Here is a 230,686-nt window from a genome sequence, read left to right as displayed (position 1 = left end):
TGCAGGCTAATGCCCGCGCGTCGGGGGCGAAGGTGAAGTTCGACGGTGTCCGTCAGTTCGCCGGCGCGATCGGCGCCGAGGCCGTTGCCCGGACCGCCAAAGGCAACTGGGACGGCACGCTGTACGCGGCATCCGGCGGCCTGTCGTGGGAGGCGGGCACCGGCATGCTCACCTTCCGCCCGGTCCTTGCGATCGATTACTACAAGCTCAAGGAGGACGGCTACAGCGAGACCGGCGGCGGCAAGGCTATCGACCTCGTCGTGCGGTCGCGGACCAGTGACGAGCTGGCGGTCACCGGCAGCGGCGCACTCGGGCTGAACTTCGGCGGACCCAAGTTCGAGAATGGCTGGTTCCGCGTCGAAGCCGAAGGCGGCCGTCGCCAGATCGTCGGCGGCGGCCTGGGCGCGACCACCGCATCGTTCGAAGGCGGCCAGTCGTTCACGCTGACCCCCGACAAGCGCACCAGCGGCTGGGTCGGCAAGCTGCGCGGCGTCGGCGGCAATGGCATCTTCCGGATGGGCGGCGAGTTCAACGCCGAGCAGCAACAGGGCCGCGTCGCGCTGTCGCTGCGCGCCAACCTCCAGATCGGGCTGTAGGCAGCCGCACTTTTCGGGGGCGGAATGGCTCTATTCCGCCCCTGGACTGTTGTCGGCGCATAGCAGGAGCAAAGATATGGCCGAAGACCGTTTGAACATCGACACCAAGACCCTCGAGGACAATAGCGACCTGCGGCAGGTCGAGTTCGAGGCCGAAGTGAGCGAGGAGCGCTATCAGTTCGCGGTCCAGTACGACGTGCTCGAAGCGCTCAGCACGGTATCGCCCGAAGGCGACGCCGTGACGATCTTCAAGCAGCATGCCGAAGAGATCGCCGAACTCGGCGTCGTCGCACTGGCGCGCGATCCCGACCAGGAGATCGTCGTCATCAGCGAAAACGATCTGGACTAGCGCCGGCTTCCGGCCGATCCTCCTCACCGAGCCGGCATTGTCGTCCGGACGGTGGGAGACGGATGATGAAAACGATCTGGACGAGCGTTGCAGTGGCGATGACCATCGCGGCGAGCACAACGACAGCGTATGCGCAGAAGGTCAGCCCCGCGGTCACCAGCGCGCTCGCCGATCCGGCGCGCGCCGACCAGCAAGGTGACGATGCCCGCCGCAAGCCCGCCGACGTACTCGCCTTTTCCGGCGTGAGGCCGGGTAACGTCGTCGTCGATTACCTGCCAGGTGCCGGCTATTGGACCCGGATCTTCACCGGCGTCGTCGGACCCAAGGGGCATGTCTACGCAGTGTGGCCGGCAGCCGGCGCGAAATACGCCGAGAAGACGCTGCCCGCACTTCAGGCGCGCAACCTCGCCAACGTCACCGCCGTCGTCCAGACCACCAACCTGCCGACCTCGCCCAAGCCGGTCGACCTGTTCTGGACCGTGCAGAACTACCACGACATCGCCAACAACGGCGGCGGCGAGGGCGCGTTGAAGGCGTTCGACAAGGCGGTGTTCAACATGCTCAAGCGCGGCGGCATCTACGTCGTGATCGATCATGCGGATGCCCCCGGCAGCGGCCTGGGCGGGACCGAGACGCGGCACCGGATCGACCCGGCGGCGGTAAAGGCGCAGGTCCAGGCGGCAGGGTTCAAGTTCGTTGGCGAGTCCATCGCACTGCGCAACCCGGCCGACGACCACACCAAGCCGGTGTTCGACCCCGCGATCCGCGGCACGACCGACCAGTTCGTCTACAAGTTCAAGAAGCCCTAAGCGCATCGGCGACTGGTCGACGGCATCCTCGTCGTTCGATCAGTCGCCATCGCCTTTGCGTCATCGCGTCCGAGTCCCGTGTTCGGGCATGGTGTTCGAGCCGGGACAGTCCTAAGCGACTTCGATGAACGACAAAATTGCTGCCCCATCGATGCGTCCAGGCGAGTTCGTCGCCTTCATCGCCGCGTTGATGGCGGTCAACGCGCTCGGCGTCGACCTGATGCTGCCCGCGCTCGCCGATATCGGCCACCAGCTCGGCATCGCCACCGCGAATCATCGCCAGTGGATCATCACCGCGTACATGCTCGGCTTCGGCGCCGGGCAGCTCGTCTACGGGCCGCTCGCGGATCGCTACGGCCGCCGGATCATCCTGCTCGTCACGCTGACGGGATTCGTCGCGGCCAGCATCTTCGCGGCCGGATCGCAGACGTTCGCGGCGTTGCTCGGTGCACGCGTTCTACAGGGGCTGATGTCCGCATCTACGCGCGTGCTCGCGGTCGCGATCGTGCGGGATCGGTATTCGGGTCGCCAGATGGCGCGGACGTTGTCAGTCGCGCAGATGATCTTCTTCCTGGTGCCGATCATGGCGCCCAGCCTGGGGCAGGTGTTGCTCCAGTTCGGTCCGTGGCGGTTCATCTTCTACGCGCTGGCAGGCTTTGCGGCGTTCGTCCTCGCCTGGTCGGTAATGCGGCTGCGGGAATCGCTGCCGGTCGAGCGCCGGTCGCCACTGTCGTTCGCGTCGCTCCGCCAGGCGTACACGCTGACGCTGACCAACCGGTATTCGGCGGGCTATGCGGTCGCCGCGTCGATGACGTTCGGCGGGATCATCGCTTTCGTCTCGTCCGCGCAGCAGATCTTCGTCGACGAGTTCCATGCCGGCGAGCGGTTCACGATCCTGTTCGCGGTCTGCGCGTTTTCGATGGGGTGCGCGTCGTTCGCCAACAGCCGGCTGGTCGAGCGTCTCGGCACGCGCCTCATATCGCAGGCCGCGGTACTGGGGTTGATCGCGCTGTCGGTGGTCCACATCGGCGTGATCGCGGCAGGGTCGGAATCGCTGTGGACCTACATGCTGTTCCAGGCGCTGAGCATGACGTGCATCGGCCTGTGCGGCTCGAATTTCGGGGCAATGGCGATGGAGCCGGTCGGGCACATCGCCGGCACCGCATCGTCGATCCAGGGGTTCATCACCAGCGTCGGCGCGGTGATCGTCGGGTCGCTGATCGGCCAGTCGTACAACGGCACGACCTATCCGCTGGCGATCGGCTATCTCGCGATCGGGCTGGGCGTACTGGCGGTGGTGTATGTGGTCGAAGGCGGCAAGCTGTTCCACGCGCATCACAAGGCCTGATCCGCGTTACGCCCCGACGCCGCGTTCGTGCGCCCACACGATCGCGGCGCTGCGCCGGTTGACGCCGATCTTCGCGTAAAGCCGCGCGACATGGTTGCGCACCGTGTTGCGCGACAGGTCGAGCCGGGTGGCGATCTCCGCGTCGTCGAGGTCCTGGCAGATCAGTTCGAGCACCTCGCGCTCGCGCTTGCTGAGTTCGGTGGTCGGGGGCGTGGTGCCTGATCCGGCGCGTGGATTTCGCAGGGTCGCCAGCTTGTCCATGATCGACCGGCTGAGCCAGTTGGCGTCCTTCATCACCGCGTCGATCGCCTCGACGAGTTCGAGTTCCCCCCGGCGGCGCGCCGTGATGTCCTGGTACAGCCACAGGACGCAGGGCGTGCCGTCGACGCTGATCCGTTCGGCGGAGACGAGGCAGTCCAGCGTTTCGCCGTTCTTGTGCAGAAGGCGGACGTCGTGGCCACGGATCCCGTTCCGCTCGCGGATCTCGGTTTCCAGTTCCACCCGCTGCGCGGCGTCGTTCCAGAGCTGGAGATCATCGGCGATCCGGTCGACGACCGCGTGATCGGTGTAGCCGGTGAGGCTCTTGAACGCGGCGTTGACCTGCACGATGCGGTTATCGTCGCCCTTGGTGATAACCATCGCGACGGGGGCCATCTCGAACACCGAGGCGAAGTGACGTTCGCTGGCCTGCAACGCCAGTTGCGCGCGGCGCCGGGGTTCGAGGTCGGCGAATGTGAACAGCAGGCAGTCTTCGTTGGCGAGCTCGATCGGCTGGCCGGCGAGGATGACCAGCGTCTTGTCGCCCCCCGCGAGCGGCAGTTCCGCCTCCAGTTGCGGCACGGTCTTGCCGGCCGCCACGCGTTCCTTGACGAACGGCTTGCGCTCGACCTCGGCGAGGAAGTCGAGATCGAACAGCGTCTTGCCGACGATCTGGTCTCGGTCGTAGCCGGACAGATCGAGGAATCCCTGGTTGACCAGGACATAGCGCTGGTCGGCGACCCGCATGATGAGGGCAGGGGCGGGGTTCGCATGGAACATCGCCTGGAACCGGTCCTCCGCGTCGAACCGTTCGGAGACGTCGTTGATGACCATCCCCAGGCAGTCGGGATCGCCGCCATCCTCGTCCATGACGATGTCGCGGACCTGATGCACCCAGCGCGGCTCGTCCGCGTCGGGTGACGAGACCTCGACAATCAGGTCGGGGAAGCTTTCGCCGGCGAGCAGCCGCATCAACGGATATTCGCGGCGCGGCAGCTTGCCACCGTCACGGTACCGCAGCCGAAAGCGCGCCGCGTAATCGTCCGCGGTCTCGCCCAGGTCGGCCAACGCCTTGACGCCGTGCATCTTCAACGCCGCCGGGTTCGCGCTGAGGATCATGCCGGTCGGATCCATCAGTATCACCCCTTCGAGCAACCCGGTCATGAGCTGTTCGAGGTGATGCAGCGTCGGGGCATGAAGCGGCTTGCCGTTGGTCTTGGTCATGCCTGTCCAGCGACCAAAAGGGGGCTCGGGTTCCGTGCCCGGCGCTACATTTCTACCAATGCGGCCGGTATGTGAGCACCAATCGCAAAATCCTGGCGCGACACCGAAACTGAACGGATCGGCGATCCCGACTGTTGAGCCTTCTGTACCATCACCCAGTATCATTATCGTCCAGGAGCCTCATCATGAACCTCATCATTCTTCTCGTCGTCGGCGGGCTCATCGGTTGGGTCGCCAGCATGATTATGCGCACCGATGCGCAGCAGGGCATCTTCCTCAACATCGTCGTCGGCATAGTCGGCGCGTTGCTGGCCGGCTTCCTGATCACGCCGCTGATCGGTGGCGCATCGATCATGGACGGCGCGCTCAACATCCAGTCGATCCTGATCTCGCTGGTCGGCGCGGTGATCCTGCTCGCGATCGTCAACATGTTTCGTCGCGGCACGGTTCGCTGATCCGACCGGGAGGCGGCGTGGTCGACACGCCGCCTCCCACTGGGCGAACGTCCCCGTTTTCAAAACCAGAAACCCAGGAGAGTATCATGACCGTTCGAGCATTCATGGCATGCGGCGCAATGCTGCTGGCCTCCAGCGCCGTCGCGCAGACCGCGACCCATGCCGGCGCGCACAACCCCGCCGTCAAGAACAACGATGCAGCCCATGTCGCGGCCCCGGCCAAGGGCGCCAATTCCTTCTCCGAGGATCAGGCTCGCGGTCGACTGACCAAGGCCGGCTACCAGTCGGTCTCGCGTCTGGCGAAGGACAAGGACGGCGTCTGGCGTGGCAGTGCGACCAAGGCCGGCAAGAAGGTCAATGTCGGGCTCGACTACAAGGGCAACGTGACCGCACGCTGATCCATTTTTTCAGGAGAGAAACAATGACCAAGACCCTTACCCGCCTGTTCGACGACTATTCGGATGCGAAGTCGGCGTTGAACGATCTCGAGCGTCTCGGCGTGCCGCATGACTCGATCAGCATCGTCGCGAACAACGCCGATGGCGCGCATGGCGATCACGACACGTCGCTGGACGACGTCAACGATCGTGGCGATGTCAGCCGCGGTGTCTCGACCGGTGCGGCCGTCGGCGGCGTCGGCGGCCTGCTCGCCGGTCTTGGCTTGCTCGCCATCCCGGGCCTGGGGCCGATCGTCGCGGCCGGCTGGCTCGCGTCGACCGTCGTCGGTGCCGGTATCGGCGCAGCGGGCGGTGCAGCAACCGGCACGATCGTAGGTGCACTGAAGGACGCGGGTCACACCGATGACGAAGCGCATGTCTATTCGGAAGGCGTCCGTCGCGGCGGCACGTTGCTCAGCGCACGCGTCGACGACAGCCTCGCCACCGAGGCCGAAGCGGTTCTCGATCGTCATCGCTCGGTCGACGCGACGACCCGCGGTGCAGCGTATCGCCAGGACGGCTGGACGCGCTTCGACGAGGCAGCGCCCGCATACACGCGCGACGAAGTCGTTGCCGAGCGTGGCCGCTATGGTTCGGTATCGTCGACAAACGCGTCGACCTACTGAACGACGCCGTCACGATCCTTGCCGCCAGCGTATCGGGCGGCGGGTGTGACAGCGTCGGAATAGCGAAGGGGTCGGTTTGGGTTCAACCAAACCGACCCCTTCGTCGTTCAACTACAGGCCGAAGACTTTAGCCGTGCAGCGACCGACGGAACGTCTCGGGCAGGAACACCAGCCCGACCAGCACCGTCACCGCGCAGGCGACGATCGGATACCAAAGGCCGTAGTAAATATCCCCCGTCGCCGCGACCATCGCGAACGCCGCGGTCGGCAGGAACCCGCCGAACCAGCCATTGCCGATATGATAGGGCAGCGACATCGACGTGTAGCGGATCCGCGTCGGGAACAGCTCGACCAGCAGCGCGGCGATCGGCCCGTAGACCATCGTCACGTACAGCACGAGCAGGACGAGGATCGCGATGACCATCGGCTTGTTGATCTGTGCCGGGTCCGCCTTTTCGGGGTATCCTACTGCGGTCAGTGCGGTCTTCACCTCGGCACCGAACGCCTTGATCGCCGCCGCCTTGTCAGGACCCGACACGACCGCGGGGTTGACGACCGGGATGGTCGTGCCACCGATGTGGATCTGCGCGACGGTGCCCGCGGGTGCGATCACGTTGGCATAGGAGATGCCGGCCTTCGCAAGATACGCCTTGGCGATGTCGCACGAGCTGCTGTCGAACTTGTTCTTGCCGACCGGATCGAACTGCACCGAGCATTCGTCGGGATTGGCGACGACGCTCACCGGCGAATTGGCCTGTGCCGCATAGAGCGCCGGGTTGGCAGCCTTGGACAGGGCGTGGAACAGCGGCATGTACGTCAGCGCAGCGAGCGCGCAGCCCGTTAGGATGATGTATTTCCGCCCGATCCTGTCCGACAGCCAGCCGAAGAAGATGAACGCCGGCGTGGCGATCAACAGCGCGATCGCGATCAGGATGTTGGTGGTGGGTCCGTCAACGCGCAGGTTCTTCTCAAGGAAAAACAAAGCGTAGAACTGGCTGGTATAGAAGATGACGCCCTGGCCGACGACCGCACCGAACAATGCGATCAGCACGACCTTCAAATTGCTCCATTGCCCGAACGCCTCGGTCAGCGGCGCCTTCGAGGTCTTGCCCTCGTCCTTCATCTTCTGGAACACCGGGCTCTCTTCGAGCTGCATGCGAATCCACAGCGACACTGCGAGCAACGCGATCGAGACGATGAACGGGATCCGCCAGCCCCATGCCGCGAACGCCTCTTCGCCGACCAGAGTCCGCACGCCGATGACGATCAACAGCGCCGCGAACAGGCCGAGCGAGGCGGTGGTCTGGATGAAGCTGGTGAACAGCCCACGCTTCTTGTCGGGCGCGTGCTCGGCGACATAGGTCGCAGCACCACCATATTCGCCGCCGAGCGCGAGGCCCTGCAACAGGCGCAACACGACCAGCGCGATCGGCGCGGCGACGCCGACCGACGCGTAGCTTGGCAGCAGGCCGACCAGGAAGGTCGACAGGCCCATGATCGCCATCGTCACGAGGAACGTGTTCTTGCGGCCGACGACATCGCCGATCCGCCCGAACACCAGCGCGCCGAACGGCCGCACCGCGAACCCGGCCGCGAACGCCGCGAGCGCGAAGATGAACCCGGTGGTCTCGTTGACGCCCGAGAAGAACTGCGCGGTGATGATCGTCGCGAGCAGGCCGTAGAGGTAGAAATCATACCATTCGAACACCGCGCCGAGCGACGACGCGATGATGATGAGCGGCTGGCTCTGCTTCACGTGCCCGAGGGGCGAAGCATCCCCTGTTGTAGTCGCCATGGCAGTATCCTCTCAGAAGGAAAATTGGGTGGAACAGCCGATCTCCGCCGACTTATGAAAAACTAGAAATGCCGGCCGAGCGGCTTGCTGATCCTCCCCCGCCAGGGGGAGGTGGCAGGCACTTGCCTGACGGAGGGGGAGGAACGCGATGACCATTGTTCCGCATCCTCCCCCTCCGTCACCTTCGGCGACACCTCCCCTGGCGGGGGAGGATCGTGAAATCATGCGCTAGAACGAGTACCGCGCCGCAAGCTCGCCGCGGTCCATCTTGCCGACCTGCCCGTCGACCAGTTCGCGCTCGGCGTGACGGAATTCGACGCCGAGATCGATGTTCTTGATCGGCGAGTAGAACAGGTTGGCGGACGCGCTCCACGCCGAGTCGCTCGCACCGACGGGCTCGCCGCCGGTCGGGTAATCGATCGACTGGACGCTGCCGATGAAAGTCGAGCGCAGCTTGTCGGTCCAGCCGAGCTTCAACGCCGCGAACCCTGCGGTCAGGCTCGGCGTATACAGCCGCGCGCCGACCACCGGCGCGAACACCGCGTCGGGGGCGAGATCGAGACCGACATAGCGCCCGATCCCGTCGCCGTGCGTGACCATGAAGCGGATGTCCGAGCGGCCCTTGGCATCGAGCGGCACCTTGCCCGCGAACGACACGCCCCAGCCGGTCGCGCTGTCCTTGAGCGCACCCGTATCGATCGTCAGCTGGCGCGCGAGGCCGGCCAGCGAGAACTCGCCGAACGCGGTCTTGTAGTTGAGGCGCGCGGTGACGTCGGGCAGGCGATCGTCGGCATTCTCGACGATCGTCGCCGAAGCTAGACTGGTCGATGCCGTCTCCGGGTTCTCCGCCGCGACCGACAGCGACAGCGTGTCGTTGAGCTTGCGCGTGTAGCGGATCTGCGCCTGGCGGACGAACACGGTGCCTTCCGACGGACCGATGAAGTCGGTCGTCTCGGGCAGCGCACCGATATACTGGAAGTTGGTCCACTCCTGCCCGAACAGCCAATTGTCGAACGTGAAGAACGCGCGGCGCAAGCCCGGGTTGTAACCGTTGACGACGCGCTGGTTGCCTTGAGTCCCCGGCACGACCTGGAAATCGACTTCGAGCAGGCCCTTCAGCGTATGCCCGGCGATCGGCGTCTCGGTGCCCAGCACGATCCGCGTCTGCTTGGCATGCGCCTCGACGCTGTTGCCTTCGTTGCGGCCGCCGACTGGAGTCATGCTCGGGAAATAGAAGTCGCGACCGACCGATTCCGGCGCGATGTTGCCGCCGCTGTACCGGCTGACCGACGCCCAGGTCTTGATGAAGCCGTTGAGCTTGACCGTCGTCCCGGCGACCTTGAACCCGTCGGTCGATGGCGCCGCGCCCGGTGCCTTCGCTTCGGCGAGCGCGGTCGGCGCGGTCGGGCCCATCGGCGCGGTCGGATGGAGATCGTTCGGCGCGGACGCGACCGCGGTCGGTGCGGAGGGCGATGTCGCGGGAGCAGCAGGCTGGGGCGCGGTCGCCGCCGTTGCCCGCGCCGCGTTCAGCTCGCCGCGCAAATCCTGCACAGCCGCCTCCAGCGCCTTCAACCGCGTCTCGAGTTCGACCTCACGCGCGGTCTGCGCCTGCGCCATGCCCGGCACCAGCGCGGTACCAGCCAACAAGGCCGTCAAGGCCAGCCGTTTCGTAAACGCCATACGTGTCATCCCCGTCTCTGCTCTCTTCCACTGATCTGACGCGTGGATAGCAGCGCCGTCATCATGGCGCATTGCGAACCTGCGTCCATCCCTTACTTTGGTTAGGGATGATCGCCCGAACGCGACCGCGTACAGCGCGGCAAAAGGAGAGCCAGATGACCGAGGCAAGCTATCCCGTCCCCGCGGCATGGGCGAAGGACGCTCTGATCGACGCCGCCGCCTATGACCGGATGTATGCCGAGGCCGCGACCGATCCCGACGCGTTCTGGGCGAAGGAGGCCAAGCGCCTCGACTGGATCGTCACCCCGACGAAGATCAAGGACACCTCGTTCGACGAGAGCGATTTCCACATCCGCTGGTTCGAGGACGGACGGCTCAACGTCGCCGCCAACTGCGTCGATCGCCACGCCGAGACGCGCCCCGACGCTACCGCGATCCTGTGGGAAGGCGACGACCCCGCCGACGACCGCAAGATCAGCTACGCCGAACTGCGCGACGAGGTGTCGAAGCTCGGCAACGCGCTGAAGGCCAAGGGCGTCAGGAAGGGCGACCGTGTCACCATCTACCTGCCGATGATACCCGAGGCGGCGTTCGCGATGCTCGCCTGCGCGCGGATCGGCGCGATCCATTCGGTGGTGTTCGGCGGCTTCTCGCCCGAGAGCCTGTGCAACCGCATCCACGACTGCGACAGCCGCATCGTCATCACCGCCGACGAAGGGCTCCGCGGTGGCAAGACCGTGCCGTTGAAGGCCAATGTCGACGCCGCGCTCGACCACGGCGATCTCGCGGTCGAGACCGTCATCGTCGTCCGTCGCACCGGCGGCAAGGTCACGATGACCGAAGGCCGCGACTGCTGGTATGCGGAGTGCGTCGAGGGCCAGTCGACCGACTGCGCACCCGAGCCGATGAACGCCGAGGACCCGCTGTTCATCCTCTACACCAGCGGCTCGACCGGCCAGCCCAAGGGCGTACTCCACTCGACCGGCGGCTATCTGGTGTGGGCGTCGATGACGCACGAATACGTCTTCAACTACCGTCCCGGCGAGATCTTCTGGTGCGCCGCGGATGTCGGCTGGGTCACCGGCCACACCTATTCGCTGTACGGCGCGCTCGCGAACGGCGCGACCACCGTGATGTTCGAGGGCGTGCCGAACTATCCCGATCACAGCCGCTTCTGGCAGATCATCGATAAGTACCAGGTCAACATCCTCTACACCGCGCCGACCGCGCTCCGGTCGCTGATGCGCGAGGGCGACGACTGGGTGACGCGCACCAGCCGCAAGTCGCTGCGCCTGCTCGGCTCGGTCGGCGAACCGATCAATCCCGAGGCGTGGAACTGGTACCACAATGTCGTCGGCGACGGTCGCTGCCCGATCGTCGACACCTGGTGGCAGACCGAGACGGGCGGCCACATGATCTCGCCACTGCCGGGCGCCACCGCACTCAAGCCCGGCAGCGCGACGAAACCGCTCTTTGGCGTGGTCCCCGAGCTCGTCGATGCGGATGGGAAAGTCCTTGAGGGCGCGGTCGAGGGCAACCTCGTCATCGCCGATAGCTGGCCGGGCCAGATGCGCACCGTGTGGAACGATCACGAACGCTTCTTCCAGACGTATTTCTCGACCTACCCTGGCAAGTATTTCACCGGCGACGGCTGCCGCCGCGACGAGGACGGCTATTACTGGATCACCGGCCGCGTCGACGACGTCATCAACGTCAGCGGCCACCGCATGGGCACCGCCGAAGTCGAGAGCGCGCTCGTCGCGCATTCGAAGGTCGCCGAAGCCGCGGTCGTCGGCATGCCGCACGACGTGAAGGGCCAGGGCATCTACGCCTACGTTACCTTGAACGCGAACGCCGAGCCGAGCGAGGAGCTGCGCAAGGAACTCGTCCAATGGGTCCGCCGCGAGATCGGGCCGATCGCGACGCCCGACATCCTCCAGTTCGCGCCCGCGCTGCCGAAGACGCGCTCGGGGAAGATCATGCGCCGCATCCTGCGCAAGATTGCGGAGAACCAGCTCGACCAGCTCGGCGACACCTCGACGCTCGCCGATCCCGCGGTGGTCGATGCGCTGATCGCGGGCCGCGAGGAGGCCGCTCCCGTACCGGCATGACGCGCACGATCCTCATCGCCGACGACCACCCGCTGTTCCGCCAGGCGCTCAAACTGGCGGTCGGCCGCGCCGCGCCCGATGCGGTGGTGATCGAGGCGGGGCAGCTCTGCGAGGCGGTCGATGCGGTGCGTGCGACGGAGCGGCTCGACCTGATCCTGCTCGACCTGCGCATGCCGGGTTCGGAAGGTTTCGCGGGCGTCGCGCTGCTCCACGCCGAACGCCCCGACACGCCGATCATGGTGATCTCTTCCGCCGACGAAGCCGAAGCGGCACCGCGTGCGAGGGCGTATGGTGCAATCGGCTTCGTCTCGAAAACCGCCGACCTCGCCACGTTGGAAAAGGCCGTAGCCCGAGCCCTAGCCGGCGAACGCGCCGCGCCGATCGAAGGCGCCTCCGTAGATGACATGGCGACGCGTGTTGCGAGCCTCACCCCGACCGAACTGAAGGTATTGCTTGGCGTCCTCGCCGGCCGCCTGAACAAGCAAGTCGCCTTCGACCTTGGCATTTCGGAAGGCACCGTGAAGGGTCACATGACCGCAATCCTGCGGAAACTAGGCGTCCAGAACCGCACGCAAGCCGTCCTCGCGGCTCGGGCAATGGACATCCACTTCGCCGATTAGCCGCCCCCTCTTGCGATCCTCCCCCGCCAGGGGGAGGTGGCAGGCGCATGCCTGACGGAGGGGGAGGAAAGGGAAACGTGCGTTGCGGGTTCCTCCCCCTCCGTCGCCTTCGGCGCCACCTCCCCCTGGCGGGGAAGGATTCTAGGAGCCTCAACTTCCCTGCGCCGCGGCCGCAGACGCATCCTCGATAAACCGCCACAAATCCGCCGGCACGACCGGCTTCGTCAACACCACCAGCCCAACACACCGCGGATCGTCCGCAACCGCACGGTCCGCCGTCACCAGCGCGATCGCCGGCGCCGGCACCATCGCCCGCAACCGCGCAACCACATCCAGCCCATCCTCCGCCTCGTCCAGATGGAAGTCGACCAGCGCCACATCCGGCTCCTCGTCCGCCGCCAGTTCCATCGCCTCGGCGATCGTCGCAGCCAGCAACGGCACACACCGCCGCGCCCGCAACGCCGCATCGAGCGCCGCGAGGATCGTCGCATCATTGTCGAGACACAGCACCCGCAACCCCGGCACCAGCGCACGGCCGGCCAGAGGCGTTGGCAACGCCACATCCAGCCCGGCCGGCGCAAGCGGCACCCTCACCGCAAACGTCGTCCCCCGCCCCAAGTCCGACCGCAACTCGACCGCCGACCCGAGCAGCCGCGCGATCCGCCGGACGATCGCCAGCCCAAGCCCGACGCCGCCACCCGCGCTCCCCTTGCTCTCCAGCCGCTCGAACTCATCGAAGATCCGCTCGCGATCCCCAGCCGCGATCCCCGGCCCGTTGTCGCGCACCTCGATCAGCACGTCGTCGCCCCTCCGCCGCGCCCCGATCCAGATCCGCCCATCCGCCGAATAGCGCACCGCGTTCGACAGGAAATTCTGCAGGATCGAGCGCAGCAGCGACCGATCCGTCGCCACGTTGAACGCGCCAGGATGCGCCGCCAGCACCAGCCCGCGCTCGCCCGCCAACGGCCGGAACTGCACCGCCAGCTCCTCGATCAACGCCCCCAGCGCAAACCGCTCGACCTTCGGCACGACGCCCCCTGCATCGAGCCGCGACACGTCGAGCAGCGCACGTAGCAACGTGTCCGCCGACCCGATCGCGCCATCGATCGCGCGCACCAGTTCCGCCTGATGCGGCGCCCTGTCCTCGGCCAACGCCGCGCAGAACAGGCGCGCCGCATGCAACGGCTGCAACAGATCATGGCTCGCCGCCGCCAGGAACCGCGTCTTGTCGCGGGTCGCGGTCTCCGCGATCGCGCGGGCCTCGCCGAGCATGTGGTTCGACCGCGCGAGGTCCTGCGTCCGCGCCGCCACCCGCGCCTCGAGATCGGCCTGCGCCTCCTTTTCCGCGGTGATGTCGGTGAAACTCTGGACGTACCCGCCGCCCGGCATCGGTCGCCCGACCATCTTGATCCAGCGCCCCGATGGCCGTTGGCGCTCGAAACTATGTGGCGTGCCCCGCGCAAGGTGCGCCACCCGCCGACCGACATGCGCCGCGATATCGCCCGCGATGCCCTCGCGCTCGGCATTGTAGCGGATCAGGTCGGCGATCGAGCGCCCGACGACGACATAGCCCTCGGGATAGTCGAACATCTCGACATAACGCGGATTCCACGCGACCAGCCGCAGGTCCGCATCGATCACGCTGACCCCCGGATCGATCGTCTCCAGCGTCGCCGACAGCAGCGTGCGCGAGAACCGCAGCGATCGCCCGCGCTGGTCGAGCAGCCGGACCACGTCGCTGACGTCGATCGCCGAGCCGGCGATGCTGGAAGCGACGATCTTCCGCGCCGACGGAGCGCCGATCACGCCCGCGATCAGCCGCTCGGCAGTGCGCGCGGCAGGGCCATCGATCGGCGCACGCAGGTCCGGCGACGCCACCCCGATCGCCTCCGCCTCGCCATCGCCGACGAACCGCGCGACCAGCATCCGCAATTCGCCCAACGTCGTGACGTGATCGAGCGCAGCGTTCCCCCGATGCCGCTCGCGCAAATGCAGCCCGGCCATCAGCGCGACGTTTACGCCAAGGCTCCACACGGTGCCATTGACCAACGGCGAGCCGATACGCCACCCAAGCAGCGCATCCGGATTGAGCCACCCCCGCGTAAATTGCGCCAGTGCCGGCCCGACACCCTCGCCGATCGACGGCAGCAACAGGCAGTAGATCCAGACGATCACGCCCCCGACCAGTCCCGCGCGCGCGGCGGTGTGGTTGGCGAAGTTCCACCCCACGCTCGCGATCAGCGCAGGCGCGAACTGCGCGACGCCGGCGAACGCGATCAGCCCGATCGACGCAAGCGGCAGGTCCGCGCCGAGGCTCCGCCCATACACCAGCGCGACCGCGACGATCGCGGCGATGATGACCCGCCGCACGCGTAGCATCCGCCGCCCGAGCTCGCCCTCACCCGCCTCGCCATGCCGCCGGAGCAGCAGCGGCGCGAGCAGGTCGTTGGCCGCCATCGTCGACAGCGCGATCGTCTCGACCACCACCATCGCCGTCGCCGCCGAGAACCCACCGAGAAACGCGAGCAGTGCGACGAGGTGATGCCCCTGCTGCAACGGCACCGCCAGCACGTACAGGTCGGGTTCGGCATCGCCCGGCAACAGCGTCATCCCGGCGAGCGCCAGCGGCAGAACGAGCAGCGAGATCACGACCATGTACGCGATGAACGGCCCGCGCGCTTTGGCGACGGGCTCCGGACCCTGCGCCTCGATCACGCCGACATAGAATTGCCGCGGCAGGCACAGGATCGCGAGCGCCGACAACAAGGTCCGCACCCAGAAATCGGACGTCAGCGCGCCCCAGGTAAAGCCGGACCGAAGCCGCGCCACCGGCGGTGCCAGCGTCTCGGCAGGCACGTCGGCGAGCAGTGCTACCGTCACCACCCCGAGCACGACGAAACATAGCAGTTTGATCAGCGACTCCGCCGCGATCGCCGCAACGACGCCGGGGTTGCGCCCGGCGACCTCGTACCGCCGCGCACCGAAGACGATCGCGAACACGGCGAGCAACAGCGCGACGAACGTGCCGACTTCCGCCGAACTCCCTACGCCCGCGATTGCGCCGAAACTCAGCGTCACCGACCGCAACTGAAGCGCGATATACGGCACCGACGCGAGCAAAGCGGTCCCCGCGACGATCGCCGCGGTCCCCCGACTTCGCCCGTAACGCGCAGAAATAAAGTCGGAGATCGAACTCGACCCTTCCTCGCGCGCCAACCTTACAAGCCGCGCGAGAAACTTCGGCGCGAGCAGGAACACCAGTGCCGGGCCGAGATAGATGGCGAGGTAGTCCCACCCCCGCGTCGCCGCCGTGCCGACGCCCCCAAAGAACGTCCAGCTGCTGCAATACACCGCCAGCGACAGTGGATAGGCGATCCGCTGGAGCCGCACCGACAGCCCGTGCCGGTCGACGATCCAGGCGATCCCGAACAGCAACGCGCCATAGGTCAGGATCGCAACGATGACACTTGGCCCGACGATGGCAGCGCTCCGGCTCAGGATTGAGCCGACGATCTAGCACAGGACGCGCGCCCGTCGTCGACCGGTATGTGGTGCGCCGCGACGGCTAGCGGCTTGCACCGATCATCCGCGCGCGCTATCGCCGCACCGCTCTCGTGTTGGAACACTACCGGGAGCCTGCTTGGAAACCCAATGGTTTCAATAGCATGCGGGTATAGTACAATGGTAGTACAGCAGCCTTCCAAGCTGAATACACGGGTTCGATTCCCGTTACCCGCTCCAACCCCCGACCGAAATCGTCGAACCGCACCAGCTGTGAGTATCACGCGTGCGTTCGCGGACATCACGGTAGAAACGTAAGCAACATTGACCCTTGCATTTCCCTGCTGCGCTGCCGCAAAGAGGGACTGTCGGGCAGGTCTGGCGGCTCCGGGAGTCGCCACCAGTCGTGCCGCGTTCGGATTGGAGTCTCTCCGTGATCGGTATCGTCAGGGTCGCCCTATCGCGCCCGCTCACCTTCATCGTCATGGCCATTCTGGTCGCGGTCGTCGGCGTGCTCGCGGCAGTGCGGACGCCAGTCGACATCTTCCCCGACATCAAGGTGCCGGTGATCGCCGCGGCCTGGACGTACCAGGGCCTATCACCCGACGACATGGCGGGGCGCATCATCACCCCGTACGAGCGCGTGCTGTCGACCACGGTCAACGACATCGACCATATCGAGAGCCAGTCGATGCCCGGCATCGGCGTCGTGAAGATCTATTTCCAGCCGGGTGCCGATATCCGCACCGCCACCGCGCAGGTCACGTCGGTGTCGCAGACCGTGCTGCGCCAGTTGCCGCCGGGCGTCACCCCGCCGCTGATCCTCAACTACAGCGCGTCGACCGTGCCGATCCTGCAGCTCGCGCTGTCGGGCGTCGGGCTGTCCGAGGGCAAATTGTTCGACACCGCGGTCAACCAGATCCGCCCCGGCCTCGTCACCGTGCCGGGCGCGGCGATCCCGTATCCGTCGGGCGGGCGCCAGCGTCAGGTGCAGATCGATCTCGATCCGCAGGCGCTGCAATCGAAGGGCCTGTCGGCGCTGGACGTCGGCCTCGCGATCGCCGCGCAGAACCAGATCAACCCGGCCGGCTTCGCGAAGATCGGCGGGTTCCAGTATAATGTCCGCCTCAACAACGCGCCGGGCTCGATCGACGAGCTCAACAACCTGCCGGTGAAGGTGGTCAACGGCGCGACGATCTACATGCGCGACGTGGCGCATGTCCGCGATGGCAGCGCACCGCAGACCAACGTGGTGCATGTCGACGGGTCGCGGTCGGTGGTGATGACGATCCTCAAGAACGGATCGACCTCGACGCTGGCGATCGTCCAGGGGATCAAGGATGCGTTGCCGGCGATCCAGGCGACCTTGCCCGACAGCCTCAAGATCGTGCCGATCGGCGACCAGTCGCTGTTCGTGAAGGCGGCGGTCGAGGGCGTCGTCAAGGAAGGCGCGATCGCCGCCGCACTGACCAGCCTGATGATCCTGCTGTTCCTCGGGTCGTGGCGCTCGACGGTCATCATCGCGATCTCGATCCCGTTGGCGATCCTCGCCGCGATCATCGCGCTGTCGGCGACCGGCCAGACGCTGAACGTCATGACGCTCGGTGGCCTCAGCCTCGCGGTCGGCATCCTGGTCGACGATGCGACCGTGACGATCGAGAACATCAACTGGCATCTCGAACAGGGCAAGAGCGTCCGCCAGGCGATCCTCGACGGCGCCGCGCAGATCGTCACGCCGGCGTTCGTCTCGCTGCTGTGCATCTGCATCGTGTTCGTGCCGATGTTCTTCCTGCCGGGCGTCGCGGGCTTCCTGTTCGTGCCGCTCGCGCTGTCGGTCGTCTTCGCGATGATCGCGTCGTTCATCCTCTCGCGGACGCTGGTGCCGACGATGGCGATGTACCTGCTCAAGCCGCATGCGGGCGACGTCCACGCCGCAGGAACGCCAACGTCGCGCAACCCGCTCGTCCGGTTCCAGCGCGGGTTCGAGGCGCGGTTCGAGCGGTTCCGCGCCGGCTATGGCCGCCTCCTCGAGCGCGCCTTGGCGACCGGCAAGCCGTTCCTGCTCGGCTTCCTGGCGGTGGTCGCGCTGTCGATGCTGCTGATCCCGTTCCTTGGCCAGAACTTCTTCCCCGCGGTCGACGCCGGCCAGATCACGATGCACGTCCGCGCGCCGATCGGCAGCCGGATCGAGAGTACGTCGGCGCAGTTCGATCGGATCGCGCGGAGGGTGCGCCAGATCATCCCCGCCAACGAACTGGTCTCGGTGGTCGACAACATCGGCCTGCCGGTCAGCTCGATCAACGCGACCTACAACAACTCGGGCACGATCGGTCCGCAGGACGGCGACATCCTGATCCAGCTCGCGCACGAGCACGCACCGACTGCCGACTACGTGCGCAAGCTGCGCGAGACGCTGCCCGGTGCGTTCCCCGGCGCGACCTTCTCGTTCCTGCCCGCCGACATCACCAGCCAGATCCTGAACTTCGGTGCGCCCGCGCCGATCGACGTGCAGATCACCGGCAAGGATGCGGCCGGCAACTACGCCTACGCACGGACTTTGCTGCGGAAAATCGCGGCGATCCCCGGTGTCGCCGATGCGCGCATCCAGCAATCGGCGCGCTACCCGGAACTGCGCGTCAACATCGATCGCAGCCGGATCGGCCAACTCGGGCTGACCGAGCGCGACGTCACCGCCAGCGTCGGGTCGTCGCTCGCCGGCACGATCCAGACCGCGCCGGTCTACTACCTCAACCCCGAGAACGGCGTGTCGTACAGCGTCGTCGCGCAGACCCCCGAATACCGCGTCGGATCGATGAGCGACCTGTCGAACATCCCCGTCACCGGCACCAATGCGGGCGGTACGTCGCAGGTCCTCGGCGGGCTGTCCACGGTCGTCCGCGGCACCTCGCCCGCGGTCGTCTCGCACTACAACATCGCCCAAGCGATCGACATCTACGCGACCCCCAATGGCCGCGATCTCGGCGCGGTGGCGGGCGACATCAAGCGTGTGCTGGCCGATGCGAAGGCGTCCGCGCCGAAGGGTACGACGGTAGCGCTGCGCGGCCAGTACGCGACGATGAACAGCGCGTTCTCAGGCCTCTTCTTCGGGCTGATCGGCGCGATCGTGCTGATCTACCTGCTGATCGTCGTGAACTTCCAGAGCTGGCTCGATCCGTTCGTCATCATCACCGCGTTGCCCGGTGCGATCGCCGGCATCGTCTGGATATTGTTCCTGACGGGGACGCCGCTGTCCGTGCCAGCCCTGACTGGTGCCATCATGTGCATGGGCGTCGCGACGGCCAACGCGATCCTGGTGGTGAGTTTCGCGCGCGAGCGACTCGCCGAGCTCGGGGACTCGCACAAGGCGGCGATGGAGGCGGGGATGACTCGCTTCCGCCCGGTGCTGATGACCGCGCTCGCGATGATCATCGGCATGTTGCCGATGGCGTTGGGCTTCGGCGAGGGCGGCGAGCAGAACGCACCGCTCGGCCGTGCAGTGATCGGCGGGCTGATCGTCGCGACGTTCGCGACGCTGATGTTCGTGCCCGTCATCTTCAGCCTCGTGCACCGCAAGGACGCAGAGCGCGCCGCCGCCAAAGCCCGCCGCGACGAGATTTTAGAGGAAGCGCATGTCTGAGATCGTTCATCCGGATCCCGTCGCCACCGAACCGCAGCGCGGGTCGCTGAAGAAAGTCGGCATCGTCGCGGCGGTAATCGCGCTGGCGCTGGTGGCGTTCGGCATCTTCACGCGGCACCGCTCGGACTCGCAGTTGGCGACCTGGACGACCGCACAGTCGACGCCGATCGTCACCGTGATCCGCCCGACCGCCGAGGGCGCGAGCGATGCGCTGACGCTGCCGGGTAACGTCCAGGCATATAACAGCGCCGCGATCTACGCGCGGACCACGGGCTATATCCGCAAATGGTTCGTCGACATCGGCGATCCGGTCCGCGCCGGTCAGACGCTCGCGATCCTCGACGCGCCCGAGGTCGACCAGCAGGTCGCCGCCGCACAGGCCGATCTTCAGACCGCCCGCGCCAACCGCTCGCTCGCCGCCTCTACCGCGACGCGCTGGCGCGATCTGCTCGCGAAGGATGCTGTTTCGAAGCAGGAGACCGACGAGAAGATTGGCGACCTCGCCGCCAAGTCCGCGATCGCCAACGCGGCGTCCGCCAACGTCCGCCGGCTCGGCGCGTTGCAGGGCTTCACCCGCCTGACCGCGCCGTTCTCGGGCGTCGTCACGAGCCGCTCGACGCAGGTCGGTGCGCTGGTGACCGCAGGGACGGCCGCCTCCACCCCGCTGTTCACGATCGCCGACGTCAACCGGATGCGGATCTATGTCCGCGTGCCGCAGGCCTATTCGGGGCAGACCCGGCAGGGGATGCACGCGACGCTGACCGTGCCCGAATATCCGGGACGCGCCTTCGACGTGACGCTGACCCGCAGCGCCGACGCGGTCGATCCGCAGTCGGGCACCGTTCTGGTTGAGTTGCAGGCGGCGAACACCGATCGTGCGCTGAAGCCGGGCGCCTATGCTCAGGTCAAGTTCCCGGTCGGTGCGGGCGGCACCGGCGTACGGCTGCCGTCGAGCGCGCTGGTGATCGGCGCGAAGGGCACGCAGGTCGCGGTCGTCGGCAGCGACGGCAAGGCGCATCTCAAGACGATCACGATCGGCCGCGACGATGGCGACAGCGTCGCGATCAGCGCGGGGCTCAGCGCCGACGACCGGGTGATCGACAGCCCGCCGGATTCGCTCCAGACCGGCGACCCGGTCCGTATCGCGCCTTCGACAGGACCCGCCCGTGCTAAGCGCTAGGCTAAGCGCAGTAGCGGTCGCCGCTGCGAGCCTAGCGGGGTGTTCGCTTGCGCCGACATACAGCATCCCGCCTAGCCCGGCGGCTGCGGCGTACAAGGAACTAGGACCGCAAGGGCAGGGGCCCTGGCAGCCAGCCGCTACCGACACGTCGCTCCCCGCCGCGTGGTGGACCGCGTTCGACGATCCGACGCTGACCGCACTCGAAGCGCGGATCGAGGCGGGCAATCCCGATCTCGCCGCTGCCGTCGCGCGCTACGATCAGGCGCGCGGTCTGCTGGGCGAGTCCCGTGCCGCGCTACTGCCGTCGATATCGGTCGGGGCCGACGGCGGCCGTTCGCGCGTATCCGCCGGCCGGCCGCTCTCGCCGGGCAACGCCGCGACCTACAACAATCTCTCGGTCGGTGCATCGCTGGCGTACGAGATCGACCTGTTCGGCCGCGTCCGCAATTCGGTCCGCGCGGATGCCGCCTCGGCGCAGGCCAGCGCGCAGGATGTGGTCGCGGTCCGTCTCGGGCTCCAGGCGTCGCTCGCTGATTCCTATTTCCAGATGCGCGGTCTCGATGCGCGTACGGTGTTGCTGCGCCAGACCGTCGCGGCGTTCCAGCGCGCCTACGACCTGACCGACACGCGTCATACCGGCGGCATAGCCTCGGGAATCGACGTCAGCCGCTCGGCCGCGTTGCTGTCGAGCGCGCGCGCGGAACTGTCGGCGGTCGCTGGCGCACGTGCGGCGTTCGAGCACGCGATTGCCGCGCTGGTCGGCGAGACCCCCTCGACCTTCGCGATCCCTGTCGCGGATACGTTGCAACGTCCGCCCGCGATTCCCGTCGGCATACCCTCGACACTGCTGCAACGCCGCCCCGACATCGTCGCGGCCGAGCGCCGGATCGCCGCCGCCAACGCCCAGATCGGCGTGGCCCGCGCGGCCCAATACCCGTCGCTCACGCTCGGCGGCTCGGGCGGGTTCGAGGCGGGCAACGGCAATATCCTGCGTGCCTCGAACAGCTTCTGGGCACTCGGGCCGCTATCCGCCGCGCTCGCGATCTTCGACGGCGGTGCACGGCGTGCCCGCGTCCGCATCAGCCGCGCGCAATATGACGAGGCGGCGGCATCCTACCGCTCGACCGTCCTCACCGCCTTCCGCGAAGTCGAGGATGACCTCGCCCGCTCACGTGCACTGGTGGATCAAGAACGCGACCAGCTGGCCGCGACCCGCGCCGCCGAACGCACGCGCGACTTGGCGCTCATCCGCTACCGCGACGGCGCGTCCGACTATCTCGACGTGGTGACGGCACAGACCGCGGCGCTCGACGCGCAACGCCTTTTGCTGGAAGTACAGAGTACGCGACTACAGATCGCGGTCGACACCGTCCGCGCTATCGGCGGCGGTATCGCGACCTGACTATCGAACCGCCGCCGCCGGGTCAGACCCGCAGGTAGCGGTAATACCAGACCTCGTGACCCTGCCGCCGCGCCTTGCGCTCGTACCGTGTCTCGGGCCAGTCGTCGGGGCGGGTCAGGAAGTCGTGCGGCGTCTTCGCCTGCCATTCGAAGTCTCGACGTGCGCTCATGATCATCATCGACCAGCGGCAATAGGTCGGATCGTCGGTACCGAGCCGGAACTCCGCGCCGGGCTTGAGCTTGGCGGCGATCGTGTCGAGCGGGCCGTGGTTGACCATGCGGCGCTTGGCATGGCGCGCCTTCCGCCAGGGATCGGGATGCAGCAGGTACAGCCGGTCGAGGCTCGCGTCGGGTAGGCGTTCGATCACCTCCAGCGCATCGCCCATGTGCAGCCGGACGTTGGTCAGCTCGCCGTCGCGGATGTGCGCAAGTGCACCGACGACACCGTTGAGGAACGGTTCGCAGCCGATGAAGCCGACGTCCGGGTTCATCGCGGCCTGTCCCGCCAGATGCTCGCCTGCGCCGAAGCCGATCTCGACATGGAGGGGGCGGTTGTCGCCGAACAACGTCATCGCATCGATCGGCCCGTCCTCGGGCACCGACAGGTCGGCGAGCGTTTCCTCGACGAGCGCGGCTTGGCCGAGGCGCAGCTTGTGGCCCTGGCGACGGCCATAGAGGCGGCGGATAACAGAAGGATCGTTCATCGCCGCGCGCTCTAGCGGGCGATTGCGCCGGAGCAAAGCGCGACGCGGGCCGTTGCACTCTCGTAATGGTCGATAACGCTTCCAATCCGCCCGGCGAAGACGTCGAGGATCTCAAGGCCGCCGATGCGCAGGACCTGCACAAGGCGGTCCGCGAGGAGGGCGAGGAAGAACTCGATCGTCCGGTATCGTCGCTGTTCTTCTCCGGGCTCGCCGCGGGGATGGCGATCGCCAGTTCGCTGATCGCGGAAGGCGCGCTGCACCACGCGCTGCCCGATACGCCGTGGCGGACGATCATCGTCTCGCTTTGCTATCCGATCGGGTTCCTGGTCGTCATCCTCGGGCGGATGCAGTTGTTTACCGAGAGCACGATCACCGCGATGTTGCCGCTGGTGACCAAGCCGTCGGGCTGGGCATTGCGGCGCACCTTGCGGCTCTGGAGTGTGGTGCTGGGCGCCAACCTCATCGGGACGGCGCTGGCCGGCGGGATGATCGCGGCGGGCCTGCTCGGCGGCAGCGAGCTTCGTACCGCGATCATCGAGGTGTCGATGGCGATCACCGAACTCTCGCCGGGTGCGACGTTCGTCAACGCGATCCCGGCCGGATTCATGATCGCGATCCTCGCCTGGTCGCTGCCGAATGCGCGCGAACAGTCGTTTCTCGTGATCGTCGCGATCACCTATGTCGTCGCGATTGCTGCGTTCAGCCATTCGATCGTCGGATCGGTGGAGGCGTGGCTGCTGCTGTTTTCGGGTAAGGTCGGGGTCGCTCAGGCGCTCGGCGGGCTGATGGTGCCGGCGATCCTCGGCAACTTGCTGGGCGGTGCGGGGTTGTTCGCCTTGCTCGCGCATGCACAGGTGCGCGGTGAAATGGACGGACAGGGCGAAAACTGATGGGCAAGACCAAGGACGCCGCGAAGGCCGTCGAGAAGGCGGACCGCAAGGCGACGCACAAGGCCGCCGAGCACCGTGACCAACCGCTGGTCAAGGCGACCGGGTTCCTCGCCGAGATCGGCGACCAGCCGCAGCTCGTGGCGACGTCGATCGGCACGGTCGTGATCGGCCTGATCGCGCGCAGGCCGGACGTGATCCGTGGCGGCGTGCGGATGCTGGCGGCGCATGCGGCGGCGACCTTCGTCAAGTCGGCGATCAAGGCATCGGTCGACCGCACCCGCCCCGAAAAGGCGATCGAGGACGGCAAGGCGCGGTTCGAGCCCGGCAAGAGCGACGATCACGACCAGACGTCGTTCCCGTCTGGCCACACTGCCGGCGCGGTCGCGGTTGCACGTGCTGCGTCGCGCGACATCACGGGCGCCGGTGGTCCGGCTGCGTTGATCTCCGGCGCGGTCGCGGCGGCGCAACCGGTGAACGGGAAGCACTACCTCTCCGATCTCGTCGTCGGTGCCGCGGTCGGGTGGATCGCCGAAGCGCTCGTCAGCGCGGTCTTCGACCGGGTCGCGCCCGTGGTCGAGACGGCCGTGGCAAACAAGGCGCCTCTGTTGATCGAGCACGCCAAGGCCTGAATGGTTCGACGCAGCCGAGTGTTACCCGTTGACCACAGATTGCGGCGAAATCGATATTTGTAAGGATCGGCAAGGGGATAGCGGAACCGTTACGCCCGCGTGACGGTTGCCACCGCATCGTAACCAGAACGGACTATCCCCATGAAGAAGCTTTCCATCGCCGTCACGCTCGCCGCCATGGCCGTCTCGCTCGCAGCCTGCGGCGGCAAGGGCGATGACAAGCTCGGCAGCCAGGTCGAGAAGGCCGCGGACAACCGCGCCGATGCACTCGAAGCGACCGCCGACAATCTCGAAGAGCAGGCCAAGGCCGTCCGCAAGGACGGCGACCGCCAGTCGGACGCGATCGACGACGCCGACGTGAACGCGCAGGCGATGCCGCAGGCGCAGAAGGATGCACTGGTCAACGGCAGCGAAAAGCTCCGCTGATCTTCTAGGCGCACACCAGCGCCGGCGTCTTGGCCGCCTTCCGGTACACACCGGGGGGCGGCTTTGACGTTTTGAAAGGGCCGGGTTCGACCGGCTGCTATGACGACAGGGGACACGGCAATGATCGACAGGCGTCGACTGGAAACGGGGGGCTTCATCACCTTCCTGGTGGCGATCACGATCGCGTTGTGCGTGGTCGTGTCGTCATTCGCGGCGGCGCTGTTGTGGAGCGCGCTGGCGGCGATCCTGTTCCAGTCGCTGTACCAATGGCTGCTCAAGCGCTGGCCCAACCGCCGCAACCTGGCGGCGGCACTGACGCTGCTGATCATCTTCGTCGCGGTGATCGTGCCGGCCTTGTTCATCGGCAGCCTGATGATCGACCAGTCCGCCTCGGTCTACGCCAAGCTGCAGAGCGGCCAGATCAACTTTGGCGCGTATTTCCAGCAGATTCACGACGCGATGCCGAACCGGATCCAGGGTGCGCTCGACAGGGCGGGGCTCAACAGCTTCGAACAGGCGCAATCGAGGGTGTCGACCAATCTCGGCAACAGCGTCCGCTCGATCGCCGGTCAGGCGCTATCGATCGGCCGCAACGCGGCCGCGTTCCTGCTGTCGTTCGGCGTCGGGCTGTACGTGACGTTCTTCCTGCTCCGTGATGGCGACAAGGTCGGCCCAGCAATCCGCCGCGCACTGCCGTTCGAGCATTCGGTGGCGGCGAAGCTGGTCGACAAGTTCGTCGCGGTGGTGCGTGCGACGATCAAGGGTTCGGTGATCGTCGGTCTCGTCCAGGGTGCGCTCGGTGGCCTGACCTTCTGGATCGTCGGTGTGCCGGCTGCCTTGCTCTGGGGCTTGCTGATGGCGCTGACGTCGCTGCTGCCGGCGCTCGGGCCCGCGATCGTGTGGGTGCCGGTTGCAGTGTACCTGCTGGCGACGGGCGCGATCTGGCAGGGCGTGGTCGTGATCGTCTCGGGCGTCGTGGTGATCGGTCTGGCCGACAACATCCTGCGACCGATCCTGGTCGGGCGTGACACCGGCATTCCTGATTATATCGTGCTGGTGACGACGCTGGGCGGGATCGAGGTAGTCGGGCTAAGTGGCATCGTCGTCGGACCACTGGTTGCGGCGCTGTTCCTGACGGCATGGCAGATCCTGACCGAGCAGCGGCATGCTCAAGTTTCCCCCGTTCGTCCCGAGTAGCTGCTGAGCCTGTCGAAGCAGCTTACGAAGGACAGTTGGCGAGTGGAACGCGCCTTGTCCTCGATAACCCTCTCCCCTCGGGGAGAGGGAGGGGCCCGCACGGCGAAGCCGGGTGGGAGGGTGAGGGGGAGTGAGACTCGGACCCTCTCCCCCAAACCCCTCACCCTTCCGTCGCCAAGCGGCTCCTCCCTCCCTCTCCCCGACGGGGCGAGGGACTGGAAGATCAGCTAAAAAAGCCTCCCACGGACTGGTCCGCGGGAGGCTTTTTCGTAACCCCAAACGTGTCGCGATCAGGCGACGGCAGCCTTCAGCGCATCGACCAGATCGGTCTTCTCCCAAGTGAACATATCACCCTCGGGCTCGCGACCGAAATGCCCATACGCTGCCGTCTTCTTGTAGATCGGCGCGTTGAGCTTCAGATGCTCGCGGATGCCCTTCGGCGTCAGGCGAACGAGCTTCGGCAGGACCGCCTCGAGCTTGGCCTCCTCGACGGTGCCGGTGCCATGCGTGTCGACATACACCGACAGCGGCTCGGCGATGCCGATCGCATAGCTCAGCTGGATCGTGCAGCGACGCGCCAGACCCGCAGCAACGACGTTCTTTGCCAGATACCGCGCCACATACGCCGCCGAGCGATCGACCTTCGTCGGATCCTTACCCGAGAACGCGCCGCCGCCATGCGGGGCCGCACCGCCGTACGTATCGACGATAATCTTGCGCCCGGTCACGCCGGCGTCGCCGTCGGGGCCACCAATTTCGAACTGGCCGGTCGGGTTGATGTAGATCGCGGTCTCGTCGGTGATGAAACCGTCGGGCAGCACGTCCTTGAACACGCCCATGACGTAGTCGCGCAGCACCGCGTACTTGGCGGGATCGGCGTTGTCGCCCTTCTCGCAATAGCCCGGCGCATGCTGCGTCGAGACGACCAATGCGGTCGCGCCGACCGGCACTTCGTTCTCGTACGACAGCGTGACCTGGCTCTTCGCGTCGGGCTCGAGGAACGGCGCGGCGCCCGAGTGGCGATCTTCGGCCATCTTGGCGAGGATCTTGTGGCTGTAATACAGCGTCGCGGGCATCAGGCCTGGGGTCTCGTCGGTCGCGTAACCGAACATGATGCCCTGGTCGCCGGCGCCCTCGTCCTTGTTGCCGCTCTCGTCGACGCCCATCGCGATGTGCGCGGACTGGCCGTGGAGGTTGTTCTCGAAGCGGAACGTCTCCCAGTGGAAACCCGACTGCGCGTAGCCGATTTCCTTGACGGTGTTGCGAACAGCCGCCTCGATCTCTTCCAGCACGCCGTCGGCCCACTGGTCGTTCTCGTAAATGCCCTTGCCGCGGATTTCGCCGGCGAGGACAACGAGCTGCGTGGTGGTCAGCGTCTCGCAGGCGATCCGTGCCTGCGGGTCCTTGGCGAGAAACAGGTCGACGATCGTGTCGCTGATCTGGTCGGCGACCTTGTCGGGATGGCCTTCGGAGACCGATTCGGAAGTGAAGAGGAAAGACTTGCGCATGCGGGCCTCTTTGCCATGCTCTGAAGCGAGCGTCATATAAGGAAAGCTTTATATGACCCTAGCGCTGGCGACGGCGCAGGGCAACCGCGCTTGCGAGCATCAGCGCGGCGACGATCGCCGCCATCGCGTTGCCGACGCGCGAGAACAGCGTGGGGGGCAGGGCGGAGGGCATCGGTTGTTCAATGGCACCGGCGGTCTCGTGCGGGACGGTCGCGACGAGGCGACCATCGGCAGCGATGATCGCGGAAATACCGGTCGGCGTGGCGCGAAGGATCGGCAACCCCTCCTCGATCGCGCGCATCCGCGCCTGGGCGAGATGCTGCGGCGGCCCCCATTTGCCGAACCACGCGTCGTTCGAGGGATTGAACAGGATGCGGGGGCGGTGCGCGCGATCCACGACCTCACCCGAGAAGATGATCTCGTAGCAGATTTGCATCCCGATCGAACCGAACCCCGGCAGCGTCAGGTTCGCAGGACCCTTGCCCGACGTGAAGTCGATGTCGCCGGGGACGAGCCGCGCGAGGCCGAGCGGCTTTAGCAGCCACGGCATCGGGAGATACTCGCCGTATGGCACGAGGTGCGCCTTGTCGTAGCGGCCGCGCAGCCGCGCCTGCGCATCGAGCGCGAATACCGAGTTCGCCGCGCCGGAGATCTGATCCCTGGCGTTGAACTCAAGCGCAGTGCCGCCGATCAACAGGATGTCTTGGGGGCCCAGCAACCGCGCCATGCGGCGACGAAGGTAGAGCGGGCTCGACCAGCCATAGGCGTAGAACGGGTAGCCATCCTCGACGTAGTCACGGACGACGCCCTCCGGCCAGACGACGAGGCGTGGGGTGGTGCCGCCTTGGCCAGACAGCTTTTCGAGCGCGGTAAGGACGCGCTTGCCATCGGTCTCGCTGCGGTCTTCCTGGCCAATGTCGGGTTGGACCACGCGGACCAGAGGCGTGCCGGGAGCGGGCGGCGGTGCATTCGTCCAGAGCGCGGACAGTGCTGCGAGGCCGAACGCTGGAAGGGCGACGGCTGGCAGTGTCCAACGGCGTACCGCAAGCATCAACAGTGCGCCCGCAGCGAGGATCGTCAAACCCGACAGGGCGTAGGTGCCAATCCACGCGGACAGCCGCGCAACGCCGATCGCGGGGAGCCAGACGACGCTCAGCGGATCCCAGGCATAGCCGGTGAACAGCGTCGCGCGCAGCCACTCGGTCGCGATCCAGGCCGCGGCGAAGACGAACACGAACGTCGCGTCGGGGGTGCCGGGCCGTCGTGCGATCCGCCACGCCAGGCCGCCTGCAAGCATCGGGAACACCGCCAGATACAGCGCGAGACCGACCGCCGCGAAGTACCCGAGCACCGGCGGCATCGCGTCCTGGAAGTCGAACGCGTGCTGGAACCAGTTGTTGTTCACGGTGAAATGCCCGACCCCGAACACCCACCCGCGCCACAGCGCCCCGCGCAGGGTCGGTGCGTCGTGGACGATCTTCATCCACAGCGCGAACGCAACGAGCGTCAGCGGCCAGAGATCGAGCGGAGCGAACCCGGTCGCGGCAAGCGCACCGAGGACGAGGCAGGCGAGGGCAGGGTAACGGTTCACGCTCGCGCTATGGCGTGGCGGAGGGGGCCGGGCAATGTTTTCGGTCTGATGGGGGGGCTGCATGAAGAGCGGGTTCGCTACTCCTTCGACCACCCCGGCGAAGGCCGGGGCCCAATTGGAAAGGTGGTCGTAACGGAGCGCTCCCCTGCATTAGCTATGTCCCCCAATTGGGCCCCGGCCTTCGCCGGGGTGGTGCGGTATGGTTGGGTGAGGTGTGCCCTTCCCACATTGTTTCCCCGCGAAGGCGGGGACCCAGACTGGGCTCCCGCCTTCGCGGGAGAACAAAGTAGGGCGGGCTGACGGCATTGCGGGTTGCTAAAAGCACTCACGCAATCCGCCGGGTCGACGAATTCTCAACCACGACCTATCTTCCCCCCATGATCCTACGCCCCTTCCACCTAGCCTTCCCGGTCCACGACCTCGCCGCAGCCCGCAACTTCTACGGCGCCACCCTCGGCTGCCGCGAAGGCCGCTCCAGCGACCACTGGATCGATTTCGATCTGTTCGGCCACCAGATCGTCGCGCACCTCGACCCCTCAGCCAAACCCGTCGCGGTCGAGAACGCGGTCGACGGCCACGCCGTCCCGGTCCCGCATTTCGGCGTCGTCCTGACGATGGACGACTGGACCGCGCTGTCCGAACGCGTCACCGCCGCCGGCATCCAGTTCGGGATCGCGCCGTACATCCGCTTCAAGGGCGAGCCCGGCGAACAGGCGACGATGTTCTTTCTCGATCCCAGCGGCAACGCACTCGAGTTCAAGGCGTTCGCCAACGACGACATGATTTTCGCGACTTAAGGAATAGACATGGGCACTCCCATCACCGTCGACGTCCCCCATCAACTCGGCAAGGCTGCGGTTCGCGCGCGGCTCGACGGGGGGATCGGCAAGATCAGCGACAAGATCCCCGGCGGGTCGGTGACCGAGCAGCGCTGGGATGGCGATACGCTGCACTTCACCGTCCAGGCGATGGGCCAGACGATCGCCAGCGCGGTCACGGTGTTCGAGACCAACGTCCACGCTGTCGTCGACCTGCCCGGCATCCTCGGCCTGTTTGCGAGCAAGGTGCAGGACATGATCCGCAAGGAAGCGCCGAAGCTCCTGCGCTGAGGTGAGGCCCGGGAAATCAGGCGGACGCGCGTCGATACAGGTCGAACGCCGCCTTGGCACCGACGATAGCCTGCTCGACCCAGGCTTCGTCGACAGGCTCGTTATCGATCGCGGCGAGCAAGGCGCGCCACTCGCCCGGCAGATGCTTTGCCCCGAGATAGGCCGAGGGCATCCCTTCGGGCACTGACCGCGACAGCATGATGCCGCCGAGCCGCGACCCCTCGACGACATACACCGCGCCCCACCCGGCGGCCGTGCTCGCTGGCACGTCGAACGTCATCGGCGCGGGCATGTCCTCACCTAGCGCGGCAAGATCCTCGGCGAGCGCCGCCCCCCGCGATCGAACCGCCGCCAGCCCCGGAATCGCGGCCAGCCAAGCCTCGACCGCCGGCAACGCCTTGGCGTGTGCGATCAGGAACGCGCGGTAATCGTCCGCATCGGTCAGGTCGTAGCGCCCGAACCCCGCATCGACCGCGTCGTGATCGCTTGCCGTCGCCGCACGAAGGCGCGCGACGGTCGATACCGTCTCGGTCAACAGCAGCGTCCCCCGCCCTTGCTGCCGTACCGCGCCTCCTGCCGATCGCGGAAGAACGCGCGTTCGTCCATCGGCGTGTGGTCCGGATGCCGCTCGGCCATGTGCTGGCGATACGCAGCGTAGGACGGTACGCCGACCATCAGCAGCGCGGTCTCGCGTGCCTTGGCGTAGAGCGCGCGGATCATTCTGCGGCTACCAGCTGCGGCGGGACTTCGGTCACCGTCGGCCGGTCGATCTTCAACGCCGCGAGACAGGTGCGGATGCCGAAGAAGACGATCGACAGCACCACCGCCAGGAACAGCGCGCACAGCCCGGCGTCGATCCGGTCGTTGAGAACGATCCGCTGCATCTCCGCCATCGTCTTGGCGGGCGCGAGCAGCTCGCCCCGCACCGACGCATCCGAGAACTTCGACGCATGCGCGAGGAAGCCGACCTTGGGATCGCTCGCGAACAGCTTCATCAGCCCGGCGGTGATCGTGCACAGGCACAACCACGCAGCGGGCAGGATCGTCACCCACGCGTAGCGTTGGCGCTTCATCCGGAACAGCACGACCGTCGCCAGTACCAGTGCGACTGCCGCGAGCATCTGGTTCGAGATACCGAACAGCGGCCACAGCGTGTTCACGCCGCCAAGCGGATCGGTGACCCCCTGGTACAGGAAGAAGCCCCACGCGATCACGCACAACGCGGTCGCGATCAGCCCCGGTACGATCGCCGACGCATTGCGGAACGACGGCACCGCCAGCCCGATCAGGTCCTGCAACATGAACCGCCCGGCGCGCGTGCCGGCATCGACCGCCGTCAGGATGAAAAGCGCCTCGAACAGGATCGCGAAGTGATACCAGAACGCCTTCATCGCCTGCCCGCCGACGAGGTGGCTGAAGATCTCCGACATCGCCACCGCCAGCGTCGGCGCGCCGCCCGTGCGCGATACGATCGTGGTCTCGCCGACGTCCTTCGCGGTCTGCGCAAGAAGCTCCGGCGTGATCGGGAAGCCCATCGCCGTCACCGCGGTCGCCGCCGAGGCGAAGTCGGTCCCGACCACCGCCGCCGGGCTGTTCATCGCGAAATACACGCCGGGATCGAGGATCGACGCGCCGACCAGCGCCATGATCGCGACGAAGCTCTCCATCAGCATCGCGCCGTAACCGATGAACTGCGCGTCGCCTTCGCTGGCGATCAGCTTCGGCGTGGTGCCGCTGGCGATCAGTGCGTGGAAGCCCGACACCGCGCCGCACGCGATCGTGATGAACAGGAACGGGAAGAGCCCGCCCGACCAGACCGGGCCGGAGCCGTCGATGAACGGGGTCAGCGCGGGCATCCGCAGTGGTGGGGCCACGACCGCGATGCCGACCGCCAACGCGACGATCGCGCCGATCTTGAGGAAGGTCGAGAGGTAGTCGCGCGGCGCGAGCAGCAGCCACACCGGGAGGACGGAGGCGACCGCGCCGTATCCCACCATCAGCACGCAGAGCTGCACCGGGGTCAGCGTGAACAGCGGCGCGAGCGTCGGCGAGGCGGCGACGGTACCGCCATAGACGATTGCTGCGAGCAGCCCGATGACGCCGAGAACGGAGACTTCGCCGACCTTCCCGGGCCGGATCCAGCGGGTGTAGATGCCCATCAGGAACGCTAGAGGGATGGTCGCGGCTACCGTGAACAGCCCCCACGGGCTGCCGGCGAGCGCACGCACCACGATCAGCGCGAGCACGGCGAGGATGATGACCATGATCGCGAACGCGCCGATCAGCGCGATCACGCCGGGGATCGCGCCCATCTCCATGCGGATCAGTTCGCCGAGCGACCGCCCGTCGCGGCGCATCGAGATGAACAGGATCATGAAGTCCTGCACCGCGCCCGCCAGCACGACGCCGGCAAGGATCCAGAGCGTGCCGGGAAGATAGCCCATCTGCGCGGCAAGCACCGGCCCGACGAGCGGACCGGCACCGGCGATGGCGGCAAAGTGATGCCCGAACAGGACGTTGCGGTCGGTCGCGACGTAATCGAGCCCGTCGGCGCGACGCAACGCCGGGGTTTGCCGTGACGGATCGAGCTGCATCACATGCCGCGCGATATATCGTGCGTAGAACCGATACGCGATCAGCTGGACGGAGGCGGCGGCAGTGACGATCCATAGCGCGTTGACATGCTCGCCGCGCTCGAACGCGACGACCGCGAGCGCGCTGGCTGCGAGCAAGGCAAGTGCGCCCCAACCGATCTTCTCGCGTAATGTCATAGCGTTCGCCCTCCCGTGCGGTCCGTCTGCGCGGCATCGCGTATTCGGCAGGCGAGCGCTAGCCTAGATTGGCCGACACGCACCTCATAGCTCCACCCCGGCGTAGGCCGGGGCCCAGTTGGAAAGGTCGTAGTAACGGAGCGGGGAGCGTCGTTATTACCGTCCCCCAACTGGGCCCCGGCCTTCGCCGGGGTGGAGCCGGTGGTTGGTGATGAGTGGTACGGTTCTGGCAAACTCGTCGGAACAGCGAGCTATATCAGAGTGCCGCGAGATCATGAGGCACCTCACTTAAAGCCCGACATACACCTCTCTTCCGTCACCCCGGCCGACGCCGGGGCCCACCGTTCCATACTCCAAGGGGCCGCGAGCATGCGGAACGGGCCCGGCATGACGGGGCAGGGGTAGCGTTCGTTGGTGCTTCAGCCTGAATGCAGTGCCGGCGCGAGGCGGACGCGGCACCAAGGCAGTTCCCCCGCGGACGCGGGTGCCCAGCTGAATACCGCAACGCTTGATACCCTGGACCCCCGCCTTCGCGGGGGAACAGTTGGCGCGGAGCCCACTTCCCCCATCACAGGGCTGAATCTGCATGGCCGCGACCGGCAAGCCGCGCGCGTTGCAAGCTTCAACCCGCAAGCTCAAACCTGCGAATGATGCCCCTTCAGTTCATCCCCGACGATCCGCACCACATGCAGCACGTTGGTCGACCCAGGCGTCCGGAACGGCACGCCCGCCAGCACGATCACCCGGTCGCCGGCCTTCGCCATCCCATGCCGTAACGCCATCCGCTTCGACTTCGCCACCATGTCCTCGAACGACTCCACGTCGCGCGTATGGACCGCATGCGTCCCCCACAGAAGTCCGAGCCGGCGCGCGGTCTCCTGGCTCGGCGTCAGCACCAGCAACGGCACCGACGGTCGCTCGCGTGCGATCCGGCGGGCGGTCGAGCCCGAGGTGGTGAAGCAGATGATCGCCACCGCCGACACCGTCGCGGCGATGGTCTTTGCCGCCTCGGCCAGCGCATCCGCGGTCGTCGGATCGGGCTTCATCACGGTGAAGTGCATCCGGTCGCCATGCTCGGGATCGGCCTCGACCGACACGCCGATCGCATCCATCATCGCGACGGACTCGACCGGCCACGCGCCCGCCGCGCTTTCCGCCGACAGCATGATCGCATCCGCGCCGTCATACACCGCGGTCGCAACGTCGGACACTTCCGCGCGCGTCGGTGACGGCGACGTGATCATCGATTCGAGCATCTGCGTCGCGACCACCACCGGGCGGCCCATCCGGCGCGAGACCTCGACGATGCGCTTCTGCAAGGGCGGGACCTGCTGCGGCGGCAGCTCGACGCCGAGATCGCCGCGCGCGACCATCACGCCGTCGCAGGCCTCGACGATCTCCTCGAGCCGCTCGATCGCCGCCGGCTTTTCGATCTTCGCCATCAGCGCCGCCTTACCGCCGATCAGTTTCCGCGCTTCCCACAGATCCTCGGGGCGCTGGACGAACGACAGCGCGATCCAGTCGACACCCTGGTCGACCGCGAAGTCGAGATCGCTGCGATCCTTCTCGGTCAGCGCCGCCATCGGTAGCACGACGTCGGGGACGTTCAGACCCTTGCTGTTCGACAGCGCACCGCCAACCTCGACCCGCGTCGTGATCTCGCGCGGGCTGTGCGACACGACGCGCAGGACGAGCTTGCCGTCGTCGAGCAGCAGGCGCGCGCCCGGCTCGATCGCTGCGAAGATCTCGTCGTGCGGCAGTTCGACGCGCGTCGCATCGCCCGGCGTCGGGTCGCGGTCGAGCACGAAGGTGGAGCCGGTTTCGAGCACCGTGCGTCCGCCGTCGAACTTGCCGACGCGCAGCTTCGGCCCCTGGAGATCGGCGAGGATGGTCGACGGACGACCATATTCCTTTTCCAGCGCGCGAATCGCCTGGATCACGGCGATCTTCGACTGCTGGTCGCCGTGACTCATGTTAATGCGGAATGCGTCCGCGCCGGTACGGAAGAGGGTAGCGATCATCTCGGGGGTGCTGCTGGCAGGGCCGAGCGTCGCGAGAATGCGGACTTTGCGCGAACGGGGTGCGATGGCCTTGGTCATGCGGTGCGTCTTCCTCGGCGTTTCCTGGGGGAGGTCTTTGCCGCGACGGGCCTTAAACCCTATCTCCGCGGGATCAACCACGGAGCATAGTAATGAACCCCGATCGCCTCGATACTTTGGACGATGCCGTAGCGGCACAGGCCTTTCGCCGCCTGATCCGTCATCTCCGCCACCGCGAGGACGCGCAGAACGTCGACCTGATGGGGCTCGCCGGTTTCTGCCGCAACTGCCTGTCGGACTGGGTCGAGGAAGCAAGCGGCATGACGAAGGATGTCGCACGCGAGACTGTGTACGGGATGCCGTATGCGGAGTGGAAGGCGCACCACCAGGGCGACGCGACGCCCGAGCAGCTCGAACGGATGAAGGCGAGCGTCGCGAAGAACGCGGTGGTCTGAGAACGGGTGCAATTGATTCGCGACGATCCCCCGCAGGGTCGCTTGAGCCGAACACGGTAAACGCCTAGACGCTGGCCCGCACCCAATTCGGCATGATTCAGGACGTCTCCGGACGGCGATCACCGGTGCGGGCTTGTATCTTGATTGGCTTTTGACCGGCGCGTGGGCGCTGACGAGTGGGGAATTTTCGATGTCTGACGAACGGCAACACGGCATGGGCGGCGGCGCGGTCGCAGCGGACGAACTGCGCCTGCTGATCGAGCGCGCCGAGCGTCTCGAAGAAGAGAAGAAGGGTATCTCGGACGACATCAAGGACGTGATGGCCGAAGCCAAGGGCCGCGGTTACGACCCAAAGGCGATCCGCAAGATCCTGTCGATCCGGAAGAAGAAGAAGGAAGAGTATCAGGAGGAGGAAGCGATCCTCGAAGTGTATCTCCAGGCGTTGGGGATGATCTGAGGATCGCCAAGGCGGTGAGACGGCCAAACGCGTCGGTTGTGACGTGTTTAACAAAACTGTCATCGGTTGCGGATTAGTGTCCGGCTATGAACATCCGTTTTCTCGCCGCCCTCGCGCTGGCCACTATGGCCGCTCCCGCCCAGTCGGATGAGGGGGCGGCCAACGCCAGCTTCTGCCAGCGGATCGCGACCGAGCTCGGTATGAAGACGGCGAAACCGTCTGACGGCCACGCCGCATGGGAGCTGAAGACGCTTGGCGGCCTGGGTAACGCGTTGTTCGGTGGATCGACCTATGTTTCGATGGGGCTCGGTCCGGCTGAAGACTCGGTCATCACTAACGCACGCCAATATGTCGATGCGTGTGCCAGCGTCGCCAACGGGATGGTATGCACGGTCACCGGGCCGGCGGAATTCCAGATTGGCGTGAAGGACCACATGGTCAAGATGCGCGCGAATGCGGGCGAGCGTGCAGAGGTCCGCATGGTTAAAATGCGGATCCGTTGCGAGGACCGTTGACCGCGCCGAATAGTGCGCTTGCTGTCGTCACGGCCGTCTTCTTGCTGGTGCTGGTCAACGTCATCACGGTCGCCGCGTTCGCGCTCGACAAGCGACGATCATCGACTGGCGCGTGGCGCATTCCTGAATCACGCTTGCTCTGGCTCGCCGCACTTGGCGGCAGCCCGGGCGCGTTCTGGGCGCGCAATCGCTACCGGCACAAGACACGGAAGCAACCGTTCGTCTGTCGGCTCCAGTTCATCGCGATGGTACAAGTCGGCGTCGCCGCAGGTCTCGCCATCGCGTTCGCATTTTAGGTTCGGCAACTGGCAGCGTCATTGCTGCACCTGAAGCTTAGGTGTATTGCCGTTATGCAACATTGCATCGGGGGGCAAGCATGCGGGTATTTCTGGGGATTGCGGCAGCGTTGTTGGTTAGTGCTCCCGTCGCGGCGCAATCGGTTGAGGTCGACATCCAAAAACTCGGTCAGCGTGCCGAGGCGTTCGTCCGGGTCCGCAACCAGTTCGATCAGGCGGCGATGATCGCGATGATGGCGCCAGAATACCAGGAAGTGTCGCCCGTCGGCGAGGTCGATTCCCGCGAACGCGTGATCGGGTTCTACGCAGCCGACAAGAAATCGGCGGCACCGCCGATGACGATCACCGAAACCGTCGCGCGGCTCGCCGGCACGATCGGCGTCGTCACGATGCGGATCGCCTACACCATGCCCGGCAAGGACGGTCAGATGCAGACGCGCGCGCTGCGGGCCGGCTTTGTCGCGCGACGGATCAAGGGCGACTGGCAGTTCGTGTCGTTGCAGTTCACCCCGATCCGCGGATGACGACCTACGCCGCCTCCGCCGGCAGCGTCGTCCAGCCCAGCCCTGGGATTGTGATCGAGCGTTTGCCGGCCAGATCGGTCCGGCACACGATCAGTTCGCGGCTTTCGATGTAGCCAATCAGGCGCTTCACACGGCCGATCGAACTCGTGCCATACGTCGCTGCGATGCGCGCGTCAGACGGGCAGGGCTCGCCTTCACGTGCCGCGCGCGCCACCAAAAGGAACGCGCCGAGCATGTCGTCGGGAAGACCGCTCGCCACGTCTAGTGCCGCCGTCCAAGCCTCGTCGGTCATGTCGAAGATGCCGGCGCGGGCGCAACTCAATCGACGCACGAAGCCGGGCAGCTCGAGCGGCGGCTTGGCGAGGCCGCCCATCCGGCAGCGCACCTGGAAATCCTGGAACAGCACCGATGGCGGCCGTAGCGTCGACTCCGGATCCTCCACGATCGCGCGGAAGACGTCGGCGTAAACCGCCTCGACCTCGTCGTCGGTCTTTTCGGGCGGCGGCGGTGCGGCGGTGCGCGGCTCGGGCGGGCGGGCAATGCCGTCGAGCAGTTCCTCCGCCGGCACGCGACGCGGGCGCGAATCGAACATCAGGCCGAGTTCGGGCGCGTCGACCACCGGCTCGGACAACAGGTCCTGCAGGTCCATCGGCGCGGCGCTGGGGAGGGGGGTGAGCTTGGGGCTGCCGCTGCGCGCGGAGGTCGCGACGTCGCCGATCTTCACGGTGATCGGCCGCCGCGACACTGCCGGCCCGAGCGCCATGAACGTGCCGCGCTGGAGATCGCGAATCGCTTCGGCCTGGCGTCGCTCCATGCCGAGCAGGTCGGCCGCGCGCGCCATGTCGATGTCGAGGAAGGTGCGCCCCATCAGGAAGTTCGACGCTTCCGCGGCGACGTTCTTCGCAAGCTTCGCCAGACGCTGCGTCGCGATCACCCCGGCGAGGCCGCGCTTACGGCCACGGCACATCAGGTTGGTCATCGCCGCCAGCGAGGCGCGGCGAACTTCCTCCGACACTTCGCCGCCGGTCACCGGCGCGAACATCTGTGCCTCGTCGACCACCACCAGCACTGGATACCAATGCTCGCGCGGCGCATCGAACAGCGCGGACAGGAACGACGCGGCACAGCGCATCTGCCCCTCGACCTCAAGTCCTTCGAGGCTCAGCACGGCGGATGTGCGGTGTTCGCGCAGGCGGGTGGCGATGCGCGAGATTTCGCGCTCGCTATAGTCGCCGGCCTCGATCACGACGTGACCATGGGGCCCCGCGAGCGTCACGAAATCGCCCTCCGGATCGATCACGATCTGCTGGACGTGCCCCGCCGATCGCTCGAGCAGGCGGCGCAGCAGATGCGATTTTCCCGATCCCGAATTGCCCTGCACCAACAGGCGGGTCGCGAGTAGTTCCTCCAGGTCGACGCCGACGGCAGTACCATTGCCGTCGGTGCCCATATTCACGCTAACCGTCATGCCGCGCGTTTGGCAGGTGCGGGCGTGTGGGAGCAAGGAGTCTTTGTCGCTTCCGTCGCAAGCCCGGCTTTGCGCGCTGGCATAATCCGCAATCCGGGCTAGGGCGCAAACCATGGCCACGAAACAATCCTTGCTCGCCGATCTCTCTCAGCGGTTGCTCGGCAAGGCGCCGGGCGACCTCGACGACGAGGAACGCCGCGTCCTTGCCGGGATCGAGGCGGGGACCACGGTCAGCCGCGACGCTGCCGACGTCTCGGACGAGCGATCCACGTTCGGCGAGCGACTGTCGGACCGGGTCGCGGCGATTGGCGGGTCATGGGGGTTCATCATCGCCTTCACCGCGGTGCTGATCGGCTGGATGCTGCTGAACTCGGACATCCTCGCGCATTTCGGGCGCGCGTTCGATCCGTATCCCTACATCTTCCTCAACCTGCTGCTGTCGACCGTCGCGGCGATCCAGGCGCCGGTGATCATGATGAGCCAGAACCGGCAATCGGCGAAGGATCGCCTCGCGGCCAGCCTCGACTACGAGACCAATCTCCGCGCCGAACTCGACATCCTGCGGGTGCATCACAAGATCGATCATCTGGTGCTGGCCCGGCTCGACGCGATCGAGGCGAAGATAAACGCCCTTGCGGGCTTGGGAACCGACGGTCTGGCGAAATCCGCGCCTGACGCCTAAGAGCGGGGCCATCAGCTAAAGAGGCACCGATGGCAGGCCATTCCAAATACAAGAATATCATGTACCGCAAGGGCGCGCAGGACAAGAAGCGCTCGTCGGCGTTCAGCAAGCTCAGCCGGGAAATCACGGTCGCGGCCAAGATGGGCCTGCCCGACGTCGACATGAACCCGCGCCTTCGCGCGGCGGTCAACGCGGCCAAGGCGGCATCGCTGCCCAAGGAGAACATCCAGCGCTCGATCGACAAGGCGAGCCGCGGCGATGCCGAGAATTATGAGGAAATCCGCTATGAGGGCTTCGGCCCAGGCGGCGTCTCGCTGATCATCGAGGCGCTGACCTACAACCGCAACCGCACCGCGACCAACGTGCGCGTCGCGGTCGGCAAGAACGGCGGCAACCTCGGCGCAGGCGGTTCGGTCAGTCACGCGTTCGACCGCGTCGGGCTGATCTCGTATCCGGCGAGTGCTGGCGATGCCGACACGGTGTTCGAAGCGGCGCTCGAGGCGGGCGCCGAGGACGTCACGTCGAGCGAAGACGGCCATGAGGTCTGGACCGCGCAGGGCGACCTGCACGAGGTGGCCAAGGCGTTGGAAGCCAAGCTTGGCGAGGCCGAAGGCGCCAAGCTCGCCTGGCGTCCGCAGGTCATGGTCGCGGTCGACGCGGACGATGCAGCGACGCTGTTCAAGCTGATCGATGCGCTCGACGAGGACGACGACGTGCAGACCGTCTGGGGCAATTACGAAATCTCCGACGAGATCATGGAGTCGCTCGGTTGAGATGAAGAAGGTTGGTTCACGCGGAGACGCGGAGACGCGGAGAGCTGTGCTTAGTGGCTACGTACTCCGCGTCAGCGGCCTCATTTATGCCGGGCAGCCCGGAGAACTGAAAGTCCCGCTAACGCGAGACGATCGCCAGGAACGCACCCTCTCCGCGTCTCCGCGCCTCCGCGCGAACCAACCTTCTCCTTCTACCTCCGCATGATCATCCTGGGACTAGACCCCGGCCTCGGCACCACAGGCTGGGGAGTTATCCGCGCCGACGGCAACCGCCTGAGCCATATCGCCAACGGCCAGATCAAGACCGATCCGTCGATGGCGCTCCCGCGTCGCCTCACCGCGCTCTACAACGCGCTGATCGACGTCATCCGCACCGAACGCCCCGACGGCGCCGCGGTGGAGGAAGTGCTCGGCAACACCAACGCGCAGTCGACGCTGAAGCTCGGGCAAGCGCGCGGCGTCGTCCTGCTCGCCGCGGCGGGCGCAGGGCTGCATATCGGCGAATACCACCCGTCGACCGTCAAGAAAGGCGTCGTCGGCACCGGCGGCGCGGACAAGAAACAGATCCAGGCGATGATGGCCGTGCTGCTGCCGGGCGCGAAACTCGCCGGACCCGACGCTGCCGATGCGCTGGCCGTCGCGATCACGCACGCGCATCACGTCGCAAGTGCCGCCGCCCTGGCGCGACGCAGCGGCGTAGGCGCCTGACCTCTCCGGCGATCCGACCAACGAGAGGAGACGCCGTCCCCGGCGTAGCATCCGAAGACGCGCGCCACGGCTAGCCGCGTCACAAATCTCAACCCTAGCCAATATCCGCTCGGACAAAACTTGGTTCATTTTGAATGGGATCTGCGCCTGAGCGCTATAATTACACCTCAATCAAGTTTTGATAGCCAAGCCTGCATTGCTGTGGCAGCGCCGCCCGTGATTTTTTAATTTAGATTAAAGGCGGCGCGATGCTTGTCGAACACGTACGAGGTGGAACGAACAGCAACAACGTTCCGGCCTCGGCGTTCGCGATGCCTGCGGGCATGACGATGCGGTACGACCTGCCCGATCCCGCGCTGTCCGAGTATTTGACGGGGTATGCGATCTACGCCTCGAACGACCGCGCGCCGATGCTCAACTGGTATCTGCCGGCACCGGCGATGATCTCCGTGCTGGTCGATGCCGGGCCGCTGACCGTGTCGGTCGGCAACCACCGCTTCGGCCCGCTCGATCGTGCAAGCTTCTATGGCCCGACCAGTCGCGCCTTCCGGACCGAGACGCGTGGCGGGATCGCGGTCGGCATCGGCCTCAGCGCGCTCGGCTGGTCGCGGCTCACCGCGCGGTCGGCGGGCGAATTCCACAATCGTGTCGTGCCGCTCAGTTCGGCGCTGGGATCGGATCTCTCCGCGCGGCTGGTCGAAGGGCTCGACGCGCTCGACGACGACACGATGATCAAGCCGTTGCTCGATGCGGTGTTCGCTGCGTTTTTCACTCGCCCGCATCCGCGCGAAGACCTGATCCGCGCGTTCACCGCGTTGACCGTCACCGACGGCGTGATCGAGATGAAGGACGTCGCCGACCGCCTCGACATCCCGACGCATGAACTGCGTCGCATGGCGACGCGCCATTTCGGCATGCCGCCAAAGCTGTTGCTGAGGCGCGCGCGGTTCCTGCGATCGTTCATCAGCCTGATCCGGACCGACGGTATGGCGGACTATTCGAAGATCGACAGCAGCTATTTCGACGCCTCGCATTTCCTCCGCGATGCCGGCACGTTCCTCGGCACGACCCCGCGCCGCTTCATCGCGTCCGACACCGTATTCCTGCGCGCCAGCCTGCGTGCCCGCGCGATGGTGATCGGCGCGCCGACCCAGGCGCTGCACGAAGCTGCGAAGGCCGTTGCGCCCGTCCAGAACCGTCCGACGGGCGAGCAGGATCGTCCGCAACCGAACGCCTGACCGGCGTGCGGGATGATCGAGCCGGAACGCCCGTATTTTGACGGGATGACGCCGCGCCGTCGATGTTCTACCGCCTGATCCAATGATCGTGCATCTCAAAGGACGGCTGGACTCGACCGGCATCGACCATGCCGTGATCGACGTCGGCGGCATCGGCTATCTGGTCGGCGCATCGGCGCGCACGCTGTCGGCGCTCGGGCCGATCGGCGAGGCCTGCACGGTGTTCACCGAGTTGCTTGTCGGCGAGGATTTCCAGCGGCTGGTCGGCTTCTCCAGCGCGGACGAGCGCGACTGGTTCCGGTTGCTGACGGGCGTGCAGGGGGTCGGCGCCCGCGTTGCGCTCGCGATCCTGTCGGCGCTGGAGCCGGTCGATCTCTCACGGGCGATCGCCAGCGGCGACAAGGCGATGGTCGCACGCGCGAACGGCGTCGGGCCGAAGCTCGCCCAGCGCATCGTGATGGAATTGAAGGACAAGGTCGGCGGCATTGCGCTTGGGCTCGGGCCGGCGGTGGTCAACGCCGCGCCGGGCGCGTCTGCGGATGCTGTGTCGGCGCTGCTCAATCTTGGGTTCCGCCCGAACGAGGCGAGCGTCGCGGTGGCGGCGGCGGACGAGGAACTCGGAGCGGGCGCTTCGCTCGATGCGCTCGTCCGGCTGGCGCTGCGCAAGGCGTCGAAGTCTTAGTTTCAGACTCGTTCAGTCCGCTCTTAACCCTCCGCTCGCTCCCACCTTCCGTTCGTGCTGAGCGAAGTCGAAGCACCTTCTCTTGGGGCACACCCTTCGACTTCGCTCAGGGCGAACGGGAAGGGGGCTTGGTTTCCCAAGGTCCCTGTCTCAGAGTGCGGTCGGCAGCGGTCGTCCGGCAAAATGCGCATCGAGGTTCGCAACCACCAACGCCCCCATCGCCGCCCGCCCGTCGACGGTCGCGCTACCCTGATGCGGTGACAGTACCACCCGATCCATCGCCTTTAGCGCGTCGGGAACCGCCGGTTCGTCGGCGAACACATCTAGCCCCGCCCCGGCGATCGTCCCGTCCTGGAGCGCCGCCACCAGCGCCGGTTCGTCCACCAGACTCCCCCGAGCTATGTTGACGAAAATACCGTCCTCGCCAAGCGCCGCGAGAACCCCCGCATCCACGATGTGCGACGTCGCCTCGCCACCAGGCGCGGCGATGATCAGCACGTCGCACGCCGCCGCGAGCGCGGCCATGTCACCATGAAACACCCCCGCGAAATCCGGTTTGGTGGATCGCGCGGTATAGTGAAGTTCACTCGCAAACGGCGCAGCGCGCTCGGCGATCGCCTTGCCGATCCGTCCCAGCCCGAAGATCCCGATCCGTCGCCCGCTCGCCCGGCGCGCGAGATCGACCTGCCACCCGCCGTCCCGCACCGCACGGTCGTTCGCGACGATCCGCCGCTGCACCGCCAGCATTAGCCCGATCGCGAGGTCCGCGACGTCGTCGGTCAGCACGTCGGGCGTCGTCGTCACCGCGATGCCGCGCGCTTTGGTCGCGGCAAGGTCGATCCCATCATAGCCGACGCCGTGGATCGCGATGATCTCCAGCGCGGGAAGGCCATCGAGCAGCGCCGCATCGACCACGCTGCTCCCGCCACCGACGATCGCGCGCGTCGTCGCCGGTGGATCCTTGCGGTGCAGCGTAAAGCGCTCGGCGAGCATCGCCTCCAGCGCGGGCGAGACTCCGCCCAGCAGATACAAATCGGGGTGCGAGGTGTCGTTGGTCATCCCACACCCATAGCCGCCTTGCCCCCTTCACCGCGAGCGCGCTATCGCGGCGTGTGACCGATACAGACCGCATCCTGACCGCCGCCAAGCGTCCCGAAGACGTCGACGCCGCGCTACGCCCGAAGACGCTCGACGAATTCGTCGGGCAGAAGGCCGCGCGCGAGAACCTGCGCATTTTCATCCAGGCGGCGAAATCGCGTGGCGATGCGCTCGATCACGTGCTGTTCTTCGGGCCGCCGGGGCTCGGCAAGACTACGCTCGCGCAGATCGTCGCACGCGAGATGGGGGTGGGCTTCCGCGCCACCTCGGGGCCGGTAATCGCCAAGTCGGGTGATCTCGCCGCTCTGTTGACCAATCTCGAGGACGGCGACGTGCTGTTCATCGACGAGATCCACCGCTTGCAGCCCGCGGTCGAGGAGGTGCTCTACCCGGCGATGGAGGACCGTGCGCTCGACCTGATGATCGGCGAGGGGCCTAGCGCGCGCAGCGTCCGCATCGACCTGCCGCGGTTTACGCTGATCGGCGCGACCACGCGGCAGGGGTTGCTGACGACGCCGCTACGCGATCGCTTCGGCATCCCGGTGCGGCTGCAATTCTACACGGTCGAGGAACTGGAGCGCGTCGTCACGCGAGCGGCGGGGTTGCTCGGGCTTGGCATCGCCAAGGACGGCGCAATGGAAATCGCGCGCCGGGCCCGGGGTACGCCGCGCATCGCCGGGCGATTGCTGCGAAGAGTGCGCGATTTTGCCAATGTCGCGGGGCACGAGACGGTCGACGCGCGGGCGGCGGACGCGGCGCTCAACCGGCTGGAAGTTGATTCGCTAGGACTCGACGCGATGGATCGGCGGTATCTGATGATGATCGCGGACATCTACCGCGGCGGCCCCGTCGGCGTGGAGACGCTGGCGGCAGGCCTCAGCGAACCGCGCGACACGATCGAGGAAGTGATCGAGCCGTACCTGATCCAGCTCGGCCTGATCGCGCGCACCGCTCGCGGTCGGTTCTTGAATGCAGGCGGCTGGAAGCATTTAGGCCTGAACCCACCAGCCGGAAGCCAGGACGGCCTGTTCGACGCCTGACTTCTCACCACTCCCTGGAAGGGAGGGGCAGGGGGTGGGTCGGCTTCCGCATACCGAGACCGTGGTGGCTCAAACGAGAACCCCTCCCTTCCAAGGAGGGGARAAGCCATAATCAACAAACACTTGTAAGAATCCCCACCGCCAGATCGATCGAACTTCACCCCAACACTGCTTTTGTTGCGTGGCACCCAAGCGTTTCATCTGATAGCCAACGCGAATGCCCCTTTCGGCCGCCGCCTCCGCCCGCGAAATCCTCACCAGCCTTCACGACGTGATGGCGTCGCGCACCTCCGCGCAAGCCAAGCTGAACGCCGTCGTCGGCATCATCGCCACCGCGATCGACAGCGAAGTCTGCTCGATCTACCTGTTGCGCGAAGGCGTGCTCGAACTGTTCGCGACCCGCGGCCTCGACCAGGCCGCCGTTCACGTCACCAAGCTCGCGCTCGGCGAAGGCCTCGTCGGCACCATTGCCGAGGATGTCGAAGTGCTCAACCTCGACGAAGCCGCCAGCCACCCCGATTTCGCCTACAAGCCCGAGACCGGCGAGGATCGCTTCCACAGTTTCGCCGGCGTGCCGATCATCCGCCGCGAACGCTCCGTGGGCGTCCTGGCCGTCCAGCACACCGACCGTCGCCGATATGCCGACGTCGAGATCGAGGCGTTGCAAACCGTCGCGATGGTGCTCTCCGAACTGATCGCCAACGCCGGCCTCATCGACACCACCGGTGGCGGCGCGGATCGGCCGCAGTCGACCGCGGCGATGCGCATCCCCGGCCAGAAGCTGGTCGACGGCATGGGCGCGGGCTTCGCGGTCTATCACCAGCCGCGTATCCATATCGAGCACACCGTCGCCGAAGACACCGACGCCGAGCGCCACCGCGTCTACGCGGCGTTCGACAAGATGCGCGAAGGCATCGACCGGATGACGCGCGAAGCCGAGTTCGGCGTCGGCGGCGAGCATGTCGAGGTGCTCCAGACCTACAAGATGTTCGCCTATGACGAGGGCTGGGCGCGGCGCATCAATGAAGCGATCGACTCCGGCCTCACCGCCGAAGCTGCGATCGAACGCGTCCAGCAACGCACCCGCCAGCGCATGCGCCAGATCGACGATCCGCTGCTCGCCGACCGGATGCACGATCTGGAGGATCTGTCGAACCGGCTACTGCGGATCGTCTCGGGCCAGATGGGTACTGCCGCGCAGATGGGTCTTCGCCAGGACACGATCCTGATCGCGCGCAACCTCGGCCCCGCCGAACTGCTCGAATACGACAAGCGTCGGCTGAAGGGCGTGATCCTTGAAGAAGGCTCGCTCACCGCGCACGTCACGATCGTCGCCCGCGCGATGGGCGTACCGGTGCTCGGCCGCGTCCGCGACATCCGCCGGTTGGTAGCAGAGGGCGACATGCTGTTGCTCGATAGCGCCGAGAGCAACGTCTTCGCGCGGCCCTCCGCGGCGATGGAGGAGGCGTTCGAGGCCCGCCTCGCGATGCGCCAGAAGCGCAAGGCGGCGTTCGCGGCGCTGCGCGACGTGCCGCCGATCACCAAGGATGGCCATCGGCTGACCCTGATGGTGAACGCAGGGCTGCGCGACGACGTCGCCGCGCTCGACGTCACTGGCGCCGACGGCATCGGCTTGTTCCGCACCGAGTTCCAGTTCCTCGTCTCCGCGACCTTGCCGCAGCGCGAACGCCAGCAGCGGCTCTACCGCGAGGTGCTCGACGCGGCGGGCGATCGCCCGGTGATCTTCCGCACCGTCGACATCGGTGGCGACAAGGCGCTGCCGTATCTTAACAAGGAAGATTCCGACGAGGAGAACCCGGCGATGGGCTGGCGCGCGCTGCGCCTCGGCCTCGAGCGCGACGGATTGATGAAGGTGCAGGCGCGGGCTCTTCTCGAAGCCGCCGCGGGTCGCACGCTCAACGTGATGTTCCCGATGGTCAGCGAGCCATGGGAATTCGACGAGGCGCGCGCGCTGTTCGAGGCACAGCGGACCTGGCTCGAAGGGCGCGGGCGGAAGATGCCGCTGGCGATCCGCTACGGTGCGATGCTCGAAGTGCCGGCGCTCGCCGAGATGCTCGACATCCTGCTGCCGAAGATCGAGTTCCTGTCGATCGGCACCAACGACCTCACGCAGTTCCTGTTCGCCGCCGATCGCGCCAACCCCAAGCTCGCCGAGCGCTACGACTGGCTCAGCCCGTCGATCCTCCGCTTCATCGCGCGGCTGGTCGCACCGGTCCGCGACGCCTCGGTCGACCTGGCGGTCTGTGGCGAGATGGGGGGGCGCCCGCTGGAGGCGATGGCGCTGATCGGGCTCGGCATTGAGAGGTTGTCGATCACCCCCGCCGCCGTCGGCCCGATCAAGGCGATGACGCGCTCGCTCGATCGCGCCGCGCTGACCGCATACATGACAGGGCTGCTGGCCAACCCGCCGCGCGACATGCGCGGTGCGCTGACCAATTGGGCGACCGAGAACGGCGTCGAAATCGTCTGATCGGCGGAAAGCTGCGGTTAAGACGCGCGGTGCGTTGACACGGCTGGGGCCCTCTGAAAGACGGGTGACATGGCGGGAAACGCTACGCACCCGTGTTCGGAGACAAGAATGGACGAGGTCGAAACCGGCCAGAACGCAGCACCCGCTCAACCAGAGCGTGCTGGCGACATTCTCCGCAAGGCGCGCCAGGCGCAGGGTCTGACCGTCGCGGATATCGCGACGCGTACCCGCGTGCCGCTGCGCCACCTCGAAGCGATCGAGGCGTCCGATTATTCGACGCTGCCGTCCTCGACCTACGCAGTCGGTTTCAGCCGCGCCTATGCGCGCGCGATGGGCATCGACGAGGTGCAGATCGCCAACATCGTCCGTAGCGACGTCGCGAAGCTCGGCAGCAAGAAGCCCGAATACGAACCCTACGAGATGACCGATCCGTCGCGTGTGCCTTCGCGCGGGCTGGCGATCGTCGCGCTGGGCATCGCGATCGCGGTGCTGGTGCTGGTCGGGCTGTGGTACGGCACCGACATGTTCCGCGGATCGAGCAATGGTTCGACCACGACGCCGATCGCCGAGACCGCGCCGAACCCCGCCGCGCAGACCGCGCAACCGGTCCCTGCGCCGGCCACGCCGGCCAACGGACAGGTCACGCTGACCGCCTCGGACGAGGTGTGGATGCGCGTCTACGATGCCGACAACAAGACGCTGTATCTCGGTACGATGAAGCCCGGCGAGAAGTTCGACGTGCCGAAGGATGCCAAGGATCCGAAGATCAACATCGGTCGCGCCGACAAGCTGGCGGTGACGCTCAACGGCGCCGCAGCCCCTGCGCTCGGCACGGGTGAACGCGCGATCAAGGACGTGTCTGTGGGGGCGCCGGCCATCGCCGCGCGGATCGCCGGCACGCCCGAGCCTCAGGCCACGCCGACCGCGACTGAAGCGACATCGACGCGGTCGTCCGAGCGACCACGCACCGCCAGCCGTCCCCGCACGCCCCGTCGTCCGTTGAGCGAAACGCAGCGCGCCAATCTGGATGCGGCCGCCAATCCTCCACCCGCCGCTACGGCAACGCCCAATCCGTGATGGCGGCGGACCGCCAAGGTCTAAGGCACCAGGGTCTTAAGGCTGGCGACAGGATGGGTAGTGCAGCTATACCCGGACGATTAACCAATCCACCGGGGGGTGTGGCCCATGCGTAAGTCAATTCTGGTCGGCGTCTGCCTCGCGGCGTTGTTGCCCGCTGCCGTACGGGCACAAAATGTCGAGGGCCGCGTCGGCAAGCTCGAAAGCGAAATGCGCGCGGTGCAGCGGAAGGTCTTCCCGGGCGGTGCGGGCCAGATGCTCCAGCCCGAAGTGCGTGCGCCGCAGAGCGAGCAGGGCCCGGGTCCAGGCTCGCCCGCGACCAGCGCGCTCGCCGACGTGAACCAGCGCGTCACGTCGCTCGAACAGCAGATGACCTCGCTCACCGAGCAGATCGAGCAGAACCAGAACCGCACCCGCCAGTTGCAGGACGCGTTCGACAATTACCGCCGCTCGAACGACGCGCGGATGAAGACGCTCGAGACCGGCCCTGCACCGATAGCGACGGGGGCGGGGACTGGTGGCCCGATCGAATCCGATGATCAGTCGAGTGGTCCATCACGCCCAACCACGCGCCCCGAAGCCGCGAGCAAGCCCGGCGCGGCGACACCGACCAAGGTCTCGGTCGAGAAGCCCTCGACCGGCGATCCGGCGGAGGACGAGTATATGTACGGCTACCGCCTGTGGGCGGCCAAGCAATACCCGCAGGCCGAGGCGCAACTGAAGAAGGTCGTCGCCGAATACCCAAAGAGCAAGCGCGCCAGCTACGCGCAGAACCTGCTCGGCCGGTCGTATCTCGACGAGGGTAAGCCGAGCCTCGCGTCGATGGCGTTCTACGACAATTACAAGAAGATGCCCGAAGGCGAGCGCGCGCCGGACAGCCTGCTGTATCTGGGGCAGGCTCTGACCAAGCTCAACAAGCCGGCGGACGCGTGCAAGGTGTATGACGAGTTGAACGACGTCTACGGCGCCAAGATGGCGGCGGCGATGAAGGGGCAGGTTGCCGCCGGGCGCAGCGCGGCGAAGTGCAAGTAAGGCATCGTCCAGTGTGCACGCGTACCTGCCTGTTCGTGACCTCACGTCGCACTTTACCGCCCCCCCGGCGGAGGCCGGGGCCCAATTGGCAAGGTCGTCGTAACGAAGGGCTACGCTTAGTCATCACTGTCCCCCAATTGGGCCCCGGCCTCCGCCGGGGGGGTGACCGCTCGACCGTCGGGACTGCCACCGCATGACCGAAGAAGGACGCCGCTTCGCCGCCGACTTCGCGCGCCTCGCAAGCGACATCACCAACCCGCTGTTCGCCGTCTCCGGCGGCCCCGACAGCATGGCGATGCTCACCCTCGCGCACGAAGCTCTCCGCCCCGGCTTCACGGTCGCCAGCATCGACCACCGCCTCCGCCCCGAAGCAGAGGAAGAGTCCGCCATGGTCGCCGCGCATTGCGCAACGCTCGGCATTCCCCACGCCACGCTCGCCCCCAGCGAACCGATCACCGGTGCCAGCATCCAGGCGCAGGCCCGCACCACGCGCTACGCCCTCCTCACCGACCACGCCCGCGCGATCGGGGCAGGTGCGCTCGTCACCGGCCACCACGCCGACGACCAGGCCGAGACCTTCCTCATGCGCGCCGCCCGCGGGTCGGGGTTAGCCGGCCTCGCCGGTGTCCGCGCCCGCACCGAAGTCCACGGCGTCACGGTTATCCGCCCCTTGCTCGACTGGCGCCGCGCCGAACTCCGCGCGATCGTCCGCCGTGCCGAAGTACCGTTCTTCGACGATCCCTCGAACCACGACGACCGCCACGATCGCACTCGCTTCCGTCGGTTGCTCGACCAGAACGAATGGCTCGGTACGCCCAACCTCGCGCGCGCCGCCGCCGCGCTTGCCGAGACGGACACCGACGTTCGCGCGATGGTCGACTGGATCTGGACCGAACGCGCCAAGGTCAGCGGCGGCGAGGTAAAGCTCGCGGTCGAGAAGCTGCCCCGCGAAATCCTCCGCCGCCTCGCGCGCCGGGCGATCGGCACGGTCCGCAAAGACGCCGGCATCGTCGCACCCGAATGGACCGAGGCGGCCAACATCGAAAGCCTGCTCGACTCGCTGATGACCGGCAAGCGCACCACTCAAGCCGGGATCATCGCCAGCGTTCGCGGCGACGTCTGGCGCTTCCGCGAGGCACCACCGCGCAGAACCGCTTAGCGCGCCCGTCCGTTCACACTGATCAACGCAAGTCGCGCGTTGTTCCATTGCCATTAACCTGCGCACGCTTATCTTGTGCGATGAAAGGTATCGTGCACCCATGAGCGACAACGACAACCGCGGTCAGAAGCCCCAGGGCCCCGGAAACGGCGGCCCCGAGAACGGCGGCGGCAATCCTTGGATGAGGAGCCTGTTGATCTGGGTCGGCATCCTGCTCGCGCTGGCGCTGTTCGTGACCATGTTCGACGGCCGCACCGCGGCGTCGGGTGGCAATACGATCGCGTATTCGGCGTTCCTCGACAAGGTCGATGAGGGCACCGTCAAGGACGTCAACATCTCGCGCGATATCATCTCGGGGACATTGTCCTCGGGCGAGAAGTTCAAGTCGTATCCCATCCCAGACTCGACGCTCGTGCCGAAGCTGCGCGAGAAGGGCGTCTCGATTAGCGCGAAGCCCGAAGAGGGCCCGTCGATGCTGGCGCTGCTGCTGTACCAGTCGCTGCCGTTCCTGCTGTTCCTCGGCATCGCGTTCTTCGTGTTGAAGCAGATGCAGAAGAACTCGGGTTCCGGCGCGATGGGCTTCGGCAAGTCGCGCGCCAAGATGCTGACGCAGAAGGAAGGCAAGGTCACCTTCCAGGATGTCGCCGGCATCGACGAGGCTCGCGAAGAGCTGGAAGAGATCGTCGAGTTCCTCAAGGACCCGACCAAGTTCGCGCGCCTCGGCGGCAAGATCCCCAAGGGCGCCTTGCTGGTCGGCTCGCCCGGTACCGGCAAGACGTTGCTCGCCCGCGCCATCGCAGGTGAGGCCGGCGTGCCGTTCTTCACCATCTCGGGTTCGGATTTCGTCGAAATGTTCGTCGGCGTCGGCGCGAGCCGTGTCCGCGACATGTTCGAGCAGGCGAAGAAGTCCGCACCGTGCATCGTCTTCATCGACGAAATCGATGCGGTCGGTCGTCATCGTGGCGCCGGTCTCGGCAACGGCAATGACGAGCGCGAGCAGACGCTGAACCAGCTGCTGGTCGAAATGGACGGCTTCGAGGCGAACGAAGGCATCATCATCATCGCCGCGACCAACCGTCCCGACGTGCTCGATCCTGCGCTGTTGCGTCCGGGCCGGTTCGATCGCCAGGTCACCGTGCCGCGGCCGGATATCGAGGGTCGCATCAAGATCCTCGAAGTGCACATGAAGAAGGTGCCGCTCGCGCCCGACGTCGACGCGCGAGTCATCGCCCGTGGCACGCCTGGGTTCTCGGGTGCCGATCTCGCCAACCTCGTCAACGAGGCGGCGCTTCACGCGGCGCGCAAGGGCAAGCGCCTGGTGGCGATGGCCGAGTTCGAAGAGGCTAAGGACAAGGTCATGATGGGCGCAGAGCGTCGCAGCATGGTCATGACCGACGACGAGAAGCGGATGACCGCGTATCACGAGGCCGGCCATGCCGTCGTCGCGATGCACGAGGCTGCGTCGGATCCGATCCATAAGGCGACGATCATCCCGCGCGGTCGTGCGCTGGGCATGGTGATGCGCCTGCCGGAGCGCGACTCGTACAGCTATCATCGCGACAAGATGTACGCGAACCTCGCGGTCTCGATGGGCGGCCGCGTCGCCGAGGAAGTCATCTTCGGCTACGACAAGGTTTCGAGCGGCGCCTCGGGCGACATCCAGTACGCCACGGGTCTGGCACGCGACATGGTCACGCGCTGGGGCATGTCGGACAAGGTCGGCCCGCTCGAATACGGCGAGCCAGAGGGCGAGTCGTTCCTGGGTTACTCGTCGAGCCGTCCATCGCGCATGTCGAACCAGACTGCACAGTTGATCGACGACGAGATCAAGCGGATCGTCGAAGGTGGTCTCGACCGCGCCAAGCAGGTGCTGAGCGATCACGTCGACCAGCTTCACACCGTGGCCGGCGCGCTGCTCGAATTCGAGACGCTGACCGGTGACGAAATCAAGAAGCTGATCGCCGGCGAGAACCTCGATCGTCCGGATCCGGGTGCAAAGGCGTCGACCGTCCCGCGTGCGGGAACGTCAATCCCGAAGACACGGCGTCCGTCTGGTCCGTTCGGTACGCCAACACCTTTGGGGGCGTGATCCGGTTCACCGGACAGTCACCTAAGTAGCTCTATGGGCGGTCTTTTCTCGGAAAGGCCGCCCATGTCGTATTCGCGTTCCAAGGCTGTCGTCGCAGCATTGCTCATGGTCGGCGCAGCAATGCCGGCAAGCGCGGCGATGACCGTCGGCACCTTCCTGGCCCGCGCCAACGCGTTGCGTGACCAGGGCCCGATGGCGCTCATGTCACCCGACCTTCCCGCGCTGAAGGCCGAAGCCAAGGCGGCGACCAATCAGTTGAAGGCAGAACGCGCCGCCCGCGCCGCCGCCGGCAAGCCACCGATCGCCTGCGTTCCGGAAGGCGAGTCCGTCGGCATCATGGACATGCTCGACGGCCTCAACGAACTCCCCGCCAGCTACCAGAAGCGCCCCCTCAAGGACGGCTACGCCCGCGTCCTGGCGAACCTCTACCCCTGCCGCTGAGGTGTCTGGGGGAGGTTGAGGAGGTCTTCTTTCATCCGTTCGCCCTGAGCGAAGTCGAAGGGCATGCCCCGCACGCAGGTGCTTCGACGTCGCTCAGCACGAACGGGGGTTGGCAAAACCCGCCTGATAACGTTCAGTCCGTCAGCCCATGCAGTAACAGCAGCACGATAAACGCCAGCAATACCGTGAATGCGAACGTCAACAGCGCCACCGTTCGCCAAGCCGCCGACCACTTCCGCAACTGATAAGCGCCCCGAAGCTGCGTGAACATATGGACTGGCGGCACGCACATCGCGGCCATCACGATCCAGCCCTCCGCGACGCCGATCACGCCCGCGATGATCAACACGATCGTCAGCAGCATCATGAACGCGAGCGAATAGGTCACGAAGATCGCGTGGTCGTAGAGGTGATGTTGGCGCCGCCAGAGGAAAAGAAGCGCCATGAACGGCACGGATAACGGAATCAGGCCCCAGCTGTATTTATACGCGCTGGTCTGCAGCTTGTAGAACATCAGGCCCGGATTGCCGTTCGCCTTGGCGATCCCGTGGTCGAGCCGCTCCCAGCCGGTCTTGAAATCGCCCAGGTCAACCAGCGTACCGTTGGCGCCGCCATTTTGCATATCAGCCGCGACCCCGAGCGCACGAACAGTGGTACGCAGCGCGCTCGCCTGACGATCGAGCGTGGCAAGCTGTTCCCCCGAATATTTAGCGGGCGCACGCTTCGCAACCTCCTGCTGCGCCTCGACTTTGTTCAGCGCGAGGCGAGCCCTGGCGGCCTCGTGTGCATAGTCGGATGTCTTGCCGGTCCGCTCGTCCCGGATAAAGTCCTTCGTCATTTCGCCCCCGACCGCGCCGATCGTCGCGAACATCAGGAAGACGGTGAACAGGAACAAAGCGAGCGGCGACACGAACCGCGCCCGCTCGCCATTGACGTACCGCCGCGTGAGCGCACCCGGATGCAGCACCAGCAGCGGCAAGGTCCGCCATATCTTGCCTTCGAAATGGAAAACCCCGTGCGCGATATCATGCCCGATTCCGCCGAGCGAGCGATGGACATGCGCCGATTGACCACACGCGTGGCAGTGCTCGCCTAGTAACCGCGTCCCACAATTCAGGCACAGCGCACCGGCCGGCCCATGGCCCGTATGCGTGCCATGGGCTTCGCCCGCGCTCGGTTCGAACGCGCGCCCGACGATTGTACCCGCGGCGACATCCGCCGCTGCCCCGATATCCCCAGTCATGCGTCCCCCTGCAATATCGCCAGCGTAACGAGTTCGCGACGTTGGCGCGAGGGGCTTCGCATGGTACCGCGTTGACCATGGCCGACGCAGAAAATCCGACCGAAATGATCGCCGAAATGGGCGCGCGCGCGCGCTCTGCCGCGCTGGTTCTAGCAGCGATGCCGTCGGCGCTTAAAGCTGCGGCGCTTGCATTGGCGGCGGAGTCGATCCGGGCGGCATCTGATGAGATCGTTGCGGCGAACGTTGAGGACATGACGCGCGCGAGCGAGGCAGGTCTGTCGGGTGCGCTGCTCGATCGGTTGCGGCTTGATGAAGCGCGTGTCGCGGCGATGGCTGACGGCGTCGCGGCCGTGGCAGCGCTGGCCGATCCGGTCGGGCAGGTAATCGACTCTAGCGAGCGTCCGAACGGCCTCAAACTCTCCAGGGTCCGCGTGCCGATCGGCGTGATCGGCATCATCTACGAGAGTCGTCCCAACGTCACTGCCGACGCCGCCGCGCTCTGCGTGATGGCCGGCAACACAGCGATCCTGCGCGGCGGATCTGAAGCTGTGAAGAGCAATCGCGCGATCCACGCGGCACTGGTCGCGGGGCTGAAGGCGGGCGGGGTGCCCGTTGGCGCGGTCCAACTCGTGCCGACCACCGATCGCGCAGCAGTCGGCGCGATGCTGAAGGCGGACGGGGTGATCGACCTGATCATCCCCCGTGGCGGCAAGAGCCTCGTCGCGCGCGTCCAGGCCGAGGCGCGTGTGCCGGTGCTCGCGCATCTCGATGGCATCAATCACGTCTTCTTGCACGCCTCAGCCGATCCCACGATGGCCGAGGCCGTCGTCGTCGACGCGAAGATGCGCCGCACCGGTGTCTGCGGTTCGATGGAGACGCTCCTGATCGACCGGGATTATGCCAACGCACCCGCCTTGATTCGACGTCTTGCAGCGATGGGCTGCGAGGTCCGCGGCGACGCAAGCGCGCGCGCCCTCGTTCCCGAGATCGCAGCCGCCAATGCCGCCGACTGGGACACCGAATATCTCGACGCGATCGCTTCGGTCGCGATCGTCGACGGCATTGACGCGGCGGTTGCGCATATCGCCCGCCACGGCTCGCATCACACCGATGCGATCGTCGCGGAGGATGCGACCGTCGCCGAGCGCTTCCTCGCCGCGGTCGACAGCGCAATCGTCCTCTGGAACGCCTCCACCCAGTTCGCCGACGGTGGCGAGTTCGGCCTCGGCGCTGAGATCGGCATCGCCACCGGCCGCCTTCACGCTCGCGGCCCGGTCGCGCTCGAAGGCCTCACCACCTACAAATGGATCGGCCGCGGCACCGGGCAGGTGCGCGGTTGATGTGGTTGCGTCGAAGGAGTAGCGTTTCGTCATGAGCGCTTCCCTGCGAATTACGGCGGAACTCGATACCGACACGATGGCGATCGTCGACAGCTTGGCTGCGTCGAAGGGTATCACGGGTGCGGAGTTCGCGGCCGAGGCGATCAGGCGGGTCGCCGAAGGCGAAGCGGACTACCACGCTTTCATTCAGGTCGGCATCGATGCCGCGGATCGGGGCGATGTCGTGCCGCACGAGGTGGTAATGGCGGAACTCGATCAGATGATCGAGCGCCACAAATCACGATGCGGATAGACTGGACGACGCCTGCGCTAGACGATTTGCGGGGTATCGATGACTGGCTGACTGCCGAAGCCGATCCCGAGTGGGCGCTGCGGATATTGGTCGCCATCCGGTTCAGGTCCAGGTTTCTCGAGAATTTTCCGCGAGGGGGACGCCTACATCGCGACGGCTACCGTATCCTGCGAGTGTTCAATACGCCCTATATCATTCGACATCGCATAGTCGGCAATGTAGTGCAGGTCGTTCGGGTTCATCATGAACGTGAGAATTGGTTCATCGAGCCTTGACCCACGTCGGAATCCTCGGCGGGTCGTTCAATCCCGCCCACCGTGGCCACCGCGGTATCACGCTTGCGGCGATCGACGCGCTCGCGCTCGACGAGGCGTGGTGGCTGGTATCCCCCGGCAACCCGCTCAAGGACGCCGCCAACGACATGGCGCCGCTCCCCGCACGCCTCGCATCCGCGCGCGTGATGGCGCGCCGCGCACCCATCCGCGCGACCGATATCGAGGCCCGGCTCCACACCCGCTACACGCTCGACACGATCCGCAAGCTCAAGCGGCGCTACCCGAAAATCCGTTTCATCTGGCTGATGGGCGCGGACAATCTCGCCGACTTCCACCGCTGGAAGAACTGGCGCCAGATCACCCGCGAGGTTCCGATTGCGGTAATCGCGCGTCCGGGATATGACGGGCGCGCCCTCGCGGCCCCCGCGATGGGTTGGCTGCGGCGCTTCCAACGGCGCACAGACCATGCGAAGAGCTGGACGACGTGGAGATTGCCGGCCCTCGTGCTGTTGCGCTTCCGACCCGACCCGACCTCCGCAACCGGCCTGCGCGCCGTGAATCCAGACTGGTTCCGGCACGTTGCTGGGCCGCCCGACCGTTCCGGCACGTTGCCGGATTGATACCCTTACCCAGGAGCTGACTTGGCCACTTCCCCTACTGCCCCTCGCGCGACCGACCCCGAAGAGGTTGAGGCGCTGCATCGCCTGATCCTCGCGTCGCTCGACGACGACCAGGCGGTCGAGACCATCTCGATCCCGCTCGCGGGCAAGACCAGCATCGCCGATTACATGGTGATCGCCAGCGGTCGTTCGACCCGCCAGGTCGCCTCGATGGCGCAGAAGCTGGCCGAGCGGATCAAGGCCGAGTTCAAGCGTCCGGTGAAGATCGAAGGCCTGCCGACCGCCGACTGGGTGCTGATCGACGCGACCGACGTCATCGTCCACCTGTTCCGCCCCGAAGTCCGCAGCTTCTACAATCTGGAGCGGATGTGGGCATTCGGCGACGCACCGGCGCCACCGCCCGTGCCGACCTTCACCGACGAAGACTAAACCGACCTAGAGGCGGCGGTGCTGCTCCACATCGTCGCCCGCGGTCGGATCGGGCGCTCGCCCGAGGCCGAGCTCGTCGACCGCTATCTCAAGCGGATCGTCTGGCCGACCAAGGTCAGCGAGCTCCCCGACACCGGCGGCAAGATCCCGCTCGTCGGCGAGCAGACCAAGCGCATTCTCCTCGATGAGAAGGGTGAGACGCTGTCCTCGACGCAGTTCGCGCAAAAGCTCGAGCGATGGCGCGACGACGGCGTGCGGGAGGCGCGGTTCATGATCGGCGCCGCCGACGGCTTCGACGACGCGGCGCGCGACGAGGCCGACCTGCTGTTCTCGTTCGGCCGCGCGACCTGGCCGCATCTGCTCGCTCGCGCGATGCTCGCCGAACAGCTTTTCCGTGCCACCAGCATCCTTGCCAACCACCCCTATCACCGCGAAGGGTGATGCATGAGGATGGGGAGGGGCCTCGTCGTCGCGGCGTTGCTCGCGGTGGCGGGCGGCGTGACTGCGCAGACCAACGACACCGCTGAGGTCGCGAGCGAGCAGGTGCGTCTGGTCGCGGCAAAGCGCGATGCCGCAATCGCCGCGCGCAGTGCCGCTAAACTGACCGCAGCGGCTAACCAGGAGCGCAACGCCGCCGACAAGGCGCGGCGTGAAGAACAGGCTTTAGCTGCTCGCGTAACGGCCGCCGAAGCGAACCTCGCCACTGCTAGTGCCCGCGTAACGCTGGTCGAGCGCCTGCTGTCCGATCAACGCGCCAAGCTTGGCCGCGCGCAAGCCCCCGTCGCCCGGCTCCTTGCAGCGTTGGAATCCCTCGCCCGTCGCCCGACGATCGTCGCCGTCGCGCAGCCGGGATCGGTCGACGACCTCGTCCACGTCCGCGCAGTCCTAGGCAGCGCGCTTCCCGTCGTCCGCCACCGTACCGAAGCCGTCCGCATCGAACTCGCCGAAACACGTCGCCTGCAAGCCAGCGCCACGCTCGCCGCCAAGGCGCTTTCCGACGGCCGCGCACGCCTGGAGAGCGACCGCATCGCGCTGGCCACCCTCGAAGCGCGCCATCGCCAGCGCAGCCAATCGCTTGGCCGCGGTGCGCTCAGCGAGTCAGACCGCGCGTTGGCACTCGGCGAACGGGCGCGCGATCTCGTCGACGGCATGGCTGCCACGACGAACGCCAAGGCGACCGCGGCCAGTTTGATTGGGCTTGCCGGTCCGATTCCTCGCCCGATCACGCTGGGCACCACGCCGCCGCCGCCCCCTAGCGGCGTGTACCGCACACCGGTAGCGGGCAAGCTCGTCACCGGCTTCGACGAGGTCTCGGACTCGGGCGTCCGATCGCGCGGTCTCACCTTCGCCACCGCCCCTCTCGCGCGCGTCGTAGCACCCGCCGCCGGCACGGTCCGCTACGCCCGTCGTTTCCGTGACTACGGCACGATCGTTATTATCGACCACGCCGACGGTTGGACCACCCTGGTCACCGGCCTTGCCTCAACGATCGCAAAACCCGGCAACCGCGTCACGATGGGCACAACGATCGGCACCGCTCCCAGCGAAGACCCCCGCATCACCGTCGAACTTCGCCGCCGCGGGCGGCCGGTCGACGTCGCCGCGTTGATAGGATCGCGCTGATCGGCCAACCCGACAGGCGCCTGGTTTCAATCCTCCCCCGCCAGGGGGAGGTGGCCGGCGCTTGCCGGACGGAGGGGGAGGAAGAGGCAACCGCTGTTCCGTGTCCTCCCCCTCCGTCACCTTCGGCGCCACCTCCCCCTTGCGGGGGAGGATCGATCCAATACGCGATCGTTAACGACCAAGCCCCCCAGTCAGCCGCCATTAACCCCGGCCCCGCTTTGCTCCGCGCGTTGCCGCCAGCGTTCCGCTACGCTACGCCATCACGACCGTACGACACGTCTTTTCTCAGGTTGCAGGACCATCGATGCCTCGTCCTATACTGCGTACCCCGTTGCTTGCCGCGACCGCCATCGTCGGCGCGCTGACGCTGATCCCATTGGCCACCTCCGCGATGGCGGCAGTCGACACCGACACCTACCGCGAGTTCGACCAGTTCCTCGACGTGTTCAACCGCGTGAAGGCGGAATATGTCGACAAGGTCGATGACAAGACGCTGATCAAGGGTGCGATCCAGGGCATGCTCGCCAGCCTCGATCCCCACAGCTCGTATGTCGACGCGCTCGACTATGAGAACCTCCGGATCATGACCGAAGGCAATTACGGTGGCCTCGGCCTGACCGTCCAGATGGAAGACGGCGCGATCAAGGTCGTCGCCCCGCAGGAAGACTCGCCCGCCGCCCGCGCGGGTGTAAAGTCCGGCGACTACATCACGCATATCGACGGCAAGCTGATCTACGGCGATTCGCTCGACGAGGCGGTCGGCAAGATGCGCGGCAAGCCCGGCAGCAAGATCACGCTCGGCCTCGTCCGTCCCGGCCGCGACAAGCCGCTCGACGTCACGATGATGCGCGAGATCATCGTCCAGAAGCCGGTGAAGTGGGAAGTCCGCGGCGACGTCGGCTATATCAACATCAACACCTTCAGCGAGAACACCGGCGCCGATACCCGCGCAGCGATCATGGCGATCGACAAGTCGCTCGGGCATCGTCCGCTCGGCTATGTCGTCGATCTCCGCGAGAATGGCGGCGGCTTGCTCACCCAGGCGATCGAGGTAAGCGACGCATTCCTCGACCACGGCGAGATCGTCTCGCAGCGTGGCCGCGAGAAGACCGATATCGAGCGTTATTACGCCAAGCCCGGCGACGACGCGCACGGCCTGCCGGTCGTCGTCCTCACCGATCCCGGCACCGCCTCCGCCTCCGAGATCGTCGCCGGTGCGCTCCAGGATCACCACCGCGCGCTGATCATGGGCGAGCGCAGCTTCGGCAAGGGCTCGGTCCAGACCGTGCTCCAGCTCGGCCCCGAGACGGCACTGCGGCTGACCACCGCGCGCTACTTCACGCCGTCCGGCCGCTCGGTGCAGGAGGGCGGGATCGAACCCGACATCAAGGTGCCGCAGCTCACCGATCCCGACTACAAGTCGCGCCCGGTGTTCCGCGAGGCCGATCTGCGCAAGCATCTGATCAACGAGGTGAAGGCCGACAACGCGGTGCTCGAGGAGGATACCAAGACGGACCCCCGTTTCTCGCAGACGCCTGATCAGCTGAAGAAGCAGGGCATCGACGACTTCCAGCTCTACTATGCGCTGAAGACGGTCGCGCGCCTCGGCGGGGCAACGCAGGTCGCCGCCGCGACCAAGCCGCGCCCGATCAAGCCCGATCCCACGGATACCACCAAGGCGCCCGCCAAGTGAGTGTGCGTCGCGGGTTGGGCATGACCAAGAACGAAGAGATCGCGCGCGCCATCGCGTTGTTGCTGCCGGCGTTCCTCCTGCTCGGCGCGCTCGGCTCGCAATATCTCGGCGGGCTGTATCCGTGCGAAATGTGCCACTGGCAGCGCTGGCCGCATTATTCCGCCGTGCTGATCGCGGGGGCGACGTTCTTCGTTCCCGGCCGCTCGCTGCGCGCATCGCTGGTGATCATCGCCGGGCTGTTGATCGGCCTCAGCGGTCTGATCGGCGTCGCGCATGCCGGCATCGAATATCACTGGTGGAACGGCTTCACCGCCTGCACCACGACCGTCTCGTTGGCCGGCACGACCGCCGCCGAGCGACTCGCCGCGATCATGAATGCGCCGATGGTGCGCTGCGATTCGCCACAGTGGAAACTGCTCGGAATCTCGCTCGCCGGCTTCAACGCCATCTTTTCCCTCGTCGGTGCGTTCACCATATTCGCACTCATGAGGAAGACGAGATGAGCGGCTGGAAGCCAGGAGACGCCAAGCGGGCGACGGACTCAATGATCCGGGTCGATCAGGCCGGCGAGTACGGCGCGATCCGCATTTATGCGGGTCAGTTGGCTGTGCTTGGCGACCGCCACCCGGCGTCGCGCTCGATCCATCACATGGCGCAGCAAGAGGAACGCCACCGCGCTTTCTTCGACAAGATGATCGTCGATCGCCGCGTGCGGCCGACCGTGCTGCAGCCGATTTGGAAAGTCGCTGGCTTCGCGCTCGGCGCGCTGACCGCGGCGATTAGCCCACGAGCGGCCATGGCGTGCACGGCGGCGGTCGAGACCGAGATCGACAAGCATTACGAGGAGCAGCTCGTTCAGCTTGGCGCCAGCGATCCCGAGCTATCGGCAGCGATCCTGGATTTCCAAGCCGAGGAACTCGAACACAAGGCTACCGCGATTGCTGCGGGGGCGGAAGAGACGCCGGGCTATCCGGTATTGAGCGCTGCGATCCGGCTCGGCTGCAAGGTTGCGATCGCGACCGCCAAGCGGATCTGAGATGCGGCCGATACAATGAGATACGGCCAGTGAATGAAGTACGGATTGTGGGAGTGATGCGTATGAAAATGCTTTTTGCGACGGCGTTGCTCGTCGCCGGACCGGCTGCGGCGCAGACGGCTCAACCCGCTCGCCCCGTAGCGCCGCCAACGCTGGCGCAGATACCCGCCAAGGGACCCACGCTAGCCCCGGCCCTGCCCGGCGCTACCGGCAAGTCGAAGCCGATATCGGCCCCCGGCGAAGTCTCGCGCAGTGCGCCTGTCAACGGCGTCTTGACGCTATTCGGCAACGAACGCTGCCCGACCAACCAGAACGGCGAAGAGATCGTCGTCTGCGTCCGCCGCAGCGCGCAGGAGCAGTACCGAGTCCCCAAGGAACTCCGCGAGTTCGTCGTGACTCCCGAAAATGCCAGCTGGGCGACTAAGGCACAGGGAACGCTCGACGCAGGCGTCGGCGTCAACACGATCGGCAGCTGCTCCGCGGTCGGCCCCGGCGGCGCCTCCGGCTGCTTCAACCAGCGCGTCAAGGAATCGCGCCTGGAGAACAAGACGCGCGCGGCAGAAGTCCCCGTCCTCCCATAAAGCGGTCGTAAGCGGCAGCGCCTCTACTTCCCCCCTCCCTAAAAGGGAGGGGCAGGGGTGGGTCGGCTTTTTGCACCGCTTACCGTCCCCTGGCGCACAAAAAGGGGGCAAACGGATGGGCTAACATCCGGAAATTGAAAACCGTCCGCGCCCGATCCGCGTCGATGGTTACGAAAAAGACTTCTCGCCTACTCTGCAATTCTTCTTGCCGCCGTCATGACCGCGCTGATGCTCGGGACGTGTCTGTTCGCCCGACACCCGAGCGTGCTGTTTTAGACGTAACTGTCCTACAGGCGGATGGAGTGGCATGATGCGCGAATGAGGTCGGCAGCCATCCGAAGCGCGTTCGCTCAAACCGCTTCCTACGGTGCGTCGGGCACAGGGGAAAATGCTGCGCCAGCGTCTGCACTTTCTGCACTTCAGGCGAGCGCGGTCATTGCACGTTGCCGGACTCGCGCTGTTTTTCAGCGAGTTAGGGCCATTTGGAGCGATTTCGCGATTCTTGATCGTAAGAACCTATCGTAAGGAGTCATCACATGACCGAGCCGCTGGGCATCGCCTTCCTGCTGTTCCCGAACGTGACGCAGCTTGACCTGACCGGCCCCGCGCAGGTTCTGTCGCGGCTCGGCAACGCTCGGCTCGATCTTGTCTGGAAGACGCTGGAGCCGGTCCCGACCGACGCCGGTTTCTCGATCGTGCCGACCGGGACCTTTGCGGACGTGCCGCGCGCTGACATCCTGTGCGTACCCGGCGGTTTCGGAACTAACGACGTGATCGCCGACGAAAAGGCGATGGCGTGGGTCCAGACGGTCGGCGCCGAGGCGACGTGGGTGACGAGCGTGTGCACCGGATCGCTGATCCTCGGTGCGGCAGGGTTGATTGATGGCTATCGTGCCGGGTGCCACTGGGCGCAACGCCATATGCTGCCACTGTTCAACGCCATCCCAGTCGACGCGCGGACCGTGGTCGATCGCAACCGCGTGACCGGCGGCGGTGTCACCGCAGGGATCGACTTCGCACTGACGCTGACCGCGATGATCCGTGGCGAGGCACATGCTCGAGCGGTGCAACTCGGTCTGGAATATGACCCCGCGCCGCCATTCGACAGCGGCTCACCCGCCAAGGCCGGTCCCGAGATCGTCGCGGCGTATCAGCGCCGCATGCAGTCGATCGTTCCCACGCGCGACAACGATCTGCGCGCGTTAGCAAAGCTCCGTGGTTACGAGTGACGCTTCAGCCCGCGCACCCGGTGCCAGATGTAGAAGCCGACCAGCGCGATCAGGACCACGCCGATCAGCAGGTCGGCGCTATGGAACGCGGCCTTTACGCGCGGATCGCTGTCCCATTTGTCGCCGAGCTTCATGCCGACCCACGCCAGCCCGAAGCACCACGGCCATGATCCGATGAACGTGTAGACGTGGAACGGTACCAGCTTCATCCGCGCGACGCCGGCGGGGAAGGCGATGAACGAGCGGATGACGGGAAGCAGGCGGCCGATCAGCACCGCCATCGAGCCCCAGCGTGCGAAGAACCGGTCGGCCGCGTCGAGCTCGCCCGGGCCGATCAGCAGATAGCGGCCCCAGCGCTCGGCCATCGGCCGGCCGCCGCGCTTGCCGATCTCGTACGCGACGATCGACCCGAGGTTGCACCCGATCGCGCCCGCAGTCGCGGCGAGATACAGGTCGAACCGCCCGGTCGAGACGAGGTAGCCGGCGAACGGCATGATGATCTCGGACGGCAGCGGGACGCATGCGCTCTCGATCGCCATGAGCAAGGCGATGCCGACATAGCCACCCGACGAGATGACGCCGATCGTGAAGGTGGCCAGCACGGCCAGGATCTTTTCGAACATGGCTCGGTCGATTGCGCGAACCGGGCGCGGAAGGGAAGAGCCAATCGGAACCGCCGGCCGTGTCGTGCGCTGTTTGCGGCATGACAGATCTTACTCTCAATGACGGCCGCACGATGCCCCAGCTCGGCATGGGCACGTGGCAGATCCCCGACAGCCAGGCCGCGGCGATCGTCCGCTCCGGGCTCGATATCGGCTTCCGGCTGGTCGACACCGCCGCGATCTACCAGAACGAACGCGGCGTCGGTGATGGCTACAAGGGCTCTGACGCGTTCCTGACGACCAAGCTCTGGAACGACCGGCAGGGCGATGCCGAGGCGGCGATGGACGAGAGTCTGGCGCTGCTCGGTGTCGAGTCGGTCGACCTGTACCTGATGCACTGGCCGGTGCCGAAGCAGGACAAGTATGTCGACGCCTGGAAGGCGATGATCGCGCTGCGTGATGCCGGGAAGGCCAAGTCGATCGGCGTCTCCAACTTCCTGTCGGAGCACATTGACGCGATCGTAGCGGAAACCGGCGTGCCGCCGGCGGTCAACCAGATCGAACTCCACCCGAACTTCCAGCAACGCGAACAGCGTGCGTATCACGAGGCACACGGCATCGTGACGCAGAGCTGGAGCCCGTTGGGGCAGGGCAAGACGCTGCTGCAGGACGAGGTAATCGTGCGCATCGCCGAAAAGCACGGGCGGAGTGCGGCACAGGTTATTTTGGCGTGGCATCTGGCGAACGGCTTTTCGGTCATCCCGAAGGCGTCTGACGCAGAGCATCTCGCAGACAATTTTGCGGCGCTCGACCTGACGCTGGACGACGAAGACATGGCCGAGATCGAAGCGCTCGGGGATCGTGCTGGCCGACTGGGACCAGAACCGAACGCGATGTGATTGGTGAACACAGCTATCGCGCCGCGCCTCCCCGTCATCCTGACGAAAGTCAGGACCAGTGTTACGAGGGATAGCGGTTGCAGCTCTGGGCCCTGACTTTCGTCAGGATGACGGGGGGAGGGAAACGGCGGCTCCAGCCATCATTCGATCCGCCCGCCGACCACCCGTAGGTCCTCGACAAATCGCGCATATTCTTCTGCCGCCTGAGCGGGGTCCGGTAATCGCAGTAGATAGCTCGGATGCACCGTGATCCAGGCCTCGCCGCCATCTGGCAACTGCAATGCCCGGCCACGCTCGCGGCCGATCGTCATCACTTTGCCGAATAAGGACCGCGCTGCCGTTGCGCCGAGCGCTACGGTCACCTTTGGCTTGATCAACATCTGCTCCTGCTCGATCCACCACCGGCACGCGTCGATTTCGCCGGCGCCGGGCTTGGCGTGGATGCGGCGTTTACCGCGTTGCTCGAACTTGAAGTGCTTTACCGCGTTGGTGACGTACGCGCGGGAGCGGTCGACCCCCGCCTCTGCCATCGCCTTGTCGAACATCTGGCCGGCGGGGCCGACGAACGGGCGGCCGGCGATATCCTCTTGGTCGCCGGGTTGTTCGCCGACGAACATCAGTGGGGCATCGACCGGGCCTTCGCCGAACACGGTTTGCGTCGCCGGCTTGTAGAGCGGGCAGCGGGTGCAGCCGGCGGCCTCGTCGCGCAGTGCTTCCCACGCGATCGGGCTGTTACCACCTACCGTGTCGCGCGCCTTCGCGATCATCCCGCTCTCCCTTGCCTGTGCCGCTGCCAGCAGGCCCGGCACCAGCGCGGTTTCGGGCATGTTCTTCCAGTATTTTTTCGGCATCTCCTTCAGCATCGCGCCGATCTTGACGCGCGCCGGGTTGAAGATGCTGGCGTAATAGGTCTTCCAGACTTCCTCGGTCGGATCGCCGTCGGGGGCATCCGCCTTGCTCGCACCGGGGCCTTCGCTGAGCGCCTTGCCGTCCCAGTGGATCGAGACTTTTGGTGTCAGGATCGACCAGCGCATGCTGGCGAAGCGGTTGACGAAGAACGCGACGTTGGCACGGACGATGTGGTGGTCCGGTTCGAACCACGCGACGAAGCGGGTTCCGCCGTCTTCCTCGACCTCGCGGAAGCGGAGGAAGGCGCGCATCTTGTGGATGTCGCGGCGGACGTCCTTGGCGATCCGGTCGAGCCTGCGGACGAGCGGATCGGCGCGGTCCTCGATCAGTTTCTGCTCGCGACGGAGGCGGAAAAGTAGCGTGTAGAGCAGTGCGAACCGTTCTGGGTCGCTGCCGAGGATGGCGCTGCGGGCTAGGTCGATGAAGACACGGGGGACGGAGAACGCGCCTGGGGGTGGGGCGGGGGCCGGATCGGCTACGGTTGCGAACAGGTCGACAGGTTCGTCGCCGACTTGCCAGACGACGTTGTCGGGGGGGACGTCCTCGGCGATCAGGCCACGCGCGGCGTCGCGCCAGCCGTCGAAGTCGTCTGGTTCGGATAGGGTTACGACGCGCATCTTTACCTCCTTCCCTGGAAGGGAGGGGGCTGGTTGCTTTCGAGGGAATGCTGCGTGAGCCTCGGGCCGACCCACCCCCAACCCCTCCCTTTTAGGGAGGGGGGCAGGGGGCGCGCGGGGCTCACGCGAACATCTCCATTTGCTTGGGTTTTGGGGCGACGATCGGGCGGAGTTCGGCTCTGTCTGCCAGAACCACCGGGCGCCAATCCTCGGTGATGATGAAGGGGCGGAGCTTGGCGACTGACACGGTCAGCCGGGCGATATCCGCCAGATGCAGGCGGCGCCAGCGGCGGCTGGTGAGGATGCCGTTGACTGCTTTCACGCCGAGTCCGGGAACGCGGAGGAGCATTTCGCGGGGGGCGCGGTTGACGTCTACTGGGAAAGATCCGCGGAATTTGAGCGCCCAGGCGAGCTTGGGGTCGATGTCGAGCGGGAGCATGCCGGTGGCGTCGTCGGCTGCTGCGACCACCTCGTGCGGCTGGAATTCGTAGAACCGCATCAGCCAGTCCGACTGGTACAGGCGGTGCTCGCGCATCAGGGGCGGGCGTTGCAGCGGGAGGACGGCGCTCGCGTCGGGGATGGGGCTGAACGCGGAATAATAGACGCGGCGCAGGCCGAAGCGGTCGTACAGCGTCGACGCCTTCCGGACGATGTCGCCGTCGGTCGCTGCGTCGGCGCCGACGATCATCTGGGTCGACTGGCCGGCGGGGGCAAACTTGGGCGCGGACTTGTACTTGGCCTTGGCGTCCTTGCCGTCGATGATCGACGCCTTAACCTCGGCCATCGCGGTTTCGATGCGAACCCCGTCCTTCTCCGGGGCGAGGCGCTTCAGGCCGTTGGCGGTCGGGAGTTCGACGTTGATCGAGACGCGGTCCGCGTACAGCCCGGCCTGGTGGACGAGTTCGGGATCGGCGTCGGGGATCGTCTTGAGGTGGATGTAGCCGCGGAAATGGTGGTCCTCGCGCAAACTCCGCGCGACCTCGACCATTTGCTCCATCGTATAGTTCGACGACGCGATGATGCCGGACGAGAGGAACAGGCCTTCGATGTAATTACGCTTGTAGAAGGCGATGGTGAGATCGACGACTTCCTTCGCCGTGAAGCGGGCGCGGCGGACGTTCGAGCTCTTGCGATTGATACAGTAATGGCAGTCGAAGATGCAGCTGTTGGTCAGCAGGATCTTCAGCAGCGAGATGCAGCGACCGTCGGGCGCATAGGCGTGGCAGATGCCCATGCCTTCGGTCGAACCGAGCCCCTTGCCGTCCTTCGAATTGCGCTTGGTCGTGCCCGACGATGCGCATGACGCATCGTATTTGGCCGCATCGGCGAGGATCTCGAGCTTTTCACGGGTGTCGAGTTGGGCCATTCGTTCGTCTTACGTTCCACGAAAAGGGGTGTCGAGTGATGGAGATCAACTTGTCACTATGTCGTTGTACTGGCCGCCTTTCGGGTCGGCCCCGATGCCGGAAGTGCACAAAGTGCAGACGCTGGGAGCATTTTTCCGATGTCTGCACTTAGGTCCAGACGTGGACGATTGCGGATTCACGACGGTGGCAGGATCGGGTTGTGTAGGACACCCGAAAGTCAGCCGAACAGATAGCGGATCAGGTCGACCATGCCGCCGAGGCTCACGGGCAGGAGCAGCAACAGGAAGAGATAGACGAAGATCAGGCGGGTCAGCGCTTTCTCGTGCCGATACACGGGCTTGCGCGGAGGCAGGTCCTCCTTGCGCGGCCAGATGCTGGATTCGTCGAGGAACATCGACGTTCAACGTCGCGAACGGGGATTGTCTCCCTACGCCGTTGCAATGAGTCCGGTTGCGGCTTGTAGGTCGACCGAGACGAGGCGGCTGACACCGCGTTCGATCATGGTCACGCCGAACAGGCGGTGCATGCGGCTCATCGTGACGGCGTTGTGCGTGACGACGAGGTAGCGCGTGTCGGTGTCGCGCGACATGCGGTCGAGCAGGTCGCAGAAGCGCTCGATATTGGCGTCGTCGAGCGGCGCGTCGACCTCGTCGAGTACGCAGATCGGCGCGGGATTGGTCAGGAATAGGCCGAAGATCAGTGCGACCGCAGTCAGCGCCTGCTCACCGCCGGATAGCAGCGTGAGCGACTGGAGGCGTTTGCCGGGCGGTTGCGCCATGATCTCGAGGCCGGCTTCGAGCGGGTCGTCGGAGTCTATCAGCTCGAGGTGCGCGGCGCCGCCGTCGAAGAGGGTGGTGAAGAGGCGCTGGAAATGGCCGTTTACCGCTTCGAATGCTGCGAGCAGGCGTTGACGGCCTTCGCGGTTGAGCGTGCCGATCGAGCCACGCAATCGGTTGACGGCTTGCCCGAGTTCGTCGCGTTCGACCGCGTTGCCCCGCGCGGACTCTTCGAGTTCGGCGAGTTCGGTCTCGGCGACGAGGTTGACCGGGCCGATCCGCTCGCGGTCGGTGGTGAGGCGGTCGTGCGCGGCGGACTCTTCGGTTGGCGCGCGGACGTCGGCGACCGCGAAGCCGAGACGTTCGGGGAGGACGGGGGCGGGGCATTGGAAGCGCTCGCCGGAGAGGCGGCCGAGATCGAGGCGGCGCGCTTCGTGGTTTTCGACGCGGGCGATTGCGCCAGCGCGGGCTTCGCGGGCGACGGCGAGAGCTTCGGTGGCGGCGCGGTGGGCGTCGTCGGCGGTGCGGGCGGCGGTTTCCGCGGTGCGTTCGGTGGCGAGGAGCGCGTCGGCGGTGGTGCGCGCGGCTTGGTGTTCGGCGTCGAGCGTCTCGATTTCAGCGTCGAGGGCGACGGGGCGAGCGGCGATCGCCGCGAGGTCGGTGGCGAGCGTGGTTTCGCGCGAGTCCATGGCGGCTATGCGCTTGGCGGCTTCACCGGCGCGCGCGCGCCAGCTTCGGGTGTCGGCTTGGGCGGCGGACAGGCGTTCGCGGTGGGTGGCAATGCTGCGGTCGAGCGTCGTGCGATCGGCGCGGGCCTGCGCGACGGCGGCTCGGGCATTTTCGGCGTCGTACTGGAGCGTGGCGACCTGGCGGGCTTTGGCGGTGCCGTCGGGGACGGCGGCCATCGCGGCTTCGGCGCGGGTGCGGTCGGCGTGCGCGTCGGCGACGTCGTCGGCGATGCGGTGCGCGCGGACGTCGAGGTCTGCGCGCTGGGTGGCGAGGCGTTCGAGCGCGGCGGCGGCGCGATCCTCCTGGCGGATGGCGTCGCGCGCGGCGGTTTCGGCGCGTTGCAGGGCGGCGCGGGCGGTTTGCGACTGGCCTCTAGCCTGCGCGATCCGCTCGTCGATCGCGGCGCGGGTTCGTTCGGCGTCGTCCAGCGCTTTGGCTGCGGCGGGGCGGGCGGCCTGGAGCGCGGCGAGGCGGTTGCGGCGGACGAGGCGTTCGGCGGCGACCGCGCCGGTGCCGGTTGCTGTGAAGCCGTCCCAGCGGCGGAGTCGGCCGTCTCGGGTGACGATGCGCTGGCCGACGGCGAGGTGCTGCTGGCCGTCGGTGTCGACGACGAAGACCTGCGCGAGTCGGCGGGCGAGGGCGGGGGGCGCGTCGACATGCTCTGCCAGCGGTTCGGCGTCGGTCGGCGGTGCGGGGTCGTCTTTGCGGGGCTTGGCGCCTGCCCATGCGTCGAGGCCGGTGTCGAGATCGTCGCCGAGCGCTGCAGCGAGCGCGCGTTCGTAGCCGGTGCTGGCCGAGACGTGGTCGAGCAGCCGGTCGCGGCCGCTGCGCTGCGTTGCCTTGGTGAGCGCCGTCGCCTCGCTGTCGATCGCGGCGAGGTCTGCGCGGGCGGTGGCGCGGGTGGTTTCGGCGGCGTCTCGCGCGCTGGTCGCGGCGGTTTCGTCGGTGTCTGCCTGGGTGATGGCCTGGCGAGCAGACTCTGCGGCGGCCGATGCGGTGCGTCGGGTTTCGGCGGCGGTTTCGCGCTCTGCGGCTAGCGGCGCGGGATTGCCGAGCGCGCGGAGGGCGGCGGCGATCTGCGCGGCGTCGCGATCGGCGCGGTCGGCGCGGATGCGGGCGGCGGCGAGGGCTGCGCTGGCGACGCGGACTTCGGCGGCGTCGCGGGCTTGCGTGGCGAGGGCCTGGGCGAGCGCGACTTCGGCGTCGCGGGCGCGACGTTCGGTTTCGGCGAGTGCGGCGTCGAGGTCGGGGATCGCGGCGGTGGCGTCGGCGATCGCTGTGTCGAGCGTCTTGGCCTCGTCGGCAAGGCGCGCGAGCGCGGCGGCGGCGTCGCTGGCGAGCGACCCTTCGCGGGCGCGGTCGTCGGCGATGCGGGCGCGGGCGTCGGTGAGGTCGGCAATCCTGCGCTCGACGCTGGCCTTCTCGGTTTTGAGCGCGGCGAGGCGGTGGGCGAGATCGCCGACTAGGTCGCGCGCGGCGAGTGCTGCGGTGCGGGCGGCGGAGACGGCTTCGATCGCGCGATGCTGGTCTGCGGCGGCTGCGCGTTCGGCTTCGGTGGTGGTGTGGACGCGGGTTTCGGCGGCTGCGGCTTCGGCTTTGGCGGCGTCGGCTGCGGTGGCGGCTTCGCGCCATCGGGCGAACACTGTGCGCGCTTCGGCGACGCGGATCTGCGCGGAGAGGAGGCGGTAGCGTTCGGCGGCGCGGGCCTGGCGTTTCAGAGTGGCGGCGCGCGCGTCCTGGTCGGCAATGATCTCGTCGAGCTTGGCGAGATTGGCTTCGGTGGCGCGGAGCTTCCCCTCGGCGTCTTTGCGGCGGACGTGGAGGCCGGCGATCCCGGCGGCTTCCTCCAGCATCGCGCGGCGGTCGGCGGGTTTGGCGGCGATGACGGCGCCGATCTTGCCCTGGCTGACGAGCGCGGGGGAGTGGGCGCCGGTGGCGGCGTCGGCGAAGAGCAGGCCGACGTCCTTTGCGCGGACGTCGCGGCCGTCGATCCGGTAGGCGGAGCCGGCGCCGCGTTCGATCCGGCGGACGATCTCGCGCTCGTCACCGGCTATTTCGGCGAGGATCGAAACTTCGGCGAAGTCGCGCGGCGGGCGGGTGGCGGTGCCGGCGAAGATCACGTCTTCCATGCCGGCGCCGCGCAGCGACTTGGCGCTGGCCTCGCCCATCGTCCAGCGGAGCGCTTCGAGGAGGTTGGACTTCCCGCAGCCATTGGGGCCGACGACGCCGGTGAGGCCGGGTTCGATGCGGAGATCGGCGGGGTCTACGAAGCTCTTGAAGCCGGTGATGCGGAGGCGCTTGATCTGCATTTCTTGCGCCCCCCGACGACTAAAGTTGGATCCTATCGCGAACCGAACCCCGAACCTTGCGTCCCCGCGAAGGCGGGGACCCAGACTGGGCTCCCGCCTTCGCGGGAGAACAAGGGGGGGCGGGTTGCCCGCGGGCACGCTTACCGCACTTGGCGCTTCTCCCCACCCGTTCGTGCTGAGTAGAGACCGAGTAGCTTTGCTTAGAAGCGTATCGAGGGCTCGTATCGAAGCACGGTTCCGCCCGCCAACCTGTCCTTCGATACGCCGTCTCGATACGCTCCGTTGGAGCTACTCGACGGCTACTCGGGACGAACGGGGGTGGAGTGGAGCGTTCGTCCCGAATGGACTTAGTGGGCGCTTCAATGGCGTGCGGCTTACGCCCCAGCGGCCTTCAGCGCCTTCTCCATCTGATCCCAGCTCACGACCTGATCGAGCTTCTTGTCGTTGATCAGGAACGTCGGCGTGCCCGTGACCGTGCCGGCCTGCATCGCGTTCTCGGTCGGCTTGGCCATCACTTCGAGCTGCTTCTGATCCGCGAGGCAGGCGCGCGCCTTCGCTTCCGGGATCCCGCGCTGCTTGACGAAATCGATCGCACCCATCTGTTCGGCGAGCTTGGTCGCGACGACCGTCGGCGGCTGGTTGGCGAGCGCCTTTTGCTGGTCGGGGGTCATCGCCTGGAGCTTGTCGAGGAAGGCGATCTGGTTGCCGTACATCTGCTCGAGGATCGGGAAGAACGGTGCTACGCCGCCGCACTGGCCGAGCAACGTCAGCGCCACGTCGGGTGCGCCGTGGACGAGGAAGTCGCGGAATTCGAAGCTGACTTTCCCGGTCGAGACGTACTTTTCGGTCAGCGGCTTGTACGCCTCGCGGCCGAACGCGCCGCAGGTCGGGCACGAGCGTGCGCCGTATTCGACGAGCTTGATCGGCGCGTTCGGGTTGCCCATCAGGTAACCCTCTGGGGTCTTCACGACGGTCTCGGTCCAGTTCTGGCCGGCGGGGGCTGCGGCGGCCGCAACCGGCGCGGCGGCGGGCTGGTCGACGTTACCGGTCGAATCGTTCTTCGAGCAGGCGGCGAGCGCGAGCGGCAGGACGGCGAGCGTGGTCAGGAACTTCATCGGGTTACTCCAGTGGATCACGTGAATTAACGGGCGCCGGCCTTGCGGAGCGCGGGTTCGAGCTGTTCCCAGCCGACGTGCGGGACGAGTCTGCCGTTGAGGTAGAAGGTCGGCGTGGAGTCGATCTCCTTGGGCGCGTCGGCGGTCAGTTTGACGATGCGGTCGATCTCGGGCTGGTTGGCGAAGCATGCATCGATCGCCGCATCGGACAGACCGCGTGCCTTGACGAACGCGGTCAGGCCGGAGCCGTCGGCGTTGGCGCGAATCTGGGCCGAAGCGGGGTACATCGCGAGGCGGGCGGCGTTGCCCTGCTGATATTCGATCCCGCGCTCGAGCCATTGCGGCTGTGCGGCGAAGATCGCGGACGAGGTGGCGGAGAAGCCTTTCGGACCGGTGCAACGGGCGAGGATCGCCGCTGCGAGGTCAAGCCGGTCGCGGATGAAGCTGCGGACTTCGAGGCTGGTCGAGCCCGACGCGATCATCTGGCGCTTGAGCACGGGTTCGGACTTCACCGAGAAGTCGGCGCAGTGCGAGCAGGTGTAGCTCGCATACTCGACGAGCTTCACGCGGGCGGCGGGGTTGCCGATCAGGTAGGCGCCCGAGGGAAGGATGCGCGCGGTCTGCGACCAGTCGCGCTTGGGCGCGGCACCGGTCAGTAGGAAGAGGGCGAAGACGGCAAGCAAGACGCGCATCAGTTGATCCTGGGAAGGCCGTGCGTCGAGGCGACGCCGGCGGCGAGGGATTCGAGGACGGCGCGCAGTTCCGGATCGGCGATGCCCTTCAAGCTCGCACCGAGATCGACGGGGACTGGGCGCAATGAAGGGGGCGCCTTGCGGGGCGCGGGGGCGGCGACCTCGCCCTGGCGGATCGCGACCTTCACGATCGCGGCATAGCCGAAGAAGCGGTTCACGCGCTCGATGATCTCGGGCGCGATGTGCTGCATCATCGGTGCGTGCGCGCCGCGGACGGTAAGGGTGAGGACGCCGTCCTGTTTCTTGCCGACCGGGAAGCGGATCGATTCGGGGATGCTCGCGCCCGCCAGTTTGGCGCCGACGATCTCGGGCCAGCGGCTGACGATCGACGACTGGACGAAGCCGAATCGCCGGAATGCCGCGCCGCCGATCGCAGGCAACAGCTCGGCGACCGCGCGCGAGCGGTTCTCGCGCGGGGCGTCGGGATCGGTCCTGCCTTTAATGCGCTTCGTCGCCGGCTTGGGCGTCGCAGATTTAGGCACAGAAACGGGCGGCTTGCTCATCTGCGAACCCATGCCATAGGCGACGCGTGAACGCCAAGCGCTCTTCGGTCTCCGGGGCCCTGCTCGACTGGTATGACGCGCATCGCCGCGACCTGCCGTGGCGTGCGAAGCCGGGCGAGGCGGTCGATCCGTACCGGGTGTGGCTGTCCGAGGTGATGTTGCAGCAGACGACCGTCGCCGCCGTCACGCCGCGGTTTCTCGCGTGGACCGCGCGGTGGCCGGATTTCGCGAGTCTGGCGGCGGCGGATGACGCCGATGTGATGGCGGCTTGGGCTGGGCTTGGGTATTATGCTCGGGCGCGCAATCTGGTGAAGGCGGCGAAGGCCGTGGTGGCCGAGCATGGCGGAGACTTTCCGCGGACCGAGGTGGAGCTGCGCGCGCTGCCAGGGCTCGGCGCTTATACGGCGGCGGCGGTGGCGGCGATCGCGTTTGGCGAGCGCGCGGTGGTGGTCGATGCGAATGTTGAGCGGGTGGTCGCGCGGCTGTTTGCGATTGAGACACCGTTGCCGGCGGCGCGTCCTGCGATTCGGGTCGCGGCGGACTCGATCACGCCGGACGCTCGGGCGGGCGATTTCGCGCAGGCGATGATGGACCTGGGGTCGGGGATCTGCACGTCGCGCGCGCCGAAGTGCCTGCTGTGTCCGATCCGCGCGTTTTGCGAAGGCTTCAAGCAGGGCGCGCCCGAGCGGTTGCCGGTGAAGGCGAAGAAGGCGGCCAAGCCCCAGCGGTACGGGACGATCTTCTGGCTGGAGCGCGACGGGCAGGTGTTGCTGGTGCGGCGGCCGGACAAGGGTCTGCTCGGCGGGATGCGCGCGTTTCCGACCGGGCCTTGGGGTGATGTTGCGCCCGGTTTCGAGGATGCACCGGCGCAGGCTGACTGGCGGATGCTGGACGTTACGGTCGCGCATGGATTTACGCATTTCGATCTGCAACTGACGCTTGCGGTGGCGACGGTCGAGGCGCATCAACCGCGCGTTCCAACGGCAAGCGAATGGTGGCCGATCGACGAGCTGGATACCGCCGGGCTCCCGACCGTTTTCGCCAAGGCCGGCAAAGCCATACGGAACGGGGCCATACGGAGAGCTGCATGAAACTGGTGCACTGGATTTCGACGGGCGGACTCGCCGCGCTGGCCGCCGCCACGGCCTATGCCCAGCAGGCGCAACCGCGTCCGCAAATGAGCCCGCAGGCTCGACCGACGCCGCGGATGACGATCCCGGTCAACGCGCTGCTGCCCGCGACGTCCGCGCTGTTCGACAGCTATGTCGCGCGGGACAAGATGCCGGGGATCGTCGGTGCGTTCGGCGCCGGTGACGGTCCGACGCTGTTTCCTTCGGCGGGCAAGATCAGTGACGATCCGAATGCTCCGGCGGCGGGCCCTGATTCGCTGTGGCGCGTCTATTCGATGTCCAAGCCCATCACCGGCATGTCGGCGATGATGCTGGTCGAGGACGGCAAGCTCAACCTCGACGATCCGGTCAGCAAATATATCCCGGCGTTCAAGGACATGAAGGTCGCGACCAGCTCCGACACGTCGCTCGCCACGCGCCCGGCGACGCGGCCGATCACGATCCGCAATTTGCTGACGCATACCGCCGGGCTCGGCTACACGATCGTCACGAAGGGACCGCTGCTCAAGGAATATGAGCGGCTCGGGATCCTGCCGCTGTCGGTCAGCGCGGCGATGGAAGAGAAGATGCGGCCCGTTCGGCCGAAGTCGCTCGAGGAGTTCGCGAACCGTGTCGCGACGCTGCCGCTGATCGCCGAGCCGGGGACGAAGTGGAGCTATTCGATCGGGCTCGACGTGATGGGACGCGTGATCGAGGTCGCGAGCGGCATGAGCTTCGAGCGGTTCGTCCAGACGCGGCTGTTCGATCCGCTCAAGATGCGGTCGAGCTTCTGGCAGGTGCCGCAGAGCGAGGTCGGGCGGCTGGCGACCAACTATGCGTTCGTCGGCGATACGCGAACGCCGCTCGATCCGGCGGCGAACTCGGTGTTCCTGCAGAAGCCGAGCTTCCCGTATGGCGGTGCCGGCCTTGTGATGTCGGCCCGCGACTACGACCGGTTCCTGCACATGATCCAGGACGGCGGCACGCTCGATGGCGTGCGCGTGATGAAGCCCGAGACGATCGCGCTGGCGACGTCGAACCTGTTGCCGGCGGGCGTCGTGTTCGGCGGAGTCGGCGGCGGCACCGGGGGTACGCAGGGGAGCAACATGGGCTTCGGCGCGGGCGGCTCCGTGGTGCTCGCGGATACGCCGAACGGGCCGGGCAAGGGCACCTATGCCTGGGGTGGTGCCGCGGGCACGATCGCGTGGGTCGATCCGGCGAAGCATTCGCGCGGCAATGTGATGGTCAATTACTTCCCGGCGGACCGGATACCGCTCCGCCAGCAGGTGGTCGAGGCGCTGCTCCAGGATGCGGCGAGGTTGCGCCGATGAGCGTGATGGACGCACCAGGGTTTACCGGTGGGACGCTCGACCGGTCCGATGCATTGCGTCATGACCCGGAAGGGCTGGCGGCGGCGCAGCGCGACTGGCGTGCGCGGCTACTGGTGCTCGATGGGTTGCTGCCGGGCACAACCGATGACGGGCATCTCGCCTGGACGTCGATGGCGGATATGCCGGACGATGCCGAGCCGATCCTGCTTGGGCTCGACGAGAGCGGGCGGCCGCATTTCGCGGCGCTGCTGGCGGGCATGCGGGTCGACAACGCGCCGGCGATGCGCTCGCCCGCGCTGATGGCGGTACTGGCCGCGCTCGCGCCCGGTGAGGCGGCGACGTACGCTGGTGCGCGGAGTGTGATCGACTGGCATGTCCGGCACGGCTTCTGCGCGAAATGCGGATCGCCGACCGAGCCGTTCCGCGCCGGGTGGGCGCGGAAGTGTCCGAACTGCGGGACCGAGCATTTCCCGCGCGTTGATCCGGTGGTGATCATGATCGCCGAGCATGACGGGCGTGCGCTGCTCGGGCGCGGCAAGGGGTGGCCGCCGGGGCGGTATTCCGCTTTGGCTGGTTTCGTGGAACCGGCTGAGTCGATCGAGGAAGCCGTCGCGCGCGAGATCCTCGAGGAGTCGGGCGTTCGGGTCGGCAAGGTGCGCTATGTCGCGAGCCAGCCTTGGCCGTTTCCGTCGTCGCTGATGATGGCGTGCGTCGCGGAGGCGGAGGATGACGCGATCACGCTGGACGTGAACGAGCTCGAGGATGCGATGTGGGTGCCGCGCGAGATGGTGCGTGCGGTGTTGCGTGGGGAGGATGGGCCGTTCGTCGCGCCGCCGCCCTATGCGATTGCGTATACGCTGCTGAAGGAATGGGCGGGGGAATAGGCGCTGCGTCAGCTTCGGATGGACGGCGTGGGGTATAGTCTCGTAACGGCGATGCATGACTCCGCTGACCTTTGATCGCCCGGACGAGCAGACTCGCGCTCGCCCCGATTGCCACCAGGCGATCAGCATCCTCGACCTGTTCACCATCGGGATCGGGCCGTCGAGTTCGCATACCGTCGGGCCGATGCGCGCGGCGTGGCTGTTCGCCGATCTGGTCGCGGACGAGAGGCCGGCGGCGGTGCGCGTCGACTTGTATGGTTCGCTGGCGCTGACCGGGCGCGGGCATGCGACCGACAGCGCGGTGATGCTCGGCCTGAGTGGCGCGCAGCCCGAGACGATCGATCCCGACCTGATCCCGGTGCGGCTGGCGGCGATCCGGTCGAGTGGGCGGCTGATGCTGGCCGAGCGAGTGGAGATCGGGTTCGAGGAGAGCCAGCATCTGCTGTTCCATGCGCAGACCTTCCTGCCGGGGCATCCCAATGCGGTGACGTTCACCGCCTCGTTCGGTGATGGGCGCAGCGTCGAGCGGACCTATTTCTCGATCGGCGGCGGGGCGATCGTCGAGGCGGGGTCGGGGCCGGTGAAGGCGAACATCCTGTTGCCGCGGCCGTTCTCGTCGGGGGCGGAGCTGCTCGCGACCGGCGATGCGACGGGGATGACGATCGCCGACATCGTCCGCGAGAACGAGATCGCGTGGCGGCCTGAGAGTGAGACGGATGCGTTCCTCGATGCCGTCCGTGGCGCGATGTTCGCGTCGATCGATCGCGGGTGTCGACAGGGGGGCATATTGCCGGGCGGGCTGAAGGTGCCGCGTCGGGCGAAGGCATTGTTCGAGGGGTTGCAGGCGCGCGATACCGCGGCCGATCCGTCAGCGGTGTTCGAATGGGTGAGCCTGTACGCACTGGCGGTGAACGAGGAAAATGCCGCGGGGGGCCGCGTCGTCACCGCGCCCACCAATGGCGCGGCGGGTGTGCTGCCCGCGGTGCTGCGCTTCTACGAGACGTTTACGAAGGACCCGACGGCGAAGGGTGCGCACGACTTCCTGCTCACCGCGGCGGCGATCGGGTTTCTCTACAAGAAGCGCGCCTCGATCTCGGCAGCCGAGATGGGGTGCCAGGGCGAGGTCGGCGTCGCGTGCTCGATGGCGGCGGGAGCGCTGGTCGCGGCGCTCGGCGGGACCAACGAACAGATCGAGAATGCCGCCGAGATCGGCATGGAACATAACCTCGGCCTCACCTGCGATCCGATCGGTGGGCTGGTCCAGATCCCGTGCATCGAGCGCAACACGATGGGTGCGATCAAGGCGATCAACGCCGCGTATCTGGCGCTGCGGGGGGACGGTCGCCATATCGTCAGCCTCGATGCGGTGATCGAGACGATGCGCCAGACCGGTGAGGACATGCGCTCGCAATATAAGGAGACGTCGCTTGGTGGCCTGGCCGTCAACGTCGTCGAATGCTGAAGGATTTCCCATGACTGCCCCGACGAACCCGCTTCTCGATACGCTGTCGCTGCCCCGTTTCGCCGAGCTGTCGCCCGACCAGATCGCGCCTGCGCTCGACGAGGCGATCGCGCGGCACGAGGCGATGGTCGAGGCGCTGACGACCACGCGGCCGACCGATTTCGCGGGCGCGTGGCTGCCGTACGAGCGCGCGAATACCGAGATCGGCGCGATCTGGTCGGCGGTGTCGCATCTGCATGGTGTCGCGGACACGCCCGAACTGCGTGCGGCGTATTCGGAGGGGCAGAAGCGGCTCGTCGAGAACGACATGAAGGTCGGGCAGAACCGCGACCTTTACGAGGTTTTCGTGGCGTTGAGCGTGTCGCCCGAGTTCGCGACCCTGCCGGATGCGGACCGTGTCGCGGTCGAGCATGCGATCCGCGACTTCACGCTGTCGGGCGTGGCGCTGGAGCCAGAGGCGCGCGATCGGTTCAGCGAGATTTCGGTCGAGCTGTCGGGCCTGTCGAACGAGTTCGGCAGCGCGGTGCTGGACGCGACCGATGCCTGGTCTGAGCTGGTGACGGACGAGGCTGATCTCGCCGGGATTTCGGACGCGGACAAGGCGATGTTCGCGGATGCCGCCAAGGCGAAGGGGCAGGCGGGCTGGTTGGTCACGCTGCAACAGCCGAGCGTCAACGCCGTGCTGACCTTTGCCGAGAACCGCGACCTGCGCGCGCGCATGTATCGTGCATTCGCGACGCGGGCTTCGGACCAGGGGCCGAATGCGGGCGAGTTCGACAACAGTGCGCGGATCGCGCGTATCCTCGAACTGCGGCACGAGGGCGCCAAGCTGCTCGGCTTCACCGATCCGGTCGCATGGTCGCTCGAGACCAAGATGGCCCCCAATGGCGCCGAAGTGATCGCGTTCCTGCGCGATCTGGCGCGGCGCGCGAAGCCGGCGGCGGAGCGCGACCTTGCCGAGCTCAAGTCGTTTGCCGCCGAACATCTGGGGATCGCCGATTTCGAGCCCTGGGATGCGGGCTTCGTGTCGAACCGGTTGCGGCAGGATCGCTATGCGGTCGATGCGCAGGTGGTGAAGGCGTATTTCCCGGTCGAGCGCGTCATGGAGGGCTGGCAGACGCTGATGCAGCGGCTGTTCGGCATCACGCTCGTCGAGCGCGACGACGTCTCGCTGTATCACGAGGACGCGCGGTTCTTCGACGTGGTGGACGAGAGCGGGACGGTGTTCGCGGGGCTGTATCTCGACCTGCACGCACGCACCGGCAAGCGTGGCGGCGCGTGGATGGCGCAGGCGCGGCCGCGGTTGCACGACGGCAATACGGTGACGGTGCCGGTCGCGTATCTGGTCTGCAATTTCGCGCCGGATGGGGGCGAGACGCCGTCGCTGCTGAGCCACAACGACGTGACGACGCTGCTGCACGAGACCGGCCACTGCATCCACCTGCTCTTCACCAAGGTGAACCGGCCGAGCATCGCCGGCACCAATGGTTTCGAATGGGACGCGATCGAGCTGCCGAGCCAGCTGATGGAGGATTTCGCCTGGGACAAGGACGTGCTGACCGGCATGTCGGGGCACTACAAGACCGGCGCGAAGCTCCCCGCCGACCTGTTCGAGCGGATGGTGAAGGCGCGGCATTTCCAGGCGGGGATGTTCATCCTGCGCCAGGTCGAGTTCGCGCTGTTCGACCTGCTGCTGCATCTCGGCACGATGGGCAGCGATCCGATCGAGGTGATCGAGGCGGTGCGCGACGAGGTGGCGGTGATCCGCCCGCCTGCATGGCACCGCTTCCCGCACGCGTTCAGCCACATTTTCGCGGGCGGCTATGCGTCGGGCTATTACAGTTATCTCTATGCCGAATTGCTGGCGGCGGATGGCTTCGAGGCGTTTGCCGAAGCGGGCCTGGTCGATCGCAAGACCGGCGACCGGTTCCGTGAGGAAGTGCTCGCGCGCGGGGCGACGCGGCCGGCGGCGGAGAGCTTCCGCGCGTTCCGCGGGCGTGACCCCGAGCCGACCGCGATGCTGGTCCGTCACGGGCTGCAAGGGTGACAAAGCCCGTCGACCGGCGCTGGTTGTCGGAGGCGGTGCGGCGGATCGAGGCGGACTATAACCGGTCCGCCGACACGCATCTGATCCGGGTGGATTTGCCGCGGTATCCCGGCATCGTGCTGTACCTGAAGGACGAGAGTTCGCACCCGACCGGCAGCCTCAAGCATCGGCTCGCGCGGTCGCTGTTCCTGTACGCGCTGTGCAACGAATGGATCGGGCCGGAGACGACGGTGATCGAATCCTCGTCGGGGTCGACTGCGGTGTCGGAGGCGTATTTCGCGAAAATGCTGGGGCTGCGGTTCATCGCGGTGGTGCCGGCGACCACCGCCAAGCCGAAGCTCGACGCGATCCGCTTTCACGGCGGCGAGATCCACGTGGTCGACGATCCGCGCACGGTCTACGCGGTGTCGCACCGGCTCGCGGCCGAAACCGGCGGGCATTATCTCGACCAGTTCACCTATGCCGAGCGGGCGACCGACTGGCGCGGGAACAACAACATCGCCGAGAGCATCTTCGCGCAGATGGCCGAGGAGGAGCATCCGTGCCCGTCCTGGATCGTCTGCGGCGCGGGGACGGGGGGCACGTCGGCGACGATCGGGCGCTTCATCCGCTATTGCCGCCACGATACGAAACTGTGCGTCGCGGACCCGGTCCACTCGGTCTTCCATCGTCATTTTGAGGATCGCTCGGTGGTCGCGTTGCCGGAAGGGTGCGCGTCGCGGATCGAGGGGATCGGGCGGCCGCGGGTCGAGCCGAGCTTCGTGCCGAGCGTCATCGACCGGATGATCGCGGTCGAGGATGCCGACAGCATCGGCGCAATGCGTGCGCTGTCCGATCGGCTCGGCCGGCGCGTCGGCGGCTCGACCGGGACCAACCTCTGGGCGTGCGCGCAGATCGTCGAGGAGATGGCGGCGGCGGGCGAGACGGGCAGCATCGTCACGCTGTTGTGCGATGGCGGCGACCGCTATGGCTGCACCTATTACGACGATTCATGGCTCGACGATCGCGAGGTCGCGTGGACGGATCCCGCGGCGCGGATGACGCAACTTCTGGGCTGAGTAACCGATGACCACATGGCAGTTCTGGATCGACCGCGGCGGCACGTTCACCGACGTCGTCGCGCGGCAACCGGACGGGCGGATCGTCACCGCCAAGCTGCTGTCGGAAGATCCCGAACGCTATGATGATGCGGCGGTCGAGGCGATCCGGCGGCTGACTGATGGGGCGGACGTGCCGCTCGAAGTGCGGATCGGGACGACGGTCGCGACCAACGCGCTGCTCGAGCGCAAGGGCGAGCCGACGTGTCTCGCGATCACCCGCGGGTTCGCCGATGCGCTGCTGATCGGTCACCAGGAGCGGTCCGACATTTTCGTGCGCGATGTGAACCGTCCGCCGCCGCTGTTCGCGCAGGTTGTGGAGATCGATGAGCGGGTCGGGGCGGAGGGCGATGTGCTCCGTCCGCTCGACGTCGACGCGGCCGGTGCAGGATTGCAGGCCGCGTTCGATAGCGGACTGCGCGCCGTCGCGATTGTTCTCGTGCACGGCTATCGCTTCACGACGCACGAGGAAGCGCTGGCGGCAATCGCGGCCGAGATTGGTTTCACCCAGATCTCGGTCAGTCACCGCGTTGCGCCGTTGATCAAGCTGATTGGGCGCGGCGATACGACCGTTGTCGATGCGTATCTATCGCCGGTCGTCGATCGCTATGTCGCGGGCCTGAGCGACGCGCTGGGGCAGGGGGCGCTGTTCATGCAGTCGTCGGGCGGACTGGTCGACGGCGCGGGCTTTCGCGGCAAGGACGCGATCCTGTCGGGGCCGGCGGGCGGCATCGTCGGCATGGCCGCGACTGCTCGCGAGGCCGGGTTCGAGCACGTCATTGGCTTCGACATGGGCGGCACCTCGACCGATGTCTCGCACTACGCCGGGACGTACGAGCGCGACACCGAGACGCTGATTGCAGGCGCCCGCATCCGGGCGCCGATGCTGCGGATCCACACGGTTGCGGCAGGCGGCGGCTCGATCTGCCGGTTCGATGGCGAGCGGCTGATCGTCGGCCCCGAGAGCGCGGGCGCGGTGCCGGGGCCGGCGTGTTATCGCCGCGGCGGGCCGCTGACGGTGACCGACTGCAACGTGATGCTCGGCAAAGTGCGCCCCGAATTCTTCCCGGCGCTGTTTGGGCCGGCAGGCGACCAGCCGCTCGATGCCGAGGCGGTGACCGCCCGGTTCGCGGAATTGCCGCTCGATCCGCAGGTCGCGGCAGAAGGGTTCGTCGCGGTCGCGGTGGCGAATATGGCGAATGCGATCCGGACGATCTCCGTCGCGCGCGGGCACGACGTCACGCGCTACACGCTCGCCTGCTTCGGTGGAGCCGGAGGGCAGCATGCGTGCCTCGTCGCCGATGCGCTGGCGATGGACCGGGTGATGATCCATCCGCTGGCCGGCGTCCTGTCGGCGTGTGGCATGGGGCTCGCCGATCGCCGCGTGCTCCGCGAGGCGACCTCGGGTGCTGCGTTCGCGGACTATGCCGCGATCACGCAGGCGCTGGACGGTCTGGCGGAGGATGCCCGTGAAGCACTGGTCGCGCAGGGTGTCGCGGCTGACAAGGTTAGGATCGAACGCCGCGTGCATCTGCGCCGAGGCCAGACCGACCACACCATCGAGCTCGATCTCGACGACTCGGCAGCGATGATCGCCGCTTTTGACGCCGCGCATATCGCGCAGTTCGGGTTCGCCAGCGAAGCACCGCTAGTCGCCGACCGGATCGTAGCCGAGGCGATCGCCGAGAGTCCGCCGATCGACGCCGCGCTGGTCGCCTTCCCCGACGAGCCAGCCTCGCCGCTGTCCGTCCCCCCGGTTTACATGGCCGGCGCATGGCACGACACGCCCGTCCTTGCCCGCGAAGGCCTGCCCGCCGGCCACGCCATCGACGGTCCCGCGCTGATCCTCGATAGCGTCTCCACCACGATCGTCGAGCCCGGCTGGCGCGCGCGCGTCGATCCGATCGGCAATCTGATCCTCGACCGGATCGCACCCCGGATCGGCGCTAGCATCGGCACCGAATCCGATCCCGTCCGGCTGGCGATCTTCGCCGGTCTGTTCATGAGCATCGCCGAGGAAATGGGCGCCGCGCTCCAGCGCTCGGCGGCATCGGTCAACATCCGCGAACGCCTCGACTTCAGTTGCGCGCTGTTCGACGCGCACGGCAACCTCGTCGCCAACGCCCCGCACATCCCGGTCCACCTCGGCTCGATGGGCGAGAGCATCCGCACGATCATCGACGCGCGGGGCGGCGGCGCAGACGGCCGCGGTATCCGCCGCGGTGACGCCTACGCGCTCAATGCGCCGTATCGTGGCGGCACGCATTTGCCCGATATCACCGTCATCATGCCGGTGTTCGCGGAGGACGGCGACACACCCGCGTTCTTCGTCGCCGCGCGCGGCCATCACGCAGATGTCGGCGGGATCACCCCTGGATCGATGCCGCCTGAAAGCCGCTCGGTCGAAGAAGAGGGCGTGCTGCTGGATGACGTGCTGGTGGTCGACGAAGGGCGGTTCCTCGAAACCGAACTGCGCGCTGTGTTCGCTGGCGGGCCCTATCCGGCGCGCAACATCGACCAGAACATCGCCGATCTCGCCGCGCAACTAGCAGCCTGCACACGCGGCGCGACTGGTCTCATACGACTCGCGAACGAGTACGGCACGGACGTCGTCGCTGCGTACATGGAGCACGTCCAGGCCAATGCCGACGCCGCCGTCCGCCGCCTGATTGCGACGCTCGACGATGGCGTGTTCGCCTATGAGATGGACGACGGCGCCGTCGTCCGCGTGGCAGTCCGCGTCGATCGCGAGGAGGCGACGATGGAGGTCGACTTCGCCGGCACCAGCGAGCAGCGTCCGACCAACTTCAACGCCCCCGTCTCGATCGTCCGTGCCGCCGTGCTCTACGTCGTCCGTGCACTAATCGACGAGGCCGTCCCGCTCAACGACGGCTGCCTGCGCGGCGTGACGATCCGCGTGCCCGAAGGCTCGATGCTCAACCCGCGCTACCCGGCCGCGGTCGTCGCTGGCAACGTCGAGACCAGCCAGGTCGTCACCGACGCGCTGTTCGGCGCGCTCGGCGCGATGGCGGCGAGCCAGGGGACGATGAACAACTTCACTTTCGGCAACGACACGCATCAATATTACGAGACGATCGCGGGGGGAGCAGGTGCGGGCCCCGGCTTCGACGGCGCGTCGGTGATCCAGACGCACATGACCAACAGCCGGCTGACCGACCCGGAAGTCTTCGAAACGCGCTTCCCGGTATTGCTCGAGGAATTCTCGATGCGTCGCGGCTCGGGCGGGGCCGGCGCGCACCACGGCGGCGACGGCGCGACGCGACGGGTCCGGTTTCTCGAGGACATGACTGCTTGCATCCTCGCCAACCATCGCCGCGTCCCGCCGTTTGGCATGGCTGGCGGCGAAGGTGGCGGACTCGGCTCGGCGACGGTCGAGCGCGCGGATGGCGGCGTCGAACGGCTTGGCTCGACCGCCAAGGTCGACATGCACGCCGGCGACGTGTTCGTGATCGAGACGCCCGGCGGGGGTGGCTTCGGCCAGGCGTGATCGCACACGTGCCGTGCGACGGCTGGTTGCGGTAACGCGACGAACGCGGCACACACGGCATTCGATCAGCCTGAAAGTGAAGCCCATGACCGCATCCCGTTCCCGCGCCCTGTTCGTCCGTCTGCTCGCGGGATCGGTGCTGGCGATCGCCGCGCCCGCCGTGGCGCAGACGACCAACAACGCACCCGGTGCGGCGGCGGCGCGGACCGAGGCTCCCAAGGCGCGGCCGTGGATGAACACCGCGCTGGGCGCCGATGCGCGCGTCGACCTGCTCCTCAAGGAGATGACGCTCGACGAGAAGCTGCAGCTCACCTTCGGGTACTTTGCAACCAATGCCGACTGGCTGAAGACGCCGGTCAAGAACTGGGTCTATCCGAAGGACGGGCTGGCCGCTTCCGCCGGGATCGTGCCCGGCATTCCGCGGCTTGGCATCCCGAACCAGTGGCAGACCGATGCCGGCGTCGGTGTCGCCAGCCAGCGCGGGCCGACGCCGCGCCTGCGCACCTCGCTGCCCTCCGGGATCGCTACCGCGGCGACCTGGAATCCCGAACTGGCGCAGGCCGGCGGCGCGATGATCGGCAACGAGGCATTCCTGTCGGGCTTCAACGTACAACTCGCGGGCGGGATGAACCTGACGCGCGAACCGCGGAATGGCCGCAATTTCGAATATGGCGGTGAGGATCCGTTGCTGGCGGGCGTCATCACCGGGCACGAGATCAAGGGAATCCAGTCGCAGCACGTCGTATCGACGATGAAGCATTACGCCTTCAACGGTCAGGAGACGAACCGCAACAACATCGATCACAAGATCGGCGAACAGGCGGCACGCCAGTCCGACCTGCTCGCGTTCGAGATCGCCAACGAGGTCGGCCAGCCCGGCTCGGTGATGTGCTCGTACAACCGCGTGAACGGCCATTATGCGTGCGAGAACGACTGGCTGCTCAACACGGTGCTGAAGCGCGATTGGGGCTTCAAGGGCTATGTCATGTCCGACTGGGGCGCGACGCATTCGACCAGCGAGGCGGCCAATGCCGGGCTCGATCAGCAGTCCGGCTGGGCGTTCGATCGCTCGGCCTATTTTGCGGATGCGCTGCGCGAGGCGGTCAACAATGGGCATGTGGCTGAGGCGCGCGCGACCGACATGGCGCGGCGCGTACTGTGGGGGATGTTTTCCGTAGGAGCGTTCGACAAGGTCGTGGCGGGCGATCGTGCGACGACGATCGATTACGCTGCCCATGCTGCAGTGACGCGCGCGGACGCGGAAGAGGGCATCGTCCTGCTCAAGAACACCGCGGGGCTGTTGCCGATCGCCAAGACGGCCAAGTCGATCCTGTTGATCGGCGCGCATGCCGATGTCGGTGTGCTGTCGGGTGGCGGTTCGAGCCAGGTCTATTCGCATAACGCGCCGGCCAATGGCCTGATCGTGGCGGACGAATTCCCGAGCGGTTTCCCCGGCCCCAAGACCTATCACGCGTCGTCGCCGATGAAGGCATTGCAGGCGCGGACCGGCGCGACCGTGACGTATCTCGACGGCAAGGACGTCAAGGCGGCTGCTGCTGCGGCGCGTCGGGCGGACGTCGTCGTCGTGTTCGGCGAGCAGTGGACGGGCGAGTCGTTCGACGTGCCCGACTTGAACCTGCCGGCTGACCAGAACGCGCTGATCGACGCGGTCACGGGGGCGAACGCGAAGACGGTGGTCGTGCTCGAAACCGGTGGCCCGGTGGTGATGCCGTGGCTCGGCAAGGTCGGGGCGGTGCTGGAGGCGTGGTATCCGGGCACGGCTGGCGGCGAGGCGATCGCGCGCGTGCTGACCGGCGAGGTCAATCCGTCGGGGCATCTGCCCGCGACCTTCCCGGCGTGGCTCGCGCAGCTGCCGCGCCTGAAAATCGAAGGTGATCCCAAGCTCGACCGCGATTCGCATCCGATGGGCAATTACGACATCGAGGGCGCCGCAGTCGGTTATAAGTGGTTCGACAAGACCGGCGCGAAGCCGCTGTTCCCGTTTGGTTACGGGCTTTCCTACACGACTTTTGCGATGGGCGGTTTGACCGCCGCGCCTCAGGGCAAGGGGATCAAGGCCGGGTTCTCGGTGAAGAACACGGGCGCAGTGCAGGGCAAGGCGGTCGCGCAGGTCTATGTGTCGGGTGCGGGCTGGGAGGCGCCCAAGCGGCTCGGGGCTTTCCGCAAGGTCGATCTCGCGCCGGGTTCGGAGCAGGCTGTTTCGGTGACGGTGGACCCGCGGTTGTTGGCGACGTTCGATGTCGCGAGCGGCGGATGGAAGATCGCTGGCGGCGACTACAAGGTGATGCTGGCGACGTCGGCGGCTGATGTCGTGCAGACGGTGACGGTGCGGGTTGCGGCGCAGACGCTGGATCGTGGGGGGAAGTGAGAGCTCGTCCGTTCGTCCCGAGTAGGCGGCGAGTAGCTTCGTAGAAGCGTATCGAGACGGCGTATCGAGGGACGGGGTGTCGCGCGGAACCTGTACCTCGATACGAGCCCCCGATACGCCCAAGGGGGCTACTCGGTCTCTACTCGGCACGAACGGGTGTGGGTGAGCGGTGTGCCTGACTAGATGCGAACAGGGTGAGAAGTCCCTCTCCATAATGGAAAGGGAAGGGCCCTCCCGGCGCTTTTCGCGTGTGGAGGTGAGGGAAATAGGTTCTGCCACCTGATCCCCCGTCGAGGGCGAGGTGCTGGCGTTGCTAGACGGAGGGGGGGTTGGCGGAAGTGACGTTCCGTGTCCTCCCCCTCCGTCACCTTCGGTGCCACCTCCCCCTGGCGGGGGAGGATCAGCGCGCTTCGGTTATCCCCTCGCCTTCATCGCCGCGATCCGCTCGTCGACGCGGCGTTCCAGGATCGTGAGCGGCATCGCGCCTTCCTTCAGGATATCGTGGAACTGCTTCAGGTCGAACTTGTCGCCTAGCGCCGCCTTCGCCTTCATCCGTGCGCGCGTCCATGCCATGTGGCCGACCTTGTAGCTGCACGCCTGGCCTGCCTGCGTGCAATAGCGCTCGACCTCGCGCTGCGTGCGGGGCCGGGCGAAGCCGGTCGTCGCGACCATGTAGTCGGTCGCCTTCTCGCGGCTCCAGCGTTTCGCGTGGATGCCGGTATCGACCACCAGACGCGTCGCGCGGAACAGGAACGACTGGAGATAGCCGGCGCGCTCCAACGGCGACGCATAGGCACCGAGTTCGTCCGCCAGTTGCTCCGCGTACAGCGCCCAGCCTTCCGAATAGGCCGAGAAGAAGCCGATCTTCCGGAGCGTCGGGATGTCCTTCGATTCCTGCGCGAGGCTGATCTGGAGGTGATGCCCGGGTACGCCTTCGTGATAGGTGAGCGACGGCAGGGTGTATTTCGGCCAGTCGCCGACGTCCTTCAGATTGACGAAGTAGATCGCCGGGCGGCTGCCATCGAGCGAGGCGCGGTTGTAATAGCCGTTCGATGCGCCGTCCTGGATCTCGAGGGGAACGGCGCGGATTTCGAGCGGCTGGGTCGGCACCTCGGAGAACGCCTGGGGCAGCTTGGCGTACATCGCCTTGATGCCGTCGTTCAGGCCGGCGATCAGCTCGGTGCGGCCCTCCGGCGTGTTCGCGTAGAGCTGGTCCGGCGTCACGTTCAGCTTGGCCAAGCGCTCGCCCACCGTGCCGGTCGTGAAGCCCTGCGACTTCAGGATCGTGTCGAGCTGCGCGGTGATTTCCGCGACCTGTGCGAGGCCGATGCGGTGGACCTCGTCGGGGCTCATCGTCGTGGTGGTCGCCTGGTTCAGTGCCATCGCGTAGATCGCGTCGCCATTGGGCACGCGCCAGATTCCGTCACCGGGCTTCGTGGTCGGCTTCAGCCGTTCCATCAGCGCGATCTGGCGATCGAGCGCGGGATAGACCTTCGCGTCGACGATCTTGGCGGTGCGCGCCTGCCAGTCGCCGGTCAGGCCCTTCGCCGCCGCGCGCTTCACCAGCGACTGGACAATGCTCGACGTGGCCGCCGGCTGGCTGCGAAGTTTTCGCATCTGGCCGAGCGTCAAGTCGAGCGACCAGCCGGGTGCGAGCAGGCCGCGGGCCGCCTCGGCCTGCTGCATCGCGCTTTCCTGATCGAGCACCGTGCCGAACTGGTCGAGCCGCGACAAATACGCTTCGGCATCGGGGGTGGCGTTGATCGTGTGCGCGGTGTTGAGGAAGTCGGGCACCTGGAAATAGGCGCCGCCCTGCTGGAAGATCCGGTAGGGGCGGATCGGGCTGTCCATGGCGAACTTCTCGGGTGCGGCGATCTGCGTGGCGAGCGAGTAGCGGACGACTTCTAGGTTGAGCTTGGCCGCGGGTGACAGGCCTGAGCCGTCGTAGCGAGCGAGACTGGCGAGCGCAGCCTTGGTCTCGGCGACGTCGCGCGCACGCTTGTCGGGAGTGCGTGGCGACAATTGCCCCTTCAGCGATGCTAGCGGCCCCTTGTCGAGACCAAGCGACGTCGCGAGTTCGGGCGACCGCGCGACGCTCGCCTGGAAGATTCGCTCGAAATCGGCGTTGAGCGCGGTGTCGCCGCTCGACTGCGCGAAGGCCGACGACGGCAGCAGCGTTGTGGCGAGCGCGGCGACGCCCCCCGATGCGAGAAACTGGCGACGATCCATGACGAATTCTCCCGTGAACTTTGGCGCATCTAAGCCGATCTCGGTGCGGACCGCCAGCGCTTCGGAAACGGGAATTTCAACGCGTCTGCGGCCGGAACCGGCGCGAAACATGCGCATATGGCAAAACCGCGGGAAACCGCCGGAACAAGCGCGGATATCGTCGGTTTGACCCGAGAGCCCGGCGGTGTCCTTACCCCCCCGAAGGATGCCGTCGGGTGTATGCGTAGGTGAGGTAGACGTGCGAGACGAGACATCCAGGCGTGAAGCCGGCAGGCGTGAAGCCGGCGCACGATTGCACGATGTCGGCGAAAGATTGCGCTCGTCCTGGCAGACTCCCACGGACACGATGATCACCGAGGACATTCCGACGCTGCTCACGCGCCTGTCGCAGGTGCCGAAGACCCGCAGGAAACCGTAATTCGATCGGTCCGGCGCGCGGCCGGACCGATTCTATGTCCTGACCTCAGTTGGTCGGCGCGGCGTTCTTCGCAGCGGTTTTCATGGCCTCGATGAGCTTCTTCACTTCCTGGCTGCGGCCGCGTGGCATGATCAGCACGTCGTTGCCGCTCGCGACCACGATCAGGTCCTCGACGCCGACCAGCGAGATGCGGACGCCGTCACTACGGACGAAGCAGTTCTTCGTGTCGATCGCCAGCACGGCACCGTCGCCGTGGCTGCGGTGCGCGTTGCCGTCGCCGTCGGTGTCGCTGATCGCGTGGAGCGCGTCCCAGCTGCCGACGTCGTTCCAGCCCATCGCGACCGGCACGACCGCGACCCGGTCGGCCTTTTCCATGACCGCGTAATCGATCGAGTCATCGGGCGAGGCGGCGAAGGCGACCGCGTCGGGGTAGATCCGCGAGCCCTCGGTACGCGCCTTGTCCATCGCCTCCTGTGTGGCTGTCAGGATGCCCGGATCGAACTGTGCGAGCGCCTCGAGGTAGGCGTCGGCGAGGAACAGGAAGATCCCACCGTTCCAGGCGTGATCGCCACTGGCGAGCATCGACTGCGCCTTGTCGAGCGGGGGCTTCTCGACGAACCGCGCGACGCGGTTGACGCCGGGCTGAAGCTCGTCGCCGATCTGGATCCAGCCATAGCCGGTTTCGGGCGCATCGGGTGCGATCCCGAACGTGACGAGCCAACCTTGCGTGACGAGCAGCATCGCCGCCTCGATCGCGGCATGGAAGGCCGGAATGTCGCCGATGACGTGATCCGACGGCATCACTAGCAACGCGTCGCCGCCGCCACCCGCGGCGATCGCGGCGAGCGCGATGGCGGGCGCGGTGTTGCGACCGATCGGCTCGAGGATCAGCGCCTGCAGGGTTGCGCCGGCCTCGGCAAGCTGCTGCTCGACGAGGTCCGCGTGACGCGCGTTCGCGACCACGATGGGTGCGGCGAAGCGCTCGCCGAACGCGCGGCCCGCGGTCAGTTGCAGCATCGTCTCGTCCGCCGTCAGCGCCAGCATCTGCTTGGGCATTTCGGGGCGCGACATCGGCCAGAGGCGCGTGCCCGAACCGCCTGAAAGAATAACGGGAACGATCTTACGTGCGGTCATGAAGCCTCCTGCTGGCGCCGAGCTATAACGTGGCAATTTCGCGCGCCAATCGCCGAATGATCGGATTGGCATGCAGTCTTCAGGCTTTTTTGGTGTTTTACTGCGAAACGTGGCGTTCAGGTGTCGGAAGCGTTTACACTGGTGCGTCGGGATAGCGAACGATGATACGGCTCTTCAAGCATTACGTACCCTATGCGGTCCTCCTGCTCGGCCTCGTCGATGCGGTGTTGTTGATCGCGTCGGCGGAGATCGGCTGGATCGTCCGCGCGCATCAGATCGGCATGGAGGTCGGGCCGATCCATACCCGGATCGCGCAGTTGCTGACGTTCGCGCTCGCATTGCAGGTCTCGCTGGTCGCGGTCGGCGCGTACGGCGTCGCGTCGTTCCTGTCGCTGCGCTTTGCTGCCGCGCGGCTGGCGGTGGCGCTCTCGCTGGGCGTGATGTTCCTGTCGCTGATCTTCTTCCTCGTGCCCCCGCTCGCGCTGTGGCGATCGAACCTGCTGTACGCGACGGTGATCGCGACCGTCCTGCTCGTCACGGTCCGCGCGGTGCTCGGCAAGACGCTCGGCGGCGAGACGTTCAAGCGGCGGATCGTCGTGCTCGGCGCCGGCACTCGCGCGGCGCGGATCGAGACGCTCGCTGCGCAACCCGGCGTCAACTTCGTCGTCGCGGGCTTCGTCCTGATGGGCGAGGCGGACCCGGTGGTCCAGGGCGCGATGCCGCGCGCCGACATTCCCAATCTTGCCGCGCATATCGTCGACCAGAATGCGAGCGAGGTCGTGCTGGCGCTCGACGAACGCCGCAACGCCCTGCCGATGAAGGATCTGCTCCGCGTCCGCACCACCGGCGTGCAGGTCAGCGAGATATCGAGCTTCCTCGAACGCGAGACGGGGCGCATCGACCTGAAAAGCGTCAACCCGTCCTGGCTGATCTTCTCGGACGGGTTCGCCTCCAGCCGGATGCTGTCGAGCGTGTTCAAGCGCGCGTTCGACATCGTCGCCAGCGGACTGCTGCTGGTCGTCACGCTGCCGATCATCCTGCTCACCGCGATCGCGATCAAGCTCGAGTCGAAGGGGCCGGCCTTTTATCGCCAGCGCCGTGTCGGGCTCTACAACGAGGGGTTCGACATCTTGAAGCTGCGCTCGATGCGGCAGGACGCCGAGGTCGCGGGCAAGGCGGTCTGGGCGGCGGAGGATGATCCACGGATCACGCGGATCGGTCGCTTCATCCGCAAGGTACGGATCGACGAACTGCCGCAGACCTGGACCGTGCTGAAGGGCGAGATGAGCTTCGTCGGCCCGCGCCCCGAACGCCCGCAGTTCGTCCAGCAGCTCGAGGAGCAGCTACCGTTCTACGCCGAGCGGCATATGGTGAAGCCCGGGATCACCGGCTGGGCACAGATCAACTATCCCTATGGCGCGTCGATCGAGGATGCGCGCCACAAGCTCGAATACGACCTGTATTACGCGAAGAATTATTCGCCGTTCCTCGACATGCTGATCCTGTTGCAGACTCTCCGCGTGGTGTTGTGGCCGGCGGGCGCGCGGTGATCGTCGCACCGGGCCTCGCATGATCGCCGCCCTGGTCCTGTGGAGCCATGCGCTCGCTGCGTTGCTGTTCGGCGCGGTGGCGCTCGGGCAGATGCGGCGGCCGAGCGGGCATTGGCCGCATCGGGCATTGCTGGCGGCGTTGGTCGCGACGAGCCTGTGGGCGCTCGCGGTCGCGGGGATCGGGGCGCAGGACATCGCGACTCGCGTCGCGGCGAGCGTTCGCGATGTCGCCTGGCTCGGGTTCATGCTGGCAATGGTGCGGCGCGATCATACGGGCAACCGGGCGCTGGACGCGGTGTATCTGGTGGTGATGACGCTCGCCGGTGGCGCGGCGCTGCTCGCCTTCGTGGAAGTTGCCGTCCTACACGACGAGGCGTTCGCTGCGGTCGCGTCCGCGCGCGGAATGCTCGGCATGATGGAGGCGGTGAGCGCGCTCGTCCTCACGCATCACCTGTATCAGGCCGCGCCGGCATCGCGGGGCGGCGTCCGGCTGGTGATGCTGGCGCTTGCCGCGATGTGGGGCGTCGATCTGCTGGTGGCGGCCTTGGCCTATGCCTTGATGGTGGCAGCCCCGATCGCGTTCGTCGCGCGGGGCGTCGTGATGATCGGTGTCGCGGCTCTGCTCGTCGTCGGCGTGCACCGCAGCGGCGAGTGGACGCTCGCCTTGTCGCGACCGATCGCGGTGCGAGCCTTGTCGGCGATCGCGCTGGTCCTCTACGCGGGCATCACTACGCTGGCGACCGCCATCGTCGCCAGCCTCGCCGGACCCTATGCGCGGGTGGCGCAGACGGCGATCGTGTTCGGCGCGACGGCGATGGTGGTGGCGCTGCTGTCGACGCCCTGGCTGCGGGCATGGGCCAAGGTGAAGGTGGCCAAGCATTTGTTTCGCCACCGCTATGACTACCGTGCCGAGTGGCAGCGCTTCACCGATACGCTGGGCCGACCCGATGCCGGTGCGGAGTCGCTCGATTGTCGCGTGGTGAAGTCGATCGCCGACCTGACCGACTCGCCCGGGGGGCTGTTGCTGGTGCCCGATGGGGCGTCGTTGGGGCCGGGCGCGACGTGGAACTGGGCGGGAGCGGCCGATGGTCCGCGTGACGAGACGTTGGCGCGCTATCTCGCGCAGGACGCGCGGATCGTCGAACTGGACCGCGTCCGCGCCGGTACCGCGCCAGGCGACGACGTGACGAGCGTTCCCGACTGGCTCCGCGAGTGCCCCGAGGCTTGGGCGATCGTGCCTCTGGTGCACGGCGGCACGCTGGTTGGTGCGATCGTGCTGGCGCGCCCGCCGGTCGACCGTGCGCTCGACTGGGAGGATTTCGACCTGCTTCGGGTCGCGGGGCGGCAGGCGGCGAGTTACCTTGCCGAGGACCGCGCGCATGCGGCGCTGGCGGATGCGGCGCGGTTCGACGAGTTCAACCGCCGGTTCGCGTTCATTCTCCACGATATAAAGAATCTTGTAAGCCAATTGACCTTGGTTGCGCGCAACGCCGAGCGGCACGCGGACAATCCCGATTTTCGTGTCGACATGGTCGCTACTCTCAAGGACTCGTCCGATCGCATGAACGCGCTGCTTGCCCGCCTTTCGCAGCATGGGCCCGTCCGCGGCGAACCGCTCCAGCCGATCGACGTCGCCACTATCGTCGAGCGAGTCGCGGCCGATCGCAAGGCGCAGCACCCGATTGTCGCGCAGGGCGGTCCGGTTTGGACGCTCGGGCACGCGGCGCGCCTCGAACAGGTGCTGGGGCAGCTGGTCCAGAATGCGGTCGAGGCGAGCGCTGCGGATGCGCCTGTTTTACTGGTCGTCGAGAAGATCGGCGAACAGGTCGCGATCGACGTGATCGACCATGGCTGTGGCATGACGCCGGGCTTCGTCCGTGATCAGCTGTTCAAGCCGTTCGTATCGTCCAAGCCCGCCGGCTTCGGGATCGGCGCGTTTGAGGCGCGGCAACTGGTGCACGCTATGGGCGGCTCGCTCGACGTCGCGAGCCGGGAGGGTGAGGGCACGCGCTTCCGCATCCTGCTGCCCGCGGTCGCGGCGCTGGAGGTGGCGGCGTGAGCGGAAACGAGCGCCCCGTCCTGCTGATCGTCGAGGACGACCTCGGGCTGCAGCGGCAATTGCGCTGGGCATATGAGGGCTATGAGATCGTCGTGGCGAGCGATCGGGCGCAGGCGCTCGATGCGGTGCGCGCGCATGAGCCCGCGGTCGTCACGCTGGACCTCGGCCTGCCGCCCGATCCGGACGGAGTCACCGAAGGGTTTGCGACCCTGCGCGATATTCTGGCGATGAAGCCCGATACCAAGGTGATCGTCGCCTCAGGGCACGGCGCGCGCGAAAGTGCGTTGCAGGCCATCGCCGACGGGGCCTGGGACTTCTACGCCAAGCCGATCGACATCGACGCGCTCGGGATGATCGTCAGCCGTGCGTTTCATGTCCATGCGCTGGAGGCCGAGAATCGCCGGCTTGCCGCGCGGATCGACGCGGGCGGGTTCGGCGGGTTGATCAGCGCTTCGCCCGAAATGGCGGTGGTCACGCGCACGCTGGAGCGGGTCGCGCCTGCCAACGTCTCGGTCATGCTGCTCGGCGCGAGCGGTACCGGCAAGGAACTGCTCGCGCGCGGACTGCACGACGCGTCGCCACGGTCGCGGGGGAATTTCGTCGCGATCAACTGCGCGGCGATCCCCGAGACGTTGCTCGAAAGCGAGCTGTTCGGTCATGAGAAGGGCGCGTTTACCGGTGCGGTGAAGACGACCGAGGGCAAGATCGAACAGGCTGCGGGCGGCACGCTGTTCCTCGACGAGATCGGCGACGTGCCGCTCGCGCTGCAGGTTAAGCTGTTGCGGTTCCTGCAGGAGCGCGTGATCGAACGCGTCGGCGGGCGGAAGGCGATCCCGGTCGACACGCGTATCGTCTGCGCGACTCACCAGAACGTCGACGCGATGGTGGCGGACGGGCGGTTCCGCGAGGACCTGTATTATCGGCTCGCGGAGATCGTCGTGCGGATACCGGCACTGGCCGCGCGGACCGGCGATGCGGTGCTGCTCGCGCGGCACTTCGTCACGCGCTATGCTCGCACGATGAACCCCGTCGTCACTGGCCTCGCCCCCGATGCGCGCGCCGCGATCGACGGCTGGGGCTGGCCGGGCAACGTCCGCGAGTTGGAGAACCGGATCAAGCGCGCGGTCATCATGGCCGATGGCAAGCTCGTCACGGCCACCGATCTCGACCTCGACGGGAAGAGCGAGGAGGCCGCGGCGCTCAACCTGCGCGCGGCTCGCGAACTCGCCGACCGGAAAGCGATCCGGCAGGCGCTGGCGCGCGCCGACGGCAATATCTCGGGCGCATCGCGGTTGCTCGGGATCAGCCGTCCGACCCTGTACGACCTCCTGAAAAGCTATGATCTCCATGCCTGAGACCGGATCCGCGGCGACGCACACGCATCGTTATCCGTTGCTGAGCCGGGGCCGGCGTCGGCGCCTGAAGATGCGCGGCGTCGTAACGGCGAGATATACACGCTTGGTTGCGATCGGCGTCCTGTGTCTGCTGATCGTCGGTATCGCGATCGCCCTCGCGACTCGTCCGCCGCGGCCAGATGCGCGTCGGTCGCTGGCCGACAGCCTGACGACGCTGGCGGCGGGGAACTACAGTGCCGCGCGGACCAACGCGCAGGCCGCGATCAAAGCTGTCCCGACGTTGGGGATCGCGCATGCGGTGCTGGCGCGCGCGTACCTCGAACTCGGCGACGGGCTTGCGGCGGAGGCGGAACTGGCGCGGGCGACCGACGCGGGGTTGTCCGCGGATCGCCTGCATCAACTTCAGGCACATGCGCGATTGTTGCAGGGCGACCCCGATGGCGCGATCGACGAGGCGGCGCAGGCGCAACCGCGATATGCCGGGTACGCTGTGCGAATTCAGGCACGGGCGCTGGCGTCGCAAGGCAAGCCGGTAGAGGCGCAGGCGGTGCTTCGGGCGCTGCTGGAGCAGGTGCCTACCGATGGCGCGGCGTGGACGGATCTTGGCCGCATCCGGTTGACGGCGGGCGATGTCGGTGGCGCGTCGGTTGCGGCGGCGCGCGCGGTGACGCTGGCGCGGGGCGAACCTGCGGTGCTGACTTTGCAGGGGGAGGTGATCCGCAGCCGCTACGGGCTCGTTGCCGCGCTACCGTGGTTCGAGGCGGCGTTGCAGCGCGACGCCTATTATCACCCCGCGCTGATCGAATATGCGGCGACGCTGGGCGAGGCGGGGCGGAATGCCGACATGCTGGCGGCGACGCGTCGCGCGCTGTTGGCGCGGCCGGGCAGCCCGCAGGCGCTGTACCTCCAGGCGGTATTGGCCGCGCGCGCAGGACGCATCGATCTGGCGCGCGGACTGCTTCAGCGAGCCGGTGGCGCGGTTACCGGCTTGCCGGGTGCGATGCTGCTGTCGGGCAGTCTCTACTATGCGGAAGGCAAGTTCGAACAGGCGGCGGTCACGTGGCGACAGCTGGTCGCGATCCAGCCGCTTAATGTAACCGCGCGCCGGCTGTTGGGCGCGGCGTTGCTCCGGTCGGGGGATGCGCAGGCGGCGCTGGGCGTGCTGCGGCCGATCGGGCTGCGCACCGACGCGGACAGCTATGCGCTGACGACGATTGCGCGGGCGTTCGAAGCAGCCGGGGATACGCAGGCTGCCGCACAGTTCGTCGATCGTGAGGCGGGAGGACGGACGGCGTCTGCTGCGATCTTCGCCACGGACGATTCGGTCGGTGCGTTGTTGGCCGTTGCCGATGCTGCGTCGAACGACCCGACCTATGTGCTGGGGGTGATCCGCGGCCAGATCGCGCGTGGGGATACTGTCGGCGCAATTGCTCGGGCGCGTGCGCTGGTCACGGCGAGCCCCGGCGCACCTGCCGCGCAACTGGCGCTTGGGGACGCGCTGGGTGTTGCCGGGCGCTATCCCGAGGCGGCCGGGGTCTATGCGCGTGCCGCGGATCTGTCGTTCGACGAACCGACGATGTTGCGTCTGGTCGATGCGCTTGGACGCGCCGGGCGCGCGCAGGACGCAGCGGCCTCGCTGGCGCTGTATCTGTCGCAGAACCCGCAAAGCCTGACCGGATTGCGCCTGCTGGGGCATTGGCAGGTCGCGTCGGGGGATTGGGACAAGGCGATCGAGACGCTGGAAGGCGTGCGGCGGAGGGTCGGCAACCGGGATGGTGGCGTATTAAGCGACCTTGCGCTCGCCTATGCGGGTAGCGACGACGGCGCCATTGCTGTTCGCTACGGTAACGCTGCGTATAGTCTCGCGCCGATGAATGCAGCTGCGGCGGATGCCTACGGTATCGCCTTGGCGGCGAGCGGGAACGTCGGTGGCGCGCGCCAATTGCTCGACAAGGCGGTCCGACTCGCGCCGGGCGATGCGGTGATTGCAGGCCACCGCCGCCAGCTTGGCTGAACGCTACCGGTCCTGCCTTCGGAACCCTTGCCTCTGAGAAGGGGTATCGTCAGAAGCCGCGCATGACCGATCCGCTGGACCGCATCGCCGCCGCACTCGAGCGCCTGTCGCCACCCCCGCCGCCGGCCGCCGATCCGCGGGCGCACCCTGCCTATGCGTGGCGTGGCGGGGTACTCCATCCAGCGCGTGGGTTTGCGCCGTTGCCGTTGGATATGCTTATCGGTGTCGATCGCCAGAAGGCATCGCTGCTGGCCAATCTGCGCCATCTCGCGGCGGGTCATGCCGCGCAGGACGTCCTGTTGTGGGGTGCACGGGGAACCGGCAAGTCGGCGCTCGTCAAAAGCGCGGTGGCAGACGTGCAGGGTTGGGGCGGCGACATTGCGCTGGTCGAGGTCACCGAGCTTGCCGGACTGCCGACGCTGTTCGCGGCGTTGGCGCAGGTCAGGCGTGCGTTCGTCGTATTCGTCGACGATCTCGGGTTCGACGTGCCGGCGGAGGCGCGTGCGCTCCGGTCGATGCTGGAGGGTGGGGCGGAACCCCGGCCTGCCAATGTCCGATTGCTGGTGACCGCCAATCGCCGACATCTGGCGCCGCGGGACATTGCCGAACAGGAAAGCGCGATCAATCCGCGTGACTCGGCGGACGATCATCTGGCGCTATCGGATCGCTTCGGCCTGAGCCTGGGCTTCCATGCGCTGGATCAGGACGGGTATCTGGCGATCGTTGCGGCCTATGCGGCGACACATGATCTTGAGTTCGAACCGGGCGAGGCCATCGGTTGGGCTACACGTCGGGGCAGCCGCTCGGGCCGCGTCGCGTGGCAATATATCGTCGATCTAGCCGGTCGCGCTGGCAAGGCGTTGTAATCTCAAAACGGTGGGCCGGTGCTGAAGCACCGGCCCGGCAACATCAGTTGCTGTCCGAATCGTCGTTGTTGTCGTTGACGATGGCGATAACGCCGATCGCTGCAACGCCAGCTACGATCAGGAGGGCGAAGATGCCGCCGCCGCCTGCGAGCTCGTTCTTGCCGGACGTTGCCGAGCCAACGCGTGCGTTCGCCACCGACAGGCTGGCAGGAGCAGCCGACGCTGCAACCGAGGTGGTCATCATTGCAACGGCAAGTGCGCCGCCGGTAAGGGCCTTGAGCTTCATATACATCTCCGCATTAAACAAACAGAACTGCCGCAACGCAGCAATCGCACCGTGGTTCCCGTATTGACCGAAGATGGAAACGTCCAGCTAAATCTAGTTCAAGAAGTTCCCTCAACCATTTCTGCAAGCTCGAGCCAACGCAGCTCGGCGGCCTCCTTTTCGGCGCGGGCAGCATCCATCGCCTTGGTCAGCTTCGCGAACGTCGCATTGTCGCGCATGTAGAGGTCGGGCTTCGCCAGCTTGACCGCATCGGCTGCCATCTGCGCGTCGAGTTCCTCGATTCGCTTCGGCAGCATCTCGTAGTCGCGCTGGTCCTTGTAGGTCAGTTTCGCGCGGGGCGCGGCAGCGACGGGGGCGGTCGCCGCGACCTTCTTCGAAGCGCGCTTGCCTGTGGTTGTCGAGACGCGACGCTTCTCCCAATCCTCGTAGCCGCCCGCAACGACATCTACCGTGCCCGAGCCGTCGAGCCCGAGCGTGATCGTCACGGTCCGGTCGAGGAAGTCGCGGTCATGGCTGACGATTAGTACGGTACCGTCGTAATCGCCGATCACCTCCTGCAACAGGTCAAGCGTCTCGAGATCGAGATCGTTGGTCGGCTCGTCGAGCACCAGCAGGTTGGATGGCTTGGCGAACTCGCGCGCCAACAGGAGTCGCGAGCGTTCGCCACCCGACAGCGAGCCGATCTTCGCGTCGACCATGTTCGGGTCGAACAGGAAGTCCTTCAGATAGCCGTGGATGTGCTTGCGCACCCCGAGCACATCGATCCATTCGCCGCCGTCGACGACGACTTCGCGGACCGTCTTCTCGGGCGCCATCAGGCTTCGCTGCTGGTCGATCACGACGGCATCCAGCGTCTGCGCCAGCTTGATCGTGCCGCTGTCGGGCTGGATCTCGCCGGTCAGCAACTTGAGCAAGGTCGACTTGCCCGCGCCGTTGCGGCCGACGATGCCGATGCGGTCGCCGCGCGTGACCCTCAACGTGAGGTCGCCGATGATCGTGCGGTCGCCGTAGACCTTGGTGACGTTCTTGGCGTCGATCACGACCTTCGACTTCGTGTCGTCGCTGGCGGTCGTCAGGTTCGCCGAGCCCTGCGGCCCGATCATCGAGGCGCGTTCGGCGCGCATCTCGTGCAGCTTGGTGAGACGCCCCTGGTTGCGCTTGCGCCGCCCGGTGACGCCGCGGAGCAGCCAATGCTCTTCCAGCTTGAGGCGCGCATCGAGCTTCTCGGCCTGGCGCTGTTCCTCGGCATAGACCTGCTCAGTCCACGCCTCGAACCCGCCGAAACCGATCTCCGCACGCCGGATCGCACCGCGATCGAGCCACAAGGTCTGCTTCGTGAGTCGCGTCAGGAAGGTACGGTCATGGCTGATGACGACGAACGCGCCGCGGAAGCGCTTGAGCCAATCCTCGATCCATTCGATCGCACCGATGTCGAGATGGTTGGTCGGCTCGTCGAGCAGCAGCACGTCGGGGTCCTGCGACAGCGCCCGGACGATCGCCGCGCGACGCCGCTCGCCGCCCGACGCGGAAGCCGCCTCCCGCGACAGGTCGATGCCGAGCTGGTCGGCGATCGAATCCGCCTCGTAGTTCACCGGCGCATCGTCGCCCGCCATCACGTAATCGCGCAGCGTGGCGAAACCGCGCAGGTCGGGCTCCTGCTCGAGGATGACGACGCGGGTGCCGGGGACGATCGTCCTGCGTCCCTCGTCCGCCTGGACGCTGCCGCCGAGCAGTTTGAGCAAGGTCGTCTTGCCGGCGCCGTTGCGGCCGATCAGCGCGAGCCGGTCGCGCGGTCCGATATGGATGTCGAGATTGCGAAAGAGCCATCCCGAGCCCTGGACGAGTCCGAGGCCTTCGAATGCTAAGATTGGTGCTGCCATGTCCGCGCCACGTAGGGGGGCGAAGTGATGCAGGCAAGTTACACCGCGCGGGCTTCGTGCTGTCGGCCGCCTGTCGCGATCATTCACAGGCTGTTCAATGCGGGAGGCCTATGCCACCGCCATGAAGATGCTGCTTTTCCTTGCAACCCTGGCCGCTGCGCCGTTTCTGATGGGTGCCGCCCCCATGCTGGCGGGCGAACCTCCGCAGCGCCGCAGCGACCAGATGTCGGCGTTGCAGGCGCGCAAGACCGGAGCGCCGTCTTTGCGCGAGATCGAGTCTCGCGTGATCCCGACGATGCGGGGTGCGCAGTATCTCGGCTCCGACTATGATTCGGGCAGCGCCATTTACACGCTGAAATTCCTGCGCGATGGAACCGTCATCTGGGTCGACGTGGATGGCCGTAACGGCCAGATCGTCGGCCGCACGGGTCGCTGAACACTGTAATCGAGAGGATTGTCATGCGCGTTCTGATCGTCGAGGACGAGCCGAATCTCGGCCAGCAATTGAAGAATACCCTGGAAGGGGCCGGCTATGCGATCGATCTCGCGGTCGATGGCGAGGAAGGGCATTTCCTCGGATCGACCGAGAATTACGACGCGGTCGTGCTCGATCTGGGGCTGCCCGAGATCGACGGGCTGACGGTGCTCGATCGCTGGCGCAAGGAGGGCAAGACGATGCCCGTGCTGGTGCTGACCGCGCGTGACAGCTGGTCGGACAAGGTCGCCGGCCTCGATGCCGGCGCGGACGATTACGTCGCCAAGCCGTTCCAGAGCGAGGAGCTGATCGCGCGTCTGCGTGCGCTGATCCGTCGTGCTTCGGGCAATGCTTCGTCCGAGCTGACTGCGGGTGACATTCGCCTCGACACGCGCAGCGGCAAGGTGACGCGCGCCGGCGAGCCGGTGAAGCTGACGGCGCAGGAATACAAGCTGCTGAGCTACCTGCTGCACCACAAGGGCAAGGTCGTCAGCCGCACCGAGCTGATCGAGCATATCTACGACCAGGATTTCGATCGTGATTCGAACACGATCGAGGTGTTCGTGACGCGCATCCGCAAGAAGCTTGGCCAGGACGTGATCACGACGATCCGTGGGCTTGGCTACAGCCTCGAAGATCCGGACGCCTGATCGGCTGACGATGGACAGCGCGCCGGTCACAGACACGCCGATAGCGGACGGGCCGATCCGCGTGCCCGCCGCGGTCAAGGGATCGCTGTCGCGGCGGATGATCCTGATCGCGGCGGTGTGGATCGGCGTGCTGCTCAGCGGCGGCGGGTTCGCGCTCGACCGGGTGCTGTCGGCGGCGGTGACGCGCAATTTCGACGACCAGCTGGAATATGTGCTGCGGTCGCTGCTCAATTCGTCCGAGATCGGCCCTGACGGCGAGGTGATCTTCTCGCGCGAGGCTGCGGCAGACCAGCGGTTCGTCGAGCCGTATTCGGGGCTGTACTGGCAGGTGTCGGGCAAGGGTCGCGAGGATTTCCCGTCGCGTTCGCTGTGGGATCGGCGGCTCGCGTTCGGCGGGACGCATGACGACCGCAACGCGCATTTCTATGACAGCACGCAGTTTCCGGACGAGAAGCTGCGCGTCGTCGAGCGGGACGCGGTGATCCCCGGGTCGAAAGTGCATTGGCGGTTCCAGGTGGCGCAGAGCCGCGACGGGCTCGATGCGCAGATTACGACGTTGCGCCGGACGCTGGTGCGGAGCTTCGCATTGCTCGCGCTCGGCCTGATCGTGATGGCGGCGCTGCAGACGTTCTACGGCCTGTGGCCGCTGCGACGGGTGCGCGAGGAGATCGCCCGTATGCGCGCGGGGCAGTCGAACCGCGTGTCGAGCGCGATGCCGGTCGAGGTCGCGCCGATGGTCGAGGAACTGAACGCACTGATCGAGCATAACGAGCGACAGGCGGAGGAAGCGCGGCGGCATGCCGGCAACCTCGCGCATGCGCTGAAGACGCCGCTGACGGTGATCATGAACGCGGCGACCGCGCAGTCGGACGACCTCGCCGACACGGTGATCCGCGAGGCGCGGACGATGCGGCGGCAGGTCGACCATCATCTTGCGCGGGCGCGGGCCGTCGGGCGGCGTGGGTCTGCGCATAGTCGTGCGGATGTTTGGCCGAGCCTTGAGTCGGTCGAGCGCGCAGTCGGGCGGCTGTACCGGCACGTTCGGATCGACGTGACCGGGCCGCGTGGGTTGCAGGTCCATGTCGAGCGGCAGGATCTCGACGAGATGCTCGGCAACCTGATCGAGAACGCCGCGAAATATGGTGGTGGCAGTGTGTTCGTGACGGTCGGCGCGCAGTCGGGTTTCGTTGAGTTCCTGGTGGAAGACGACGGCGTCGGCATCCCGGAAGAGGAGCGGGTGCGTATCTTCGATCGCGGCGTGCGGCTGGATACGGGGAAACCGGGGACCGGGCTGGGGTTGGCGATCGTGCGCGACGTGGCGGAGATCTACGAGGGGACGGTCGCGCTTGAGGAGAGCGAGGATCTTGGTGGGTTGCTGGTGCGGCTGAGGTTGCCAGCAGCTAATTAAATCGGCCCGTCAAACGCCTAATTTCCGTTCGTGCTGAGCGAAGTCGAAGCACCGTCGTTTTGGGCATGTCCTTCGACTTCGTTCAGGACGAACGGGGGTTTAGAACTCCCCCCGTATGGTCACCCCCGCGAGCGCGCCTGCCGATACGTCCCCAGCACGCGCAGCCATTTCGAATGGAACCCCAGTTCCTCCAGCGCCTGGTCGAGGCTCGCGTCGCCCGGCTTGCCGACTACATCCGCATAGAATTCCGTCGCGGAGAAGCTGCCGTTGCGCTGGTAGCTTTCGAGCTTGGTGATGTTCACGCCGTTGGTCGCGAACCCGCCGACCGCCTTGTAGAGCGCGGCGGGGACGTTCCTGACCTCGAAGATCAGCGTGGTCATCCATTCGCCGCCGACCGGTTCCTGCGCCGCGGGAGGCTTGCCACCGCGCGCCAGCACGACGAACCGCGTCGTATTGTGGTCCGCATCGGCGATGTCCGTCGCGAGCAGGTCGAGACCATACAGCGCCGCCGCGGCAGGCGGCGCAAGTGCGGCGATCGTCGGGTCGCCCAACTCCGCGACAACTGCCGCTGCGCCAGCCGTATCGGGATAGCTTACCGGCTCGATCCCGTGCGCCTTCAGCCAATGCCGGCATTGGCCGAGTGCCTGCGGATGGCTCATCGCCTTGCGGATGCCGTCGCGCGGGCCGCATGCCATCAGCGCATGGCGGATCGGCAGGAAATGCTCGCCGGTGATGACGAGGCCCGATTCGGGGAGCAGGAAGTGGATGTCGGCGACGCGGCCGTGGAGTGAATTCTCGATCGGGATGATCGCGCAATCGGCGCGGCCGTCCTTCACCGCGTCGATTGCATCGGAGAAATCGAAACAGGGCAGGGGCAGGCCGTCAGGGAACGCCTCGACCGCGGCGACATGGCTGTTCGCCCCCGGCGCACCCTGGAACGCGACGGCGCGCGCGGGCTCTGCGGCGGCGGCGTCGGTCATCCGCGCGACGATCGGGCGGGCGGGTGCGGCGAAGTTTTCCATGCGTCGAGCGCCTAAAGCGCGCTGCCTGCCTGTTCAAGCCGCGTGAAGCGCCGCCGCCCGCCATACACCCGCCCTTCAAGCGCGGCTTGCGGTGCGCGCTCGCGTTTTCTATGGCTATCCCAAACAGAACAGGGCGGATGCACAAGATGGACAATCGGACCAATACGATCGCCGGCTGGGTGCTCGCAGGCTGTGGTGCGGCGCTCGGGCTGTCGATCGTCGGCGGGATGATGTTCCACGGCGAGCGCCCCGAGAAGATGGGCTATGCGATCGAGGGCGTCGTCGCCGAGGGCGGCGAGGGTGCCGCCGCCGAAGTGCCGATCGCCTCGTTGCTGCCGACCGCCGACGCCGCCAAGGGCGCCGAAGTGTTCAAGAAGTGCGCCGCCTGCCACACCATCAACCAGGGTGGCGCGAACGGGGTCGGCCCGAACTTGTACGGCACGGTCGGCGAGGAGATCGCCAAGGGCAAGGCCGGGTACGCCTTCTCGTCGGCGCTGGCCGGGATCGGCGGCAAGTGGGACTTTGACAAGCTCAATGCCTGGCTGACCTCGCCGCGCAAGTTCGCGCCGGGGACGAAGATGACGTTCGCCGGGCTTGGCAATGCGCAGGATCGGGCGAACGTGATCCTGTATCTCAACCAGCAGGGCTCGAACCTGCCGCTGCCGGCGGCCCCTGCGGCTGGCGCTGCGCCGGCGGCTGGCAAGGATGCTGCGGCGAAGGATCAGCCTGCGACGGCGAATGCGGCGGAAGCTGCGGCGACGAAGGGCGCGCCGACTGCGGACATCGCCAATACCGGGACGCCCGCGTCGGGTGCGCCGTCGGTGGATCCTGAGGCTGCTCGCAAGGGCGCCCGCTCGGAGAAGTAATCTTGCTACTCCCTCTCGCCTCCGGGGAGAGGGCTGGGGTGAGGGGCTGTTCCAGGTGGAGCATTGCTTGGCTGCCCCTCACCCCGACCCTCTCCCCGGAAGGGGGAGAGGGAGCAGAAGGGGCGCTCCCCGCCAAGGAACTCAGCCCTCGGCGGCTTCCTTCTCCGCCCGCTCACGGTAGAACGACTGCACCGCGTCCCACGCCTCGTCGGCGGTCTCGACGTAGCGGAAGATCCCCAGGTCCTTCTCGCTGACGACGCCTTCCTCGACCAGCGCGTCGAAATTCACGACCCGCTCCCAGAACTGACGCCCGAACAGCAACACCGGAATCGGCTGGATCTTGCCCGTCTGGATCAGCGTCAGCAGCTCGAACAGTTCGTCGAACGTCCCGAACCCTCCCGGAAACGCAGCGAGCGCGCGGGCGTGGAGCAGGAAGTGCATTTTCCTGAGCGCGAAATAGTGGAACTGCACCGACAGCGACGGCGTCACGTACGGATTCGGCGCCTGCTCGTGCGGCAGGACGATGTTCAGCCCGATCGACTCGGCTCCGACGTCGTCCGCGCCGCGGTTCGCCGCCTCCATGATCGACGGGCCACCGCCCGAGCACACCACGAACTGCCGCCAGCCACGCTCGTCGCGCGGCAGGACGCTGACCTTTGCGGCGAGTTCACGCGCGACGTCGTAATATTTCGACTTCTCGACCAGTCGCTCGGCGATCTTCTTCGACTTTTCGTCGGTCGCGAGCTTCAGCAGCGCCTGCGCCTTGGACGGCTCGGGAATGCGTGCGGAGCCGTAGAACACGAAGGTCGAACCGATCTTCGCCTCGTCGAGGACGAGTTCGGTCTTCAGCAGTTCGAGCTGGAACCGCACCGGCCGCAGGTCTTCGCGCAACAGGAAATCCATGTCCTGGAAGGCGAGCCGGTAATGCGGATGCTGCGTCTGGGGGGTGGAAACGGAGTCGCGAGCGGACTCGGCATCCTGGCTGGCGTTCGGAAAAACGCGCGATGGTACTCGTGTATCGGTCATTCAGGCGCGATTAGAGGAAACGCGAGGGGAGGGCTAGAGCGGTGCGCTAGCGGCAGAAATTGGCGTGATCGTCTTCGAGATGGAGGTGGTTGCGATGCGCGGCGTTGTAGTCGGGGCTGAGCACCGTCCCGAAACGCTTGCACGCCGAGGCGCGGATCGTCTGAAGGAATTGACGGACCTGCGGGTCGGACGAGTTCCAGTCGTTGAGCACCGTGATTCGCCGCCCGTCCTTCAGTACGAACCCGCCGACGTCGATCGCGTTGGCGATCGCATGGCCCGAGCGGCGGGTGGGACCGCGCGTGGAGCCGACCACGTTGCGACACGCATAGCTCCCCATGCTGTCGACCCGCGCGAGTTCGCTGCCGAGCATCTGGTATGCGGCCGGCGCGACCGCGTTGCGCGTCCAGCCGATGAACGCCCGCGCCGCGCCGCAGCGGACTGCGGTGAGGTTGGCGACGGGTACGCCGATGTCGACGAGCTTCACGGTGCCGTTGAGCCCGCATCCGGGGCCTGTCTCGCGGTCGGGCAGGACCTGGAACGACACGTGCAACTCGCGCAGGTCGGCGAGGCACTGCGCGGTTTCGCGGTTGCTCGGGACGGAGAGGTTGGGGCGGGTCTTGGTCGGCGCCGTGGGGCGATCGGCACGTCCGCAGCCGGCTAAAGTCAGTGCGAGAGTCGCTACTACCATCCATTCCGTCATGCCGGGCCTGTTCCGGCATCCACTCATCGTCTTGTCCCCCATGCCTAAGGCCGTGCGGCACGGTGGGCCTCGGAACAAGCCCGGGGTGACGGAGCGAGTTTGGCGCACGGTGGGGCGAGTCCCGCCGCCGCGCGCTTGCAATCGAACGCGGTTGACACCCCCGTGAACACCGTTAGGGCCGGCGACGGGCCACGCGGTCCCAACGCCGCGCGTGCTCTCTGTGAGGAGAGATACATGACTGACACGACCTACGCATCCGCTACAAATGCGCCTGCGCTGCCCGCTACGAAGCCGGCACGTCCCTTTTTCAGCTCCGGTCCCTGTGCGAAACCTCCGGGTTGGTCCGCGGACAAGCTCGCCACCGATTCGCTCGGTCGGTCGCATCGCTCGAAGATCGGCAAGACCCGTCTTCAGTACAGCATCGACCTGATGCGCGAGCTGCTGAAGCTCCCCGATACGCACCGCATCGGCATCGTCCCCGGTTCCGACACCGGCGCGTACGAGATGGCGATGTGGACGATGCTGGGCGCCAAGCCCGTCACCGCGCTGGCGTGGGAGAGCTTCGGCGAGGGCTGGGTCACGGATGCCGTGAAGCAGCTCAAGATCGATCCGACCGTCGTTCGCGCCGATTACGGCCAGCTGCCCGACCTGGACGCGGTCGATTGGTCGAACGACGTGCTGTTCACCTGGAACGGTACCACCAGCGGTGTGCGCGTGCCAAACGCGGACTGGATCCCGGACGACCGCGAGGGTCTCTCGTTCGCCGATGCGACGTCGGGCGTCTTCGCGTACGATATCGACTGGACCAAGATCGATGTGGCGACCTTCTCGTGGCAGAAGGTGCTGGGCGGGGAGGGCGCGCACGGCGTGCTGATCCTTGGGCCGCGTGCGGTCGAGCGGCTCGAGAGCTATACGCCCGCGTGGCCGCTGCCGAAGGTGTTTCGCCTCGTGTCGAAGGGCAAGCTTACCGAGGGCGTGTTCAAGGGCGAGACGATCAACACGCCGTCGATGCTGGCGGTCGAGGACGCGATCTTCAGCCTCGAATGGGCGAAGTCGCTTGGTGAAGATGGCTTGATCAAGCGGTCGGATGCGAATGCGGCGGCGTTGGACAAGATCGTCGCGGAGCGTGACTGGCTTGGTCATCTGGCGGTCGATCCGGCGACGCGGTCGAAGACCAGCGTGTGCTTGACGGTCGAGGGTGCGGACGAGGCGTTGATCAAGGCGATGGCCTCGGCGCTGGAGAAGGCGGGGGCAGCGTACGACGTCGCCGGCTACCGCGACGCGCCTCCGGGCCTGCGCATCTGGTGCGGCGCGACCGTCGACATTGCCGATATCGAAGAGCTCGGCCCCTGGCTCGACTGGGCCTACGCGACCGCCAAGGCGGCTTAATATTCTCGCTCCCTCTCCCCTCCGGGGAGAGGGCTGGGGTGAGGGGCTGCCACGCACGCCACCTCCCCGTACCACCCCTCACCCCGACCCTCTCCCCGGAGGGGAGAGGGAGAAGAAGGAAATCCCATGCCAAAAGTCCTCATTTCCGACAAAATGGATCCCCGTGCGGCGCAGATCTTCCGCGAGCGCGGCGTCGAGGTCGACGAGATCACCGGCAAGACGCCCGCCGAGCTGATGGCGATGATCGGCCAGTATGACGGCCTCGCGATCCGCAGCTCGACCAAGGTTACCAAGGAAATCCTCGAGCACGCGACCAACCTGAAGGTCGTCGGCCGCGCCGGGATCGGCGTCGATAACGTCGACATCCCCGCCGCGTCGGCGAAGGGCGTGGTCGTGATGAACACCCCGTTCGGCAACTCGATCACTACCGCCGAGCACGCGATCGCGCTGATGTTCGCGCTCGCCCGGCAACTGCCCGAAGCGGACGCCTCGACCCAGGCCGGCAAGTGGGAGAAGAACCGCTTCATGGGCGTCGAGCTGACGTCGAAGACGCTCGGCCTGATCGGTGCGGGCAATATCGGCTCGATCGTCGCCGACCGTGCGCGCGGCCTGAAAATGAAGGTCGTCGCGTTCGATCCGTTCCTGACGCCCGAGCGTGCGATCGAGATCGGCGTCGAGAAGGTCACGCTCGACGAACTGCTCGCGCGCGCCGACTTCATCACGCTGCATACGCCGCTGACCGACCAGACGCGCAACATCCTCTCGGCCGAGGCGCTCGCCAAGACCAAGAAGGGGGTGCGGATCATCAACTGCGCGCGCGGCGGCCTGATTGATGAGGTCGCGTTGAAGGCGGCACTTGATTCGGGGCAGGTCGGCGGCGCCGCGCTCGACGTGTTCGTCGAGGAGCCCGCCAAGGCATCGCCGCTGTTCAACACGCCGAACTTCGTCAGCACGCCGCATCTCGGCGCATCGACGACCGAGGCGCAGGTCAACGTCGCGATCCAGGTTGCCGAGCAGATGGCCGATTTCATGATGTCGGGCGGCGTTACGAATGCCCTCAACATGCCGTCGCTGTCGGCCGAGGAGGCGCCGAAGCTGAAGCCGTACATGGCGCTGGCGGAGAAGCTCGGGTCGCTGGTCGGTCAGCTGACCACCGGCGCGGTGTCGCGGATTTCGGTGCATACCGAGGGGGCCGCGGCTGAACTCAATGCCAAGCCGATCGTGAGTGCGGTGCTGGCGGGGTATCTCCAGACGCAGACCGCGACGGTCAACATGGTCAACGCGCCGGTGCTGGCGCGCGAGCGTGGCCTTGAGGTCCGCGAAGTGCGCACCGAGCGTGAGGCGGATTACCATACGCTGCTGCGCGTCTCGGTGAAGACCGAGGATGGCGAGCGTTCGGTGGCGGGTACGTTGTTTGGCGATTCGGCGCCGCGGTTGGTTGAGCTGCTGGGGATCAAGATCGAGGCCGATCTGGCGGGGCCGATGCTGTACGTCGTCAACGAGGATGCGCCGGGATTCATCGGTCGTCTCGGGACTGCGCTGGGCGAGGCTGGGGTGAATATCGGGACGTTCCATCTTGGTCGTCGTTCGGCTGGTGGCGAAGCGGTGTTGCTGCTCTCGGTCGACGAAGCGGTGACGCCGGACCTGCTCACCAAGGTCCGTGCGCTTCCCGGCGTAAAGACCGCGATGGGCCTCAACTTCTAACAAGACGCCCTCTCCCATTGGGGAGAGAGTAGGGGAGAGGGGCAGTACCGAGAGATGGCGTTTGGGGCGGCCCCTCTCCCCGGCCCTCTCCCCAAAGGGGAGAGGGAGCAGTGACCAAGACCGATGACAGCATGCTGGGCCGGGCGAAGGCGATGCGGTCCGGGCAGACCGGGCCGGAAATGCGGTTCTGGTACGAAGTTCGCGCCAAGCGCTTCCAAGGGGTGAAGTTCACCCGCCAGGTCGTGATCGGCGCGTTCATCGCGGATTTCGTCGCGCGTTCGCACATGCTGGTCGTCGAGCTTGACGGCGATACGCACACCGACCAAGCACGCGACGCCCGCAGGACGGCGTGGCTGGAAGAGCAGGGATATCGGGTGATCCGTTTCGCCAATACCGATGTGATGACCAATCTCGAAGGCGTTTTGCAGGTGTTGGGCGATGCACTTGTGACACGCATGGATCTGATACGATGACCGCACTCCTCCCCGAAGGCTTCCGAGATCGCCTCCCCCCGTTCGCCGATTCGGCAGTGGCACTGGAAGCCCGCGTACTCGAAGCGGCGCGTCTCCACGGCTATGAGCGCGTTGATCCGCCGCTGGCCGAATTCGCCGACGGGCTGGAGATGCGACTAAAGGCTGGCGGGCTGCACGACGCGGTACGCTTCGTCGATCCGGTGTCGCAACGCACACTCGCAATCCGGCCGGACATTACCGCGCAGGTCGCGCGGATTGCCGCGACGCGGATGGGGCATCACCCTCGGCCGGTTCGGCTGAGCTACGCCGGCTCCGTGCTGAAACTGCGTGCGTCGCAGCTCGCGCCCGCGCGTGAGACTCGGCAGATCGGCTGCGAACTCATCGGACTCGACTCGGTTGCCGCCGCGCAGGAACTTGTCGCGGTCGCAGTCGATATGATCGCCGCCGCGGACGTTACCGGTGCGTCGATCGACTTCACGCTGCCTGATCTGGTGCCGACGCTCGCCGCCGGATCTCTTCCCGTCGCGGATGATCTGGTCGCCACCCTGCGCGATCGGCTCGACGCGAAGGACGCCGGCGCCGTCGCCGCGCTCGCCCCCGCCTATCTTCCGTTGATCGAGGCCGCCGGGCCGTTCGACCAGGCGATGGAGCGCCTCCGAGCGTTCGATACGACCGGTGCGCTGGCTTCCCGCCTCGACGGTCTTGCGCGAATTGTTGAAGCACTCGACGGCCGCGTCGCGCTGACGCTCGACCCGACCGAGCGGCACGGCTTCGAATACCAGAGCTGGCTCGGCTTCTCGCTCTTCGCCGACGGCTCGCCACGCGAAGTCGGCCGCGGTGGCACCTACACCGTCGTCCACGAAACCGGCGCCGAGGAGGCCGCGACGGGTTTCTCGCTGTTCGCCGATACGTTGGTCGAGCGCGTCACCACCGTCGATCGCCGCCGCCTCTTCCTCCCGTTCGGTACCCCCGCCAGCGAAGGCGCCGCGATGCGCGCGCAAGGTTGGGTCACGGTCGCCGCACTGGACGCCGGCGACACCCCCGAAGCACAAGTCTGCACGCATCTATGGGTAGCAGGCGAGCCCCGCGCGCTGTAGGCGCTGCGCGTAATCCTCAGGAGATAGAGTTTGGCCAACGTAGCAGTCATCGGCGCGCAATGGGGCGACGAAGGCAAGGGCAAGATCGTCGACTGGCTCGCCGAGCGCGCCGACATGGTCGTCCGGTTCCAGGGCGGCCACAATGCCGGCCACACGCTGGTCGTCGGCGAAAACGTCTATAAGCTGTCGCTGCTGCCGTCGGGCATCGTGCGCGGCACGCCGTCGTTCATCGGCAATGGCGTGGTGCTCGATCCCTGGGCGCTGAAGGACGAGATTGCTCGGCTCGGCGCACAGGGCGTCGTCGCGACCCCGGAGACGCTGCTGATCGCCGACACCTGCGCGTTGATCCTGCCGTTCCACCGCGATCTCGATGGCTTGCGCGAGGACGCTAGCGGCGCCGGCAAGATCGGCACCACGCGTCGGGGCATCGGGCCTGCGTATGAGGACAAGGTCGGTCGCCGTGCGATCCGCGTCTGCGATCTCGCGCATCTCGACGATCTTGGGCCGCAGCTCGATCGCCTCACCGCGCACCACGACGCCCTCCGCGCCGGCTTCGGCGAGCCGCCGATCGATCGCGCGCGCTTGATCGAGGAACTGCGCGAGATCGCCGGCTTCGTGCTGCCGTTCGCCAAGCCTGTATGGCGCGATCTCAATGCCGCGCGCTCGGCCGGCAAGCGGATCCTGTTCGAAGGCGCGCAGGGCGTGCTGCTCGACGTCGACCACGGGACGTATCCGTTCGTCACCTCCTCGAATACGATCGCGGGCGCAGCAGCTGGCGGGTCCGGCCTCGGGCCATCGGCGGTCGGCTTCGTCCTCGGTATCGCCAAGGCATACACGACCCGCGTCGGCTCCGGGCCGTTCCCGACCGAGCTCGAGAACGAGACCGGCGAGCGGCTCGGCGTCCGCGGACATGAGTTCGGCACCGTCACGGGGCGTAAGCGTCGCTGCGGCTGGTTCGACGCGGTGCTGGTGCGCCAGGCGGCGGCGGTAGGCGGCATCACCGGGATCGCGCTGACCAAAATCGATGTGCTCGACGGGTTCGAGACCGTGTCGATCTGCACCGGCTACAAGTTGCGCGGCGAGACGCTCGACTATTTCCCGGCGCATGCGGCGGACCAGGCGTTGGTCGAGCCGATCTACGAGACGATGGAAGGTTGGCAGGAGACGACTGCCGGTGCGCGGAGCTGGGCCGACCTGCCGGCGCAGGCGATCAAGTATATCCGCCGGATTGAGGAGTTGATCCGCTGCCCGGTGACGTTGGTGTCGACCAGCCCGCAACGTGCCGACACGATCCTCGTCCGCGATCCGTTCTCGGACTGAGCGAGCACGAAAAAGCCGGGCGATCGCTCGCCCGGCTTTTTATTTAATGTAGCGAGGTCGGATCAGCGCGGGGTGGTCGTGCCGGTTGTCCCGCCCGTTGTCGAACCCATCGTGCCGGTGGTCGTGCCACCCATCGTGCCCGTGGTTCCAGTCGAGCCGCCCATCGTTCCACCCATCGTGCCGGTGGTGCCCATCGTACCAGTCGTGCCGCCCATCGTGTCGGCGCCCATCGTGCTACCGGTCGTGCCGGACATCGTGCTGCCCGTCGTGCCAGTGCCGCTCATGGTGCCCGACGTCGTGCCACGCGTACGGCTGCGAGCCTTGGTGCCACGCCGCGTGCGCGTTGTGGTCGAACGGGTGCTGGTCGAGGGGTTGGCCTGATCCATCGTACCGGTCGACATGCCGCCGGTCGTGCTGCCTGCGGTCGAACCGCCCATGGTGCTGCCGCTCATCGTGCCACCCGTGGTGCCGCCCATCGAGCCGCCGGTGCCCGTCTGTGCCAGTGCCACGCCCGGAATGATCAGCGCTGCCGCTGCGATCGAAGTCAGAATACGCATTTCGCTCTCCTATGTTATTGAAGGGCAAGCGCTTAAGTCCGGCTTATGTTCCAGCGTCAGCCGCACTGGCCTCGATGCAGCAGTGCCTGGTCGGCCAGCACGAGAGCGACCATCGCCTCGACCACGGGGACTCCGCGGATGCCGACGCAGGGGTCGTGCCGTCCCTTGGTGGCGATCGTCGCGGCTTCGCCGGTCGGGCTGATCGTCTCGACCGGGGTGAGGATCGAGCTGGTCGGCTTGAACGCGACGCGCAAGGTGATCGGCTGGCCGGTCGCGATCCCGCCGGCGATCCCGCCGGCATGGTTGGCAAGGAACTCCGGGCCATCGACACCGGGACGCATTGGATCGGCATTCGCCTCGCCGGACAACGCGGCGGCAGCGAATCCGTCGCCGATCTCGATGCCCTTGACCGCATTGATGCTCATGCAGGCGGAGGCCAGTTCGGAATCGAGCTTGGCATAGAGCGGCGCGCCCCACCCTGCGGAGACGCCGGTCGCCTCGCAAGCGATCACCGCGCCGAGCGACGAGCCCGATTTACGCGCGGCGTCGACGAGCGCTTCCCAGCGGAGTGCTGCCTCGACGTCGGGGCAGAAGAACGGATTCTGGTCGATTTGCGCGTCGTCGAAATTCGCACGGTCGATCGCATCGCCACCGATCGCCTCGACCCACGCGCGGACGCGGACCTGCGGGATGACGAGCCGCGCGACCGCACCGGCCGCGACGCGGGCGGCGGTCTCGCGCGCGGAGGAGCGGCCACCACCACGGAAATCGCGGAACCCGTATTTCGCGTCATACGCATAGTCGGCGTGGCCGGGGCGATAGGCCTTGGCGACGTCGGAATAGTCCTTGGAGCGCTGGTCGACATTCTCGATCATCAGGCTGATCGGGGTGCCAGTGGTGCGGCCTTCGAACACGCCCGAGAGAATGCGGACCGTATCCGGCTCGCGCCGCTGCGTGGTAAAGCGAGAAGTGCCGGGACGACGCTTATCGAGCCACGGCTGGATGTCCGCTTCGGTCAGCGGGATGCCGGGAGGGCACCCGTCGACGATCGCACCCAGCGCAGGGCCGTGAGACTCGCCCCAGGTGGTGAAGCGGAACAGCCGTCCAAACGTATTGAAGCTCATTCTGCTGCGACCGCGTCCCAGGCGGCACCGAACCGCTCTGCCATATAGCGCGCCGTGCCGAAACGGCCGGCCATAAGTCCGGCTACGGTAAAGTCCGCGTCGAGCGAATCCCAATGCAAACCAAATCCGACACCCAAAATTTCGACTTCCGCGATCTGGTCCGGGGTCGCGCGATCGAAGCCCTGCAACAGCTGTGGCGGAAACGCGAACGTCGATCCGTTGACCAGATCGACCACGATACGATCCTGGTCGCGATCGTAGCGCGCGCTCTTCGCCCTTGGCTTGGTCGCCATTGCGATGCGACCGCGCTCGTTCGCCGCCAGGATATCTTCGTCAGTCAGCTCGGTCATGGATTTCGACCCATTTCATCAGCAGCATTCTCTGGTTCCGAGCGACGGCAGTCAACGCGCGTCGCTGCATCGCTCCGCTCAGTCCTTCCGCATATATCATGCGCGGAGACCGCCCGTCGCCTCCGATCTCGATCTTCGCTTCGCCGTCTCCGAATACGTGGACATGCGCTGGTGCGTGATCGTCGAGAAAGATCATGAACCGCAGGCCATGTAGCCGGAAGACCGTCGGCATCAAGCCAAGGCGATATCGGGCGCGTCTTCGGCCTTCATGCCGATCACGTTGTAGCCGGCGTCAACGTGGTGCGTCTCGCCGGTCACACCCGAAGCCAGGTCGCTCAGTAAATACAGCCCCGCGCCGCCGACGTCGTCGATCGTCACGTTGCGCTTCAGCGGCGAGTTCAGCTCGTTCCACTTCAAGATCAGCCGGAAATCGCCGATCCCGCTGGCGGCCAGCGTCTTGATCGGCCCTGCCGAGATCGCATTCACGCGGATGTTGTCGCGACCGAGATCGACCGCGAGATACTGCACGCTCGTCTCCAGCGCCGCCTTCGCGACGCCCATCACGTTGTAATGCGGAATGACCTTCTCCGCGCCGTAATAGCTGAGCGTCAGCATCGCGCCGCCCTCGGTCATCATCTTGGCCGCGCGCTGCGCCACCGCGACGAACGAATAGACCGAGATGTTCATCGTCATCAAGAAATTGTCGAGGCTGGTGTCGACGAACCGCCCGCGCAGCTCGTTCTTGTCCGAAAAACCGATCGCGTGAACCACGAAGTCGATCGTCGGCCATTCCTCGGCCAGCTTGTCGAAGGTCGCGTCGAGCGCGCCCATGTCCGACACGTCGCAATCGAACAGCCGCGCCACGCCCAATTGCTCGGCGAGCGGGCGGACGCGCTTCTCCATCGTCTCGCCCTGGTAGCTGAACGCGAGCTCCGCGCCCGCCTCGGACAGCTTCTTGGCGATCCCCCAGGCCAGCGACTTGTCGTTCGCCAAGCCCATGATCAGCCCACGCTTGCCCGCCATCAAACCGTTCACGCCGTCCCCGCCTATACCTGCATATCCGTAGCAGGCTGCTCTAGCGTTGTTTCGGGTGGTTCCGCCAGTGCTGCGTTCAGATGCGCGCCGAATACCAGCCCGAGCCCGATGACATAGAAAAATAACAACATGATGACGACGCCCGCCAGGCTGCCATAGGTCAGGTCGTAGCCACCGAGCCGCGACAGGATCACCGGCAGCAACGCGGTCGCGCTGACCCACCAGGCGGTCGTGAACAGCGCGCCCGGCCATTTGCGGCACTTCGAATAGCGATAGCGCGACGGCGTCACCGAATAGAACAGCAGGTACAGCGCGCCGAACATCAGCAAGCCGGGAATCAGCCGCGACAGCCCGACCCAGCCGGCGGCGTCCTGCGCGAAGGGGACGAGGCGGTAGATGAACTGCTCGGCAGCGGTCAGGATACCCTGAACGAGGAACGACAGCAGCGCGATCACCACCGACAGGATGATCACTGCGGACGAACCCAGCCGCGATTTCCAGAACGGCGCGGTCGCCTTGATCCCGTAGGCGCGGTGGAAGATGTCGCGGATCGTCTCGACGAAGCTGCCGACCGTCCACAGCCCGACGAGCGCGCCTAGCCACAACAGCGACCCGGTCCGCGCAGCGAGCACGTCGGCGATCGGCTTACGCAACAGGTCGCCGACGTTGGGCGGCAGGACGTTGAGGAACGACTCGACCGCGCGCACCGTCTCGACGCTCTGCCCGAAGATCGACAGGATCGCGGCGGCGACGATGAAGAACGGGAACACCGTCATCAATGCGAGATAGGCGAGGTTCCCCGCGTGGATGAAGCCGTCGTTGAACACGCCAACGGCCGCCCGCTTGACGATTTCGAACGCGTAGCTGCCTGGCCTGACCTTCGCCATGCCACGAGTGAGACGGGCGCGCGTCGCACCATGATCGTGCGCGCGCGCTTCGGGCGTTAGAGTATTGTCATTCACAACGGGTTCAGACGCCCATGGCCCCCCGCGGGTTCCCGGCTTCGCGACCGTCCCAGCTTTCGATGAACGCGGTCAGCGCTGCATCGCTGACAGGAATGTCGATCATCAGCGTGACCAACTGGTCGCCCCGCGTGCCGCCCTTCTTGTGGAAACCCTTGCCCTTGAGGCGCAGCGTCTTGCCCGATGTCGTGCCCTTGGGGATCGTCAGCATCACCGGCTTGTCGACCGTCGGCGCCTTGACCGAACCGCCCAGGACAGCTTCGGCGAGCGTGATCGGCAGGTCGAGGCGGACATCGTCGCCGTCACGCGTGAAGAACTTGTGCGGCTGGACCTCGATCGTCAGGATCGCATCGCCCGCGCCGCCCGGACCCTGCTCGCCCTTGCCGGCCAGCTTCATCTGCGTGCCGGTCTCGACCCCGGCGGGGAGCTTGAGGTCGAGCGTCTTGCCATCTGCGAGCGTGACGCGTTGCGGCTCCAGCGTCGCGGCCTCGACGAACGGGACTTGCAGGCGATACGCGGCATTCTCGCCCTTGGGCTGCGGGCGCCGACCGAAGCCGCCGGAGAACCCGCCGCCGCCGCCGCCACGCTGCGCGCCGCCGAACAGCCCTTCGAAGATGTCGCTCATGTCGGCCCCACCGGCGCCGGTCTCATAGCCCTCGCTGCGGAAGCCGCTGCCGGGCTGCGGTCGCCCGCCGCCACCGCCGCCGAACCCGAACGGCGACGCGGGATTGCCGTCGCCGTCGATCTCGCCGCGATCGAACCGCGCGCGCTTGTCCTTGTCGTTCAGCAGGTCGTACGCGTTGGTGACCGTGCTGAACCGCTCCGACGCCTTCGGGTTGTCCTTGTTGCGATCGGGATGAAGCTCCTTCGCAAGCTTGCGGTACGCCTTCTTGATGTCGGCTTCGGTCGCGTCGCGCGCTACACCCAGAGTCTTGTACGGATCGGCCACTTACGTCCCCATTATACCTTGCGTGTCTATGTGGGGGGATCGCCCGCGCAACGCAATTGCGCGCGGGGTGTTTGGTTGCACAAGAGGAACGATCATGACTGATAAGCAACCGATGCAGGGCGTGCCGAAGAATGACGATGGCGCGAAGGAGAAGGACGGCGTCAACGACGCGCCGGCCAAGGACAAGGGCGGCGAAAGCGGCGGCGGCTCGTATCCGAACCCGCACGACGAAGAGAAGTAAGGCGCGTTCCGTCATTCCCGCTCAGGCGGGAACCCATATTGGCAGGCCTGCGAGATAAGCACGACCGTTTGCCTATATGGGTCCCCGCCTCCGCGGGGATGACGAAGGTGGTCCGTGCTACCCAGTGATCGGAGGCTCCGTTTCATCCAACGGCGCAACGTCGACACTGACGTCCATATTCTGCGCCCCGGACCCGAGCACGACCCCGTCGACCGGCGCGATCTCGGCGTAATCCCGCCCGACCGCCATCACGATGTGATCGCTCGCCATCCAGATCCCATTGGTCGGATCGACCCCGACCCAGCCGCGCACCGGCCCGCACCACAGCAGCACCCACGCATGCGTCGCATCCGCCCCGACCAGCCGCGGCTGACCCTCGGGCGGGATCGTCCGGATGTACCCCGACGCATACGCCGCCGGCAGCCCCGCCGCGCGTAGCCCCGTGATCATGATCTGTGCGAAATCCTGGCAAACGCCCTTGCGCTGGAGGAACGCCTCGTGCGGCGTCGTATCGACGAGCGTCGCGTCGGCATCGAATTCGAACTCCACCTGGATCCGCCGCGCGAGCGCGATCCCGGCCTCCAGCGCGCCGCGCGAAGGGTCGAGATCCACCGCGCAATAGTCGGCGATCGCCTGGTCGAGTGGGATCAGCGGCGAGGGGTAGATATAATTCGCCGGGCTAGCCGCGGAGAGATCGGTGCTGGCGCGTGCCATCGCCGCGATCTCGGCGAGCGTCGGATCGCTCGCGTCGGGGACGGGCACGAGTCGGTCGACCGTCATCCGCGACTGACTCTCGATCGTTAGGTGGCGAACTGGGCTGTCGACGACCAATCGCGTCACGTTGGCCAGCCCCGCCTCCGCCCGCGCCGCGCTGGTACGCCCGGCCGGATGCACCGACAGCGCATAGCTATCCAGATGCTGCCCCGGCCAGTCGATCGGTTTTAGGCGGAGGTTGCAGCGCGCGAACTTGACGCTCGCGCCGTAATCGAACGTCGTGACGTGGCGAATGTCGTAGATCATGAAAATCCTCCCCGKMMCGGGGAGGATTTGCACGGTCATGCCCCTCACGCCAAAGTCAGCCCGCTAGTCCGCAACGGCTCCGCACCCTGCAAAAAATACCGCCGCGCCAGCGCATCAGACACCGCGCCGAGACGCCGCTCGATATCCCCCAGCGTCTCCGCATCCAGCTCCACGGCCGTCGCCGTCATCACTATCGCCTGCAGCCCGGTCGCTTGCGCCTGTTGCGGCTCCGCCATCTCGTCGTCGCTCAGCACCGGCAGCTCCGCCAACCGTGCCGCGATCCGCTCCGCCGAAAACGCCAACGACCGAGGATTGCCCGGATCGAGCGCCACCAAATCCATCACCGGCACGCGCGCGATCCCCGTCGGATAGCGCTGCCGATAACTGATCTGGCTATCGGCCAAGTCGAGCAGCACCGACAGATCGTCCGGCGACGCGCCCGGCATCCCGAACAACCGGATCGCGCGCGCCATCGCCATCGCCCGCTCGATCCGTCGCCCGAGATCGTGAAAGCGCCACGCCGCCGTCCGTCCCATATGCTCCGCCGACAGCCCCGCGATCGCAGCGTAGCGCCGCTGCAGCGAGCCGGCACGCTCCAGCATTCCGCGATGCGTCGGGAAGGGGGCCTCGAGCAGCCGCACCATGTCCGCCGACAACCGATCGCGCGAGCCTTCGCCGATCTCGCGTGCGTGGCGGTTGAGCGTCAGGATCGACTGCCAGCGTTCGTCCTCCATCGCGGTGCGGGCGAGCGCGGTCAGGTCGGCGCGGCGCAGCGATGGCGGGTGCGGCGCGCTGCCCGCTCCGACGATCAGCCCTACCAGCTTGCCGACCGTGGTAGGGGACAACACGGCGCCGCCGTCGACGTCGATCGAATTGCCCAGCATCACCCGGATCGCGCCGAGCAGCGCCTCGCCGCGCTCCAGATAGCGCCCGAGCCAGTAGAAATTGTCCGCCACCCGGCTCGGCAAGGTCCCCGGATTGCGCCGCACCTGGAGCGAGTCCGCGGCAGTCAGCAACGACACCGGCGCGACCGGCTCGGCACCATAGATGCAGACGTCGGCGGACCAGATGCCTTCGCCCATGACGGCCGCTCGCACGTCGGGATGCTCGCCGATCCGCGCGAAACCGCCGGGGAGGACGGTCCATTCGCCATCGCCGTTACGCGCCGCAAAGACGCGCAGCGTGAAGGGGCGGGGGACGAGCGCATCGCCGACCACGACCGGCATCGTCGAGAGCTGGACCAGTTCCTGCCCGACATAATCCTGCGGCCGATTCGCCATGTCGGCGAGCAGACGCGTCCTGTCTTCGCCGGTGATGTCGGCGCCTGCGGTCGGTGCACCGGTCATGCCAAGCGGACGCGAGTGGAACGCCGGACCGATCAGCAAACGATCGAAATTCGCCTCGACCTGCGAGCGCGCGCTATCCTGCCCACACCACCACGTCGCGATGTTGGGGAGCAGCAGATCTTCCCCTAGCAGCGACTTCGCAAGCTGCGGGAGGAACGCCGAGAACGCCGGCGCCTCCAGCACGGCCGAGCCCGGCGCGTTCGACAGCACGACGTTGCCGGCCGCGTACGCGTCGATCAGCCCGGGTACGCCGATCTGCGAATGCGTGTCGAACGCCAGCGGATCGAGCAGCCGCGGGTCGAGCCGCCGCCACAGCGCATCGATCCGCTTGAGCCCACCGATCGTGCGGACATAGACCTTGTCCTCGAGCGCGGCGAGATCGGCACCCTCGACCAGCAGCAGCCCCAGATACCGCGCGAGGTGTGCTTGCTCGGGATAGCTCGGGTTGAAGCGGCCGGGGGTGAGCAGGCCGATCCGCGGGTCGGTCCGCTTGCACATTGCCGCGATCCCGGCGCGGAAGGCTGCAAAGAACGGCGCGTGCCGCTGGACGTTGAGCCGATCCTGCAGCCCGCCGAGCGTGCGGCTGACGGCGATGCGGTTCTCCAGCGCATAGCCAGCGCCGGCGGGGGCACGCAAATGATCGGCGAGCACGCGCCATTCACCGGTCGGCCCGCGCCCGAGATCGATCGCGATGAAATCGAGATGGCGGCCGCCGGGCGGGTCGAGCCCGACCATCGGCCGCAGGAAGAACGGGCTGCCGGTGACGAGCGCGGCGGGGATGTGGCCGTTGGCGACCAGCTTTCCTGCGCCATAGAGGTCGGCGATCACCGTCTCCATCAGCGTCGCGCGCTGGATCACGCCTCGCTCGATCCCCGCCCATTCGCCGGCCTCGATCAGCAGCGGGACGGGCGAGACGGGCCAGGGACGCTCGTCGGGCTCGTCGGCGATGCGGAAGCCGGTGCCGATGTCGACCGCATGCCGCTGGACGCGTTCGCGAATGTGGCCGAGGTCGTCCGAGGCGACCATCGCCAGCTCGGCGAACATCGCCGCCCAGGCGGGGTCTGCGCTCCCGTCATCGGCTGGGCAGAGCACGTCGGCGCCGGTGGTGCGCGCGCAATAGTCGGCGATCCAGCGCTCGGCATGGATCATCGCGTCGAAAAGGGGCGCGGTGTGCGTCGCCGTGTCCAATGCCTCAAGCCCCCGAATACAGGCGGCGGTGTTTCACCTTTCAACGCGGCGGTGCAACATAAATTGTCGCGAAGGCCGCGCGTTACTCCTGTTCCCTTGCGAATGCGGGGGGCCAGGAATTCCAAGCGCTGCGTGCAGTTACCCTGGACCCCCGCGTTCGCGAGGGAACAGTAAGGGGATGAGTTGTCGCCTCCCAATGCCGCCACCCCGGCGAAGGCCGGGGCCCAGTTGGAAAGGTGGTCGTAACGGAGCGCTGCCCTCCGAAGGCAGCGTTCACCAACTGGGCCCCGGCCTTTGCCGGCGTGGTGCTAGTGGAGGGGGCAGCTCAAAAATCCGGCAACACCTGATCCGCGACACCCCAGCCTTCCAGCGCCCGCGACCCGGCCCTCTCGATCAACTCAGCCCCATCCCGCACTCCCCATCTCGCCGCAGTCTCGATATCCCGCAATTCGGTCCACGATACCGGCGCCGCCACCGGCGCCCCCGCCCGAGCCCGTGCCGAATACGGCATCACCGCGGTCGCGCCGCGCTGGTTGCGCAGCCAGTCGATGAAGATCCGCCCCTTGCGCTTGGCCTTGGCCATGGTCGCAACGAACCGCTCGGGATCAGCCCCCGCCATCGCCCTAGCGAACCGATCCGCAAAGTCCTTCACCGCCGGCCATTCCGCCTCCGGGGTCAGCGGCACCACCACGTGCACGCCCTTGCCTCCCGACAGCATCGGGAAGCTGACCAGCCCCAGTTCCGCCAACTGGTTCTTCAAATGCTCGGCAGCCTTCTTGGTGTCGCCGAAGTCGAGCCCCTCGTCCGGGTCGAGATCGAATATCAGCCGGTCCGGCTTCTCCAAGGTCGCGTTCGACGAGCCCCAGCCGTGGAACTCGATAGTCCCCATCTGCACGCACGCGACCAGCCCGTGGGCATCGTCGACGTACAGATAGTCCTCGGTCGAGCCGTCCTTCTCGCGGATCGGCACTTTGTGGACAGCGTCGCCGAAGCTCCCGGCATCGTGTTTCTGGAAGAAGCACGCGCGCGATCGACCTTGAGGACACCGCACGAGGCTGATCGGGCGGTTGCCCGCGACCGGCAGCATGATCCCCGAGACCGCGACGTAATAATCCGCGAGATCGCCCTTCGTGACGTCCGACTTGTCGAAGATCACGCGGTCGCGGCTGCTGACCTTTATGCTGGTCGCGGGCGCCGCGGCTTCCTCCACATCGGGCAGCGGGGCGGGCGTCTCGGCCACGACGTCCTTTGCCGCCTTGTCCTCGCGCAGGCCGATGAAGCTCGAATGGCGGAGCACCCCGTCGGGCGTGACTTCGGCAAACGCGACCTCCGCGACGAGTTTCGGCGTGACCCATTTCGCGCCGCGGACCGCCGCCTTGGGCGCCTCGACCGTCGGTGTCTTGCGATCGAGTGCGTCCAGTTTGTCGCGGATCTCGTCCATCAGCGCCTGGTCGAACCCAGTGCCGACCTTACCTGCATACCGATAGCCCTTGCCCTCGCGGACGCCGAGCAACAGCGACTTGAAGCCGCGTTTCTTGGTCGAGGGCAGCCAGCCGACGATCACGAATTCCTGGCGGTGCGTGCATTTGACCTTGAGCCACGCCTTGGTCCGCTTGCCCGCATAGGGCGCGTCGGCGCGTTTCGAGACGATGCCTTCGAGGCCCTCGCGGCACATCGTCTTGAACAGTTGCTCGCCCGCGCCGATCACGTGGTCGGAGTAGCGGAGGCGGTCTTCGTCCTCGGGGATCAGCGGCTGGAGGCGCGCCTTGCGGTCGAGGTTGGACAGGCCGGTCAGGTCTTCGCCGTCGAGTGCGAGCAGGTCGAACGCGAACAATGTCATGTCGCCGCTAGTGGAGATCGCGTCCTTCAGCGTCGAGAAATCGGGGTGGCCGTCCTTGAAGGCGACGATCTCGCCGTCGATCAGCGCGGATTTTACGGGGAGTTTGGCGGCGGCATCGGCGATCGCGGCGAACTTGTCGGTCCAGTCGAGGCCGGTGCGGGTGAACACCTTGGCCTTGCCGTTGGCGACGGAGATCAGCGCGCGGTAGCCGTCGTATTTTACCTCGTGGAGCCAGGCGGAGCCGGTCGGGACGGCGTCGACGAGGGTGCAGAGTTGCAGGTCCTGAAAATCCTCCCCGGCACGGGGAGGGGGACCGCCGCGACTTTTCGCGGGGGTGGAGGGGGGCTTGCCGCTGGCGACACCTTTACGGCTGGCGGTACTCTTGCGGGCCGCCCCCTCCACCAGCTTCGCTGGTCCCCCTCCCCGTGCCGGGGAGGATTTGCCCTCCTCGATTTCGATCATCGTGCGGCCGGTGGAGACACTGGTTAGCGCTTCTTCGACCAGCGTGTCGGTGCCGCCGGCCGCGGCGTCGTCGATCTTCCGCAGTAGCCAGTTCTCGCGCTTCTCTTTCGCGCGGGGCTTCAGGCGGATGAGCAGCCATTCGCCTTTCATCCGTTCGCCATCGAGGACGAAGTGGAGGTGTCCCTTGTCGAGATCCTTGGCGGACTTGCCCTTGATCGGCGACCAGGTGCCGCGGTCCCACAGCATCACCGTGCCGCCGCCATATTCGCCGGCGGGGATCGTGCCTTCGAACGTGGCGTAGCTGAGCGGGTGGTCCTCGGTGCGGACGGCGAGGCGTTTTTCGTTGGGGTCGAGGCTGGGGCCGCGGGTGACCGCCCAGCTTTTCAGGACGCCGTCGATTTCGAGGCGGAAATCCCAGTGGAGGCGGGTCGCGTCGTGCTTCTGGACCATGAAGCTGTTGCCGTTGCCGGGGGCCAGCGTGCCCGCGGGTTCGGCGGTCTTGGTGAAGTTCCGCTTGGCATTGTAGAGCGCGAGGGGATCTGGGGGCGTGGCCATCAAGAGCGTCCCGTCTTCGTCATCCCGGCGAAAGCCGGGACCTCGCGCGGCGAGGGGGTGGGCTGCAACCGGGAGATCCCAGCTTTCGCTGGGATGACGGGGGAGGGTTTGGTCGCTTGAAGAAGTTTGTTCTCCCGCGAAGGCGGGAGCCCAGTCTGGGTCCCCGCCTTCGCGGGGAAACAAGGAGAAGCGTTACGCACGTTTTTTGGCTGGCGCTTTGACCGCCGTCTTAGCCGGCGCGCGCTTGGCGGGGGCCTTCTTCGCCGGCGCCTTCTCTGCCGCGCCCCCACTCTTCTCCATCGACTTCTTCAACGCCGCCATCAGATCGACCACGTTCGACCCGGTCTTCCCGCCGGTATCCTTGTCCTCGATGATCTTCTTCCCGTTCGACTTGCGCTTGCGCTCGATCAAATCCTTCAGCGCGTCGACATAGCGATCGTGGAATTCCTGCGGGTGGAAGTCGGCGCTGCGCTTCTCGATCAGCGCCTCGGCGAGTTCGAGCAGTTCCTCCGACGGTTTGTCGTCGGGAATCTCGCGGAAATAGCCCTGCGCCTTGTGGACTTCGTCGGCGTAGCGCAGCGTCTCCAGTACCATCCCGCGCCCACACGGCTTCAGGCTGACGACATATTCGCGGCCGCGCATCGCCAGCTGGCCGAGCCCGACCTTCTTCGTCCGCTTCAACGCCTCGCGCAGAACGATGAACGCCTCCTCCGCGAGATCATCCGCGGGCACCACGAAATACGGCTTCTCGTAATAGAGCACGTCGATCTCGCTCGCATCGACGAACTGCGTCAGTTCCAGCGTCTTCTTCGATTCGAGCTTCACCGCGTCGATCTCGTCCTGCTCCAGCAGCACGTATTCGCCCTTCGAGACCTCATACCCCTTCATGATCTCGTCGGCGTCGACCGGGCCAACGCCGGTGACGACCTTGTCGTAGTGGATCGGCTGGCCCGACGGCTCGTGGATCTGCTTGAACGACACCGCGGCGCCGGATTTCGTCGCGGAATAGATCTCGACCGGGATCGAGACCAAAGCCAGCCGGATCTGCCCCTGCCAATATGCGCGCGCTGCCACCCTGCGTGTTCCTTCGTTGCGGAAACGATTCGATTACCTGGGTCAATCATCGGCACGGTAGAGTCGTTCCCAAGTTTCGTTCCGCGCCAAATCCCGCTAAGGCGCGCGGCATGTCAGACGATCCCTTCACGCTGTTCGATAGCTGGTACGCCGAAGCTAAGCAGTCCGAGCCGAACGACCCGAACGCGGTTGCGCTCGCGACCGCCGATGCCGCAGGCCGGCCTTCGGTGCGCATGGTGCTGTTGAAGGGTCACGGCCCCGATGGCTTCGTGATCTACACCAACCGCGAAAGCCGCAAGGCGGGCGAGCTCGCCGCCAATCCGCAGGGTGCGCTGCTGTTCCACTGGAAGTCGCTGCGCCGTCAGATCCGGATCGAGGGGCCGGTATCGTGGGCCAGCGACGAAGAGTCGGACGCCTATTTCGCCTCGCGTGGTCGTGATTCGCAGCTTGGCGCCTGGGCTTCGGAGCAGTCGCGACCGCTCGATAGCCGCGAGACTTTCGAGCAGCGCTTTGCCGAGATGACCGCGAAGTTCGATGGACAGGACGTGCCGAGGCCGCCGCATTGGGGCGGCTACCGCGTCACGCCGACGCGGATCGAGTTCTGGCAGGACCGTGCGCACCGGCTCCACGAACGGCGGCTGTTCGTTCGCGAGGACGGCAATTGGAGCGAGGGGCTGTTGTTCCCGTGACGCAGGACGAACGGCGCAAGGTCATACCCCTGGCAACCCGCGCGGCGCTCGCCAGCGTCGCGATGGCGTGTTTTCTGCTGCTGCTGAAGGGATTTGCGGCGTGGTCGACGGGCTCGGTGGCGATGCTTGGGTCGCTTGCCGATACCGCGCTCGACCTGCTCGCGTCGCTGGTCACGCTGTACGGCGTGCGGCTGGCGGCGACGCCGGCGGATCACGATCACCGCTTCGGCCACGGCAAGGCGGAGGCGCTGGCAGCGCTGTTCCAGGTCATGCTGATCACCGCGTCGGCGGTCGGCATCGCGTGGCGCGCTATCCTCGCATTCGGCGATCCGCAGCCGACCACCGGCGCCGAGTTCGGCATCGGCGTGTCGGTGATCGCGATCGCCGCGACGGTGTTCCTGCTCGCCTATCAGCGCAAGATCATCCGCCAGACGGGCTCGGTCGCGATCCTGGCAGACAACGTCCATTACCAGTCCGACGTGCTGCTCAACGGCTCCGTGATCGTCGCGCTGGTGCTCGATCAATATGTCGGGTGGAGCGGCGCGGATCCGATCTTTGGCATCGTCATCGCGCTGTGGCTCGCCTGGGGCGCGTTCCAGGCATCGTCGAATGCGATCGACCAGCTGATGGACAAGGAATGGCCCGAGGATTTTCGGGCGCAATTCCTCGACGTCGCCGCACGCCAGCCCGGCATCCGCGGCATCCACGATTTCCGCACGCGTCGATCTGGCAGCCACGATTTCGCGCAGTTCCACATGGAGGTCGCGCGCGACCTGACCGTGGAACACGCGCACGACATCGTCGAGGCCGTCGAGCGCAACCTGCGCACCGCGTTCCCCAAGGTCGAGGTGCTGATCCATCTTGATCCGGAGGGGCATGTCGATACCGACAATCCGCTGGTCGAGGCGGACGTGACGCCGCATTGGTTTGGTAAGCGGGTATAGTCCGATCGAGATTCGGCAAACGTGTTTGAGGATTTAGGCATGAGAATACCGTTCGCGCAGATCGATGCGTTTTCCGACACGCCGTTCGGCGGCAATCAGGCGGCGGTGATGCCGCTGTCGGCGTGGCTCGACGACGCCGTGCTGCTGAATATCGCGCAGGAGAACAACCTGAGCGAGACCGCGTTTATCGTCGCATCGGATGACGACGGCGTCGATTTCGATCTGCGCTGGTTTACGCCGGGTGCGGAGGTTGCGCTGTGCGGGCACGCGACGCTCGCGAGCGGGCATTTCGTGCTGTCGTCGGATACCGTGCTCGATCGGGTGCGGTTCCGGACGCGGCAGGCGGGTATGCTCGAGGTTGCTCGGGCGGATAGCGGATACACGCTGGAACTGCCCGCATGGGGACCGAGCCCGAAGGCGATCCCGGAGATCGTCGCGGCTCTGAACATCGAGGCGCCCGTCGAGACGCTGTGGCACGAGAAGGGCTATGCGCTCGTGATCGTCGAGGACGAGGCCGTGGTGCGCGAGTTGAAGCCGGACTTCGCGGCGTTGGCGAAGTTCCCGATCGTCGCGATCGTCGCGGCTCAGGGCGAGGCGACCGATATCGTCAGCCGCGTGTTCACGCCGTATTACGCGATCAATGAGGATCCGGTGACGGGCTCGGCGCATGCGGTGATGGTGCCGTATTGGGCGCCGACCTCGGGGAACAGCTTCACCGCGTACCAAGCGAGCGCGCGTGGCGGGAAGCTGACGTGTCGCCTTGAAGGCGGCCGGGTGGTGTTGGGCGGATCGTGCGTGACGACGATCGAAGGCACCTTCCTGCTGCCATGATTTAGGCGCGGCTGACAATGCCCCCGGGGGGATCATCGTGGTGATCTTCCTGTTGCTTCCCCCCTCCCTGGAAGGGAGGGGCCGGGGGTGGGTCGGCTTCCGCGTTCTCGGAACGCGCGTGACTCAAGCCGGCCTACCCACCCCCAACCCCTCCCTTTCAGGGAGGGGGGCGAAGAAGAGCTACCGCTTGCGCCCCTTGGTCATCGGATCGGGCTTTTTCGGTTTCACCCAACCCGGCGGCGGGGTCATGCGTTGCTGGCTGGTGCCGAGACCCATCGCGCCGGGCTGCTGGCGAGTAAGGCCGGATGTGTCGGTACTCTCGCCGCCGCCGCGCAACACGCTGATCTGATCGCGCAACTTGCCCGCGGTTTCGAAGTCCATCGCCGCGGCGGCGGCTTCCATCTGGCGGCGTAGATCTTCGATATCCATGCCGCCTCAACGCGTCAGGCGGCGACGAGTGCCGCTTCGGTCTCCGCGATCCAGCCGCCGCCGAGGACGCGCTCGCCCGCATACAGCACCGCCGCCTGACCCGGTGCGACGCCGTATTCCGGCGCATCGAACACCACGCGGTCGCCGACCAGGCGGGCGGGGACGGGCTTGGCCATCGATCGCACCTTGGCCGTCAGCGGCCCGGTGAAATCGCCACCCAGCCAGTTGATGTCGGTCATCCGCGCCGCCTCGACCGCGAGCGCGCGACGGGGGCCGACGACGACCCGCTTGGTCTCAGGCTCGACTCGCACGACGTAGAGCGGCTCGGGACTGCCCCCGATCTCCAGCCCGCGGCGCTGGCCGACGGTGAAGTGGATCAGCCCGCGATGCTCGCCGAGTTTCGTGCCGCCGAGGTCGACGATGTCGCCCGCCGTTTCCGCCGCCTCGGGGCGTAGTTTCTTGACCAGGCCCGCGTAGTCGCCGTCCGGGACGAAGCAGATGTCCTGGCTGTCAGGTTTGGCTGCAACGCCGAGCCCGAGTTCCGCCGCGATCTCGCGGACGCGCGCCTTGGGTAGGCCGCCGAGCGGAAAGCGCAGGTAATCGAGCTGCGCCTGCGTGGTCGCGAACAGGAAATAGCTCTGGTCGCGGGCGGGATCGGCGCCGCGGTGGAGTTCGGCACCGTGCGCGCCTTCGACCCGGCGGACATAATGGCCGGTCGCCAGGCAATCCGCGCCGAGATCGCGCGCAAGCTTCAGCAGGTCGGTGAACTTTGGCCCCATGTTGCACTGGACGCACGGGATCGGCGTGCGACCGGCGAGATACTCGTCGGCGAACTTGTCGACGACCTGCTCGCGGAAGCTGGTTTCGTGATCGAACACGTAATGCGCGATCCCCAGCCGATCGCAGACCGCGCGGGCGTCGCGGATATCGCGGCCCGCGCAGCACGAGCCTGCGCGGCCGACCGCCTCGCCGTGATCGTAGAGCTGGAGCGTCACGCCGATCGTTTCGGCGCCGGTGGCGTGCGCGAGCGCGGCGACGACCGAGCTGTCGACGCCGCCCGACATCGCCACGACGATGCGCTTTCCGGCCATGCCCGTATCGGCGCTGGCCCCGAGCTGAAAATCGGTCTGATCCATGCGGCGCTACATAAGCGCGGAGGCACCGCGTTGCAAAAAGATGCGTCGATTAACCTCGATCAGGCCGAAGCGAGTGAAAAATGCGACCGGCGAACGTCGCGATGCAACAAATCGGCCACTGCGTGGCGGGTGTTTTACGCAGTCTTCATCCCCTTGGCCTAGACAGGGGCTTCCGAGAATGAAGCGAGTATCCCGTTGGACCTGAGTTTTCCCCGTTTCGATCGCGACGCAGAGGTCACCGTTCTTCCGGGTGACCTGGCCGTCCTGATCGTCGGTATCGCCGCCCGACAGGCAGCGAGCCCGACAGCGGCGGTGCAGGCGGGATTTGCTCGCGCCACGATCGATCCGAAGTTGTTTGCGCCGCTCCACGGTGCGTTCAACGGGCCGATGGCCGCGGCGTTGACCCGTTGGAAGGAGGAATGAAGATGCTGTTTACCGCGGCGTTTCAGCCGATCTTCAAGACCTGCGATTACAGGTCGTGTGTGCGTATCGAGAGGGGGCCCCCCGCCCCGATCAGAGGTTTCAAATGATCGAGAACCAGAAAATCCGTCCCGGCAAGGTCATCGGGCCCTTGGGCGAGCAGCTGACGCTCGACAGTCTGCCGCCGCCCAGCACCACGCGCTGGGTCGTGCGGCGCAAGGCCGAAGTGGTCGCCGCGGTGAATGGCGGACTGTTGAGCGTCGACGATGTCTGCGCGCGCTACGGCCTGACGGTCGAGGAGTTCGCCGGGTGGCAGCGGGCGATCGATCGGTCGGGCATGCCCGGACTGCGCGTGACGCGAATCCAGCACTATAAGTCGTTGTACGAGCGCCAACAAAAGTATTGAGCGGCAAAACTCAAAACGCGAGCGGAACAAAAAACGCCGTTCGCACGTCTTTCCGCCATCGCCCGGATACGGGTTCAACGGAGGGAAAATATCATGGGTCTCATTCTTTGGCTGATCATCGGCGGCGTCATCGGCTGGATCGCTAGCATGATCATGCGCACCGACGCGCAGCAGGGCATCTTCCTGAACATCATCGTCGGCATCGTCGGCGCGTTCATCGGTGGCCTGATCCTGTCGGGTGGCTCGATCAACAACGCACCGCTCACGCTGACCTCGTTCATCGTGTCGCTGCTGGGCGCCATCGTCCTGCTCGCGATCGTGAACCTCGTGCGTCGCGGTAGCGTCCGCTAAGAGTTCGCATCGTCACGCGAAGTAAAAGGGCCGTCCGGGCAACCGGGCGGCCCTTTTTTCGTGCGCGGCCGTGTTAGTGAATTCCGACGGTCTCCCCTCCCTGAAAGGGAGGGGTTGGGGGTGGGTCGGGTTCCCTGTGTCGAAACGGTCGCGGCATGAGCGAGCCTACCCACCCCCGGCCCCTTCCTGCCAGGGAGGGAGCAGTAGAGAGGATCAGTTCAGCAGGAAGCGCACCGACAGCGTGACCGTCACGTCCTTCTCGCCGGGTGCGATCTGCGTGCTGTCCTTGGCCATCGCCGCGCGCGCCATGAACATCGGTTGTGCCGGACCACCCGTATCCTGGCCCGATTCCGCGATCGAGACGATCCGCGACACGCGCAGCCCCGCCGCCTTGGCATACAGATCCGCGCGGCGCTTGGCCTGCGCGATCGCGTCGGTCCGTGCCTCGTCCAGCGCCGCGTCGGGCTTGTCGATCGTCAGGTTCGGCCCGTCGATCTGGTTCGCGCCTTGCGCCACCAGCGCGTCGAGGATCATCCCAGACTTGGCGACGTCGCGGAAGCGGATCGAGACGGTGTTGGTCGCCTGATACCCGGTGATCACCGGCGGCTGGTTGTCGGCGTAGCGATATTGCGGCGACAGCTGGACGTTCGAGGTGGCCACGTCGCGCGGCGCGACGCCCGCCCGCTTGAGCGCGTCCAGCACCTTGGCCATCCGCTGCGCATTGTCGGTGAGCGCGGCTGCGGCGGTCGGGGACTGCGACACCACACCGGCGCGAATCGTCGCGAGATCGGGAACGCGTGTCGTGCGACCCTCGGTGGTCACGTCCAGCACGGTCCCGGCGGCGGGCACCATCGGCTCGACCGTGGTCGGTGCGGCCTGGGCACTGGCGGCGGCGGGAAGAATCGCGATGGCGCTCGCCAAGATGGTCAGGAACGATGCGGTCTTCATAATGGTGTCTCCCGTTGAACTGTCCGTGCGTGTCGCCCGGAACGGCTCAACGCAAGCTGAACGGCGGGCAAACTCTGCGAACCGCATTGCGAATAGATCGAAATCGAAGCATGTCTGCATCCTGCGCTCGTCGAGGGGCTTGAGCACGGTGACTTATTCAGATAATACAGCTTGCGAATGGCGAAGCGGGTCGAGACAAGACCGGTCGAAATTGGGATTGTGACGCGCATGAACTACGAGACGAAGACCGTCGGGCAGATTGACGGTGGCGAGACCGAAGACCAGCTCGTGCTCCCCGATTATACCGCACCGTCGCACCGCCGCCGCAACATCATCATCGCGGTCGTCGTCGTGCTGGCGATCATCGGCGCCGTCTTCGCGTTCAAGGGCGGCAAGAAGGACGCCGCCGCCGGTCCGGTCGTCGAACAGGTGCCGACCGTCTCGGTCATGGTGCCGGGGCGCAAGACCGTTGACCGCACGATTTCTGCAACCGGCACGATCGCCGCGCGTCGCGAGATGCCGGTCGGCGTCGCGGGTGAGGGCGGGATGATCACGCGCGTGCTGGTTGAGCCGGGCCAGTGGGTCGCGGCGGGCCAGGTGCTGGCGACGGTCGATCGCTCGGTGCAGACCGAGACCGCCGCCTCGCTCGCCGCCTCGGTGAGCGTCGCCCGTTCCGACGAAACGATCGCGCAGGCCGAACTCGATCGCGCCAAGCAGCTCGTCGATCGCGGCTTCATCTCGAAGGCCGATCTCCAGCGCAAGGCCGCGACGCGCGACGCCGCCGCCGCGCGCGTGAAGGTGGCGCAGGCCACGCTCGGCGAGGCGCGCGCGCGCAACGGTCGCCTCGATATCCGTGCGCCCGCCGCCGGCCTCGTGCTGACGCGCGGCGTCGAATCGGGTCAGGTCGTCGGCGCGGGTACCGGCGTGCTGTTCCGCATGGCCGCGGACGGCCAGATGGAAATGCGCGCACAGTTGAGCGAAGCGGATCTTGCCGGGCTCCATGCGGGCGCCCGCGCGACCGTCGTTCCGGTCGGCACGACTCAGGGCTTCCCGGGCCAGGTGTGGCAGGTTTCGCCGGTCATCGACCCGCAGAGCCGCCAGGGCATCGCGCGAATCGCTGTCGCCTATGACCCCGCGCTGCGGCCGGGTGGTTTCGCCGCGGCGACGATCGTTGGCGGTGCGACCCAAGCGCCGCTGCTTCCCGATTCGGCGCTGCAGAGCGACGAGAAGGGCAGCTTCGTCTATATCATCGGCGCCGATAACAAGGCCGTCCGCCGCGATATCAAGATCGGTCAGGTTTCCGATGCGGGCGTGACGATCCTCAGCGGACTCGACGGGACCGAGCGAGTAGTGTTGTCTGCAGGCGGGTTCCTGGCGCCCGGGCAGAAGGTGAAGCCGGTCACGAAGAAAGCGAGCTGAGCTCATGAACTTTCGCAACATCTCGGCCTGGGCGATCCGCAACCCGGTGCCGCCGATCGTGCTGTTCATCGCGCTGACGCTGGCGGGTATCGTCAGCTTCATGCGGATGGACGTGAACAACGATCCGGACATCGATTTCCCGATCGCGATCGTCGTCATCAACCAGCCGGGTGCTGCGCCGACCGAACTCGAGACGCAGGTCACGCAGCGCGTCGAGGCCGCAGTCCGGTCGCTCCAGGGCATCGACGAGATCACCTCGACCGTGACCGAGGGCCAGTCGCAGACCGTCGTCCAGCTTAGCATCGGCACGCCGATCGACCGCGCCGTCACCGACGTCCGCGACGCGATCGCCCAGATCCGCAGCGACCTGCCCGAGGGTATCCTCGAGCCGCAGGTGTTTCGCGCGAACACCACCGACAACGATCTCGCCAGCTATTCCGTGATCGCCAAGGACATGACGGTCGAACAGCTCAGCTGGTACATCGACAACAACGTCGCGAAGGAATTGCTGTCGGTCCCGGGCATGGCCGCGGTCAACCGCAACGGCGGCGTCAGTCGCGAGATCCGCATCATCCTCGACCCGCTCAAGCTGCAAAGCCAGGGGCTCACCGCTAGCCAGGTCAACGCCCAGCTCCGCCAGGTCAATCTGAACGCGGCGGGCGGCCGCGCCGAGATCGCCGGGTCCGAACAGTCGGTCCGCGTGCTCGGCAACGCGAAGGACGCGGTCGCACTCGCGCAGACTCAGATTAGCGTCGGCAACGGCCGTACGGTACGATTGGCCGACATCGCGCAGGTCCGCGATCTCTACGCCGAACAGCGTAGCCGTGCCGCGATCGACGGCCGCCAGACGATCAGCTTCGATTTCCAGCGATCCAAGGGATCGTCCGACGTCACCGTCTTCAACGAGGCGGTGAAGAAGCTCGCGGCGATGGAAAAGCGCAACCCGAACGTGCATTTCGTGCTGCGCTCGAACAGCGTCAAATACACCGAGATGCAGTATGAGAGCGCGATCCACGCGATGATCGAGGGCGCGGTGCTTGCGGTGATCGTGGTGTTCCTGTTCCTGCGCGACTGGCGTGCGACGGTAATCTCGTCGCTGGCGATCCCGCTGTCGGCGATCCCGGCCTTCTGGTTCATGGACCTGCTCGGCTTCAACCTGAACCAGATGACGTTGCTCGCGCTCAGTCTCGTCGCGGGCGTGCTGGTCGACGACGCGATCGTCGAGATCGAGAACATCGTCCGCCACATGCGGATGGGCAAGTCCGCCTATCAGGCCTCGATCGACGCCGCCGACGAGATCGGTCTCGCCGTGCTGGCGACGACGATGGCGATCGTCGCGGTGTTCCTGCCGGTCGGCCTGATGCCGGGTATCTCGGGGCAGTTCTTCAAGAATTTCGGCCTGACGGTCGTCGCCTCGGTGTTGATGAGCCTCGCGGTCGCACGCCTCGTCACGCCGATGCTCGCCGCGTATTTCCTCAAGTCCGCCGGCCCCGCCGTGCACGGCGAGGGCGTCCTGATGGATGGCTATATGGCGACGCTGAAATGGACGCTGGAGACCGGCAAGGCGAAGGCCTCGGCCGCCCGTGGCGGGTTCCACCGCTTGACCAGCCGCTTCCGCGATCACCGCTTCTGGGTGCTCGGGCTCGGCGTGTTCGCGTTCCTAATGACGATCGTGATGTTCGCGGTCCTGCCGATGACGTTCCAGCCGGCGCAAGACAACGACACGTCGATGGCGGTCATCGACATGGTGCCGGGCACGACGCTGGCGCAGACCGAAGCGGTGGTGACCAAGGTCGCGGCGCTGATCGGATCGCAGCCGGACGTGCAGTCGGTCTATGCGCGCAGCGGTGCCAACGGTTCGGTCAATGCCGGCCGCGTCACCGCGACGCTCAAGGACGATCGGAAAATGAAGAGCACGGAGTTCGAGCGCAGCCTCGCGCCCCAGCTCGCGGCGATCCCCGATGCGCGCGTCTCGTTCCGCTCGCAGAATGGCTGGGGCGGCAGCACGCGCGACATGAGCGTGACGCTGGGTGGCGACGATCCCAAGCTGCTCGATGCGACCGCGCAAAAGATCGTGACCGAGATGTCGCGCCTGCCGACGCTGGTCGCGCCGCGCGTCGCCGGCAACATGCAGCGCCCGGAAATCGTCATCAAGCCGCGCTTCGATCTTGCCGCCAATCTCGGCGTGACGACGCAGGCATTGTCGTCGGCGATCCGGATCGCGACGCTCGGCGACATCGACCAGAACTCGGCGCGGTTCTCGCTGTCCGATCGCCAGATCCCGATCCGCGTTGCGCTCGATCAGGGCGCGCGTAGCGAGCTGTCGACGATCCAGAACCTGCCGGTCTCGACCGCCTCGGGTGGTTCGGTGCCGCTGAACCTGGTGGCGGAGATCACGCTCGGCTCCGGCCCGACCAAGATCGACCGCGTCAATCAACAGCGTCAGCTGACGATCGGCGCCGATCTCGCGCCCGGTATCGTCTCGGGCGTAGCGCAGAAGCAGATCGATGCGCTGCCGACGATGGCGAACCTGCCGACTGGCGTGAACAAACTCGTGCTCGGACAGTCGAAGTTCCAGGCGGAGATGATCAACAACTTCATCCTGGCGGTGATCGCGGGGACGTTCCTGGTGTTTGCGGTGCTGGTGCTGTTGTATCGCCGCGCGCTGCCGCCGTTCGTCAACATGGGCTCGCTGTTGCTGGCGCCGCTGGGCGGGTTGATCGCGTTGTGGGCGACGGGCAACCCGGTGTCGATGCCGGTGTTCATCGGTATCCTGATGCTGCTCGGCATCGTCGCGAAGAACTCGATCCTGCTAATCGACTTCGCGCTGGAGGAGATGGGCAAGGGCGTCGACGTCTGGACCGCAGTGGTCGATGCCGGCCACAAGCGCGCGCAGCCGATCGTGATGACCACGGTGGCGATGGTCGCGGGCATGATCCCGACCGCGCTGTCGCTCGGCGGCGACGGATCGTGGCGCGCGCCGATGGGCATCGTCGTGATCGGCGGGCTCGTCCTGTCGACCATCCTGACGCTGTTGATCGTCCCCGCGGCGTTCAGCCTCGCAGTCGGGATCGAGCGGTATATCGGCCCACGCCTCGGCCGCAGCCTGCTCACCTATCGCCCCGGCGACGACGGCAGCGAAGTGATCGGGCTCGCCGGACCGTCGGGTCCACGGCTCGGACCGGCAACCCCCAAGCTCGGCGATGGCACACAGCCAGCCGAGTGACGCCATCGCACCCCTCGTGTTGAGCGACGCCGGAGTTCCGCGTGATGGCGGGGCGTCGCGGAATACGGCACGAACGGCGCCTGCATGGGCCGTCGGGTCGAGCATGGGGAGGTCGAGCGCGTGCCGGTCGAGCGTAGATCTGTCATGCCGGACTCAGTGGAAAGCCGGGCGGTCGAGCATGGGCCAGCCGAGCGCGGGCGGACCAGAAGCATCGCGCGTCGGCCTGGCGTCGAGGAATACGGCACGAACGTCACCAGCGCGAGCCGTCTGGTCGAGCACGGGCAAGTCAAACACGGGGCGGTCGAGCGTAGACCGGTCATGCCGGCATCGGTCGCAAGCCGGGTGGCAGTCTAGCGCGGACCGCTCGCGACCTAGCCAATCACGCGCGGGGGTGGCTAAATTCCACCAGCCCAGCGCACCTGAGTCGAGCGCACTTTGGGCGAAAGCCGGATCGTCGGCGGCGGTCGTGAACTATCCCCGCGCTGGGGGATTGTTTCGGGCATGACAGTTTCAATCCGCACGCGCCCGGCGAGCGAAGCAACGCCGCCCGCCCTCGTCCGCATGCGGATCGTCGCGACCGGGCTGCTCGTGTTCATGGCCGCGACCTTCTTCGTCAGTCGCGCGCTGGTCCCCGTCCACCCCGCCTTCGCGTTCGTCCGCGCGTTCGCGGAGGCGGCGATGGTCGGCGGCCTCGCGGACTGGTTCGCGGTGACCGCGCTGTTCCGCCATCCGCTCGGCCTGCCGATCCCGCACACCGCGATCGTACCGCGCAACAAGGACCGCATCGGCGACACGCTCGCGCAGTTCCTCCGCGCGAACTTCCTGATCCCCGTCGTTATCGCCAGGCGCACCCGCCGCCTCGACGTGGCGGGGGCGATCGCCCGCTGGCTGACCGATCCGCCCGAGGGGGCAGGGGGGCGCTTTCGCCAGGGCGCGTCGAAGCTGGTCGCGCAGGTGCTGGAAGGTCTCGATCCGGCGCGGCTCGGCGGGATGGTCAAGGCCGGGATCGGCGCCCGCCTGCGCGCGACGGAGGTGTCGCCGATCCTCGGCCAGTTGCTCAAGGCCGCGATCGCCGAGCGCCGCCACGCGCCGCTGCTCGAAAGCGCGATCCGCTGGGCGGCCAAGACGCTGGCCGCGAACGATCACCTCGTCCGCGCGATGGTCCACGACAAGGCCGGCTCGATCCTGCGCTGGACCGGGCTCGACACGACCGTCGCGGACAAGCTCATCAGCGGCTTCGACAAGCTGCTCGCGGAGATGGCGGAGGACCCCGAACATCCGCTGCGCCTGAAGGCGGAGGAGGGGCTCGATCGGCTCGCCTGGGACCTGCAATATGACCGCCGGATGCGCGAGCGCGTCGAGACGATGAGGAACGACCTGCTCGACAATCCGGCGATGCAGCGCTGGCTCGACGGCCTGTGGGAGCAGGCACGCGGCGCGCTGCTGGCGATTGCGCGCGACCCCGAGCGGGCGATGGCCGGCAAGCTTGGCGACATCCTGCGCCAGCTCGGCGAGACGTTGCAGCACGACCCACGCATGTCGCGGACGATCAACCGGTTCGTGCGGCGTGCGGCGGTCGGCGCGGCGGCGGACTACGGCGACGGCATCGTCAAGCTGGTCTCGGAAACGGTCCGCAGCTGGGACGCCGACACGATCACCCGTCGCCTGGAGAACGCCGTCGGCCGCGACCTGCAATACATCCGCGTGAACGGGACGATCGTCGGCGGCCTGGTTGGGCTGGTGATCCACAGCGTTGATGTGCTGTTGTGATGGCGGCGGTGTGTGATCGGTTTGATCTCACGCGGGAGGCAGCGTTACCACCCGGTAGGGTGCGGCTGTCTGGGTGAAGTAAGACCTGGAGAGGTCCGCTCTGAAAACATATCGAGATGGGATGGCCTGTCGACATCGAATGTCTGAGTTGGGAGGATAGCGGACGGGCCGCTATTGACAATGAAATGATGATAGTGGTCATTGCTAGACAGTTATAAATTAGCGAACCCGCGTCTTCGTGTCTGGTGGGAGTGTATCGGAGATACGGCATGCGAAAGAAGCTGGCGTCGACTTTTGCTGTGGCCCGTGGTCTCGGATTCGGTGTTCAGTCCATTTATGCTCAGACGGCAGCGACAAGTTTCAGCGAACCAGTTCCTGCTAGCTGCAGCCTTTCTAAGCCCGCCCGCATAGTTACTTCATTACGCGAACTTCCCGATGTCGCTGCGGAGTTTAGTAGGATTAAGTTAGGCGTTGCAGATATTGGCGAGGAGTTCGTCCCCTTCGATGTAGAAGCTGAAAATTCAAGAAATCTGCCACATCGTCAGTTTATTCGAGCCTATGTCTTTAGTGATAAAACAATTGTCTGGTATTATCGGGGCGGCCTTGTGACGAATTTCCACGTAGTGGAATTGCGAATGAGACGGGATACGATGGCGAACGCCCCTCTGGTGTTACGCCTAACTGGTAGGACGCTCTCGGGGCCGCCATGTGCGGCAACCGAAGCGGTCTTGGCAGGCGTAGATGGTGGGCAAGGTTGGTAGGAAAGACGTTCAGATAACCCGGTCCTTTCACGAGCGATTGCTGACCGGCCACGCAACCAATTTCAAACAGCGCCATCCGAGCGTTGAGTGGCAATGAATGGGCGGAAGCGGAATGGGCGATGGGAAGGAAGTGGACGGATGGCTTTCGGGACAACGTGCTTGTAAAAAACGGACCTTTATAAATGCTGCGCCATCAACGACGAGCAGCGGCTTGCTGCTTTGATAGTGTTGGTGTGCAAAACGCCAGAACGCCGCTTTCATGCTACCCCCATCTCCTTCTCGGGCCCATCGTAACCTCGGCCTTGGGAAGCGCCACCTGCGCTGCAAGCGGCGACAACTGAGCGTGAGCGATCATCACGTCGGAACAGGCTGGCCGTCAACGTCCACCTCATAATCGCTGCCCTCGACCCAAAAACGGATCATCCCGGCATGATACTCTGCGTAGGACGTATCTTCACGATCAACCTGCGGACTGTAATGGATGGCGAACCCTGCGCCTGCCGGGATCGACTCAACCGCTCCCCACGGTTCCACCATCAATTCAATGGCTTGATCAGTTTCGTTCGAGAAGCGCACTGTGACCATGAACGTGGTCTAAAGCTTGATCTAACGTCCGCAAGCGCGCGTTAAAAAATGGTCCAGATGCGAGGGAGGCAGAGCCCAGCCTATCGTAGTTCGTTCCCAATAAACGACAGCGCATCTGCGCCGCTCAGGTGAGCCAATACGTAACGGGCGGCACAATTCAGCGGCTTATTGGTCAACTCCGCCCGAGAACCTGAGACACGAACCCATGTTCCGGTTCCTACTTCTGCAGGTATGCGCGAAACACTGTTGAGATGGCAGCCTGCTGCCGCTTTTTCGAACTGCAGAAGGGCCCTCTCGCTGCCCCCTATTAGCATTAGCGTGTCACCATGCTTGTTCGCACAGGGAAGGCTCGGCGACAGAATGCCAGTGAATATTGCGATTGCGGCGGTGGTTGAGGCACTCATACGTCTTACTGCCATCGCTGATGGATGTCTGCAATCGGGCGTAGGCAGTCACGCCTTGAAGCCAAACCCCTCACACCAATGATCCTGATCGAGCGTATAGGCGTCGGTCTGGAAACCCTCCGGATGATCTCGGAAGCTAGGTTGAACCAATAAGCGACGAGCAGCAGCGACAGCTGCTTCAGGCGAACGATAGACGCCGATCAGCTTGGCATCGTTGCCACACTCTTCGTCTGACCGGACGTGATGCAACAGATAAACCTTCTCCATCAGCGGATCGTGGCAGCTTGAACGGGCGTCCGCAATCAAGAGCGGCAGATCAACGTTCGAGCGTCTGATCCTGGGCGAAAGCGGAATGGCCGTTTTGGAGAGGTTAGTAGCCTTCGGATCCATCACGACGAAGTTGCCATGACGATCGAGATCAGCTTATCGGCTATAACTTCGTTCGGCGACATTCCCATATGGCCAAACCCGGCAGGACAGAGTGAGCGGCGACCATCAATTGTAATAGCAAAGTCGCGAGGCGTATCACCCTGCATCGATGCGACCGCAGACCGGGGCGGGTTAGGGACCTGTAGCCACACATCCCTCGTCTGCTTGCCGTCAGATGAAAGCGCGAAGTACGAACCTTCCAGTTCCACATGCCAAATTCCCGTCAAGCGTTGGGACGGTCCAAACGGGAAGCATATAGTGTCGCCGACATATCGGTCCTTCCTCAGATCACCCCCGTAGCATCGCTGCACGATAAGTTTTGGGTCGCGCGCCTCGACACAGCTTGCGAGGCGAGGGACGGCCTGATGACAGGAAGCCAGAGTAAGCAGGTATGTGAGTGCGATCCACCTCATGTTTTTGAGACTGGCGGACATTGGGAATGTCCGCAACTGGGCGATAGTTACGGACCAAGCTGGTTAACTTGGCACTCGGCTCACGCAACGGAGCTACCGCTCCCAATCCGGCATCGGCCAGCCCTTAGCCTTCGCCAACAGCCGCAACGGCCCATGCGCATTCACCGCGAAGGGTTCGTCGGCCCATTCGAAGGTCGGGGCGTCCGAAACATGGTCGGAATAGAAACGGACGTGCGCGCCGTCTCGGGGGATGCCTTCGCGGTCCATCCAGGCCTGGATCATTCGCAGTTTGGCCGGGCCGTAGCAATTCTCGCCTTCGATGCCGGCGAGCAGGACGCCGTCGCGGTCGCGCAGACTCTCGGTGCCGATCACCGCGTCGAAGTCCAATCGCTTGGCGATCGCCTCGACGTAGAATCGGTATGACGCGGTCGCCATGACCAGTCGGTAGCCGGCGGCGCGGTCGGCCTCGATCTGCGCGCGGGCGCTGGCGAAGACGCCGTCGCGCATGACGCGGTCGGCGAAGGCTTCGGCCGCTCGACGTTCTTCGGCGGGCGTCATGCGCTTGCCGAGCATCATCCGCTGCATCAGGTATTTGAGCCGGCCGCGGCTGATCAGCTTGCCGACATAGCCGAGCGCGGCGACGCCGGCGAACGGGACCAGCGCCAGCCGCCACGGCGCGCCGCCTTTCTTCGCGGTGTGGAGCAGGAACGGCGTCCAGGTCGGCGCGTGCGTGATCGTCTTGTCCATGTCGTAGATCGCGAGACGGATGGTCGGGGGGGCGGAAGGCTTTTCGATCATCGTCGTCGCTTACGCCGCATTCATCTTGCCGATCCAGTCACTTTGCCGCAAAGGTGCCCCCGATGAGCGCGATGGCCGATTTCCAGCAGGACGGTGCCGATACCGGCACGCTTCGCTTTACCGGCGATCTGTCGCTCGCGAAGATCGGCAATCTGCCCGATCGGCTCGAGGCGATCGACGCGGCTTCGGTGAAGCATGTCGACCTCAGCGGCGTCGACCGGATCGACACGATCGGCGCATGGGTCGTCCACCGGTTCGCGGCGCGCAACGATGCGACGATCGATGGGCTCGACGAGAACGATCAGGCGCTGTTCGACCAGGTCGTCGCCTCCGACCAGCCGATCGCCGCCAGGCCTGCGAAGGTCGGTGCGCTCTCCCGCGTGGTCGGTGAGATCGGCGACGCGGTGGTGCTGTCGGGCAAGACGATGCTCGGCCTGCTCGGGTTTCTCGGCGCGACGACGATCGCGTTCGGCAGCGTCATCCGCCACCCACGCCGCTTCCGGTTCAACGCCGTGGTCCAGCGGTTCGAGGTCGTCGGCGTCGCCGCGCTCGGCATCGTCGGGTTGATGAGCTTCCTGATCGGCATGGTCATCGCGCAACAGGGCGCGGTCCAGCTGCGGCAGTTCGGCGCGGAGGTGTTCACGATCAACCTCGTCGGTCGCCTGACGATCCGCGAACTCGGTTTGCTGATGACCGCGATCATGGTCGCGGGGCGCTCTGGCTCGGCGTTCGCGGCGCAGTTGGGCACGATGAAGCTCACCGAAGAGATCGACGCGATGCGGACGATCGGCGTGTCGCCGATGGAGGCGCTGGTGCTGCCCCGCGTGCTCGCCGCGATCGTAATGATGCCGTTGCTCGGCTTCTATGCGTCGATCATCGCGATCATCGGCGGCGGGCTGCTGTGCTGGGTGCAGCTCGGCATTCCGCCGGTGACGTTCATCGCGCGCATCCGCGAGGTCGTGCCGATCACCGATCTGTATATCTCGCTGATCAAGGCACCGGTGTTCGGCGCGATCATCGCGATCGCGGGCTGCTTCCAGGGGATGCAGGTCGAATCGGACGCCGAGCAGGTCGGGCTGCGCACCACCTCCGCGGTCGTCCAGGGGATTTTCCTGGTGATCGTGCTCGACGCGTTCTTCGCGGTGTTCTTCACCTGGTTGGGTTGGGACTGATGCCCCGCAAGACGGACAACAAGACAGACGATTTCATCATCTCCGTGAAGGGGCTGAAGAACGCGTTCGGCGATTCGGTGGTGCACGAGGGGCTCGACCTCGACGTACGGCGCGGCGAGATCCTCGGCGTGGTCGGCGGGTCGGGTACCGGCAAGTCGGTGCTGATGCGCTCGATCATCGGGCTGCAGACGCCGGTCGCGGGTGAGATCACGGTGTTCGGCGAGCCCAATATCGGCCGCGAGGAAACCGAGGCTACCGAGATCCGCAAGCGCTGGGGCGTGCTGTTCCAGGGCGGTGCGCTGTTCTCGACGCTGACCGTGGCCGAGAACGTCGAAGTGCCGTTGCGCGAATTCTATCCGGATCTGTCGCCCGCGCTGCTCGCGGAGATCGCGTCGTACAAGGTGGTGATGACGGGCCTACCCGCCGATGCCGCGAACAAGTTTCCCGCTGAGCTGTCGGGTGGCATGAAGAAGCGTGCCGGTCTTGCCCGTGCGCTAGCGCTCGACCCGGAGTTGCTTTTCCTCGACGAGCCGACCGCGGGGCTCGATCCGATCGGGGCGGCGGCGTTCGACGGGTTGACCCAGTCGTTGCAGAAGACGCTCGGGCTGACGGTGTTCCTGATCACGCACGATCTCGATACGCTGTATGCGATCTGCGACCGGGTCGCGGTGCTGGCCGACAAGAAGGTCATCGCGGTCGGGACGATCGACGAGCTTATCGCGCTCGATCATCCGTGGATCGAAGAGTATTTCAAGGGGCCACGCGGCCGTGCCGCGGTCGCGACTCAGGAGGCGCACGAGCGCGCCGACGAGCAAGCAGCCCGACACCCTACCGAAGTCCAGTCCAAGCAGTCCGCGCCGGACGACGCCGACGCGACATACGCCGAGAAAGAAGCAAGGACGCGCTGATGGAAACCCGTTCGAACCACGTCCTAGTCGGCGCCGTCGTGCTGATCCTGCTGGCCCTGCTGGCGCTGTTCACCGTGTGGATCGCGCGGATCGGCGGCAAGGAAGAGAAGGAATACGACATCTTCTTCCGCCAGTCGGTCGATGGGCTCGCGCGCGGCTCCGCCGTGGTGTTCTCGGGCGTACCGTCGGGACAGGTGAAGACGATCTCGCTGTGGAAGAACGATCCGCAGTTCGTCCGCGTCCGGATCAGCGTCAACGACGAGACGCCGGTGCTGCAGGGCACGACCGCGTCGATCTCGGGCGTCGGCTTCACGGGCGTCAGCCAGATCTCGCTCGATGGCGCGCGCAAGGGTGCGCCGGCGATCGGTTGCCCCGACACGAAGACGCCGACCGAATGCCCGTACGGCGTGCCGGTGATCCCGACCAAGCTCGGCGGCCTGGGCGCGATCCTGAACTCGGCACCGCAGTTGCTCGAGCGTCTGTCGACTCTGACCGAGCGCCTGACGGGCTTGCTGACCGACCGTAACCAGGCGTCGATCGCGGGTATCCTCGAGAACACCAACCGCCTGACCGATGCGCTCGCGGATCGCGGGCCTGAGATCGCCGCGACGCTCGCGCAGACGCGGGTTGCGATCCAGCAGGCGGGCGATGCCGCGCAGCAGTTCGGCGTGCTCGCCAAGACCACCAACGGCGTGCTGTCCGAGGACGTGAAGCCGGCGATGGCGAACCTGAACAAGGCGATCACCTCCGCACAGCAGAGCGCGGAGACGTTGAACGCCGCGATCGGCGATGCACGGCCAGGCTTGCAGGCCTTCTCCAAGACGACGATCCCGGAGGCCAACCGTCTGGTCCGCGACCTCCGCACGACCGCCGCGGCGCTGTCGTCGGTCGCCGAGAAGGTCGACCAGCAGGGTGCGAGTTCGCTGATCGGGCAGCAGAAGCTCCCGGATTACAAGGGTAAGTGAGGCACGCCATGAAGACACCACTCATCCTGATCGCGATGCTGCCGCTCGCCGGGTGCATCAGCTTCGGCGCGAAACCGCCCCCCACGCTGTTGACGCTGACGAGCGCATCGTCGGTGCCGGTCGGCCAGAACCAGGATTCGGCGACCGCGAAGTCGATCACGATCCAGGTCCCGGTCGTACCGCAGTCGCTGGCGACCGCGCGCGTGCCGGTGCAGGCGACGCCGACTTCGATCGCATACGTGACCGACGCGCAGTGGGCCGAGCCCCCGGCGCGGCTGTTCTCGCGGCTGGTGTCGGATACCGTCGCGGCGCGTACCGGGCTGGTGGTGCTGTCGACGGCACAGTCGGTCGGCGATCCGGGCGGCTTGCTCGGTGGCGAGCTGCGGTCGTTCGGTCTCGATGCGACGACCCGCGAGGCCGTCGTGACGTTCGATGCGTCGCTGACGCGTGTCGGCAAGACGACGGTCGAGAAGCATCGCTTCGAGGCGCGCGTGCCGGTCTCGGCGATCGATGCGCCTTCGGCGGCGGCCGGGATCAACCAGGCGGCGAACCAGGTGGCGACGCAGGTGGCGGACTGGATCGGTCGGTGAACGCCCCTTCGTTCTGAACGCCCCTTCGTTCTGAACGCGGCGTCGGCCTGAGCGTTGACGCTTTCTGACGAGGAGAGCGACGATGCCACAGGGCGACAAGAGCGCGTACACCGACAAGCAGAAGCGCAAGGCCGCGCATATCGCGGACGGCTATGAAGAGCGCGGCGTTCCGGAGAAGGAGGCCGAGGCGCGGGCCTGGGCTGCGGTGAACAAGGATTCTGGCGGAGGCAACCTGTCCGGCTCGGGCCGCGGCAAGCCCGATACGCATGCGTCTTCGCATGAGGGCGGGAAGCAGGCGGCTGGGCGTAGCGCGGCGGCGAAGTCTGCGGCGGCGAAGAAGGGTTGGGAGACACGGCGGAAGAAGGCGGGGTAGGGCCGAAGCTCGTCATCGAAGCATCTGTCATCCTGACGAAAGTCAGGATCCAGGGTTACTTGCGGTGCGCTTCACGGCTCTGGACCCTGACTTTCGTCAGGATGACGGACGGTGTCTGGGTACGTGCTTGTTAGCGCTTCAGCGTCCGAGCGTGGCTTCCGCCTCGGCAAGGTGCAAACGTTCCACCATCTGGCCGTCTAACCGGATGGCACCCTTGTCGGCATTCTCGGGCTCGGAAAAGGCGGCGACGATCGTGCGCGCCCATGCCAACTCCTCCTCGCTAGGGCCAAAACCGGCGTTGGCCGCTTCGATTTGAGACGGGTGGATCAGCGTCTTGCCGTCGAACCCGAGCGTCGCGCCTTGCGCGCACTCGGCGGCGAAGCGGGGCGGGTCGTCGAGGGCGTTGCAGACGCCGTCCAGCGCGACGATCCCGGCAGCGCGGGCGGCCATGATCGTTGCCGTGAGAGCAGGGATCAGCGGCATGCGATCGGCGCCGAGTCGGCAGCGCATCTCCTTGGCGAGATCGTTGGTGCCGATGACCAGCGCGGTGAGGCGCGTTTCGGCTGCTGCTGCGGATAGGGCGGGGAGGACGAGGATCGCGGCGCAGGTCTCGATCATTGCCCAGACTGGTGGGCCGTCTTCGCCTAGCGATGCGCGGACCGTGAGCAGGTCGGCGACAGACGAGACCTTGGGGACGAGCACCGCTGCTACGTCTATCGCGCGGATCGCGGCGATGTCGTCGGCATACCGGGGGGTGTCGAGGCCGTTGACCCTGACTACCAGTTCGCGCTCGCCGAACTCGCCTTCGCGGACGGCCTCGACCACGCGGTCACGGGCTGCGGCCTTCTCGTCGGGCGCGACGGCGTCTTCCAGGTCGAGGATGACGACGTCGCACGCGAGCGTCCGCGCCTTGGCGATGGCGCGGGCGTTCGAGGCGGGCATGTAGAGCGCGCTGCGGCGGCGTCTGGTCGTCATGCTATCGGCCGTTGCGGATCAGGTGACGACGTCGGGGGCGGTGCGGCCGGTGTGTTGGGCAATGCCGGCTATCGACTCTGCCGCGGTGACGATGCTGGCGAGCATCTCGCCGGTGTCGCGGTCGAGGTCGCCGCCGACGGGCTCGTAGCGTTCGAGGTACACGCGCAGCGTCGCACCGGTGGTGCCGGTGCCCGACAGACGGAACACGACGCGGCTGCCACCTTCGAACAGGATGCGGACACCCTGGTTGCGGCTGATCGAGCCGTCGGTCGGGTCGGTATAGGCGAACTCGTCCGCGGTCTCGACGGTGAGATCGCCGAACTGCTGGCCGGGCAGGGTGGCGAGGCTGGCGCGCAGGGCGGCCATCAACGCGTCGGCGCGCGGGGTCTCGACGCCTTCGTAATCGTGGCGCGCGTAGTAGTTGCGGCCGAACTTTGCCCAATGATCGCGGGCGATCGTGTCGACGCTGTCGCCGCGGACTGCGAGGATGTTGAGCCACGACAGGACCGCCCACAGGCCGTCCTTCTCGCGGACATGGTCGGAGCCGGTGCCGGCGCTTTCCTCGCCGCAGATCGTCGCCATGCCGGCGTCGAGCAGATTGCCGAAGAACTTCCAGCCGGTCGGGGTCTCGTAGGCTGGGATGCCGAGCGCCTGCGCGACACGGTCGGCGGCGGCGCTGGTCGGCATCGAGCGGGCGATGCCCTTGAGACCGCCTGCATAGCCGGGCGCGAGGTGTGCGTTCGCCGCGAGCATCGCGAGACTGTCCGAGGGGGTGACGAAGCGGTGCTTGCCGATGATCAGGTTGCGGTCGCCGTCGCCGTCCGACGCTGCGCCGAAATCGGGCGCGTTGGGGGCCATCATCGTCTCGTAGAGCGCGTGCGCGTGGACGAGGTTGGGATCGGGGTGATGGCCGCCGAAATCGGGGAGCGGTTCGCCGTTGCGGACGGTGCCGGGCGCGAAACCGAGGCGGCGTTCGAGGATTTCCTTAGCGTAGGGGCCGGTGACCGCGCTCATCGCGTCGAACGCCATCGTCAGTTTCGCCGCGCGAATGGCGTCGAAGTCGAACAGCGTTTCCATGAGCGCGGCGTAGTCCTCGACCGGGTCGACGACCTCGACCGGCATCGTACCGACCGTGACTTCGCCGTCGGTGTCGAGGTCGATGTCATCGGCGTCGACCGTCAGCCAGCGGTCGATCTCGAGCGTGCGTGCGTTGATCGCGTCGGTCACGGACTCAGGGGCGGGGCCGCCATTGGCGATGTTGTACTTGATCCCGAAATCCTCGTCGGGACCGCCGGGGTTGTGGCTTGCCGAGAGGACGAGGCCACCGATCGCGCCGCGCTTGCGGATCATGTGGCTGGCGGCGGGCGTCGAGAGGATACCGCCGCAGCCGACGATCACGCGGCCGAAGCCGTTCGCTGCGGCCATGCGGATCGCGACCTGGATCACTTCGCGGTTAAGGAAGCGACCGTCGCCGCCGATGACCAGAGTCGCGCCGGCCTTGTCCGCGACGACGTCGAACACGCTCTGGACGAAATTCTCGGCGTAGTTCGGTTGCTGGAAGACCTTCACCTTCTTGCGCAGGCCCGAGGTGCCGGGCTTCTGATCGGTGTAGGGCGTGGTCGATACGGTGCGGATCATGCGGTCCCCGTCAGGCTTGCGTAAAGGTCTGCGTAGCGGCGGCCGCTCTCGTCCCACGAGAAGTCCGCGCGCATCGCGTTGCGCTGCAACATGGACCAGCGATCGGGGCGTGCATAGAGGGCCATCGTTCGGCGTAGCGCGTGGCTGAGTGCTTCGGGCGTGACGCCGTCATGCTGGACGCCGGTGGCGACGCCCGCGGCGATTGCGGCTTCGTTGGCGTCGATCACGGTGTCGGCAAGCCCGCCGGTGCGCGCGACGACGGGGATGCAGCCGTAAGCTAGACCGTAGAGTTGCGTCAGGCCGCAGGGTTCGAACCGCGACGGGATCAGGATCGCGTCGGCGCCGCCTTGGAGCAGGTGCGAGACGGGCTCGTCATAGCCGATGCGGACACCGATCCGGCCGGGGTGGCGTTCGGCGGCGGCGAGGAAGGCGTGCTCGAGTTCGGTGTCGCCCGATCCGAGCAACGCGAGACGGCCGCCGAGTGCGACGAGTTCGTCGAGCGCGCCGGCGAGGACATCCATGCCTTTCTGCCAGGTCAGGCGGCTGATGACGGTGAAGATCGGGCCGTCGCCGGCGTCGAGGCCGAACAGGGTTTCGATCGCGCGCTTGTTGGTACGGCGGCGGGCGAGCGTGCGCGCGGTGTAGCGGGCGGGTAGGGACGCGTCGGTCTCAGGGTTCCAGACGGCGGGATCGATGCCGTTGACGATCCCGGTGACGCGGCCGGCGCGGTCGTTGATGAGGCCTTCGAGACCCATGCCGAACTCGCTGCGGCGGATTTCGGCGGCGTAGGTCGGGCTGACGGTGGTGATCGCGTCGGCGGCTTCGAGACCGGCCTTGAGGAAACCGACGCCACCGTAATACTCGATGCCATCGAGCGCGAAGGCTTCGTCGGGGAGCGCGAGGTCGGCGAAGATGTCGTGGCCGTAACGCCCCTGGAACGCGATGTTGTGGATCGTGACGACCGTCTTGGCGGGGACGCCGGGGCCGGGAGCGTAGCGGAGATACGCGGGGGCCATCGCCGCTTGCCAGTCGTGCGCGTGGAGGATGTCGAACGCGTAGCCGGGGACCGTGCCGGAGGCGAGATCGGCGGCGGCGCGGCTGAACGCGGCGAAGCGGCGCCAGTTGTCAGACCAGTCCGCGCCGGTCGCGTCGCCGTACGGGCCGCCGCCTCGGGCGAACAGCGCGGGGGCGTCGAGGACGAGGAGCGGGTGGTCGCCGATCTTCGCTTTCAGGATGCGGGCTTCGGTGCCGAGCAAGTCTGTGTAGCGGTGGACGACTTTCGCGCGCTTGGTGACGGCGGCGAGGGCTGGGTAGCCGGGGAGGAACGTGGTCAGCGCGACGTTATGCGGCGCGAGCGCAGCCGGAAGCGCGCCGACGACGTCCGCGAGACCACCGGTTTTTATGAGGGGATAGGCTTCCGAGGCGACGGAGAGGACGCGCATCAAATCCTCCCCGGCACGGGGAGGGGGACCGTTCGCCACTGGCGAATGGTGGAGGGGGCTCGCCGCCAACGTATCGCTTGTGGAAGCCCCCCTCCACCATGCGATGCATGGTCCCCCTCCCCGTGCCGGGGAGGATTTGCGTTGGTCATCACGCGGTGAGCCGGTCGATCATGGATTTGGTTACGAGCACGACGCCGTTGTCGGTGCGGCGGAAGCGCTGGGCGTCGGATTCTGCGTCCTCGCCTACGACCAGGCCGTCGGGGATTTCGACGCCGCGATCGACCACCACCTTCGACAGGCGCGCGCCTCGGCCGATCACGCAGTGCGGGAGGATCACCGCTTGATCGAGCATCGAGTAGCTGTGCGCGCGCGTGCCGGTGAAGATCAGGCTGCGGTGGATCGAGGAGCCGGAGATGATGCAATCGCCCGACACGAGACTCGACACCGCCTCGCCGCGGCGGCCGTCGTCGGCGTGGACGAACTTTGCGGGAGGCGTGACCTCCGAATAGGTCCAGAGTGGCCAGCTGCGATCGTAGAGGTCGAGCTTGGGCACGACGTCGGTAAGGTCGATGTTCGCCTCCCAATACGCGTCGACCGTGCCGACATCGCGCCAATAGGCCTCGACCTCGAGCCCCGAGCGGACGCAGCTGTCGGAGAAGCGATGCGCGACCGCCTTGCCGTTTTTCACGAGGTAAGGGATGATGTCCTTGCCGAAATCGCGCGACGATCCGGGGGTTGCGGCGTCGCGACGAAGCTCTTCGAACAGCAGCTTGGTCGTGAAGACGTAGATCCCCATCGATGCCAGTGCGATGTCCGGGTTGCCGGGGATCGCGGGCGGATCGGCGGGCTTCTCGACGAACGCGGTGACGTTGTCTTGCTCGTCCACGGCCATCACGCCGAAGCCGACCGCCTCCATCCGCGGCACTTCGAGGCAGGCGATTGTGACGTCCGCGCCGGTCTCGCAATGCTGTTGCAGGATCAGCTCGTAATCCATCTTGTAGATGTGGTCGCCGGCCAGGATGACCATGTATTCGGGCGCATGGCTCTCGATGATGTCGATGTTCTGGTAGACCGCGTCGGCGGTGCCCTCGTACCATTGGAACTCGCTGATGCGCTGCGACGCGGGCAGGATGTCGAAGCTCTCGTTGCGTTCCGAACGCAGGAAGTTCCAGCCGCTCTGGAGATGGCGGATCAGCGAATGCGCCTTGTACTGCGTCGCGACGCCGATCCGGCGGATGCCCGAGTTGATCGCATTCGACAGCGCGAAATCGATGATGCGCGCCTTGCCGCCGAAGTACACCGCGGGTTTCGCGCGCGTATCGGTCAGCTCCATCAGGCGACTGCCGCGGCCGCCGGCCAGCACATACGCCATCGCGTCGCGCGCCAATGGCTGTCCCCGCCGTTCCACCATGTCAGTCTCTCCCTAATATTCAGCAGTATAACGCGCCGTCACCCGCCGGTTGTTCCGTCATTGCGCCGGATCGGTCTTCGAACTCGATCAGCCTTCGTATTCGAGCATGATCGTCGCGAGCGGAGGCAGCGCGACCCAGGCCGCGCCGTCCTTCGCGACGACGCCGCCGAGATTGCCGAGGCCGCTGCCCCAATAGTCGTGCGCGTCGCTGTTGATGATCTCGCACCACCGGCCGTCGAGCGGCAGCGGTACGCGGTAGGGCGCGCGGGCGATCGGCGTCATGTTGGCGACGATCGCGATCGGCTTCGCGCCGGGGGCCTTGCGCAACCACGCGAACACCGAATTGGCGGCGTCGTCGGCGACCAGCCATTCGAACCCCTCCGCCTCGCAGTCGCGCGCGTGCAACGCCGGCTTCTCGCGGTAGACGGTGTTGAGGTCGCGGACGAGGTTGCGGATGCCCTCATGACTGCGGGAGTTGCGCAGGTCCCAGTCGAGCGCGCGGGCTTCCGACCATTCGCGGCGCTGCGCGAACTCCTGCCCCATGAAAAGCAGCTTCTTGCCCGGATAGCCCCACATGAACGCGTAATAGGCGCGCAGATTGGCGAACTGCTGCCAGTCGTCGCCGGGCATCTTGGTGAGCAGCGAACCCTTGCCGTGGACCACTTCGTCATGGCTGAGCGGCAGGACGAAATTCTCGCTGAACGCATAGACGAGCCCGAAATTGATCTCGCCGTGATGGTGCTTCCGATGCAGCGGATCGCGCGCCATGTACTGGAGCGTGTCGTGCATGAAGCCCATGTTCCACTTGAACCCGAAGCCGAGTCCCCCGCTCTTGCCGTCGTCGCTCACAGGCGCGGATACGCCGGGCCATGAGGTCGATTCCTCGGCGATCGTGAAGACGCCGGGATGCTGGCCGTAGATCTCGCGGTTCATGTCGCGGAGGAACGCCACGGCCTCCCAGTTCTCGCGGCCGCCGTCCTCGTTGGGGATCCATTCACCGCTTTTGCGCGAGTAATCGCGGTACAGCATCGACGCGACCGCATCCACGCGCAGGCCGTCGATATGATAGCGCTCGGCCCAGAAGAGCGCGTTGTTGACAAGGAACGACGTCACTTCGCGCCGCCCGAAATTGTAGATCGCGGTGTTCCAGTCGGGGTGGAAGCCGAGCCGCGGATCCTCGTGCTCGTAGAGCGCGGTGCCGTCGAACTTGGCGAGCCCGAACGCGTCGGTCGGGAAATGCGCGGGTACCCAGTCGAGTAGCACGCCGATCCCGGCGAGATGCGCGCCATCGACGAACCGCGCGAAACCGTCGACATCACCGAAGCGGGCGGACGGCGCGTACAGGCCGGTGGTCTGGTAGCCCCAGCTCGGGTCGTACGGGTGTTCGCTGATCGGCAGGAATTCGATGTGCGTGAAGCCCATCTCGACCACGTACGGGATCAAGCGATCGGCGAGCGCGTCCCAGGTCAGGAACCAGCCGTCGGCATCGCGGTCCCACGATCCGGCGTGCACCTCGTAGATGCTGATCGGCACGCGGCGCGGATCGACCGAGGCCCAATGCTTGCGGTGATCGGTGTCGGCCCAGTCGTGCGAGAGTTTCCGCGTGATCGAGGCGTTGGCGGGGCGAAGTTCGCTGGCGAAGGCGAACGGGTCGGCCTTGAGCGGCTGTAGCTGGCCGTCGGGACCGACGATCTCGAACTTGTAGGCGCGGTATTCGGCGATATCGGGGATGAAGATCTCCCACACGCCGACGTCGCCGCGCTTGCGCATCGCGTGGCGGCGGCCGTCCCAGTCGTTGAAGTCGCCGACCACCGACACGCGCTGCGCGTTGGGGGCCCAGAGCGCGAAGTGGACGCCGTGCGCGCCTTCGTGCTCGATCAGGTGGGCGCCCATCTTGTCGTGGAGGCGGCGGTGCGTGCCCTCGGCCATGAGCAGGTCGTCGATCGGGCCGAGTACGGGGCCGAAGCTGTAGGGGTCGGTGACCCACCACGATGTGTCGCCCGCCTCGGCATGGTATTTCACCGGCTGTTGCGTGCCCTCGATCGGACCCTCGAACAGGCCGCGATCGTCGATGCGGGGGAGGGTGCCGAGCGCGGTGCCGTCGAGCGCATGCGCCTCCGCCGTGTCCGCGCCGGGTAGCCAGACGCGCGCGAACACGCCGGTCGGGCCGCTGTGGACGCCAAGCAGCGAGAACGGATCGTCGTGACGCCCTTCCAGCAGGGCAAGTATGGCGCCTTCGGGTGGCTTCACATCACCGTCCAGATCTCGCGCGCGTATTCGCGGATCGTGCGGTCGGACGAGAACCAGCCGACGCGCGCGACGTTGCGGACGGTCGAGGCGACCCACGCGTCGCGGTCGTTCCAGCGCGTGTCGACCGCGCGCTGGGCGGTGGCATAGCTGTCGAAATCAGCAGCGAGCATGAACCAGTCGCCGTCGTACAGCCCGCCCATCAAGCCGGCATAGCGCGTCTTGTCGTCGGGGGAGAATACGCCGGATGCGATCGCCGACACCGCCTGGCGGAGTTCGTTCGAGCCGTCGATGACGCTGCGCGGATCATAACCGTTGGCGCGCTTCGCCTCGACCTCGTCCGCGGTCATGCCGAAGATGAAGATGTTGTCGTCGCCGACGCGGTCCTTGATCTCGATGTTCGCGCCGTCGAGCGTGCCGATCGTCAGCGCGCCGTTCATCGCGAACTTCATGTTGCCGGTGCCCGACGCCTCGAGTCCGGCGGTCGAGATCTGCTCGCTGAGGTCGGCGGCGGGGATGATCTTCTCCGCCAGCGACACGTTATAGTTGGGCAGGAACGCGACCTTGAGCAGGCCACCCACGGAGGGGTCGGCGTTGATCCGGCGCGCAACGTCGTTCGCCAGCTTGATGACGAGTTTCGCGTTGTGGTAACTCGACGCCGCCTTGCCCGCGAACAGCTTCACGCGGGGCGTCCAGTCGTGCTCGGGATGGCTGCGGATCTGGTCGTAGAGTGCGACCGTCTCGATGATGTTGAGCAGCTGGCGCTTATACTCGTGGATGCGCTTGATCTGGACGTCGAACATCGCGTCGGGGTCGATGCGGAGCCCCATCGTCTCCTTGATGTGATTAGCCAGTGCCACCTTGTTCGAACGCTTCACGCTCGAAAAGCGCTCCCTGAAACCGGAATCATCCGCGAAAACATCCAGATCGACGAGCTTTTCGGCATCGTCGAGGAAGCCGTCGCCGATCGCATCGCGGATCAGCGCGGTCAGGCCGGGGTTGCACTGCTGGAGCCAGCGACGCGGCGTGATCCCGTTGGTCTTGTTGTTGATCCGCGTCGGGTAGAGTTTGTGGAGATCGGCGAAGACTGTCTTCTTCATTAGCTGCGTATGCAGCGCGGCGACGCCGTTGACGCTGTGCGACCCGGCAAAGGCGAGGTTCGCCATCCGCACGCGTCGCTCGCCGCCCTCGTCGATCAGGCTGATCGCCGAGATTGCGCGGTCGTCGATGCCTTCCGCCCCGCGGGCTTCCCGCAACAGCTTGGCGTTGATCGCGTAGACGATCTGCATGTGGCGCGGGAGCAGGCGTTCGAACAGCGGCAGTGGCCAGCTTTCCAGCGCCTCGGGCAACAGCGTGTGGTTGGTGTAGCCGAACGTCGCGCGCGTGATCTTCCACGCCTCGTCGAACGCGAATTCGTGATGGTCGATCAGCAGCCGCATGAGTTCGGCGACCGACACCGCGGGGTGGGTGTCGTTGAGCTGGATGGCGGCCTTGTCGGGTAGCGTGCGGATGTCGCCGAAATACTGAATGTGGCGGCGGACGATGTCCTGGATCGACGCGGACGAGAAGAAATACTCCTGGCGCAGGCGGAGCTCCTGGCCGGCGGCGGTGGAGTCGTTGGGGTAGAGGACGCGGGTGAGCGTTTCCGCGCGCGTCTGATCGGCCAGTGCGCCCGAAAAATCGCCGGCGTTGAAGCGGTCGAGCTTGATCGGATCGAACGCGCGGGCGGTCCACAGGCGGAGCGTGTTGACGTGCTTGCCGCGCCAGCCGACGACGGGGGTGTCGACGGCCGTCGCCTCGACCGCCTCGGACGGGCTCCAGTGGACCTGACCGTTGTCCGCGGCCGTCACTTCGCCGCCGAAGCCGACGAAATACGCGCTCTCGCGGCGTTCGAACTCCCAGGGGTTGCCGTGCGCGAGCCAGTTCTCGGGCATCTCGACCTGCCAGCCATCATCGATGCGCTGGCGGAACATGCCGTTCACATAGCGGATGCCGTAGCCGTAGGCGGGCAGCGCGAGGCTCGCCATGCTTTCCATGAAGCAGGCGGCGAGCCGTCCGAGGCCGCCATTGCCGAGCGCCGCGTCGGGCTCGATCTCTTCGAGTTCGGCGAGATCGACGCCGTGCAGCTTCAGCGCCTGCGTAACCTCGTCGTTGCGCTGGAGATTGGTCACCGCGTCGCGCAGCAGCCGGCCGATCAGGAATTCGAGGCTCAGATAATAGACGCGCTTGGCGCCGGCCGCGTGTGCCGCCTTGGTCGAGCCCATCCAGCGTTCGACGATGTCGTTGCGGACAGTCAGGATCGTCGCGGCGAGCCAGTCGTGGGGGCGGGCGGCCTGTGCATCCTTGCCGATGCGGTGGACCAGCGTGTCGAGGATCGAGTCGGCCAGATCCTGGATGATGGGTGCTTGAACGGGCGGCTGTACGGCAGGATCTGAGGTCACGCGGTTTCCGAAATCGTTACGGTCGGAGCGATCCTAGCCGTCCGCGAGCCGATGTCACGCGGACTTCCTTCCCGTGATGGAAAAGAAGCTTGTCGATCAATGCTTTGAATTTGGGATGATCCATCACCGCGCGGGGGCGGTGGTGGACAGGGTAGGGTTCGAACCTACGTAGGAGAAACTCCGGCAGATTTACAGTCTGCTGCCTTTAACCACTCGGCCACCTGTCCAGGCCGCTTTTGCAAGCGCCGCTCTTTCAAGCGAGGCGGCTCAATGGCGAAGCGCGCTCGGTGTGTCAACGCAGGTTTTGCGAAGTTTCGTGGTTCATAGTTGCCGCGGGCGCGGAATGCCGACAAGGACGCGGCATACACAGACACGATAGAGAGCGAATATGGCACGCAAGGGACACAGGCCGAGCAAGGCACCGGCAGGCCGCCCCCGCTTCTGGGGCAAGCACGCGGTGGGCGCTGCGCTCGCCAATCCGGAGCGCACGGTGCGCAAAATCCTCGGCACGCGCGAGGCGCTCGCCGGGTTCGACCTGCCGGCCGACGTGCCGGTGACCTATGCCGAGGCGATGGATCTGGCGCGGCTGGTGCCGGGCGATGCGCCGCATCAGGGCGTGGTGATCGAGGTCGAGCCGCTCGAGGACATGTGGCTGGCCGACCTGCTGGAGCACGGCAAGGACGACAATCGGCCGTTGGTGATCTTGGACGGGGTGACCGATCCGCATAACGTCGGCGCGATTCTGCGCTCGGCGGCGGCGTTCGATGCGCTGGGGATCATTACGCCGGACCGTAACGCGCCGCCGGAATCGGGGACGATCGCTCGGGCGGCTTCGGGTGCGCTCGAGAGCGTGCCGTGGATTCGGGTGGTGAATCTGGCGCGCGCTCTGGAAGAGATTGCGGCGGCGGGGTTCTGGCGGATCGGGCTTACGGGCCACGCGACGCAGACGCTGTCGGAAGCGATGGGCGCGCAGCGGATCGCGATCGTGCTCGGCGCCGAGGGCGAGGGCATGCGCCAGAATACCGAGCAGCATTGCGACGAGCTGGCGAAACTGCCGATCTCGGAGAAGGTGGAGAGTCTGAACGTGTCGAACGCCGCGGCGATCGCGTTGTATGCGATAACGACACGCTGACCTGAACTCCCTCGCCCCTACGGGGAGAGGGAAGGGGCCCGCCGCCCTTGCGGTGGGAAGGGAGAGGGGATTGAGGCTCGGGACGGTTCATCCCAACAGCCCCTCTCCCTTCCGTCGCCTACGGCTCCTCCCTCCCTCTCCCCGGAGGGGCGAGGGACAGGGGGAATCAGTCCTCCGCTGCGATCTTTACCTTCAGGCCATCCAGCCCTTCGGTCAGCTCGATCTGACACGACAGCCGTGAAAACTCATCCCGATCACTCGTCGAATCGAGCAAATCATCCTCGTCCGGCCCCATCGGCTTAAGTTTGGCCGCAAAGTCCGGGTCGACATGGACGTGGCAGGTGGCGCACGAGCAACAGCCGCCGCACAGCGCCAGGATCTCGTCGATCCCGGCGTCGCGAATGACTTCCATCACCGAAAGGCCCGCCTCGCCGATGATCTCGCGTTCTTCCCCTTCGCGCGTCACGACGATAAGCTTGGGCATGTCATTCTCCGAAAAATCTTCGTGCGTTCATGCCGTTGCGCGAGCCAGGGATCAAGCATCATGGGCCTGAGCGCCGAGCAACTCGAAACCGCGATGGCGGCATTGTGCGAAATCGAGCCGGCGTTCGCGGTCGCGGTCAGCAATGCCGGCCACCCTGCGCCGCGGATCAGCGAGCGCGGCTTCGCGACGTTGCTGCGCACGATCGTCGGGCAGCAGGTGAGCGTCGCCTCGGCCGCGGCGGTCTGGAACAAGCTCGACGCGGTGGTCGGCGGCGCAGGCGACCCGGCGAAGATCGCCGCCGCCAGCGACGAGTTGTTGAAGAGCGCGGGACTGTCGCGCCAGAAGCTGGGATATGCGCGCAGCCTCGCGGACGAGGTGACGAGCGGACGGCTCGACCTGACCAACCTGCCCGAGGACGACGAGGAGGCGATCGCCGCGCTGGTCCGCGTGAAGGGGATCGGTCGCTGGTCGGCGGAGATCTACCTTCTGTTCGCGGAAGGGCGGACGGACATCTGGCCGGCGGGCGACCTTGCGATCCAGATCGAAGTCGGGCGCATTCTCGGCCACGAGACCCGCCCGAGCGAAAAACTGACGCGCGAACTGGCCGAGGCGTGGCGCCCGCACCGCGGTGCGGCGGCGATCTTCGCGTGGCATCATTATCAGGCGGACATGAAGGTCATCTGACTTTCTACTCCCCTCCCCGGAAGGGAGGGGCGGGGGTGGGTCGGTTTCCGCATGTATGGACGGTGATGGCTCGAGCGGGCCTACCCACCCCCAGCCCCTCCCTTTCAGGTAGGGGAGGCGCTTCCCATATATTGCTCACGTACACCCGCACACGTCGGCCCGGCGAAAGCCGGGATCTCTCCATTCGAATCGCTACACCCCCCCCAACCGGAATACCTTAGCTTTCGCTGGGGCGACGGGATGGAGGTGCGTGCATTGTCACCCGACTCGCAGCCACGCCTTGTCCCCTCTCCCTCGTTCCGGCAAAGCACCCCCCGATGTCAGCCCCCAATCTCCCCGCGTCCGGCTTCGCCAACTCGCTCGCCGAGAGTCACCGCACCGTCGTCGTCCCCGAAGGCGCGTCGTTCTGGCGGCGTCTTTTCGCGTTCGTGGGGCCGGGGTATCTCGTCGCGGTCGGCTATATGGACCCCGGTAACTGGGCGACCGACATCGCCGGCGGCTCCGCGTTCGGCTACACGCTGCTGTCGGTCGTGCTGCTGTCGAACCTCATGGCGATGGTCCTGCAAGCGCTCTCCGCGCGCCTCGGCATCGTCGCCGGGCTCGATCTCGCCCAGGCCTGTCGCGCGCATTATTCGAAGCCGGTCTCGGTCGCGCTGTGGTTCCTTTGCGAGATCGCGATCATCGCGTGCGACCTCGCCGAAGTGCTCGGCACCGCGATCGCGCTGAAACTGCTGTTCGGGCTGCCGCTGGTCTACGGCGTCGTGCTCACCGCGCTCGACGTGTTCCTGATCCTCGCGCTGCAACGCTTCGGGTTCCGCAAGCTGGAGGCGTTCGTCGTTGCGCTGCTCGTGATCATCGCGGGCTGCTTCATCTTCGAGCTGTTCCTCGCGCGGCCCGAATGGGCGGGCGTGCTCGGCGGGCTCGTCCCGACGACGCAGATCGTGACGAACCCGGCGATGCTCTACATCGCGATCGGCATCCTCGGCGCAACCGTGATGCCGCACAATCTGTATCTCCACTCGTCGATCGTCCAGACGCGCGCGTTCGCCAAGGACAAGGCCGGCAAGCGCGACGCAATCACGATGGCGACGATCGACGGCACGGTCGCGCTGGGGCTGGCGTTCTTCATCAACGCGGCGATCCTGATCCTCGCGGCGGCGACCTTCCACGTTGCCGGCCGGACCGACGTTGCCGAGATCGACCAGGCGTACCAGCTGCTCGCACCGATGCTGGGGATGGGCGCGGCGAGCGTGTTGTTCGCGGTCGCGCTGCTCGCGTCGGGGCAGAACTCGACGGTGACGGGAACGCTCGCGGGTCAGATCGTGATGGAGGGCTTCCTCAACCTCCGCATGCCGGTCTGGGCGCGGCGGCTGGTGACGCGGCTGCTGGCGATCGTGCCGGCGGTGTTCGTGGTCGGTGCTTCGGGCGATGCGGGCGCAACCAAACTGCTGGTGCTGAGCCAGGTCGTGCTCAGCCTGCAACTCCCGTTCGCGGTCGTGCCGCTGGTGAAGTTCACCGGCGATCGCACGATCATGGGCGATCTGGTCAGCCCGGCGTGGCTGAAGATCCTCGCCTGGGTGATCGCCGCGGTGATCATCGGGCTGAACGGCACGCTTCTGTACGGCATGCTGTAGATACGAAAACGGCGGCCGATCGCTCGGCCGCCGCTTCGTCATTGGTTAGCTTCGGCTGAAGCTCAACGGCACTTCACGTTGCCGCGGTCGACCGAGCGGCCCAGCAGTGCGCCGCCACCGGCACCCGCCAGCGTGCCGAGCGTGCCGCCACCGATGAGGTTCGCCAGCGCGCCGCCACCGAGCGCGCCGATCACGAGGCCGGTCGTACCGTCGTTGCGCTTGCAATAGGCGCGGCCGTCGCGACCACGATAGATGCGGTCGTTGCGGCTGAGGCGGCGCTCGCGGTACTTGCCGTCGCGGTAGCTGTTCGACGGATCCCAGTTGCGGTCGTCGCCACGCCAGTTGCGATCGTTGCCGCGGCGGTCGTTGTCGTACCGGCGATCGTCACGATCGCGACGATCGTTGTTGTCGCGGCGATCGTCGTAACGCTGTGCGGTCGCGGCGGTCGGCAGCATGGCCGGCGTTGCGACGGCGACCGACATCAACGCTGCGATAAGATGCTTCTTCATGGGATAATCTCCTGATGCGTGACACGGTAACCCGTGCCGAACCGGAAAAGTTCAAACGGCCAAGTTCAGACGCCAGTTCAGACTGTAGCCTTGTCCGCCATCGAGCAGTCGTGGCCGTTACCCGTCTCGACCTGCAACGTGGCGTGGCCGATGCCGAATTTGTCGTGGAGCATCGTCCGGGCGTCGCTGAGGAATTGGTCGCCGGGGTGGCCGGCGGGCATTACGAGATGCGCGGTGAGGACGGGTTCGGTGGTACTCATCGGCCAGATGTGGAGATCGTGGATCTCGCTCACGCCGGGCAGGCCGCACAGCGCCTCGTCGACATGGTCGAACTCGATCCCGCGGGGGACGGCGGACAGCGACATCTCGACGGTCTCGCGGAGCAGGCCCCAGGTTTGCCAGAAGATCAGGATCGCGATGACGATGCTGACCGCGGGGTCGATCCAGGTGAGGCCGGTGCGCCAGATCACGAAGCCGGCGATCACCACGCCGGCCGAGACGAGCGCGTCGGCGGCCATGTGGAGGTACGCGCCGCGGATATTGACGTCGCCCTTGCGGCCGCGTGCGAACATCCACGCGGTGAACGCGTTGACGGCGATGCCGATGCCCGCAACCATCGACACGGTCAGGCCGGCGGTGGGGGCGGGATCGGAGAAGCGCTGCGACGCCTCCAGCACGATCGCGCCGAGCGCGACCAGCAACAGCAGCGCGTTGGCCAGTGCGGCGAGGATCGTCGAGCCCTTCAGCCCGTAGGTGTAGCGCTTGGTCGGTGCGGTGCGCGCGAGCATCGTGCCGCCCCACGCGACGACGAGGCCGAGTACGTCGCACAGGTTGTGGCCGGCGTCGGCGAGCAGCGCGACCGAGTCGATGCGCAGGCCGACGATCGCCTCGACGACGACGAAGACGATGTTGAGCCCGATGCCGATCGCGAACGCGCGGTCGAACGAGGCGGGGGCGTGGCTGTGGCCATGCCCGCCATGGGAGTGTGAGTGACCATGCGAATGGCCGTGGTCGTGCCCGTGATGATGTCCGCCCAAAGCCCGCGCTCCGCTAAATCCGGCCGCCGCCTAGCATTGACGTATCGTGAGATACTAGGACGCGAGAGACATTCTCGCACGTCGCCAATCACGCACCGGTCCCCCCTCCCTGAAAGGGAGGGGCAGGGGGTGGGGCGGCCGGTTTATGTCGCAACGGCAAGGACATGCGGAACCCGACCCACCCCCAACCCCTCCCTTCCAGGGAGGGGAGCAGCTTACCCTGTCACCAACCCACTCCGTCACCCCGGCGGAGGCCGGGGCCCACCGTCCCGCGCACGCAATTCTCTCGAATGTGCGGAACGGTGGATGCCGGAACGAGCCCGGCATGACGGAGAGTTAGCCCTCGTTCGCCAAGGCCTTCAACCGGTACAGCGCGTCCAGCGCATCGCGCGGGCTCATCGCGTCGATATCCAGCTTCGCCAGATCCTCGCGCAGCACGTCGCACGCAGCCTCCTCGACCTGCGCCGCCGCCGCGAACAACGGCAGGTCGTCGAGCCCCGCCGCCAGCCCGCCGGTCTTCGCGCGCCCGGCTTCGAGCTTCGCCAGCACCGCCTTCGCCCGCGCCACCGTCACCGGCGACATCCCCGCCAGCCGCGCGACCGCCAGCCCGTAGCTCCGATCCGCCGGCCCGTCGGCGAGTTCGTGGAGCAGCACCAGCTCGCCCTTCCACTCTCGCGCGCGGACGTGGTGTAGCGACAGCGCCTCGCAGCGCTCCGCCAACCGAGTCAGCTCGTGATAATGCGTTGCGAACAGACACCTGCACCGGTTGTCTTCGTGGATCGCCTCGACCACCGCCCAGGCGATCGCGAGGCCGTCATAGGTCGAAGTCCCGCGGCCGACCTCGTCGAGGATCACGAACGACCGCGGCGTCGCCTGCGCGAGGATCGCCGCGGTCTCGACCATCTCGACCATGAAGGTGGAGCGGCCGCGCGCGAGGTTGTCCGACGCCCCGACGCGGCTGAACAGGCGATCGACAAGACCCAGCGTGGCCTTGGTCGCGGGCACGTACGACCCCGCCTGCGCAAGCACGGCTATCAGCGCGTTCTGGCGGAGGAAGGTCGATTTACCGCCCATGTTCGGGCCGGTGACGAGCCATAGCCGCGAGCTCTCCGACAGGTTGCAGTCGTTCGCCACGAACCGGTCGCCCGACTTCGCCACCGCCGCCTCGACCACCGGATGCCGGCCGCCCTCGATCTCGAAACAAGCATGATCGACCAGCGAAGGCCGCGCCCAGGCGCCTTCCGCCGCGCGCTCCGCCAGTCCGGCTGCGACGTCGAGCCGCGCGAGCGCATCCGCGGTAGCCGCAATCGCCTCGCGCCCCGCGAGAGCCTGCGCAGTCAGTTCTTCCAGATGCGCCGCTTCCGCCGCCAGCCCGTGCGCGCCGGCCTGCGACACCTTCGCTGCGACCTCGTGCAGCGCAGGCGTATTGAACCGGACCACGCCCGCGAGCGTCTGGCGATGCGTGAAGCCGCTCTCTGGCTTCATCAGCGGATCAGCCGCCCGCGCGGGCACCTCGACATGATAGCCGAGCACGCCGTTGTGGCGGATCTTCAGCGCGGTGACGCCGGTCGCGGCGCGGAACTCCGCCTCCAGTGCTGCGATCGCCCGCCGCCCGCCGGCGCCGGCATCGCGCAGATCGTCGAGCGCGGCGTCATAGCCTGCCGCGATATAGCCGCCGTCCGATGCCTCGATCGGCGGCGACGGCACCAGCGCGCGCTTGAGCAGATCGATCAGCGCGCCGTGTCCGCGCAACCTCGGCGCGATGTCCCGGAGCAGAACCGGCGGGTCGACGATCGCGTCCATCCGCTCGCCGAGGCTCCAGGCGCCGTCGAGCCCGTCGCGCAACTGCCCGAGGTCGCGCGGGCCACCACGTCCTGCCGCGAGGCGCCCGAGCGCGCGGCCGATGTCGGGCAGCGCGCGCAAGGTCGAGCGCAATCGCTCGCGCGCCGCTTGGTCGTCGTGGAACAGTCGCACCAGATCGAGCCGCGCGTCGATCGCGGCCTTGTCCATCAACGGCGCGCCGAGATCCGCGCCGAGCAACCGCGCGCCGGCTCCGGTCACGGTCCGGTCGACCGCGTCGAGCAGGCTCCCTTTGCGCACGCCGCCGGTGGTGCAGGTCAGCTCGAGGCTTTCGCGGGTGGCGGCGTCGATCGCCATGGTCTCCGCCGCTCGGCCGATCCGCGGGGGGCGGAGGAAGGGCATCGTGCCCTTCGCATTATGCTCCAGATACGCGACCAGGCCTCCGGCCGCGGCCAACCCCGCGCGGCCGAACTGCCCGAACCCGTCGAGCGTCGCCACGCCGTATAGCCGCTTCAATCGAGCCTCGCCCGCGCCGCTGTCGAAGTCGGTCTTGGGACGCAACGTGGTCGCGGCGTCTTCGAAAGCGCTGGCCTCGGACGCGACAACCTCGGCCGCGCCGAGCCGTGCAAGTTCCGCCTCGACCGCGTCGCCCGCAACCTCGACGATCTCGAACCGCCCGGTCGACACGTCCGCGGCGGCGATAGCTACCGACCCGCCAGCCTCGCCGATCGCGACGCACCAATTGTCCGACCGCGCGTCGAGCAGCGCTTCCTCGGTCAGCGTGCCCGCCGTCACCACCCGGACGATCGCGCGTGCGACGAGCGCCTTCGAGCCGCCGCGCGCCTTGGCTTCCGCCGGGCTCTCGACCTGCTCGGCGATCGCGACGCGGTGGCCGGCCTTGATCAGCCGTTGCAGGTACACCGTCGCCGCATGCACGGGCACGCCGCACATCGGGATCGGCTTGCCCTCATGCTCGCCGCGCGCGGTCAGCGCGATGTCGAGCACCCCCGCCGCGATCCGCGCATCATCCATGAACAGTTCGAAGAAATCGCCCATCCGGTAGAACAACAGGCAATCCTGCGCCTCCGCCTTCAGGCCGAGATACTGCGTCATCATGGGGGTAGGAGCGGGGTGCGACATCAGGGGCGGGTAGCGAAAAGCCGCGCCCCATAAAACCCCTCTCCCCTCGGGGAGAGGGAGGGGCCCGCGCGAAGCGTGGGAGGGTGAGGGGGAGTGAGGCTCGGGCGCGCACCCCAACCACCTCTCATCCGGCGCATCCGCGCCACCTTCTCCCCGAGGGGGAGAAGGCCGTTGAAGGCACCACCCCGCACTGGCATCACCACCCCGGCGGAGGCCGGGGCCCAGTTGGAAAGGTCGGAGTAACGACGGACCACCCTTCGCTTAGTCCGTCCCCCAACTGGGCCCCGGCCTCCGCCGGGGTGGTGCAGTTTTCGCGACGGTACCGGCATGGGCGAAGTGTCCGGGGTGACGAACGGCGACCACCTGCCTAGAAGGTCCTCCAAACCTAACGACCGCGCGAGGCCCCGCCCATGTCCGACGAAACGCTGCAATTCTCCGAACGCGAAGCCTTGCTCTTCCATTCGGAAGGTCGCCCGGGGAAGATCGAGATCATCGCGTCGAAGCCGATGGCAACGCAGCGCGATCTCGCGCTCGCCTATTCGCCCGGCGTCGCGGTGCCGGTGCAGGCGATCTACGACGATCCCGCGACCGTCTACGACTATACGGCGAAGGGGAACCTCGTCGCGGTCATCTCGAACGGCACCGCGATTCTCGGCATGGGCAATCTCGGGCCGCTCGCCAGCAAGCCGGTGATGGAAGGCAAGGCGGTGCTCTTCAAGCGCTTCGCCGACGTCGACGCGATCGACATCGAGCTGAAGACCGAGGACGTGAACCGCTTCATCGACGCGGTCGAGCTGATGGAGCCGACGTTCGGCGGCATCAACCTCGAGGACATCAAGGCGCCCGAATGCTTTATCATCGAGCAGGCGCTGCGCGAGCGGATGAACATCCCGGTCTTCCATGACGACCAGCACGGCACCGCGATCATCACTGCCGCCGGCCTGATCAACGCGTGTTTGCTGACCGGGCGCAAGCTGTCGGAGGTCAAGATCGTCGTCAACGGCGCCGGCGCCGCGGCGATCGCCTGCACCGAACTCGTGAAAGCGATGGGCGTGCGTGGCGACAACGTCATTCTCTGCGACCGGAAAGGCGTGATCTACCAGGGCCGCGAGGGCGTCGACCAGTGGAAGTCCGCCCATGCCGCGATCACCGAGACGCGCACGCTGACCGAGGCGCTGGTCGGCGCCGACGTGTTCCTGGGGCTCTCGGCGGCGGGCTCGCTGACGCCGGAGATGGTCAAGGACATGGCCCCCGCGCCGATCATCTTCGCGATGGCCAATCCCGAGCCGGAGATCCGCCCCGAACTGGCGATGGCCGCGCGCCCCGATGCGATCGTCGCGACCGGCCGCTCGGATTATCCGAACCAGGTCAACAACGTGCTCGGCTTCCCGTTCATCTTCCGCGGAGCGCTCGACGTCCGCGCGACCGGCATCAACGACGCGATGAAAATCGCCGCCGCCAACGCGATCGCGGAATTGGCGCGCGAACGCGTGCCGGAGGAAGTCGCCGCCGCGTACGGCGTCAGCCACAGCTTCGGCCCGGCGTACATCATCCCCGCGCCGTTCGATCCGCGGCTGATGGAAGTCGTCCCCGTCGCGGTCGCCAAGGCGGCAATGGCCTCGGGCGTCGCGACCAAGCCGATCCTCGACATCGAAGCGTATCGCCATTCGCTCCGCGCCCGCCTCAACCCGACCACCTCGGTCCTGTCGATGGCCTACGAAGGCGCCCGCGCGCATCCCAAGCGCGTGATCTTCGCGGAGGGCGAGGAAGAGGTCGTCCTCCGCGCCGCGATCGCCTTCAAGGAAGGGGGATATGGCACCCCGGTGCTGGTCGGTCGCGACGATGTGCCCGACCGGTTGCGCGCGCTCGGCGTCACCGATTCCGAGAGCTTCGAACTCCACAACAGCCGCGTCTCGCCGCTCGTGCCGCGGATGGTCGACTTCCTGTATTCACGGCTCCAGCGTCGCGGCTATCTGCGCCGCGATTGCGAGCGGATGGTCAACCAGGACCGCAACATCTTCGGTGCGCTGCTGCTCCAGCTCGGTGAGGGCGACGCGCTGATTACCGGCATCACGCGCACCTACGGCGAGACGATGCGCCAGATTTATCGCGTGATCGATCCGGCGGCGGGGAAGACGCCGTTCGGGATTCATCTGCTGGTCGGGCAGAGCCATACGGTCTTCATCGCCGACACCACGGTCAACGAGAGGCCTACCGCCGAACAACTGGCCGACTTCGCCGAGCAGACGGCGGCGGTCGCGCGGCGGATGGGGCATGAGCCTCGCGTGGCGTTCCTCAGCTATTCGAACTTCGGCAATCCGAAGGGCGAATGGCTCGACAATATCCGTGATGCGGTGACGGTGCTCGACGGGCGGAAAGTCGGGTTCGAGTATGAGGGCGAGATGGCGCCGGACGTAGCGCTGAACCCGAAGCAGTTGGCGAACTATCCGTTTGCGCGGCTGTCGGGGCCGGCGAACGTGCTGATCATGCCGGGGCTCCAGTCGGCGCATATCTCGGCGAAGTTGTTGCGGGAACTGGGTGGGGACTCGGTGATCGGGCCGATGCTGATCGGGATGGAGAAGCCGGTGCAGGTTGCGCCGATGACCTCGACCGCTAGCGAACTGGTTACGCTGGCCGTTCTCGCGGCAGGTGGTATCGCCCGCTAATCTCCCTCGCCCCTACGGGGATAGGGAAGGGGCCCGCGGCGCTTGCCGTGGGAAGGGAGAGGGGCTTGAGGCTCGGGACGGTTCATCCCAACGCCCCTCTCCCTTCCGTCGCAAGTGCTCCTCCCTCCCTCTCCCCAGAGGGGCGAGGGACGCAGAACCTCAGGCGTCGATCGACGTCCCCAGCGATGCATGTACCAGGCCGCCGTCTACGGTGATCGTCTCCCCGATCACATAATCCCCCGCGCGGCTTGCGAGGTAGATCGCCGCGCCCGCCATGTCCTCGTCCACCCCGACTCGCTTGGCCGGGATTCCCTGCGCCACCGCATCGCCGTGATCCCGCGCGGCCTTGTTCATGTCGCTCGCAAACGCCCCCGGCGCGATCGACGTGACGTTGATCGAATCCGTCACGAGCCGCGCCGCCATCCGCTTCGTCAGGTAGATCAGCGCCGACTTCGACGCGTGATAGCTGTACGTCTCCCACGGGTTCAGCCGCTGGCCGTCGATCGACGTGATGTTGATCACCTTCGCAGGCTTCTCGCGTGACCCCGAAGCCTTCAACGCGGCATGCAGCGCCTGCGTGAGAAAGAACGGCGACTTGACGTTCAGGTCCATGACCTTGTCCCAGCCGACCTCGGAAAACTCCTCGAACGGTACGCCCCACGCCGCCCCCGCATTGTTGACGAGGATATCGAGCTTCGACTCATGCTCGGCAAACTGCGCGGCGAGCGCCTTGCACCCCGCCACCGTCGAAACGTCCTGCGGCAACGCGATGCAGTTCGGCCCGAGTTCCGCGGCCGCGGCCTCGCACACATCGGCTTTGCGCGACGAGATATACACCTTGGCCCCCTGCGCGATGAAGCCGGCGGCGATCATCTTGCCGATCCCGCGGCTGCCGCCGGTGATCAGCGCGACGCGGCCGTCGAGCCGGAACAGGTTGGTCGTATCCATCACGCATCCTCCGAATGTTTGCGCGCTTGGTATCGCCGAGCGTCGCCCTCCGCAAACCCGTTTTTCGAACCAGCCGTCATTGACGAGTGCAAAGCCCGTACTATGCTCGCCAAAAACTAGGAGAGAGCGTGTGAGGTTTTCAGGCAAGCGGGCCGTCGTGACCGGCGGCGCGTCGGGTATCGGCCGAGCGACCGCGCTGCGACTCGCCGACGAAGGCGCCACCGTGCTGATCGGCGACATCGACGAGGCCGGCGGCCACGCGATCGCCGACGCATCCGGCGGGCGGATCCTGTTCCAGCGCACCGACGTGCTCCAGGCCGGTGATATCGAGGCGCTGATGCAGACCGCCGACGATGCGGGCGGGCTAGACATCCTGTTCAACAACGCCGGCGCGGGCGGCTCGCGCGATCCGATCGGCGAGATTTCGCTGGAGGACTGGGACCGGACGCAGGCGCTGCTGCTGCGCTCGGTCGCTCTCGGCATCCGCTATGCCGCACCGCTGATGGCGAAACGCGGCGGCGGCGCGATCGTCAACACCTCGTCGGTCTCCGCGCTAGGCACCGGCTATGCACCGACCGCCTATTCGACCGCCAAGGCCGGCGTGCTCCACCTCACCAAGCAGGCCGCAGCCGACCTCGCACAGTACAAGATCCGCGTGAATGCGGTCGTCCCCGGCTTCATCGTCACCAATATCTTCACGCGCACGCTCGAACTCGACGCCGCCAAGACTTCGCAGGCTGACGCGATGATCGCGCATATCGCCGCCGACGCACAGCCGATCCGCCGCCCCGGCACCAGCGAGGACATCGCCGCCGCGGTCGCCTTCCTCGCGAGCGACGACGCCAGCTTCATCACCGGCACGCATATCCTCGTGGACGGCGGCATGACGATCGGCACGCGGCCAAGCTGGGACCCCGCGCAACCCTCGCTGTTCGCGCTGCTCGACAAACTGAAGTGACGGCACCCGCCCGCCGCCTCTCCAACGGAACGATGGCGAGCTACGGCTTCGGCGCGGTCGCGTACGGGGTGAAGGACGCCGGGTTCGGCACTTTCCTGCTGCTGTTCTACAACCAGGTCGTCGGGTTGCCGTCCGCGACCGTAGGCCTCGTTATCATGATGGCGCTGCTGATCGACGCGTTCGTCGATCCGGCGGTGGGCTTCTTCTCGGATCGCACGCGGACGAAATGGGGCCGGCGGCATCCGTGGATGTACGCGTCTGCGCTGCCGATCATGATCGGCTGGCTGCTGCTGTGGAACCCGCCCGCGGTGATGTCGGAGCCGCAGACGCTCGTCTGGCTGTTTGTCATGGCGGTGATCGTGCGCAGCGCGGTGAGTTGCTACGAGGTGCCGTCGGTCGCGCTGACGCCCGAGCTCACGTCGGGGTATGACGAGCGGACGCGGATCATGGCGTATCGGTACCTGTTCGGCTGGGTCGGCGGGCTGCTGATGCTATTGTCGGCGTACCAGTATTTCCTCGCGCCCACCGCGGCGTTCCCGAACGGCCTGCTCAACCGCGCCGGATACGGCGGCTTTGCGCTGGCGGGGGCGATCTTCATCGGCGTCGCGATCCTCGTCTCCGCGCTCGGGACGCATCACGAGATCAGGCATCTGCCGAACCCGCCGATCGCCAAGCAGACCCTGCGCGAGTCCTTCGCCGAACTGCGCCAGACGGTGAAGAACCGCGCGTTCGCGATCCTGATGGCGGCGGGCGTCTGCGCCTACACGATCCAGGGCATCAGCTATGCGATGTCGAATTACCTCTTCACCTATGTTTGGGGCTTCAAGGGTCCGGTGTTCGTCTATTTGACGATCGCATTGTTCTCGGGCGTGTTCCTCGCGTTCCTCGCTGCGCCCCGGCTTGGTAGGACGGGGAGCAAGCCCAAGGCGGCGATGGGCGCAGTGCTGCTGGGTGCGGCGCTCAACACGTCGCCCTATTGGCTGCGGATGCTCGGCGTGTTTCCCGAGGTCGGCGATCCGTCGCTGCTGCCGATGCTGTTCGGGTTCTTCATCCTCGGCACCGCGTCGAACGTCACCGGGTTTATCCTCGGCGCGTCGATGATGGCGGACGTGGTCGAGGATTCGGAGGCGAAGACGGGGCGGCGGTCGGAAGGCGTGTTCTTCGCGGGCTCGTTCTTCGTCCAGAAATGCACGAGCGGGATCGGGATATTCTTTGCAGGGATGATCCTCGCGGTGGCGGGGTTCCCGGCGAAGGCTACGCCGGGGACGGTGCCGGTGGAGACGATCGATCGGCTGACGCTGATTTACGCGGGCCTCTACATCGCGCTCGCCTGCGTCTCGGCGTTCTTCTTCTCGCGGTTTCCGTTCGGGCGGGTGGAGCACGAGGCAAGGCTGGCGAGACTCGCAACGACACCCATTGTCGACCGCTAAATCTGCCCCCCTCCCTGAAAGGGAGGGGCCGGGGGTGGGTCGGTCGCTTGTCGAGCGCTCCGTCAGCCAACAGGCCGACCCACCCCCAACCCCTCCCTTCCAGGGAGGGGGGCAGGACGGTGACAGTCACCCTTCCAGCGCCAAGCACACCACGGTAGGATCACCGCTTGGCCTTCCCCCTTGGAACGGCGACATCGGAGTTCCCATGCGCATCCCCGCCTTAGCCACCGCCCTCGGCCTCGTCCTCGCATCCCCCGCCGTCGCCCAGACGATCGCCCCCATCCTCACCACCCCTGACGCGCACGACCCGCACAGCTACGCCCGCCCCGCCGAGGCGCGCGTCACGCATGTCGCGCTCGATCTTGCCGCCGACTTCGACACGCACGTCATCCGCGGCATCGCCACGCTCGATATCCTCGCGGCCCCCGGCGCCAAGCTCGTGCTCGACGACAACGGCCTGAAGATCGTCAACATCACCGACTCTGCCGGCAAGCCGCTCCCCTACTCGGTCGGCGCGGTCGACAAGATCCATGGCGCGCCGCTGACCGTCACGCTCAACGGCGCGAAGAAAATCCGTATCGCCTACGCGTCGTCGCCCGACGCGAAGGCGCTGCAGTGGCTGACCCCAGCGCAGACCGCGGGCAAGACGCAGCCCTTCCTGTTCAGCCAGGGCGAGGCGATCCTCAACCGCAGCTGGATTCCGACACAGGATTCCCCCGGCATCCGCCAGACCTGGGAAGCGAAGATCGCGGTTCCCAAGCAACTCACCGCGGTGATGAGCGGGCTCTCGGCAGGCAAGCCGACCTGCGCCGCGGATCGCTGCACATTCCAGTACAAGATGGACAAGCCCGTCGCGCCCTACCTGATTGCGCTCGCGGTCGGCGACATCGCGTTCAAGTCGACCGGCCCGCGCACCGGGATCTGGGCCGAACCCGCGACGCTTCCCAAGGCCGCGTACGAGTTCGGGGAGCTCGAGAAATTCGTCGCCGCCGCCGAGGGGCTATACGGCCCGTATCGCTGGGGCCGCTACGACGTGCTGGTCCTGCCGCCGTCGTTCCCGTTCGGCGGCATGGAGAACCCGACGCTCACCTTCGCGACGCCGACCGCAATCGCCGGCGACCGCAGCCTCGTCTCGCTGATCGCGCACGAACTCGCGCACAGCTGGTCGGGCAATCTCGTGACGAATGCGACCTGGGACGATTTCTGGCTCAACGAAGGCTTCACCAGCTATTTCGAGAACCGGATCATGGAAGCGCTCTACGGCAAGCGCCGCGCCGACATGGAGGCCGACCTCGCCTGGACCGACATGCTTGCCGCGGTGAAGGACGCCGGCGGCCCCGCCGCGAAGGACACGCAACTCCACCTCGATCTCGACGCCGCGCGCGATCCCGACGACGGCATGACGCAGATCGCCTATGACAAGGGCGCGGCGTTCCTCCGCACCATCGAGAAACAGGTCGGCCGCGCGCGGTGGGACGCGTATCTCCGCAGCTATTTCGACCGCCACGCCTTCCAGCCGCAGACCAGCGCCGGCTTCCTCGCCGACCTCAAGACGAAGCTGCTCACGCCCGCCGAAGCCAGGACGATCGGCGTCGACGCATGGGTTTACAGCCCCGGCATCCCCGCGAACGCGGTGCATGTGACGTCCGCCGCGTTCCCCGCGGTCGACGCGGCGGCCAAGGCGTATGCGGCTGGCGGTCCCGTCTCGGGCGTGCCCGGCAAGGCTACGACGCAGGAGATCACGCGGTTCATCACGCAGCTCCCGCGGAAACTCCCCGCCGAGCGGTTGAAGACGCTCGATACCGCGTTCGGCTGGAACACGACGGGCAATGCCGAGATCCGCTTCGCCTGGCTGCAACTCGCGCTCGCCAATCACTATGCGCCCGCCGACGCCTCGGCCGAGCAATTCCTGACCTCGCAGGGCCGGCGGAAGTTCGTCGCGCCGCTGTTCCAGCAGATGATGGACTCGGGTGACTGGGGCCACAAGCTGGCGATGGAGATCTACGGCAAGGCGCGGCCGGGCTATCATGCGGTCACGCAGGTCACCGTGGACCGCATAACCGGTTGGAAACTCATGAACTGAGCCGCCCTGAGCGCCCATTCGGGGCGTTGGTCGGCGCGGTAACACGCTTCGTCGGATATGGTTCCCGCACGGGTTCCAATTAAATCGAACCTCCCGTAGCCAGAATGCGACAAACGGGTTTTGGCCGGGGGGTCTCGATGAATTTCAAGGCGTTAGCAGCGCGTTTTGCGCTGGTGGTATCGTGCGGCCTGATGACGGCCACCCCTGCTGCGGCTCAGTTCTGGCAGTGCGTGACGTTCGCTCGCTCAGTGTCGGGCATCGAAATCCGCGGCAACGCCAACACCTGGTGGAGCCAGGCCGAGGGTCGCTACGAGCGTGGCCACACCCCGAAGGCCGGCTCGGTCCTCGCCTTCTCGCCGACCTCGCGGATGCGCGTCGGCCATGTCGCGATGGTCTCGAAGGTCGTCAGCGACCGCGAAGTCCTCCTTACGCATGCCAACTGGTCGCGCCCCGGTGCGATCGAGACCAACGTCCGCGCGATCGACGTATCGGCCGCCGGCGACTGGAGCATGGTCAAGGTCTGGTACGGCCCGCAGGGCGACCTCGGCACCTCGGCCTATCCGACCAAGGGCTTCATCTATTCGGGCCACGCGCCTGCCGGCGATACGCTCGATGCTCCGGTGCAGCCGTCGTTCCAGATGGCGAGTGCTACTCACACCGTGTCTGCAACGCAGCGCGCCAATGCTGCGCAGCTTGCGACGATCCAGCACGGCCCGACCGATCCGCGTGGGATCTTCACGCTGGTGAACGAGGCGAACTGAGGTTTGTCTCGGCGTGGTGGTGGCTGCGTCAGTCCGCGCTCTATATCCGAAGTTTCGCTACTGATCGCTCCCCGACGGTCCAATTAGGCAACCACCCCGGCGAAGGCCGGGGCCCAGTTGGAAAGGTCGGAGTAACAGCCTGCAACCGTCGTTAGCTACGTCCCCCAACTGGACCCCGGCCTTCGCCGGGGAGGTGCACTTTCGCCGAGGAGGTGCCATAAGGCGAACACTGCTCTGCTAGCTTCTTGTTCTCCCGCGAAGGCGGGAGCCCAGTCTGGACCCCCGCCTTCGCGGGGGGAACATGCTACCTGCTCAGTTCCAATACGCGCCGCACACATTCAAAGGAACGCCCTCAAGCGGCCTTAAACGTCAGCGCATCGCCGTTCATGCAATAGCGCTTCCCCGTAGGCTTAGGCCCATCGTCGAACACATGCCCCAGATGACCGCCGCACCGCCGGCAATGCACCTCGGTTCGGCCCATCCCCATCGTCGAGTCCACCCGCGTCCGCACCGCGTTCGGCAGTGGCTGCCAGAAGCTCGGCCAGCCCGTGCCGCTCTCGAACTTGGTCTTCGACGAGAAGTTCGGCAGCGCGCATCCGCCGCACGAGAAGATCCCCGCGCGATGTTCGCCGTTGAGCGGGCTGGAATAAGGCCGCTCGGTGGCCTCCTTGCGCAGCGTATCATAGGCGTCGGGGGACAGTTTCTTGCGCCACTGTGCGTCGGTCAGCGTCACCTCGAACCGCTCGGCCGCCTGCGCGGGTTGCGACGAGCAGCCCCAGAGCGCGAAGCCGGCGACGCCTGCTCCGGCAAGCGTGAGGAAAGCGCGGCGGTCCTGGGTCATGTTCGTCTCCATGGTTCGGATATAGGTACGACCGAACCACCCGATAAGGTTACGCCAAGCCTCAGTATTTACTGATTTCCACCGGCAGCGTGCGATAGCCGTGGACGAAGCACGCAGCGACCCGCGTCGGTTCGGCCAGCACGTTGATGCGCATGCGGCGGGTCGCCATTTCCTCCAGCAGGATCGCGATCTGCATTTCGGCGAGTCGTGCGCCGACGCAGCGGTGGATGCCGTGGCCGAACGCCAGATGCCGCCGCGCGTTGGGGCGGTCGACTACGATCGAGTCCGCATCGTCGCCGAACACGCTCTCGTCGCGGTTCGCCGAGATATACCAGAGCGCGAGTTTGTCGCCGGCCTTGATCTGCCGGCCCATCAATTCCGCGTCGGCGGTCGCAGTGCGGCGCATGTGCGCGAGGGGGGTCTGCCAGCGCAGGATCTCGCTGACCGCGTTGGGGATCAGCGTCGGGTCCGCCTCCAGCTTCGCGCGCGACTCCGGGAACTTGTCGAGGCCGTAGGCGAGCGCAGACATCGAATTGCGCGTCGTGTCATTGCCGCCGACGATCAGCAGGATGAGATTCCCGATGAACTCGTTGTGATCCATGTGGCTCATCGCGTCCGAATGGATCATCATCGAGATCAGGTCGGGCGTCGGCGCCTTGTCGATCTTCGCGTCCCAGAGGTTTTTGAAATACGATCCGCATTCGAACATGTACGCGAGCCGCTGGCCGCGGAGCTCCTCGTTCTTGACGATCTCGATATCGCCCGCCCAGTCCGACCACAACGTCAGTTTCCGCCGGTCCGCCCAAGGGAAGTCGAACAGGATCGCGAGCATCTGCGTGGTGAGTTCGATCGCGACGGTATCGACCCAGTCGAACGGCGTGTTCCACGGCAGGCTGTCGAGCATGTCCGCAGTCCGCCGCCGGATATCGCCCGACATCCGGGTCATCTCGCTGGGGGTGAAGGCGGGCGCGACGGTGCGGCGCTGGCCGGTATGCACGGGGCGATCGCGCGCGATGAACATCGGCATGCGGACGTCGCGCTCGGCGACGAAATCGGCGATCGTGATCCCGCCCGCTTCGGAGGAGTATAGGTCGGGGAGCGATTCGACCTCGACGATGCCCTTGTAGGTGGAGACCGACCAGTAGGGGCCGTAGTCGGAGTGCTCGACATAGTGGACGGGGGACTCGGCGCGGAGTTGCGCGAACGGTGCCTGCCAGAGGTCGTCGCGGTAGAGTTCGGCGCGGCTCACGTCGAGCGGATCGACTATTTGTTGCGCCACGTCTCTTACCAGAGTCGCCATCGTTTCTCTCCCCTGTTTTGCCGCAGGAGAGGCTTTGCTGACACTTATGTCAATAGAGTAGGGATCGTAACCGAATGATCCTCCCCCGCCAGGGGGAGGTGGTGCCGAAGGCGACGGAGGGGGAGGACACGAAGCAGAGGTTATCCCTTTCCTCCCCCTCCGTCTGGCAAGAGCCAGCCACCTCCCCCTGGCGGGGGAGGATCGTAAACGCCTACGCTGCCGCCTTCGCCTTCCGCCGCCAGAACGGCCGGGCGCTGCCCGATTGCAGCACCCCACGGCGGAACAGACGCGCCCCCACCGTTATAAAGATCGTCACCCACAGCGCCTGCCACGCTAGCGCCGCGACGTGAGGCCACAGCTCCGGTGAGTTCGCCGCGCGGCCGGCCATTGCGAATGGCGAGGATAGCGGGAACAGTTCGGCGGCGGTGGCGAGCCAGCTGCCGGGGTGGGAAACCGCGGCCGACGACAGCCCGAACATCGCCACCTGCAGGATCGTGATCGGCAGCGACAGCATCTGTATTTCGCGCATCGTCGTCGCCTGCGCTCCCACGCCGAGGAACACCGACCCGAGCAGCAGATACGCCATGCTGAAATACGCGGCGAACAGCAGCGCGAACATCGGCGCGCCGACCGCGGGCGTCAGGTCGCCTAGCGCCACCGCGGCGGCGGCAGGCATCAGCGACGTGATCTGCGTGACGACGGTGCCCCAGAACGCGACGAACAGCACCGCGACGCCGAACATCCCGATCAGCTTGCCGAAGAACACGGACTCCAAGGGCACCGCGGCGGCGAGCACCTCTATCACCTTGTTGTTACGCTCCTCGGCCATCGTGCCCACGACCTGGCCCGACAGGAACAGCGTAAGGAAGAAAATCCCGAACACCGCGAAGAAGGCGGATTGGTGCTGGCCGCCGACCGAGGTGGTCGAACGCGTGATCTGCGTCTTGGTCGCGGCGATCGTCGGCAGCGTACCGCCAAGCTTCTCCGCCGCCAGCGTCGTCTGCGCGAGCAGCCCGAGGTAATCGGCCGAGCGTTTGCCGCGCGGTCCGTACAGGATTCGCGGCGCGTCGAGCGGGCCGTACAGCACTGCGGAGGCGTCGACGTCCTTGGTCTCGAACGCCGCGCGCGCCTGCGCCGCGGGATCCGCGTTCGGCGCGACGATCGACAGTTCGGGGGGCGCTTCGTCGCTGCGGAACATGCCGCGCAGGCGCTCGTCAGCCTCGTCGATCGGTCGCGCGGTGGAGGCAGGGACGATCGCGATGATCCGCGTCTTGTCCTGCGCGCCGCCACTGACGCTCGCCGCGCCCAACCCACCGATCGCGCCGAACGACCCCATGATCAGGGGCGCGAACAGGAACAGCAGGAAGATCGGGGTGAACACCGTCGCGATGAAGTCGCGGCGCGCGATCGTGAACGTCTGGCGAAGCGTCCGACGGAACCGGCTCATGCCGCGTCCTCCTTCGCGACGTCGGCATGCTGCCCAACGATCCTGACGAACGCTTCGTGCAGGCCGGGCCGCTCGATCGACAACCCCGAAATCCCGTATCCCGCGTCGATCAGTCTCACGAGCAAGCTCTCGATTCCCTCGTTCGGCAGCTCGAACCGCCAGCTATCCCCGTCCGCCACCGCATCCACCGGCAGCACGCCGCGTATCGCCGGATCGGGGCGGTGCGGCGTGTAGTGGACGCGTTGCGGCAATATGCCGCGAGCGTCCGCGACCGTGCCCTCGAAGCGTCTTTTGCCCCCGGCGATGATCGCGAGCCGGTCACACAGCCGCTCGGCATGGCTCATGATATGCGTCGAGAACAGGATCGTCGCGCCGCGGTCGCGCTCGTTGAGGATCAGCTTCTCGAGCCGCTCCTGGTTGACCGGATCGAGCCCCGAAAACGGCTCGTCGAGCACCAGCAGGTCGGGCTGGTGCACCACCGAGCCGAGCAGCTGCACCAGCTGCGCCATGCCCTTCGACAGCTTGCGGATCTTCTCGTCGACCGCATGGCCGAGTCCGGCGGCTTCCATCAGCACCACCGCACGCTCGCGGCCGGTCTTCCAGTCGAGCCCCCGGAGTGCGCCAAGAAACGCGATCGCCTCGCGTGCCTTCATCGCCGGATACAGCCCGCGCTCCTCGGGAAGATAGCCGACCCGGTCGCTCGCATCGCGCGGATTGTCGTAGCCGAGCAATGTGCGCGATCCCTCGTCGGGCTCGATGATCCCGAGCAGCATGCGCAGCGTGGTCGTCTTGCCCGCGCCGTTGGGCCCGAGCACGCCGTACACCGAGCCGCGCGGCACCATCATGTCCACCCCGTCGACCACGCGCCGATCGCCGAACCGCTTCACGATCCCGTTCGCGGTGACCGCCCATTCATCGTTCACGCGCAATCTTCCTACCGAGGGTGGCGTCGTGGTAGCGGGCGGACGTGGCGCAAGACAAGCTGGAACACAGGCTGAAGGCCAAAGCGGCGGAACTCGGCTTCGTCGCGTGCGGGATCGCGCATGCCGGCGCGGCGCCGCGTGCGGGCGAACGGCTCCACCAATGGCTGGCGGATGGGCGCCACGGCGACATGATCTGGATGGAGGAGCGCAAGCACCACCGCGAGAGTCCCGCGGGTTTGTGGCCGGAGGTTCGCAGCGTCATCGCGCTCGGCATGAGCTATGTGCCGAAGGACGATCCGCTACGGCTGGCGGACGAGGGCGGGATAGGGCGCATCTCGGTCTATGCGCAGGGCTCGGATTATCACGACGTCGTGAAGCGACAGTTGAAGGCGCTCGGCCGCTGGCTGGCAGCGGAAGCGGGGCGCGACCTGCCGCCGTTCGATCTGAAAGTGTTCGTCGACACCGCGCCGGTCATGGAAAAGCCGCTCGCCGAAGCCGCCGGGCTCGGCTGGCAAGGCAAGCACACCAATCTGGTCAGTCGCGAGCATGGCAGCTGGCTGTTCCTCGGCGCGATCTACACGACGTTGGACCTTGAACCGGACAAGGGCGGCGTCGACACCTGCGGCAGTTGCGACGCGTGCCAGACCGCGTGTCCGACCGCGGCGTTCCCGCGGCCGTACCAGCTCGATGCCCGCCGCTGCATCTCCTACCTCACGATCGAGCATGCCGGCCCGATCCCGCACGAATTCCGCGCCGCGATCGGCAACCGCATCTACGGCTGCGACGATTGCCTGGCGGTGTGCCCCTGGAACAAGTTCGCCGCCGCGGCCAACGTGAACTTGGCGTTTCATCCTCGTGCGGAGTTGGTCGCGCCCGAACTCGCCGACATCCTGGCGCTGGACGATGCGAGCTTCCGCACGGTGTTCGCAGGCTCGCCGATCAAGCGCATCGGCCGCGCCAAGATGATCCGCAATGCCTTGATGGCGGCGGGGAACAGTAGCGATCCTGGCCTCGTCGAGGCCGTCGTCGGGCTGTTGAGCGACGACTCGCCGGTCGTCCGGGGCGGGGCGATATGGGCATTGCGGCGACTGGATAGCGCGCGCTGGGGCAGCGAGCGCGGACGTCGGCTGGCGGACGAGGGCGATCAGGGCGTGCTTGGTGAGTGGGGGGCGGCCGCGGTGGATCGTGTCGTGCCTCTGGTCGATCTACCCGTGGGCGAGTAACCAAACGGGTTAATTACCTTGACATCGTCACGCTCATCTGGCACATAACGGGAACATCGAAAACTAGCGAGTCGGGCCGGGCGGTCTGGCTCTGGAGGCCGGGACGATCGGGGCGGGAGCCTTTGTCGTCGCCGGCTTTCTGCGTTTGGCGGTGCGGTGCAGGCAAGCGGGGGCGCGGCATGGGGATCAAGAGCAAGGCGACCGGGAACGCGAAGGTCGGCGGGATGGTCATCACGGGTGGGAAGAACCGGGTTCTTGTGGCCCGGAAACCCCGGGCGAAGGAATGGACACTTGAGCGGCAAGCCACGTTTCTCGAGGAATTGGCGATGACCGGCAACGTGACCACGTCTGTCGTCGTGGTGGGGATGTCGCTCGGCGGAGCCTATCACCGCCGCTCGCACGATCCTGCGTTTGCCGCAGCATGGCAGGCGGCGTTGTCGCGCGGGTATGACCGGTTGGAGGAACTGTTGTTGGCGACGTCGCTCGCCTCGCTGGATCGCGATGATGGGCGTCTTGGCGGGCAGGGCGACGACGACCAGAGCGATGGGGGTGTGGAGGCGCCCCGCAACGAGACGGTGGCGGTCGGCGACGCTGGTGCCGTGGGGGACGCTGGTGCCGTCGAAGACGTGGGTGCCGTCGAAGACGCTGGTGCCGTCGAAGACGTGGGCGGTGAAAAGATCCGGGGCGGGGCTGCGGTGCCCGGTGCGGGGCTGATCAAGCTGTCGAGCGTGACGGCGATCCAGTTCGCGCTGGCGATGCTGAACCAGCATCGCGCGCGCGAGGCACGGGGGCGCCAGTCCAGCCAGACCTGTCGGGCGACATCGGTGGAGACCGATGCCGCATTGCTGAAGCTGCTGGACTCGCTGGCGCGGCGCCAGGCGCTCGCCTCTTGACGCGCTCGGGAAGCGGCGAAGGCGATCCGGGGGCGGTCGACCCGGCGCCGGTGGCCACGGTCGAACGCGACCTGGTGGCGGAGCTGGCCGACCTGCCGGTGGTGCACCGTGCCGGGATCATGCGGAAGCTGTCGGTCGGTCAACGCAACGAGTTGCGCGATCGGTGGCGGCACTGGGCGCATGACGGGCAATATCCGCCCGAAGGCGACTGGCGGATCTGGCTGATCCGGGCGGGGCGCGGATTTGGCAAGACGCGGGCGGGCGCGGAGTGGGTGAGCCAGATCGCGCGCGACGATCCGACCGCGCGAATCGCGTTGGTCGGCGCGACGATCGACGATGTGCGGCGCGTGATGGTGCAGGGCGAGAGCGGACTGATCGCGGTGGCGCACGACAACGAGGCGCTGACGTGGCGCAGTGCGGTCGGCGAAGTGCATTTCGGCAATGGTGCGAAGGCCTATGCGTATTCGGCGGAGGCGCCGGAAGCGTTGCGTGGGCCGGAGCATGGCTGGGCGTGGTGCGACGAACTGGCGAAATGGCGCTACGGCGATCCGACCTGGGACAATCTGATGATGGGCTTGCGGCTGGGTACGGTGCCGCGCGTCCTGGTGACGACGACGCCCCGGCCGGTCGCGCTGATGCGGCGGGTGATGGCGTTGCCGGGACTGGTCGAAACGCGCGGGCGGACGCGCGACAATCCGCATCTGCCGGTGAGCTTCGTGGAGGCGATGACCGCCACGTATGCGGGGACGCGGTTGGGGCGGCAGGAGCTGGATGGCGAGCTGATCGAGGATATTGCCGGCGCTTTGTGGACGCGGGCGCTGGTGGAGTCCCGGCGGGTGGCTTTTGCACCGGAGCTGACGCGCGTCGTGGTGGGGGTGGATCCGCCGGCGGGGAGTGTCTCCGGGGGGCCTGGGGATGCTTGCGGGATCGTGGTGGTGGCGCTCGGGGTCGATGGGTTTTGCTATGTTTTGGAGGACGCCAGTGTTTCGGGTGCTTCTCCCGAGGGGTGGGCTCGAGCTGTGGCCGAATGTGCCGAACGGCACGGGGCGGATCGGGTGATCGCCGAGGCCAACCAGGGGGGGAAGATGGTGGGGAGCGTCCTTGCCGGGGCGGATCGGGCTATGCCGGTAAAGTTGGTGCATGCGTCGCTGGGGAAGGTGGCGCGGGCTGAGCCGGTGGCGGCTTTGTATGAGTGTGGGCGGGCTTGGCATGTGGGGGCGTTTCCGGACCTGGAGGATGAGCTTTGCGGGCTGATCGCGGGCGGGGGGTATGAGGGGCCGGGGCGGTCGCCGGATCGGGCCGATGCGCTGGTTTGGGCGATGACCGAGGTGATGCTGGGGCCGCGGGCTCGGGTCTCGGTGCGGGTTTTGTAGGGGTGGCCCTCTCCCCGACGGGGAGAGGGAGGGAGGAGCTCTTGCGACGGGAGGGTGAGGGGCTTTGGGGCGGGTGTCCCGAGCCTCACTCCCCTCTCCCTCCCACGCGCAAGGGCGCGCGGGCCCCTCCCTCCCCCCGTAGGGGCGAGGGAATTTCAGGAGAACATCATGAAATTGTTCGGGTGGAAATCCGGGCGCGATGAGTCGCGGCCGGTGTTGTCTCGGTCTGCGGCGGCCGGATTTGGGGGCGCGATCGGGGGTTCGGCGTTTGGCGAGTGGCCGCGGAGTTATGAGGCGCAGGTGCGCGAGGCGTATCTCGATAATCCGATTGCGCAGCGGGCGGTCAAGTTGGTGGTGGAGGGGCTGGGGAGTGCGCCGATCGTCGCGTCGGATCCGGCGTTGCTGGCGCTGGCGACGGTGCGGTCGGGTGGGCAGACGCTGATCGAGACGGTGGCAGCGCATCTGATGCTGCACGGCAATGCGTATGTGCAGGTTTTGCGCGACGTAGATGGGGGCGCGGCCGAGCTTTATGCGCTGCGACCCGAGCGGGTGACGGTCGAGCCGGATGCCAGTGGGTGGCCGGCTGCTTATCGGTACCGGGTTGGGGAGCGGGTGGCGCGGCTGCATGCCGATCCGGTGCGGCCCGAAGTGATCCACCTGAAGAGCTTCAATCCGGTGGATGATCATTATGGGTTGGGGTGCCTGGGGGCGGCTTCTGGGGCCGTGGCGATCCACAATGCGGCGGCGCGGTGGAACAAGGCTTTGCTGGATAACGCGGCGCGGCCTTCGGGGGCGTTGATGTACGATCCGAAGGACGGCGCGACGCTGTCGACCGAGCAGTTCGAGCGGTTGCGGGGCGAGCTGGAGGCGTCGTTCTCGGGGGCGGGGAATGCGGGGCGGCCGATGCTGCTGGAGGGGGGGCTGAGGTGGCAGGCGTTGAGCCTGTCGCCGGCGGACATGGATTTCGTGGGGACGAAGGCGGCGGCGGCGCGGGAGATCGCGTTGGCGTTCGGGGTGCCGCCGATGCTGCTCGGGCTGACGGGGGACAATAGCTACGCGAATTACCGCGAGGCCAATCGGGCGCTGTGGCGGCTGGCGATCTTGCCGCTGGCGACCGCGGTGCTGGGTGGGATCGCGCAGGGGCTGGCCGGGTGGTTCGAGGGGGCGTCGATCTCGGTCGATCTCGACCGGGTGCCGGCGCTGGCGGAGGATCGCGAGCGGCTTTGGGGGATGGTGAGCGGGGCTGGCTTTCTCAGCGATGCGGAGAAGCGGGCGTTGCTCGAGATTCAGGAGGTGGTCTGATGGATGGGGCGGTTTTGGCGCAGTTGATGCGGCAGGGGGCTGAGCGGGGCGTCGACCTGGTGACGTTGCGGGCGATCGTGGAGGAGGCGGGGGAATTGGGGGCGGCTCGGGCCTTGGCGCGGGTGGCGTTGAGTGACGAGCGGGCTCGGGAGGATGTGGCGGAGTTGCGCGAGCTGCTGGCGGCCTGGCGCGATGCGAAGCGGTCGGTTTGGAAGGCTGTGGTGGGGTGGATCGCGCGGCTGGCGATGGCGCTGATGCTGGCGGGGCTGGCGGTTAAGCTGGGGTTTGCCGCGTGGTTGAAGTGAGCGGCGCGGGGACGGTGACGTTCGCGGGGTATGCGGCGGTGTTCGATGTTGTCGATCGGGCGGGGGATGTGATGCGGCGGGGGGCTTTTTCCGGGGCCGGGTTGGTGCCTTTGTTGTGGCAGCATCGGGGTGTGGCGGTTGGGTCCTTGTCCGTCGTTGCGGAGGATGCGCGGGGGTTGCGGGTCGAGGGGGTGGTAGCGGACCTGGAGCTGGCTGGGCTGGTGCGGTCTGGGGCGGTGGCTGGGTTGTCGGTTGGGTATCGGGCTTTGCGCGTGCGGCAGGGGGTGCGGCGGGAGTTGCTGGCGGTGGACCTGGTGGAGGTTAGTCTGGTGGCGGTGCCTATGCAGGCTTTGGCTCGGGTCGAGGTCATTCCTTAGCGGCTTGTCCCTCTCCCTGTCGGGGAGAGGGCGGGAGGAGCTTTTGCGACGGAAGGGTGAGGGGTTTTGGGGCGGGGGTTCCGTGCCTCACTCCCCTCTCCCTCCCACGCGCAAGGGCGCGCGGGCCCCTCCCTCTCCCCGGAGGGGCGAGGGGATTTTCGAGTTTCATTGGGCGTCCTGCGGGGCGCCTTTTTTCGTTTCATGCGAGGAGATGGACATGAGTGTTGTTGACCGGCCGGTATTGGCGGGGGCTTCCCCCTTGGCGCAGAATGCGGCGTTTGCGGGGTTCGTTCGGACCGGCGCTACGCTGGAGATGAAGGCTTTTACCGGGGTTACGGGGGATGCCGGCGGGTTTGCGGTGCCGCGGGAGATCGATGCTCAGATCGATACGTTGCTGAAGGCGGTGTCGCCGATCCGGTCGATCGCCAATGTCGTGAAGGTTGGCTCGGCTGGGTATCGGAAGCTGGTGACGACCGGGGGTACGCCATCCGGTTGGGCGGCGGAGAATGCGGCGCGACCGGAGACCGCTTCGCCGGTGTTCGTCGAGATCGCGCCGCCTACCGGCGAGCTGTATGCCAATCCTTCGGCTAGCCAGGCGATGCTCGACGATGCGGCGTTCGATGTCGAGGAGTGGCTGGCGGGCGAGATCGCGATGGAGTTTGCGAAGGCCGAGGGGGCGGCGTTCGTGTCGGGTTCCGGTGTGTCGCGGCCGAAGGGGTTTCTGACGTCGGCTACTGCGGCGACTGCGGATGGGGTTCGGGCTTTCGGGACCTTGCAGTATCTGGCGAGCGGGACCGCGGGGGACTTTTCGGCGAACCCGCAGGAGCGGTTGATCGATCTGGTCCAGTCTTTGCGCGGGCCTTATCGCCAGGGTGCGAGCTTCGTGATGAATGCAGCGACGCTGGCGCGAATCCGGAAGTTCAAGACGACGGATGGGGCGTTCGTTTGGGCGCCGAGCCTGGCGGCTGGGGTGCCGGCTACGCTGCTGGGGTATCCGGTGGTGGAGGCCGAGGACATGCCGGATATCGCCGCCAATGCGCTGGCGATCGCGTTCGGGAATTTCCGGGCGGGGTATATCATCGCCGAGCGGACGGAGACGGGGATCCTGCGCGATCCGTATTCGAACAAGCCTTTCGTGAACTTCTACGCGACCAAGCGGGTCGGTGGGTGCGTGACGAATTCCGAGGCTATCAAGTTGATGAAGTTCTCGGTGGCTTGAGCTGTCCCTCTCCCCGTCGGGGAGAGGGAAGGAGGAGCACTTGCGACGGGAGGGTGAGGGGGAGTTGGGGCGGGGGTTCCGAGCCTCACTCCCCTCTCCCTCCCACGCGCAAGGGCGCGCGGGCCCCTCCCTCTCCCCGGAGGGGCGAGGGAAATAGGAGAAATTCCATGGGTGGGTCGGCGATTTCTGCCGGGGTGATCGCTGAGGTGGTCGTCGCGGCTAGGGCTTTGTTGCGGGTGGAGACGGGGGAGGATTTGGTGCTCTCGCGGTTGGCGTCGACGGCTTTGCTGCTGGGGGAAGCGTTTCTCGGGGCGGCGGTGATCGTGCGGCCGTTCGAGGATGTGGTGACCAGTGCGGCGGGGTGGCGGCGGTTGTTGGTTGCGCCGGTTACCGTGATTTCCGGGCTGACCGGGTTGCCTGGCGAGGGGGCGCCGTTCGTGTTGGCGGTCGGGGCGTATGCGGTCGATATCGATGCGGATGGGGTCGGGTGGGTTCGGGTTCTCGCCGCGGGATCGGCTGGGCGGGTGGCTGTCGCGTATTCGGCTGGGCTGGCCGTGAGTTTCGAGGCGGTGCCGCCGCCGATCGCGCAGGGGGTGGCGATGCTGGTCGCGCATCTGTTCGATCACCGGGAGAGCGACGTCGCGCCGCCGGCGGCGGTGGCGGCTTTGTGGCGGCCTTATCGGCGGATGCGCCTTGGTTTGGCGGTGCATTCGTGAGTGGGCGGGTGGTCTTGCAGGCGGCGATCGTGGCTCGGCTGAATGCTGTGCTGGACGTGAGCGTGTTCGATGCGCCGCCGGTGCGCGGGGGGCTGCCGTATGCGGTGGTCGACGAGCCGGTGCTGTCGGACTGGAGCACGAAGACTTGGGTCGGGCGCGAGGGACGCGTTCTGGTGACGCTGTTCGATGGGGGGGAGCGGCCGGTTCGGGCGCGTTCCTTGCTGGCTGCGGCGGAGGAGGGGTTGGAGGCGCTGCCGCCCGATCTTGGTGAGGGGTGGCGGGTGGTTCGGCTGGCGCTGGTGCGGTCCCGGGTGCTGCGGGTCGGGGATCGGTGGCGGGGGACGTCGGAGTTTCTGGTGCGGATGTACCGCGAGAGCTGAGGGAGATCGACATGGCGGTGGAGAAGGGGAGTGCGTTCCTGCTGAAGGTGGGGAACGGGGCGGTGCCGGTGGTCTATGCGACGGTGGCGGGGCTGCGGACGACGCAGATGTCGGTGAATGGGGAGGCTATCGTTGTCACGACGAAGGACTCTGGCGGGTGGCGGCAGCTGCTGTCTGGGGCTGGGGTTCGGAGTGTTTCGGTTTCGGGGGCTGGGGTTTTTACCGGGTCTGTCGCCGAGTTGCGGGTGAAGGCTAGCGCGCTGACCGGCGTGCTCGATGACTATCGGCTGGCGTTCGAGGGGGGCGATACGATGACGGGGAAGTTCCTGGTGTCGCGGCTGGACTATGCCGGGGATTTCAATGGGGAGCGGTCTTATACGCTTAGCCTGGAGAGTTCCGGGGCTGTTGTTGTGGCTTAACTTTCCCTCTCCCTGTCGGGGAGAGGGAAGGAGGAGCTGCTTGGCGACGGGTGGGTGAGGGGCTTTGAGGCGGGAGTTCCGTGCCTCACTTCCCTCTCCCTCCCACGCGCAAGGGCGTGCGGGCCCCTCCCTCTCCCCGGAGGGGCGAGGGAATTTTTGGAGATTTCTCATGGGTGATTTGGCGAATTCGGTTCGGGGGGAGGGGTCTCTTCGGGTTGGGGGGGAGACTCTTGTTTTGCGGCCTAGCTTTGCGGCGCTTGTCGCAGCGGAAAGCGAGTTGGGGCCATTGTTTGGGCTCGTCGAACGCGCGGCGGAGGGGAAGCTTGGGATCGGGGAGATGGTGGGGCTGTTCTGGCATTGCCTGCGCGAGTGTCCCGAGGGGGTTACGCGGGAGCGGTTGGGAGAGGCTGTCGTCGAGGCGGGGCTGGCGGCGGTGACGCCGGTTTTGCGGGGGCTGTTGCGGCAGATTCTGGCGGGGAAGTGACTTTCGCCGATAGTGCCGGGCGGTTGGCCGGGTTTGCGGGGGCGGTGCTGGGGTGGGCGCCGGAGGTGTTCTGGCAGGCTACGCCGGCGGAATTGGCGGGGGTTGTGGGGGCTTTAGTGGGCGACGTGCAGACGCCGCCGGATGCTTCGACGATCGCGCGGTTGAAGGGGGCTTTTCCTGATGGATGATCTTGATGCGGCTTTGGTGAGCGTCCGGGCGGATACGAGCGGGTTCTCGCGCGACGTCGAGGCGATGCGGGGGGAGTTGGAGGGGGTGCTGGGCGCTGGGGCGGAGCGGGCTGCGCTTCGGTTGGAGGCGGGGCTGTTGCGCGCGGTTCGGTCGGGCAAGCTCGGGTTCGAGGAGCTGAAGGGGGTGGCTCTGTCGGCGCTGGATGCGATTGCGTCGGCGGCGCTGAAGGCTGGGGTGCAGTCGGTGTTGAGTGGTGGGGGTTTGAGTGGGGCGCTGGCCGGATTGGTCGGTGGGCTGCCGGGGCGGGCGACCGGCGGGCCGGTGTCTCCGGGGCGGGCTTATGTCGTGGGGGAGCGGGGGGCGGAGGTTTTCGTGCCTACCTCCAGCGGGCGGGTCGAGACTGGTTCCGGTGGTGGAGTTCGCGAGGTTCGGGTGGCGATCACGGTGAATGCTGCCGCGGGCAGTGCGCCTGGGGTGTTGGCGCAGTCGGGGCGGCAGGTGGCGAGAGCAGTGAAGGCGGCTTTGGCTAGCGAATAGTCCCTCTCCCCGTCGGGGAGAGGGAAGGAGGAGCTCTTGCGACGGGAGGGTGAGGGGCTTTGGGATCAGCGTCCCGAGCCTCACTGCCCCTCTCCCTCCCACGCGCAAGGGCGCGCGGGCCCCTCCCTCTCCCCGGAGGGGCGAGGGAAAGTTGGAGGATCTTATGGCGCATTGGCTTTGCTCGGGGCGGAGTGTGCAGGTCGAGGGGCTTGTTTCTCGGTTCGACCCTCGGTTCTGGACGGTGGATTTTCCTCGGCCGATGATGGCTTCGGTTGTGACTGTCGGCCCTGACGCGCTGCGGGTGGATGCGGTGTTTTATAGGGCGGATGATCTGGCCGGAGTGATCTGGGAGGCGGTGGATCGGTTCGATCATCCTTTGCTCAAGTATGAGACTTCGCGCGATTTTCGGGACTGTCGGCTGCGGTTTCGGTGGCGTTCAAGCGGCGTGATGGCGTTGGATGCCATTAACGGCCCGACCTTGACGATCGAGGGGCGGAATGCGGCGGGGGTGGCTCGGTCCTGGTATGTGCGATTGTGGAATTATGCGGTCGGGACGCCGGAGGATGCGGTCGTTTCGCTCGATTTCGGGGCGATGGTCGGTGGGTTCGACCTGCCCGAGGATAGCGATCCGGTGTGGGCGGGGGATATCGACCGGATGTTCGTGTCGGTGGTGCCGCCGGAATATTCCAAGGTCGATGTTCCGCTGGCTGCGCCGCGCGAGGGGTGGGTCGAGTGGACCGATCTCGTCTGCGAGGGGCCGGGGTCGGTGCTGGCGATCGGCGATGCCGTCGTGCCCGAGCACGGGGTTCGGATCGCGGGCGGGTATGACGACAGTTATAATCTGACGCCGGCGCGGTTGCTGCGGAATGCGCTGCATCTCGGGTATCGGGGGAGCATCACGCAGTATGTCGGGATGAGCCATTATTTCCCGCTCGAGGGGGCAGGGGGCGGGCTCTTTGTGTCGGCGGCGGGGGGCGTTTTGAACGTCGCTTGCGCGGCCTGGCACCGGGATTTTGCGGCGCGGGCGAAGGCGCTCGGGTTCGATGTGATCTGGTCGCTGAGTTACGAGCTGTTCGACGCGCATTGCTGGAACGACTGGAAGCAGCGGGCGGCCGATGGCTCGCCGGCGCTGACGGGGTGGGAGCCGCCTTCGACGTTGCTGTCGCCGGCGCATGGCGGGGCGATGGGCTATCTCCAGGCGGTCGCGCGCGCTTTCATGGCGATTGCGGTGGCGGCGGGGTTGGCGGCGAAGTTCCAGGTCGGCGAGCCGTGGTGGTGGGTGATGCCGGACGGGCGGCCGTGCTTTTACGACGCGAGCGCGGTGGCGGCGTTTGCGCCGGTCGAGATGGCGAGCATTCGGCGGTCGAAGACGCCTGCGCAGATCGCAACGCTGGATGCGGCGGGGGTTTGTCTGGCGTCGTCGACTACGGCGCTGGTGACGGCTGCTAAAGGGGCCGCGCCAGGCTGCGTGTCGCATCTGTTGACGTATTTGCCGACCGTGCTGGAGGCGAAGGCGCCGGAGGCCAAGCGGGCGAACATGCCTGTGGGGTGGGCGAGCCCCGCCTTCGATGTGCTGCAGCTTGAGGATTACGACTGGGTGACGGCGGGGGATTCTGCGTCGTCCGCCGAGGGCGTAGCGGTGGCGTTCGCGCGGCTAGGGTATCCGGTGGAAAGGCAACATTATCTTTCGGGGTTCGTGTTGAAGCCAGATCAAGCCGTGCAGTGGGGGCTGATCGAGGCGGCGGCCGCGGTAGCTCGGGCGCGGGGGGTGGCGGAGACGTTCCTCTGGGCGCTGCCGCAGGTGATGCGGGATGGGTTCGTGCATTTCGATACGGAACAGGAGGATGCCGTGGATGCGTTCGATGACGTGCTGTTTCCATTGGAACTGGGGCGCGAGGCTGAGGTGGCGCCTGAGTTTTCGACCGCGATCCTGACGAGTGCCGGGGGGCGGGAGGCGCGCAATGCGGCCTGGGCGGAGGCTCGGACGTCGTATGATGTCGGGCCGGGGTTGCGGAGCGAGGCGGATATCGGTGTGCTGCTCGCGTTCTTTCGGGCGCGGATGGGGGCGGCGCGGGGGTTTCGGTTGCGGGATCCTTTCGACTTCGACGCGGTGGGGGAGGTCGTCGGGGTTGGCGATGGGGTCTTGCGGCGGTTTGCCTTGGTGAAGTCGTATGGTGCGATGGAGCGGCGGATTACTCGGCCGGTTGGGGGGAGTGTTTCGGTGGCTTTGGGGGGCGTTGGAACCTCCGCGTTTTCCTTGGAGGCTGGGGGGTGGGTGGTGCTGGACGTGGCGCCTGCTGTCGGGGTGGTGGTGACGGCCGAGTTTGCTTTCGATGTGCCGGTTCGGTTTGCTGAGGATCGGTTGAGCGTGGCGCGGGCTACGTTTCTGGCTGGGGTGGCGGCGAGTGTGCCTTTGGTTGAGGTGCGGGAGGCTTAGTTTTCCTCTCCCTGCGGGGAGAGGGAGGGAGGAGCCGCTTGGCGACGGAAGGGTGAGGAGTGGTTGGGATTTGTGTTCCTAGCCTCACTCCCCTCTCCCTCCCACGCGCAAGGGCGCGCGGGCCCCTCCCTCTCCCCGCAGGGGCGAGGGTTCTCTTGGAAGGGAGACGCTCATGTTTTTGGATGCTGAGCTGGCGACGATCGCGTTGTGCTGGCGGATCGAGCGACGGGATGGGGTGGCGGTGGGCTTGACCGCGCATGACCGGGATCTGGTGGTGGACGGGCTGGTGCACCGGGCTGCGCCGGGGATGACGCCTTCGGCGATCCAGCGGGCCGACGGGCTTGAGGCGGATACTATGGATGTGGCGGGGGCTTTGACGTCTGCCGCTATCGGGGAGCGGGATTTGCTGGCGGGGCGCTGGGATGGGGCTCGGGTGGTGCTGTTTGCTGTGGACTGGACCGATCCGGCTTCTCGGGTGGAACTCGGGGAGGGCGTGATCGGGGCGGTCGAGCTGGGGGACGACGGGTTCACGGCCGAGTTGCGGGGGGCGAGTGCGGCACTGGATCGGGCGGTGGTGGAGGAGACTTCGCCGGAATGTCGGGCGGAGCTGGGGGATCGGCGGTGTCGGGCGGCGATGGCGGGGCGGCGGCGGTTTGCCCGGGTGGTCGCGTGCGTGGGGGCGGTGGTGACGCTGGACTCGAGCGCGGAGGGGCTTGGGGGTGGGCTGTTGCGCTGGTTCGGGGGGGCGAACTGTGGATTGGAGAGCGCTGTCGCTCGGGGTACCGGGGTGGCGGTTACTTTGCGGGCGGTGCCTTCGTTCGTCGTGGAGGCGGGGGTGTTGGTCGAGGTCGTCGAGGGGTGTGACAAGAGTCTGGCCACGTGTGCGGGGCGGTTCGGGAATGCGGTAAACTTTCGGGGGGAGCCGTATCTGCCGGGGATCGATCTGCTGACGCGGTATCCTGGGGCTTGAGCCGGGTTGCGGACGCCGCCGTCGCGGCGGTGGGGACTCGGTTTCGGTTGCATGGGCGGGGGGCGGACGGGCTCGATTGTGTCGGGCTGGTCGCGTTGGCACTTCGGGCTGGCGGTTATCTCGGCGAAGTTCCGAGCGGGTATGCGCTGCGGGGTGGCGATTGGGGTTTGCTTGATCGGGTGCTGGTGCGGGTTGCCGAGGCCGAGGCGGGCGACGTGCTGTTGATGGCGGCGGGGCCGGGACAGCTTCATCTTGGGATCAGGACCGTGGGCGGGTTCGTTCATGCGGACGCGGGGTTGCGGCGCGTGGTGGAGCGGCCGGGGATGCCGCCCTGGCCTCTGATCGGTGTGTGGCGGATGGGGGTGTGACATGGCGACCTTGGTATTGACGGCCGTGGGGAGCGCGGTGGGCGGGCCGATCGGGGGCGCGATCGGCGCGTTGATCGGGCAATCGGTGGATCATGCGCTGTTCGGGCCGAAGCGGCGGGAGGGGCCGCGGCTGGTCGAACTGGCGGTGCAGACTTCGTCTTATGGCGCGCAGATTCCGAAATTGTTCGGCACCATGCGCGTGGCGGGGACGGTGATCTGGGCGACCGACCTGATTGAGAGTCGGGCCTCGTCTCGCTCGGGCAAAGGGCAGCCAAGTACGTCCACCTACTCCTATGCGGCGTCTTTTGCGGTGCTGTTGTCGGCTCGGGCTATCCTTGGCGTTGGGCGGATATGGGCCGAGGGGAAACTGCTGCGGGGGGCGGCTGGGGACTTCAAGACGGCGACCGGGTTTCGGTTGCACCTTGGGGGTGAGGATCAGGCGGTGGATCCGTTGATCGCTTCGGCTGAGGGGGCGGCGACGCCGGCGTATCGGGGGGCGGCCTATGCGGTGTTCGAGATGTTGCAGCTGGCGGATTTCGGGAATCGGATTCCTTCGCTGACGTTCGAGGTGATTGCGGACGAGGGTCCGGTGCTGGTGTCGACGATCGCGAAGGTGCTGGCGGGGGAGGTTTCGGGGACGGCGGCGCTGGCGGTGGGCGGGTTCGCGGCGTCCGGCGGGAGCGTTCGGGCGGTGCTGGAGATGCTGGGGCAGGCTGGTGGGGCATGGTTTGCGCCTTCCGGAGCCGGGTTGGTGATGCGGGATGCGGCGGCGACTACCGTTGTCGTGGCGGACGAGGGGTTTGCGGTTGAGGGGAGGGGCGTGCGGCGGGCTCGGGCTGTGGCGGCGATCGAGACGGTGCCGCGGACGATGACGGTTGGGTATTATGATGCGGCGCGGGATTATCAGGCGGGCGTGCAGCGGGCGCGGCGGCCGGGGGCTGGCGTGCGTGACGATCGCGTCGAGGTGCCGGCGGTGCTGGAGGCGGGCGCGGCGAAGACTGTGGCGGAGGCCATGTTGGCGCGGGCTGAGGCTGGGCGGGTGCGGCGGACGATCGCGGCGGGATTCGGGGCGATGGCGATCGCGCCGGGGGCTTGCGTGACGATCGCCGGCGAGGGCGGCGTCTGGCGGGTCGCCGACGTCAGTATCGAGGGGATGGTGACGACGCTGGGGCTGGTGCCGCTGGTGGCGGCGTCGTTGCCGGCGACTGCGACAAGCGGGCGGGTTTCGGGGGCGGTGGATGCGGTCGTCGGCGTGACGATCGTGCGGGCGTTCGAGGTCCCGGGGCTCGAGGAAGCGCCGTTGAGCGCGCCGCGGATGACGGTGGTTGCGGCCGGTACGGGGGCGGCGTGGCGGCAGGCGGCTCTGCTGTACAGCGTCGACGATGGGGTGAGTTGGGTGGCGGCCGGAGTGACGGCTGCGCCTGGGGTGCTTGGGACGATCGCGGTTGTTGCACCGGGGGCGCCGGCTTCGCTGGTCGATCTGCGTGGGGCGTTCGAGGTGGTCCTTGCGCATGCGGAGATGGAGCTGGGGGACGCGGATGCGGCGGCGCTCGATCGGGGTGTGAATTTGGCTCTGCTGGGGGACGAGCTGGTTCAGTTCGGGCGGGCGGAACCGCTGGGTGGCGCGCGGTGGCGATTGAGCGGGTTGCTGCGGGGGCGGCGGGGAACCGAGGCTGCGACTGGCGCGCAAATGACTGGGGATCGGTTCGTGTTGCTCGAGGTGGGGGCGGCTCGGGCGTTCGACTTGCCGGTGTCGGTGCTGGGGCGCGAGGTTCGCGTGATCGCGTCCGGAGTCGGCGATGATGCGCCGGTCGAGACGCGGTGCGTGATGCGCGGGGCTTCGGTGGTGCCGCCTTCGCCGGTGCATCTGCGATTTGCGAGCGAAGCCGATGGTAGTGCCACGGTACGCTGGACGCGGCGGAGCAGGGCAGGGTGGCGCTGGAGCGACGGGGTCGATGCGCCGCTGGCCGAAGAGGTCGAGGCGTACCGGGTGACCGTGACGGCCGGCGGAACTTCGCGCGATGTCGATGTGGCGGAACCCTTTGTCTCGGTGACGGCGGCGGAACGCGTCGGTTCCGTGAGCATCGCAGTTCGGCAGCGCGGCGTGTTCGGGGAGTCGCTCGCGGCCAACCTGATCGTACCGGCGTGATTCACCAACGGGGGAACGAATTATGAGCGACGACCGCACAGCGCGTCTGGCATTGCCGTTGTTGCAGCCTGGCCAGGCGCAAAAGGAAGCGACGCATAACGAGGCGCTGACATTGTTGGATCTCGCGGTGCAGGCGAGCGTAACGGCGGTGGGAACCAATGTGCCGCCCGCCGCACCGACCGCGGGCAGCGCGTGGATCGTCGGGACCGCGCCCACCGGTGGCTGGGCGGGGCAGGCGCGAGCGATCGCCGGGTGGACGGCAAGCGGGTGGCGTTTCCTGGTGCCGCGCGACGGCATGACGGTGTGGAGCATCGCCGATGGACAGTCGGCGCGGTTCGGTGCGGGCGCGTGGACGCTGGGGGTACTGGCCGGAACCAAGGTCTCGATCGGCGGAGTCGACGTGGTGGGTTCGCGTCGTCCGGCGGTTCCCGACCCGACCGGCGGCACCGTCGTCGACGTGCAGTCGAGAGCGACGATTGGTGCCATATTGGCAGCATTGCGGGGGCACGGATTGATTTCCGTCTAGAACACCCTGAAAACTGTGTCGTTCCAGCAACACTTCTAACTTTTGTCAGCTTGCGTGGAAACAAGCCCGAGGATAGGGAGTTTGCGATGTCCGTGTGACACTCATGAAAGGGGATTTATATGCGGAAGCTTGCCGTCGTTCTGGCACTCGCCTCCACCGCACTTGCCACTCCCGCCCTCGCCCGCGACAAGTCGTGGTACGTTGGCGTCGAAGGCGGTGCGATGATCGTTGAAGATATCGATTATGATATCGGCAACCTGAATAAGGCCGGTTCGGTCGATCATGACTATGGTTATGACGTCGATGCGGTCATGGGCTACGACTTTGGTGGTTTCCGTCTGGAAACCGAAGTCGGCTACCGTAAGGCAACCGTGGACGGCTACTCGTCGTCGACGACCACGCCTGTGTTCGGTGCAACCGGCGTTCGTGGCAACGCGGGTGCAGGTAACTACGACTACGCTGGTGGTTCGTCGTCGGCGCTCAGCTTCATGCTGAACGGCCTTCTGGACTTCGGTCCGGACGATGGCATCCAGGGCTTCGTCGGCGGTGGTGTTGGTGTTGCTCGCGTCAAGGCGCAGTACGCTCTCAACAACAACGGCGACTTCCTGAACGACTCGGACACCGTGTTCGCGTATCAGGGCCTGGCCGGTATCCGCGCACCGCTGACCGACCACATCGACGCGACGCTGAAGTATCGTTTCTTCAACGCCGAGAACGTCAAGCTGGTCGACGTTTCGAACCGCGTGTTCGACGGTCGCTATCGTTCGCACAGCATCCTTGGTGGTGTGACGTACAACTTCGGCGAGCCTGCTGCTCCGCCGCCGCCGCCGCCGCCGCCGCCGCCTGAGCCAGTCGCTCCTCCTCCGCCGCCTGCGCCGGTCGAAGTCGTCTGCTCGCCTGGTCCGTTCATCGTGTTCTTCGAATGGGACAAGTCGGACATCACGCCTGAGGCAGCGTCGATCCTCGACAACGCCGTCACGCAGTACCAGTCGTGCGGCAACGCACAGGTCATGCTGGCAGGTCACGCTGATAAGTCGGGTTCGGCATCGTACAACGTCGGTCTGTCGCAGCGCCGCGCAGATGGCGTGAAGGCATACCTGTCTTCGCATGCCATCCCGGACAGCGTCATCTCGACGGAAGCATTCGGCGAGAGCCGTCCGCGCGTCGAGACCGCCGATGGCGTTCGCGAAGTGCAGAACCGTCGCGTGGAAGTCACCTACGGTCCGGGTTCGGGCCAGTAAGACTTTCACCAACCGGCTCTCGGGTCGGTTACGGAATGAAGATCGGGGAGGTCGGCGCAAGCTGGCCTCCCTTTTCTTTTGTGCTTCGCGGGGGGCCAATCGCGAAAGTTCGTGGATTGGGCGAGTGTCGATTTTGTTCGCGCGGAGGCGCGGAGCCGCGGAGAGTAAGGGCGGAGATAAATCGTTCCGGGTAAGCGCATCCGCGGATGCGGCTTTGGATGATCGGCTTCGCCAAGGCGGGGCGATGGCGGAACGCGCTAACCAAGCCGGCTTCTTACTCTCCGCGGCTCCGCGCCTCCGCGCGAACAAAATCAACGCCTGGCCTTTCGCGACGGCGGTGTTTGGCGGAACGGCGATGTATTCACGCAAAGGCGCAAGGCGCGAAGAGGGTTTGCCGGTGGCGGCGTTGGTCGCCTTCTCATGGGATTTTTCAGTACTGTCGCGAGGGCGGCAGGCGCAGCGCTTGGCTGGGGCCGACATCTTTGCGCCTTCGCGCCTTCGCGTAAACACATCTATCGACGCTTCACCGTGGCGGCTCGCGACTATAGTGAGAGCGGACTTAGCGAGGAGATGCAGATGAAACCGCTGATCGGAAGGGACACGCGGCTGTGCATGTCGTTGTCGGCGCGACCGGGGAATTTCGGATCGCGGTTTCATAACCGGCTCTACGAGCTAATCGGGCTCGATTTCGTCTACAAGTCGTTCTCGACCACCGACCTGGAAGCGGCGATCGGCGGGATCAGGGCGCTCGATATACGCGGGTGCGCGATCTCGATGCCGTTCAAGGAGGCGGTGATCACGCTGCTCGACGGATTGGCGCAGTCGGCGAGCGCGATCGACAGCGTGAATACGATCGTCAACGATGACAGCGTGCTTACCGGGCACAACACCGATTACGGCGCGGTCGTCGATCTGGTTGCGGATCTCGATCGAGCGATGCCGTTCGTGGTGCAGGGATCCGGCGGAATGGCGAAGGCGGTCGCGGCCGCGCTAGGCGACAGTGGTTTTCGCGGGGGCACCGTCGTCGCTCGAAACGAGGCGACCGGGCGCGCGATCGCGGATCGCTATGGTTTTGCCTGGACGGCGGAACCTGAAGGTGAGGGGGCGTTGCTCGTCAACGCCACGCCGTGCGGGATGGTTGGGCCGGATGCCGACGTACTGGCCTTTCCACAGGCGATGATCGCGGCCTGCACCGTAGCGTTCGACGTGGTGCAATATCCGGTCGCGACGCCGTTTCTGAAAGCTGCGGGCGAGGCGGGCAAGCGTTGCATCACCGGGGCGGAGGTGGCCACGCTCCAGGCGTTGCAGCAGTTCGTGCTGTATACGGGCGTGACGCCGTCACCGGCTCAGGTAACGGACGCTGCGGACTGGGCTCGCGCGCATCCGTGAGCGAGTCAACCGGTCGACGTTTCCGTTAGCGCAGTGGCCAGCCAGGGCGGAACGATCGCGTCGCCAAGTGCCTCGACGCGGCGATGCTCTACCATCAGGCTGAGTTCGGGATAGGTCACGCGTGTCCGTCCGCTTGGTTCGGTGAACGGCGCGACGATCAGCCTGCGGTTGACCTTCGAGCGGTGGTGCATCCGCGCGGTGTTCTCCTGGCCGACGTAACACCCCTTGGTGAAACTCACGCCATTCAGTTCGCGCGCGTTGCATTCGAGCCAAAGCGTCTCGCCCGCGCCGAGTTCGCCGGCGCCTTCGGTCACGCCGAGCGACAGTCGGTGCGCGTGCCAGTCGGTTGCCGGCTCGGCGGGCGGTCCCAGCCACCGGCGGCCCAGGTCCGCAAGGCGAGGGTCGGGGACACCGCGATCGCCTTTCGGTGCCCAATGGACTGCGAGATCGTCGAGCGCGAATGTGATCGCGCGGCGCAGGCGGTAGAGCGAAAGGCGCTTCGTCAACGCGTCGGCTTGCGCGGCCTCGACGTCGATCAGCACGTCGGTGCCATCGGCCCACAGGATGAAGTCGAACAACACCTTGCCTTGCGGCGACAGCAACGCCGCCCAGGCGGGCGCGTCTGGCGTGAGCAGCGCCGTGTCGGCGGTGACCAGCCCCTGCAGGAAGCCGCGTACGTCTTCGCCGGCGACGCGGATCACGCTGCGGTCGGCGAGCATCGTTCCGGGGAGATCAGTGTTCATCCGTACCACCTAGTGCGTGCGCGGCGATTTCCAACCAAGGGATGATCCCGACCGAAGGCCGCATCCGCCCATGCGACGAAAACCCGCGTCCGTCCGTCTGGCGTCGGGGCACGTCCGCCGATAGGAAGGCGGCATGACCGACCGCCTCACGATCCGCCGCCCCGATGACTGGCACGTCCACCTGCGCGATGGCGCGATGCTGGAGGCGGTCGCGGAGCATACCGCACGGCAGTTTGCGCGGGCCATCATCATGCCGAACCTGACCCCGCCGGTGACCTCGATTGAGGCCGCTAAGGCGTATCGGGGTCGGATCATGGCGGCGGTTGGCGATGCTGCGTTCACGCCGCTGATGACGTGCTACCTCACCGACGGCACCGATCCGGCCGAGCTCGAACGTGGCTACGTCGAGGGCGTGTTCACCGCGTGCAAGCTGTACCCCGCGCACGCCACGACCAACTCCGCGCACGGTGTTACCGACATTCGCGCGCTGACCGGGGTGCTGGAGACGTTGCAGCGGATTGGCATGCCGCTGCTGATCCACGGCGAGGTGACCGACAAGTCGATCGACATCTTCGACCGCGAGGCGGTGTTCGTCGAGCGCGTGCTGACGCCGCTGGTGCGCGACTATCCGGGGCTGAAGATCGTGTTGGAGCATATCACGACGGCCGAGGCGGCTGCGTTCGTGGCCGAGGTGGATCACCCAATCGCGGCGACGATCACGCCGCAGCATCTGCTGATCAACCGCAACGCGCTGTTCGACGGTGGGCTTCGTCCGCACGCCTATTGCCTGCCCGTGTTGAAGCGCGAGACGCATCGGCAGGCGGTGCGGCGCGCGGCGGTGTCGGGGTCGCCGCGCTTCTTCCTGGGGACGGACAGCGCGCCGCATGTCGTAGGTGCAAAGGAATCCGGGTGTGGGTGCGCGGGAATCTTCAACGCACCGTTCGCGCTGGAGGCGTATCTGCGCGTGTTCGACGAGGAGGGGGCGCTCGACAAGTTCGAGGGGTTCGCGTCGGAGCATGGCGCGCGGTTCTACGGGCTGCCGTTGAACGAGGGGACGGTGACGTTGGTGCGTGGCGACGTCGAGGTGCCAGCTTCGATTGGCGCGGGGGATACGGCGGTGGTGCCGTTTCTGGCGGGGACCAATGTCGGGTGGCGGTTCGAGGGGTAAAATTACCTTCGATCGCAGTCTGTCCCCAACGCTCCGTCATCCTGGGCCCGACCCAGGATCCGGAGCCCTGCATGTCGACGTTTGTGGTTCTGGATCCCGACTTTCGCCAGGATGACGGGCGGCTGGGATCTACGGCTGCAGGCCTGCCTTCAGCCGGTCGAGCCACAGCCGCGCTTCCTTCTGCTCGCCTACCGCGCTGGCGCTCACCGGGCCTCGCGCGGCGAAGAAATCGCGGTGGAGTGCGAAGGGTTCGAGCATCAGGCGTTCGCGAATTGAATCGATGTCGCTGCCCATTTCGGTGAGGGTGTCGATCGTCGGGGCGATCGCGGCGCGGACGCGGCGATCCGGGGTGCGGTCGAACAGGCCTAGCGAACCGGCGGCGGTCTTCTCGAGCGCTGCGATCAGCGTTTCGCGGTAGTCGGTTTCGAGGTCTTCACGCTGGGCGTCTAGACGGGCGAGGCGGTCGGGTTTTGCCATTTGCCGGGGGTAGCGTTTGCGGGGCGGGCGTCAACTTTTGGGCTTGGCTTTGGCGTCGCGTCACAAGCGAAGTCGTTGTTTGGGCGCGCGCCGTGGGCAAAGCCCACGTCGTCGGACGGGGCCTTGCCCCGCCGGCCGGGCTTGTCGGAGTCAGCCGGGCGTGGCCGGCTGCCCGACTGCGCCTAAAACGGCAGCCACCTGCTCTTGTGCGTAATATTCATATACCCGACGTTCACACCCGCGCGCCAGCCGACGCCAAGGCGGATGGGGATCAGGACGACGTTGCCGCGCCTCAAGTACGTCGCGGCGAACCCACCGACTAGGTACAGGCGGCCTTCGACTGCTGGGAAGCGTTTGTAGAGTTCTTCGGTGTCGTAAAGGTTGTAGACCAACACGAAGACCTTGTTCGCGTCGCCGCCGACGTCGAAGCCGACCGAAGGACCGGTCCAGTAGACCGGCTGCTGCCCCTCGACCTTGTGGCTCATGATCCCCGAGCCGTAGCGGACGCCGAGGATGAAAGCGCCCGACGCCTCTCGCCCGGCGATGTACGCGTTGGGCCGGCCCTGGTCCTTGAGGATCTTTTCGAGGAGGCCGCCCAGCCCGGCGGCGCCCTTGCCGAACACGCCTTCGCCTGCCGCGAGCAGATCGTCGCGCTCATAGGTATCGGCGGCCTGCATCGTCGCCTCGGCGCGCGTCTCCGGGGGGCGTGTGGTGGTCGTCGTGACGGGCGGCGCGGAGTCCTGGACCGGGATCTCCGGATAGGCGGGGTCCGGTGCGGCCGGGCGCGACGGCTGCGTGGTCGCCTGCGGACGCGAGGGGGGCTGATAGGCGCGCGGCGCGAGATCGCCGTCGATCGCCTGGTTGGGATCGATCGTGCGGACCTGCGCGGACGCGCTCGCCGCGCCACCTACGGCACTCCCGCAAACGGCCGTCGCAATGGCACCAAGGCCAAGCCAGAAGCTACGCATGTCGATCCCCAAACCCATCGCAAACACAGAAGGCGCCCCGAAGCAGGGCCGTCAACCGCTGCGCCACGGGTTAACCCCTAAGCGACGAGTTAACCAGCGCAGGGCTTGCCGTGCAATGAACGATGGGCGCGAGGCTGTCGAATTCGGGCTAATTCGAGTGAATGGCCGGGTAGGCCGGGAGGAAGAGGTGGCCGGGTCCAGAGAATGACGAATAACGCGCTGGACGCCATTACAGGCGTTGCCCCTTCCGCCCACCCTCGCTATAGCCCCGCATCTGCTGCAGCCGGAGACGTGGGTGAGTGGCTGAAACCAGCGGTTTGCTAAACCGCCGTACCGGGTTTACTGGTACCGAGGGTTCGAATCCCTCCGTCTCCGCCATTTTTGCCAAACGCATCGACCCTGCTAGCTGGCGATGTCGCCGAGCCTCGAATGCTGCGGTGGCGGCTATTGGTAACGCCACGTATTGCGGGGCTGTGATCGTTTTGCGGCGTACACCTGCTACTGGTCCACTCCGTTTTCTGACGTTGCATGTCCGTAACTGGATCGACTTATTGCCGAGGACAGATGGCGGATGTCGGTCAGGTACGTTTGTCAGCGCTGGTGATCAGACGGCGGCTATTGGCTGACTCGCTCTTTTGAACGTTTTCGCGCCATTCGCTGACGATGCTGCCTCGTCGAGGGATCGGCACTGCCGGACGGTTCCAGGCGCAGATTTCTTCGAGCCATGCATCGTTGTGAGGGAACGACGCTGCGGCAAATCAGCGCGTTAAATCTAACCGGAAATAAAAACTGGTAGCTCCCGCAGATCCCTTACTCACCGGAAACGTCCGGTCCGGGAAAGACGTGGCTGGACGAACGTTGGCAGGAACCTAGGGTGTCGGCAGCCGGGGGACTGAATTTGACCGTTGTACCAACACTCGAGCCGCTTGCGTATCATCGTGCGGTGGTCGGATACCTGACCACGTCGGAGCCCAAGATCTGGGCGTGGGCGATGGCGCAGGAGACGCGTGGGGAGCAGGTCGAAGAGGTGCGGGCGACGCTGTTGCGGCAGAATTACCGGCTCGACGCCGCGGTGCATCCAGAGATCTACGAAGATTGCCGCGCCGTGCTGGCGGCGCTCGCGGTCGAGGCACCGGTGACGATCTATCAGGCACCCGACAGCACGATGAACGCGGCGCTCTGGTATGTGCCCGGTGAAATCCACCTCGTGCTGTACGGCCCCGTGCTCGAAAAACTGTCGCGCGCGGAGCGTGTCGCGTTGTTCGGTCACGAACTGGCGCACTACAAGCTCTGGTCGATCGAGGGCGGTATCTATCACGTCGCCACCACGGTTCTCGATCATGTACTGGCCTATCCGAACGCAGCCCCCAGCCATGCGGAGACAGCGCGGATCTACCGGCTCTCAACCGAACTTTATGCCGATCGCGGCGGCGCGGTTGCCGCAAACGCCACCGCACCCGCGATCGCGACGTTGGTCAAGACGATGACCGGCTTGCTGAGCGTCGACGCCGAGGCGTATCTGCGACAGGCGGCCGAACTGGAGGCGACCAAGCCGGTGGCGGAGGGCGTCACGCATCCGGAGATTTTCCTGCGCGCGCAGGCGCTCGACAAATGGTGGCGGGCGGACGTCGACCTGGAGGATTGGCTGACCGAACGCATCCGCGGGCCGCTGTCGATCGCGACGCTGGACCTGCTGCGACAGCAGGACATGACCGCGATGACGCGCGCCGTCCTCGCCACGCTTGCCAAGGACCCGGCGGCGAGGGGCGAGGCGGTAGCGGCGCAGCTGCGGCGCTATTTCCCAGACTGGGGACCCGACGAGACACCGATCGACGCCGCCGCGCTGGCTCCCGCCAGGATCGATGCGGCAACGCGTGAGTATCTGATCGCGCTCAGCTTCGATCTGGCGATGGCCGATCCCGACGACCGCGATGCGATGCTCGTGGCCGGTGCTCGGCTCGCCCAGGACTATGACGGGCTCGCTGCGTTTCGCGAGGCGCTCAAGCGCGATCTCAAGATGAACCGGCAAGCGATCACCCGCCTCCTCGCGCCGCTCGACAAGGTTTCTGCATGACCCAGCCCGTCTCGATGCAGCCCGTCGTTACGCTGCGCCAGCGTCTGGCCGCCGATGGCGGTAGCGTGCCGTCCGAGGATCTGTTGCGCGCGGTGCTGCCGTTGATGCGCGAGGTCGGCGCGCTGCACGCGCGCGGACTGGTCGCGGAGCTTGGCGACGAGGCGGTAGTCGATCGCGATGGCGAACTCGCGCTTGCCCGTCCCGATGGGCGTGCGCCGCAACTGAACGAAGCGGGCATCCGTGCTGCGCAGCCGCGCGTCTCGTCGGCGTTGCGGGTGGTCGGCGAATACCGAGTGACCACCGACATCGATACGGGATCGCAGGTCGACGATCTGCGCGCCGGTATTCCAGACGGGGAAAGATCTGGTGCGGAACCGTCGGACGCGGTGAATCCCGCATACCAGATCGGCTATCGGAGCTGGGAGGAGCAGGTCGGCCATCACGACGAGCAGACCGATATCTTCTCGATCGGACTGATTCTCGCCAGCCTCGCGTGCGGGCTCGACTTCAACGACGAGACCGACGTCAAGCGCTTCTCCGCCGACCAGGGCAATCTGTTCAGGCTTAACGGCGCGTTGCATCCGGTGATCGCGTCGCTGATCGGCGAGATGGCCGCGCTCAACCGGCACGAACGCGCCAGCGACCTGATGGCGGCGGCAAGCCGGCTGGAAGACTATCGCGATCAGCCGGTCGGGCTGGATGTGAACCGCGTTCTGGCGGGGGCGACCGGCGTGCCGAGCCGCCGCGCGGCTGTCCTCGCGCATCTGCGCGATCGGCTGTTCGACCTGTCGCGCCGCAACCGCCTGATCCATTTCCGCCCGACCCAGGCGACGGTGAACCTGACCGTCGCCAGCGTACCGATGGTGATGCGTCTCGAATCGATCCGTGCCGAACAGCTCTGCACCTGGGATGGCAAGTTCGCCGCCGAGGTTCTGGGCGGCGGCAAGGTCAGCCTCGCGAAATGGCTGCGGTTCGAGGACCAGACCTATCTGCCATCGGCGTTCGACCGAGTCATTCAGGAGACGCGCCGTGATCGTGCCGAATATGGCTTCAGCCATCTCCGGCTCGTCGTCGCCTATCTGCATTGGCACAATCTGAAGGAGTCGCCGGACGAACGCATCCAGTCGCCGTTGCTGTGGCTGCCGGTCGAGGTCGCCAAGCAGAAAGGCGTGCGCGATCAATATTCGTTGCAGATTGCCGACACCGAGGCCGAGTTCAATCCGGCGCTTCGCCATTACCTGCGGCAACTCTACGACATCCAGCTGGCCGAGCGGGTCGATCTGTCGCAGACGTCGATTGCTGAAATCCAGGCGGACCTACTCGCGCAGATCCAGCGCACCGAGCCCGGCGTGGCGCTCGCGTTGAAGACAAAGCCGGAAATTCAGCTGATCCACCAGAAGGCCGTCCAGCGGTTGCGTGTGTTCCAGCGTCGTCGCGGCGTAACGTCCGGCAGCCAGGGGATCACGCGACCCGAGTTCAGCTACGATCGCGACGATTACCGGCCGCTCGGGCTCGCCTTGTTCGAGAAATACGTGAAGCCGAGCCCGCTGCCCCAGCGGATTGCGGTGGGGGCGGCGATGCCGCCACGGCCCGATCGCATGGCGGCGGAGGCCGAAGCGACGTCCTTCGCGCTGGCCGGTGGCGAAGGTCACCGGTTCTCGTGGGAGATCGACCTGACGCAGGTCACGCTGGCGAATTTCAACTACAAGAAGATGTCGCTGGTGCGCGACTATACCCAGCTGATCGACGACCGGGTCACGCCGCCGTCGTTCGACACGGTGTTCTCGATCGAGCCGCGCCCGATCGAGGCCTCGCCGCCGCCACCGCTCGCACCGTCCGACCTGTGGAGCGTAGTGCCCGCCGATGCGACGCAGGAGGCGGCGGTCTCGATGGCGCGGACCGGGCGCAGCTTCATCATCCAGGGGCCGCCCGGCACCGGCAAGTCGCAGACCATCACCAACCTGATCGCGGACTATGCCGCGCGCGGCAAACGCGTGCTGTTCGTGTGCGAGAAGCGCGCCGCGCTCGACGTGGTGTTCAACCGGTTGAAACAGGCCGGGCTCGACCGGTTGGCGTGCCTGATCCACGATTCGCAGGAGGACAAGAAGAGCTTCGTCCTCGATCTGAAGGATTGCTACGAAAGCTGGAACAAGGCCGACGATGCGATCGACCGTCATCGCGCCACCCGCGATCGGACGGTCGCGGCGCTGTCGAAGCATCTCGGCCGGATCGCGGCGTTCGATCGGGCGATGGCGCATCTGCCGACGGACTCGACGGTCACGCTGCGGGCGATGATCCGACGAATGCTCGCGCTGCCCGAGCCGACCGAGGCCGATCCCGTGACCCGCGAGCGCTTGCCGACACTGGTGGAATGGGACGCAAATCGGGCCTTGGCGGATCGCATCCACCGGACGGTCAGCGACGCGTTTGGTCTCGACAGCCTCGCCGAGCATCCGTTCGCCAGACTGTCCCCGGCGACGGTCGCCGACGAGCGATGCTATGCGCAGGTGTCGGCGATGGTCGCGGAGGGCGAGCAGCTGTTCGACCGGATCGATCCTATGCTGGAGGACGACGGCACCCTGGTGTCGGGGGATACCAGCCTGGCGGATGCGCTCGTCGTGGTGCGATCGGCATCGGCAGCGGTGCAGACGAACCTTGCGGGCAACCTCGATCTGCTCGACCCGACCTCGGCCGCGTCGCGCGAGTTTCGCGACGCCAGCGCCGCGTGTGTCGCAGCTGCGTCGAAACATGGCGCAGCGGCGGACGCGGCAGGGCATTGGACCGATCCGCTATCGCCCGAGGACGCGGATGCCGCGCTCGATCAGGCGCGTCGACAGGAGCCGGGCTTTTTCAAGTTCCTGAGCGGAAGCTGGAACCGCCTCAAGCGCACGATCCACGAACGCTACGATTTCTCGGCGCACGCCGTCGAACCCAGCATCACCGTCGTGCTCGAACGGCTGGTGGCACGCCAAGCCGCGGCGGCAGAAGACGCCGCTGCGCGCGCTGCGCTGAACGCGCGGTTCGGAACCGACGATGCCGATGCGCTGGCCGCACTGCGTGACAGGTGGTCCGACGATGCGGCGCCGATGCTCGTCCGCCGCCTGGTCGCTCATGCGCAGGCTTCCGCGGATCCGGCCGCAACGCTCGTACGGGAAGCGCGCGCTACCACCGCCATAGAATCGCTCGCCGCGCTATGCGATAGTCATCTCGTCGATGGCCAGGTGATGACGTTAAGCGCGCTGGCCGAGGCGATGCGCGACATGCGCGAGGGCCTCGACGATCTGCCCGACCTGTTGCCACTGCTACGGGCAGCGGATCAGGCGGGGCCGCGGGTGGCCTTCGCCTTGCGAACGATGACGCTCGATCCGGCGCGTATCGAAGCGCTCGTGCTCGACGAGGCGATCACCCACGCGTTGCGGGCGGAGCCGGCTCTATTCCGGTTCGACGCCGCGCAACTCGCGTCGAGCGCGCGCCGGGTCGCGCGCGCCGGCGAGATCCTCCAGGACGACAACGCCGCCTGCATCCGCGCCAGCGCGCAGCGCAAGTTCCGCGATCACGTCCGCCAATCGACGCTGTCGGTGACGCAGCTCGATGGCGCCGGGCGCGAGGCGAAGAAGATATACGCGACCGGGCGGCGCGAGCTGGAACACGAGTTCGGCAAGACCATGCGCTATCGTTCGATCCGCGACCTGTCCGACGACGAGACCGGCGTGGTGGTCAACGACCTGAAGCCGGTATGGCTGATGAGTCCGCTATCGGTATCGGACACGCTGCCGCTCCAGGCGGACCTGTTCGACGTCGTGATCTTCGACGAGGCCAGCCAGATCCCGATCGAGGAAGCGGTGCCGGCGCTCAGCCGCGCGCCGCAGATCGTCGTCGTCGGCGACGAGATGCAGCTGCCGCCCACCAGCTTCTTCGCCGCCGTGCGCGATGAGGACGAGATGCAGGTCACCGCGGAAGAAGACGGCCAGACGATGGCGATCCTGCTCGATGCCGCCAGCCTGCTCGCCCAGGCGGCGCGAAGCCTGCCGGCGACGTTGCTCGCCTGGCATTATCGCAGCCGCTCCGAAGCGCTCATCAGCTTCTCCAATGCGGCGTTCTACGATGGCCGGCTGGTCACCATTCCCGACCGGACGATCGCCGAGACCGGCGCGTCGCCGACGGCGGTGCGATCGGACGACGAGAGCGCGCCGGTCGATAGCGTCGATCGACTGCTGGAGCGCGCGATCAGTTATCACCCGGTCGCCGACGGGCTGTACGACAAGCGCGCGAACCTTCCCGAGGCGCGCTTGATCGCGGCGATGGTCCGCGACCTGCTTGGCCGCGAAACCGGGCTTAGCATCGGCATCGTCGCGTTTTCCGAGGCGCAGCAGACCGAAATCGAAAACGCGCTCGATGCGCTTGCCGCGGAGGATCCGGCGTTCGCCGCGCTGATCGAGGCGGAATATGTCCGGGAAGACGACGGCCAGGTGAACGGGCTGTTCGTCAAGAATCTCGAAAACGTCCAGGGCGACGAGCGCGACGTGATCCTGCTGAGCATCTGCTACGCGCCCGATCGCGCTGGGCGGATGGCGATGAACTTCGGCCCGATCAACCAGCGCGGCGGCGAAAAGCGCCTCAACGTGATCTTCAGCCGCGCGCGGCATCACATGGCGATCGTGTCCACCATCCGCGCCGAGGCGATCACGAACACGCACAACGACGGCGCGCGTGCGCTCCGGACGTTCCTGTCGTTCGCCGAAGCGCAGGCGCGGGGCGACGGACCGCACGGCCAGGCCATTCTCGCCACGCTCAATCCCGAAGCGCAGCGCATCTTTTCCCGCGCGCCGGCGCCGGACCCGCTGCGCGATGCCCTTGCCGCGACGCTGCGCGCGCGCGGCCATGTCGTCCAGGAATATGTCGGCAGCGCCAGCTTCCGCTGCGATCTCGCGATCGTCGCGCCCGACGGCAGGAGCCACGCGCTGGCCATCCTGCTCGATGGAGACGCAGGCGATGCGATCGCCGATCGCTACGTGTTCCAGCCGACGATCCTGCGGCGCTTCGGCTGGCGGGTGATCGATATTCCCTCGCATGCCTGGCTCCGCCAACCGGAGGCGGTGATCGCGCAGATCGAGGCGGCGTTGCGCGGCGACGAGAACGCCGTCGACGACGATCCGTTCGAGCGGGGATCGGCGTTGCCGCTACCCGTCTTACCCGTACCGTCCCCTGTCCCGGAAGCGCCTGCGGGAGAGACGTCGGCGGAGGGCTTCACCACGTTCGAATTTACCCAAGGGGCGTCCGACAAGTTCTGGAAGATCGCGGTAAACGGCGCCGAAGTCACCGTCGTCTACGGCCGGCGCGGCACCAAGGGCAGTTCCGTCGTCAAGACCTACGAGACGCCCGAACGCGCCGCCCGGGAAGCGAACAAGCTGACGCTGGAAAAGACACGCAAGGGGTATGTCGAGACCTCTTGAGGCAGGTCTCTTGCCTGATGCTGTTCGAACCGGGCCGTCACGGCGAGCGCAATGTTGCGGCAATACAGAAGGACCATATCGGAGGTTGATGCGCGATCTTCTGGTGGGAACGCGTAGAGCGGCGGTTCGGCGTCGCGGCCCGTCTTCATAAGGTCCCTTGGTGAGAATCCTGATCGTCGAAGACGAAGTCGAATTCGCTGCGGCATTGTGTCGTTCTCTCACCCGAGAACGCTTTGTCGTCGATCATGTCGATCGGTTGACGATGGCCCGGGAGGCGGCGCGGTCGGTGGCCTATGATCTCGTCCTGCTGGACAGGACCCTGCCGGACGGCGACGGGCTCTCGCTGGTCCCGTCGCTGCGAGCCGGCAATCCCGGACTTTCCATCATCGTGCTGAGCGCGCGCGGGGAAATATCGGACCGCGTTGCCGGACTGGACGAGGGCGCCGACGACTATCTCATCAAGCCGTTCGCGCTCGAGGAAATGTTCGCCCGCATTCGCGCGGTCAGGCGTCGTCCCGCGGACTTGGCCGTCGAGGAAATCGGGGTGGGCGCGCTCGTCTTCGATGTCGCCAACGACGAGGCCGTCGTTGCAGGCGTCAGGCTCGACCTCGTCCGGCGCGAACTTCGCGTCCTTGCGACCTTGGTCAAGCGTCGCGGCAGAACGGTGCTGCGGGAGTCGCTCGAGCACGCGGTGTACGGGTTCGATGACGAGGTACAGTCGAACACGCTCGATTCCCACATATCGCGTCTTCGTCGAAAGCTGGCCGAGGCGGGTGCGGGAATCGAGATCCACGCGATCAGAGGCGTCGGCTATTTGTTGAAGGCGTCGTCGTGAACGCGCGGCCACCGTCGCTGAAGCGCGCGCTGATCGTCAAACCGATGCTGATCCAGTTCGCGACGCTGACCATGATGCTCTCGGTGATCCTCCTCGTGTTCATGCGGATGAGCAGCAACGTCGCGTATACCGAGGAGACGATCACCGGCGTCATCGCGCAGTCGATCGTTCGCCACGCCGATGGCCGAATGACGTTGCGCCCGACACCGGGACTGGCGCGACTGCGCGCGGAGACGCCCGGTCTCTGGTTCGTCGCGGAAGACGATCGCGGGCGCAACGTCACCCTTGGCCAGGTACCGCCGCCATACGCGCATTTCGGTGGCGCGCTGCACCGGCTTTCCTACATGCAGATCCGGGACCGGGCGCCACCCTATGGGTTGTCCGCAGTCATTCGACAGGAGGTTTCGCCGGCGGGTAAACTCACGATCCTTGCGCACGGCAAGCTGACCGAGCTGACGGTCTCGATACTCATCGCGTCCAATCTCTTCAGCATCCTGGTCATCGTCCTGCTGGCGCTGGTCTCGCTGGTGGTCACGCCGTGGATCGTCAGGCGATCGCTCGCGGGGGTGAACCGGATCGCAGAGGAGGCGGGACGGATCGATGCCCATCGTCGCGGCTGGCGGCTGGGCGAACACCAGGTGCCGACCGAGATCCTGCCGCTGGTTCGCGCGGTCAACGACGTTCTGCGGCGCCTCGACGAGGGATATGAGCGACAACGGCGGTTTATCGCCTCGGCCGCGCACGAGTTGCGCACGCCGATCGCCATCCTGCGGATCAAGGTCGACGGCGCGGACGAGGCGGCGACGCGCAGCCTTGGCAGCGATGTGCACCGGCTCGCCAATCTGGCCGAGCAACTGCTCGATCTCCAGCGTCTGGATGTCGCCCGCGAGCAGGCCGACGTCGATCTCGTATCCTTGGTAACACGCGTCGCCGCCGAGCTCGCGCCGCTACTGATCGCCGCGGATCGCACGATCGAAGTGGTGATCGTGGAACCGCGCACGATCTGCGGCGACGCGGGGCCGATCGAGCGCGTGCTGACGAATTTGGTGCAGAATGCGATCGAGCATGGTGGCCGTCACGTGATCGTCCGCGTGCTGGGCCATGGGTTCGAAGTCGAGGACGACGGCATCGGCATACCGATCGAGGAGCGCAAGCGCGTGTTCGAGCCCTTTCACCGCCTGAAGCCGAGATCCACGGGCGCCGGCCTCGGCCTGAACCTAGTGCGGCAGGTGGTCGAACTGCACGGCGGACGCGTGTCGATCCTCGCGGCACCGGTGAACGGCACGGTGGTGCGGGTCGAGTTTCTCGATCGATAACGGTGCTTGGCCGAGCCATACACACGCAATGTTCGCCCCGCATCTGACCGCATCGGCAAGATCAGACCTGAGCTGGACACGCCGTCGGCAGACATCGGGGTATCTATGATGACATTGTATTTTCTGACGCCAATCCTGCGCATAGTGGTGCCGATCGTGACCAGTATTTTACTGGTCGTCGGCTTGAACGGTTGTGCAACGCTCGAGGAGCGACGCCGTGTATCTCTGGCGCAGGATATCGATACCTGTGCCAGCTTTGGCGCGGCGCATGGGTCCCCGGACTATACGGGGTGCATGCTGACTCAACAGCAACGCCGTGACGCGCAGGGTGTCGAGGCCTTGGAACGGGCTCGCCTCGCCACCGAGATCAACAAGACGATGCAGGACATGGCCGACAGCCGGATCCGGAACTGCGAGCGTCAGCGGAAGCATGACCGCCCCGGCGCGCGACGAAGGACGTGTGCCTGATCCGCCACGGTGAGCCTCTTCCGTCGGCCCTTGGTGATCGCCACAGCGGGTCACCAAGGGCCGACGGGTATTTACACGAGGATCAGAAGCCGGCGTTGATGCCGAACAAGACCTTCGATGTCGTCAGACCATTTCCATAGTCGATCTTGTCATATTCGGCCCGCAAGAACAGTCCGGAATACACGGCCGTCTCGATGCCGCCGCCAAACAGGAAGCCATTCTCGGTACCTTTGGCTTTCACGTCGCTGGTCGGGACGGCGCGAAAATCGGTCTTTTCGCGACCCCGGAGCAAACTATAGCCGACGCGGCCGTACAGCAGTATCTGTGGTTCCACGAGTAATCCTGCACGGCTCGAAACATCGAGCGACCAGCGCGGTTTCAGAGTGTAGACGCCCAATGCCTCGTCGGCCAAGAGATTGGTATCGCCGCGTCCAATCGCAACTTCGGACCCTATGACGAAGCTTTGGCCCACTTCGTTATCGTATCCCAAATGCAGGCTATACCCAACGTCGTCTTTCCTGCGATCGATGACAGAGGATAGGAGTGGCAGGTCATAGTGAACCGTCGTTCGTCTCCAGTCGGTATCGGCACCGATCTTGAAGCCGCTGAATCTCGGCTCAGCAGGCGTGTCCTGGGACTTCATCTGTGTTGGCTCCGGTGCCTGCTGTCGGACTTGCGCCGTGGCAGGCAGGGGCATCGCCGCGAATATACTCGTGACCAGGTATGTGATCTTCATCGAACGCCTTCCATTTGGTCTGGATCAGACCGCACGAAGACTTTGTCCGCCGAGAATTGCGCAGGCATTGTGCGTTGGTCAGGCGCGCGAGGGCGGACGGTACTTTACACGCTGGAGCGCGGCAGTGACGTTGTGCCAGTGTCGGGAACAGGCGCAGTTCGACGTCTACCGCGATCTCGTCGTCGCCGAGCCCGACCTCATCCCGCAACTCGGCGACTAGATTGCGAGCAGAGCTATCCCGATGATGTCTGCGTTTGCACCGTCGGAGCATCCGAACCTTCTAATCTCGCCGTCCATGCGCCGAAGCGGGCGTAGAGCGTCGGCAGGACGAACAGCGTCAGCAGCGTGGCCGAGATCAGGCCGCCGATCACTACGGTCGCGAGCGGTTTCTGCACTTCGGCGCCGGCGCCGTGCCCGAGTGCCATCGGTACGAAGCCGAGGCTTGCGACCAGTGCCGTCATCGCCACCGGCCGAAGCCGGGCGAGCGCGCCGTCGTGCGCGGCGCAAGCCCTGTCCATGCCGCGTGCCATCAGGTCGTGGATCGACGAGACCATCACCAGCCCGTTGAGTACGGCTATGCCCGACAGCGCGATGAACCCGACCGCGGCCGAAACGGAGAACGGCATGCCGCGAACCACGAGCGCAAGGACGCCGCCGACCAGCGCGAGTGGCACGCCGGTGAACACGATCGCCGCGTCGCGGACCGAGCCGAGCGCGCCGTAGAGCAGCAGCATGATGACCGCGAAGCAGACCGGCACGACGAGCATCAGGCGGTCGCGCGCGGAGGCGAGGTTCTCGAATTGTCCGCCCCATTCGACATAGGTTCCCGGCGGCATCGTCACCTGCGTATCGATCGCCGCACGCGCGTCGGCGACCACGCCCGCGACGTCGCGATCGCGGACGTTGGCCTGGACGACGACGCGGCGCTTGCCGTTCTCGCGGCTGATCTGGTTGGGTCCATCGACGACCGCGATGTCGGCGACGGTCGACAGCGGGACGAACCCGTCTGCCAAGGTCGGGACGGGGATTTGCGCGACCTGGGTAAGGTCCGATCGCGACGCTTCGGACAGGCGGATCACGACGGGGAAACGTCGGTCGCCCTCGAAGATCATGCCGGCCTCGCGTCCGCCGATTGCGGCGGCCACGGTGTCCTGCACGTCGCCCGCGGTGACGCCGATGCGTGACATTGCCATGCGGTTCGGGCGGATGTCGAGCATCGGCAGGCCTTCTGTCTGCTCGACGCGGACGTCGACCGCGCCACGCGTCTTGCGCAGGACATCGGCGATACGGTCCGCGGCGGCGTTCATGCCGCCGAAGTCGTCGCCGAAGATTTTCACCGCGATGTCGCCGCGCACGCCCGCGATCAGTTCGTTGAAGCGCATCTGGATCGGTTGGGTGATCTCGTACGCGTTGCCGGGCAGCGTCGAGAGCTGCTGCTCCATCCGCGCGACGAGTTCTTCCTTTGCGAGGCTCGGGTCGGGCCATTCCGCCTTGGGCTTCAGGATCACGAAGGTGTCGGTGGCGTTCGGCGGCATCGGATCGCTGGCGATCTCCGAGGTACCGGTGCGCGAGAAGGCGAAGCGGACCTCGGGTTGGCGGGCAAGGACCTTCTCGACCTGGAACTGCATCGCCTGGCTCTGGTCGACCGAGGTGCCGGGGATGCGGACCGCCTGGACGAGGATGTTGCCTTCGTCGAGCTGCGGCAGGAACTCCTGGCCGAGCGTGGTAAAGGCGATTCCCGCCAGCGCCAGTGCGCCGATGGCGATGCCCAGCGTGATGCTCGGGCGGCGCATTGCCTTGCCGAGACCCGGTTCGTAGCGTCGGCGCAGCCAGCCGATGATCCGGCTTTCTTTCTCGTCGACGGTTCGGCTCAGTGCGATCGCGATCGCCGCGGGGACGAAGGTCATTGACAGGACGAAGGCGAAGACGAGCGCGATGATGACGGTCAGCGCCATCGGTTCGAACATCTTGCCCTCGACGCCGGTGAAGGTGAGCAGCGGCGCGTAGACGAGGATGATGATCGCCTGGCCGTATACCGAAGGGCGGATCATCTCGCGTGCCGATGCCGCGACTAGATCGAGTCTTTTTTTCAGGGGTAATGGCTCGCTGCGACCATGCTGTGCCTCACCCAAACGACGCAGGGCATTCTCGACGATGATCACGGCGCCGTCGACGATCAGCCCGAAATCGAGCGCGCCGAGGCTCATCAGGTTCGCCGACACGCCGGCCTTCAGCATGCCGATGCTCGTCAGCAGCATCGTGATCGGGATCACCAGCGCGGTGATCAGCGCGGCGCGGAAATTGCCGAGCAGCACGAACAGCACGACGATGACCAGCACCGCGCCTTCGGCAAGGTTGCGGGCAACGGTCGCGATCGTCGAATTGACGAGCTCGGTGCGGTTGAGCACTGGCTTCACCACGACGTCGATGGGAAGCGCCCGGCCGATCTCCTGTAGCCGCGTGCCGACACCGGTCGAGACGGTGCGGCTGTTCTCGCCGATCCGCATGACTGCTGTGCCGACGACGACTTCGTGGCCGTTCTCCGACGCCGAACCCATCCGCAATGCCTGGCCGGTGCGGACGGTGGCGATCTGGCTGAGCAGGATCGGCACGCTCTCGCGCGTCGCGACCACGGTGCGTGCGAGCTCGTCGGCGTTGCGGATCCGGCCGTCGGCACGGACCGCGAGGCCTTCGCCGTTGCGGTCGACGATTCCCGCACCCGCGCTGGTGTTGTTGCGCTTGAGCGCGGTGGCGAGGTCCTGGAGCGTGATCTTCATTGCCGCCATACGCTGGATATCGGGGACGACGAGATACTGCTTGGTATAGCCGCCGAGGCTGTCGACCCCCGCAAGGCCCGCGCTGCTCTTCAGCTGCGGGGTGACGATCCAGTCCTGCACGGTGCGCAGATACGTCGCCTTGTCGGGTTCGCTGACGAGGTGGTCGCCTTCCGGCGTGATGTAGCTGCCGTCCTTTTGCAGGCCGGGCTCGCCGTTGCGGTGGCGGACCTGGTCGAGCTCGCGGTACTCGACCGTCCACATGAAGATGTCGCCGAGACCCGTGGCGATCGGTCCCATCTCGGGCACCACGTCATCCGGCAAATCCTCCTCGGCGGTGCGCAGCCGCTCTGCCACCTGGGCGCGGGCGAAGTAGATATCGGTCTTCTCGTCGAACACCGCGGTGACCTGCGCGAAGCCGTTGCGGCTGAGCGACCGCGTGTAGTCGAGGCCGGGGATGCCGGCGAGCGCGGTCTCGACGGTGAAGGCGACCTGTTTCTCGATTTGGTCGGGCGACAGCGCGGGCGCGCGGACGTTGATCTGGACCTGGTTGTTGGTGATGTCGGGGACGGCGTCGATCGGCAGCCGCTGGATGGCGAACATTCCGGCGAGCGCGGCGGCGAGCGTCAGCAGGAGGACGAGCCAGCGCTTCTCGACGGCCAGCGTTACGATACGCGAGAGCATGGCCTAGTCCTCGTCCTTCGCCGCGCCCTTGCCGAGTTCGGCCTTGAGCGTGAACGAGTTGGTCGAGGCGATGCGCTCCTCGCCGGTGAGGCCCGCGGTCACGGTAACCGCGCCGCCATTGGTGCGGCCGAGCGTCACCGGCGTCGCCCGGAAGCCGGTCGCGGTCCGGACGAACACGTGCGGCCGGTCGCCGATCATCTGCACGGCAGCCGAGGGCACGGCGATGCTGCGGTCGCCGCTGGCGGGGAGAAGCACCGACACGCCGACATTCTCGCCGACGCGCCACAGGCCGCCCGCATTGTCGATCGTCGCGATCACGGGGACGAGGCGCGTGGTTTCGTCGAGGATCGGCGAGACGAAGGTCACGCGGCCATCCTGGCGGCGGCCGGCGGACGTGACTTCCACGCGGGCACCCGGCTTCACGCGGCCGGCATCCGCGGGAACGAGCGACATCGTCACCGACACCTTGGTGAGGTTGGCGACGTGGAAAATTTCGGCATCGGCCGCGACCTGTTGCCCCAGCGTAGCCGACCGGGCGATCACCTGGCCGGCAATCGGCGCGCGCACCGCGATACGGTTGAGCGCACCGCCGCCGCCGCCGGTGGCCGACAGCTGCTGCCGCGCGAGTCGGAGCGCGATGTTGGCTTCGGTTGCGGCGGTTCGGGCTGCGACTAGGTCTTGCTCGGGTGAAACGCGCTCAGCGAACAACCGCTGTTCGCGGCGTAGGTTCGACTGGGCAAGCGCGGACCGCGCACCGGCCGCTTCGACCTCGGCATTGAGCGACGCTGCCTCGCGGCTCTCGATGATCGCCAGCGTCTCGCCGCGGCCGATCGGCTGGCCGAGGTTGCGGGTGAGCGAGACCAGCCGGCCGCCGATCGGCGCGGCCACGACCTGGACGCCCTGCGGATCGCCCTCGATCGTCGCGGGCAATTCGATCGCGCCGGTGACGCCGCCGACGGTCGGGCGCGTGACCTCGATACCGGCGTCGGCGATCTGCTGTGCCGACAGGGTCACGACCGTGGGATCGCCGGAAGCCTTCTCTCGATCCTCGCCTGCCACCGCGTTGGCAGAGGGCGCCGGGTCGGGGGAGGGGCCACAGCCTGCGAATGCCAAGGCGGCAGCGGCAGGCGCGATCGCGCGCAAAATCGTGCGGTTCATCGGTCGGTGTCCTTAGCAATCGGCGCTTCGGCAGTCAGCCGTTCGAGGCGCGCGCGTGCGTCGTGATAGGCGGCAAGCGCGTCGATCGCCGCCGTCCTGGTGTCGAGAAGCGTCCGCTCGGCATCGAGCAGGTCGAGTTGCCCGAACTTGCCTTCGCGGTAGCCGATGCGCGCGATCCGCGCCGCCTCCACGGCAGCGGCGAGTGCAGGCCCGGTCGCGTTGCGCGCGGTCGTCGCTGCGTTCGCCGCCTCGGCTCGCGTGGTCGCGATGTCCTGCTCGGCATCTAGCAACGCCACGCGGCGCAGCGCGTCCGACTGGTCGCGCTGCGCATCGGCAACGGCGATAGCCGATCGGCCGCTGTTGAAGACGGTCAGCGGGATCGAGACGCCAAAGACGGCGGCGGTGTCGTTGGTCTGCTCGAGCCGTCGGGCGCTGGCGCTGAGCGTCAGGTCCGGCACGCGCTGGCTTCGCGCGAGCCGCACCTGCGCGGTCGCGGTGTCGAGATCCGCGCGGGCGGCCGCGGCGATGAGTGTGCCCGTCGGGCCGGATGGCTGGAGGGGGTTGAGCGCGTCCACCTGCTGGAACCAGGAGTTGTCGAGCGCGCCGACCGGCATTCCAATAAGCCGGGCAAGGTTCGTCGCGGCGACGGCGGCTGAACGGTCCGCACGTTCCAAGGCGCCCTCGGCGGCAAGGCGCGCTACGTCTGCGCGCTGTTCCTCCAGCGGTGAGGCGCGCCCCGCCTGCACCCGGACCTTGGCGGCGCGGAGCACTTCGGCGGCAATCCCGACTTGATCGCGTGCGACCGCTACACGACGTTGCGCGGCCATCCCGACGACGTATGCTTGCGTGACCCGCAGTCGGAGGTCGGCGCGCGCGATCGCTGCTGCGATACCTGCGCGGCCGATCTGCGCGTCGGCGAGTGCCATCCGGGCCTGCCGCTTGCCGCCGCGTTCCAGGGGCAGCGCCAACCCCAGCGTCGTTTCGGACGAGCGCAGGCCGCGATAGATCCCGGACCCTGCGACGTTCTCGGTCTCGGCGACGATCGACGGGTTCGGCCGAAGCGCCGCGACCCGGCGCTGGGCCTTGGCGGCTCGAACGCCGGCGGACGCAGCATCCTGGAAGGGCGACAACCCGCCGGCGCGGCCAAGCGCCTCGGCGAGCGTTAGGACCGGTTCCGCTAAAACCGGCGGACGGGTCTGGGCCTGCAGCGACGATGCGCAGGCGCCTGCGGCCACGATAGCCGCGAAAATACGATGCATGGGAATGCTCCTGACGAAGTAGACGCAGGCGCGCATCGCGCACCCGATCGACGCGTCAGGCCCGGGGCGGTCTCAGCGCAGTATCGGCGCTCCGCCCGACCAGCGCCGCGCCGTCGAAGGACACGAGCGTGGCGCCGGCTGGACCGGTTATGCCGTCCAATGCGTCGGAGTCCGGCGCGCTCATATGGTGCGCGTGGCAACTGCCGTGATGATGCGGATAGCCCTTGTCGGCATCGGCCGCGACCTGATCGCCATCGCTATCGATATGCAAGGCAGCTTCGTACTGGCTGGTCTCGATGCAACCGCCAACCTCGGCCGCATGCGCCAGCCCGACCCAAGTGGTCAGTACGAGCATCAGACAGGCAAGGAAGGGCAGGAGCCTACGCATCGCCGACCGAATAGCAGATGCTCGCGCCGCTGTAACCGGCACTGTGGCGAAGTGGCGTTGGAGCAGGCGTGACGCTTGGACACGAGATGCGTGGCATGGCGGGTATCGACCGGACCCATCTCGCCAAGTTCCGATCGAACCATCGACACTGGCCGCGTGCATTGGCGGCGTACGCCGAATTTCCCGTGAACGAGCCCCGGCGATGCGGTAGCGCGGCTGAGCAGCTCTATCGGGATACCGCGCCATGATCATCTCCAGCGACGAATTCGTCGACCTGCCCTCGGCCGATGGCGGCGTGATGCGGGTTCATGTGTTTCGTCCGGCGATCGAGGGGCGGTTTCCCGGGGTTTTGCTGTTCTCGGAAATCTATCAGGTGACGGCGCCGATCCGGCGACTGGCGGCGTATATCGCGGGGCACGGCTACTGTGTCGCGGTCCCCGAGGTGTATCACGAGTATGAAGCGCCCGGGACCGTGCTGGCGTACGATACCGCCGGTACGGATCGCGGCAACGCGTTGAAGATTGCCAAGCCGGTTGCGGCGTTCGATGCCGATGCGACCGCCGGGCTGAATTTTCTGGCTGGGCACGCGGCTTGTTCGGGGCGGCTCGCGACGGTCGGCGTGTGCCTGGGCGGGCATCTGGCTTATCGCGCGGCGCTCGATCCACGGGTTAAAGCGGCGGCGTGTTTTTATCCGACGGATATCCATGCGGGATCGCTCGGGCTCGGCAAGGATGACGACAGCCTCGCGCGGATGGCGGACCTGAAGGCCGAAATGCTGTTCGTCTTCGGTCGCGCCGATCCGCATGTGCCGTTTGCCGGCCGGGCACTCATTCGCGCGCGCCTGGAAGAGGTCGGTGCGCGCTATGAATGGCATGAGGTCAACGCCGCGCACGCGTTCCTGCGCGACGAGGGGCCACGGTACGACGCGGCACTGTTCGCGCAGGCGACCGGGTGGATGTTCGCATTGTTCCAGGGGGTTCTGTCTGCCTCCTACTGAGGGTCCAGCGCCTTGTGTACCGGTAGCGATCGCGTGATTTTGCTATTGAAAGACGGCTGTCTGACGGGTGTGCCCCGGTTGGACTGAGCCGTTCTCTGCGACGCTTCGTCCGTAAACCGTCGATGGAGCGATTTATGAATTTGCGACACGATGACGATGCGCGTTCGGCGGTCGTACCACGACTTAACCCGCTGAAAAGTCGCTGAAGACTGTCCAAGGCCTCGAACCGGTAGAGCCGACCCCGTAATATTGGCCTAACCGAACCACCTTGACTCGTCGACCAATAGCAGTGAGATAGCGCTATCAACGGACCTGCATAGACAGGCGTGACGAGGAATGGGGATGGCTTTTAACGCTATTGATGTCGCATGCCCGTCGGCCAGTTGGTCGAGCCGGTGGAGTACGTCGCGCAGTAGCTAGCGCCCGATACCTGACGTTTTTCAAGCTTTCATAACAACGAGACGCTTCCTGCCGCCAGTCGGACAGCGAGGTTCCAAGAGGATCCTGAACATGACGCCTTTCAAAATGGCCCCTCGTCTTACGCGCGCTGCGCTCTTGTGCGCGACGACCATGGTAGCGCTGTCGGCGACCGTTGCGGCGGCGCAGACCATTCCGCCAACGCAGGACCCTGCACCCGCGGCGTCGCAAGGTGCCGCGCCCGCCGCCGCCGGGCCGACCGCGCCTGCCGCGTCGCCAGCCGCGGCCCTGCCTGACTCCGACCAGACTCCCGGCACGATCGATGCGGCCGACAGCGGCGACATCGTCGTTACCGGCTATCGTTCGAGCCTCGCCAAGTCGACGAACGCCAAGCGCGCAGCGACCGGCTTTACGGATTCGATCTTCGCCGAGGACATCGGCAAGTTCCCCGACACCAACATCGCCGAATCCTTCAACCGGATCCCCGGCATCACCATCACGCGCGACGTGACCGGCGAAGGTACGAACGTCGCGATCCGTGGCCTCGGATCGAACTTCACGAACGTCACGCTCAACGGCGCGACGATCGCGGTGGCGTCGTCGGGCGCAACCGATGCGCAGGGCACCGATCGCTCGGTCGATCTCAGCTTCTTCCCGACCGACCTGTTCACCAAGCTGACCGTCAACAAGAGCTATACCGCGGACCTGCTTGAAGGCGGAGCGGCGGGTAACATCGACCTTCGTTCGGCGCGGCCGTTCGATCGCGCGACCTCGTTCCTGGCGTATAACGTGCAGGGTACGAAGCAGTCGCCCGAGGACCGGATCGGTGCTCGCGGCTCGCTGATCGGCAGCTGGCGCGGTGACAAGGTCGGTATCCTCGCAGGCGTGTCCGCCCAGCGCCTGTTCACCGACACGCGCGGGTTTGAGACGATTGGCTATACCAATCCAGCGCTGACGACGCCCAACGGCATCGCCGGTACGACCAACGGCGTTCAGAACACGCCAACCGCTGCGCAGACACTTGCTGCCCAGTGCCGTGCCAACAATGCGAGCTGCAACGGCACCGGGGGCGGCAACTGGACCATCCCCGGGTTGGTCCCGGCCGGCGCTGGTGCCGGGTTGGTCGCCGGCACGGTGATTAATCAGGATTTCCTGCTCGCGAACAACCCAGGTGCGACGATCCAGCAGATCGACAACGCACTGCTGCCGCGGCTCGGGCGTTCGACCAGCATTCGCGGTCCGCGTGACCGTATCAACGCGATCATCAGTGCCGAATGGCAGCCGTCCGATACGCTGCACTTCTACGTTGATGGTCTGTACGGCTACAAGAAGAACGACCTGACGCGCGAGAACATGGCGTGGATCGTCCGCAACGGCGCGATCATCCCGACCAACCTGACGTTCGACAAGGCGGACTGCACGATCGGCTGCGTCGTCACCGGCGGGACGTTCGCCAACGCGCAATTCTTCAACGAATTCCGCCCGTACACCGAGACGACGAAGCTCTTCAGCATCAACCCCGGCGGCGAGTGGGAAATCTCCGAAACGCTCAAGCTGAACCTGCAGGGCAATTACGCGCGCTCGACCTTCCACCGCGAGAACCCGTCGGTCGGCCTGACGACCCCGCTGGGTGTCGGCAACACCGTGACCTATTCGAACGACGGCAGCGGCATCCCGACGATCCAGAGCGCGCTGGACCTGAACGATCCGGCGAATTTCGGCTGGAATCCCGGTAGCCGCGTCAACATCTCCGACGAACGCCGGCTCAACAAGAGCAAGGGCGCGCGCGGCGACCTGACCTGGGGCAAGCCAGCCCTCAACCTGAAGGTCGGCGGCGCGTTCGACGACGTGTCGCGCCGGATCAGCAGCAACGACAACAGCCAGGCCTACCAGAACGCCGTTTGCGGCAATAATCCCAGCGTGTTCGTCGCCTCGCCAAATTCGCAGCCGCCGTGCGAAGGCCTGAATGCGCCGGGCGTGATCCCCGCCGGCTACCCGACCTATCCGGGCTTCGGCACCGGATCGACCACGGGCATGACCGGCCCGGTGACCTATGGTGGCTCGCTCGTTCCCAACTCGGCGGCCCCAAGCTACCTGACACCAGGCCCGGCCGGTTTCGTGACGGTCGACTGGCCGAAGTTCGCAGCCGCAACCAACTATGACTTCTACCACGACAATTCGCCGGAAAGCGGTGCGTCCACCACGGGCGCAAGCGGCGGCGGCATTCGCGAAGTTGTGAAGTCCGCGTTCGCCACGGTGAACGGCGAGCAGGACCTTGGCGGCAACATGCTGCGGTTCAACGTCGGCGTGCGCTACGTCAACACGATCCAGACGATCACGGGTCGCGTGTCTTTGCCTGATCCGCGCAATACGACCGCGACCGGAGTCGCGTTGCCAGACGGTAGCCGCTATCCCAACCTCGTCAGCATCGTGTCGACGCGCAACGTCTATTCGAAGTGGCTGCCCGCAGCGACCTTCGCCTATGACGTTAGCGAGCATGCGGTAGTCCGCGTCGCCGGGTCGCGTACCATGACGCGTCCCGATCCGTCGGCGCAGCTGCCGGGCGTGAACTTCGGCGCGCCATCGGCGGATCAGGCGTCGATCGGCAACCCGGCGCTCGAGCCGTACATGTCGACGAACATCGATCTGGGCTTCGAATATTATACCGGCCGCGAAGGCGTGGTCAGCTTCAATGCGTTCCGCAAGTCGATCAAGGGCTTCACGAACACCGCGATCAGCACGGTTCCGTTCTCGAACCTGTCGCAATACGGGATCACCTACGACACGCTGAATCCGACGCAGCAGATCGCGATCAACTCGCGCGGCGGCCCCGGCACCGCGCAGGTCCAGGTCACGTCACAGGTCAACGTGGCTGACAAGCTGACCATCAACGGGCTCGAATTCCAGTGGGTCCAGCCACTCGACTTCCTGACCAAGAACATCGGCATCACCGGGTTCGGCTTCAACGCCAATGCGACGGTCGTCGACCAGACCAGCAAGGGTGCGGCAACCGCGTTCGGCGTGGCGCCGTTTACCTACAACATCACGGGCTATTACGAAAAGCACGGGGTCATGCTGCGGGTGTCGACCACCTCGCGCGAGGGCTCGCAGAACAGCGGTGCGGCGCAGAATGGCATCCCGGCAGCGGCATTGTTCGGTACGGACTATACGACCTACGACTTCTCGTCGTCGTTCGATCTGGACAAGATCTTCGGCCTTGCCGGGGCGCCTCAGCTGACGGTCAATGTTGCGAACTTCACGAACGCGACGTTGCGGTCTTACTTCCAGTTCGAGAATGCGACCTTCACGCAGTACAAGCCGGGCCGTCAGTTCCTGGTCGGCCTGCGCGGCACCTTCTAGTCCGTGCGCGAGCGAGGCGGTCTCGACGGGATCGCCTCGCTCTATCTTTCTTGCGTTCCGCGTTGGTTTCGCTCGAATAATTGGGCCATGCCCGTTCCACTCGACACGCTGCCGTACTAGTATGAATACGCAGACATTAGATTGGTAAGTCCAGTGGCAAAGCCCGCCTCCCAGAACGCGCTGTTCGCGGTCGGAAAATACGACGCTCCAGCGAACGACCGCTTGTACCAGCGGCTGGCGCGGCGGCTGTTCGAGGAACTAGTCGCGGGTACCTACGCGATCGGCGATCGGCTGCCCGCCGAACGCGAGCTGGCGATCGGCTACGGCGCCAGTCGCCCGGCGGTGCGTGAAGCCCTCATCGCCTTGGAAGTGCAGGGATTTATCGAAGTCCGTGTCGGCTCCGGAGCGTATGTCTGCCGGCTGCCGGGGCAGGGCGAAGAGCCGGGTTTCGCGATTACTGCGTTCGAACTGACCGAAGCGCGGATCATGTTCGAGGGTGAGGCGGCAGCGCTCGCAGCGGTCCAGATCACCGATGCCGAGATCGACCTGCTCGACGGACTGGTCGAGGCGATGACGACCGAGAATTTGCTAACGGAAGTCACCGAGATTGCCGATCGCGATTTCCACATGGCAATCGCCAAGGCGACGCGGAATTCGGGCGTGGTTCGGACGATCGAGGATCTGTGGCATTTGCGCTCGACGTCGCCCGAATGCGCGCTTCTCCATGCCAAGGCGCGCAACGCCAAGGTGCGGCCGGTCGTCGCCGAACATGCTGCAATCGTTGATGCTTTGCGCGCGCGCGACGCGGCGGCGGCGCGTGGCGCGATGCGCGCGCACCTGACGTCGGTGATGGATCACCTCCTGTTCCAGACCGAAGAGATGGCAATGGAACAGGCTCGACTGGCGCTTGCGACGACTCGCCAGCGTTACGGCGGCGTCCCGAACAATTGATCCATATGGTGACCAAGCGCATATAGGTTGTCAGACCAATTCGATCGTTGCTATCGACAGTGTGAGCATGTGGCTGCACCGCCATGGGAAAACGGGGATGAGCGGCTGATGAAGATGACCCAGACCATGCGCTGGTTTGGCCCGAACGACCCGGTGCCGCTAAACGCCATCCGCCAGGCCGGCGCGACCGGGATCGTCACGGCACTGCACGAGGTCGCCAATGGCGACGTGTGGACCGTCGACGCCATCGCCGCGCGTCGCGTGATGATCGAGGACGCGGGGCTCGACTGGAAAGTGGTCGAGAGCCTGCCCGTCGTCGAGGATCTAAAGCGGCGTTCGGGCGACTGGGATCGGCTGATCGAGGCCTATGTCGCCAGCCTGCGGAATCTGGCGGGGCAGGGCATCGAGGTCGTGACCTATAATTTCATGCCGTTGCTCGACTGGACGCGGACCGACCTGAGCTGGGCGTTGCCGGACGGCGCGCGCGCGTTGCGCTTCGAGCTGCACGCGCTTGCCGCCTACGACATCCATATCCTGCGCCGCCCGGGCGCCGAGCAGGACTACACCCCCGATGTCGCCGCCATCGCCGCCGAGCGGTTCGCGGCGATGGACGATGCCGCGCGCGCGACACTGGAGCGGACGATCATCGCCGGGCTGCCGGGGAGCGAGGAGAGCTTCAGTTCGCCGCAGTTGCTCGAGCAAATCGAGACCTACGCCGACATCGACGCGTCGCGGCTGCGCGAGAACCACGTCGCGTTCCTGGAGGCGGTGTGTCCAGTCGCCGAGGCGGAGGGCATCCGGCTGGTAGTGCACCCCGACGATCCGCCGTTCCCGATCTTCGGCCTGCCGCGCGTGGTGAGCACCGAGGCGGACGTCAGCGCGCTGTTCGCGGCGGTGCCGTCGGTCGCCAACGGGCTGTGCTTTTGCAGCGGATCGTTCGGCGTGCGCGCGGACAACGACCTGCCGGGGATGGTCCGGCGGCTCGGCGAGCGCATCGGCTTCGTGCATCTTCGATCGGTGCAGCGTGAACCCGGTGGCGCGTTTCACGAGGCGGCGCATCTGGAGGGCGATGCGAACATGCCCGCGATCATGACCGAGCTGGTCGCGTTGCAGGCACGGACCGGGCGGTCGCTGCCGATGCGCCCCGATCACGGGCACCAGATGGTGGACGATCTCAACAAGCGGACCAATCCCGGCTATTCGCTGATCGGCCGGCTGCGCGGGCTGGCGGAACTGCGCGGACTGGAAACGGGTATCGCGCATGGTCGGGACGCTGCGTAGGAACCGAGCCTACCGCGTCATCGCCAGTTGCGTATCGTCGAGCGCCAGGTCCACCAGCTTGCGCATCGCCGCGTTGGCGGCGGTGGGGTCGCTCGCGGCGATCGCCTCGTACACGCGGACGTGATCGGGGATCGGGTTGCGCGGCAGCGACCGGGTGCGCTGCTTGAACTGCGTCGTCCAGCTTACCGCCGCGCCGATGCTCGCGCTCAGCACGACGAGCGCGTCGTTGCGGGTCGCCTGCAACACCGCGTTGTGGAACTCGCGGTCCGCGGCACGGCCGGCTTCGGTGGCTAGCGTGTGGCGCCGCATCGCGGCGAGCGACTCCTTCATCACGGCGATGTCGGCACGATCGCGTCGCTCGGCGGCCAGCGCGGCAGCGGCTGGCTCGACGATCGCGCGCAACTCGAACAGTCCGCGGACGAAGTCGATGTCGGGCTCGCCGGCAAAGGCCCAGGCGAGTACGTCCGGATCGAGCAGGTTCCAGCGACTGCGCGGCAACACACGGGTGCCGGTTTTGGGCCGACTTTCGACCAATCCCTTCGCCATCAGCACCTGGACCGCCTCGCGGTAGGCGCTGCGCGACACGTCCAGCGCCTCCGAAAACGCGACTTCGCCCGACAATGTATCGCCCGGGAGATACTCGCCCGACAGGATCGCGGTGCCCAGCTTGTGCGCGATCGCACCGTGCAGCCGCCGTCCCGTACCGCGTGGCGGGCGTGGCGGCGTCGCGCTTTCCGACGGTATCGCCGCGTCCGACGCGATTGGCGTATCCGACGACGGGCTCGTCTGATCGGGATTGAAGTTCGTCATTGGTAAGCTCCCATCACCAAGGTGATAGCCGCGTGACAATCGCGAGACGATAAGAGATTTTCTGTCCTGGGGCCCAGAAGGCGCGGATTCGGGCCGAAATCGATACACCGCGGCATAGTGCGACACGCGTGGGCGGCCGCGATCATCAGGGCTTCTTGTCCTCCGGCCGGACGCCGCTGTGGTCGATCACGCTGCGCGCGGCGGCTGGCCATGCATCGCCCTCGACCTTGATATTGTCGACCGACCGGTTGTTCAGATAGTCGGTCCACGACCCCTGGAGCCGGCCGGAATTATACCAGTTGCCGATCGCCAGATTGTCCAGCGCAGTGCGTTTCGGCGCGATGAAATCCTGCGAGTTGAGGTTCAGCCAGACGCCGCCGACGCGGTCGATCACATTGTTGCGGATCGTGACGTAGCGCGATCCCTCGTCGAGGTAGATCGCAATCCCGCCCGCACCCGTGACGTCGGCGATGTAGTTGTCGGCGATCAGCGCGCCCGGATCGGCGGACAGATGATAGATCGCGCCGCCATCGGGAAACCACTGCTTCACCCGGGTCACGCGGTTGCCGACGACGACCGTGTCGCGCAGCGTCGTCGGCGTATCGTAGACCAGATTGCCCGGCTGGTCGTAATAGCCGCGCTGCTGTCGCCAATATTCCGCGCTGCCGCCGGGGTCGTTCGTGCCCCATCCCCAGCCGATGTCGATCCCGTCATACGGCGCGTCCGACACGTCGTTGTTCGCGATCACCGTCCCCGACGCATAGGTGACGAGGATCGCCGACTGCTCCTTGTAGTCGCGCGATACGCTGGCGATCCGGTTGTCGCGGATCAGAATGTCGCGCAGGCCCATTTCGGGGCGCGAGGGATGGTGCGCGTCGGGACGAATGCCGCCGACCATGATCGCACCGCCGGCGAGGTCGCTGAAGCTGTTGCGCGTCACCTCGATCGCCGCCGCGCCAAGCCCGACGCCGCCATCGTTCGCGTCCGCATTGTTGCCGATGCCGAGCGCGACCTGCCCAAGTTGCGAGAACTGGTCGTCGTCGAAAACGATACGGGTCGCGGCGGCCACTTGCACTGCGGCGGGCTGCTGGTTCCAGCGGTTGCGCATCGCCTCGAACGCGGGGCATCCCCAGCTGCAATCGCGGATCGGATCGGCGGGATAGCCGGTCACGTCGCCCGCCAGATAGGCACCGCTCTGCTGGCTCGCATAGCCTTGCGGGCCCGACGGCTGCAGCCAGCTGGTGTGGCGAAATGCGAGGTGGCGGAACTGGAGGTCGCGGACCGGTCGATCATAGCTGCCGCCGATCGAGACGAGCCGTTCGAGTATCGGCATCACGACTTTGGCGCGGCGCATGTCCTCGCCCGGCAACGGCTTGTAATAGAGCAGCCCCGCCTTGGGATCGACATACCATTGGCCAGGCTCGCGCAGGAAGGCGAGCGCATTGACCAGGAACAGGCGCGCGACCTCGGCCGAGACCGGCCGAGCAATGGTGTCGTAGCCGATCAGGTTATTGCGCCAGCCCGGCTGTTGCATGACGATGCGCGCGCCTTCGATCGATCCCGCCGCGACCGATCCGCCTTCGATCCGGTCGACGACTGCGTGGCGGTGCGTGAACCAGCTCATGCCTTCGATCTCGATACGGCGCTGGTCGGGGAGCGAGGCGAGTTCGCGCCACGCCGGGTCCTTGATGTCGAGGCCCCAGGTCTGGAACGTGACGGCGGAGCGCGGGATCTCGATGCGGGCGTGGCTGGCGAGCCGCTCGTTCACCGTCAGTTGCCGCGGATCGGCGCCCTTCGGCACGGCGGCGGACCAGATGCCCTTCGCGCGATCGGCGAGCCGCCACCCGTCGATCGGCATGCCGCCCGACAGGACCGGACGCGTGCCGGGCTCGCCTTCCCAGCGAACGGTGAAGCCGTTCTGGCCGCCATCATTGGCTGTGAAGCGGAGCGGTGCGGTCAGCCGATAGCTGCCCGGCGCGATCCGCACGGTGACGTCGTGATCCGGGTTGAGACGTCGCACCGCGGCTTGCGCGCGCGCGGGTGTCGCGAACGGATGCGCGGTCGATCCGTCGCCTGCGTCGGATCCGTTCGGCGACAGGTGGAGCACGACCGGCACGGGGGCGGGGCGGTTTGGGATGACGATGTGATGGCGCGCAGGCGTTGCCGGCGGTGCGATCACCGGAAAGTTCGGTTGTGGCGGAAGCTGCGCGAGCGCGGGGGATGGCTGAGCTGCGACCCCCGTCGCGATCAGCACCATCGTCGATACCGCGCGTGTCAGGGTCGGCATCGCGTCTCTCCCGGTCGGTCAGAATGTCGCGAGCGCCGGCCGCCGAGGCGCATCATCGCGCTGTCGGGACGTGCCCGATCCTACGCCGGAGCGCAGGATCGGGCGGTCGTCGATCAGAGGACGCGGTTGATGAGGTTCTCGATCCGCTCCTGCTGGCCCGAGACCGGCTTGGGATCGATGCCGCGCTCGATCGCGAGGTCGGCGATCCCGGCGAGGTCGAGCCCACCGATCGCGCCACCGAACTCGCCGTCCCAGCCGGCATAGCGCTTGGTCTTGATCGCATCGATCCGGCCGTCTTCGATCAGCTTGGCGGCGTTGAGCAGGCCCTTCGCGACGACGTCGATCGCGCCGACATGACCGTAGAACAGGTCGGCCGGGTCCATGCTCTGGCGGCGCACCTTGGCGTCGAAGTTGAAGCCGCCGGTGATGAACCCGCCCGCGCGGATGATCTCCAGATTGGCGAGCGTCAGTTCCTCGACCGAGTTCGGGAATTGATCGGTGTCCCAGCCGTTCTGCGGATCGCCGCGGTTGGCGTCGATCGAGCCGAAGATGCCGAGCGCCGCGGCGGTCGCGATCTCATGCTCGAACGTGTGGCTGGCGAGTGTCGCGTGGTTCGCCTCGATATTGACCTTGACCTCGTTCTCCAGGCCATAGCGCTTGAGGAAGCCATACACCGTCGCGGTGTCGAAGTCGTACTGGTGCTTGGTCGGCTCGAACGGCTTCGGCTCGATCAGGATCGTGCCGGTGAAGCCGATCTTGTGCTTGTGCTCGACGACCAGGCTCAGGAAGCGGCCGAAATTGTCCAGTTCGCGCTTCATGTCGGTGTTGAGCAGCGTCTCGTAACCCTCGCGACCGCCCCACAGCACGTAGTTCTGGCCACCGAGGCGGTGCGTCGCCTCGAGAGCATCGCGGACCTGCATCGCGCCGAACGCGAACACTTCCGGATCGGGGTTGGTCGCGCCGCCGGCGGCAAAGCGCGGGTGGCTGAACAGGTTGGCGGTGCCCCAGAGGAGCTTCCGACCCGAAGCTGCCTGGAGCTGTTCGAGATGATCGACCGCTTCGGCGAAGAACTTCCGGTGCTCGGTGATGTTGGCGGCGTCGGCCATCACGTCGACGTCGTGGAAGCAGTAATAGGGCACGTCGAGCGTCTTGAAGAACTCGAACGCGACCTCGCGCTTCATCGCCGCGGCGGCGCTGTCGTTGGCACCGCGGTGCCACGGGCGATCGAACGTGCCGCCGCCGAACACGTCGGAGCCGGGCCAGCAGAAGGTGTGCCAGAAGCACGCGGCGAAGCGGAGGTGATCCTCCATGCGCTTGCCGAGGACCATCTTGTCCTTGTCGTAGAAGCGGTACGCCAGCTCGTTGGTGCTGTCGGGGCCCTCATATTTGATCTGGGGGATATCGGCGAAGAAGTCGGACATCGGGATTCCTACGATTTTGGGGTGATGCGGGAATAGGCTTGGCGGAACGCGGCCTTCTTCTCGGCGAGCGCCGAGACGAGGGCAGGGTCGGGGACGATGGTGTGCGAGACGGGGGGCGCGACGCAGATCTCGGCGGGGTCGCCGCCGTCGACACCGAGCTGGGCTAGTCGAGCGGCGCCGAGCGCTGGGCCGACTTCGCCGCCCTGGAGATAGACGAGTTCGACCTCCATCGCCGCGGCGATCACCTGGCCCCAATAGCGCGAGCGGGCACCGCCGCCGATCACCGCGAGGCGCTCGACCGTCGTGCCGGCCTCCCGCAACACGTCGAGGCCGTCGGCGAGCGCGAATGCCACACCTTCGAGCACCGCCTGCGACAGGCGGCCGGCGTCGGTGTCGTTGTCGAGGCGGAGGAACGCGCCGCGTACCTCCGGATCGTTGTGCGGCGTGCGCTCGCCCGAGAGGTAAGGGAGGAAGATCTCGGGGCCACTGGCCGGACCAGCGGCTTCGGCGCGCGCGAACAGGTCGGCGGCACCGGCGGCACCGGTGATCCGTGCGACCCAGTCGATGCACGACGCGGCCGACAGGTGGACCGACATCTGGTGCCACATGCCGGGAAGCGCGTGACAGAAGGCGTGGACCGCGCGCGCCGGGTTGGGGCGGAAGTCGTTGGTCGCGACGAAGATGACGCCCGACGTGCCGAGCGACAGCAGCGCATCGCCGTCCTTGACGACACCGACGCCGACCGCGCCCGCGGCATTGTCGCTGCCGCCCGCGGCGACCGGCACCTGCGGCATGCCCCACAGTTCGGCGACCTCGGCGGTAAGCGTGCCGGTAATCTCCGTGCCCTCGTACAGCGCCGGCATCTGCGCCTGCGTCAGTCCGCACGCGGTGAGGATCTCGTCGCTCCAGCAGCGGCCGCCGACGTCGAGCCACAGCGTGCCCGCGCTGTCGGACAGGTCCGATGCCTTGTCGCCGGTCATCAGCAACCGGACATAGTCCTTTGGCAGCAACACCGTGGCGATCTTCGCGAAGACCTCGGGCTCATGCTCGCGCACCCAGAGCAGCTTCGGCGCGGTGAAGCCGGGCATCGCGATGTTGCCCGATATGGTGCGCAGGTCGGGAACGGCGCGCTCCAGTGCCTCGCATTCGGCGAAGCAACGGCCGTCGTTCCACAGGATCGCGGGGCGGAGCGGTCGGTCGTCGGCGTCGAGCAACGTCGCGCCGTGCATCTGGCCGGCAAGCCCGACGCCGCGCACCGAGCGACGGACGCTCGGGTCGATCGCCTGGACCGCGGCGATCGTCGCCTTCCACCACGCATCCGGATCCTGTTCGGACCAGAGCGGATGCGGCCGCTGTACGGTCAGCGCGGCAGTGCCCTGGCCCACCACGCTGCCATGCTGGTCGAGCACCACGGCCTTGACACCCGAGGTGCCGATATCGATTCCGAGGAACATCAGTTGACGAACGGATCGATGGTCGGGATCGAGCCGTCGGGCGCGAACTTCAGTTCGGTCACCTTGACGTTGCGCAGGTGGTTCTTGTTGCTCATCTGCGTGTCCGCATAGAACAGCCACCATTTCTTGTTCCACTCGACGATCGAATGGTGACTGGTCCAGCCCTGGACCGGCTTCAGGATATGGCCGCGATAGGTGAACGGGCCGTAGGGGTTGTCGCCGGTCGCGTAGTTCAGGAAGTGCGTGTCGCCGGTCGAGTAGGTGTAGTAATATTTGCCGCCGCGCGTGAAGACCCACGACGCCTCG

At 66.5% G+C, this 230,686-nt stretch carries 201 protein-coding genes and 3 tRNA genes (2 of these 204 cut by a window edge); 128 read left to right on the top strand and 76 right to left on the bottom strand.

All coding sequences use genetic code 11. The features are described 5' to 3' along the window. The 4 genes from ASE69_RS07940 to ASE69_RS07925 form a co-directional block, all read left to right on the top strand. Positions 1-596, top strand: partial view of an autotransporter domain-containing protein gene (locus ASE69_RS07940; protein WP_056484952.1) — the end only. Its footprint begins 2,611 nt before the window's first position; 596 of the gene's 3,207 nt are visible here — the last part of the coding sequence; its start codon lies off the left edge, out of view; the stop codon is at positions 594-596. A gap of 76 nt (positions 597-672) precedes the next feature. Further along, positions 673-945, top strand: a complete 273-nt coding sequence (locus ASE69_RS07935) for a DUF1488 family protein (RefSeq protein ID WP_056484951.1) — start codon at positions 673-675, stop codon at positions 943-945. A 65-nt stretch (positions 946-1,010) separates the two neighbouring features. Then, positions 1,011-1,754: a class I SAM-dependent methyltransferase gene (locus ASE69_RS07930; protein ID WP_056485301.1), complete on the top strand. Its 744-nt coding sequence runs from the start codon at positions 1,011-1,013 to the stop codon at positions 1,752-1,754. 151 nt (positions 1,755-1,905) lie between these two features. Beyond that, on the top strand, positions 1,906-3,102 hold the full coding sequence (locus tag ASE69_RS07925) for a multidrug effflux MFS transporter (protein WP_056061842.1): 1,197 nt from the start codon (positions 1,906-1,908) through the stop codon (positions 3,100-3,102). Between the two features lie 6 nt (positions 3,103-3,108). On the opposite strand, the gene ASE69_RS07920 is transcribed toward ASE69_RS07925, so the two are convergent. Then, a complete protein-coding gene (locus ASE69_RS07920; protein ID WP_056484949.1) occupies positions 3,109-4,584 on the bottom strand; it encodes a helix-turn-helix transcriptional regulator in 1,476 nt (491 codons plus the stop codon). 185 nt (positions 4,585-4,769) lie between these two features. Between ASE69_RS07920 and ASE69_RS07915 the strand changes: the two genes are divergently transcribed. The 3 genes from ASE69_RS07915 to ASE69_RS07905 all read left to right on the top strand — a co-directional run bounded on the left by ASE69_RS07915 (position 4,770) and on the right by ASE69_RS07905 (position 6,102). After that, the gene (locus tag ASE69_RS07915) at positions 4,770-5,039 is read left to right on the top strand and encodes a GlsB/YeaQ/YmgE family stress response membrane protein (RefSeq protein WP_056061356.1); all 270 of its coding nucleotides are present in this window, start codon (positions 4,770-4,772) and stop codon (positions 5,037-5,039) included. A gap of 86 nt (positions 5,040-5,125) precedes the next feature. Continuing rightward, complete coding sequence (locus ASE69_RS07910; protein ID WP_056484947.1) at positions 5,126-5,437, top strand: hypothetical protein; 312 nt, start codon at positions 5,126-5,128, stop codon at positions 5,435-5,437. 23 nt (positions 5,438-5,460) lie between these two features. Beyond that, positions 5,461-6,102 carry a general stress protein gene (locus ASE69_RS07905; RefSeq protein WP_056484945.1) on the top strand — a complete coding sequence of 214 codons (642 nt, stop codon included), beginning with the start codon at positions 5,461-5,463 and terminating at the stop codon, positions 6,100-6,102. Between the two features lie 127 nt (positions 6,103-6,229). On the opposite strand, the gene ASE69_RS07900 is transcribed toward ASE69_RS07905, so the two are convergent. Together ASE69_RS07900 and ASE69_RS07895 are read right to left on the bottom strand one after the other, a co-directional pair. Next, complete coding sequence (locus ASE69_RS07900; protein ID WP_056484943.1) at positions 6,230-7,897, bottom strand: MFS transporter; 1,668 nt, start codon at positions 7,895-7,897, stop codon at positions 6,230-6,232. Between the two features lie 228 nt (positions 7,898-8,125). Next, positions 8,126-9,577 carry a DcaP family trimeric outer membrane transporter gene (locus ASE69_RS07895; RefSeq protein ID WP_235518262.1) on the bottom strand — a complete coding sequence of 484 codons (1,452 nt, stop codon included), beginning with the start codon at positions 9,575-9,577 and terminating at the stop codon, positions 8,126-8,128. A gap of 155 nt (positions 9,578-9,732) precedes the next feature. On the opposite strand from ASE69_RS07895, the gene acs reads away from it, so the two are divergent. Beyond that, a complete protein-coding gene (gene acs, locus ASE69_RS07890) occupies positions 9,733-11,688 on the top strand; it encodes an acetate--CoA ligase (protein ID WP_056485297.1) in 1,956 nt (651 codons plus the stop codon). Then, positions 11,685-12,308 (top strand): response regulator transcription factor, encoded by a 624-nt coding sequence (locus ASE69_RS07885; RefSeq protein ID WP_056484941.1) that lies wholly within the window; start codon positions 11,685-11,687, stop codon positions 12,306-12,308. The genes acs and ASE69_RS07885 overlap by 4 nt, the downstream gene beginning before the upstream one ends. Positions 12,309-12,458: 150 nt before the next feature. Here the strand turns inward: ASE69_RS07885 and ASE69_RS07880 are convergent, their stop codons facing one another. After that, positions 12,459-15,743 (bottom strand): PAS domain-containing hybrid sensor histidine kinase/response regulator, encoded by a 3,285-nt coding sequence (locus ASE69_RS07880; protein WP_056484939.1) that lies wholly within the window; start codon positions 15,741-15,743, stop codon positions 12,459-12,461. A gap of 232 nt (positions 15,744-15,975) precedes the next feature. On the opposite strand from ASE69_RS07880, the gene ASE69_RS07875 reads away from it, so the two are divergent. The 4 genes from ASE69_RS07875 to ASE69_RS07860 all read left to right on the top strand — a co-directional run bounded on the left by ASE69_RS07875 (position 15,976) and on the right by ASE69_RS07860 (position 22,028). Beyond that, positions 15,976-16,049: transfer RNA gene (locus tag ASE69_RS07875), tRNA-Gly, on the top strand. A gap of 193 nt (positions 16,050-16,242) precedes the next feature. Next, the gene (locus ASE69_RS07870; protein WP_056484937.1) at positions 16,243-19,446 is read left to right on the top strand and encodes an efflux RND transporter permease subunit; all 3,204 of its coding nucleotides are present in this window, start codon (positions 16,243-16,245) and stop codon (positions 19,444-19,446) included. Continuing rightward, a complete protein-coding gene (locus ASE69_RS07865; protein WP_056484935.1) occupies positions 19,439-20,626 on the top strand; it encodes an efflux RND transporter periplasmic adaptor subunit in 1,188 nt (395 codons plus the stop codon). The genes ASE69_RS07870 and ASE69_RS07865 overlap by 8 nt, the downstream gene beginning before the upstream one ends. Further along, positions 20,613-22,028 carry an efflux transporter outer membrane subunit gene (locus tag ASE69_RS07860; protein WP_056484933.1) on the top strand — a complete coding sequence of 472 codons (1,416 nt, stop codon included), beginning with the start codon at positions 20,613-20,615 and terminating at the stop codon, positions 22,026-22,028. The genes ASE69_RS07865 and ASE69_RS07860 overlap by 14 nt, the downstream gene beginning before the upstream one ends. 22 nt (positions 22,029-22,050) lie before the next feature. Here ASE69_RS07860 and trmB read toward each other — a convergent pair whose 3' ends face one another. After that, positions 22,051-22,731: a tRNA (guanosine(46)-N7)-methyltransferase TrmB gene (gene trmB, locus ASE69_RS07855; protein ID WP_056484932.1), complete on the bottom strand. Its 681-nt coding sequence runs from the start codon at positions 22,729-22,731 to the stop codon at positions 22,051-22,053. A gap of 65 nt (positions 22,732-22,796) precedes the next feature. Here trmB and ASE69_RS07850 point away from each other — a divergent pair, with 65 nt between their 5' ends. The 4 genes from ASE69_RS07850 (at position 22,797) to ASE69_RS07835 (ending at position 25,873) form a co-directional block, all read left to right on the top strand. Continuing rightward, a complete protein-coding gene (locus ASE69_RS07850) occupies positions 22,797-23,621 on the top strand; it encodes a formate/nitrite transporter family protein (protein ID WP_056484930.1) in 825 nt (274 codons plus the stop codon). Continuing rightward, positions 23,621-24,250, top strand: a complete 630-nt coding sequence (locus ASE69_RS07845; RefSeq protein WP_056484928.1) for a phosphatase PAP2 family protein — start codon at positions 23,621-23,623, stop codon at positions 24,248-24,250. Before ASE69_RS07850 ends, ASE69_RS07845 begins: the two co-directional genes overlap by 1 nt. A 141-nt stretch (positions 24,251-24,391) precedes the next feature. Continuing rightward, the gene (locus tag ASE69_RS07840) at positions 24,392-24,676 is read left to right on the top strand and encodes a hypothetical protein (RefSeq protein WP_056061318.1); all 285 of its coding nucleotides are present in this window, start codon (positions 24,392-24,394) and stop codon (positions 24,674-24,676) included. Between the two features lie 120 nt (positions 24,677-24,796). Further along, on the top strand, positions 24,797-25,873 hold the full coding sequence (locus ASE69_RS07835; protein ID WP_056484926.1) for an AI-2E family transporter: 1,077 nt from the start codon (positions 24,797-24,799) through the stop codon (positions 25,871-25,873). Between the two features lie 290 nt (positions 25,874-26,163). On the opposite strand, the gene metK is transcribed toward ASE69_RS07835, so the two are convergent. Then, on the bottom strand, positions 26,164-27,381 hold the full coding sequence (gene metK, locus ASE69_RS07830) for a methionine adenosyltransferase (RefSeq protein ID WP_056484924.1): 1,218 nt from the start codon (positions 27,379-27,381) through the stop codon (positions 26,164-26,166). A gap of 58 nt (positions 27,382-27,439) precedes the next feature. Further along, on the bottom strand, positions 27,440-28,972 hold the full coding sequence (gene lnt / locus ASE69_RS07825; protein WP_056484922.1) for an apolipoprotein N-acyltransferase: 1,533 nt from the start codon (positions 28,970-28,972) through the stop codon (positions 27,440-27,442). A gap of 377 nt (positions 28,973-29,349) precedes the next feature. Here lnt and ASE69_RS07820 point away from each other — a divergent pair, with 377 nt between their 5' ends. Next, positions 29,350-29,769: a VOC family protein gene (locus ASE69_RS07820; RefSeq protein ID WP_200924141.1), complete on the top strand. Its 420-nt coding sequence runs from the start codon at positions 29,350-29,352 to the stop codon at positions 29,767-29,769. A 9-nt stretch (positions 29,770-29,778) separates the two neighbouring features. Next, positions 29,779-30,081: a polyhydroxyalkanoic acid system family protein gene (locus ASE69_RS07815; RefSeq protein ID WP_056484920.1), complete on the top strand. Its 303-nt coding sequence runs from the start codon at positions 29,779-29,781 to the stop codon at positions 30,079-30,081. A gap of 16 nt (positions 30,082-30,097) precedes the next feature. On the opposite strand, the gene ASE69_RS07810 is transcribed toward ASE69_RS07815, so the two are convergent. The 4 genes from ASE69_RS07810 to pyk all read right to left on the bottom strand — a co-directional run bounded on the left by ASE69_RS07810 (position 30,098) and on the right by pyk (position 34,951). After that, a complete protein-coding gene (locus ASE69_RS07810) occupies positions 30,098-30,616 on the bottom strand; it encodes a biliverdin-producing heme oxygenase (RefSeq protein WP_056484919.1) in 519 nt (172 codons plus the stop codon). Next, the gene (locus ASE69_RS07805) at positions 30,613-30,801 is read right to left on the bottom strand and encodes a YbdD/YjiX family protein (RefSeq protein ID WP_056484918.1); all 189 of its coding nucleotides are present in this window, start codon (positions 30,799-30,801) and stop codon (positions 30,613-30,615) included. The genes ASE69_RS07810 and ASE69_RS07805 overlap by 4 nt, the downstream gene beginning before the upstream one ends. Continuing rightward, positions 30,798-32,852 carry a carbon starvation CstA family protein gene (locus ASE69_RS07800; protein ID WP_056484916.1) on the bottom strand — a complete coding sequence of 685 codons (2,055 nt, stop codon included), beginning with the start codon at positions 32,850-32,852 and terminating at the stop codon, positions 30,798-30,800. Before ASE69_RS07800 ends, ASE69_RS07805 begins: the two co-directional genes overlap by 4 nt. A gap of 635 nt (positions 32,853-33,487) precedes the next feature. Further along, on the bottom strand, positions 33,488-34,951 hold the full coding sequence (gene pyk / locus ASE69_RS07795) for a pyruvate kinase (protein WP_056484914.1): 1,464 nt from the start codon (positions 34,949-34,951) through the stop codon (positions 33,488-33,490). Positions 34,952-35,043: 92 nt separating this feature from the next. On the opposite strand from pyk, the gene ASE69_RS07790 reads away from it, so the two are divergent. From ASE69_RS07790 to ASE69_RS07770, 5 genes are all read left to right on the top strand, one after another. Further along, on the top strand, positions 35,044-35,346 hold the full coding sequence (locus ASE69_RS07790) for a DUF1244 domain-containing protein (protein ID WP_056484912.1): 303 nt from the start codon (positions 35,044-35,046) through the stop codon (positions 35,344-35,346). A 214-nt stretch (positions 35,347-35,560) separates the two neighbouring features. Further along, positions 35,561-35,803, top strand: coding sequence for a DUF2312 domain-containing protein (locus ASE69_RS07785; RefSeq protein WP_197942503.1), 243 nt, complete (start codon positions 35,561-35,563; stop codon positions 35,801-35,803). An 86-nt stretch (positions 35,804-35,889) separates the two neighbouring features. Continuing rightward, a complete protein-coding gene (locus ASE69_RS07780) occupies positions 35,890-36,318 on the top strand; it encodes a hypothetical protein (protein WP_056484910.1) in 429 nt (142 codons plus the stop codon). Then, positions 36,315-36,614: a DUF1294 domain-containing protein gene (locus ASE69_RS07775; RefSeq protein WP_056484908.1), complete on the top strand. Its 300-nt coding sequence runs from the start codon at positions 36,315-36,317 to the stop codon at positions 36,612-36,614. Before ASE69_RS07780 ends, ASE69_RS07775 begins: the two co-directional genes overlap by 4 nt. An 80-nt stretch (positions 36,615-36,694) precedes the next feature. Beyond that, positions 36,695-37,138: a nuclear transport factor 2 family protein gene (locus ASE69_RS07770; RefSeq protein WP_056484906.1), complete on the top strand. Its 444-nt coding sequence runs from the start codon at positions 36,695-36,697 to the stop codon at positions 37,136-37,138. Between the two features lie 4 nt (positions 37,139-37,142). Here the strand turns inward: ASE69_RS07770 and ASE69_RS07765 are convergent, their stop codons facing one another. After that, entirely contained in the window at positions 37,143-38,606 is a 1,464-nt protein-coding gene (locus tag ASE69_RS07765; RefSeq protein ID WP_056484904.1) for an ATP-binding protein, read from the bottom strand. Between the two features lie 112 nt (positions 38,607-38,718). Here ASE69_RS07765 and ASE69_RS07760 point away from each other — a divergent pair, with 112 nt between their 5' ends. The 5 genes from ASE69_RS07760 (at position 38,719) to ruvA (ending at position 42,689) form a co-directional block, all read left to right on the top strand. Then, positions 38,719-39,288, top strand: coding sequence for a DUF1003 domain-containing protein (locus ASE69_RS07760; RefSeq protein WP_056484902.1), 570 nt, complete (start codon positions 38,719-38,721; stop codon positions 39,286-39,288). A gap of 29 nt (positions 39,289-39,317) precedes the next feature. Continuing rightward, positions 39,318-40,061 (top strand): YebC/PmpR family DNA-binding transcriptional regulator, encoded by a 744-nt coding sequence (locus tag ASE69_RS07755; RefSeq protein WP_056484900.1) that lies wholly within the window; start codon positions 39,318-39,320, stop codon positions 40,059-40,061. A 201-nt stretch (positions 40,062-40,262) separates the two neighbouring features. Next, a complete protein-coding gene (gene ruvC, locus ASE69_RS07750) occupies positions 40,263-40,769 on the top strand; it encodes a crossover junction endodeoxyribonuclease RuvC (RefSeq protein WP_056484899.1) in 507 nt (168 codons plus the stop codon). A 248-nt stretch (positions 40,770-41,017) separates the two neighbouring features. Then, positions 41,018-42,007, top strand: coding sequence for a hypothetical protein (locus ASE69_RS07745; RefSeq protein ID WP_056484897.1), 990 nt, complete (start codon positions 41,018-41,020; stop codon positions 42,005-42,007). 82 nt (positions 42,008-42,089) lie between these two features. Next, complete coding sequence (gene ruvA, locus ASE69_RS07740; RefSeq protein WP_056484895.1) at positions 42,090-42,689, top strand: Holliday junction branch migration protein RuvA; 600 nt, start codon at positions 42,090-42,092, stop codon at positions 42,687-42,689. 150 nt (positions 42,690-42,839) lie between these two features. Here ruvA and ASE69_RS07735 read toward each other — a convergent pair whose 3' ends face one another. Continuing rightward, positions 42,840-43,748 (bottom strand): 2-hydroxyacid dehydrogenase, encoded by a 909-nt coding sequence (locus ASE69_RS07735; RefSeq protein ID WP_056484893.1) that lies wholly within the window; start codon positions 43,746-43,748, stop codon positions 42,840-42,842. Between the two features lie 53 nt (positions 43,749-43,801). On the opposite strand from ASE69_RS07735, the gene ruvB reads away from it, so the two are divergent. The 7 genes from ruvB to ASE69_RS07700 all read left to right on the top strand — a co-directional run bounded on the left by ruvB (position 43,802) and on the right by ASE69_RS07700 (position 53,116). Continuing rightward, positions 43,802-44,827 (top strand): Holliday junction branch migration DNA helicase RuvB, encoded by a 1,026-nt coding sequence (gene ruvB, locus ASE69_RS07730; RefSeq protein WP_056061260.1) that lies wholly within the window; start codon positions 43,802-43,804, stop codon positions 44,825-44,827. A 217-nt stretch (positions 44,828-45,044) separates the two neighbouring features. After that, positions 45,045-47,318 carry a phosphoenolpyruvate--protein phosphotransferase gene (gene ptsP, locus ASE69_RS07725; protein WP_056484892.1) on the top strand — a complete coding sequence of 758 codons (2,274 nt, stop codon included), beginning with the start codon at positions 45,045-45,047 and terminating at the stop codon, positions 47,316-47,318. 108 nt (positions 47,319-47,426) lie between these two features. Continuing rightward, positions 47,427-48,395, top strand: coding sequence for a helix-turn-helix domain-containing protein (locus ASE69_RS07720; RefSeq protein ID WP_056484890.1), 969 nt, complete (start codon positions 47,427-47,429; stop codon positions 48,393-48,395). 108 nt (positions 48,396-48,503) lie between these two features. Next, complete coding sequence (locus ASE69_RS07715; RefSeq protein WP_056484888.1) at positions 48,504-49,427, top strand: tetratricopeptide repeat protein; 924 nt, start codon at positions 48,504-48,506, stop codon at positions 49,425-49,427. Positions 49,428-49,620: 193 nt separating this feature from the next. Beyond that, complete coding sequence (gene tilS, locus ASE69_RS07710) at positions 49,621-50,586, top strand: tRNA lysidine(34) synthetase TilS (RefSeq protein WP_056484886.1); 966 nt, start codon at positions 49,621-49,623, stop codon at positions 50,584-50,586. Positions 50,587-50,686: 100 nt separating this feature from the next. Then, entirely contained in the window at positions 50,687-52,675 is a 1,989-nt protein-coding gene (gene ftsH / locus ASE69_RS07705; RefSeq protein WP_056484884.1) for an ATP-dependent zinc metalloprotease FtsH, read from the top strand. A gap of 63 nt (positions 52,676-52,738) precedes the next feature. Then, positions 52,739-53,116 (top strand): hypothetical protein, encoded by a 378-nt coding sequence (locus ASE69_RS07700; protein WP_235518258.1) that lies wholly within the window; start codon positions 52,739-52,741, stop codon positions 53,114-53,116. A gap of 133 nt (positions 53,117-53,249) precedes the next feature. On the opposite strand, the gene ASE69_RS07695 is transcribed toward ASE69_RS07700, so the two are convergent. Then, entirely contained in the window at positions 53,250-54,359 is a 1,110-nt protein-coding gene (locus ASE69_RS07695; protein ID WP_056484882.1) for a DUF3667 domain-containing protein, read from the bottom strand. A gap of 77 nt (positions 54,360-54,436) precedes the next feature. Here ASE69_RS07695 and ASE69_RS07690 point away from each other — a divergent pair, with 77 nt between their 5' ends. From ASE69_RS07690 to ASE69_RS07635, 12 genes are all read left to right on the top strand, one after another. Next, entirely contained in the window at positions 54,437-55,699 is a 1,263-nt protein-coding gene (locus ASE69_RS07690) for a glutamate-5-semialdehyde dehydrogenase (RefSeq protein ID WP_056484880.1), read from the top strand. Between the two features lie 31 nt (positions 55,700-55,730). Next, complete coding sequence (locus ASE69_RS07685; protein ID WP_200924140.1) at positions 55,731-55,991, top strand: CopG family ribbon-helix-helix protein; 261 nt, start codon at positions 55,731-55,733, stop codon at positions 55,989-55,991. Continuing rightward, the gene (locus tag ASE69_RS23410) at positions 55,982-56,266 is read left to right on the top strand and encodes a type II toxin-antitoxin system RelE/ParE family toxin (RefSeq protein ID WP_056484878.1); all 285 of its coding nucleotides are present in this window, start codon (positions 55,982-55,984) and stop codon (positions 56,264-56,266) included. Before ASE69_RS07685 ends, ASE69_RS23410 begins: the two co-directional genes overlap by 10 nt. After that, on the top strand, positions 56,263-56,886 hold the full coding sequence (locus tag ASE69_RS07675) for a nicotinate-nucleotide adenylyltransferase (protein WP_056484877.1): 624 nt from the start codon (positions 56,263-56,265) through the stop codon (positions 56,884-56,886). The genes ASE69_RS23410 and ASE69_RS07675 overlap by 4 nt, the downstream gene beginning before the upstream one ends. A 21-nt stretch (positions 56,887-56,907) precedes the next feature. Beyond that, positions 56,908-57,315, top strand: coding sequence for a ribosome silencing factor (gene rsfS, locus ASE69_RS07670; protein ID WP_056061225.1), 408 nt, complete (start codon positions 56,908-56,910; stop codon positions 57,313-57,315). An 18-nt stretch (positions 57,316-57,333) separates the two neighbouring features. After that, positions 57,334-57,756: a 23S rRNA (pseudouridine(1915)-N(3))-methyltransferase RlmH gene (locus tag ASE69_RS07665; RefSeq protein WP_056061222.1), complete on the top strand. Its 423-nt coding sequence runs from the start codon at positions 57,334-57,336 to the stop codon at positions 57,754-57,756. 3 nt (positions 57,757-57,759) lie between these two features. Next, entirely contained in the window at positions 57,760-58,938 is a 1,179-nt protein-coding gene (locus ASE69_RS07660) for a murein hydrolase activator EnvC family protein (RefSeq protein WP_235518254.1), read from the top strand. Between the two features lie 304 nt (positions 58,939-59,242). Next, positions 59,243-60,631, top strand: coding sequence for a S41 family peptidase (locus ASE69_RS07655; protein WP_056484873.1), 1,389 nt, complete (start codon positions 59,243-59,245; stop codon positions 60,629-60,631). Positions 60,632-60,651: 20 nt separating this feature from the next. Continuing rightward, complete coding sequence (locus tag ASE69_RS07650; RefSeq protein WP_056485293.1) at positions 60,652-61,134, top strand: disulfide bond formation protein B; 483 nt, start codon at positions 60,652-60,654, stop codon at positions 61,132-61,134. Beyond that, positions 61,131-61,667: a demethoxyubiquinone hydroxylase family protein gene (locus tag ASE69_RS07645; RefSeq protein WP_056484872.1), complete on the top strand. Its 537-nt coding sequence runs from the start codon at positions 61,131-61,133 to the stop codon at positions 61,665-61,667. Before ASE69_RS07650 ends, ASE69_RS07645 begins: the two co-directional genes overlap by 4 nt. A gap of 62 nt (positions 61,668-61,729) precedes the next feature. Continuing rightward, positions 61,730-62,248: a hypothetical protein gene (locus tag ASE69_RS07640; protein ID WP_056484869.1), complete on the top strand. Its 519-nt coding sequence runs from the start codon at positions 61,730-61,732 to the stop codon at positions 62,246-62,248. A 536-nt stretch (positions 62,249-62,784) separates the two neighbouring features. Next, complete coding sequence (locus ASE69_RS07635; RefSeq protein ID WP_056484867.1) at positions 62,785-63,477, top strand: DJ-1/PfpI family protein; 693 nt, start codon at positions 62,785-62,787, stop codon at positions 63,475-63,477. Here the strand turns inward: ASE69_RS07635 and ASE69_RS07630 are convergent. After that, positions 63,468-64,100 carry a DedA family protein gene (locus ASE69_RS07630; protein ID WP_056484865.1) on the bottom strand — a complete coding sequence of 211 codons (633 nt, stop codon included), beginning with the start codon at positions 64,098-64,100 and terminating at the stop codon, positions 63,468-63,470. The genes ASE69_RS07635 and ASE69_RS07630 overlap by 10 nt on opposite strands. A gap of 80 nt (positions 64,101-64,180) precedes the next feature. Here ASE69_RS07630 and ASE69_RS07625 point away from each other — a divergent pair, with 80 nt between their 5' ends. Next, the gene (locus ASE69_RS07625; RefSeq protein WP_056484863.1) at positions 64,181-64,978 is read left to right on the top strand and encodes an aldo/keto reductase; all 798 of its coding nucleotides are present in this window, start codon (positions 64,181-64,183) and stop codon (positions 64,976-64,978) included. 140 nt (positions 64,979-65,118) lie between these two features. On the opposite strand, the gene ASE69_RS07620 is transcribed toward ASE69_RS07625, so the two are convergent. From ASE69_RS07620 to ASE69_RS07595, 7 genes are all read right to left on the bottom strand, one after another. Next, positions 65,119-66,504: a UdgX family uracil-DNA binding protein gene (locus ASE69_RS07620; protein WP_056484861.1), complete on the bottom strand. Its 1,386-nt coding sequence runs from the start codon at positions 66,502-66,504 to the stop codon at positions 65,119-65,121. A gap of 121 nt (positions 66,505-66,625) precedes the next feature. Continuing rightward, entirely contained in the window at positions 66,626-67,870 is a 1,245-nt protein-coding gene (locus ASE69_RS07615) for a putative DNA modification/repair radical SAM protein (RefSeq protein WP_056484860.1), read from the bottom strand. A 218-nt stretch (positions 67,871-68,088) separates the two neighbouring features. Then, on the bottom strand, positions 68,089-68,265 hold the full coding sequence (locus ASE69_RS22555; RefSeq protein ID WP_165895133.1) for a hypothetical protein: 177 nt from the start codon (positions 68,263-68,265) through the stop codon (positions 68,089-68,091). A gap of 33 nt (positions 68,266-68,298) precedes the next feature. After that, complete coding sequence (locus ASE69_RS07610) at positions 68,299-71,685, bottom strand: chromosome segregation SMC family protein (RefSeq protein ID WP_056484858.1); 3,387 nt, start codon at positions 71,683-71,685, stop codon at positions 68,299-68,301. Positions 71,686-72,059: 374 nt separating this feature from the next. Beyond that, entirely contained in the window at positions 72,060-72,800 is a 741-nt protein-coding gene (locus tag ASE69_RS07605; RefSeq protein ID WP_056051660.1) for a thioredoxin domain-containing protein, read from the bottom strand. A 26-nt stretch (positions 72,801-72,826) separates the two neighbouring features. Next, positions 72,827-73,492, bottom strand: a complete 666-nt coding sequence (locus tag ASE69_RS07600) for a thioredoxin domain-containing protein (protein WP_056484856.1) — start codon at positions 73,490-73,492, stop codon at positions 72,827-72,829. Then, positions 73,492-74,055: a DUF721 domain-containing protein gene (locus tag ASE69_RS07595; protein WP_156362225.1), complete on the bottom strand. Its 564-nt coding sequence runs from the start codon at positions 74,053-74,055 to the stop codon at positions 73,492-73,494. The genes ASE69_RS07600 and ASE69_RS07595 overlap by 1 nt, the downstream gene beginning before the upstream one ends. 26 nt (positions 74,056-74,081) lie before the next feature. Between ASE69_RS07595 and mutY the strand changes: the two genes are divergently transcribed. The 8 genes from mutY to ASE69_RS07555 all read left to right on the top strand — a co-directional run bounded on the left by mutY (position 74,082) and on the right by ASE69_RS07555 (position 87,882). Next, positions 74,082-75,146 (top strand): A/G-specific adenine glycosylase, encoded by a 1,065-nt coding sequence (gene mutY / locus ASE69_RS07590; protein ID WP_056484854.1) that lies wholly within the window; start codon positions 74,082-74,084, stop codon positions 75,144-75,146. Continuing rightward, entirely contained in the window at positions 75,143-76,495 is a 1,353-nt protein-coding gene (locus tag ASE69_RS07585) for a serine hydrolase domain-containing protein (RefSeq protein ID WP_056484852.1), read from the top strand. The genes mutY and ASE69_RS07585 overlap by 4 nt, the downstream gene beginning before the upstream one ends. A 5-nt stretch (positions 76,496-76,500) precedes the next feature. Further along, the gene (nudC, locus tag ASE69_RS07580; protein ID WP_056485289.1) at positions 76,501-77,379 is read left to right on the top strand and encodes an NAD(+) diphosphatase; all 879 of its coding nucleotides are present in this window, start codon (positions 76,501-76,503) and stop codon (positions 77,377-77,379) included. Between the two features lie 55 nt (positions 77,380-77,434). Further along, complete coding sequence (locus ASE69_RS07575) at positions 77,435-78,841, top strand: L-serine ammonia-lyase (RefSeq protein WP_056484851.1); 1,407 nt, start codon at positions 77,435-77,437, stop codon at positions 78,839-78,841. Positions 78,842-78,851: 10 nt separating this feature from the next. Beyond that, a complete protein-coding gene (locus tag ASE69_RS07570; protein WP_056484850.1) occupies positions 78,852-80,888 on the top strand; it encodes a M3 family metallopeptidase in 2,037 nt (678 codons plus the stop codon). Continuing rightward, positions 80,885-81,946 (top strand): PLP-dependent cysteine synthase family protein, encoded by a 1,062-nt coding sequence (locus tag ASE69_RS07565; protein ID WP_056484849.1) that lies wholly within the window; start codon positions 80,885-80,887, stop codon positions 81,944-81,946. The genes ASE69_RS07570 and ASE69_RS07565 overlap by 4 nt, the downstream gene beginning before the upstream one ends. A 7-nt stretch (positions 81,947-81,953) precedes the next feature. Beyond that, positions 81,954-85,493: a hydantoinase B/oxoprolinase family protein gene (locus ASE69_RS07560; RefSeq protein ID WP_056484848.1), complete on the top strand. Its 3,540-nt coding sequence runs from the start codon at positions 81,954-81,956 to the stop codon at positions 85,491-85,493. A gap of 85 nt (positions 85,494-85,578) precedes the next feature. After that, complete coding sequence (locus tag ASE69_RS07555) at positions 85,579-87,882, top strand: glycoside hydrolase family 3 C-terminal domain-containing protein (protein WP_056484846.1); 2,304 nt, start codon at positions 85,579-85,581, stop codon at positions 87,880-87,882. A 414-nt stretch (positions 87,883-88,296) separates the two neighbouring features. On the opposite strand, the gene ASE69_RS07550 is transcribed toward ASE69_RS07555, so the two are convergent. Next, complete coding sequence (locus ASE69_RS07550; protein WP_056485287.1) at positions 88,297-90,111, bottom strand: DUF885 domain-containing protein; 1,815 nt, start codon at positions 90,109-90,111, stop codon at positions 88,297-88,299. A 238-nt stretch (positions 90,112-90,349) separates the two neighbouring features. Here ASE69_RS07550 and ASE69_RS21970 point away from each other — a divergent pair, with 238 nt between their 5' ends. Next, the gene (locus ASE69_RS21970) at positions 90,350-90,529 is read left to right on the top strand and encodes a hypothetical protein (protein ID WP_156362224.1); all 180 of its coding nucleotides are present in this window, start codon (positions 90,350-90,352) and stop codon (positions 90,527-90,529) included. 45 nt (positions 90,530-90,574) lie between these two features. On the opposite strand, the gene ASE69_RS07545 is transcribed toward ASE69_RS21970, so the two are convergent. Then, positions 90,575-91,663, bottom strand: coding sequence for a mannose-1-phosphate guanylyltransferase/mannose-6-phosphate isomerase (locus tag ASE69_RS07545; protein WP_082452968.1), 1,089 nt, complete (start codon positions 91,661-91,663; stop codon positions 90,575-90,577). 161 nt (positions 91,664-91,824) lie between these two features. On the opposite strand from ASE69_RS07545, the gene ASE69_RS07540 reads away from it, so the two are divergent. From ASE69_RS07540 to ASE69_RS07520, 5 genes are all read left to right on the top strand, one after another. Next, a complete protein-coding gene (locus ASE69_RS07540) occupies positions 91,825-93,213 on the top strand; it encodes a TIGR03013 family XrtA/PEP-CTERM system glycosyltransferase (RefSeq protein WP_056484844.1) in 1,389 nt (462 codons plus the stop codon). A 19-nt stretch (positions 93,214-93,232) separates the two neighbouring features. Further along, positions 93,233-95,272, top strand: coding sequence for an XrtA/PEP-CTERM system histidine kinase PrsK (gene prsK / locus ASE69_RS07535; protein ID WP_056484842.1), 2,040 nt, complete (start codon positions 93,233-93,235; stop codon positions 95,270-95,272). Continuing rightward, on the top strand, positions 95,269-96,627 hold the full coding sequence (prsR, locus tag ASE69_RS07530; RefSeq protein WP_056484840.1) for a PEP-CTERM-box response regulator transcription factor: 1,359 nt from the start codon (positions 95,269-95,271) through the stop codon (positions 96,625-96,627). The genes prsK and prsR overlap by 4 nt, the downstream gene beginning before the upstream one ends. Before the next feature lie 103 nt (positions 96,628-96,730). Beyond that, a complete protein-coding gene (locus ASE69_RS07525) occupies positions 96,731-98,641 on the top strand; it encodes a tetratricopeptide repeat protein (RefSeq protein ID WP_235518250.1) in 1,911 nt (636 codons plus the stop codon). Positions 98,642-98,703: 62 nt separating this feature from the next. Then, the gene (locus ASE69_RS07520; protein WP_056484836.1) at positions 98,704-99,507 is read left to right on the top strand and encodes a DUF815 domain-containing protein; all 804 of its coding nucleotides are present in this window, start codon (positions 98,704-98,706) and stop codon (positions 99,505-99,507) included. Positions 99,508-99,550: 43 nt separating this feature from the next. Here ASE69_RS07520 and ASE69_RS07515 read toward each other — a convergent pair whose 3' ends face one another. Continuing rightward, a complete protein-coding gene (locus tag ASE69_RS07515; protein WP_082452997.1) occupies positions 99,551-99,793 on the bottom strand; it encodes a hypothetical protein in 243 nt (80 codons plus the stop codon). Between the two features lie 98 nt (positions 99,794-99,891). Continuing rightward, positions 99,892-101,673: an ABC-F family ATP-binding cassette domain-containing protein gene (locus tag ASE69_RS07510; protein ID WP_056484834.1), complete on the bottom strand. Its 1,782-nt coding sequence runs from the start codon at positions 101,671-101,673 to the stop codon at positions 99,892-99,894. A gap of 121 nt (positions 101,674-101,794) precedes the next feature. Between ASE69_RS07510 and ASE69_RS07505 the strand changes: the two genes are divergently transcribed. The 3 genes from ASE69_RS07505 (at position 101,795) to ASE69_RS07495 (ending at position 104,206) form a co-directional block, all read left to right on the top strand. Then, the gene (locus ASE69_RS07505) at positions 101,795-102,109 is read left to right on the top strand and encodes a hypothetical protein (protein ID WP_056061812.1); all 315 of its coding nucleotides are present in this window, start codon (positions 101,795-101,797) and stop codon (positions 102,107-102,109) included. 23 nt (positions 102,110-102,132) lie between these two features. Continuing rightward, on the top strand, positions 102,133-102,798 hold the full coding sequence (locus ASE69_RS07500; protein WP_056061146.1) for a response regulator transcription factor: 666 nt from the start codon (positions 102,133-102,135) through the stop codon (positions 102,796-102,798). Between the two features lie 97 nt (positions 102,799-102,895). After that, the gene (locus ASE69_RS07495) at positions 102,896-104,206 is read left to right on the top strand and encodes a sensor histidine kinase (protein ID WP_056485281.1); all 1,311 of its coding nucleotides are present in this window, start codon (positions 102,896-102,898) and stop codon (positions 104,204-104,206) included. 119 nt (positions 104,207-104,325) lie between these two features. Here ASE69_RS07495 and ASE69_RS07490 read toward each other — a convergent pair whose 3' ends face one another. After that, positions 104,326-105,228, bottom strand: a complete 903-nt coding sequence (locus ASE69_RS07490) for a prephenate dehydratase (RefSeq protein WP_056484832.1) — start codon at positions 105,226-105,228, stop codon at positions 104,326-104,328. Between the two features lie 146 nt (positions 105,229-105,374). On the opposite strand from ASE69_RS07490, the gene ASE69_RS07485 reads away from it, so the two are divergent. Further along, entirely contained in the window at positions 105,375-106,094 is a 720-nt protein-coding gene (locus ASE69_RS07485) for a c-type cytochrome (RefSeq protein ID WP_056485279.1), read from the top strand. A 141-nt stretch (positions 106,095-106,235) separates the two neighbouring features. Here ASE69_RS07485 and ASE69_RS07480 read toward each other — a convergent pair whose 3' ends face one another. Continuing rightward, complete coding sequence (locus tag ASE69_RS07480) at positions 106,236-107,120, bottom strand: TIGR00730 family Rossman fold protein (RefSeq protein WP_056484830.1); 885 nt, start codon at positions 107,118-107,120, stop codon at positions 106,236-106,238. A gap of 46 nt (positions 107,121-107,166) precedes the next feature. Beyond that, a complete protein-coding gene (locus ASE69_RS07475) occupies positions 107,167-107,820 on the bottom strand; it encodes an extensin family protein (RefSeq protein WP_056484829.1) in 654 nt (217 codons plus the stop codon). A gap of 234 nt (positions 107,821-108,054) precedes the next feature. Here ASE69_RS07475 and ASE69_RS07470 point away from each other — a divergent pair, with 234 nt between their 5' ends. From ASE69_RS07470 to ASE69_RS07450, 5 genes are all read left to right on the top strand, one after another. Beyond that, positions 108,055-109,209, top strand: a complete 1,155-nt coding sequence (locus ASE69_RS07470) for a phosphoserine transaminase (protein ID WP_056484827.1) — start codon at positions 108,055-108,057, stop codon at positions 109,207-109,209. A 126-nt stretch (positions 109,210-109,335) separates the two neighbouring features. After that, entirely contained in the window at positions 109,336-110,913 is a 1,578-nt protein-coding gene (gene serA / locus ASE69_RS07465; RefSeq protein ID WP_056484825.1) for a phosphoglycerate dehydrogenase, read from the top strand. A gap of 152 nt (positions 110,914-111,065) precedes the next feature. Beyond that, positions 111,066-111,386: an endonuclease domain-containing protein gene (locus ASE69_RS07460; RefSeq protein WP_056485277.1), complete on the top strand. Its 321-nt coding sequence runs from the start codon at positions 111,066-111,068 to the stop codon at positions 111,384-111,386. Continuing rightward, entirely contained in the window at positions 111,383-112,483 is a 1,101-nt protein-coding gene (locus ASE69_RS07455) for an ATP phosphoribosyltransferase regulatory subunit (RefSeq protein ID WP_056484823.1), read from the top strand. Before ASE69_RS07460 ends, ASE69_RS07455 begins: the two co-directional genes overlap by 4 nt. A gap of 30 nt (positions 112,484-112,513) precedes the next feature. Continuing rightward, positions 112,514-113,803: an adenylosuccinate synthase gene (locus ASE69_RS07450; protein ID WP_056484822.1), complete on the top strand. Its 1,290-nt coding sequence runs from the start codon at positions 112,514-112,516 to the stop codon at positions 113,801-113,803. Positions 113,804-113,865: 62 nt separating this feature from the next. Here the strand turns inward: ASE69_RS07450 and ASE69_RS07445 are convergent, their stop codons facing one another. From ASE69_RS07445 to ASE69_RS07415, 7 genes are all read right to left on the bottom strand, one after another. Then, complete coding sequence (locus ASE69_RS07445) at positions 113,866-114,360, bottom strand: hypothetical protein (protein ID WP_056484821.1); 495 nt, start codon at positions 114,358-114,360, stop codon at positions 113,866-113,868. A 56-nt stretch (positions 114,361-114,416) separates the two neighbouring features. Next, positions 114,417-115,484, bottom strand: a complete 1,068-nt coding sequence (gene aroC, locus ASE69_RS07440) for a chorismate synthase (protein ID WP_056484820.1) — start codon at positions 115,482-115,484, stop codon at positions 114,417-114,419. Next, positions 115,481-115,834, bottom strand: a complete 354-nt coding sequence (locus ASE69_RS07435; RefSeq protein ID WP_056484818.1) for a DUF2442 domain-containing protein — start codon at positions 115,832-115,834, stop codon at positions 115,481-115,483. The genes aroC and ASE69_RS07435 overlap by 4 nt, the downstream gene beginning before the upstream one ends. Continuing rightward, on the bottom strand, positions 115,818-116,030 hold the full coding sequence (locus ASE69_RS07430; protein ID WP_235518310.1) for a DUF4160 domain-containing protein: 213 nt from the start codon (positions 116,028-116,030) through the stop codon (positions 115,818-115,820). The genes ASE69_RS07435 and ASE69_RS07430 overlap by 17 nt, the downstream gene beginning before the upstream one ends. Positions 116,031-116,065: 35 nt before the next feature. Next, complete coding sequence (gene fabI, locus ASE69_RS07425; protein WP_107964572.1) at positions 116,066-116,869, bottom strand: enoyl-ACP reductase FabI; 804 nt, start codon at positions 116,867-116,869, stop codon at positions 116,066-116,068. Between the two features lie 11 nt (positions 116,870-116,880). Beyond that, positions 116,881-117,756, bottom strand: coding sequence for a YihY/virulence factor BrkB family protein (locus ASE69_RS07420; protein WP_235518308.1), 876 nt, complete (start codon positions 117,754-117,756; stop codon positions 116,881-116,883). Between the two features lie 82 nt (positions 117,757-117,838). After that, positions 117,839-118,780: a DnaJ C-terminal domain-containing protein gene (locus ASE69_RS07415; protein ID WP_082452966.1), complete on the bottom strand. Its 942-nt coding sequence runs from the start codon at positions 118,778-118,780 to the stop codon at positions 117,839-117,841. A 94-nt stretch (positions 118,781-118,874) separates the two neighbouring features. Between ASE69_RS07415 and ASE69_RS21965 the strand changes: the two genes are divergently transcribed. Continuing rightward, positions 118,875-119,021 (top strand): hypothetical protein, encoded by a 147-nt coding sequence (locus ASE69_RS21965; RefSeq protein ID WP_156362223.1) that lies wholly within the window; start codon positions 118,875-118,877, stop codon positions 119,019-119,021. A gap of 117 nt (positions 119,022-119,138) precedes the next feature. Here ASE69_RS21965 and ASE69_RS07410 read toward each other — a convergent pair whose 3' ends face one another. From ASE69_RS07410 to ASE69_RS07395, 4 genes are all read right to left on the bottom strand, one after another. Then, entirely contained in the window at positions 119,139-120,041 is a 903-nt protein-coding gene (locus tag ASE69_RS07410) for a transglutaminase family protein (RefSeq protein WP_056484812.1), read from the bottom strand. A 44-nt stretch (positions 120,042-120,085) separates the two neighbouring features. Continuing rightward, positions 120,086-122,536 carry a circularly permuted type 2 ATP-grasp protein gene (locus tag ASE69_RS07405; protein WP_056485273.1) on the bottom strand — a complete coding sequence of 817 codons (2,451 nt, stop codon included), beginning with the start codon at positions 122,534-122,536 and terminating at the stop codon, positions 120,086-120,088. Positions 122,537-122,900: 364 nt separating this feature from the next. After that, complete coding sequence (ligD, locus tag ASE69_RS07400; protein ID WP_056484810.1) at positions 122,901-125,432, bottom strand: DNA ligase D; 2,532 nt, start codon at positions 125,430-125,432, stop codon at positions 122,901-122,903. A gap of 192 nt (positions 125,433-125,624) precedes the next feature. After that, complete coding sequence (locus ASE69_RS07395) at positions 125,625-126,506, bottom strand: Ku protein (RefSeq protein WP_056484808.1); 882 nt, start codon at positions 126,504-126,506, stop codon at positions 125,625-125,627. Positions 126,507-126,616: 110 nt separating this feature from the next. Here ASE69_RS07395 and pdxH point away from each other — a divergent pair, with 110 nt between their 5' ends. Genes pdxH through ASE69_RS07380 form a run of 3 tightly spaced genes read left to right on the top strand, consistent with a single transcriptional unit; the run spans position 126,617 to position 128,970 of the window. Next, on the top strand, positions 126,617-127,195 hold the full coding sequence (gene pdxH / locus ASE69_RS07390) for a pyridoxamine 5'-phosphate oxidase (protein WP_056484806.1): 579 nt from the start codon (positions 126,617-126,619) through the stop codon (positions 127,193-127,195). Beyond that, positions 127,192-128,139 carry a cation diffusion facilitator family transporter gene (locus tag ASE69_RS07385; RefSeq protein ID WP_056484804.1) on the top strand — a complete coding sequence of 316 codons (948 nt, stop codon included), beginning with the start codon at positions 127,192-127,194 and terminating at the stop codon, positions 128,137-128,139. Before pdxH ends, ASE69_RS07385 begins: the two co-directional genes overlap by 4 nt. Positions 128,140-128,178: 39 nt before the next feature. Continuing rightward, a complete protein-coding gene (locus ASE69_RS07380; protein WP_056484802.1) occupies positions 128,179-128,970 on the top strand; it encodes a PhzF family phenazine biosynthesis protein in 792 nt (263 codons plus the stop codon). A 180-nt stretch (positions 128,971-129,150) separates the two neighbouring features. Here the strand turns inward: ASE69_RS07380 and ASE69_RS07375 are convergent, their stop codons facing one another. Then, the gene (locus ASE69_RS07375; protein WP_056484800.1) at positions 129,151-129,399 is read right to left on the bottom strand and encodes a UvrB/UvrC motif-containing protein; all 249 of its coding nucleotides are present in this window, start codon (positions 129,397-129,399) and stop codon (positions 129,151-129,153) included. Between the two features lie 14 nt (positions 129,400-129,413). After that, on the bottom strand, positions 129,414-130,535 hold the full coding sequence (gene mnmA / locus ASE69_RS07370; protein ID WP_056484799.1) for a tRNA 2-thiouridine(34) synthase MnmA: 1,122 nt from the start codon (positions 130,533-130,535) through the stop codon (positions 129,414-129,416). Between the two features lie 195 nt (positions 130,536-130,730). Here mnmA and ASE69_RS07365 point away from each other — a divergent pair, with 195 nt between their 5' ends. The 3 genes from ASE69_RS07365 to ASE69_RS07355 all read left to right on the top strand — a co-directional run bounded on the left by ASE69_RS07365 (position 130,731) and on the right by ASE69_RS07355 (position 131,712). Further along, on the top strand, positions 130,731-130,958 hold the full coding sequence (locus ASE69_RS07365; RefSeq protein ID WP_056061089.1) for a hypothetical protein: 228 nt from the start codon (positions 130,731-130,733) through the stop codon (positions 130,956-130,958). 103 nt (positions 130,959-131,061) lie between these two features. Continuing rightward, positions 131,062-131,361, top strand: coding sequence for a DUF1153 domain-containing protein (locus ASE69_RS07360; protein WP_056061087.1), 300 nt, complete (start codon positions 131,062-131,064; stop codon positions 131,359-131,361). A 93-nt stretch (positions 131,362-131,454) separates the two neighbouring features. After that, positions 131,455-131,712: a GlsB/YeaQ/YmgE family stress response membrane protein gene (locus ASE69_RS07355; protein ID WP_056484797.1), complete on the top strand. Its 258-nt coding sequence runs from the start codon at positions 131,455-131,457 to the stop codon at positions 131,710-131,712. A 213-nt stretch (positions 131,713-131,925) separates the two neighbouring features. Here the strand turns inward: ASE69_RS07355 and ASE69_RS07350 are convergent, their stop codons facing one another. Further along, positions 131,926-132,660: an SIMPL domain-containing protein gene (locus ASE69_RS07350; protein WP_056484795.1), complete on the bottom strand. Its 735-nt coding sequence runs from the start codon at positions 132,658-132,660 to the stop codon at positions 131,926-131,928. Positions 132,661-132,888: 228 nt separating this feature from the next. On the opposite strand from ASE69_RS07350, the gene ASE69_RS07345 reads away from it, so the two are divergent. The 5 genes from ASE69_RS07345 to ASE69_RS21960 all read left to right on the top strand — a co-directional run bounded on the left by ASE69_RS07345 (position 132,889) and on the right by ASE69_RS21960 (position 139,836). Next, complete coding sequence (locus ASE69_RS07345; protein WP_056485271.1) at positions 132,889-134,079, top strand: efflux RND transporter periplasmic adaptor subunit; 1,191 nt, start codon at positions 132,889-132,891, stop codon at positions 134,077-134,079. Positions 134,080-134,083: 4 nt separating this feature from the next. After that, positions 134,084-137,305 (top strand): efflux RND transporter permease subunit, encoded by a 3,222-nt coding sequence (locus tag ASE69_RS07340; RefSeq protein ID WP_056484794.1) that lies wholly within the window; start codon positions 134,084-134,086, stop codon positions 137,303-137,305. Positions 137,306-137,389: 84 nt separating this feature from the next. Beyond that, the gene (locus tag ASE69_RS07335; protein ID WP_056484792.1) at positions 137,390-137,659 is read left to right on the top strand and encodes a hypothetical protein; all 270 of its coding nucleotides are present in this window, start codon (positions 137,390-137,392) and stop codon (positions 137,657-137,659) included. Between the two features lie 147 nt (positions 137,660-137,806). After that, positions 137,807-139,075 (top strand): DUF445 domain-containing protein, encoded by a 1,269-nt coding sequence (locus tag ASE69_RS07330; protein ID WP_056484790.1) that lies wholly within the window; start codon positions 137,807-137,809, stop codon positions 139,073-139,075. A 269-nt stretch (positions 139,076-139,344) separates the two neighbouring features. Further along, positions 139,345-139,836, top strand: coding sequence for a hypothetical protein (locus tag ASE69_RS21960; RefSeq protein ID WP_156362222.1), 492 nt, complete (start codon positions 139,345-139,347; stop codon positions 139,834-139,836). Positions 139,837-139,863: 27 nt separating this feature from the next. Here the strand turns inward: ASE69_RS21960 and ASE69_RS21955 are convergent, their stop codons facing one another. The 4 genes from ASE69_RS21955 to ASE69_RS07310 all read right to left on the bottom strand — a co-directional run bounded on the left by ASE69_RS21955 (position 139,864) and on the right by ASE69_RS07310 (position 142,465). After that, on the bottom strand, positions 139,864-140,097 hold the full coding sequence (locus tag ASE69_RS21955; protein ID WP_156362221.1) for a hypothetical protein: 234 nt from the start codon (positions 140,095-140,097) through the stop codon (positions 139,864-139,866). 93 nt (positions 140,098-140,190) lie between these two features. Beyond that, on the bottom strand, positions 140,191-140,421 hold the full coding sequence (locus ASE69_RS07325; protein ID WP_056484788.1) for a hypothetical protein: 231 nt from the start codon (positions 140,419-140,421) through the stop codon (positions 140,191-140,193). 452 nt (positions 140,422-140,873) lie between these two features. Further along, positions 140,874-141,218 (bottom strand): hypothetical protein, encoded by a 345-nt coding sequence (locus ASE69_RS22880; protein WP_235518247.1) that lies wholly within the window; start codon positions 141,216-141,218, stop codon positions 140,874-140,876. Between the two features lie 542 nt (positions 141,219-141,760). Next, the gene (locus ASE69_RS07310) at positions 141,761-142,465 is read right to left on the bottom strand and encodes an HAD family hydrolase (RefSeq protein WP_235518245.1); all 705 of its coding nucleotides are present in this window, start codon (positions 142,463-142,465) and stop codon (positions 141,761-141,763) included. Positions 142,466-142,527: 62 nt separating this feature from the next. Between ASE69_RS07310 and ASE69_RS07305 the strand changes: the two genes are divergently transcribed. From ASE69_RS07305 to ASE69_RS07285, 5 genes are all read left to right on the top strand, one after another. Beyond that, positions 142,528-143,637 carry an ABC transporter permease gene (locus ASE69_RS07305; protein ID WP_056061063.1) on the top strand — a complete coding sequence of 370 codons (1,110 nt, stop codon included), beginning with the start codon at positions 142,528-142,530 and terminating at the stop codon, positions 143,635-143,637. Next, positions 143,637-144,545 (top strand): ABC transporter ATP-binding protein, encoded by a 909-nt coding sequence (locus ASE69_RS07300; RefSeq protein WP_056484782.1) that lies wholly within the window; start codon positions 143,637-143,639, stop codon positions 144,543-144,545. Before ASE69_RS07305 ends, ASE69_RS07300 begins: the two co-directional genes overlap by 1 nt. Continuing rightward, positions 144,545-145,510, top strand: a complete 966-nt coding sequence (locus ASE69_RS07295; RefSeq protein WP_056484780.1) for an MlaD family protein — start codon at positions 144,545-144,547, stop codon at positions 145,508-145,510. The genes ASE69_RS07300 and ASE69_RS07295 overlap by 1 nt, the downstream gene beginning before the upstream one ends. 8 nt (positions 145,511-145,518) lie before the next feature. After that, positions 145,519-146,100 (top strand): ABC-type transport auxiliary lipoprotein family protein, encoded by a 582-nt coding sequence (locus tag ASE69_RS07290; RefSeq protein ID WP_056061054.1) that lies wholly within the window; start codon positions 145,519-145,521, stop codon positions 146,098-146,100. An 82-nt stretch (positions 146,101-146,182) separates the two neighbouring features. Further along, the gene (locus ASE69_RS07285; protein WP_056061052.1) at positions 146,183-146,473 is read left to right on the top strand and encodes a hypothetical protein; all 291 of its coding nucleotides are present in this window, start codon (positions 146,183-146,185) and stop codon (positions 146,471-146,473) included. A gap of 138 nt (positions 146,474-146,611) precedes the next feature. On the opposite strand, the gene ASE69_RS07280 is transcribed toward ASE69_RS07285, so the two are convergent. From ASE69_RS07280 to ASE69_RS07250, 7 genes are all read right to left on the bottom strand, one after another. Beyond that, positions 146,612-147,448, bottom strand: coding sequence for an HpcH/HpaI aldolase/citrate lyase family protein (locus ASE69_RS07280; RefSeq protein WP_056484778.1), 837 nt, complete (start codon positions 147,446-147,448; stop codon positions 146,612-146,614). Between the two features lie 18 nt (positions 147,449-147,466). Then, entirely contained in the window at positions 147,467-149,086 is a 1,620-nt protein-coding gene (locus ASE69_RS07275) for an alpha-D-glucose phosphate-specific phosphoglucomutase (RefSeq protein WP_056484776.1), read from the bottom strand. Beyond that, complete coding sequence (gene glgA / locus ASE69_RS07270; protein ID WP_056484774.1) at positions 149,083-150,528, bottom strand: glycogen synthase GlgA; 1,446 nt, start codon at positions 150,526-150,528, stop codon at positions 149,083-149,085. The genes ASE69_RS07275 and glgA overlap by 4 nt, the downstream gene beginning before the upstream one ends. 148 nt (positions 150,529-150,676) lie before the next feature. Next, positions 150,677-151,936: a glucose-1-phosphate adenylyltransferase gene (gene glgC, locus ASE69_RS07265; protein WP_414882960.1), complete on the bottom strand. Its 1,260-nt coding sequence runs from the start codon at positions 151,934-151,936 to the stop codon at positions 150,677-150,679. Between the two features lie 90 nt (positions 151,937-152,026). After that, the gene (gene glgB / locus ASE69_RS07260; RefSeq protein WP_056484770.1) at positions 152,027-154,189 is read right to left on the bottom strand and encodes a 1,4-alpha-glucan branching protein GlgB; all 2,163 of its coding nucleotides are present in this window, start codon (positions 154,187-154,189) and stop codon (positions 152,027-152,029) included. Further along, entirely contained in the window at positions 154,186-156,585 is a 2,400-nt protein-coding gene (locus tag ASE69_RS07255; RefSeq protein ID WP_056485267.1) for a glycogen/starch/alpha-glucan phosphorylase, read from the bottom strand. The genes glgB and ASE69_RS07255 overlap by 4 nt, the downstream gene beginning before the upstream one ends. A gap of 182 nt (positions 156,586-156,767) precedes the next feature. Continuing rightward, positions 156,768-156,854: transfer RNA gene (locus ASE69_RS07250), tRNA-Tyr, on the bottom strand. A gap of 161 nt (positions 156,855-157,015) precedes the next feature. On the opposite strand from ASE69_RS07250, the gene rlmB reads away from it, so the two are divergent. Further along, positions 157,016-157,759, top strand: a complete 744-nt coding sequence (rlmB, locus tag ASE69_RS07245; RefSeq protein ID WP_056484768.1) for a 23S rRNA (guanosine(2251)-2'-O)-methyltransferase RlmB — start codon at positions 157,016-157,018, stop codon at positions 157,757-157,759. 166 nt (positions 157,760-157,925) lie between these two features. On the opposite strand, the gene ASE69_RS07240 is transcribed toward rlmB, so the two are convergent. Continuing rightward, positions 157,926-158,243 (bottom strand): 2Fe-2S iron-sulfur cluster-binding protein, encoded by a 318-nt coding sequence (locus tag ASE69_RS07240; RefSeq protein ID WP_056484766.1) that lies wholly within the window; start codon positions 158,241-158,243, stop codon positions 157,926-157,928. 60 nt (positions 158,244-158,303) lie between these two features. Here ASE69_RS07240 and ASE69_RS07235 point away from each other — a divergent pair, with 60 nt between their 5' ends. Both ASE69_RS07235 and ASE69_RS07230 read left to right on the top strand, forming a co-directional pair. Next, positions 158,304-158,927, top strand: coding sequence for a DNA-3-methyladenine glycosylase family protein (locus ASE69_RS07235; RefSeq protein ID WP_056484765.1), 624 nt, complete (start codon positions 158,304-158,306; stop codon positions 158,925-158,927). A 317-nt stretch (positions 158,928-159,244) separates the two neighbouring features. Further along, positions 159,245-160,561, top strand: coding sequence for an Nramp family divalent metal transporter (locus ASE69_RS07230; RefSeq protein WP_056484763.1), 1,317 nt, complete (start codon positions 159,245-159,247; stop codon positions 160,559-160,561). 62 nt (positions 160,562-160,623) lie between these two features. Here the strand turns inward: ASE69_RS07230 and ASE69_RS07225 are convergent, their stop codons facing one another. The 3 genes from ASE69_RS07225 to mutS all read right to left on the bottom strand — a co-directional run bounded on the left by ASE69_RS07225 (position 160,624) and on the right by mutS (position 165,023). Beyond that, positions 160,624-161,070 (bottom strand): hypothetical protein, encoded by a 447-nt coding sequence (locus ASE69_RS07225; protein ID WP_056484761.1) that lies wholly within the window; start codon positions 161,068-161,070, stop codon positions 160,624-160,626. Between the two features lie 77 nt (positions 161,071-161,147). Beyond that, positions 161,148-162,107 carry a cation diffusion facilitator family transporter gene (locus ASE69_RS07220; RefSeq protein ID WP_056484758.1) on the bottom strand — a complete coding sequence of 320 codons (960 nt, stop codon included), beginning with the start codon at positions 162,105-162,107 and terminating at the stop codon, positions 161,148-161,150. 336 nt (positions 162,108-162,443) lie between these two features. Continuing rightward, the gene (gene mutS, locus ASE69_RS07215) at positions 162,444-165,023 is read right to left on the bottom strand and encodes a DNA mismatch repair protein MutS (protein WP_056484756.1); all 2,580 of its coding nucleotides are present in this window, start codon (positions 165,021-165,023) and stop codon (positions 162,444-162,446) included. A 434-nt stretch (positions 165,024-165,457) separates the two neighbouring features. Here mutS and ASE69_RS07210 point away from each other — a divergent pair, with 434 nt between their 5' ends. After that, positions 165,458-167,713, top strand: a complete 2,256-nt coding sequence (locus tag ASE69_RS07210; RefSeq protein WP_056484754.1) for an NADP-dependent malic enzyme — start codon at positions 165,458-165,460, stop codon at positions 167,711-167,713. A gap of 159 nt (positions 167,714-167,872) precedes the next feature. On the opposite strand, the gene ASE69_RS07205 is transcribed toward ASE69_RS07210, so the two are convergent. Then, complete coding sequence (locus ASE69_RS07205; RefSeq protein ID WP_056484752.1) at positions 167,873-168,661, bottom strand: SDR family oxidoreductase; 789 nt, start codon at positions 168,659-168,661, stop codon at positions 167,873-167,875. Positions 168,662-168,791: 130 nt separating this feature from the next. On the opposite strand from ASE69_RS07205, the gene ASE69_RS07200 reads away from it, so the two are divergent. From ASE69_RS07200 to ASE69_RS07185, 4 genes are all read left to right on the top strand, one after another. Then, a complete protein-coding gene (locus tag ASE69_RS07200) occupies positions 168,792-169,619 on the top strand; it encodes an SDR family NAD(P)-dependent oxidoreductase (protein WP_056484750.1) in 828 nt (275 codons plus the stop codon). Further along, positions 169,616-171,049: an MFS transporter gene (locus ASE69_RS07195; protein ID WP_321163571.1), complete on the top strand. Its 1,434-nt coding sequence runs from the start codon at positions 169,616-169,618 to the stop codon at positions 171,047-171,049. The genes ASE69_RS07200 and ASE69_RS07195 overlap by 4 nt, the downstream gene beginning before the upstream one ends. 205 nt (positions 171,050-171,254) lie before the next feature. Continuing rightward, positions 171,255-173,132, top strand: coding sequence for a M1 family metallopeptidase (locus ASE69_RS07190; RefSeq protein WP_056484748.1), 1,878 nt, complete (start codon positions 171,255-171,257; stop codon positions 173,130-173,132). A gap of 137 nt (positions 173,133-173,269) precedes the next feature. Beyond that, complete coding sequence (locus ASE69_RS07185) at positions 173,270-173,893, top strand: CHAP domain-containing protein (protein ID WP_082452963.1); 624 nt, start codon at positions 173,270-173,272, stop codon at positions 173,891-173,893. 352 nt (positions 173,894-174,245) lie between these two features. Here the strand turns inward: ASE69_RS07185 and msrB are convergent, their stop codons facing one another. The 4 genes from msrB to ASE69_RS07165 all read right to left on the bottom strand — a co-directional run bounded on the left by msrB (position 174,246) and on the right by ASE69_RS07165 (position 178,404). Continuing rightward, positions 174,246-174,746 carry a peptide-methionine (R)-S-oxide reductase MsrB gene (gene msrB, locus ASE69_RS07180; protein WP_156362220.1) on the bottom strand — a complete coding sequence of 167 codons (501 nt, stop codon included), beginning with the start codon at positions 174,744-174,746 and terminating at the stop codon, positions 174,246-174,248. Positions 174,747-174,795: 49 nt separating this feature from the next. Continuing rightward, on the bottom strand, positions 174,796-176,034 hold the full coding sequence (locus ASE69_RS07175; protein ID WP_056484746.1) for a cytochrome P450: 1,239 nt from the start codon (positions 176,032-176,034) through the stop codon (positions 174,796-174,798). A gap of 211 nt (positions 176,035-176,245) precedes the next feature. Further along, entirely contained in the window at positions 176,246-177,481 is a 1,236-nt protein-coding gene (locus ASE69_RS07170; protein WP_056484744.1) for an ABC transporter permease, read from the bottom strand. Continuing rightward, positions 177,478-178,404 (bottom strand): ABC transporter ATP-binding protein, encoded by a 927-nt coding sequence (locus ASE69_RS07165; protein WP_156362219.1) that lies wholly within the window; start codon positions 178,402-178,404, stop codon positions 177,478-177,480. Before ASE69_RS07165 ends, ASE69_RS07170 begins: the two co-directional genes overlap by 4 nt. 44 nt (positions 178,405-178,448) lie before the next feature. Here ASE69_RS07165 and queG point away from each other — a divergent pair, with 44 nt between their 5' ends. The 20 genes from queG to ASE69_RS07065 all read left to right on the top strand — a co-directional run bounded on the left by queG (position 178,449) and on the right by ASE69_RS07065 (position 196,901). Then, positions 178,449-179,627, top strand: a complete 1,179-nt coding sequence (queG, locus tag ASE69_RS07160; protein ID WP_056484740.1) for a tRNA epoxyqueuosine(34) reductase QueG — start codon at positions 178,449-178,451, stop codon at positions 179,625-179,627. Positions 179,628-179,806: 179 nt separating this feature from the next. Further along, positions 179,807-180,520, top strand: a complete 714-nt coding sequence (locus tag ASE69_RS07155) for a hypothetical protein (RefSeq protein WP_056484739.1) — start codon at positions 179,807-179,809, stop codon at positions 180,518-180,520. Positions 180,521-180,639: 119 nt separating this feature from the next. Further along, a complete protein-coding gene (locus ASE69_RS07150; RefSeq protein WP_082452996.1) occupies positions 180,640-181,893 on the top strand; it encodes a DNA-packaging protein in 1,254 nt (417 codons plus the stop codon). A gap of 168 nt (positions 181,894-182,061) precedes the next feature. Continuing rightward, entirely contained in the window at positions 182,062-183,195 is a 1,134-nt protein-coding gene (locus tag ASE69_RS07145; RefSeq protein WP_056484737.1) for a phage portal protein, read from the top strand. Continuing rightward, a complete protein-coding gene (locus tag ASE69_RS07140) occupies positions 183,195-183,500 on the top strand; it encodes a DUF6127 family protein (protein ID WP_183129183.1) in 306 nt (101 codons plus the stop codon). The genes ASE69_RS07145 and ASE69_RS07140 overlap by 1 nt, the downstream gene beginning before the upstream one ends. After that, positions 183,488-183,877 carry an HK97 family phage prohead protease gene (locus tag ASE69_RS07135; protein ID WP_235518243.1) on the top strand — a complete coding sequence of 130 codons (390 nt, stop codon included), beginning with the start codon at positions 183,488-183,490 and terminating at the stop codon, positions 183,875-183,877. Before ASE69_RS07140 ends, ASE69_RS07135 begins: the two co-directional genes overlap by 13 nt. Before the next feature lie 217 nt (positions 183,878-184,094). Beyond that, positions 184,095-185,096, top strand: coding sequence for a phage major capsid protein (locus tag ASE69_RS07130; protein WP_056485257.1), 1,002 nt, complete (start codon positions 184,095-184,097; stop codon positions 185,094-185,096). Positions 185,097-185,263: 167 nt separating this feature from the next. Further along, positions 185,264-185,812, top strand: a complete 549-nt coding sequence (locus ASE69_RS07125) for a head-tail connector protein (protein WP_056484735.1) — start codon at positions 185,264-185,266, stop codon at positions 185,810-185,812. Positions 185,813-185,841: 29 nt separating this feature from the next. Next, the gene (locus ASE69_RS07120) at positions 185,842-186,192 is read left to right on the top strand and encodes a DUF3168 domain-containing protein (protein ID WP_162236859.1); all 351 of its coding nucleotides are present in this window, start codon (positions 185,842-185,844) and stop codon (positions 186,190-186,192) included. Positions 186,193-186,203: 11 nt separating this feature from the next. Then, entirely contained in the window at positions 186,204-186,611 is a 408-nt protein-coding gene (locus tag ASE69_RS07115; protein ID WP_056484731.1) for a phage tail tube protein, read from the top strand. A 169-nt stretch (positions 186,612-186,780) separates the two neighbouring features. After that, positions 186,781-187,095: a gene transfer agent family protein gene (locus ASE69_RS07110; protein WP_056484729.1), complete on the top strand. Its 315-nt coding sequence runs from the start codon at positions 186,781-186,783 to the stop codon at positions 187,093-187,095. Next, positions 187,092-187,283, top strand: coding sequence for a phage tail assembly chaperone (locus ASE69_RS07105; RefSeq protein WP_056484727.1), 192 nt, complete (start codon positions 187,092-187,094; stop codon positions 187,281-187,283). The genes ASE69_RS07110 and ASE69_RS07105 overlap by 4 nt, the downstream gene beginning before the upstream one ends. Further along, positions 187,273-187,821, top strand: coding sequence for a tail tape measure protein (locus tag ASE69_RS07100; RefSeq protein ID WP_082452961.1), 549 nt, complete (start codon positions 187,273-187,275; stop codon positions 187,819-187,821). Before ASE69_RS07105 ends, ASE69_RS07100 begins: the two co-directional genes overlap by 11 nt. Before the next feature lie 163 nt (positions 187,822-187,984). After that, positions 187,985-190,258, top strand: coding sequence for a DUF2460 domain-containing protein (locus ASE69_RS07095; protein WP_056484725.1), 2,274 nt, complete (start codon positions 187,985-187,987; stop codon positions 190,256-190,258). Positions 190,259-190,430: 172 nt separating this feature from the next. After that, positions 190,431-191,228, top strand: a complete 798-nt coding sequence (locus ASE69_RS07090) for a DUF2163 domain-containing protein (protein ID WP_056484723.1) — start codon at positions 190,431-190,433, stop codon at positions 191,226-191,228. Continuing rightward, positions 191,225-191,596, top strand: coding sequence for a hypothetical protein (locus ASE69_RS07085; protein WP_056484721.1), 372 nt, complete (start codon positions 191,225-191,227; stop codon positions 191,594-191,596). Before ASE69_RS07090 ends, ASE69_RS07085 begins: the two co-directional genes overlap by 4 nt. A 1-nt stretch (position 191,597) precedes the next feature. Continuing rightward, positions 191,598-193,745: a phage tail protein gene (locus ASE69_RS07080; RefSeq protein WP_056484719.1), complete on the top strand. Its 2,148-nt coding sequence runs from the start codon at positions 191,598-191,600 to the stop codon at positions 193,743-193,745. Positions 193,746-193,767: 22 nt separating this feature from the next. Then, on the top strand, positions 193,768-194,271 hold the full coding sequence (locus tag ASE69_RS07075; protein WP_056484717.1) for a DUF2793 domain-containing protein: 504 nt from the start codon (positions 193,768-193,770) through the stop codon (positions 194,269-194,271). Between the two features lie 119 nt (positions 194,272-194,390). Next, positions 194,391-195,512 (top strand): OmpA family protein, encoded by a 1,122-nt coding sequence (locus tag ASE69_RS07070; RefSeq protein WP_056484715.1) that lies wholly within the window; start codon positions 194,391-194,393, stop codon positions 195,510-195,512. A gap of 570 nt (positions 195,513-196,082) precedes the next feature. Further along, positions 196,083-196,901, top strand: coding sequence for a shikimate 5-dehydrogenase (locus tag ASE69_RS07065; RefSeq protein WP_056484713.1), 819 nt, complete (start codon positions 196,083-196,085; stop codon positions 196,899-196,901). Between the two features lie 5 nt (positions 196,902-196,906). Here ASE69_RS07065 and ASE69_RS07060 read toward each other — a convergent pair whose 3' ends face one another. Further along, positions 196,907-197,644, bottom strand: coding sequence for a YgfZ/GcvT domain-containing protein (locus tag ASE69_RS07060; protein WP_056484711.1), 738 nt, complete (start codon positions 197,642-197,644; stop codon positions 196,907-196,909). 133 nt (positions 197,645-197,777) lie between these two features. On the opposite strand from ASE69_RS07060, the gene pyrC reads away from it, so the two are divergent. Then, on the top strand, positions 197,778-198,812 hold the full coding sequence (pyrC, locus tag ASE69_RS07055) for a dihydroorotase (protein WP_056484709.1): 1,035 nt from the start codon (positions 197,778-197,780) through the stop codon (positions 198,810-198,812). Positions 198,813-198,941: 129 nt separating this feature from the next. On the opposite strand, the gene ASE69_RS07050 is transcribed toward pyrC, so the two are convergent. Both ASE69_RS07050 and ASE69_RS07045 read right to left on the bottom strand, forming a co-directional pair. Next, positions 198,942-199,289, bottom strand: coding sequence for a hypothetical protein (locus tag ASE69_RS07050; protein WP_056484707.1), 348 nt, complete (start codon positions 199,287-199,289; stop codon positions 198,942-198,944). A gap of 182 nt (positions 199,290-199,471) precedes the next feature. Next, the gene (locus ASE69_RS07045) at positions 199,472-200,257 is read right to left on the bottom strand and encodes a DUF1134 domain-containing protein (RefSeq protein ID WP_056485254.1); all 786 of its coding nucleotides are present in this window, start codon (positions 200,255-200,257) and stop codon (positions 199,472-199,474) included. Positions 200,258-200,542: 285 nt separating this feature from the next. Here ASE69_RS07045 and ASE69_RS07040 point away from each other — a divergent pair. The 6 genes from ASE69_RS07040 (at position 200,543) to ASE69_RS22550 (ending at position 210,403) form a co-directional block, all read left to right on the top strand. Beyond that, positions 200,543-200,635, top strand: a tRNA-Ser gene (locus ASE69_RS07040). 520 nt (positions 200,636-201,155) lie between these two features. Then, positions 201,156-202,331 carry a M48 family metalloprotease gene (locus ASE69_RS07035; protein WP_156362218.1) on the top strand — a complete coding sequence of 392 codons (1,176 nt, stop codon included), beginning with the start codon at positions 201,156-201,158 and terminating at the stop codon, positions 202,329-202,331. Beyond that, complete coding sequence (locus ASE69_RS07030; protein ID WP_056484706.1) at positions 202,328-207,784, top strand: AAA domain-containing protein; 5,457 nt, start codon at positions 202,328-202,330, stop codon at positions 207,782-207,784. Before ASE69_RS07035 ends, ASE69_RS07030 begins: the two co-directional genes overlap by 4 nt. Positions 207,785-207,944: 160 nt before the next feature. Then, positions 207,945-208,619 carry a response regulator transcription factor gene (locus ASE69_RS07025; protein ID WP_056484704.1) on the top strand — a complete coding sequence of 225 codons (675 nt, stop codon included), beginning with the start codon at positions 207,945-207,947 and terminating at the stop codon, positions 208,617-208,619. Further along, positions 208,616-209,935, top strand: coding sequence for a sensor histidine kinase (locus ASE69_RS07020; RefSeq protein ID WP_200924139.1), 1,320 nt, complete (start codon positions 208,616-208,618; stop codon positions 209,933-209,935). Before ASE69_RS07025 ends, ASE69_RS07020 begins: the two co-directional genes overlap by 4 nt. Before the next feature lie 6 nt (positions 209,936-209,941). After that, complete coding sequence (locus ASE69_RS22550) at positions 209,942-210,403, top strand: hypothetical protein (protein WP_200924138.1); 462 nt, start codon at positions 209,942-209,944, stop codon at positions 210,401-210,403. 82 nt (positions 210,404-210,485) lie between these two features. Here ASE69_RS22550 and ASE69_RS21270 read toward each other — a convergent pair whose 3' ends face one another. The 5 genes from ASE69_RS21270 to ASE69_RS06985 form a co-directional block, all read right to left on the bottom strand. Then, positions 210,486-211,139 (bottom strand): outer membrane protein, encoded by a 654-nt coding sequence (locus ASE69_RS21270; RefSeq protein ID WP_082452960.1) that lies wholly within the window; start codon positions 211,137-211,139, stop codon positions 210,486-210,488. Positions 211,140-211,372: 233 nt separating this feature from the next. Further along, positions 211,373-214,597, bottom strand: a complete 3,225-nt coding sequence (locus tag ASE69_RS07000) for an efflux RND transporter permease subunit (protein WP_056484697.1) — start codon at positions 214,595-214,597, stop codon at positions 211,373-211,375. A 3-nt stretch (positions 214,598-214,600) separates the two neighbouring features. After that, positions 214,601-215,755, bottom strand: coding sequence for an efflux RND transporter periplasmic adaptor subunit (locus ASE69_RS06995; protein ID WP_056484695.1), 1,155 nt, complete (start codon positions 215,753-215,755; stop codon positions 214,601-214,603). Beyond that, on the bottom strand, positions 215,752-217,014 hold the full coding sequence (locus tag ASE69_RS06990) for a TolC family protein (protein WP_056484693.1): 1,263 nt from the start codon (positions 217,012-217,014) through the stop codon (positions 215,752-215,754). The genes ASE69_RS06995 and ASE69_RS06990 overlap by 4 nt, the downstream gene beginning before the upstream one ends. 55 nt (positions 217,015-217,069) lie before the next feature. Beyond that, the gene (locus ASE69_RS06985) at positions 217,070-217,402 is read right to left on the bottom strand and encodes a hypothetical protein (protein ID WP_156362217.1); all 333 of its coding nucleotides are present in this window, start codon (positions 217,400-217,402) and stop codon (positions 217,070-217,072) included. A gap of 244 nt (positions 217,403-217,646) precedes the next feature. Between ASE69_RS06985 and ASE69_RS06980 the strand changes: the two genes are divergently transcribed. The 4 genes from ASE69_RS06980 to uxuA all read left to right on the top strand — a co-directional run bounded on the left by ASE69_RS06980 (position 217,647) and on the right by uxuA (position 224,408). Further along, positions 217,647-218,399: a dienelactone hydrolase family protein gene (locus ASE69_RS06980; RefSeq protein WP_056484689.1), complete on the top strand. Its 753-nt coding sequence runs from the start codon at positions 217,647-217,649 to the stop codon at positions 218,397-218,399. 510 nt (positions 218,400-218,909) lie between these two features. Continuing rightward, positions 218,910-222,176, top strand: a complete 3,267-nt coding sequence (locus ASE69_RS06975; protein ID WP_056484687.1) for a TonB-dependent receptor — start codon at positions 218,910-218,912, stop codon at positions 222,174-222,176. A gap of 153 nt (positions 222,177-222,329) precedes the next feature. Further along, complete coding sequence (locus ASE69_RS06970; protein ID WP_082452958.1) at positions 222,330-223,127, top strand: FadR/GntR family transcriptional regulator; 798 nt, start codon at positions 222,330-222,332, stop codon at positions 223,125-223,127. A gap of 108 nt (positions 223,128-223,235) precedes the next feature. Next, a complete protein-coding gene (gene uxuA / locus ASE69_RS06965; RefSeq protein WP_200924137.1) occupies positions 223,236-224,408 on the top strand; it encodes a mannonate dehydratase in 1,173 nt (390 codons plus the stop codon). Positions 224,409-224,417: 9 nt separating this feature from the next. On the opposite strand, the gene ASE69_RS06960 is transcribed toward uxuA, so the two are convergent. The 5 genes from ASE69_RS06960 to ASE69_RS06940 all read right to left on the bottom strand — a co-directional run. Continuing rightward, positions 224,418-225,218, bottom strand: a complete 801-nt coding sequence (locus tag ASE69_RS06960) for a FadR/GntR family transcriptional regulator (protein WP_082452957.1) — start codon at positions 225,216-225,218, stop codon at positions 224,418-224,420. A 145-nt stretch (positions 225,219-225,363) separates the two neighbouring features. After that, positions 225,364-227,505, bottom strand: a complete 2,142-nt coding sequence (locus ASE69_RS06955; protein WP_056484686.1) for a pectate lyase — start codon at positions 227,503-227,505, stop codon at positions 225,364-225,366. Positions 227,506-227,618: 113 nt separating this feature from the next. Next, entirely contained in the window at positions 227,619-228,926 is a 1,308-nt protein-coding gene (gene xylA / locus ASE69_RS06950; RefSeq protein WP_056484684.1) for a xylose isomerase, read from the bottom strand. A gap of 8 nt (positions 228,927-228,934) precedes the next feature. After that, positions 228,935-230,380: a xylulokinase gene (gene xylB / locus ASE69_RS06945; protein ID WP_056484682.1), complete on the bottom strand. Its 1,446-nt coding sequence runs from the start codon at positions 230,378-230,380 to the stop codon at positions 228,935-228,937. After that, positions 230,380-230,686, bottom strand: partial view of a glycoside hydrolase family 43 protein gene (locus tag ASE69_RS06940; RefSeq protein WP_082452956.1) — the 3' portion only. 830 nt of this gene lie beyond the right edge of the window; 307 of the gene's 1,137 nt are visible here — the last part of the coding sequence; the start codon falls outside the window, past its right edge; it ends in the stop codon at positions 230,380-230,382. The genes xylB and ASE69_RS06940 overlap by 1 nt, the downstream gene beginning before the upstream one ends.

The organism is Sphingomonas sp. Leaf208 (assembly GCF_001421415.1).
In the GTDB taxonomy this organism is placed as follows: Bacteria; Pseudomonadota; Alphaproteobacteria; order Sphingomonadales; family Sphingomonadaceae; genus Sphingomonas.
Note: the sequence above shows the minus strand (reverse complement) of the source record. Positions and strands in the feature narration are given on the sequence as shown.

Coding starts and splice junctions, on each gene's coding strand:
- ASE69_RS07790 (WP_056484912.1), top strand. CDS start 35,044: ATGAACCCCGATCGCCTCGATACTTTGGACGATGCCGTAGCGGCACAG.
- ASE69_RS07505 (WP_056061812.1), top strand. CDS start 101,795: ATGAAGATGCTGCTTTTCCTTGCAACCCTGGCCGCTGCGCCGTTTCTG.
- ASE69_RS07685 (WP_200924140.1), top strand. CDS start 55,731: ATGAGCGCTTCCCTGCGAATTACGGCGGAACTCGATACCGACACGATG.
- ASE69_RS07205 (WP_056484752.1), bottom strand. CDS start 168,661: ATGGATACGACCAACCTGTTCCGGCTCGACGGCCGCGTCGCGCTGATC.
- ASE69_RS07900 (WP_056484943.1), bottom strand. CDS start 7,897: ATGGCGACTACAACAGGGGATGCTTCGCCCCTCGGGCACGTGAAGCAG.
- pdxH (WP_056484806.1), top strand. CDS start 126,617: ATGTCAGACGATCCCTTCACGCTGTTCGATAGCTGGTACGCCGAAGCT.
- ASE69_RS07175 (WP_056484746.1), bottom strand. CDS start 176,034: ATGGCGACTCTGGTAAGAGACGTGGCGCAACAAATAGTCGATCCGCTC.
- ASE69_RS07060 (WP_056484711.1), bottom strand. CDS start 197,644: ATGAACACTGATCTCCCCGGAACGATGCTCGCCGACCGCAGCGTGATC.
- ASE69_RS07075 (WP_056484717.1), top strand. CDS start 193,768: ATGAGCGACGACCGCACAGCGCGTCTGGCATTGCCGTTGTTGCAGCCT.
- ASE69_RS07610 (WP_056484858.1), bottom strand. CDS start 71,685: ATGCAGATCAAGCGCCTCCGCATCACCGGCTTCAAGAGCTTCGTAGAC.
- ASE69_RS07405 (WP_056485273.1), bottom strand. CDS start 122,536: ATGATCCATGCCGAGCGCTGGATCGCCGACTATTGCGCGCGCACCACC.
- ASE69_RS07300 (WP_056484782.1), top strand. CDS start 143,637: ATGCCCCGCAAGACGGACAACAAGACAGACGATTTCATCATCTCCGTG.
- ruvA (WP_056484895.1), top strand. CDS start 42,090: ATGATCGTGCATCTCAAAGGACGGCTGGACTCGACCGGCATCGACCAT.
- ASE69_RS07760 (WP_056484902.1), top strand. CDS start 38,719: ATGGCCACGAAACAATCCTTGCTCGCCGATCTCTCTCAGCGGTTGCTC.
- acs (WP_056485297.1), top strand. CDS start 9,733: ATGACCGAGGCAAGCTATCCCGTCCCCGCGGCATGGGCGAAGGACGCT.
- ASE69_RS07495 (WP_056485281.1), top strand. CDS start 102,896: ATGATCCTGATCGCGGCGGTGTGGATCGGCGTGCTGCTCAGCGGCGGC.
- ASE69_RS07840 (WP_056061318.1), top strand. CDS start 24,392: ATGAAGAAGCTTTCCATCGCCGTCACGCTCGCCGCCATGGCCGTCTCG.
- ftsH (WP_056484884.1), top strand. CDS start 50,687: ATGAGCGACAACGACAACCGCGGTCAGAAGCCCCAGGGCCCCGGAAAC.
- ASE69_RS07930 (WP_056485301.1), top strand. CDS start 1,011: ATGAAAACGATCTGGACGAGCGTTGCAGTGGCGATGACCATCGCGGCG.
- tilS (WP_056484886.1), top strand. CDS start 49,621: ATGACCGAAGAAGGACGCCGCTTCGCCGCCGACTTCGCGCGCCTCGCA.
- pyrC (WP_056484709.1), top strand. CDS start 197,778: ATGACCGACCGCCTCACGATCCGCCGCCCCGATGACTGGCACGTCCAC.
- ruvC (WP_056484899.1), top strand. CDS start 40,263: ATGATCATCCTGGGACTAGACCCCGGCCTCGGCACCACAGGCTGGGGA.
- ASE69_RS07305 (WP_056061063.1), top strand. CDS start 142,528: ATGAGCGCGATGGCCGATTTCCAGCAGGACGGTGCCGATACCGGCACG.
- ligD (WP_056484810.1), bottom strand. CDS start 125,432: ATGGCCACGCCCCCAGATCCCCTCGCGCTCTACAATGCCAAGCGGAAC.
- ASE69_RS07735 (WP_056484893.1), bottom strand. CDS start 43,748: ATGACCAACGACACCTCGCACCCCGATTTGTATCTGCTGGGCGGAGTC.
- ASE69_RS07380 (WP_056484802.1), top strand. CDS start 128,179: ATGAGAATACCGTTCGCGCAGATCGATGCGTTTTCCGACACGCCGTTC.
- ASE69_RS07185 (WP_082452963.1), top strand. CDS start 173,270: ATGAATTTCAAGGCGTTAGCAGCGCGTTTTGCGCTGGTGGTATCGTGC.
- ASE69_RS07350 (WP_056484795.1), bottom strand. CDS start 132,660: ATGAAGACCGCATCGTTCCTGACCATCTTGGCGAGCGCCATCGCGATT.
- ASE69_RS07080 (WP_056484719.1), top strand. CDS start 191,598: ATGGCGACCTTGGTATTGACGGCCGTGGGGAGCGCGGTGGGCGGGCCG.
- ASE69_RS07155 (WP_056484739.1), top strand. CDS start 179,807: ATGGGGATCAAGAGCAAGGCGACCGGGAACGCGAAGGTCGGCGGGATG.
- ASE69_RS07470 (WP_056484827.1), top strand. CDS start 108,055: ATGACTGACACGACCTACGCATCCGCTACAAATGCGCCTGCGCTGCCC.
- ASE69_RS22555 (WP_165895133.1), bottom strand. CDS start 68,265: ATGTTCCTCGACGAATCCAGCATCTGGCCGCGCAAGGAGGACCTGCCT.
- ASE69_RS07625 (WP_056484863.1), top strand. CDS start 64,181: ATGACAGATCTTACTCTCAATGACGGCCGCACGATGCCCCAGCTCGGC.
- ASE69_RS06985 (WP_156362217.1), bottom strand. CDS start 217,402: ATGCGTAGGCTCCTGCCCTTCCTTGCCTGTCTGATGCTCGTACTGACC.
- ASE69_RS06980 (WP_056484689.1), top strand. CDS start 217,647: ATGATCATCTCCAGCGACGAATTCGTCGACCTGCCCTCGGCCGATGGC.
- ASE69_RS07225 (WP_056484761.1), bottom strand. CDS start 161,070: ATGAAGAAGCATCTTATCGCAGCGTTGATGTCGGTCGCCGTCGCAACG.
- ASE69_RS07640 (WP_056484869.1), top strand. CDS start 61,730: ATGAAAATGCTTTTTGCGACGGCGTTGCTCGTCGCCGGACCGGCTGCG.
- ASE69_RS07090 (WP_056484723.1), top strand. CDS start 190,431: ATGTTTTTGGATGCTGAGCTGGCGACGATCGCGTTGTGCTGGCGGATC.
- ASE69_RS07310 (WP_235518245.1), bottom strand. CDS start 142,465: ATGATCGAAAAGCCTTCCGCCCCCCCGACCATCCGTCTCGCGATCTAC.
- ASE69_RS07765 (WP_056484904.1), bottom strand. CDS start 38,606: ATGACGGTTAGCGTGAATATGGGCACCGACGGCAATGGTACTGCCGTC.
- metK (WP_056484924.1), bottom strand. CDS start 27,381: ATGCGCAAGTCTTTCCTCTTCACTTCCGAATCGGTCTCCGAAGGCCAT.
- ASE69_RS07360 (WP_056061087.1), top strand. CDS start 131,062: ATGATCGAGAACCAGAAAATCCGTCCCGGCAAGGTCATCGGGCCCTTG.
- mnmA (WP_056484799.1), bottom strand. CDS start 130,535: ATGGATCAGACCGATTTTCAGCTCGGGGCCAGCGCCGATACGGGCATG.
- ASE69_RS07500 (WP_056061146.1), top strand. CDS start 102,133: ATGCGCGTTCTGATCGTCGAGGACGAGCCGAATCTCGGCCAGCAATTG.
- ASE69_RS07835 (WP_056484926.1), top strand. CDS start 24,797: ATGATCGACAGGCGTCGACTGGAAACGGGGGGCTTCATCACCTTCCTG.
- ASE69_RS07805 (WP_056484918.1), bottom strand. CDS start 30,801: ATGATCCGCGCGCTCTACGCCAAGGCACGCGAGACCGCGCTGCTGATG.
- ASE69_RS07050 (WP_056484707.1), bottom strand. CDS start 199,289: ATGGCAAAACCCGACCGCCTCGCCCGTCTAGACGCCCAGCGTGAAGAC.
- ASE69_RS07430 (WP_235518310.1), bottom strand. CDS start 116,030: ATGATCTTTCTCGACGATCACGCACCAGCGCATGTCCACGTATTCGGA.
- nudC (WP_056485289.1), top strand. CDS start 76,501: ATGGACGCACCAGGGTTTACCGGTGGGACGCTCGACCGGTCCGATGCA.
- ASE69_RS07045 (WP_056485254.1), bottom strand. CDS start 200,257: ATGCGTAGCTTCTGGCTTGGCCTTGGTGCCATTGCGACGGCCGTTTGC.
- ASE69_RS07820 (WP_200924141.1), top strand. CDS start 29,350: ATGATCCTACGCCCCTTCCACCTAGCCTTCCCGGTCCACGACCTCGCC.
- ASE69_RS07455 (WP_056484823.1), top strand. CDS start 111,383: ATGACCGCACTCCTCCCCGAAGGCTTCCGAGATCGCCTCCCCCCGTTC.
- ASE69_RS07235 (WP_056484765.1), top strand. CDS start 158,304: ATGGGCCTGAGCGCCGAGCAACTCGAAACCGCGATGGCGGCATTGTGC.
- ASE69_RS07150 (WP_082452996.1), top strand. CDS start 180,640: ATGCGGAAGCTGTCGGTCGGTCAACGCAACGAGTTGCGCGATCGGTGG.
- ASE69_RS07065 (WP_056484713.1), top strand. CDS start 196,083: ATGCAGATGAAACCGCTGATCGGAAGGGACACGCGGCTGTGCATGTCG.
- ASE69_RS06975 (WP_056484687.1), top strand. CDS start 218,910: ATGACGCCTTTCAAAATGGCCCCTCGTCTTACGCGCGCTGCGCTCTTG.
- ASE69_RS07545 (WP_082452968.1), bottom strand. CDS start 91,663: ATGACCGCACGTAAGATCGTTCCCGTTATTCTTTCAGGCGGTTCGGGC.
- ASE69_RS07435 (WP_056484818.1), bottom strand. CDS start 115,834: ATGACCGAGCTGACTGACGAAGATATCCTGGCGGCGAACGAGCGCGGT.
- ASE69_RS07770 (WP_056484906.1), top strand. CDS start 36,695: ATGCGGGTATTTCTGGGGATTGCGGCAGCGTTGTTGGTTAGTGCTCCC.
- ASE69_RS07785 (WP_197942503.1), top strand. CDS start 35,561: ATGGGCGGCGGCGCGGTCGCAGCGGACGAACTGCGCCTGCTGATCGAG.
- ASE69_RS06960 (WP_082452957.1), bottom strand. CDS start 225,218: ATGACGAACTTCAATCCCGATCAGACGAGCCCGTCGTCGGATACGCCA.
- ASE69_RS07920 (WP_056484949.1), bottom strand. CDS start 4,584: ATGACCAAGACCAACGGCAAGCCGCTTCATGCCCCGACGCTGCATCAC.
- msrB (WP_156362220.1), bottom strand. CDS start 174,746: ATGGAGACGAACATGACCCAGGACCGCCGCGCTTTCCTCACGCTTGCC.
- ASE69_RS07660 (WP_235518254.1), top strand. CDS start 57,760: ATGAGGATGGGGAGGGGCCTCGTCGTCGCGGCGTTGCTCGCGGTGGCG.
- ASE69_RS07700 (WP_235518258.1), top strand. CDS start 52,739: ATGTCGTATTCGCGTTCCAAGGCTGTCGTCGCAGCATTGCTCATGGTC.
- ASE69_RS07240 (WP_056484766.1), bottom strand. CDS start 158,243: ATGCCCAAGCTTATCGTCGTGACGCGCGAAGGGGAAGAACGCGAGATC.
- ASE69_RS21955 (WP_156362221.1), bottom strand. CDS start 140,097: ATGAAAGCGGCGTTCTGGCGTTTTGCACACCAACACTATCAAAGCAGC.
- ASE69_RS07325 (WP_056484788.1), bottom strand. CDS start 140,421: ATGGTCACAGTGCGCTTCTCGAACGAAACTGATCAAGCCATTGAATTG.
- ASE69_RS07410 (WP_056484812.1), bottom strand. CDS start 120,041: ATGATCTACGACATTCGCCACGTCACGACGTTCGATTACGGCGCGAGC.
- ptsP (WP_056484892.1), top strand. CDS start 45,045: ATGCCCCTTTCGGCCGCCGCCTCCGCCCGCGAAATCCTCACCAGCCTT.
- ASE69_RS07130 (WP_056485257.1), top strand. CDS start 184,095: ATGAGTGTTGTTGACCGGCCGGTATTGGCGGGGGCTTCCCCCTTGGCG.
- ASE69_RS07715 (WP_056484888.1), top strand. CDS start 48,504: ATGCGTAAGTCAATTCTGGTCGGCGTCTGCCTCGCGGCGTTGTTGCCC.
- ASE69_RS07615 (WP_056484860.1), bottom strand. CDS start 67,870: ATGGCCCAACTCGACACCCGTGAAAAGCTCGAGATCCTCGCCGATGCG.
- ASE69_RS07140 (WP_183129183.1), top strand. CDS start 183,195: ATGGATGGGGCGGTTTTGGCGCAGTTGATGCGGCAGGGGGCTGAGCGG.
- mutS (WP_056484756.1), bottom strand. CDS start 165,023: ATGATGACGCAGTATCTCGGCCTGAAGGCGGAGGCGCAGGATTGCCTG.
- ASE69_RS07885 (WP_056484941.1), top strand. CDS start 11,685: ATGACGCGCACGATCCTCATCGCCGACGACCACCCGCTGTTCCGCCAG.
- ASE69_RS07290 (WP_056061054.1), top strand. CDS start 145,519: ATGAAGACACCACTCATCCTGATCGCGATGCTGCCGCTCGCCGGGTGC.
- ASE69_RS07650 (WP_056485293.1), top strand. CDS start 60,652: ATGACCAAGAACGAAGAGATCGCGCGCGCCATCGCGTTGTTGCTGCCG.
- ASE69_RS07865 (WP_056484935.1), top strand. CDS start 19,439: ATGTCTGAGATCGTTCATCCGGATCCCGTCGCCACCGAACCGCAGCGC.
- ASE69_RS07690 (WP_056484880.1), top strand. CDS start 54,437: ATGGCCGACGCAGAAAATCCGACCGAAATGATCGCCGAAATGGGCGCG.
- trmB (WP_056484932.1), bottom strand. CDS start 22,731: ATGAACGATCCTTCTGTTATCCGCCGCCTCTATGGCCGTCGCCAGGGC.
- ASE69_RS07850 (WP_056484930.1), top strand. CDS start 22,797: ATGGTCGATAACGCTTCCAATCCGCCCGGCGAAGACGTCGAGGATCTC.
- ASE69_RS07800 (WP_056484916.1), bottom strand. CDS start 32,852: ATGACATTACGCGAGAAGATCGGTTGGGGCGCACTTGCCTTGCTCGCA.
- ASE69_RS07355 (WP_056484797.1), top strand. CDS start 131,455: ATGGGTCTCATTCTTTGGCTGATCATCGGCGGCGTCATCGGCTGGATC.
- ASE69_RS07935 (WP_056484951.1), top strand. CDS start 673: ATGGCCGAAGACCGTTTGAACATCGACACCAAGACCCTCGAGGACAAT.
- ASE69_RS07210 (WP_056484754.1), top strand. CDS start 165,458: ATGTCCGACGAAACGCTGCAATTCTCCGAACGCGAAGCCTTGCTCTTC.
- serA (WP_056484825.1), top strand. CDS start 109,336: ATGCCAAAAGTCCTCATTTCCGACAAAATGGATCCCCGTGCGGCGCAG.
- ASE69_RS07070 (WP_056484715.1), top strand. CDS start 194,391: ATGCGGAAGCTTGCCGTCGTTCTGGCACTCGCCTCCACCGCACTTGCC.
- ASE69_RS07575 (WP_056484851.1), top strand. CDS start 77,435: ATGACTCCGCTGACCTTTGATCGCCCGGACGAGCAGACTCGCGCTCGC.
- rlmB (WP_056484768.1), top strand. CDS start 157,016: ATGGCACGCAAGGGACACAGGCCGAGCAAGGCACCGGCAGGCCGCCCC.
- ASE69_RS07755 (WP_056484900.1), top strand. CDS start 39,318: ATGGCAGGCCATTCCAAATACAAGAATATCATGTACCGCAAGGGCGCG.
- ASE69_RS07490 (WP_056484832.1), bottom strand. CDS start 105,228: ATGGAAAACTTCGCCGCACCCGCCCGCCCGATCGTCGCGCGGATGACC.
- ASE69_RS21960 (WP_156362222.1), top strand. CDS start 139,345: ATGCGAAAGAAGCTGGCGTCGACTTTTGCTGTGGCCCGTGGTCTCGGA.
- ASE69_RS06990 (WP_056484693.1), bottom strand. CDS start 217,014: ATGCATCGTATTTTCGCGGCTATCGTGGCCGCAGGCGCCTGCGCATCG.
- ASE69_RS07895 (WP_235518262.1), bottom strand. CDS start 9,577: ATGGCGTTTACGAAACGGCTGGCCTTGACGGCCTTGTTGGCTGGTACC.
- ASE69_RS07595 (WP_156362225.1), bottom strand. CDS start 74,055: ATGAGCAAGCCGCCCGTTTCTGTGCCTAAATCTGCGACGCCCAAGCCG.
- ASE69_RS07280 (WP_056484778.1), bottom strand. CDS start 147,448: ATGACGACCAGACGCCGCCGCAGCGCGCTCTACATGCCCGCCTCGAAC.
- ASE69_RS07720 (WP_056484890.1), top strand. CDS start 47,427: ATGGACGAGGTCGAAACCGGCCAGAACGCAGCACCCGCTCAACCAGAG.
- ASE69_RS07655 (WP_056484873.1), top strand. CDS start 59,243: ATGCCTCGTCCTATACTGCGTACCCCGTTGCTTGCCGCGACCGCCATC.
- ASE69_RS07560 (WP_056484848.1), top strand. CDS start 81,954: ATGACCACATGGCAGTTCTGGATCGACCGCGGCGGCACGTTCACCGAC.
- ASE69_RS07645 (WP_056484872.1), top strand. CDS start 61,131: ATGAGCGGCTGGAAGCCAGGAGACGCCAAGCGGGCGACGGACTCAATG.
- ASE69_RS07125 (WP_056484735.1), top strand. CDS start 185,264: ATGGGTGGGTCGGCGATTTCTGCCGGGGTGATCGCTGAGGTGGTCGTC.
- ASE69_RS07330 (WP_056484790.1), top strand. CDS start 137,807: ATGACAGTTTCAATCCGCACGCGCCCGGCGAGCGAAGCAACGCCGCCC.
- prsK (WP_056484842.1), top strand. CDS start 93,233: ATGATCGCCGCCCTGGTCCTGTGGAGCCATGCGCTCGCTGCGTTGCTG.
- ASE69_RS07600 (WP_056484856.1), bottom strand. CDS start 73,492: ATGCGCGTCTTGCTTGCCGTCTTCGCCCTCTTCCTACTGACCGGTGCC.
- xylA (WP_056484684.1), bottom strand. CDS start 228,926: ATGTCCGACTTCTTCGCCGATATCCCCCAGATCAAATATGAGGGCCCC.
- ASE69_RS07420 (WP_235518308.1), bottom strand. CDS start 117,756: ATGGCGAAGGTCAGGCCAGGCAGCTACGCGTTCGAAATCGTCAAGCGG.
- ASE69_RS07030 (WP_056484706.1), top strand. CDS start 202,328: ATGACCCAGCCCGTCTCGATGCAGCCCGTCGTTACGCTGCGCCAGCGT.
- ASE69_RS07170 (WP_056484744.1), bottom strand. CDS start 177,481: ATGAGCCGGTTCCGTCGGACGCTTCGCCAGACGTTCACGATCGCGCGC.
- ASE69_RS07110 (WP_056484729.1), top strand. CDS start 186,781: ATGGGTGATTTGGCGAATTCGGTTCGGGGGGAGGGGTCTCTTCGGGTT.
- ASE69_RS07695 (WP_056484882.1), bottom strand. CDS start 54,359: ATGACTGGGGATATCGGGGCAGCGGCGGATGTCGCCGCGGGTACAATC.
- ASE69_RS07585 (WP_056484852.1), top strand. CDS start 75,143: ATGAAACTGGTGCACTGGATTTCGACGGGCGGACTCGCCGCGCTGGCC.
- ASE69_RS21270 (WP_082452960.1), bottom strand. CDS start 211,139: ATGAAGATCACATACCTGGTCACGAGTATATTCGCGGCGATGCCCCTG.
- ASE69_RS07275 (WP_056484776.1), bottom strand. CDS start 149,086: ATGATCCGCACCGTATCGACCACGCCCTACACCGATCAGAAGCCCGGC.
- ASE69_RS07915 (WP_056061356.1), top strand. CDS start 4,770: ATGAACCTCATCATTCTTCTCGTCGTCGGCGGGCTCATCGGTTGGGTC.
- ASE69_RS07230 (WP_056484763.1), top strand. CDS start 159,245: ATGTCAGCCCCCAATCTCCCCGCGTCCGGCTTCGCCAACTCGCTCGCC.
- ASE69_RS07905 (WP_056484945.1), top strand. CDS start 5,461: ATGACCAAGACCCTTACCCGCCTGTTCGACGACTATTCGGATGCGAAG.
- ASE69_RS07095 (WP_056484725.1), top strand. CDS start 187,985: ATGGCGCATTGGCTTTGCTCGGGGCGGAGTGTGCAGGTCGAGGGGCTT.
- ASE69_RS07630 (WP_056484865.1), bottom strand. CDS start 64,100: ATGTTCGAAAAGATCCTGGCCGTGCTGGCCACCTTCACGATCGGCGTC.
- ASE69_RS07445 (WP_056484821.1), bottom strand. CDS start 114,360: ATGCGTATTCTGACTTCGATCGCAGCGGCAGCGCTGATCATTCCGGGC.
- ASE69_RS07480 (WP_056484830.1), bottom strand. CDS start 107,120: ATGACCGATACACGAGTACCATCGCGCGTTTTTCCGAACGCCAGCCAG.
- ASE69_RS07780 (WP_056484910.1), top strand. CDS start 35,890: ATGAACATCCGTTTTCTCGCCGCCCTCGCGCTGGCCACTATGGCCGCT.
- ASE69_RS07345 (WP_056485271.1), top strand. CDS start 132,889: ATGAACTACGAGACGAAGACCGTCGGGCAGATTGACGGTGGCGAGACC.
- ASE69_RS07295 (WP_056484780.1), top strand. CDS start 144,545: ATGGAAACCCGTTCGAACCACGTCCTAGTCGGCGCCGTCGTGCTGATC.
- xylB (WP_056484682.1), bottom strand. CDS start 230,380: ATGTTCCTCGGAATCGATATCGGCACCTCGGGTGTCAAGGCCGTGGTG.
- ASE69_RS07925 (WP_056061842.1), top strand. CDS start 1,906: ATGCGTCCAGGCGAGTTCGTCGCCTTCATCGCCGCGTTGATGGCGGTC.
- ASE69_RS06955 (WP_056484686.1), bottom strand. CDS start 227,505: ATGCCGACCCTGACACGCGCGGTATCGACGATGGTGCTGATCGCGACG.
- ASE69_RS07145 (WP_056484737.1), top strand. CDS start 182,062: ATGAAATTGTTCGGGTGGAAATCCGGGCGCGATGAGTCGCGGCCGGTG.
- ASE69_RS07515 (WP_082452997.1), bottom strand. CDS start 99,793: ATGAAGCTCAAGGCCCTTACCGGCGGCGCACTTGCCGTTGCAATGATG.
- ASE69_RS07910 (WP_056484947.1), top strand. CDS start 5,126: ATGACCGTTCGAGCATTCATGGCATGCGGCGCAATGCTGCTGGCCTCC.
- ASE69_RS07115 (WP_056484731.1), top strand. CDS start 186,204: ATGGCGGTGGAGAAGGGGAGTGCGTTCCTGCTGAAGGTGGGGAACGGG.
- ASE69_RS07285 (WP_056061052.1), top strand. CDS start 146,183: ATGCCACAGGGCGACAAGAGCGCGTACACCGACAAGCAGAAGCGCAAG.
- ASE69_RS07620 (WP_056484861.1), bottom strand. CDS start 66,504: ATGCGCGTCGTAACCCTATCCGAACCAGACGACTTCGACGGCTGGCGC.
- ASE69_RS23410 (WP_056484878.1), top strand. CDS start 55,982: ATGCGGATAGACTGGACGACGCCTGCGCTAGACGATTTGCGGGGTATC.
- ASE69_RS07375 (WP_056484800.1), bottom strand. CDS start 129,399: ATGGATATCGAAGATCTACGCCGCCAGATGGAAGCCGCCGCCGCGGCG.
- aroC (WP_056484820.1), bottom strand. CDS start 115,484: ATGAGCTTCAATACGTTTGGACGGCTGTTCCGCTTCACCACCTGGGGC.
- ASE69_RS07475 (WP_056484829.1), bottom strand. CDS start 107,820: ATGACGGAATGGATGGTAGTAGCGACTCTCGCACTGACTTTAGCCGGC.
- ASE69_RS07845 (WP_056484928.1), top strand. CDS start 23,621: ATGGGCAAGACCAAGGACGCCGCGAAGGCCGTCGAGAAGGCGGACCGC.
- ASE69_RS07540 (WP_056484844.1), top strand. CDS start 91,825: ATGATACGGCTCTTCAAGCATTACGTACCCTATGCGGTCCTCCTGCTC.
- ASE69_RS07340 (WP_056484794.1), top strand. CDS start 134,084: ATGAACTTTCGCAACATCTCGGCCTGGGCGATCCGCAACCCGGTGCCG.
- ASE69_RS07555 (WP_056484846.1), top strand. CDS start 85,579: ATGACCGCATCCCGTTCCCGCGCCCTGTTCGTCCGTCTGCTCGCGGGA.
- ASE69_RS07000 (WP_056484697.1), bottom strand. CDS start 214,597: ATGCTCTCGCGTATCGTAACGCTGGCCGTCGAGAAGCGCTGGCTCGTC.
- ASE69_RS07745 (WP_056484897.1), top strand. CDS start 41,018: ATGCTTGTCGAACACGTACGAGGTGGAACGAACAGCAACAACGTTCCG.
- ASE69_RS07520 (WP_056484836.1), top strand. CDS start 98,704: ATGACCGATCCGCTGGACCGCATCGCCGCCGCACTCGAGCGCCTGTCG.
- ASE69_RS07335 (WP_056484792.1), top strand. CDS start 137,390: ATGGGCCGTCGGGTCGAGCATGGGGAGGTCGAGCGCGTGCCGGTCGAG.
- ASE69_RS21965 (WP_156362223.1), top strand. CDS start 118,875: ATGACTGATAAGCAACCGATGCAGGGCGTGCCGAAGAATGACGATGGC.
- ASE69_RS07485 (WP_056485279.1), top strand. CDS start 105,375: ATGGACAATCGGACCAATACGATCGCCGGCTGGGTGCTCGCAGGCTGT.
- glgA (WP_056484774.1), bottom strand. CDS start 150,528: ATGCGCGTCCTCTCCGTCGCCTCGGAAGCCTATCCCCTCATAAAAACC.
- ASE69_RS06995 (WP_056484695.1), bottom strand. CDS start 215,755: ATGAACCGCACGATTTTGCGCGCGATCGCGCCTGCCGCTGCCGCCTTG.
- ASE69_RS07815 (WP_056484920.1), top strand. CDS start 29,779: ATGGGCACTCCCATCACCGTCGACGTCCCCCATCAACTCGGCAAGGCT.
- ASE69_RS07190 (WP_056484748.1), top strand. CDS start 171,255: ATGCGCATCCCCGCCTTAGCCACCGCCCTCGGCCTCGTCCTCGCATCC.
- ASE69_RS07570 (WP_056484850.1), top strand. CDS start 78,852: ATGACTGCCCCGACGAACCCGCTTCTCGATACGCTGTCGCTGCCCCGT.
- ASE69_RS07635 (WP_056484867.1), top strand. CDS start 62,785: ATGACCGAGCCGCTGGGCATCGCCTTCCTGCTGTTCCCGAACGTGACG.
- ASE69_RS07550 (WP_056485287.1), bottom strand. CDS start 90,111: ATGGATCGTCGCCAGTTTCTCGCATCGGGGGGCGTCGCCGCGCTCGCC.
- pyk (WP_056484914.1), bottom strand. CDS start 34,951: ATGACCAAGGCCATCGCACCCCGTTCGCGCAAAGTCCGCATTCTCGCG.
- ASE69_RS07510 (WP_056484834.1), bottom strand. CDS start 101,673: ATGGCAGCACCAATCTTAGCATTCGAAGGCCTCGGACTCGTCCAGGGC.
- ASE69_RS07460 (WP_056485277.1), top strand. CDS start 111,066: ATGCGGTCCGGGCAGACCGGGCCGGAAATGCGGTTCTGGTACGAAGTT.
- ASE69_RS07605 (WP_056051660.1), bottom strand. CDS start 72,800: ATGAAGTTCCTGACCACGCTCGCCGTCCTGCCGCTCGCGCTCGCCGCC.
- uxuA (WP_200924137.1), top strand. CDS start 223,236: ATGAAGATGACCCAGACCATGCGCTGGTTTGGCCCGAACGACCCGGTG.